This window comes from Enterobacter sp. ECC-019 (genome assembly GCF_043974075.1).
Lineage (GTDB): Bacteria > Pseudomonadota > Gammaproteobacteria > Enterobacterales > Enterobacteriaceae > Enterobacter > Enterobacter asburiae_D.
Genome location: NZ_CP143759.1, coordinates 3,319,785 through 3,550,470, shown reverse-complemented (window position 1 = coordinate 3,550,470; position 230,686 = coordinate 3,319,785). Strand labels below are relative to the sequence as shown.

Here is a 230,686-nt window from a genome sequence, read left to right as displayed (position 1 = left end):
AGGGAGCGAAGCTGATAATCGGAGCGATGATGCGCAAGCTGGCGCAGGTGGCGTATGGCGTCCTGAAATCAGGACGCCCGTTCGATGCCACATTACATCAGGAAAATGCTTGCGTGGCATAACAGTATCTACAATTTGGCCTTTGTAGCCCCGGTAAGCGAAGCGCCACCGGGGACATACCCGCTACTGTGCGGTCTTCTTCATCATACTGAAGATAAACAATACCGCCGCACTCAGCACCACGGACGGCCCCGCAGGCGTGTCATAGAACGCCGAGAAGGTTAACCCACCCGTTACCGCAACCATCCCGACGATAACCGCCACACCCGCCATCTGCTCCGGCGTGCGGGCGAAACGACGCGCCGTGGCGGCAGGGATGATCAGCAGCGAGGTAATAATCAGCGCGCCGACAAACTTCATCGCTACACCGATCGTTAACGCCGTCACCAGCATCAGTAGCAGTTTTACGCGCTGCAGCTTCACGCCATCAACAAATGCCAGATCCGGGCTGACGGTCATCGCCAGTAAATTACGCCACTGCCAGAGCAGAATAGCGAGAACCACCACCACGCCAATGGCGATAGCGATGAGATCCTCCGGCGTCACGGCCAGCAGGTCACCGAAGAGGTAGGCCATCAGATCCACGCGGATGTTCGACATCAGGCTGACCACCACCAGACCCAGAGACAGGGCACTGTGCGCCATAATGCCAAGCAGCGTATCAATGGCGAGGTGAGGGCGTTTTTCCAGCCAGACCAGACCAGCGGCCAGCAGCAGCGTGACCACAATTACCGCGTAGAAGGGGTTCACATCCAGCAGCAGACCAAAGGCAACGCCCAGCAGTGACGCATGCGCCAGAGTATCGCCAAAATAGGACATTCTGCGCCAGACAACAAACGAGCCGAGTGGGCCCGCGGCGCAGGCAAGCATAATCCCGGCCAGCCAGCCAGGCAGTAACAGTTCAATCATGAGTGTCCATTTCCCCGACGCAGTACGATCCGTCCCTGTAAATCATGGCGATGATTATGATGATGGCGGTAAATGCCCAGCTGTTCAGCGCCGCGAGGGCCAAACATGGAGATAAATTCCGGGTGCATTGACACCACTTCAGGCGTACCGGAGCAGCAGATATGATGGTTGAGACAGAGCACTTCATCGGTTTTTGCCATCACCAGATGGAGATCGTGAGACACCATCAGCACTGCGCAATCAAGCTCTCGACGCAGCTGGTCGATCAAATCATAAAGCGCAACCTGACCATTCACATCCACACCCTGAGTCGGCTCATCCAGTACCAGCAGTTGCGGGCTGCTCAGCAGCGCACGGGCAAGTAAGACTCGCTGCGTTTCACCGCCGGACAGTTTTTGCAGCGGCGCATCGATGAGATGGCCCGCCTGCACGCGTTTCAGTGCCGGGAGAATATCGGCTTTCCGTGTACCGGGGCGCAGACGCAGGAAACGGCTGACCGTCAGCGGCAGCGTGGCATCGAGGTGAAGTTTTTGCGGCACATAGCCAATACGCAATTTTTCCTCGCGCTTGATCACGCCTTCATCGGGTGCGACCAGACCCAGCACCACACGCACCAGGGTGGATTTGCCTGCGCCATTGGGACCAAGCAGCGTCAGAATTTTGCCGGGCTTCAGATCGAGCGACACGTCAGAGAGGACGCGGCGCTGGCCGAATGAGACCGAAATATTTTCAAGAGAAACCAATGTCGTCATGTCATTTTAAGCTTGAAGAAGTCAACGAATGTTATAATATCACATTCCACGCATTCACTACGATGATTAGTCGCATTATGTTACATAAAAATACGCTTCTTTTCGCAGCATTATCCGCTGCCCTTTGGGGTACAACCGCACAAGATGTTAACGCTGCGGTTGTCGCTTCGCTTAAACCACTCGGATTCATCGCCTCGGCCATTGCCGACGGGGTAACGGAAACCCAGGTTCTGCTCCCTGATGGTGCATCTGAGCATGACTATTCCCTGCGCCCGTCAGATGTAAAACGCTTACAAAACGCGGACTTAGTCGTCTGGATTGGTCCGGAAATGGAAGCGTTCATGCAGAAGTCAGCAAAACAGGTTGCTGGCGAAAAGCAGGTCGCGATTGCCGCTCTCCCCGGCGTGAAACCGTTGCTCATGAAAGGGGCGGATGACGACGGCGACGAACATGACCATCATGCTGCAGACGGTGAAAAAGGTGATGGAGATCACCATCACGGCGAGTACAACATGCATCTTTGGTTATCCCCAGAGATAGCGCGGCTTTCAGCGGTTGCAATCCATGACAAATTAGTGGAACTTATGCCGCAAAGTCGAGCCAAACTAGACGCCAACCTGAAGGATTTTGAGGCACAATTAGCCGCAACCGATAAGCAGGTAGGTAATGAGCTCGCACCGTTGAAAGGTAAAGGGTATTTCGTTTTTCATGACGCCTACGGCTACTATGAAAAACATTACGGTTTGACCCCGCTGGGTCACTTCACCGTCAACCCTGAAATTCAGCCTGGTGCGCAGCGTTTACATGAAATCAGAACACAGCTGGTTGAGCAAAAAGCGACATGCGTTTTTGCTGAGCCACAGTTCAGGCCAGCGGTCGTAGAAGCCGTGGCCAGGGGAACATCCGTGCGCATGGGAACCCTTGACCCGCTAGGTACGAATATCCAGTTGAGCAAAGCGAGCTATTCGCAGTTTCTCAGCCAACTGGCGAACCAGTATGCGAGCTGCCTGAAAGGAGATTAACGAGGAAGTGAATACGTGCAACAGATAGCCCGCTCTGTCGCCCTGGCATTTAACAATCTGCCTCGACCCCACCGCGTTATGCTGGGGTCGCTTACAGTACTCACCTTAGCGGTCGCCGTCTGGCGGCCCTATGTTTACCACCCGAGTTCTGCCCCTATCATCAAAACCATTGAGCTTGAAAAAAGCGAAATCCGTTCTTTGCTGCCTGAAGCCAGTGAGCCTATCGACCAGGCGGCTCAGGAAGATGAAGCCATCCCGCAGGATGAACTGGACGATAAAACCGAGAACGAAGCGGGTATCCACGAATATGTTGTGTCTACCGGGGACACGCTGAGCAGCGTACTGAACCAGTACGGCATCGACATGGGTAATATCAGCCAGCTGGCGGCTGCGGATAAAGATCTTCGTAACCTGAAAATCGGACAACAGCTCTCCTGGACATTAACAGCGGATGGCGATCTCCAGCGTCTGACCTGGGAAATGTCCCGCCGCGAAACCCGCACCTACGATCGCACTGCAAACGGTTTCAAGATGACCAGCGAAATGCAGAAGGGCGACTGGGTTAACAGCGTTCTGAAAGGCACCGTGGGCGCGAGCTTTGTCTCCAGCGCGCGAGATGCAGGCTTGACCAGCGCTGAAATCAGCTCGGTGATCAAAGCCATGCAGTGGCAGATGGATTTCCGCAAGCTGAAGAAGGGCGATGAGTTCTCCGTCCTGATGTCCCGCGAAATGCTGGACGGCAAGCGCGAGCAAAGCCAGCTGCTGGGCGTACGTCTGCGCTCCGAGGGCAAAGATTACTACGCGATTCGTGCCGAAGACGGTAAGTTCTATGACCGCAGCGGTACGGGCCTTGCGAAAGGCTTCCTGCGCTTCCCGACGGCAAAACAGTTCCGCGTCTCCTCTAACTTTAACCCGCGTCGTCTGAACCCGGTAACCGGGCGCGTCGCGCCGCACCGTGGTGTTGACTTTGCGATGCCGCAGGGCACGCCGGTACTGGCGGTAGGGGATGGCGAAGTGGTGGTGGCCAAGCGTAGCGGTGCCGCCGGATATTATGTTGCGGTACGTCATGGTCGTACTTATACGACCCGCTATATGCACCTGCGTAAGCTGCTGGTCAAACCGGGCCAGAAGGTGAAGCGCGGTGACCGTATCGCGATCTCCGGCAATACCGGACGCTCTACTGGCCCGCACCTGCACTATGAAGTGTGGATCAACCAGCAAGCAGTGAACCCGCTGACGGCGAAACTGCCGCGCACCGAAGGCCTGACAGGTAAAGATCGTACTGATTATCTGGCGCAGGTGAAAGAGGTGATGCCGCAGCTGAGCCTAAACTAAGCTCTCTGTTTTTGTTAAAAAAGCCGGCGTCACACTGACGCCGGCTTTTTCTTTTGTGCGTGGGCGACTGCCTCGCTACACTATCTGAATAAAATTTTGCGTCATCAGACCCTGGATCCAGCATGGAAACCCAAAAAAACAATATTGAATACATTCCTGAGTTTGAAAAATCCTTTCGCCATCCGCGCAACTGGGGCGCCTGGCTTGGTGTTTACACCTTTGCGGGGATGGCGATGCTGCCTGCCTCTGTTCGCGATCCTGTTCTGGGTAAAATTGGCCGTCTGGCCGGACGTTTAGGCAAGAGCGCCCGCCGCCGCGCGCAGATCAACCTCTACTACTGTTTCCCTGAGAAAAGCGACGCCGAGCGCGAGGCAATCATTGATGAGATGTATACCACCGCGCCGCAGGCAATGGCGATGATGGCGGAACTGGCGCTGAAAGGGCCGGATAAAATCGTCGATCGCGTTGACTGGAAAGGGCTGGACATCATCGAGGAGATGCGCCGCAATGACGAGAAAGTCATTTTCCTCGTCCCCCACGGCTGGGGCGTTGATATTCCGGCGATGCTCATGGCGTCTCAGGGGCAGAAAATGGCGGCGATGTTCCATAACCAGGGAAATAAAATCTACGATTTTGTCTGGAATACGGTGCGTCGTCGTTTTGGCGGACGTTTGCATGCGCGTAACGATGGCATTAAGCCCTTCATTCAGTCGGTGCGTCAGGGGTACTGGGGCTACTATCTGCCGGATCAGGACCACGGCCCCGAGCACAGCGAGTTTGTCGATTTCTTTGCGACCTATAAAGCGACGCTTCCCGCGATTGGTCGCCTGATGAAAGTCTGTCGTGCCCGCGTGATCCCGCTATTCCCGGTCTATGACGGCAAAACGCATCGTCTGAGTATTGAGGTCCGTCCGCCGATGGACGATCTGCTCACCGCGGACGACCACACCATCGCGCGTCGAATGAACGAAGAGGTGGAGATACTGGTGGGGCCGCATGCCGAACAGTACACGTGGATACTGAAGCTGCTTAAAACGCGGAAACCGGGTGAAACAGAGCCCTATAAACGCAAAGAACTTTATCCGAGGAAATAAAAAAAGCCCTCTCCATCTGGAGAGGGCTTTTTAACACAGACGTTATTACTCGACGGTCATAACGCGCGTGGTGTTGGTTGAGCCGATGGTGCTCATCACATCGCCCTGAGTCACAATGACGATATCACCGGACACCAGATAGCCTTTGTCGCGTAGCAGGTTTACGGCATCGTGTGCCGCAGCTACGCCGTCGTTGGTGCTGTCGAAGTGAACCGGCGTCACGCCGCGGTACAGCGCCGTCAGGTTCAGGGTACGTTCGTGACGGGACATGGCGAAGATCGGCAGACCAGAGCTGATACGAGAGGTCATCAGCGCGGTGCGGCCAGATTCGGTCATGGTGATGATCGCGGTAACGCCTTTCAGGTGGTTTGCCGCGTACATCGCAGACATCGCAATAGCTTCTTCTACGTTATCGAACTGCACGTCCAGACGGTGTTTAGAGACGTTGATGCTTGGGATCTTTTCAGCGCCCAGGCAGACGCGCGCCATGGCGGCCACGGTTTCTGCCGGATACTGGCCCGCAGCGGTTTCCGCTGAGAGCATCACGGCATCGGTACCGTCCAGCACGGCGTTAGCCACGTCCATGACTTCCGCACGGGTTGGCATTGGATTGGTGATCATAGATTCCATCATCTGAGTGGCGGTGATCACCGCGCGGTTCAGCTGACGTGCGCGACGAATCAGTGCTTTCTGGATACCTACCAGCTCAGGGTCGCCGATTTCCACGCCCAGGTCACCGCGCGCAACCATTACCACGTCAGACGCGAGGATCACATCGTCCATGGCATCCTGATCGCAAACGGCTTCCGCGCGTTCAACTTTAGCGACAATTTTGGCATCGCAGCCTGCATCACGTGCCAGGCGACGCGCATAGTTCAGATCTTCGCCGCAGCGCGGGAAGGAGACAGCCAGGTAGTCAACGCCAATCAGCGCGGCAGTCACGATGTCCGCTTTGTCTTTATCGGTAAGCGCTTCTGCAGAGAGGCCACCACCCAGTTTGTTGATGCCTTTATTGTTGGAGAGCGGGCCGCCGACGGTGACTTCGGTGAACACTTTCATGCCCTGAACTTCCAGCACCTTCAGCTGTACGCGACCGTCGTCGAGCAGCAGGATATCGCCAGGCACCACGTCAGCCGGCAGGCCTTTATAGTCGATACCGACTTTCTCTTTATCGCCTTCGCCTTTGCCCAGGTTGGCATCCAGCAGGAATTTGTCGCCGATATTGAGGAAAACTTTACCCTCTTTAAAAGTCGATACACGAATTTTTGGACCCTGCAAATCGCCGAGGATAGCCACGTGGCGGCCCAGTTTTGCTGCGATTTCACGCACTTTATCGGCACGTAATTTATGGTCTTCTGGCGTACCGTGAGAGAAGTTCATACGCACCACGTTGGCACCAGCGGCGATAATTTTCTCAAGATTGTTATCGCGATCGGTGGCCGGGCCTAAGGTGGTTACGATCTTGGTTCTGCGAAGCCTTCTGGACATGTAATACTCCGTTGACTGAAACAACTTTGGTGTTGCGTGAACATTGAATCGATCTTCATCTGCTGCAAGGCAGCGGAGAGTGGACCGAATGCCGTAAATCGTTACATCGTAATTATTGGTTACGTCTTCGTTATCAACTATCAGGGAACATCGCTCTTTATAAGCAATTCTTTATCAAAACGCGATTCCTTCAGCGCTTCCTTGACCCGCTTCAAGTTATCCCTGAATTTTGCGCCCCGACGTAAGGTAAAACCGGTCGCCAGCACGTCAATCACGGTGAGCTGCGCCAGCCGGGAAACCATCGGCATATAAATGTCGGTGTCTTCCGGTACGTCAAGGGTGATCGCCAGCGTCGCCTCACGCGCCAGCGGCGTGCCTGCGGTGGTGAGGGCAATCACCATGGCATCGTTTTCACGGGCCAGTTGCGCCAGCTCTACCTGACTTTTGGTGCGGCCGGTATGCGAAATCAGCACCACGACGTCATCCTCACTGCAATTCATACAGCTCATGCGTTGCAGCACAATGTCATCGGAATAAATAACCGGGACGTTAAAGCGGAAAAATTTGTTCATCGCGTCATGCGCCACGGCCGCCGATGAACCGAGACCAAAGAACGCAATCCGCTTGGCCTGGGTGAGTAAATCCACCGCGCGATTCACGGAGCTCATGTCCAGAGACTGACGGACGTGGTCGAGCGAAGCCATAGCCGATTCAAAAATTTTCGCGGTATAGGCATCAACGCTGTCGTCTTCATCCACATTACGATTAACATAAGGGGTGCCATTAGCCAGACTTTGTGCCAGATGCAGTTTAAAATCAGGAAAGCCGCGCGTTTCCAGGCTGCGGCAAAAGCGATTGACCGTCGGTTCGCTAACACCCGCTTCCTGTGCCAGAGCGGCGATGCTTGAATGAATCGCCTGAGCGGGAGAGGCGAGAATGACCTCGGCCACTTTTCGCTCGGATTTGCTAAGGTGTTCCAGTTGAAACTGGATTTTTTCCAGCATGTTCATGTTAACAGGATGCTCATGGGTGTAAACGATTTCATAAATTGATGAAATCATGATTCGATTTAGCCGATATTACCCTTGTGGCTTCCCTAAAGGGTAATAATCGACAAGATAATGTTGTTGTTTTTTTTCATTACTTGATCGGTGTCGGGTTTTGCTGTGACCCTGTTGCGCAAAGAAACGGCGGTTGTTGCGTCATTGCGCCGTCGTAATCCTCCAGAGGGGGAAAAATCGCGGTATCGCACGCGACGATAAGCGCTAATGGTTTCGGGAATGACGTAAAAGCAGTACAGTGCATTGTAATAAAATTACAACGATACCTGGCAGAAGTACCAGGTGATCCAACTGAGGAGAATGACATGGCGGTAACGCAAACAGCCCAGGCATGTGACCTGGTCATTTTCGGCGCGAAAGGCGACCTTGCACGCCGAAAATTGCTGCCTTCCCTGTATCAACTGGAGAAAGCGGGCCAAATTCATCCGGATACCCGTATCCTGGGTGTAGGGCGCGCCGACTGGGACAAGGACGCTTATACCAAAGTCGTCCGCGAGGCGCTCGAAACTTTCATGAAAGAAAAAATTGATGAAAGTTTGTGGGATACCCTGAGTGGACGTCTCGATTTCTGCAACCTGGACGTCAATGACGTCAGCGCGTTTACCCGCTTAGGCGCGATGCTGGATCAGAAAAACCGTGTCACTATTAACTATTTCGCCATGCCGCCAAGCACCTTCGGCGCCATCTGCAAAGGTCTGGGCGAAGCCAAACTGAACGCCAAACCGGCGCGCGTCGTGATGGAGAAGCCGCTGGGTACGTCGCTGGCAACCTCGCGCGAAATCAACGACCAGGTGGGCGAGTTCTTTGAAGAGTGCCAGGTCTATCGTATCGACCACTATCTCGGTAAAGAGACAGTACTGAACCTGCTGGCGCTGCGTTTCGCTAACTCCCTGTTTGTAAATAACTGGGACAACCGCACTATCGACCACGTTGAAATCACCGTGGCGGAAGAGGTGGGGATTGAAGGCCGCTGGGGTTACTTTGACCAGGCCGGTCAGATGCGCGACATGATCCAGAACCACCTGCTGCAAATTCTGTGCATGATTGCCATGTCTCCACCGTCTGATCTGACGGCTGACAGCATCCGTGACGCAAAAGTGAAGGTGCTGAAGTCACTGCGCCGCATTGACCGTTCCAACGTGCGTGAGAAGACCGTTCGCGGCCAGTACACCGCCGGGTTTGCGCAAGGCAAAAAAGTACCTGGCTACCTGGAAGAAGAGGGCGCGAACAAGTCCAGCAATACCGAGACGTTCGTGGCGATCCGCGTGGATATCGACGACTGGCGTTGGGCGGGGGTGCCGTTCTACCTGCGCACCGGTAAGCGTCTGCCGGCCAAGTGCTCCGAAGTGGTGGTTTACTTCAAAAACCCGGAACTGAACCTGTTCAAAGAATCCTGGCAGGAACTGCCGCAGAACAAACTGACCATTCGTCTGCAGCCGGACGAGGGCGTGGATATCCAGATCCTGAACAAAGTGCCGGGCCTGGATCATAAACATAACCTGCAGACCACCAAGCTGGATCTGAGCTACTCCGAAACCTTCAACCAGACGCACCTGGCCGATGCTTATGAGCGTCTGCTGCTGGAAACCATGCGCGGTATCCAGGCGCTGTTCGTGCGCCGCGATGAAGTAGAAGAGGCGTGGAAATGGGTCGACTCCATCACCGAAGCCTGGGCTGCCGATCAGGATGCGCCAAAACCGTATCAGGCGGGGACCTGGGGACCTGTCGCGTCGGTTGCGATGATCACCCGCGATGGGCGCTCCTGGAACGAGTTTGAGTAAGATAATCCTCTAGCTCGAAAGTGTTATTTTACCGGTAACATGATCTAACACAGCTAGTGGCACAATTTTCAACTTTTAAGCTCCGCGTGGATTCACCCGCGGAGCTTTTTTTATTACACTGCCGGAAGTGATTTTGCCCCTGAGCTCCGGACAGCAAGCGTTTCAGCGTTGTTAACAACTGCCAGCGACTTTGTAAACTCCCGAGCCCGGACAGATAAATTAGAGGAGCTTTTATGAATCCGATATTGTTACGCGTAACACAGCGCATTATTGAGCGCTCGAAAGAGACCCGCTCGGCCTACCTCGCCCGGATTGAACAGGCAAAGCGCAACACAGTACATCGCTCGCAGCTGGCCTGCGGGAACCTGGCGCACGGCTTCGCCGCCTGCCAGCCTGATGATAAAGCGTCGCTGAAAAGCATGTTGCGTAACAATATCGCCATCATTACCTCCTATAACGATATGCTTTCCGCTCATCAGCCGTATGAGGTCTATCCCACTATCATCCGTAACGCGCTGCACAGCGTGAATGCCGTGGGCCAGGTGGCTGGCGGCGTGCCTGCCATGTGCGACGGCGTGACGCAAGGGCAGGACGGCATGGAGCTGTCCCTGCTGAGCCGCGAAGTGATTGCCATGTCCGCGGCAATTGGCCTGTCACACAACATGTTTGATGGCGCGCTGTATCTCGGCGTGTGCGACAAGATTGTCCCGGGCCTGGTAATGGCGGCGCTGTCGTTTGGGCATCTGCCTGCGATCTTCGTGCCGTCAGGCCCAATGGCGAGCGGTCTGCCGAACAAAGAAAAAGTGCGTATCCGCCAGCTGTACGCGGAGGGGAAAGCAGACCGTCAGGCGCTGCTGGAGGCGGAAGCCGCGTCCTATCATGCGCCGGGGACCTGTACGTTCTACGGTACGGCTAACACTAACCAGATGGTGGTGGAATTTATGGGGATGCAGCTTCCGGGCTCGTCCTTTATCCAGCCGGATGCGCCGCTGCGCAAGGCGCTGACCGAGGCCGCAGCCCGTCAGGTTACGCGTCTGACCGGCAACGGCAACGAATGGATGCCGATGGGCAAAATGGTCGACGAAAAAGTCATCGTCAACGGAATTGTCGCGCTGCTGGCAACCGGCGGGTCAACCAACCACACCATGCACCTGGTGGCCATGGCGCGTGCCGCGGGCATTCTGATTAACTGGGATGACTTCTCCGAGATCTCTTCCGTGGTGCCGCTGATGGCACGCCTGTACCCGAACGGTCCGGCGGATATTAACCACTTCCAGGCCGCAGGCGGCGTACCGCTGCTGATGCGCGAGCTGCTGAAAGGCGGACTGCTGCATGAAGACGTAAATACTGTGGCGGGCTTTGGCCTGCAGCGCTACACCCAGGAACCGTGGCTGAACAACGGCGAGCTGGACTGGCGCGAAGGGGCGAGTGCGTCTCTTGATGCGCAGGTGATTGCCACCATCGACAAACCGTTCTCGCCTCACGGTGGCACCAAAGTGCTGAGCGGCAACCTCGGTCGCGCGGTAATGAAGACCTCTGCCGTACCGGAAGAGAACCAGATTATCGAAGCGCCGGCGGTGGTGTTTGAAAGCCAGCACGACGTGTTACCTGCCTTTGACGCCGGTCTGCTCGATAAAGACTGCGTGGTGGTGGTGCGTCACCAGGGGCCTAAAGCTAACGGGATGCCAGAATTACATAAACTTATGCCACCACTTGGTGTATTATTGGACCGCCGTTTCAAAATTGCGTTAGTCACCGATGGACGCCTCTCTGGGGCATCCGGTAAAGTGCCTTCAGCCATCCACGTGACGCCGGAAGCCTACGACGGCGGGTTGCTGGCGAAAGTGCGCGACGGTGACATGATCCGCGTGAACGGTCAGACGGGCGAGTTAACCCTGCTGGTCGATGACGCCGAGCTGGCGGCACGTCAGCCCCATATTCCTGACCTGAGCGCATCGCGCGTGGGGACAGGACGCGAAATGTTCAGCGCGCTGCGTGAGAAACTCTCCGGTGCGGAGCAGGGCGCAACCTGTATTACGTTTTAAGACGACTTGATTTTAACGATCTGGCGAGAGAAAACTCTGATGAAAAACTGGAAAACAAGTGCAGAAGCAATCCTGACCACTGGCCCTGTCGTGCCGGTTATCGTGGTAAACAAGCTGGAGCACGCTGTTCCGATGGCGAAAGCGCTGGTTGCGGGCGGCGTTCGCGTTCTGGAAGTCACCCTGCGTACAGCCTGCGCGATGGACGCTATCCGCGCGATTGCCAAAGAAGTGCCGGACGCCATCATCGGTGCGGGTACTGTTCTCAACGCGCAGCAGCTGGCAGAAGTGACCGAAGCGGGCGCGCAGTTCGCCATCAGCCCTGGCCTGACCGAGCCGCTGCTGAAAGCCGCCACTGAAGGTACCATTCCGCTGATCCCGGGCATCAGCACCGTCTCTGAACTGATGCTGGGCATGGACTACGGTCTGAAAGAGTTCAAATTCTTCCCGGCTGAAGCGAACGGCGGCACCAAAGCGCTGCAGGCGATTGCGGGTCCATTCTCTCAGGTACGCTTCTGCCCGACGGGCGGTATCTCTCCTGCCAACTACCGTGACTACCTGGCGCTGAAAAGCGTGCTGTGCATCGGTGGTTCATGGCTGGTTCCGGCGGATGCGCTGGAAGCGGGTGACTGGGATCGCATCACCAAACTGGCTCGTGAAGCGGTTGAAGGCGCGAAGCAGTAAGCCATTCGCCATATGAAAAACGGGCCTTACGGCCCGTTTTTTTATCCTGTAACCTTGACGCTCGCAGCGGCCGCTTTCGCTCTCGCCACGGCGTCGTCAACGTTATCCCCGGTGGCTAACGCCACGCCAAGACGGCGGGTTCCGTCGATCTCCGGCTTGCCGAACAAACGTACCTGCAATCCTGCACCCACCGCCCCGTCGACGTTATCAAACGTGACGTTCTGGCTGGTTAACTGCGGCAGGATCACCGCCGAGGCGGCCGGGCCATACTGACGGATACCGCCGACAGGCAGGCCGAGGAACGCGCGCACGTGCAGGGCGAACTCGGAGAGATCCTGCGAAATCAGCGTCACCATGCCGGTGTCATGCGGGCGAGGGGAGACTTCGCTGAAAATCACCTCATCACCGCAGACAAACAGCTCCACGCCGAACAGGCCATAGCCGCCCAGCGCGAGGACGGTTTTACGGGCGATATCCTGAGCACGCTCCAGCGCCAGGGGGCTCATCTGCTGCGGCTGCCAGGATTCGCGGTAATCGCCATCTTCCTGACGGTGGCCAATCGGGTCGCAGAAATGAACGCCGTCAACGGCGCTGACGGTCAGCAGGGTGATTTCGAAATCAAATTTCACTACGCCTTCGACGATGACGCGACCGGCTCCGGCACGGCCACCCTGCTGGGCATAATCCCACGCCTTATCCAGGGTGCTGCTGTCGCGAATAAAGCTCTGTCCTTTTCCGGAGGAGCTCATCACCGGCTTAACGATGCACGGGCAGCCAATCTCCTCGACGGCCTTCAGGAATGCGGCCTTATCGCCAGCAAAACGGTAGCTCGAGGTGGGCAACCCCAGCTCTTCCGCCGCCAGGCGACGAATGCCTTCGCGGTTCATGGTCAGCTTTGCGGCTTTCGCGCAGGGCACCACGCGCTGGCCTTCCTGCTCGAGGGCGATCAGCGTATCGGTAGCAATGGCTTCAATTTCCGGAACGACAAAATCGGGTTTCTCGCGCGTAATCAATTCGCGAAGGGCATCGCCATCCAGCATGTTAATCACATAAGAACGGTGGGCGACGTGCATGGCGGGTGCGTCGGCGTAACGGTCTACGGCAATGACTTCCACACCTAAACGCTGGCACTCAATGGCGACCTCTTTCCCCAGCTCGCCCGATCCCAACAGCATCACTCGCGTCGCCGCAGGTCGCAGCGCAGTTCCTAAACGAATCATAACAATCCCCCTGAAAAAGTTGCGCGCAGTATAAACGAAAACGTTTGCGTCTGTCTTGTGCACGGCTAAAGGAGGGGCAGAAATTTGCGCTTCTTTAGCCCGACCAGACGTTTCCTGACGCCCGCTCGCTTACGCTGTGGAACATATTCACCGTTAAGTGAGGGAAACCATGTCTGGCTGGTTAAATCAACTGCAATCCCTGTTAGGGCAGAAAACATCGTCTGGCGAGAGGGACCTTAGCAAACTGCTGGTACCCGGGGCGCTCGGCGGGCTGGCAGGCCTGCTGGTCGCGAATAAATCCTCACGCAAGCTGCTGGCAAAGTATGGCACAGGCGCGCTGCTGGCCGGCGGTGGCGCCATCGCGGGCACCGTGCTGTGGAATAAATACAAGGACAGGGTACGGACCGCGCACAGCGATGAACCGCATTATGGCGAGCACACCTCGCCGCTGGATCTGCGCACCGAACGGCTCATTCTTGCGCTGGTTTTTGCCGCAAAAAGTGACGGGCACATTGACGATAAAGAACGATCGGCGATCGAGCAGCAGTTGCGCGAAGCCGGTGTCGAAGAGAAGGGAAGAGTGCTGGTGGCGCAGGCGATAGAACAGCCGCTCGAGCCGCAGCGTCTTGCGCAAAGTGTGAAAAATGAGGAAGAGGCGCTGGAGCTCTATTTCCTCAGCTGTGCCGCCATCGATATCGATCACTTTATGGAGCGGAGCTACCTTAACGCCCTGGGCGATGCGTTAAAGATCCCTCAGGACGTGCGCGAGGGCATTGAGCGGGATATCCGGGAACAAAAACAGGCGTTACAGGGATAGCCGTCGCCGTCGAGATGCTGTTTCGCTTGCATCATGCGTGGGTTTTGCCACCCTTATAGGGTGTAAAACTTAAAAGAATGATGACATGCCACCGAAAGCCCGACGTACTCCTTATGCGATCACCACGCATGGCGATACGCGTATAGACAACTATTACTGGCTGCGGGACGATTCGCGCTCCCGGCCAGAGGTACTCGACTACCTGCACGAGGAAAACGACTATGGCCGCAAGGTCATGGCTAGTCAGCAGACGCTTCAGGACCAGCTGTTGAACGAAATGGTGCAGCGTATTCCTCAGCGCGATATCTCCGCGCCCTGGACCAAAAACGGCTATCGCTATCGCCATATCTACGAGCCCGGCAATGAGTATCCCATCTACCAGCGTCAGTCGGTGTTAAGCGCCGAATGGGATGAGTGGGATATTCTGCTGGATGCCAACCAGCGCGCTGCCCACAGCGAGTTTTATACCCTGGGCGGCATGTCCATTTCGCCTGATAACGCGGTGATGGCGCTGGCGGAGGATTATCTCTCCCGCCGCCAGTACGGCCTGCGGTTTCGCAATCTGGACACCGGCAACTGGTATCCGGAAATGCTGGAAAACGTCTCTCCGGATTTTGTCTGGGCGAATGATTCCGAGACGGTTTACTACGTCAAAAAGCACGCGTCGACGCTGCTGCCTTATCAGGTGTGGCGACATACCGTGGGAACGGACTCCGCTGACGACGAGCTGGTTTATGAGGAGAAAGACGAAACGTTTTATGTCAGCCTGCATAAAACCTCCTCGCGCCACTATGTGATTGTCTTCCTTTCCAGTGCGACGACCTCGGAAGTTCTGCTGCTGGATGCCGAACTGCCCGATGCCCAGCCGCTCTGTTTCCTGCCGCGCCGCAAGGATCACGAGTACAGCCTGGATCACTTCCAGCACAGCTTTTATTTGCGCTCCAATCGCGAGGGCAAAAACTTTGGTCTCTATAAAACCAAAGTGCGCGATGAGCGCAAGTGGGAGGTGCTTATCCCCGCGCGGGATCAGGTGATGCTCGAAGGGTTCACCCTGTTTACCGACTGGCTGGTGGTGGAAGAGCGTCAGCGCGGGCTGACCAGTATCCGGCAAATCAACCGTAAAACCCGGGAGGTGGTGGGGATTGCGTTCGACGACCCGGCCTATGTGACGTGGATTGGTTTCAACCCTGAACCCGAATCGTCGCGGTTGCGCTACGGGTACTCATCCATGACCACGCCGGACACCCTGTTTGAGCTGGATATGGATACCGGGCAGCGTCAGGTGATTAAACAGACCGAGGTAAAAGGGTTTGAGTCCGAAAACTACCGCAGCGAGCACCTGTGGGTCACCGCCCGGGATGGCGTGGAGGTGCCGGTCTCTCTCGTTTACCATCGGGCGCATTTCCAGAAAGGCAAAAATCCGATCCTGGTGTACGGCTACGGCTCGTATGGCTCAAGCATGGACGCCGATTTCAGCAGCAGCCGGTTAAGCCTGCTCGATCGCGGTTTTGTTTTCGCCATCGCTCATATTCGCGGCGGCGGTGAACTGGGACAGCACTGGTATGAAGACGGGAAATTCCTGAAAAAGAAAAACACCTTCAATGACTATCTCGATGTCTGCGATGCGCTGATTGAGCAGGGCTACGGGGCTCCGCAGCTTTGCTTTGGGATGGGCGGCAGCGCGGGCGGCATGCTGATGGGGGCGGCGATCAACCAGCGTCCCGAGCGCTTTAAGGGGATTGTTGCGCAGGTTCCGTTTGTCGATGTGGTCACGACCATGCTCGATGAATCCATTCCTCTTACCACCGGGGAGTTTGAGGAGTGGGGGAATCCGCAGGATGAGATGTACTACCGCTATATGAAAGCGTACAGCCCGTACGATAACGTGGAGGCGAAAGCCTACCCGCATATGCTGGTCACCACCGGCTTGCATGATTCTCAGGTGCAATACTGGGAGCCGGCAAAATGGGTGGCAAAACTGCGGGAGCTCAAAACCGATGACAACCTGCTGCTGCTGTGTACCGACATGGATTCCGGACACGGGGGAAAATCGGGACGGTTTAAATCCTACGAAGGGGTTGCCCTGGAATATGCCTTTCTGATAGGCCTGGCGCAGGACACGCTGCCAGGCCGCGCGGAGCGTTAGGCGTCGCCCAAATAGTGTTTAAGCGTTAAGCGCAGTTCCGGGCTCATTCTGTCGAGGTTGTTATACAGCCAGCGCAAATAGCCCGGGTCTTTATCCGCCACCTCGGACACCGGCTTCCCGCGATATTTCCCAAAGGTAAACGTGGTCAGTAGCGCGGGGCGGCCGGAGATCGTCGCCATATCATCCGGCGTCCAGCCGGAGATATTCATAATATCAATCAGCAACGCGGCGGTGATATAGCAGTCATACAGGGCGCGGTGATGGTGAAGCCCCTCAGGGGTACGGACGCTGAGCTTACGGGACTTGTAGAGCGCCATATTGCTGTATTTGATCCCCGGCCACAGCCGACGCGCCAGCTTCATGGTACAAATCCATTCTCCCGGCATTTCAGGTAACACCCGGCGGTCAAAGCTGGCGTTATGCGCGACGTACCATGGGCTACCGTAGTAGTGCGGAATAATCTCTTCGATCCACGGCTTGTCCGCCACCATCGATTCGGTAATGCGATGGATAGCCATCGCCTGAGGGCTGATGGGACGATCGGGACGCACCAGATGGCTCATTGGGTTGACGATTTTACCGTCAACCACGTCGACAGAGGCCACTTCCACTATTCCGCCCTGAAGATCGCAAGTTTCGGTATCGATGACGCGCAGCATTGAAAACTCCTGAGCTTAAAACGCCTAGCCTAAAGGAATGATATCGCCTTGCCAACCCTCTCCGCCGAGCGTACCGGTCACCAAAAGCTCGCCCTTATCCGCGCGCACGATCAGCTGGCCTTTTTCATCCCACAGCGCGCTGCCGCCGCAGGCGTTTGCCATCAGTACCGCAATGGCATATTTATGCGCGAAGCGCTGCAGGGTACTGATGGACTGCCGCCAGCGGTTATCCCTTACTGACTGGCAACTGGTGACAAGCGTTGCCCTGGGATCGAGATTGGGGGAATCGGCATGCGCATCAATGATGCTAAGGTGTTTATCCCCCGGCACCAGGCTGGCACCGTGACCTTGCGGGTAGCGCAGGATGCGTTGGCGAGCGGGTGTAAACAGCACAAGGCCTTTCTGGCGCAGACCATTCCGTTCCAGGGGGATCCCGGCAATAACGGTAATTTGGTAAAAATGTGCCGCGTTAAACAGCGGTTCCAGCTGCGCGTCAACGGGTGGGGGAGGTAGCGTCGGTGCGCCTGACCCCGTTAATGAGAGTTCAGGGAAGACCAGCAAATCACACTGCTGCCGTGCGGCTTCGGCGATGAAGCGCAGGTGGTGCGTAACATGGTCATCCACGCTCTGGTGCTGACCGCTATACTGGGCTGCCGCTATATTCCAATGTGACATCGTGACTTCCTTATACACTGAGTCGCAGAAATTTAAGAATACACCTAAATTTATCAGGGTTTTCTTATCCTGCCAGATTCCGCGTAAGGAAGTGTAACGACTCGTTAAGCTTATTTAACTTTTGGCTCGTACGGTAAACGGGAGAGGTTAACCGAGGCGAGACGGTGGGCGATTAATCTTTCACGGAACCAGTCGCGCAGATGGGCGGGTTGTTCCCGTTCCACGACTTCAGCCACGATGGGCATGTTGTAACGCTCTTTGAACGCGACGCCAGCGGCAGCGAGATCGACATTCACTTTATCCATCTCGTCCTGCGGAAGGGCGGCCAGATTGATCTTCATTACCTTCTCCTTTTTATGCGGCGGCAACGTTACCGCGATTGCACGATGATGACAAGCGGAGGCAGGATGATCCTCGACTCGTTTATTATACAGCGTTATTCTTTAGCTTACAGACATAACAAAAAGGAATGATTGCGATGGGTTTCTCCGCCTCCCGCGCGGTATGCGCACTGGTTTTTGTAGCCTCGACAATGATAACGCCCTCCGTGCTGGCACATGCACATCTTAAACAGCAGATCCCGGCAGCAGACAGCGTGGTGACCGCGCCGCAGGCACTTACGCTGAATTTTTCGGAAGGTATCGAACCTGGGTTTAGCGGTGTGGTGGTAAAGGATGCGCAAAAGCAGGCCATTAAAACGGGAACCGCTACGCGAGACGAAAAGAATAAGGCTCAGCTCACCGTGCCGCTGGAACAAACGCTGGCGTCAGGGACTTACCAGGTGGACTGGCATGTGGTCTCCGTAGACGGTCATAAAACCAAAGGCAGCTATCACTTTAGCGTGAAATAGCATGCTGGCGCTGTGTTATATCGGGATACGCTTTATCCATTTTGGGGCGCTGATGCTGGTTTTTGGCAATGCGCTTTACAGCGTCTGGTTTGCGCCTTCCACTCTCCACCGTCTGATGTCCCGGCGTTTCCAGTCGCAGCAGAAAGTGGCAGCCTTAGCGAGCCTGGCGGCAGCATTCCTGATGTTTATGCTGCAGGGCGGAATGATGGGTAACGGCTGGGGAGATGTGTTTGCCCCGCAGGTCTGGTTCAGCGTGATGGGGACCCGGTTTGGTGGCGTCTGGCTGTGGCAAATGATCCTCGCGGCGATGATGGTCGGTGCGGCATGGCTTGCGCCGCTGAAAGGTTCGCGGCTGCTGCTGCTCGCAATGGGCCAGCTTATCCTGCTGGCTGGGGTAGGGCACGCGGCGATGAACGACGGTCCGATGGGGGCGCTGCAGCGTCTTAATTATGCTTTTCACCTGATCTGTGCCGCAACCTGGCTTGGTGGATTACTGCCTTTGCTGTTCTGCATGCGGCTGACGAAAGGGCGGTGGCAGACTGCCGCCATCTTTACCATGATGCGCTTCTCGCGCGTGGGGCATTACGCCGTCGCGGGCGTGCTGCTCACCGGCGTGATAAATACGCTCATGATACTGGGCGTTCATATTCCCTGGCAGGCTGGCTACGTGCAGTTTTTGTTGTTCAAATGTGCGCTGGTGGCGTTGATGGTGGTAATTGCGCTGGCAAATCGGTATTTTCTGGTGCCACGGTTTCGTCCGGAGACCGGGCGAGCACAACAGATTTTTATCAGGATGACACAGGCAGAAGTGGTGCTGGGAGCGTTGGTACTGGCAACGGTCAGTCTGTTCGCCACCTGGGAACCCTTCTGACAAGGTTAAATATCATATGAAAAAGACAGTACTTTCTCTCATATTGCTGGCCTGCACGGGGAGCGCGCTTGCCGCGCCGCAGGTTATCACCGTTAGCCGTTTTGAAGTGGGTAAGGACAAATGGGCTTTCAATCGCGAAGAGGTGATGCTGACCTGCCGTCCGGGCCACGCACTGTATGCGATCAACCCGAGCACGCTGGTGCAATACCCGTTAAATGATACCGCAGAGCAGCAGGTAGCCAGCGGTAAGAGCAGCGGCCAGCCGATCAGCATTATTCAGATCGATGATCCGGCGCATCCGGGACAAAAAATGAGTCTGGCACCGTTTATCGAGCGCGCCGACAAGCTCTGCTAACGCTCAGGTTTCCAATAAAAAACCGCAGATGCTTGCGAAAGCACTGCGGTTTTTCACTTTTAATGATGCTCTGGCGCTTTTTTTCCGACCGCTTTAGCTGTGGACTGGAAAACCTGGCGTCGTCATCTATTCTTAAAAGGCAAGGCGACTTAGCCTGCATTAATGCCAACTTTTAGCGCACGGCTCTCTCCCAAGAGCCATTTCCCTGGACCGAATACAGGAATCGTATTCGGTCTCTTTTTATCTGTATGAAAGTAAAGGAGTAATCCCAACTCTATCTTTCTCATACAGCGCGCACGTCCTGTACGTCCTGCTAAAACATAACACAACACAGCATGCGGAAGTCCAGCCCTTTTTGCCTGTTTTGTTAAATTTTCGTGTGCGGTCAGATAAAGCAAGCGTCATCATTAAAAGTGGGACTTCACGGATGCCTCTATTTCATCGAGCAATTCAAAACGACGACGGTATTCGGCACGTTTTTTACTGGCAATCTCATCGAGCGATTTACGCTCCATCTGTAGTGGCAACTGCCAGCAGAAGGTCGAGAGCTTTTTACCGTCCAGAGATCCCCAAAACTCATCGTAGCTTGCATGGAAATGGCGGCCTTTGCTCAGGCGATATCGCAGCGCGCGGAAAACGTGTCCCTCATCGCTGACGGCAAAAATAGCCCTGACAGATGACTGCGCAGCCATTTGGAAGAGAACTTCCATTAACACCCGTTTGGGGAACAGGCCGTGGCAGGCGCGGGTGGCCTGTTTAATGACGTCTCGTGATACGCAGCGACGGGGTCCCTGAAGGCCGCCGATGACCATCACTTGCTGACCATTGCTGCGCGCGACGCTGAAGGTCAGGCTGGCCAGCAGCGTATCCTCGTTGTCGCGTAGCCACAAGGTGCTTTCGCCCTCGCGCTCGGCTTTCCCCGCAGAGGAAGCATTGACCGTATAGGTTACACCGTCTTTGGCGTGGAACTGTGCGACGGTTTGCTCCTGCGGGCTGGTCAGGGCCTGAGCGAGACCGCTCTCTTTCAGGCTATCAATCCAGTAATAATGGTTGACGATAGCGTCGGCGCGATCGTTAGGCGTCAGGCCGCGCATCAGATACTGCCGGTGGGTCTTGCTGGGTAATGTAATCTGTGAGGCAAGCAGCCTGTCGAAATCGTCGCGCCCGGAAAGGGCTTCCAGCATGCGATGGGTAGAAGACCAGAACAGAAGCGAGCGTAAAAGGAACTTCAGGCGATATTCGCGTTTGCGCCAGATTGGCCCCGGCACGCGTTTGCCGCTCACCAGCTCGGAAATAATATTTGTGCGATGTGGATAAAAAACATCGTTATGCAGGTGCGTATTAGACACGTGAAGACCCCTCTTTTTTTCTACCCTTATTCTAAAGAGCCAATAAAAAGGGATTAATAGCGCGAGGATCTTTATTTCTCTTTGGTTTACCGTTTGTTTCACTTCATGAGGACCGCGCCTGTCTGTTGCCTTTTCTGCGGTGACTATACTGGTAAAAGGAGGTCCTATGTATCAGCGAATTGAAGGTGGGATGTGGCGTCACGTCTGGGTCGTCAGCGATATACACGGTTGTTACCAGTGGCTTATGGATGAGCTTAAACGCCGTCATTTTAACCCGTATGAGGATTTACTTATTTCCGTCGGGGATGTGATCGATCGTGGCCCTGATAGCGTGAAATGCCTGCAGTTAATTCATGAAAAATGGTTTTGCGCCGTGCGGGGAAACCATGAGCAAATGGCTCTCGACAGTCTGGATAATAACGATTTTTCGCTCTGGACGATGAATGGCGGAATATGGTTTTCGCGTCTTGAACGCGACCAGCAACAGCTTGCGCGGTCGTTACTCGAAGCCTGTCGTGAATTACCGCATATCATCGAGATAACCTGTGCGAACGGTCTGAATGTGATTGCCCATGCCGATTATCCGGCTGCGGAATACCGGTGGCAAAAACCGGTTAGCGCCCAGCGCGTCTTATGGAACCGCGACAGACTGATGGGATTTATGGTGGGCAAAGGAGAGGGCATCAGCGGCGCGGATCATTTCTGGTTTGGGCATACGCCCCTCGACAGAAGGTATGATTTTAACAATCTCCACTACATTGATACGGGGGCTGTTTTTGACGGTTACTTTACGCTGGCGCAGCTGCAGTAATAAATAACCCGCCTTCGGGCGGGTTCTCTTTAGGTCAGGCAAGACGCATGACCCAGGCATCGGTTTTACTATCGTAATGCTCACGGTAAAGGACAGAATGTTCGCCATCAAGTATTGCCGGGACGCTGGTGTCTGCATCCCATGCATCGAGCTGCATGCACAAATCCGGGTCGGATTTGCAGGGAATACTTAACGTTCGATCGCCTTGTGCTTCGCCGCGCAGCTCTGCGTCGTCGATCTCAAAAGCGCCAATACGCACGCTGGTTTTCGTCATAGTGCTCTCCGGGTCGGTTGTCAAAATCTGGTATGACCAGTGCGATCATCCATTTTTGATCGTAGACAAGGAGAGCAAAATCGCCAGTAAAAAAATGCGCTTTTTTCAGTCCGTGCGATCGTTACCGGTAAACAAACGGCCGTCCCGAACCAGCTCGCGCGGATAGCTGTTTTTCAGCCTTGAGCCGACCTTTTTTGCCAGTCCCAGCGGGTATCCCTGATACGTCACTATCACTTCATCCCCTGATGGCGCGCTGTCCGGATAGACATCGCGACCACGGTACCACTCTTCGGCTTCCTGATGCGTCAGGGCAAAGGTATTCTCGCGTCCGGCAAGGGCGATAACGGCCTCATGCTGCCAGCGATACCCTTTGTTATGCACTTCCGCCAGGCGGATCCCGATTCGCGAAAAACGGACCTTTCCGATGAGCGGCTCGATCTGATCCGGGAACAGCCATATCTCTTTATCTCGCTGCCAGAGATGCAGGCTCTCATCCCAGACCAGCCCAACCTTTCTGGCGGCGGCTTCAAGCTGTGCGGCATTGCGACCTTTAAGAGGGGCAAACGGGAAGTTGCCGACCTTGAATTTAGGTGCGGGCAGGGGGGCAACTGCCTGCGTTTTACGCAGACGCGCCACAAAGAACCCTTCGCAGTCGTAAATCTGCGGGAACACGTGAAGGAAACCTTCGGGGGTGACCGCCTCTTGTGCCGAGGCAAACAGATCGTTAAGCGGCAGGAACTCGACTGAATCCGGATATTGCGCTTTCAGCCACAGACAGACATCTTCGTTTTCATCGCGGTTTAGGGTGCACGTTGAATAGACCAGCGTGCCGCCGGGGCGCAGGGCGTGAAATGCGCTCTCGATGAGCTCTCGCTGCGTGGCGGCGATCTCCAGGTTGCTTTCCACGGACCAGTTCTTTAACGCATCGGGATCTTTACGCACCACCCCTTCGCCGGAGCAGGGGGCGTCCAGCAGAATGGCATCGAAGGCTTCCGGTAAGGCGGCGCCAAACACGCGTCCGTCGAAGTGCGTCAGGGCAACATTATGAATACCGCAGCGGCTGATGTTGGCATGCAGCACCTTCACGCGGCTGGCGGAAAACTCGTTGGCGAGGATCGCCCCGTGGTTACCCATCCGGGCGGCAATTTGCGTGGTTTTTGAGCCGGGCGCCGCGGCAACATCCATCACGCGCTCAGGCGCATTGCCATCGGCAAACAGGGCGGCAACCGGCAGCATCGAGCTGGCTTCCTGAATATAGAACAGACCGCTCAGATGTTCAGCGGTGCTGCCCAGCGGCAGCGAGGCCTCATCATCACGTTCGATCCAGAACCCTTCAGCGCACCACGGTACCGGCGTAAGCTGCCAGCCGTATGGCGAGACCAGCGTCAGAAAATCATCGACGCTGATTTTCAGCGTGTTGACGCGAATGCTTCGGCGTAACGGACGCTGGCAGGCGGCGATAAAATCGTCTAACGACAGGTGAGAAGGAAGCGCCTCGCGCATCTGCGCCAGGAATTGTTCAGGAAGAAATACGGAGTTTTGAGCCACGGGCACACCACAGGGAAAAGTTCAGGTGCGCAGTGTAACATAAAGGCTCCGGTGCGTTGACACCGGAGCCTGTCAGATTAACGCGGCAGGGCGGTACCCCATTCGCGCCACTCTTTCGGTTCGCTTTCGAGCAGCAGGAAGTGTTTACCCGGCTGCGCTTTTGGCGCCAGCGGCGTTCCCGGCGGTGTGGCAAACGCGATACCGCCGCGTATGAACTGGTTGAAGGTGCCGGTTTTCACCACGCCTCCCGTCAGGCCAAAGTCCAGCGAATAGCCGGATGCCAGCCAGAATACCGAGTTATTACGCACCAGATGCTGATAGCGTTCGCTGATGCGCAACGCCACCATTACGCGGTCGGAGAGCGTACCGAGCGTCAGGCCCGTGACCGTACCCACCTCAATACCGCGGAACAGTACCGGGGTGCCGATGCTCAGCGAGCCCGCTTCCGGCACTTCCACCACGATGCTCAGACCACCAAGGTAGCGCGAGTCGGTGATCGTGGCTTCCTGCAGCTCGAAATCACGACGGGCATTGCCCTGTCCTGGCTCAACGTTGATGTACGGCTGCAGGATGGTGTCGAGATGCTCAACGCCTGCGGCCGAGATCTGCGGCGTGACCACCGAGAAGCGCGAGCCCGTACGGGCAAAGGTCTGCACATATTCCGGGTAAAGCACGGCGGTGGCCTGCACCTCGTTGCGCGAGGTAATTAGCGTCAGCTTCTGGATCTGCCCGATATCAATACCCAGATAGCGAATTGGCATGCCTTCCGCCAGCTTACCGGCATCAAACGCGTGCAGGGTAATCTGTCCACCCACGGCACGCGCGGCAGTTTCGGACGGGAAGAGAATACGCTTATCACCTTTACGCAGATTCGCGCCCGCGCCGCTGAGGTTATCGAAGCTAATCGCCCCGCGCAGCGCGCGTGAGAGCGGAGAGGCCTGCACGGTCAGCCCGTTACCGTTAAGCTGAACTTTCGCGCCGCCTTCGGCCCAGAAGACGCTGTTTGGCGTCAGCAGCTTGCGGTACTCCGGCTTGATATGCAGTTCGATATCGAACGCGTCCGCACGCGGACGAACGGTGATCACTTCCCCGACTTCAAACTTGCGATACAGCACCACGGAGCCCGCCTGTACGTCCGGCAGCGTCTCGGCGCTTAGCGTCAGCGTGGTGGTAGGAAGATCGCTCAGGCTGTTTTCAATCGCTTTCTCCAGGTTGGCATACAGCGGATAGCTGTCGCGCACGGGGCCTTTATCGCCGGGCAGAATGCGGATACCGCCGTTAACCCATTCGCTGGCGCTGGCGCCGAGGAACTCCACGCCGTCCAGACCCACCTTCACGTCGACGCGACTGTTCACCACGAATTTGCTGTCACCGTGCACCAGGTCGCTGTACTGCGGATCGATGGCGACCGAGAACGTTACGCCATCCGCGGAGAGTTTACGCTCCAGCACCTGACCGACCTGCACGCCGTGTAAAATTAACGGCTGTCCGGCTTCGATACCGTAACTTTCTGGTGCATTCAGCGTGACCGTCACTACGCCTGGCTTTTGCAGCAGGGCTTTATCCGCCGGGGCAATCACGAAGCTATTGCTGGGCTCACCTTCACCGGGGATGAGCTCAAACGTATTGCCGGTCAACAGCGTGCTGAGGCTGGCATCGTTCAGAGAGAGCTTTGGACTGCGCATTTCGATACGCGTTTTCTCGCGCAGGAGATCGACCACGCTCGGGTCGACGGTCATTTCGCCGGTGACCGAGCCGCCCGGGTTGAGCGTCATTTTGGTGAGCTGACCAACCTGCAACCCCTGATACATCAGCGGCGTCGAACCCGCTTTTAGCCCTTTAGCATCGGGCAGGGCGAGTTTAACGATCACGCCGCGCTGGCTGTGCGCCAGGTCAGAGTACAATCCAAATGCGTCATCAGCGGTGGCAGGGCTTGAGTTTTCCGGGGAGTCAAAGGCAATGGCGCCATTCACCAGCGCGGCCAGACTCTCCAGCTTCACTTTCGCACCGCTCAGGCTGAGGTCCGCATCCACGCCGGAGACGTTCCAGAAGCGGCTGCCTTTTTTCACCAGATTGGTGAAGCGACGCTCGATCAGCACGTCGATGGTGACGCCCTGTTTATTTGGGTTGATCGCATAATCGTACACGCGGCCAACCGGGATTTTGCGGAAATAGACCAGAGAGCCACTGTTCAGAGAACCGAGATCCGGCGCCTGCAGATGGATCATTAAATCGCCGTTATTGAGGCGGTACTTGGGCTGTGTATCCAGGGCAACAAAGTGATCCTGCGGCTCTCCTTTACCCGGCATCATGCCAATATAGTTACCGCCCACGAGCGCATCCAGCCCGGACACGCCGGCCAGAGAGGCTTTTGGCGTCACCAGCCAGAACTGCGTTTCGCTGCGCAGGGCATCCTGCATGTCAGATTTAATACTGACCCGCACCTGAATTTTGTTCAGCCCTTTTCCAAGGGAGATGTCCTGAACCGTGCCCACTTCAACCCCCTGGAAGCGAACGGGCGTTCGCCCGGCGACGATGCCGTCGGCGGTCTGGAAATCAATGGTGACAGTACTCCCGCGATCTTCATAGCTCGTCCAGATCAGCCAGCCTGCAATCATCAGGGCGATGACGGGCAGCAACCAGAATGGCGAAATGCGGCGTTTTGTTTTAATTCTCGCTTCAGTCGGCGAAGCGGGGGTTTCCTGACTCATGTGCATCCCAAAGTAAGCGGCTATCCAGCCATTCCACAGCAAGAATAGTCAATATCACCGCAGAGCCGAAATAAAAAGCCGCGGGTCCCATTGTAAAAGCAAGCAGCTGGTCGCGATTGATGAGCGACATCATCAGCGAAATCACGAACAGATCTAACATTGACCAGCGGCCAATCCAGGTGACGAACCGCAGCAGCAGAATGCGGGTTCGTAAACCTTGTTCACATTTAAAGTGAATGCTGATGAGCAGGGTAAACATCACCACCACTTTGGTAAAGGGAACCAGGATACTGGCAATAAAGACGATCGCCGCCACCCCGACGTTGCTGTGCGCAAGGGAGATAATCCCGGAGAGGATAGTATCCTCCTGACGCCCGCCATTCACGTAAATGATGGAAATCGGCAGCATATTGGCTGGGATCAGAAACACCAGGGAGGCGATCAGCGCGGCCCAGCATTTTTGCAGGCTGTTGTTGCGCCGCAGTCTCAACGGAATGTGGCACCGTGGGCAGCGTCCACGCGTGTCGGGCAAGCCGGTATAGTGGCATCCCAGACAGACGCGCAGATTGTCATCGGGACGCGTGGCGGGGCGCTGAGGGTAAAACCGCTCCCAGAGCTGCTCGACGTTCAGGTGGATCAGCGTCAGGATGCTCAGCAATACCAGGCAGATGAAAGCAAAGAGCCCGATGCCGGGCTGCAAAAAGGCATAGTCCTGTACCTTTATTGACGCAACGCCCACGCCCACCAGATAAATATCCAGCATCACCCACTCTTTGAGCTTATCCAGCATCAGCAGCACCGGGCGAAGGTTCATACCGAGAATATTGCCAAACCAAAGATAGGCAATGGCGGCGACCAGCACCAGCGGCGCGCCAACGGTGCAGAACAGCACCATGGCAGCGGTGATGGGATCGCCCTGACGGGTCATCTGCCAGATACCCTGCAGCACGTTGGCGTCAATACGTACCCCAAGCAGGTAGAGTTTGAGCAGCGGTTCGCTCCAGGCGAAGGGCATCAGCAGCAGCATGGTGACGGCCATGGCGGCGAGTCGGGTTAGCGACCAGTCGCGACCATCACGAATTTTGGCGTCGCAGCGGGGACAAAAGGCACTTTGGTGCGATTTCATCTTCGGCAACATAAAAAGCGTATCGCACTGGGGGCAACGCTGATAATGTGCACGTGGCAAAGCTTCGCTTACCGTATGGACAGTTATCTTTCTTGTCGGCGTAATTTTGGTTGTTTTTAAGGCCATCAGCTGCGCACAAATAAGTATTGTTGAAAGTTATAATAACTCATGAACGGATTCATCTTGAGCATGAGCGCATTTAATGCTTATTTTAATAGGCTATGCGGTAAATTTGTAAGACAACTAAGTGATTGAATAATGAGCAAAACAGAATTCTACGCGGATCTGAACCGCGATTTTAAGGCATTGATGGCGGGTGAGACCAGCTTCTTAGCCACTCTGGCAAATACTAGCGCATTGCTGTTTGAACGTCTCTCTGACGTGAACTGGGCCGGCTTTTACCTTCTGGAAGGTGAAACGCTGGTGCTTGGTCCGTTCCAGGGCAAACTGGCCTGCGTGCGTATACCGGTAGGGCGCGGCGTATGCGGCACGGCGGTGGCCGAGAATCAGGTCCAGCGTGTGGAAGACGTTCATGCGTTTGACGGGCACATTGCCTGTGATGCCGCCAGTAACTCTGAAATCGTTCTGCCGCTGGTGGTCAAAAATCAGATTATTGGCGTTCTGGATATCGACAGCACGGTCTTCAGTCGCTTTACAACCGAGGACGAACAGGGGCTGCGCGAGCTGGTGGCTAATCTGGAAAACGTACTCGCTGCAACCGATTATCAAAAATTCTTTGCGAGCGTCGCAGGATAATCAACGGATAACGTAGCATTTACTGATAGCGTCATTATAATGACGCCTGTTCATGCCTGCGCTTGTTGGCAACGTCCGTTGTAATCAGGAAATTTCATGGAAAATCAACCTAAGTTGAATAGCAGTAAAGAAGTTATCGCATTTCTGGCCGAGCGTTTCCCGCAGTGCTTCAGCGCGGAAGGTGAAGCTCGTCCCCTGAAAGTCGGTATTTTTCAGGATCTGGTGGCGCGTGTTGAAGGGGAAATGAACCTCAGCAAAACTCAGCTGCGTTCCGCCTTACGTCTTTATACTTCGAGCTGGCGTTACCTGTACGGTATCAAAGCTGGCGCGACCCGCGTGGATCTCGACGGCAACCCTTGTGGTGAGCTGGACGAGCAGCACGTTGAGCACGCGCGCAAGCAGCTTGAAGAAGCCAAAGCACGCGTTCAGACACAACGTGCAGAACAGCAGGCGAAAAAACGCGAAGCCGCAGCGGCAAATGGCCAGGAAGAAGCGCCTCGTCGTGAGCGTAAACCACGTCCTGCGCCGCGCCGTCACGATAATAACGATCGCAAACCGCGTGCAGACAAACCAGCAGCAAAAGCCCCGCGTGCCCCTCGTGAAGAGCCGCGCCATACGCCGGTTTCTGACATTAACGCTCTGAGCGTAGGTCAGGCGCTGAAGGTAAAAGCGGGTAACAATGCTATGGACGCCACCGTACTGGAAATCACCAAAGATGGCGTTCGTGTACAGCTGACTTCTGGTATGTCAATGATTGTACGCGCAGAACACTTGTTGTTCTGAAACGGAGGCCAAGCCTGGCATGAACACTTTTTTTAAGCTCACCGCGCTGGCGGGCCTGTTTGCTATAACAGGTCACGCTTTTGCAGTGGACGATATCACGCGTGTTGATCAAATTCCGGTACTCAAGGAAGAGACGCAGCACGCGACGGTGAGCGAGCGCGTGACCTCACGTTTTACCCGCTCGCACTATCGTCAGTTCGATCTCGATCAGGCCTTTTCGGCCAAAATCTTTGACCGCTATCTGAACTTGCTGGATTACAGCCATAACGTTTTGCTCGCCAGTGATGTCGAGCAGTTCGCTAAGCGCAAATCCGAGGTGGGTGACGAGTTGCGTTCAGGCAAGCTGGATCTGTTCTACGATCTCTACAACCTGTCGCAAAAGCGCCGCTTTGAACGCTATCAGTACGCGCTGAAAGTGCTGGAACGTCCGATGGACTTTACTGGCACTGACACCTTTAATCTGGATCGCAGTAAAGCACCCTGGCCGAAAGATGAAGCCGAGTTGAATGCGCTGTGGGACGGTAAAGTTAAATACGACGAACTGAGCCTTAAGCTGACCGGCAAAGACGAAAAAGAGATCCGTGACACGCTGACGCGTCGTTACAAATTTGCCATTCGTCGTCTGGCCCAGACCAACAGTGAAGATGTCTTCTCGCTGGCCATGACGGCCTTTGCTCACGAAATCGATCCGCACACCAACTATCTCTCTCCACGCAACACCGAACAGTTCAATACCGAGATGAGCCTGTCTCTGGAAGGTATCGGCGCGGTGCTGCAGATGGACGATGATTACACGGTGATCAATTCGATGGTCGCGGGTGGCCCGGCATCCAAAAGCAAAGCGATTAGCGTAGGCGATCGCATTGTGGGTGTAGGACAAACCGGCCAGAACATGGTCGACGTGATCGGCTGGCGTCTTGATGACGTGGTTGCGCTGATCAAAGGTCCGAAAGGCAGCAAGGTTCGTCTGGAAGTTCTTCCGGCCGGAAAAGGCACCAAAACCCGTATCGTTACCCTGACCCGCGAGCGTATCCGTCTTGAAGACCGCGCGGTGAAAATGTCGGTGAAAACCGTGGGTAAAGAGAAGGTAGGTGTTCTGGATATTCCGGGCTTCTACGTTGGGCTGACTGACGATGTGAAAGTTCAGCTGCAGAAGCTTGAAAAGCAGAACGTCAGCAGCGTTATCATCGATCTGCGCAGTAACGGCGGCGGTGCGCTGACGGAAGCGGTTTCACTTTCTGGTCTGTTTATTCCATCTGGCCCTGTGGTTCAGGTGCGCGATAACAACGGTAAAGTGCGAGAAGATGCCGACAACGACGGTGTGGTCTACTACAAAGGCCCGCTGGTGGTCCTGGTTGACCGCTTCAGTGCTTCCGCGTCTGAGATCTTCGCCGCTGCAATGCAGGACTATGGCCGCGCGCTGATCGTCGGTGAGCCAACCTTCGGGAAAGGCACCGTTCAGCAGTATCGCTCTCTGAATCGTATTTACGATCAAATGCTGCGTCCGGAATGGCCTGCACTGGGCTCGGTTCAGTACACCATTCAGAAATTCTACCGCGTGAACGGCGGCAGTACGCAGCGTAAGGGCGTAACGCCGGACATCATGATGCCGACAGGCACGGAAGAGACGGAAACCGGCGAGAAGTTTGAAGATAACGCATTGCCGTGGGACAGCATCAATGCCGCGACCTACGTGAAAGCGGGTGATATGACGCAATTTGGCCCTGAACTGCTGAAAGCGCATAACGACCGCATCGCGAAAGATCCGGAGTTCCAGTACATCATGAAGGACATTGCACGGTTCAATGCCCTGAAAGATAAGCGGAATATCGTTTCTCTGAACTACGCACAGCGTGAGAAAGAGAACAACGAAGACGATGCAACTCGCCTGGCACGTATCAACGATCGCTTCAAGCGTGAAGGTAAGCCTCTGCTCAAGAAACTGGACGACCTGCCAAAAGATTACCAGGAGCCGGATCCGTATCTGGACGAGACGGTGCATATCGCGCTCGACCTGGCGAATCAGGAAAAAGAGAAACCTGCCGTACAGCCCGCTTCGGCAAAATAATCTCCCAACAGGCACAAGAAATTGTGCCTGTTTCTTTTTGTTCTTCATCCTTCCGTCAGCCAGATTTCCAATTGTGTAAAGTTGTGTCTTTCTGGTGACTTACGCCCGCCGGATGCTTGAAAATAGCCGCAATACCCATACGATGTGGGTAATCGCATAGTGCGTTTTGTTAAACTGAGGTAAAAAGAAAATTATGATGCGAATCGCGCTCTTCCTGCTCACCAACCTGGCGGTCATGGTGGTTTTCGGGCTCGTGCTAAGCCTGACAGGAATTCAGTCGAGCAGCGTTCAGGGTCTGTTGATTATGGCGCTGCTGTTTGGTTTTGGTGGCTCGTTCATCTCCCTGCTGATGTCGAAGTGGATGGCACTGAAATCGGTGGGTGGTGAGGTTATTGAACAGCCGCGTAACGATATGGAACAGTGGCTGATGAATACGGTGGCTCAGCAATCGCGTCAAGCCGGGATCGCCATGCCGCAGGTGGCGATTTATCATGCCCCGGACATCAACGCTTTCGCCACGGGCGCCCGTCGCGATGCGTCACTGGTTGCCGTCAGCACCGGATTGCTGCAGAACATGAGCCGTGACGAAGCCGAAGCGGTTATTGCCCACGAAATCAGCCATATCGCCAATGGTGACATGGTGACCATGACCCTGATTCAGGGCGTGGTGAACACCTTCGTGATCTTCATCTCCCGTATTCTGGCGCAGATTGCGGCAGGCTTTATGGGTGGCAACCGCGACGAAGGCGAAGAGAGCAACGGCAACCCGCTGATCTACTTCGCCGTTTCGATGGTACTGGAACTGGTATTCGGTATTCTGGCCAGCATCATCACCATGTGGTTCTCCCGCCACCGTGAATTCCACGCGGATGCCGGCTCGGCGAAACTGGTTGGTCGTGAGAAGATGATTGCTGCGCTGCAGCGTCTGAAAACCAGCTACGAGCCGCAGGAAGCGAACAGCATGATGGCCTTCTGCATTAACGGGAAGTCCAAATCGCTGAGCGAGCTGTTTATGTCTCACCCGCCGCTGGATAAACGTATCGAAGCGCTGCGCAGTGGGGAATACCTGAAGTAACGCAAAGAACCCTAATAAGCCGGGCAGGAGAACACTCCGCCCGGCTTTTTTTATGCCTGAACCCTGGGTTGGGTCACGCGCAGGCCGCTGACGATCGCCGCGAGAGAGGCAAGGACACCCGCGGTGAGAAGCGCAACATGGTTGCCGTTTTGTCCGGCGAGGTTAAACATCAGGGCGACCAGCGCCGCGCCGCTGCTTTGGCCCAGAAGGCGCGCGGTCCCCAGCATGCCGCTGGCACCGCCGCTGCGATGGCGCGGCGCGGAGGTGATAATAGTGTGATTGTTAGGGGACTGGAACAGGCCAAACCCTGCCCCGCACAGGATCATACGCCAGATGATGTCCAGATCGGTTGGCGATGACGGTAGCAGAGCCAGCGCGAAAAGGCCTGTCGCCATCACCGCCAGCCCCAAAGCGCCCAATAAACCGGCATGGACGCGTTCAATCAGGTAACCTGCCAGCGGCGCCATCACCATTGTCGCAAGTGGCCAGGGGGTTAACAGCAGGCCGGTCTCCACTTCTGAACGTCCTAGCACGCTCTGCAGAAAGAAGGGCAGAGAAACCAGGGCCAGCATCTGGGCGCAGAACGAGCAAACAGACGTGCAAATGGAGAGGGAAAAGAGGGGAATACGCAGCAGATCGACCGGCAGTAAAGGCACAGGGAGAGTGAGCTGGCGGCGAACAAAGAAGAAGCCGATCGCCAGCAGGGCGATGAGTTCCGCGCCGGTAAGCATCAGAGACTGTCCCTGCGCAAAGCCGCTCAGCGCCGTAATCAGCAGGCCAAAAGTCAGGGCATTCATCACCGCACTCGCCACGTCGAAGCGCGGCATGGTGCTTTTAGGGCCGTTTGCGGGAAGAAAGCGCAGGGCAAAGAATATAGCGACGATACCCAGCGGCACGTTAATGGCGAATAGCCATTGCCATGACGCAACGGAAAGGATCGCCGCCGCGATGGTTGGCCCGGCGGCGGAAGAGACGGCGACAATAAACGAGTTTATCCCCATGCCGCGTCCCAGATGACGCTGCGGATAAATTAAGCGGATCAACGCCGTGTTTACGCTCATCAGCGCCGCTCCGCCAAACCCCTGCGCAATGCGGGCAAGCGTTAGGGTATGCAGTGAATCTGAAAGGGCGCATAACAAGGACGTGAAGGTAAAAACCACCAGACCGCACTGATACACCCGACGGTAACCGAACATATCGCCCAGGAAAGAGAACGAGAGCAGGGAAACCACAATCGCAATCTGATAGGCGTTAACAATCCATATCGAACTGGCGGGAGAGGCGTGCAGGTCGCTGGCGATGGTTGGCAGGGCAACGTTCGCGATTGCGCCGTCAAGGACCGCCATTGAGATACCGATAATGATGGTCGCTATAGCGCCATACCGCTGGGGTAAAGGCAGGCCATCGGAAAGGGTCTTTTCCATTAGGATTAAAAAAGCTCAGCGTGAAATTATTCTCAGGGTAACTATTTTAGCATTGTTACAGCCGCGATATGTCGCAGATTTGTAACGAAGTAAACGCGGATTGATTGCAGGTGACATGACGGGAACTTATAATAAAAACCGGTTCTGATTTTTATAAAACACTCTCTATGAGGTGGTAAATGGCTATTGCGGATTTGGATAAACAGCCAGATTCTGTTTCTTCCGTGCTGAAGGTGTTTGGCATCTTACAGGCGTTGGGAGAAGAGCGTGAAATAGGTATTACAGAGTTGTCGCAGCGCGTGATGATGTCAAAAAGCACCGTGTATCGCTTTTTGCAAACCATGAAGTCGCTGGGCTACGTTGCCCAGGAAGGCGAATCTGAAAAATACTCTCTGACGCTGAAGCTGTTTGAGCTGGGTGCCCGTGCGCTACAAAATGTTGACCTGATCCGCAGCGCCGATATTCAGATGCGTGAAATCTCTCGCCTGACCAAAGAGACCATCCATCTCGGCGCGCTGGATGAAGACAGCATTGTTTACATCCATAAAATCGACTCCATGTACAATCTGCGCATGTATTCGCGCATTGGTCGTCGCAACCCGCTCTACAGTACTGCCATTGGTAAGGTTCTGCTGGCGTGGCGCGATCGTGAGGAAGTGAAGCAGATCCTCGAAGGCGTGGAATACAAACAAAGTACCTCACGAACCATTACCAGCACGGACGCGCTGTTAACGGTGCTCGATCGCGTACGCGAGCAGGGGTATGGCGAAGATAACGAGGAGCAGGAAGAAGGGCTGCGCTGCATCGGCGTTCCGGTATTTGACCGTTTTGGCGTGGTGATCGCGGGCTTAAGTATCTCCTTCCCAACCTTACGCTTCTCCGAAGAGCGTCTGCATGAGTATGTGGCTATTCTGCACACTGCCGCACGTAAGATTTCTGAACAGATGGGGTATCACGACTACCCGTTCTAATCTCTTTCGCATAAAAAAACGCCGCTTCTGTTGCGGCGTTTTTTGTCGGTCATTTACCCGGCTGTTTAGCCATTATCGATCACGACGGAAGTCTTACGCAGGACCGGACAGTGGGTTAAGCCAACGATCCCACTGTCAGTATGCAGATATTGCGCAGTGCTCATTCCTTGTGCCGTTAGGTATTTACACTGAATTCCTAACCCGGCTGCGTTCTCGGTGCTTCCCACAAGCACGCCATAACCCGTTAGCAGAAGGCCAATCCAGACAATGGCCAGTGCAACAATTGTTCGAATGATTAACCGCATCATTTCCTCTTTTATCGTTGTTATCATAATGCTAGCGTAAACGGTTTACGCGACGAAACAAGTGCAGGAATCTGAAAAAAGCGTGATGGAGGCACAGTTAGTCCTTGTTTAAGATAAGCGTGATAACCTCGTTACATCAGGTCTTTAGACGGAGTGTGGAGTGAAAAAAATACGCTGGGTAATTCTGATTATCGTGCTGATAGCGTGCGTGGTGTTATGGACGCAGACGATCAATGTGATGTGCGATCAGGATGTACAGTTTTTTAGCGGCGTTTGCGCAATCAATAAATTTATTCCGTGGTAACACGCATTTTTTCTCAAGGTGATTTCCTTCCTTCGCGCCAGTGGTAAAATAGACGTTTTTATTGAGGTGGTGAAATGGGTGAGTTACTGAATTCAGGGATGCTGAATATAGCATCCCTGATGATTTTTTTGGTTGTTCTGCTGGTGGGGCTGGTCATTTGGTTTTTCGTGAATCGCGCCAGTTCCCGTACTAACGAGCAGATCGAACTGCTGGAAGCGCTGCTCGATCAGCAAAAACGTCAGAATGCGCTGCTGCGCCGTCTGTGTGAAGCTAACGAACCGGAAGAGAAAGACGCGCCGAAAGACGCGGTTGCTGAAGATAACAAAGACGAAGACGACTTTATCCGCCTGGTGGCTGAGCGTTAATCTTTTTGCTGGGAGGTGGCTGTGGTCTGGAAAAATCCCTGGTATGACCCCTCCCTGAAACATCACACCCCGAACGGTTTTCGTAATACCGATCCTGTCGGACATCAACCCGGCGATCTTGACCGCTGGCGTAAAGCGCGTAAAGAGGCCGGTTTACCGAAGCCGCCCGCGCTAGGTTATGAAGATTTTATCCGCCAGTGGTGGCAACCGGTTGAGCTTACGCAACCTCATGAAGATGGGGTGTGGTGGCTCGGACACGCGAGCGTGTTGCTGCAGCTGGACGGCAATATCATCCTTACCGATCCGGTGTTTTCACGGCGCGCTTCTCCGCTCCCTTTCCTGGGACCACAGCGTAAAACGCCTCCCGCGCTGTCGGTCGATCAACTTCATCAGCTTGATGCGGTCGTCATCTCCCATAATCATTACGATCATCTTGATGACGCGACCATTCGCCGTATCCTCAAACGCTTCCCCGACGTCAGTTTTTTTGTTCCGCTGGGGCTTGCCGACTGGTTCCGCCGCCGGGGGGCAAAACGCGTGGTTGAGCTCGACTGGTGGCAGAGTTTCACCTGGCAGGGGATGACGATGACCGCCGTACCGGCACAGCACTGGAGTATGCGCACGCCATGGAACCGCAATCGCTCATTATGGTGCGGCTGGGTTATGGAAGGTCGACATCATCGTTTCTGGTTCAGCGGTGATACGGGGTATTCGCCCGAGCTGCTGTTAATACCTGAACGCCTGGGCCATATCGATGCTGCCGCGTTACCGATTGGTGCCTATGCCCCACGATGGTTCATGGCTGTCCATCATATGGATCCGCAATCTGCGGTGGCATTGTGGCAGCAGTTGGGTTGCCCTCTGGCGTTTCCCATTCACTGGGGGGTGTTTGAACTGGCAGATGAAGCCCTGGATGAACCTGCGCAGGAGTTAACTGACGCGCTAGATAATTTAGCACCAGTTAATCATTCTTTCAGGATACTGAAAATTGGCGAATATTTACCCTTATAAACGAAGCGATTAATTGTTGCATATATTCTGTATGTAAACGCGCGCAGAAATGTTTTATTTATATCGAAACGTTTTGCTTGCCTTCTTTTGATGCAGGTTCATAAAAATTTCATTATTTTGGTGCATAACACTGTTTATTAACTGGTGCATTTTAATACAGTTGGGCGTGGTTTATTAACGGTGTTTTTTCACTGAAACAATTTGGTCGCGTTACAATGATTTAAGCATAAGTTTTCACAAATTGTTCTAACTCAATCAAGACGTAAGATTTCTTTTCCCGGTTGCTGGACGCTTCGTTATGATTGAGCTATGTTAAAAAAGTCTTAGATTACAGCGGTTGTGAAAGCAACGCCGGGTCTTTGTTACGCAGCAGGGCTGTCTGTACGTGATGCGCATAATTGTGCAAAACCTCACAGGCACTGTTCGAATTTGTGCGGCGGATCGAGACATGTTTAAAAATGGCTTGCCATATTAAACATAGTGTGTGATAACACGTTTTGGGTCAAACGAGGTACAGTTCTGTTTATGTGTGGCATTTTCAGTAAAGAAGTCCTGAGTAAACACGTTGTCGTTGAATACCGCTTCTCTGCCGAACCTTATATTAGTGCCTCATGCAGTAATGTCTCAGTTTTATCTCAGTTAATGCCTGCGGGCTAAGAAAACACTCTAAGGAATTTTGCAAAATGGCAAAGATTAAAGGTCAAGTTAAGTGGTTCAACGAGTCTAAAGGTTTTGGTTTCATTACTCCTGCTGACGGCAGCAAAGACGTGTTCGTACACTTCTCTGCAATCCAGGGTAACGGTTTCAAAACTCTGGCTGAAGGCCAGAACGTTGAGTTCGAAATTCAGGACGGCCAGAAAGGCCCTGCTGCAGTTAACGTAACTGCTATCTGATCGAACCGCTGCTGACTGAAGCGCATAGCACTTCAATCTCAGACATAAAGCCTCGCATAACGCGGGGCTTTTTTATGTCCCTTATCTTTCAAAATATTACCATTTGCGGTCTTGTTAGTAACTTGTTGCAAAGCTGCGAGGTTAGTAGCACTGTTTTGCCACCCTAAACCCATCTTTTCCCGTTAAATCAGGGCGTTGTTTTACTGTCCTGGGGTTCAGGTGAAGAAAAAATCGATAACGACCGTCGGAAATTTCACGCCGGCGCGTTTTGTGCTGCTCTGTTTAGCTATTTTTTGTAGTCTGGCTTTTTTACTGGGCCGCGTTGCCTGGCTGCAAATCATAAAGCCTGACAATCTGGTGAAGCAGGAAGATATGCGCTCCCTCCGCCAGCTCGCGATTGATGCGCCGCGCGGCATGATAATGGATCGCGAAGGTCGTCCCCTGGCGGTGAGCGTGCCTGTCCGGGCCGTGTGGGCCGATCCTAAAACGGTGCTGGCAAAAGGGGGCGTTGGCGTTGACGAACGCTGGCAGGCGTTGGCAAATGCGCTGCATCTCTCCCTGGACGCACTCTCGGCGCGAATCAACGCCAACCCTCAGGGCCGTTTTATTTATCTTGCCCGTCAGGTCGATCCTGCACAGGCAAAGTGGATCGATAAACTCAATCTGCCCGGCATCAATTTACGCGATGAATCCCGCCGTTTTTATCCTGCCGGCCATGTGGCAGCGAACCTGATTGGCTTCACCAATATTGACGGGCAGGGCATTGAAGGCGTGGAAAAAAGCTTTAACGCGCAGCTGACCGGCAAGGCGGGTGTGCGACAGGTAAGGGAAGACCGCTACGGACGCGTTGTTGAAAACCTGACGGAAGTGGCGCCCGCACCGGCGCATAACATCCAGTTAAGTATCGACGAGCGTCTGCAAACCATCACCGAAGATGCGCTCGATAATGCTGTGGCCTGGAACAAGGCCGAGTCTGGGGCATCGGTGTTAATTAATATTCCAACCGGAGAAATACTCGCCATGGCGAGCTATCCGGATTTCAACCCCAATAACCGGGAAGGCGCAACGATAAACGATTTTCGCAACCGTGCGATCAGCGATACGTTTGAACCCGGTTCCACGGTCAAGCCGCTGGTGCTGATGACGGCTCTGCAGCAGGGGCTGGTCCAGCCGGACAGCGTGATTGACACGCATCCGTATACCCTCGACGGGCATCGCATCCGCGATGTGGGCTATTATCCTGAACTGACAATGACCGGGATCCTGCAAAAATCGAGCGACACCGGCGTGTCCCGACTGTCCCTGGCAATGCCTGTCCAGCATCTTATTGATACCTATCGAAACTTTGGATTTGGCACGAATACGGGGCTTGGCTTAACGGGTGAGAGCGCGGGATTGCTGCCCCAGCGTAAATACTGGAGCCAGCTCGACCGCGCGACCTTTGCCTTCGGCTACGGGCTGATGGTAACGCCGCTCCAGCTGGCGCACGTCTACGCGACGATTGGCGGCTTCGGGCTTGAGCGACCTCTCTCAATAACGCGTATCGATCCGCCCGTTATCGGCCACCGCGTCATGCCGGAAGAGATTGCGCATGAAGTGGAACACATGATGGAGAGCGTTGCGCTGCCCGGCGGTGGCGGGGTTAAGGCCGCCGTTCGTGATTACCGGGTGGCGGTGAAAACCGGTACGGCGAAGAAAATTGACGACAGCGGGAAGTATGTCGATAAATATGTTGCCTATACTGCCGGCGTTGCGCCTGCCAGCGATCCGCGCTTTGCCCTGGTGGTGGTCATTAACGATCCGCAAAATGGCGCCTACTACGGTGGTGCCGTTTCCGCGCCTGTCTTCAGCGAGATTATGGGCAATGTGCTGCGCCTGGAGAATGTGAAACCTGACGGGTTACCGGCGGGTTCCGATCACCTTATCGTTATGCGTTAACCGGGCGTTTATAACCAGGGCGAATAGCGGTACACTTCGCCCTTTGATTATGCTCCGGAGTCACCATGTCCTTCAGTTGTCCTCTTTGCCACGCCCCCCTGACGCACTCAGATAAAAGTTATACCTGTCCGCAGGGGCATCAGTTTGATATGGCAAAAGAAGGCTACGTGAATCTTCTGCCGGTGCAGCATAAGCGCTCCCGCGATCCAGGCGACAGTGCAGAGATGATGCAGGCGCGCCGCGCGTTTCTTGATGCCGGGCACTATCTGCCGCTGCGGGAGACCGTCGCGCAGATGCTGAATGACATTCTGCCGGGTTCAGCCACCGCCATGCTCGATATCGGCTGCGGGGAAGGGTACTACACCGCCCGGTTTGCCGGGATTGCCCGTGAGAAGGGCGCATTGACATTCGGTCTGGACGTGTCGAAAGTGGCCATTCGCGCGGCGGCAAAGCGTTACGCGGACGTGACGTTCTGCGTGGCGTCCAGCCATCGGCTACCATTTGACGATGCCAGTTTGGACGCCGTTATCCGCATTTACGCGCCCTGCAAAGCGGAAGAGCTGGCTCGCGTGGTGAAGCCGGGCGGATGGGTAGTCACCGTGACGCCAGGCCCGCATCATCTGATGGAGCTGAAAGGGCTGATTTACGACGAAGTGCGTCTGCATGCCCCTCATTCTGAACAGCTGGCCGGTTTTAGCCTGAAGCAGGAGCAAAGCGTGGCGTATGAAATGACGCTGAAAGGGGAAGAGGCCACCGCGTTGCTGCAGATGACGCCGTTCGCGTGGCGGGCAAAACCGGAAGTATGGGAAGCGCTAGCTGCACACTCAACATTTCACTGCCAGACGGATTTCAGTATCCACGTCTGGCAGCGCGAAGATTAACCGGCGAAGTGTGCCCAGAGGATCTGGGCACCAATGCCAATCAACACAATACCCCCCAGGATCTCGGCGCGTTTACCCAGCAGCGGGCCGATAAAACGCCCGACCATCATGCCCAGCGTAGACATAATCAGAGTTGCGCAGCCGATGGCCAGGGCGGTGGCGATAATATTGACCTGCAGGAATGCCAGACCGACGCCGACGGCCATCGCATCAAGGCTGGTGGCAATCGCCGTGGTGACCAGCAGCCAGAACCCGTGGCGGTGCTGAGGCTCCTCGTCTTCTTCATCGCCGCCGCGAAAACCTTCAATCACCATTCGGCTACCGAGAAAGACCAGCAGGACGAACGCAATCCAGTGGTTCCACTCCAGCACGAACTGGCTGGCGAGCATGCCAAGACCCCAGCCGATAAGCGGCGTCAGCGTTTCGATAGCACCGAAAATCAGGCCGGTACGCAGGGCTTCTGAGAATTTAGGTTTATGAAGCGTGGCGCCTTTTCCGATGGAAGCAGCGAACGCGTCCATGGACATGCCAAAAGCGAGGAGGATCGTAGCGGAGATATTCATAACAGCGTCCAGACCGGGGATATCCATATGACACATCACTGCCCCCAGTAAACAGCAGTTGATGTATCTATGGTCTCGCCTGATCGCGCCGCACATAAGATGTGCTGTCAGCGATCCGTACGCGCCACGTTTTTCAACGAGTATGTTGACACGTACATTTCCTGCGAGCAGGAAATCGGCTACTCCCCAACGACGGGCGCAACCTTAACATATTTTGAGAATATAAAACAACAATGAAGAGGCATTATTTAAAATGCTTATTGATAACGATTTTCATTTGTCTTTAAACGTGAAGGTATCGTTAACAAATAGAGATAAAATTAACGAAGGGGATATAGCTTTGGCTATATTTCTTGCGCCCGATAAACGCAATATATAGCCATTGCTATATATCTAACTTATTGAGTTTTAACGATTAACTTGTATATCTTTTCCAGATCGTCAATATTCTTTACCCGAATAAGCAGGCGGCGTTGTTCTAATTGCATCACCAGCACACCGTCTTCGGATAAATTCATCTCTTTAATACGGTTATATTCTATCCACACATTGGCAAAGAAAAATCCGCGGGATTTAAAAATGATTTTCGGCGTGCGGATCCAGAACAGATAAACAGCCATTAATGCCAGCGCACATAATAACCATGTGGTTAATATTGCACCATGGCCGGTGACGTTATTGTAAATAAGAATAGCGATGAGACCCGCGAAGATAAACGCATCCACGCGCCCGCGTCGCAGAAGGGGAAGGGAGAGCAGCGTCTCGCCGTGACGGCGGGGCATGATGAACTCGTCATAGATCGCGTAAGCCAGAAGGGCAGCAACAAATAATACCAGTACGATGTCCGTGACAGTCATTCATCCTCCAGATAAAAAAACCGGGGGCAAGCCCCCGGCCTATAGCATTGAAACTTACAGACCCAGCAGGCCGACAGCGTAACCCGCGATACCGATGACGAAGAAGCCAACGATAATCCACAGCGGGTTCACTTTCTTACGCAGCAGCCACATGCAGGCGAAGGTCAACAGCAGCGGTACCAGGCCAGGCATCAACTGGTCCAGAATCGTCTGCACGGTGGTGACGCGCGTCTGACCATCCTGCCCGGTGATGGTCGATACCACCAGCGGGATGTTCACGTGCGTCCACTTGTTAACCAATGCCCCCATGACAAACAGGCCGAGGATTGACGCCCCCTCAGTCAGTTTCTGCAGGAAGCCGCCGCCCATGTCCTTAACGATATCCACCCCTTTACGGTAGCCGTAAGCCACACCGTAGTAACGGGTCAGCAGACGCACGGCGTTGAACAGAATGAAGAACAGCAGCGGGCCAAGCAGGCTACCGCTCATCGCGATACCGGCACCCAGCGCCGCGAAGACCGGACGCACGGTACCCCAGAAGATAGGGTCACCGACACCGGCCAGCGGACCCATCAGGCCGACTTTGATACCGTTGATAGCACCATCGTCAATCTCTGCGCCGTTCGCACGCTGTTCTTCCATCGCCAGCGTTACGCCCAGTACGGGTGCCGCAACGTAAGGATGGGTGTTAAAGAATTCCAGGTGACGCTTGATCGCCTGACGGCGCGCCTCGTTGTTTTCCGGGTACAGGCGTTTGATCGCCGGTACCATGGAGAAGCAGAAGCCCAGCGCCTGCATACGTTCGAAGTTCCATGAACCCTGAAACAGGTTAGAACGGATGAACACGCCACGAATATCACCCGGAGTGAGTTTTTTCTCGGTGGTAGTTTTTGTCATATCAACCATTTCGCTCACCTGTTAGTCCAGTTCGTTATCGAGATCGTTGTTACCAGCAGCCTGCGCTGGGGCACCCGCGACGCGGTTATATTTCGGGCTGAGCTGGATGTAGAGAATCGCCATCACCGCACCAATCACGCCCAGTGCAACCAGGTTGAAGTTGGTGAAGGCAGCGGTCACGAAGCCGAGGTAGAAGAACGGCATCAGGTAGCCTGCGCGCATCATGTTGATGACCATCGCATAACCGACAACCACGATCATACCGCCCGCGATGTTCAGACCGCCGGTGACCACTTCTGGAATGGCGTTCAGCATGCTCTGGACTTCACTGGTACCGACAGAGATCGCCACGATAACCGCCGGGATCGCGATACGCATCGCCTGCAGGAACAGGGATGAAACGTGGATCCACGACAGGGCCGTGAGGTTACCGTTTTCGGCCGCCTTATCCGCCGCGTGCTGGAAGGCAACGGTGATAGTACGAACGATGATGGTCAGAACCTGGCCTGCTGCTGCCAGCGGGATCGCCAGGGCGATACCGGCACCAATACTCTGGTGACCAGCAATAACCAGAACGGTTGAAATGATAGAGGCCAGCGCGGCATCGGGCGCAACCGCCGCGCCGATGTTCATCCAGCCCAGGGCGATCATTTCCAGGGTACCACCGATGATGATACCGGTTTTCATGTCACCCAAAACGGCCCCAATCAGCGTACAGGCCACCAGAGGGCGGTGGAACTGAAATTCATCAAGTACGGATTCCATACCCGCAATACATGCGACGACGAACACCAGCACAATCTGAAGAGTGGTAATCTCCATTGCACTTCTCCTATTACATAAGCTTTATGTGAGAACCGGCGCGGGCTTATTTCCCAACTTTGCCGATCAAATCCATCATTTTCAGTTTTTGATCCGTGGAAACCTTACGGGCTTCCAGTTCAATACCGCGCGCATTCAGCTTGTTGAATGCTTCGATATCTTTCGCATCGACTGAAATGGCGTTGTTGACCTGCGTTTTCCCCTGACGGAAGGCCATACCACCAATGTTCACGGAGGTGATTTTCACGCCGCCTTCAACAATGCGCTCAACGTCTGTCGGGTTAGTGAACAGGAGCATCACGCGTTCACCCGCGTATTTCGGGTTGTTGTACACGCGGATCATCTTGGCGACATCCACGACGTGTGCGGTAACGCCAGGAGGAGCTACCTGAGTCAGAAGGGTTTTACGTACGGTATCGGCGGCAACTTCGTCGCTGACCACGATAATGCGTCGAACGTTGGTCTCTTTGGTCCAGCGCGTGGCAACCTGGCCGTGGATTAAACGGTCATCAATACGCGCAAGGCCGATAACCATATAATCGTTCGGGCCCATCGGTTTTGCCGGTGCTGCCGCTTTTGGTGCCGCTGCAGGCGCAGGGGCGGGTTTTTCAACCGGCTGCGCTTTCAGGGCTTTTACCCCTTCGCGACCGGTTTCAACGGCCAGTGCCACCAGCTCATCGAACGCCGGATTGTCGTCGCGCGCCATGAAGGTTTCCACCAGCATGGGAATATTAACCCCGGCGACAACTTCATAGTGCTCTTTATCGACGACAATGCGGCTGGCGGCATTGAACGGGCTGCCGCCCCATGTATCAACGAGAAACAGCACGCCTTTGCTGGTATCCAGCTTCGCGAGTTGAGCGTTGTACTTCTCTATCAGCGTCTCGGCGTTTTCACCGGGAACGAAATCGATCCAGCCGACGTTTTCCTGCTCGCCCAACAGCATCTCTGCCGTTTTGAGTAGCTGCTCAGCAGCCCAACCATGTGTGCCTATGACAATAGCAATGGTCACTTGCTACCTCCTTTTATTATCATTAATACGCCTGCCAGGCAGTCGTACTGAGAATCGTATTGGCAAACCGAATCGATTCAGATAAGGGTTAGAGTTCAAAAAACTAAGACTTCCGCGAATTATTTTAGATAGTGAAAAAATAATTTATGTGATGAAGATCCGTAATTTAGCCACGCGTTACAGATTTATCTGTAGAGTAAAGCCGCTGCGTTACAGAACTTTGCAAAGGAACGTAAATCTTTGCTAAAACACATTGTGTCTGATATGTTTAGCCTCCGTTTAATAGTTCAGGAGTATAGGGCTACAGCCCACTATATGGACCGTCACCGACGTCAGTCATCTACCAGGCCATTTCGCGCCTTATTCACCGGCGATCCTCGCCACATATCGACTCTGTTTACCGCTGTTTTGCCCACGTTGAGTGGGGCACCGTTTCGTCATTCCTTTAGCAGGAGCTTGTCATGGAATTCTTAATGGACCCGTCAATCTGGGTGGGATTGCTCACGCTGGTGGTGCTGGAGATTGTTCTCGGCATTGATAACCTGGTGTTTATCGCCATCCTTGCGGACAAACTGCCGCCAAAACAGCGTGATAAAGCGCGTCTGATTGGTCTCTCTTTGGCGCTGGTCATGCGACTGGGGCTGCTCTCCGTCATCTCCTGGATGGTCACGCTGACCAAACCGCTGTTCTCCGTCATGGATTACACCTTCTCCGGGCGTGATTTAATCATGCTGATCGGGGGGATATTCCTGCTGTTCAAAGCGACGACAGAGCTACATGAGCGGCTGGAAAACCGCCAGCTCGATGATGGGCACGGTAAAGGCTATGCCAGCTTCTGGGTGGTAGTGCTGCAGATCGTGGTGCTTGATGCGGTCTTCTCGCTGGATGCGGTGATCACGGCGGTCGGCATGGTGAATCATCTGCCGGTAATGATGGCGGCTGTCGTTATTGCGATGGCGGTAATGCTGCTGGCCTCGAAGCCGCTGACGCGCTTCGTCAACCAGCATCCGACGGTGGTCGTGCTGTGTCTGAGCTTCCTGCTGATGATTGGCCTGAGCCTGGTGGCGGAAGGTTTTGGCTTCCATATTCCGAAAGGCTACCTGTACGCCGCGATTGGCTTCTCGATCCTGATCGAGTTGTTCAACCAGATTGCGCGCCGTAACTTTATTAAGCAGCAGTCGAATCAGCCGCTGCGCGCCCGTACCGCAGATGCCATTCTGCGCCTGATGGGCGGTCGTCGTCAGGTGAACGTCCAGTCTGATTCCGAAAACCATAACCCGGTTCCGGTCCCTGAAGGGGCGTTTGTGGAACAAGAGCGCTACATGATCAACGGCGTGCTCTCCCTGGCCTCCCGTTCGCTGCGCGGCATTATGACGCCGCGCGGGGAAATCAGCTGGGTCGATGCTAACCTGAGCGTTGATGAAATTCGCCAGCAGCTGCTCTCTTCACCGCACAGCCTGTTCCCGGTGTGTCGTGGTGAGCTGGATGAGATCATCGGCGTTGTGCGGGCCAAAGAGATGCTGGTGGCCCTGGAAGAGGGCGTCAACGTGGAAGCCGTTGCTGCCGCGTCGCCTGCGATTGTCGTGCCGGAAACGCTGGATCCTATCAACCTGCTCGGGGTGCTGCGTCGCGCTCGCGGAAGCTTTGTTATCGTCACCAACGAGTTTGGCGTGGTGCAGGGGCTGGTTACGCCGCTGGACGTGCTGGAAGCGATTGCCGGTGAATTCCCGGATGCCGACGAAACGCCAGAGATTGTTGCCGACGGTGAAGGCTGGCTGGTTAAAGGTACCACCGACCTGCACGCGCTCTCGCACACGCTGGGGCTGGAAAACGTGATCAACGATGAAGAAGACATCGCGACCGTTGCCGGTCTGGTGATCGCCGTTAACGGGCAAATCCCGCGCGTCGGAGATGTGATCGAGCTGGCACCTCTGCACATTACGATCGTTGAAGCCAACGACTATCGCGTTGATATGGTTCGTATTGTTAAAGAACAATCAGCCCACGACGAAGATGAGTAAGCCGGCTTAGCGCAGCGGCATTAAGGGCACGATGTGCCCGTTATGATGCGCTGGCGGGGGAGCGCTTCCCGCCAGCCACTTCGGGAAATCCCGCAGCGGCATGGGCCGCGCATAGAAAAAGCCCTGCAGGACAGGCACGCCATGGCGGCGCAAATAGCGCGCCTGCTCCTCTGTCTCGACCCCCTCAGCAACCAGTTCAATATTCAGCCGCTGACCCAGCGCAATAATCATATCCGTCACCGTCGAGTTCACGGCGTCGGTGCCGATGGCGGTGGTAAACGACTGGTCAATTTTCAGCACGTCCGGGTGTAGCTTTTCAAGCCAGGAGAGGGAGCTGTTCCCGGTACCAAAATCGTCGATGGCCAGCTTCACCCCTTTGCGATGCAGTTCGCGCACGATGCGATAATCCGCATCCAGCAGCGCATCCCTTTCCGTGAGTTCAATCACCAGTTGCTGGCACGGACAGGCGCTGAACCAGAGACGGTTCAGGTCCTGTATCAACATCGCGTGACGGAAATGGCTGGCAGCAACGTTGATACCGATGTGAAAACCGGCGTTGGCGGGGAAGTAGCCTATCTGGCGCACCGTTTCGGCGATGACATAGCGGGTCAGGGGGACTATCTGGTTATGTTCTTCTGCCAGCGGGATAAACACCTCCGGGGTGATCCAACCCTGGCGCGGATTGTTCCAGCGCAGCAGGATCTCCACGCCGATGCACGCCTGGGTACGGGCATTCACCAGCGGCTGGCAAAAAAGCTCAAATTCCCGCGCCGCCATGCCCATATCAATCTCCCACGTGAAGCTCATCCGGTTTGCCGTTGCCAGCCAGGCGAGATAGCCCAGCAGCAGGCTGAGCATGAGTCCCAGCGGCAGTTGGGCTGGCAGGCTTTTTAAGGCTAACTCTCCAGGGCCTGGCCCGCTGACCGTAATGGTGAAAGGATTTCGGGTTGATGACTGCCGGAATAGAGAGCCTTCCTCATCAAACGTCAGGCTGTCGCTGACGCGCTGTCCATAGCGCAGAAAGCGATCGCCCACGGTCAGCGCCACGTCATTGATGAGCGGGCGCTGGGGCTCGAGGATCATTTTGGCAATCAGATCGATATTGATGATTTCGATAACGCCAGCTTCACCGTCCTGAGAGACGGGATACCACTGGACCAATATCGGGCTATCTTTAAGCAGCCACTGGTCGGTCGATAAAATCAGCTTCGCGGTGCTGGCGGGGAGTTCTTTCAGGAAGTCATGAACGGGCACGTTGCGGCTCCCGAAAATACTCGAGCAGTACAGGATACCGTCGTTAATCAGGGCGATGGAGCGTACCGTCTGCAAAATGGCGGCCTGCTTTCGCAGGGCCAGGTGCGCCTGTGGGCAGGGCTGCCCCACCAGGGGCTGAAGCACGCTGCGGCGGTTCTCTAAAGAAAGCAGAACGTTATCAAGGGCGCGAACGGTGTGGCTGGTAAAATCGAGGATCCGCTGTTGGTTAACATTGCGCTGTGAAATAAAGCGAATGCCTAACGTCAGGATGAGCGTGAGGAGCGCAACCGTGACACAGACGATAACGCGTTTTCGGCGATAGTTTTTAATGATCGTTTGTGCAGTTTGCATGAACGGTCGCCTGATAAGCCACCAGCCACAAAAGCCGGACGCAACAGTAAAAGTGTAGTGGGGAAAGCAGAAGGAGACGAGAAAGAAGAGGGAAATTCGCCCATCCGTTGCAGATGGGCGAAAGGCAGTATTAGTCGCACTGCACCTTAATGGCCAGGCCGCCGCGGGACGTCTCGCGGTATTTCGCGTTCATGTCCTTGCCGGTTTCGTACATGGTTTCAATAACCTTATCCAGCGATACGCGAGGTTCGCTGGTACGGCGCATCGCCATACGTGAGGCGTTGATGGCTTTCACCGAGGCAATCGCGTTACGCTCAATGCACGGCACCTGCACCTGGCCCGCAACCGGGTCACAGGTCAGACCGAGGTTATGTTCCATACCGATTTCTGCTGCCACGCAGACCTGCTCAGGGCTTGCGCCCAGCAGCTCTGCCAGACCCGCCGCCGCCATGGAGCAGGCAACGCCAACTTCACCCTGACAGCCCACTTCAGCACCGGAAATGGAGGCGTTCATTTTGTACAACGCACCGATAGCACCTGCCGCCAGGAAATAGCGGATATAGATGTCCGGCGTCACGGGCTCAATAAAGTGATCGTAGTAGGCCAGCACTGCCGGAACGATACCGCAGGCACCGTTGGTTGGCGCCGTCACGACGCGGCCACCGGCGGCGTTCTCTTCGTTAACCGCCAGGGCAAACATGTTTACCCAGTCGACCACGTTCATCGGGTCGTTGGAGAACTTGTCCGTGGTCACCAGCATACGGCGCAGGGCGGAGGCACGACGCGGTACGCGCAGTGGACCCGGCAGAACGCCTTCGGTGTTCATTCCGCGGTCAATACAGGCGCGCATGGTTTGCCAGACGTTCGCAAAATAGTCTTCAATCTCTTTTTTGCTGTGCAGGGCCAGTTCGTTCTGCATCACCATACCGGAGAGGGAAAGACCGGTCTCTTTGCAGTAGCCCAGCATTTCGGTAGCCGATTTGAACGGATACGGTACGTTGACATCGCCGACGCTGTCTTTGCCAAAATGCTCTTCATCCACGATGAAGCCACCGCCGACGGAGTAGTACGTTTTGCTGTAAATCTCTTTTTCACCGCTCCAGGCGTGAATGGTCATGCCGTTTTCATGCAGCGGCAGGTTGTCGCTGCGAAAACGCATGCCGTCATCCTGCGGGAAATCGACTTCCTGCTGGCCGTTTGCCAGCAGCAGGCGGCCGCGTGTTTCCACGTCGCGGATAAATGCCGGGATGGCATCAATATCAACGGTATCCGGCATATTGCCTGCCAGACCCATAATAATGGCGATATCGGTGTGGTGGCCTTTACCCGTTAATGACAGCGAACCGTAAACATCCACGGCGACACGGGTAACGCTTTCCAGTAATCCTTTTTCGACCAGATCATCGACGAACTGTTTACCGGCCTTCATCGGGCCAACAGTATGGGAAGACGAAGGGCCAATTCCCACTTTGAACATGTCGAATATACTAATCACTTTCACACTCCTGACAGGGTTACCGGGGTTCCAGTAACGATGTTATAACTGCGCATAGTGTAAGAGGGAACACCGACCTCGGCTTAACTATTCACATGAATTAAACTAATGGTTAACGATGGGTTTTGCTAATAGCGCGACGCAGATCGCAAACCTGCGAAAAAGGATGGAATGTAAAGTATAGTCAAGGCTTCAGGCCGATTTGCAGCGCCAGCTCACGAATAATGCCCGCCGTCATGCCCCAGACAAAATAATGCTGATACCAGGACAACCAGACCCGATGGTCATGCCCGCGACGCTGAATATCCAGCGGGTGATAACGACTCAGTCGGAGGGCTTCCTCCAGCGGCATTTCAAACACCGCTGAAACTTCATCGACGCTGGCGTGATACTGCAGGCCGGGCGGGATAATGCCCACCACCGGCGTGACCTGAAAACCGGTGACGCTGTCTACGGGGGGCAGCACGCCGATGACCTCCACAGCCTCCGGCGGAATGGCAACCTCTTCCTGTGCTTCCCGCAGCGCGGCGGCAATCAGAGAGGCGTCGGAGCTGTCTACGGCGCCCCCCGGAAAGGCGACCTGACCCGCGTGCTTACGTAAATGGGGAGAACGCTGGGTGAGCAGCAGGCCCGGCTGCGCGCGACGCACGACCGGGATCAGCACGGCCGCCTGTCGCTGATTCAGCGCTTCGCGGTTGACCTGCGGTCGTAATAGCTGAAAGCGAGATAAAAAGTTATCCAGCGTCAGATTCTCTTTTTCCACCCGTGATTACTCCAGTTGTTTCAGGATACGGTTAACTTTATCAAAGGTTTCCTGATATTCCGCATCGACCTGGCTATCGGCAACAATGCCGCCCCCGGCCGAACAGTAAAGGTTTCCGTCGAAGGCGGTCAGCGTGCGAATGGTAATGCTGGTATCCAGCGTGCCGCACAGGCTGATATAGCCAATGCTGCCGCACCAGGCATTGCGGCGGTGCGGCTCCAGCTCATCAATGATCTCCATTGCCCGCACCTTTGGCGCGCCGGTGATGGAGCCGCCCGGGAATGCCGCGCGCAGAAGATCGCAGGCCGTACGTGATGCCGGCAGCGTCGCGGTGATGGTACTGACCAGATGATGCACCGCCGGGAAAGGCTCGACGACAAACAGCTCCGGCACGCGCACGCTGCCCGGAACGGCCACCCGGCCAATGTCGTTACGCATCAGATCGACAATCATCAGGTTCTCGGCGCGGTCTTTCGGCGAGGCGGCCAGTTTTTCCGCCTGCTGACGATCGGCGTCGGGATCGGCAAGACGCGGCAGGGTGCCTTTAATCGGACGGGTTTGAATCGTGCCCTCGGCCAGATGAATAAAGCGCTCGGGTGACAGGCTGAGTATGGCCCCCTGTTCCAGACGAACAAACGCGCTGAACGGGGCCTTATTGCTGGCATTTAGGCGGGTAAACGCCTGCCACTCATCTCCCCGGTATGTCGCCTGGAAACGCTGGGCAAGGTTAACCTGGTAGCAGTCACCGCTTTGCAGATACGCCTGTACGCGCGCGAATTTCTCGGCATACTCCGCCGCGCTCATATTCGAGCGCCATATTGAGGTCAGCGTGAACGTTTCTGCCGGGGCAGGCTGCTGCGCCTCAAGCCACGCCAGACGCGCCCGCACGTCATGATGGCTCAGCAGGGAAACCGTTTTTTTCTGGTGATCAACAATTAACGCCCAGTCATACAGCCCCACGGCCATGTCTGGCAGGGAAATATCAGCCTGCGCATGCTCCGGCAGCGTTTCGAAACGGCGCCCCAGGTCGTAGCCAAACAGGCCCAGGGCGCCCCCCTGAAAAGGGAGGTCCGGGTTCGGCGTGGCAGATAAGCCCAGCGCGTTGATGGCGTGCTGAAGCTGCACCAGCGGATCGTCCGTTAACGACAGGTCATCGGTTGTCAGCGTCTTTAGCGGATCGGCCACCAGAATATCGAAGCGGCTATAGGGATGGTCTGCATGGCCAGAATGCAGCAGCATCGCAAACGGAAGATGGCTCAGGCGGGCAAACCAGAATTCAGCGGCGTCTGCACGCCAGGGCAAGGTAATAACAGTGGGGAAGCGCATGTTCATGTGTGGCATACTACCGGGCAGCGTGAAATAATTAGCGCGAATAATTTAGCAGGAGTTGACGATGTTTGCAGGTTTACCTTCTCTGAGCCATGAACAGCAGCAGAAAGCGGTTGAGCGAATTCAGGAACTGATGTCCCAGGGGATGAGCAGCGGGCAGGCGATTACGGTTGTCGCTCAGGAGATTCGCGCCAGTCATTCCGGCGAGCGGATCGTGGCGCGTTTCGAAGATGAAGATGAAGATCCAGAAGAGTAATCGGGCTTACACCGCCGCGATAATCTTGATCTCAACCTTATATTCCGGTTTCATCAGCGTGGCCTGTACGGTACAGCGTACAGGCGCGTGACCCGCCACTACCCATGCATCCCAGGCTTTGTTCATCGCCGCGAAATCGTCTTTGTTTGCAAGAAAAATCGTCGCATCCAGAATGCGGGATTTGTCGCTGCCCTGTTTTTCCAGAACCGCATCAATCTGCGCCAGGGTGTTAGCCGTCTGTTCGAACGCATCCGCGTCCAGGTTAGCCGGTACGCCGGTGTAGTAGAGCGTCTGGTTATGGATCACCACATCAGACCAGCGGGCTTCGGCATCAATGCGCACAATTGTCATAAACGTTTCCTCGTTATTTTTCGTCGTCAGACGGCAAGACTGCCATATTGTTCTCCTGTCGTCACTATTTGGGGTGGCACAGAAGAGGATGGGCTGACATAATCCCTGTGCAAAAATACAGTGAGAGAGCACCGTGGCAGACGATTTTTCCCCTGAAGGTCAATTAGCGCAGGCTATCCCCGGCTTCAAACCCCGTGAGCCTCAGCGTCAGATGGCGCACGCCGTTGCGCACGCTATCGATAAGGCTCAGCCGCTGGTGGTCGAAGCCGGTACCGGCACGGGTAAAACGTATGCTTACCTTGCTCCGGCGCTGCGCGCGAAGAAGAAGGTGATTATTTCTACCGGATCGAAGGCGTTGCAGGATCAGCTCTACAGCCGCGATTTACCCACGGTGGCGAAAGCGCTGAAATATAAGGGGCGTCTGGCCTTGCTGAAGGGGCGCTCCAACTATCTCTGCCTGGAACGTCTTGAGCAGCAGGCGCTGGCGGGCGGCGACCTGCCGGTGCAAACCCTCAGCGATGTCATTATCCTTCGCGCCTGGGCGAACCAGACCGAAGAGGGCGATATCAGCACCTGCGCGAGCGTGCCGGAAGACTCTCCTGCCTGGCCGCTGGTGACCAGCACCAACGACAACTGCCTCGGCAGCGACTGTCCGCTGTATAAAGACTGCTTTGTGGTGAAAGCGCGCAAAACGGCAATGGACGCGGATGTGGTGGTGGTGAACCACCATCTGTTTCTCGCGGATATGGTGGTCAAAGACAGCGGTTTCGGCGAGCTGATCCCCGAGGCTGACGTGATGATCTTCGATGAAGCGCACCAGCTCCCGGATATCGCCAGCCAGTATTTCGGCCAGTCGCTCTCGAGCCGCCAGCTGCAGGATCTGGCGAAAGATTTCACCATCGCTTACCGGACCGAATTAAAAGATACCCAGCAGCTGCAGAAGTGCGCCGACCGTCTGGCCCAAAGCGCGCAGGATTTCCGCTTACAGCTCGGCGAGCCAGGCTATCGCGGCAACCTGCGCGAGCTGCTGGCGGACAAAAACATCCAGCGCGCGCTGCTGCTGCTCGATGATGCCCTGGAGCTCTGCTACGACGTGGCAAAACTGTCCCTCGGCCGTTCCGCGCTGCTGGATGCCGCCTTCGAGCGCGCCACGCTCTATCGCGGGCGGCTCAAACGGTTGAAAGAGATTAACCAGCCGGGGTTCAGCTACTGGTATGAATGCACCTCGCGGCACTTCACGCTGGCGCTCACGCCGCTGACGGTGGCGGATAAGTTTAAAGAGGTGATGGCGCAAAAACCGGGAAGCTGGATTTTTACGTCGGCAACCCTGTCGGTGAATGACGATCTGCATCACTTCACGGAACGTCTTGGCATTGACGAGGCGGAATCGCTGCTCCTGCCCAGCCCGTTCGATTACGAAAAACAGGCGCTGCTCTGCGTGCCGCGCAATCTGCCGCTGCCGAACCAGCCGGGTGCGGCGCGCCATCTGGCCGCGATGTTAAAACCGATGATCGAGGCCAACAACGGCCGCTGTTTTATGCTCTGCACCTCTCACGCCATGATGCGTGACCTCGCTGAGCAGTTCCGCGCCACCATGACCTTACCGGTTCTGCTGCAGGGCGAAACCAGCAAAGGCCAGCTGTTGCAGCAGTTTGTCAGCGCCGGGAATGCCCTGCTGGTGGCGACCAGCAGCTTCTGGGAAGGGGTTGATGTGCGGGGCGATACGCTCTCGCTGGTGATCATCGATAAGCTGCCGTTTACCTCTCCGGACGATCCGCTGCTGAAGGCGCGCATGGAAGACTGCCGCCTGCGCGGGGGCGATCCGTTTGACGAGGTACAGCTACCGGACGCGGTGATTACCCTCAAGCAGGGGGTAGGGCGATTGATCCGCGACGTTACCGATCGCGGGGTGCTGGTCATTTGCGATAACCGGCTAGTGATGCGTCCTTACGGGGCAACCTTCCTTGCTAGCCTGCCGCCCGCGCCGCGGACGCGGGACATAAAACGCGCGGTGCGTTTCCTGGCAAACCCAACGGCGGAGTAATTTACCCCGGAGTGTGCTAAGATGCGCGCCATTTTGTGACTGACCCTTGCGAGAGCGCGACGACTGATGCGAATTCTGGCTATTGATACCGCGACAGAGGCTTGTTCTGTCGCTCTGTTGAACGACGGTGCTGTTTCTGCCCATTTCGAAGAGTGCCCACGGGAACACACCCAACGCATTCTGCCCCTGGTAAAAGCCATTTTAACCCAGGGCAACACCTCCTTAACCGACCTCGATGCGCTGGCCTTTGGCCGTGGCCCTGGCAGCTTTACGGGCGTACGTATCGGGATTGGCATTGCGCAGGGGCTGGCGCTGGGCGCTGAACTGCCGATGATCGGCGTCTCAACCCTCGCCACCATGGCGCAGGGCGCATGGCGCATGACCGGGGCAACGCGCGTCCTGGCCGCAATAGATGCCCGCATGGGCGAAGTTTACTGGGCTGAATACACCCGCGACGAGCAGGGCGTGTGGCACGGTGAAGAGACGGAAGCCGTGCTTAAGCCGGAAGCGGTCACTGAACGACTGCAACAGCTCTCCGGTGAGTGGGCGACCGTCGGCACCGGCTGGCCTGCGTGGCCGGAGATGGCGAGCGGTACCGGGGTGACACTGGTGGATGGCAACATGCTGCTGCCGGCTGCGGAAGATATGCTTCCGATTGCCTGCCAGCTTCTCGCAGAAGGAAAAACCGTTGCCGTTGAACACGCGGAGCCGGTTTATTTGCGAAACACCGTCGCGTGGAAGAAACTTCCGGGCCGCGAGTGAATCTCAGTAACAGGAACTGAGAAAAAGGAGTCGCATCATGGCGGTTCAGACTAAAGTAGTACGCCTTATTATGGCAGGCGCGGTTGCCATAGCACTGAGCGGATGCGTTTCCGTTCCTGATGCGATTAAGGGCAGCAGCCCTACGCCACAGCAGGATCTGGTTCGGGTGATGAATGCGCCTGAGCTGTACGTTGGCCAGGAAGCGCGCTTTGGCGGTAAGGTCGTCGACGTACAAAACCAGCAGGGGAAAACCCGTCTGGAGATCGCGACCGTTCCGCTGGACAGCGGCGCGCGGCCGGTACTGGGTGAGGCCTCCCGCGGGCGTATCTATGCGGACGTCAGTGGTTTCCTCGATCCGGTCGATTTTCGCGGACAGCTGGTGACCGTCGTCGGGCCGATTACCGGCGCCGTGCAGGGCAAAATCGGCAGCACACCGTATAAATTTATGACCATGCAGGTCAACGGGTATAAACGCTGGCGGCTGGCACAGCAGGTGATCATGCCGCCACAGCCGATGGATCCGTGGATGTGGGGTCCACATCCTTATCGTTACGGCTACCCGGGCTGGGGTTGGTACAACCCGGGCCCTGCACAGGTTCAGACGATCGTTACTGAGTAACTTACTGTTATTGTTAGAAAAGAGACAGCGCCTCAGCCGCTGTCTCTGTTTTTTTACGGATAAAACGAAAAAAAAGAGTGACGCGCTTCGCAACCTTAAATCTGAACAATTAATAAACTGGTACGCTGAGTTAATATAATGTTAACAAACTGTTTATTATCGGGGTTGTGATGACGACGAACACTCATTTCAGAGGTGATGCATTGAAGAAGGTTTGGCTTAACCGTTATCCCGCAGATGTTCCTGCTGAGATCAATCCTGACCGTTATCAATCCCTGGTGGAATTATTTGAACACTCGGTAAGGCGCTACGCGGACCAGCCCGCATTCGTGAATATGGGCGAGGTCATGACGTTCCGTAAGCTCGAGGAGCGTAGCCGGGCGTTTGCGGCGTATCTTCAGGAAGGGCTGGGGCTGCAAAAAGGGGACCGCGTCGCGCTGATGATGCCAAACCTGCTGCAATACCCGGTGGCGTTGTTCGGTATCCTGCGAGCCGGGATGATTGTCGTCAACGTTAACCCGCTGTATACCCCGCGCGAGCTGGAGCATCAGCTGAACGACAGCGGCGCGGCTGCGATTGTCATTGTGTCCAACTTCGCCCATACGCTGGAAAAAGTGGTCGACAAAACCCAGGTTAAACACGTCATCCTGACGCGTATGGGGGATCAACTCTCCACCGCCAAAGGTACGCTGGTTAACTTTGTCGTCAAATACGTCAAACGTCTGGTGCCAAAATACCACCTGCCGGACGCCATCTCCTTTCGCCGCGCGCTGCATGCGGGCTACCGTATGCAGTATGTGAAACCCGAAGTGGTGGCGGAAGATCTTGCGTTTCTGCAATACACAGGCGGGACCACCGGCGTCGCCAAAGGGGCCATGCTTACCCACCGTAATATGCTGGCAAACCTTGAACAGGTGAACGCCACTTACGGGCCGCTGCTGCATCCGGGCAAAGAGGTGGTGATCACCGCGCTTCCGCTGTATCACATCTTTGCGCTGACCATGAACTGCCTGCTGTTTATTGAACTGGGTGGTCAGAACATCCTCATCACCAACCCGCGCGATATCCCTGGTCTGGTGAAAGAGCTGGCGAAATACCCGTTCACCGCCATGACCGGGGTAAATACGCTGTTTAACGCGCTGCTTAATAACAAAGAGTTCCAGCAGCTGGATTTCTCCACGCTGCACCTCTCTGCGGGCGGCGGCATGCCGGTTCAGCAGGCGGTCGCCGAGCGCTGGGTGAAGCTCACCGGGCAGTATTTGCTGGAGGGCTATGGGCTGACGGAATGTGCTCCGCTGGTCAGCGTTAACCCGCATGATATCGACTATCACAGTGGAAGCATTGGTCTGCCGGTTCCTTCCACAGAGGCCAAACTGGTCGATGATAATGATAACGAAGTCGCGCCGGGCGAGCCGGGTGAACTGTGCGTCAAAGGTCCGCAGGTGATGCTGGGCTACTGGCAGCGCCCCGATGCGACCGACGAAATCATCAAAGACGGCTGGCTGCACACCGGTGATATCGCGGTGATGGATGACGAGGGCTTCCTGCGCATCGTCGATCGCAAGAAAGACATGATCCTGGTCTCCGGCTTCAACGTCTATCCGAATGAGATCGAAGACGTGGTTATGCAGCACAGCGGCGTGCTCGAAGTGGCGGCAGTCGGCGTCCCTTCCGGCAGCAGCGGCGAAGCGGTCAAGATATTTGTGGTCAAGAAAGACGCTTCACTCACGGAGGAGGAACTGGTAACGTTCTGCCGTCGTCAGCTGACGGGCTACAAGGTGCCGAAGCTGGTTGAATTTCGCGATGAGCTGCCGAAATCCAACGTCGGAAAGATATTACGACGAGAATTACGTGACGAAGCCCGTGGCAAAGTAGACAATAAGGCCTGAGCTTCACGCTAATCGCCCAGACGCCGGTTAAGCCGGCGTTTTTTATGGGCGCAAACAAAAGAGAACCCGTTTTGAATTACCAGATGATCACGACCAACGACGAGCTGGCTTCGCTGTGCGAAGTGACGCGCGACTTTCCTGCCATTGCCCTGGATACCGAGTTTGTCCGTACCCGGACTTACTATCCGCAGCTGGGTTTGATTCAGATGTACGACGGTAAACACGTGTCGCTGATTGACCCTCTCGGCATTACCAACTGGACGCCGATGCGTGACCTGCTGCTTGATACCGCCGTGACGAAATACCTGCACGCAGGCAGTGAGGATCTGGAAGTCTTTCTGAACACCTTTGGCATCATGCCCCAGCCGCTGATTGACACGCAGATCCTCGCGGCATTCAGCAATCGTCCGCTCTCATGGGGCTTTGCTGCCATGGTAGAGGAGTATACGGGCCTGACGCTGGATAAAAGTGAATCACGTACCGACTGGCTGGCGCGTCCGCTAACCGAGCGCCAGCTGGAATATGCGGCGGCAGACGTGTTTTACCTGCTGCCGATTGCCGGCCAGCTGATGAAAGAGGCAGAAGCTTCTGGATGGCTGTCTGCGGCGCTCGACGAGTGTCGTATGACCCAGCAGCGCCGCCAGGAAGTGGTCGACCCGAAAGAGGCCTGGCGCGATATCAGCAACGCATGGCAACTGCGTACGCGTCAGCTGGCATGCCTGCAGCTGCTGGCAGACTGGCGCTTGCGTAAAGCGCGCGAGCGCGATCTGGCCGTTAACTTTGTGGTTCGCGAAGAACATCTCTGGGCGGTCGCGCGCTATATGCCGGGCAGCCTGGGCGAGCTGGACAGCATTGGGCTTTCGGGCAGCGAGATCCGCTTCCACGGTAAAACCCTGCTGGCGCTGGTCGCAAAAGCGCAGGAGCTGCCGGAAGATGCGCTGCCGGAACCGCTGCTGAACCTGATGGATATGCCGGGCTATCGCAAAGCGTTTAAGGATATCAAAGCGCTGGTGCAGGACGTTGCAGCGGAAAGCAAACTGAGCGCTGAACTGCTCGCTTCACGTCGTCAGATTAACCAGCTGCTGAACTGGCACTGGAAGCTGAAGCCGCAGAATGGCGTGCCGGAAATGATGGCGGGATGGCGCGGGAAATTGATGGCCGATCGCCTGAATACGCTGCTGGAAGCATACCCACGCTAAAGAATTGTAGCCCCGGTAAGCGTAGCTCCACCGGGGAGATTGCCGGGCGGCGCGACGCTTGCCCGGCCTACAAAATCACAAAGGGATTAACGCGACTCTTCCGCTTCCGGAAGCGTAACGTTCAGCTCCAGAATCGAAATATCCCCGTCTTTTTGTTCCAGCTGCACCGTGACCATCTCCGGGTCAATCTGCACATACTTACAGATCACTTCCAGGATGTCCTTACGCAGCTGCGGCAGGTAGTGAGGCTCGGCGTCGCTACGACGACGCTCCGCAACGATAATTTGCAGGCGTTCTTTTGCGATGTTGGCGGTGTTCTTTTTCCGCGAGAGAAAAAAGTCCAGTAATGCCATAACTTATCCTCCGAACAGGCGTTTGAGGAAACCTTTCTTCTCTTCTTCAATGAAGCGGAAAGGACGTTCTTCTCCCAGCAGACGGTCAACAGTATCAGCATACGCTTTACCTGCATCTGCCTCTATATCAAGGATCACTGGCTCGCCCTGGTTAGAGGCGCGTAACACGGACTGATCTTCCGGGATGACGCCCACCAGTTTAATGCGCAGGATCTCCAGCACGTCTTCCATGCTCAGCATGTCACCCTTGTTCACGCGGCCCGGATTGTAGCGGGTGAGCAACAGGTGTTCTTTAATCGGGTCTTCGCCATTTTCCGCACGACGGGATTTAGAGGCGAGGATACCCAGAATGCGGTCTGAGTCACGCACGGATGAAACTTCAGGGTTGGTAGTGATGATCGCTTCATCAGCGAAGTACAGCGCCATCAGGGCACCGGTTTCGATGCCGGCAGGGGAGTCGCAGACAATGAAGTCGAACTCCATTTTTTTCAGCTCATCGAGCACCTTTTCCACCCCTTCACGGGTCAGGGCGTCTTTGTCACGCGTCTGAGAAGCCGGAAGAATGTAGAGGTTCTCGGTACGCTTGTCTTTAATCATCGCCTGGTTCAGCGTGGCATCGCCCTGAATGACGTTCACGAAGTCATACACGACGCGACGCTCACATCCCATGATGAGGTCGAGGTTACGCAGACCGATATCGAAATCGATAACGATGGTTTTCTTTCCCTTCTGGGCCAAACCAGTAGCGATGGCCGCGCTGGAGGTGGTCTTGCCAACGCCTCCTTTACCCGAAGTAACAACAATAATGCGTGCCATAGAAATTCCTTGTTAAAAAGGGATCAATTCAACGGTTGAACGGTCAACGCGTCGTCTGCCAGAAGCAGGCGAGCCGCTTTGCCATAAAATTCGGCTGGGATTTTGTCGCTCAGCCAATATTCACCTGCGATGGACACCAGTTCCGCTGTCAGGTGAGTACAAAATATTTGCGCATCTCGATCGCCACTTGCACCTGCGAGCGCACGTCCACGCATCATACCGTATACGTGAATATTGCCATCTGCAATAAGCTCAGCGCCAGCACTGACGTGGCTTGTAACAATCAGATCACAGTTTGGTGCATAAATGCGCTGACCGGAACGAACCGGCACATCAATCATTCGCGTTTTTGTGACGGTAGTAACGTTTTGCACCGCAGGAGGGGGCGCTTGCACGGCAACGGGTGCCGCACGCGAGGCTTTTTCTTTGCCCTCATTCAGAAGAGGCAGCCCCGCACGCTCAATTTCCGCTTTCAGCTCAGTATCTTTGCAGCCGCTGATGCCTACGATACGCAGCCCGGTCGAGGAGACGGCCTGCTGGAGAAGTTTCCAGTTAACCGGTGCCTCAAGACCGCTGACGTTGATAACAACAGGGGCGTGCTTCAGAAAGGCGGGAGCCTGGGCGATTTTGTCTTCTAACGCCTGACGAATAACCTCGGGTTTTGCATCATGCAAATGTACCACTGATAAGGTGAAGCTACTGCCTTTAAGCTCGATGGGCGTGTTTGACATCCTGGCCTTACTCAATTTGCTATTAACCGCAACCACTCGCTGCGATATTCCGAAGAGTATCAGGCATGTTATAGTCAGGAGTATATTGAGGCAAGCAACCACCCATTAATTCAGAGTAAAAACATGTTTTGTGTGATCTACAGAAGTACAAGCCGTGACCAGACCTATCTTTATGTCGAAAAGAAAGACGATTTTTCACGCGTGCCTGACGAATTAATGAAGAGCTTTGGCCGACCACAGCTGGCGATGCTGCTGCCGCTTGATGGTCGTAAGAAACTGATTAATGCCGATCTGGATAAAGTGAAAACGGCCTTAGCCGAGCAAGGCTATTATTTACAGCTTCCACCGCCACCCGAGAATTTATTAAAACAGCATCTTGAGGCGAACGGTAAAAAATAGTCTCAACTGTTTTTGGGCACAACACATCAACCGTTTAGGGGTCGACCATGTATCAACATCATAACTGGCAAGGTGCACTACTGGATTATCCCGTCAGCAAAGTGGTTTGCGTGGGCAGCAACTATGCAAAACATATTCAGGAGATGGGCAGCGCGACGCCAGAAGAGCCGGTCCTGTTCATTAAGCCTGAAACGGCGCTTTGCGATATCCGCCAGCCGCTGGCGCTGCCGCAGGGGCTGGGCTCGGTGCATCACGAAGTTGAACTCGCCGTGCTGATCGGCGCGACGCTGCGCCAGGCCTCAGAAGAACATGTTCAGAAAGCGATTGCCGGTTACGGCGTGGCGCTGGATCTCACGCTGCGTGACGTGCAGGGCAAAATGAAGAAAGCCGGGCAGCCGTGGGAAAAAGCCAAAGGGTTTGATAATTCCTGCCCGATCTCGGCGTTTGTGCCGGTGAGCGAATTTACCGGCGATCCGCAGGACACCCCGCTTAGCCTGAAGATTAACGGCGAGATCCGCCAGCAGGGCACCACCGCAGACATGATCCACAAGATTGTGCCGCTGATCGCCTACATGAGCCGCTTCTTTACCCTGAAACCGGGCGATGTGATCCTGACCGGAACCCCAGAAGGTGTTGGCCCGCTACTCAGCGGTGACGAGCTTGAGGTCGGTTTTAACGGCCTGTCGCTGAAAACCCGCGTGCTGTAACCCCATCTTGCCGCCTGAAGAGGGCGGCAAAACTTGCAACAACGTGCCAGACTCGTTATAAGGTGCGCTTTCTTTTGACGTGTGGACATCCTGATGAACGACATCCCTTTCTGGCAAAGCAAAACTCTCGACGACATGACCGATGCGGAATGGGAATCATTGTGCGACGGCTGCGGGCAGTGCTGCCTGCACAAGCTGATGGATGAAGATACGGATGAAATCTACTTCACCAACGTTGCCTGCAAGCAGTTAAACATTAAAACCTGCCAGTGCCGCAACTATGAACGCCGGTTTGAATTTGAGCCTGACTGCATCAAGTTAACCCGGGATAATCTGCCGACGTTTGAATGGCTGCCGCATACCTGCGCGTATCGCCTGCTGGCGGAAGGGAAAGGTCTGCCTGACTGGCATCCGCTGTTAACCGGTTCAAAAGCGGCGATGCACGGCGAGCGTATTTCTGTGCGCCATATTGCGGTGAAAGAGTCCGAGGTGCGTGACTGGGAAGACCACATCATGAATCACCCGACCCGTTGAGATTAAAAAACCCGCCGAGGCGGGTTTTTTATTATGCGCTGTTGTGTCGGGTGGCGCTGCGCTTACCCGACCTACAAAACCGTAGGCCCGCGCAAGCGAAGCGCCGCCGGGCAACTTAGCGCCCGAACAGATCGCGTTTCTTCGGTTTGAACGGCTGGGCGATCAGCACCAGCAGCGCCACGACGAAGTAGGCGGCAAAAATACCCACCAGCCATTGCGGCATCTCCAGCGTCAGGAATTCCCACTGACGTACGGAGCAGTCACCGGATGCGACAAACACCTGCGGCAGCCATTTGTCCAGCGGCAGCCAGCTCGGGAAGCGGGCGGCAAAATCACAGGTCATAAACGGCGACGGATGCAATTGCATCATGGTGTGCTGCCAGGAGAGTTCAATCCCTTTCCAGGCGCTGTAGATCCAGATGGCAATACCGGCATAGCGCAGCGGCGATTTTGGGGCAATCGCGCCGACCAGGCCCGCACCCATAATGCCGAACAGCGCGCAGCGTTCATAAATACAAAGCACGCAAGGTTTCAGTCCCATTACATGCTGGAACCACAGCGCAACCATTTCCAGCGCAAAGGCGGTCAGGGCCATTAACAACCACGCTCCGCGACCGCGGGAGCACTGGTTTAAAAATCTCAACATAATCATTTCCCTGGAACATGCTTAGAAATCGCAGTGTAAACGAATTCGTTTTTCGCGCCACCTGTACCTGGCGAAATAAAACGTAATTGGATGTTTATCGTGCGAAAAGGCAAACGGGCAGCGAACTGCCCGAGATGCATAGTTTACTGCGCCGCAAGTATACCCGCTTGTATCAACCATTGCGTACAGGGAATGAGGGTAATTTTGACGCAAAGCAATCCCACGATCGTGAGCACCAGCGTGTAGGGCAGCGCCATCCATACCATCCTGCCATAAGAAAGTCGTATGAGCGGGGCGAGGGCGGAGGTCAGCAGGAACAGGAAGGCGGCCTGGCCATTTGGCGTCGCCACCGACGGCAGGTTGGTGCCGGTATTGATTGCCACGGCCAGCAGCTCAAACTGTCCGGCGCTGATAACGCCTTGCTCCATGGCCGCCTTGGCCTCGTTGATATAGACCGTCCCGACGAAGACGTTATCTGAGATCGACGAGAGCAGGCCGTTAAACAGGTAAAACAGCGAGAGCTGAGCATCCGGTGACGCCTGTAATACAAAGGCAATAATCGGCGCGAACAGGTGCTGGTCGATAATCACGGCCACGACGGCAAAGAACACCGCCAGCAGGGCGGTAAATGGCAGAGCTTCGGTAAAGGCTTTACCGATGGCATGTTCGTCCGTCACGCCGGTAAAGGTGGTGGCGAGAATAATGACCGACAGGCCAATCAGCCCCACTTCGGCAAGATGGAGCGCCAGCGCCGCGATAAGCCAGACGCCGATGATCCCCTGAGCAATCAGCCGTAGCGTCTCCTGGCGCGTCCGCTGGCTGCGGCTCTGCTGATCGAATTTATGCAGCTCCTGACGTACCGGCTCCGGGAGCTGCGCCCCATAGCCAAAGAGGCGAAACTTCTCCACCAGCAGACAGGTCGCCAGACCGCAGAACAGCACCGGTACGCTCACCGGCGCCATTCTCAGGAAGAACTCACCGAAGTGCCAGCCCGCCGCTTTAGCAATGATCAGGTTTTGCGGCTCGCCCACCATGGTCATCACGCCACCCAGGGCGGTACCGACGCCAGCATGCATCATCAGGCTGCGCAGGAAGGCGCGGAACTGCTCCAGCACGTCACGATTATGCGCATCGACGTGGCTGTCATCCTGCAAATCCTCTCCCGGACGAGAGGAGGCCACGCGGTGATAAATACCGTAAAACCCAACCGCTACGCTTATCACTACGGCGACGACCGTCAGCGCATCCAGGAAGGCCGACAGGAAGGCGGCCGCAAGGCAAAACGCCAGCGAGAGGAACATTTTCGACGGAATGCTGAGCAGCAGGCGCGTGAAGATAAACAGCAGCAGCTGTTTCATGAAGTAGATGCCCGCCACCATAAACATCAGCAGCAGTAGCACTTCGAGATTTGACGCCAGCTCGGCTTTGACATGCTCGGCGCGGGTCATGCCGATGACGACGGCCTCAAACGCCAGCAATCCGCCCGGCAGCAGGGGGTAACATTTCAGCGCCATGGCCAGGGTGAAGATAAACTCCGCCACCAGCAGCCACCCGGCAATGAATGGGTTCACGCTAAAGAGGAGGGGGTTAACGACCAGGAACACCAGAAGTATAAGTTTATACCAGTCCGGAGACTGGCCTAAAAAGTTGCGCCACAGCGCGCGCCCAAAAGAAATTTCCACGACAGACGTCCTTCCCCGTCAAGTAAGACAAAACATCAGTATACGCAAAAATCGCGGCCTGGAGGCGGATAAGGCTGCATTGTAAATTTCACAAAAATGAAACGGCGATCCCTCTTTTCTCTCTTTGCCGTGCTACCTGCCATTGGCTGCCTCTGGTATGATGAGTCCAATTTGCTAAAGCTGTGTAATGGAAATCTTACTATGGTCATTAAGGCGCAGAGCCCGGCGGGTTTCGCGGAAGAGTACATCATTGAAAGCATCTGGAATAATCGTTTCCCTGCGGGGTCCATTCTTCCGGCTGAACGCGAACTCTCTGAACTGATTGGCGTCACTCGCACCACGCTGCGTGAAGTGCTCCAGCGGCTGGCGCGAGATGGCTGGTTAACGATCCAGCACGGCAAGCCGACGAAAGTAAACAACTTCTGGGAAACGTCCGGGCTGAACATTCTTGAAACGCTGGCGCGTCTTGACCATGAAAGCGTGCCGCAGCTCATTGATAATCTGCTCTCCGTTCGCACCAACATCGCGACGATCTTTATTCGTACCGCTTTCCGTCAGCATCCGGAAGACGCCCTTGCAGTGCTGGCCACAGCAAACGAGGTGGAAGACCATGCCGATGCTTTTGCCACCCTCGATTACAACGTGTTTCGCGGCCTGGCGTTTGCCTCCGGCAACCCGGTGTACGGCCTGATCCTCAACGGTATGAAAGGGCTTTACACCCGCATCGGTCGCCACTACTTTGCCAATCCGGAAGCGCGTAGCCTGGCGCTGGGCTTCTACCATAAGCTGAGCAAGCTCTGTACCGAAGGCCTGCACGATCAGGTTTATGAGACGGTGCGCCGCTACGGTCATGATTCCGGTGAAATCTGGCACCGTATGCAGAAAACGCTGCCGGGTGATTTAGCGATTCAGACCCGCTAAAAGAAAAAACCTCTCGTAAGAGAGGTTTTTTTTCGTCGGGTGGCGGCTGCGCCTTACCCGAACTACGGGTTTTGTAGGCCCGGTAAGCGTGGCGCCACCGGGCAAAAAAACTGCACTACAGCGTATTCAACCGCGCCGGGCAGCGATCCAGCAGCTCGACGCTCCCGTCTTCATTCTGCTGCTCCAGCTGTACGTCGAAGCCCCACAGGCGATGCACATGCTTCAGCACCTCTTTACGCCCTTTATCCAGCGGCGCGCGATTGTGCGGGATATAGCGCAGCGTCAGGGAGCGGTCACCGCGCAAATCGACGTTCCAGACCTGAATATTCGGTTCAAGGTTGCTCAGGTTGTACTGTGAAGAGAGGCGAGAGCGGATCTCCCGGTATCCCTCTTCGTTATGGATCGCGGAAATCTCCAGATAGTTGTTGCGATCGTCGTCCAGCACGGTGAAGAAGCGGAAGTCACGCATGATCTTCGGCGACATAAACTGGCTGATGAAGCTCTCATCCTTAAAGTCGCGCATCGCAAAGTGCAGCGTTTCCAGCCAGTCAGAGCCGGCGATATCCGGGAACCAGTACTTGTCTTCTTCCGTCGGCGACTGGCAGATACGCTTGATGTCCTGGAACATGGCGAAGCCAAGCGCATACGGGTTTATTCCGCTGTACCACGGGCTGTTGTAGGGCGGCTGGAACACCACGTTGGTATGGCTGTGGAGGAATTCCATCATGAACCGCTCGGTAACTTTCCCCTCATCGTACAGATGGTTGAGGATGGTGTAGTGCCAGAAGGTCGCCCAGCCTTCGTTCATGACCTGCGTCTGCTTTTGCGGGTAAAAATACTGGCTCACCTTGCGGACGATGCGCAGGATCTCACGCTGCCACGGTTCCAGCAGCGGGGCGTTCTTCTCCATAAAATAGAGCAGGTTTTCCTGCGGCTCGGACGGATAGCGACGCGCTTCGGCGATCGTTTTTTCCTCCTCACGCTTCGGCAGGGTACGCCACAGCATGTTCACCTGGCTTTGCAGGTACTCTTCGCGGCTTTTCTGCCGGGCCTTCTCCTCCTGCAGGGAGATTTTCTGCGGGCGTTTATAGCGGTCCACGCCGTAGTTCATCAGCGCATGGCAGGAGTCGAGCAGTTTTTCCACTTCGTCCACGCCATAGCGCTCTTCGCAGTCGGTAATGTATTTACGGGCGAAGATCAGGTAATCGACGATGGAGCTGGCATCCGTCCAGCTGCGGAACAGGTAGTTATTCTTGAAAAATGAGTTGTGCCCGTAGCAGGCGTGCGCCATCACCAGCGCCTGCATGGTAATGGTGTTTTCTTCCATTAAATAGGCAATACACGGATTGGAGTTAATGACAATCTCATACGCCAGCCCCTGCTGGCCGTGCTTATACAGCCGCTCGGTTTCAATAAATTTTTTACCAAACGACCAGTGCGGATAGTTAATCGGCATCCCGACGCTGGAGTAGGCGTCCATCATCTGTTCGGACGTAATGACTTCAATCTGATGGGGATAGGTATCCAGACGATACAGCTTTGCGACCCGGTCGATTTCGGCGAGGTAAACATCCAGCAGCTCGAAGGTCCAGTCGGGTCCATCGCTCAGACGAGTGTTGTCCTTGTTCAGGGAATCAATAGTAGCCATTAGCGCGCCCTCGTTGTGGGTGCTCTCTCTGTCTGGAGAGCCTCCTTTCAAGCATAGATCAACGTGTTAAAAAGCGTGCTGGGGCAGAAATTTTTTCTTTGCGATTTCGCGTTTTTGATACGGCAAAAAAACGGTGTGTCTCAGCATATTATGCTGGTTAAAAATAACGCGCAGCAGGAGATCCCAAATTAGCACTATCCCCTAATGCTGGGGGATGTGTGAGGTAAGTCACCATAAAAAAGTCGTATGTTGAATAATATTTTCAACTAGGTTATCAATCTGTAATTAGAGGATTGTTCTTTTGCACATAATGGAGTGGCTATGCGTGTTGTCATACTGGGAAGTGGTGTCGTTGGGGTAACCAGCGCCTGGTATTTAAGTCAGGCGGGACATGACGTAACCGTTATCGATCGTGAATCCGGTCCCGCGCTTGAAACCAGCGCGGCGAACGCCGGGCAAATCTCTCCGGGGTATGCGGCACCGTGGGCTGCGCCGGGCGTTCCGCTGAAAGCGATTAAATGGATGTTCCAGCGCCATGCGCCGCTGGCCATCAGCCTTGACGGCACGCAGTTCCAGCTGAAGTGGATGTGGCAGATGCTGCGCAACTGCGACACCCGCCACTACATGGAGAACAAAGGGCGCATGGTGCGCCTGGCGGAATACAGCCGCGACTGTCTGAAAGCGCTGCGCGCGTCGACGGGGATTGAGTATGAAGGCCGTCAGGGCGGGACGTTACAGCTGTTCCGCACCGAGCAACAGTATGAAAATGCCACCCGCGATATCGCCGTGCTGGAAGATGCCGGCGTACCGTACCAGCTGCTGGAAGCCAGCCAGCTTGGCCAGGTTGAACCGGCGCTGGCGGAAGTGGCGCATAAGCTAACGGGCGGCCTGCGTCTGCCGAATGACGAAACCGGCGACTGCCAGCTCTTTACGCAACGTCTGGCGCAAATGTGCGAGCAGGCGGGGGTGAAGTTCCGCTTCAACACCTCTGTCGACAAGCTGCTGTCGGAAGGGGAAAAAATTTACGGCGTGAAGTGCGGCGACGAGGTGATCAAAGCCGATGCCTACGTGATGGCGTTTGGCTCGTACTCCACCGCCATGCTGAAAGGCATTCTCGACATTCCGGTCTACCCGCTGAAGGGCTACTCGCTGACCATTCCGGTGAAAGAAGAGAGCGGCGCGCCGGTGTCGACCATTCTGGATGAAACCTACAAAATCGCCATTACCCGCTTCGATAACCGTATTCGCGTAGGCGGCATGGCGGAGATTGTCGGCTTCAACACCGAACTGCTGCAGCCGCGTCGTGAAACGCTGGAGATGGTGGTGGGCGATCTCTTCCCGCGCGGAGGTTTTGTTGAGCAGGCGACGTTCTGGACCGGCCTGCGTCCGATGACCCCGGACGGCACGCCGATCGTGGGCCGCACGCCGTATAAAAACCTGTGGACCAATACCGGACACGGCACGCTTGGCTGGACGATGGCCTGCGGATCGGGCCAGCTGCTGAGCGACCTGATTTCCGGGCGCACGCCGGCAATTCCATTTGACGATTTAAGCGCCGCACGCTATCAATCGGGGTTTACGCCTTCGCGTCCACAGCATCTGCACGGCGCGCATAATTAAGGAGCTGTCATGTCCCGTCCTGTTCTGGCCCAGCTGAACCTGCAGGCTCTGAAGGATAATCTGCAAATTGTTCGTCGGGCGGCACCCGGTTCGCGCGTCTGGTCGGTGGTGAAAGCGAACGCCTACGGCCACGGTATCGATCGTATCTGGAGCGCGCTGAGCGCGACCGACGGCTTTGCGCTCCTGAATCTGGAAGAGGCCATTCTGCTGCGCGAGCGCGGCTGGAAAGGGCCCATACTGCTGCTGGAGGGCTTCTTCCACGCGGACGATCTGCCGCTGCTGGACAAGTATCGACTGACCACCAGCGTTCACAGCAACTGGCAGATTAAGGCGATTCAGGATGCGAAGCTCCATGCTCCGCTGGATATCTATCTCAAGGTCAACAGCGGCATGAACCGCCTGGGCTTCCAGCCTGAGCGGGTGCATACGGTCTGGCAGCAGCTGCGCGCCATGAAGAACGTGGGCGAAATGACGCTGATGGCGCATTTTGCCGACGCGGAAAAACCCGACGGAATTGCCGATGCCATGGTGCGCATTGAGCAGGCGGCAGAGGGGCTGGACTGCCCACGCTCGCTGTCGAACTCGGCGGCCACGCTGTGGCATCCCGAGGCGCACTACAACTGGGTGCGTCCGGGGATCGTTCTGTACGGTGCATCTCCCTCAGGCCAGTGGCAGGATATCGCCAACAGCGGCCTGAAGCCGGTCATGACCCTGCGCAGTGAAATCATTGGCGTGCAGACGCTGAAGGCCGGTGACGCGGTGGGCTACGGCAGCCGCTACCGGGCACAGGGCGAGCAGCGAATTGGCATCGTGGCGGGCGGCTATGCCGACGGCTACCCGCGCATCGCGCCGACCGGCACGCCGGTCTGGGTCGATGGGGTTCGTACGGGAACGGTGGGCACCATATCAATGGATATGCTGGCCGTTGACCTGACGCCATGCCCGCAGGCGGGCATCGGTTCACCTGTGGAGCTGTGGGGTAACGAAATTAAGATTGATGACGTTGCTGCCGCGGCGGGCACGGTGGGGTACGAATTGATGTGCGCGCTGGCGCCGAGAGTGCCGGTTGTGACGGTGTAACGAATAGTTGTGTCGGGTGGCGCTCATGCTTACCCGACCTACGTTCGAGGGTTTTGTAGGCCGGGTAAGGCGAAGCCGCTACCCGGCAAAAAAACAACTACTCGGTTTCCTCCTCCATCGGCCTGACGCCGACTTTTCTCACCGCGTTATCTTCTTTCTCCGCAACCGTCCAGATCATCCCGGCGAACTCTACCTGGTCACCGACGACGGGGGCCGCCCCCAGCAGTTGCTGAATGATTTCCCCTAACGTTTGCTGCTTGTCGCGGTACTCCAGCCCTTCATCCAGGCCGTAAATCAGCGCCACATCGGCAAACTTGGCGCTGGCTTCCAGAATAAAATCGCCGAAGAAACGCTGATCCAGCGCCACCGGAGGCGACTGGCTGAACAGTTTGCCCAGCGCGGGCAGGTCGCGCTCGCGGCCAATGACGCAGAGAATATCCCCTTCGCGCAGGCGGGTGCTGCCGGTAGGGTGCAGCAGGACATTATCGCGGAACAGGGCGGCAATGCGCGTTTCGGCCGGCATGTGCAAATCGCGCAGCGAGGCCCCCACGCACCATTTGTCGGCGCTCAGTTGATAGACGAACTGTTCCCACGGGTTCTCCGGGTGAATGTCGAGCCCCACGCGGGAGACCGGCCAGCCCACGGGAGGCACCACCACTTTGGCTTTTTTCGCCGCCCACCCGAGCGAGGTTCCCTGGAACAGCAGCGAAATCAGCACCACGAAGAACGCCACGTTAAAGAACAGCCGCGCGTTATCCAGACCGGCCATCATCGGGAACACCGCAAGGATAATCGGCACCGCGCCGCGCAGGCCCACCCAACTGATAAACACCCGCTCGCGCAGGTTGAAGCCGCGAAACGGCAGCAGGCCCGCAAATACCGACAGCGGACGGGCGAAGAAGATCATCCACGCGGACAGCAGCAGCGCCGGAACGGCGATCGGCAGCAGATCGGATGGCGTGACCAGAAGGCCGAGCACCAGGAACATGCCGATCTGCGCCAGCCAGGCCAGACCGTCGAAGTTCTGCAAAATGGCATGTCGGTTGCGAATAGGTCGGTTGCCCATCAGGAACCCGCAGAGGTAGACGGCGAGGATGCCGCTGCCGTCCAGCGCGGTGGTGACGGCAAAAATGAGGATACCGCCGCTCAGCGCCAGCAGGGGGTAAAGCCCCGCGGGCAGCGAGATGCGGTTGATCATCTGCTGTAAGAGGTATCCTCCCGCCAGGCCGATAACAATCCCCAGCCCGAACTGCTGCAGGATATGCCAGACGAACATCCAGCTCAGGCCCGTCTCGTGCTGCTGGATCATCTCAATCAGGGTGATGGTGAGAAACACCGCCATCGGATCGTTGCTGCCGGACTCAATCTCCAGCGTGGAGCCGACGCGTTCGTTAAGCCCTTTTCCGCCGAGCAGGGAAAATACCGCTGCCGCATCGGTTGAGCCCACGATGGCGCCAATCAGCAAACCTTCCATGATGTTGAGATGGAAAAGCCACGCGGCCATCATTCCGGTGAGGCCAGAGGTAATCAACACGCCGACCGTGGCGAGCGACAGCGCAGGCCCTAACGCCACGCGGAAGGAACTCGCCTGGGTGCGCATCCCGCCGTCCAGCAGGATCACCGCCAGCGCGAGGTTACTCACCATGTAGGCGAAGGGGTAGTTATCGAATGGGATACCGCCAATGCCATCAATGCCGGCGAGCATGCCGATGGCGAGGAAAATGACAAGAATAGGTATGCCGAGACGCGATGAAAATGAACTTAATAAAATACTGCTGGTTACAAGGACGGAACCCAAAATGAAAAGGCTGATTATCGCTGCGGCATCCAATGTTCTCTTACTCCCACCTCAATGTTAACGCTGTTACTAAAACCCTAACATATTAACAACGGCAACAGCGTTTTATTAAGGGGGTATAACGGCTTTTTTATGCCTTTATGACAGGATGGCCGCTGATGGTCAGCCGACTGCCGGAATCATTGTGGATCAGGGAGGCGTGCGCCCCCAGCGCCAGGGTCACGGTTTGCTGCTCATGGCCGAAATCCAGACCGGTGATGACCGGAATATCCAGCCGCGAGCGAACGAAGTCGACCATGGTCTCCAGGGAGTAACCCGCGTCATAGTCATTCGGGGCAGAACCGCTGAAGCTGCCCAGCACAATCGCGGACTGGCGTTCAAGAATACCGGCATGATAAAGCTGCAAGAGCATGCGCTCGACGCGGAACGGATGTTCGTTGATATCTTCCAGCACCAGAATGCCGTCCACGATTTGCGGCATCCACGGCGTGCCGATAAGCGAGACCAGCATCGCCAGGTTACCGCCCCAGAGCTGGCCTTCACACTCCCAGTGCGGCCCATTTCCTTGCCACTCCACGCTGTAGGTGGGGTTACGCAGCGCGCGCCAGAAATGTTCCACGGTAAACGCATCCAGCTCCGGTGCGCCGAAGTTACCGGCCAGCATCGGACCGCTGAAGGTGATAACGTTATGCAGGGCCAGCAGCCCGAGCTGGATGACGGTGAAATCGCTGTGGCCGCAAATCAGCAGCGGATCGTGCTGCTGGCGCATCGCCAGCCCCTGCCAGTCAATGCTCTCCAGCAACCGGCTCGCACCATATCCGCCGCGCACCGCAAGCACAATCCGGTTTTCGCCCGTCAGGTTCACCAGACTATTGATATCATTCAGCCTCTGCGCTTCTGTACCGGCAAAACGCTGCTGGCGGCGGGGGATAATCGTCTGATTTTCTACCTGATGACCCGATTCCAGCAAACGCTGAACGCCCCGCTGCGCCGCGTCCTGGTTAATGCAGTAGCCCGACGGCGCGATGAGATGAAACTGAGACATGGCAATTCCTTGCTGAATGAGAAACTAATTGTCTATATCATGCCGCTTATACGCCGCCTGCTTCAAGAGGCGGCGCACCGCGATGACCGGCTATAAGGATAGATGACGTGAAATTGAGATGGTTTGCTTTTTTGATTGTGCTGCTTGCTGGCTGTAGTTCAAAACATGATTATCAAAACCCACCCTGGAACCCGGAAGTGCCGGTGAAACGGGCCATGCAGTGGATGCCGATCAGTGAACAAGCCGGGAAGGCCTGGGGCGTCAGCCCGCGTCTCATCACGGCGATCATTGCGGTGGAGTCCGGCGGAAATCCTGCGCTTGTCAGCAAATCCAACGCGGTGGGTCTGATGCAGCTTAAAGCGTCAACGGCGGGGAAAGAAGTTTACCGCTATATGGGCTGGAGCGGCCAGCCGTCGACCAGCGAGCTGAAAAACCCGGAACGCAACATTTCAATGGGCACCGCTTATCTGAGCATAATGGAACATGGCGTGCTGAAGGGTATTAAGGATCCGGAGGTGATGCAGTATGCGCTGGTGGTGTCTTACGTTAACGGTGCCGGCGCGTTGCTCAGAACCTTCTCCTCTGACCGCAAAGAGGCGATAGAAGAGATTAACGGCATGGACAAAGACGAATTCTTTGAACATGTGGCAAAAAATCACCCGGCACCACAGGCGCCTCGTTATATCTGGAAAGTACAGAAAGCGATGGATGCCATGTAATGCCGCAGACGGGCGGCGGTCACGCTGCCCGGTTTTCCTTACAGAACTTTATTTGCGCGTTCACGCGCCTCCCGCTCGAGAGAATAGATGATGCGCTGAAGCTCGCGCTCTGCGCCGGGCCCGACGTTCAGGAAACGGAAGCTCAGACGCGGCGTGGTGATGGTTTCATTTTTGCTGTCCACGACGGTGCGATCGCTGATGGCAATCAGCTGTGCATCGAAATAAAAGCGGCCCCAGCCCCCCATATCCAGCTCAATTTGCGTAAACCGCATGCCCTCTACCAGACCGTCGGGTTTCGGCGTATCCATCAGTGCGCCCATGCCGCCCAGCGACAGGTCGAAGAGGCGGAAGCGGATCTCTTTTTTGTCCGGCATTTTGGCCTTACAAAAATAGGCGGGATGAAGCGGAGCGCTAATGCGGAAATATTCGCGACGCTGGACAAACCAGAGGTTGGTGGGGAGCGGGGTAGCAAAAGCAGGGAGTCCCTGGTATTCGCTCATTTCCAGCCGCGTCAGGACAAACTCCACTTTGGCTCCCTGCGTTTCGGCCATCACCGCGATATTCTCCGCTTTCAGCGCTGCGCGGTTTTCATACTCCTGACTGCCTAAATCTATCACCAGCCGCTCCTGCGAGGCGTCAAGGATCTTGCTGATGAACTGATTATTCGACCAGCTGATGCGCAGCGGCACTTCACCTTTTTGCAGGTCGCGTAATACCCCTAATACAGCCAGCGGATTTTGCTTGAGGAACTGCTCACTGTAATGACTCACGCCGGATGGCTCCTTGATTGATGACAGACTGTCTTAGCGTTATCGGCAATCTGCAATGAAACTTAATACAAACCGGTGAGTTTTTTTTGCCTGTTTAAGCAAAGATAAGTCGGTGAGATGAAAATGGTTTTCCAGCGATGACCTATACTTAAGTTAGCTGTGCAGAAGGTTTTCTGCGCACGCGTTAAACCTGCAAGAGGGCATCGCTATGGGTATCATCGCCTGGATTATCTTTGGTCTTATTGCTGGCGCTATCGCTAAACTGATCATGCCGGGAAACGATGGCGGCGGCTTTATTTTGACCTGTGTACTCGGGGTCGTTGGTGCGGTTGTCGGCGGCTGGCTGGCGACGATGTTTGGTTTTGGAGGCAACATAAGTGGTTTCGACCTGCACAGTTTTCTGGTCGCTGTCGTGGGTGCCATTGTGGTGCTGGGCATATTCAGGTTACTGCGACGAGCATAAATTGACGTAAACGGCTCTCTGCGGAGGGCCGTTTTTTTGCCTGAGTATTGATTTGTTAATCTAAATGATAATAATTGTCGTTACGTATTGCATCTAACAACAAGACGACATTATGAATACCTCACGCTTTACGCTTTGCGCCCTGGCAGGTGCCGTTACGCTGGCATTGCAGGCCCCGGCATTCGCCGAAGAATCCACCCTCGTCGTCACGGGCTCAGAGCAGGGCAGCGCGCTGCCGGCCTGGACGAACAGCGCCACCAAATCGGCCGTTGCCGAAAGTAAAACGCCGCAGGTCATCACGACCCTCTCTGCGCCGGAAATTGAAAAGCGTCACGCGAATTCGGTGAATGAAATCCTGCGCTATGCCCCAGGCGTCTCAACCGAGGTGAGGGGGAATACCTCCTACATGAGCGAATATAAAATTCGTGGATTTACCGTCGACCAGGAGTTCTACAACGGGCTGCAGCTGCCCTATAACGTCACCGGCAATACCAAAGCGCGCATTGATCCGCTGCTGATTGACAGCGTTGATATCCTGAAAGGCCCCTCATCGGTCCTTTACGGCGGCGGTTCGCCGGGCGGGCTGGTGAATATTCAAAGTAAAAAACCGCAGCGGGAAGCGCGAACGGAGATCGGCGTTAACACCGGAAACCGTAATCTGAAAGAGGGCTATCTCGATTCAACCGGGCAGATTGCCGACAGCGACTGGAACTACCGTCTGCTGGGCAAAGCCACGGAAAACGACGATCAGCCGCACACCACCCGGTATGAAAACTACCTGGTTGCGCCGTCAGTCACCTGGCAACCGGACAGCAAAACCCGCCTCACCCTGGACGCGCTGGCGCAAAACACCCCGAGCCTGACGCCGTCTAACCCGCTGCCGCTCGCCTACCTGCGCTCAAAATATGCCGATCGCCGGGATTATGCCGGAGACGAGTGGAGCGGGTTTAAGCAGCGTCAGTGGATGCTGGGCTACAGCTTTGAACATGAATTTGACAGCGGCTGGGGCTTTAACCAGAAGGCGCGCTATTTCGACGTCGATACCCGCCAGCGCAGCGTTTACGCGACAGGGACGGGAAGCGAGGTGTATCAGCTCAACCGCTTTGCTTACACCACCGATGAAGACCTTAAGAGCTTCAACATCGACAACCAGGTGACCAAAACCGTTGCGCTGGGCGACTGGAAACACCATCTGCTGGCCGGGTTTGACTATCAGAAGCTGAACTCCCATTTCCACTATCGCTACGCGTCGGCCACGCCGGGTATCGATATGCGTCATCCTGACTATTCGCAGATCGGCGAAAGTACGCTGGGGCTGTATACCGCCCAGAAAAACCGCCTCAGCTATCAGCAGAACGGCTATTACTTACAGGATCAGGTAGAGTTTGGTGGCCTCAACCTGCTGGGCAGCCTGCGCTACGACGATTACCGCTCCGTCACCACCAACTACTTGCAAAACGGTGATAAAGCCTGGGTATCGCAGGATCGCGTCACCAAACGCCTGGGCGCGCTTTACGCCTTCGATAACGGGATTTCACCATTTATCAGCTACTCAGAAGGTTTTGCGCCGGTTTCCCCGCAGGGAACGCTCGTGGCGAAAGACGTTAAGCCGACCACCAGCAAGCAGGTGGAAGGCGGGGTGAAATATCTGCTGGCCGACTACGCCACCACTTTTACCGCCTCGGTGTTTAACATCCGTCAGAAAAATGTCGTCACCTCGGATCCGGGCTTCCTGAACTATCGTCAGACCGGGGAAGTTGAATCTAAAGGGGCAGAGCTTTCCGCCATCAGCCGTCCGACGGACAGCCTGACGCTGATTGCCAACTATGCGTACACCCACGCGATCAACCGGGAAGATGACAAGTACCAAGGTAAACGTCCAACGCAGGTCCCGGAGAATGCCTTCAACCTCTGGGGGGATTACACCTTTGAGAACACGCCGCTGAAAGGACTGATGCTGGGAGCGGGCGCACGCTACACCGGGCCGATGGAAATCTCTCCGGCAAACGATGCGGGTAAACTGGGCGGCACTACGCAGTACGATCTGGCGGCTTCCTACCGGATGGGCGAAATCCTGCCCTCGCTGGCAGGGCTAACGCTTAAGGCCAGCGCGCAGAACATCACCAATAAAGAGACGCTGACCTGCTACGACGCGACCAACTGCTGGATTGGGCGTGACAGGACGTATCAGCTAGGGGCGAGTTACAGTTTCTAAGTAACTCCCTGTGAGTTCAAAATGTAGATACTGTTATGCCACGCAAGCATTTTCCTGATGCAATGTGGCATCGAACGGGCGTCCTGATTTCAGGACGCCATACGCCACCTGCGCCAGCTTACGCATCATCGCTCCGATTATCAGCTTCGCTCCCTTGCCGTTCTTTTCCAGACGCGTCCTGAACGCTTTTCCCCACTCCGTTTTGTACAGCGCCACCATCGCGGGCATATACAGCGCCCTGCGAAGCGAGACATGGCCAGCCTTACTCATCCTGCTTGCCCTGTGTACGCTGCTTCCTGATTCATGCTGCCGCGGTGTCAGTCCTGCGAAAGCCGCGAACTGCCGCGCCTGACCGAACCTGTCCTTCAGCCCCACATACGCCAGCAGCACCGCGGATGTCTTTTCACCGATACCCGGTATGCTGTCCAGCAGTTTTCGCCGGTGCTTCAGGTCCGGGTCATCATCCGTCAGGTCCTTTATCTGTTTCTCCAGCCGCTTCAGCTCCGCTTCCAGCCACAGAAGGTGCGCATCGATGCTCGGCATCTGCACCTCCCGCGCCGTCTCACGACGGTTCAGCTCCTGCGTGTGCATGTCTGTCAGGGACTGGTGACGCAGCACCAGCGCCCGCAACGCGCGCTCCAGCGGATGAGGTGCCTCCCAGGCTACCGGACGCTTCTGCCGGCAGAACTCTGCCAGCATACGGGCATCAACGGCATCGGTTTTACTGCGCAGGCCTTCACTCTGCGCAAAGGCTTTACCAAGAGCCGGGTTGATGATGGATACGGTGAAACCGGCATCGCTGAGGGATGCTGCTGCGTCTTCCATATAGGTGCTGGTCGCTTCCATGCAGATATGTGCCTGAGCCACATTATGGCTGCGGAGCCAGCTGAGCAGCTCCTCGTGACCTTTAGGTGTGTTAGTAAATTTTTTGCTGCGGTGACGGCCATCAGGTCGCAACACATCGACATCCAGCTTAGCTTTGGAGACATCGATACCAATAAAGTGAAGTTCCTGTTCCATAGTGAAACCAACCTTGTGAATGCGGATTACCGGGAAAACCGGTCCATGATACTGTCCGGTTTGTCACTTGTGGAGAAGGTGCAGTCCACTGCAGGGATCTACAACACAGGCTCGTGGCCTAAGGCCGGGTACGGCATGTGGACTGCATGGCAGAAAGAACTGGCCGGTTCTTTCTGCACGGAAGGATAATACAAGGCCGGGTAAGGCGTAGCCGCCACCCGGCAATACTTCTTTACTGCGCCGCAGCTTTTACCGGCGCAGCCTCATCATTCGCCGCAGGCTGATTCTCCGGCACGCTGTCGCACGGTTTTGCTTTCGGACAGACCCGATCGAGCATTTTCAGCGTCACGCCGTTGCTCCAGCCGAAGCCGTCCTGCAGCGGATACTCACCGCCGCCGCCGCCCGTACCGGTTGTCGACACGTCATATTTCTCGACCAGTTTCTTTTCCCTGTCGTAAGTATGCTGAACGTTCTTCAGGAAGCGCCAGGTCACATCCATCGAGACCTTCTCTTGCCCGTAATTCTGCAGCCCTTCCGCAGCCACCCATTGCAGCGGGGCCCAGCCGTTTGGCGCATCCCACTGCTGGCCACTATTGACGGTGGTGGTCGCGATACCGCCCGGTTTCAACAGGCGCGATGAGGTTGCTGCGGCGACTTTATCGGCCCGCTCCTGCGCCGCCGCCTTCACATAAAGCGGGAACAGGGCTGCCGCCGTAAGCTGATTGCGTACCTTCTTGCTCTTCAGATCGTAATCCGCGTACCAGCCCTCTTTATCATTCCACAGGTGGCTCTCGATGGCTTTCTGACGCGCCGTTGCCAGCGCCTCGTATTTGTTTGCGCTGGCGGCGTCGCCACTTTCCTGGCTTGCCCGCGCCAGCAGTTTTTCCATCTTGAACATCAGGGCGTTCAGATCCACGGGGACAATGCTGGTGGTCCGGATGGTGCCGAGCTTTTGCGGGTCGTCCATCCAGCGGGAGCTAAAGTCCCAGCCCGAGGCCGCAGCGGAACGCAAATCGCGGTAGATCTCGGTCGCAGGTCGGTTAGGGTTACTTTTGGCAGTATTCACATCGTCAAGCCAGGACTCCGGGCGCGGGGTATCGCGGTCGTCCCAGTAGCGGTTGAGGATAGCGCCATCATCCAGCTTCACCACGCGTTTGTTAGCCTGCCCCGGCTGAAGGGCGTCGACGCCGTCCATCCAGTAGGCATACTCTTTCTCCATCTGCGGACGATACTTCTTCAGCGCATCGCTGTCGTGCGTTGCCAGCAGTTCCACCATCAGCGAGAAGAACGGCGGCTGGGATCGGCTCAGGTAATAGCTGCGGTTGCCGTTAGGGATGTGACCGAAGGTGTCAATCTCATACGCAAAGTTATCCACCATGTCGCTGATTTTGTCCCAGCGATCGCTCTCCGCCAGGCCCAGCATGGTGAAATAGCTGTCCCAGTAGTAGACCTCGCGAAAACGACCGCCGGGCACAACGTAAGGTTTGGGTAACGGCAGCAGGGAATCCCATTTGTTGCTGGCTTTGTCCGTGGTGCGCGTCAGTACGGGCCAGAGATCGTCGATGTGCTCACGTAAACTTTGTCCAGCAGGCGGAACATATTTTTCCCCTTCCGCAGGGAGCGTAAAGTTCATCTCGACAAAGTGGCGTAAGTCAAAGCTGGACTGCGCGTGCTGCATCCGATAATCCGCCAGAATCATCAGCGGGTCGCTTTTGGGAACGGCATCAGCGAAGGTTTTCTGATCGGGAAATAGTTTGGCGCTTTGTACATCATTGAACAGAGGGCCCAGCAAAATATCGGGTGAGGTTGTCTGGGCTGCGGGGCTATCGTCGGCATAACCGAAAGTCGTTACGCCGAGCAGCGCGCCTCCTAACGCAAGGGGCAAGAACGCGGGGCGTAGTGTACGAGGTCTTATCATCAGTTCGTCTCCTGTCTTCACTAAACAGCGTGACCGCTGTTGTCAATCACCTGAAAACCTTAGACGAAGATTGCCCGCTTCGCGTTAAATATTGCTGGCCAGTCAAACCTCTTCCGGCGTCTGGCTGGCTTCCCGCAGCGTGCCCGGCGCATGCCCAATAATGCGCTTAAATGCCCGGCTAAATGCCGCCAGAGAGCCGTACCCCAGCCGCAGCGCGACGGTTTCAATCGGCTGATTTTCGTGGCGAATGTACTGGATGGCCAGCCGCATCCTCAGCTCGCTGAGGTATTTTGCCGGGGTGGTTCCCGTCGCGGCCAGAAACCGCTCGGCGAACACGGAACGGGACGTGCCTGCTTCTTTTGCCAGATCCGCCACGCTCCAGTTCAGGCCGGGCTGCTGGTGCATAGCGTAAATGGCCCGGCTCAGGCGCGGGTCGCGCAGAACCTGCACCCAGCCGGTGGCTTTACCACAGCCGCCTTCAACCCAGCCGCGCACGATTAACGCCGCCACCACGTCGGCCAGGCGCGCGAGGATCCCGGCGTACCCGGCCTGACGCGCCACGGATTCCCGCTCCATCGCCGCCAGCAGCGGGTGGATCTCCGGCCAGGTGGACATCAGCCGGCTGACCATCATCACTTCCGGCATCGCCTTGATCAGCGGCTGCATCCCGCCCAGCTCAAAATCCATGCACCCGCTAAAGATGATGGTGTTCTCGCTTTCCGGACAGGGCTCGCAGGTGATGGCGCAGACCGAGCTGCAGATAGGCTCGCTCGGAAAGTCGCTGACCGGGGTAATGGTGGCCCGCTCGTCGGAGAGCAGGGCATGGGAATTGCCGCCGGGAATAAACAGGGCGTCTCCGCTGCTCAGCTGAAAGGCCGCACCGCTCTGCATTCGCAGCAGGGCGCTGCCGTGGCTCACAAAATGAAACTGCGCTTTGCCGGGGGCGTGGTGGAATGCGACGCCAAACGGTGCGCTGGCCAGGATCCGTCGGTATTTCACCCCTGACAGGCGCATGCCGCGTAAAAGTTCGCTGATCAGATCGGGTGACTGTACGGTCATGGCGCAACTCCGGACGAATAATCAATAAGTGGAGATTATATGTCATAGATCGTCCAGGGTGAACCTTCTATGCTTTTGTGACAGTTGTCACATTTTTATAACGGGAGAAAAACAGATGAATTCATGTGTCGCGGCGAGCGAGGCGGTAGCGCCTGCAAAACCCGCCTGGCGGGCCGTCTATTCACTGGGGCTGGGGGTGTTTGGTTTGATTACGGCAGAATTTCTGCCCGCCAGTCTGTTAACGCCGATGGCCGCGAGCCTGGGCGTGAGTGAGGGAATGGCCGGACAGGCCGTCACTGCCACCGCACTCGTGGCGCTGGTGACCGGGCTGCTGATTACCCCGGCAACCAAAAGTATCGACCGCCGCTGGGTGCTGATGTTTTTCTCGGTCCTGCAAATTATCTCCAGCCTGCTGGTGGCCTTTGCGCCGACTCTGCACGTGTTGCTGATGGGACGTCTGCTGCTGGGCGTAGCCATCGGGGGATTCTGGGCGATGTCGACGGCCACGACGATGCGTCTGGTGCCGGCGGACAAAGTGCCGAAAGCACTGGCGGTGATCTTCTCCAGCGTATCCATTGCCACGGTGGTTGCGGCGCCGCTGGGGAGCTATCTTGGCAGCCTGATCGGCTGGCGTAACGTGTTTATCCTCTGCATCCTGCCGAGCATGCTGGCGCTGCTGTGGCAGCTCTGGGTACTGCCGTCCATGAAGCCGGAGAGCAGCGGCAGCCTGAGCACGCTGTTCCGCGTGCTGCGTCGTCCGGGGATGATCGGCGGCATGCTGGCGACCATCCTGATCTTCAGCGGCCATTTCGCCTTCTTTACCTACCTGCGTCCGTTCCTGGAAACGGTGGGGCAGGCGAGCGTTGAGACCATTTCGCTGATCCTGCTGGGCTTTGGGCTGGCCAACTTTGTCGGTACCTCCGTTGCCGGGCATCTGCTGGCACGCAATCTGCGCCTGACGCTGGCGCTGGTGCCGTTCGCCATGGGCGTTCTCGCGCTCACGATGGTAGCGTTTGGTCATCTGGCCATGCTGGACGGGTTCCTGGTTGCGCTGTGGGGCTTTGCATTTGGTCTGGTTCCGGTGGGTTGGTCAACCTGGCTTGCCACTACCGTTCCGGATGAAGCCGAAAGTGCAGGGGGGCTGCTGGTAGCCTCAATCCAGCTGGCGATAAGCGCCGGTGCGGCCGGGGGCGGGGCGGTATTTGACCTCAATGGCGCCAGCGGCGTATTCGCGGGAAGCGGTTTCCTGCTGGTGATGGCGATGGTGATCGTGTTTATGGGTGTGAAAGTTAAAGCGGAATGAATTATTTGCCGGGTGAGCGCATGCGCCACCCGGCTTCAGGCTTACAGCCCTTTCTTATCCATCAGCACCGCCAAATCCACCAGGCGGTTAGAGAAGCCCCACTCGTTGTCATACCACGCCAGGATCTTCACCATGTTCCCGCCAATCACTAGCGTGGAAAGCCCGTCAATAATTGAGGAACGTGGGTCGCCCTGGTAATCGCTGGAGACCAGCGGTTCATCGCTATAGCCCAGAATGCCTTTCAGGGGCCCGCTGGCGGCAGCATTGCGGAACGCGTCATTCACCTCGTCGGCGGTCACGTTCCGGCTCAGCGTTACCGTCAAATCTACAATCGACACCACCGGCACCGGCACGCGCAGGGAGTACCCGGTCAGTTTGCCGTCAAGGGAGGGGATCACTTTCCCCAGCGCTTTCGCCGCGCCGCTGGAGTAAGGCACAATCGACAGCGCCGCCGCGCGTGCGCCGCGCAGATCTTTCTCCGGCTGGTCGTGCAGCGCCTGGCTGTTGGTGTAGGCATGGGTGGTATTCATCAGGCCATGCTCAATCCCGAACTGCTGATGCAACACCTGAGCGGCCGGTGCCAGACCGTTCGTGGTGCAACTCCCGTTACTCACCACAGCGTGTCGGGCGGGATCGTACTGCTCATGATTCACCCCCATCACAATCGTCAGGTCGTCGTTCTTCCCGGGAGCGGAAATGATGACGCGCTTAGCGCCGCCGTGGGTAATATGCACCGCCGCTTTTTCCCGCTCGGTAAAGAAGCCGGTGGCCTCAATCACCACCTCAGCGCCGACGTCACGCCACGGGATATTCGCCGGATCGCGTTCGCTAAATACGGCGATCCGCTGCCCGTCTACCTGCAGCGCGCCGTCTGCCGCTTCAACGGGTGCGGGCAGCTTGCCCAGAAGGGAATCATGCTTCAGCAGGTGGGCGAGAGTTTTACTGTCCGTCAGATCGTTAATGGCCACAATCTGCAGATCCGGGTTACCCAGCGCCGCGCGCAGGAAATTACGTCCGATACGGCCGAAACCGTTAATACCGACCTTAACCATGGTGCACTCCTTATCTCTGTTGTCTGGAGTCACTGTAGGCGTCGGGCCGATTGGCGTAAACGACAAAAAAGGATCAGATTACGCCATCTTGCGGCAATGGAATCGCTGGCGGTACTCGCCGGGCGTGAGGTGAAGCTGTTTCTCAAAGATGCGGCGCAAATTAATGCTGGTGCCAAACCCGCTTTGCTCGGCAACGCGTTCAAGAGAGTCCTGGGTCTGCTCAAGCAGCTGACGGGCCGCGGCCAGACGCGCCTCGGTCACGTAGCGGGCCGGGGAGACGCCCGCGTCGCGGGTAAACACGCGGGTGAAATTACGCGGGCTCATCGCCGCTTTCTCGGCCAGATTTTCCACGCACAGGTCGGCGGTGAGGTTCTGCAGGATCCAGGCCTGCAGTTCGCTTATCGGGCCCGATGCGCCGGGTGGCTGCAGGCTGTAACGACTGAACTGCAGCTGGCCGCCGGGACGGCGCAGATACATCACCATATCCTGCGCCACGTCGCGGGCGAGGGTAAATCCGTAGTCGTCTTCCACCAGCGCCAGGGTCAGATCGAACCCCGAGCTCACGCCGCCGGAGGTCCAGATGGGGCCATCCTGAATATACAGCGGACCGCCTTCGACGTGGATAGCCGGATACTGGGTTTGCATCGTCTCCAGCAGCCGCCAGTGGGTGGTCGCGCGGCGGCCGTCCAGCAAGCCGGTCTGGGCCAGCAGCATCGCGCCGCCGCAGATAGAGGCGACACGCCGGGCATGCGGCGCAGCGAGGTGCAGCCAGTCCACTACCGCCGTGCTCTCCAGCTCGTTCATGCCGCGTCCGGTAATGATAATGGTATCCAGCGGTTCACGCGGATCCAGCTCCGGCAGACGATAGTCCGCCAGCAGATTCAGGCCGGACTGGCCGTGGATCACCTGGTGAGGCTGCGTGGTGGCGATGATAATCCGGTAGCGGGGGTGGGAAAGCCCTTCCGGGTGCAGCCGGTTGGCCTGCATCAGAATGTCGGCGATACCGGCGGCTTCAAACAGCATGCCGCCGTCGGGAACGATAATCAGGATCTTCTTCATGTCCTGAAAAGTACCTTTATCACAGAATAAGTCAAGCGACGCGTGCGCCCCACGTTTATGGCAAAGCAAAGCGATTTAAGTTCTTTGTTATTTCAGGCGTTATCCCCGATCGTCAGGGCACTGTCTCTGGCGAAACGGCGTCTGAAGGAATGAGTCAACGAAGCTCCCTCTATTTACATCCGCAACAACGCGAACAAATCCGCCATCTCGCATCAGGTTTTATATGGCGAAGCGAACTGCCCACGTGGCTGTTGATTATCACTATTTATGCCGGCTGGTTTGCCACACTGACGTTCTGGCAAACGCTCGGCCTGCTGCCCGCCACGCTGCTGCTCATCGGGTTTACCGCCTGGTACATGTCCCTGCAGCATGAGCTGATCCACGGACACCCCACGCGTTTTGCCTGGCTCAACCAGCTGTTTGGCACGCTCCCGCTGGCGGTATGGTACCCGTATGGCCTGTACCGGGACTCCCATCTTGCCCATCATCGCCACCATAGCCTGACCCATCCGGTGGATGACCCGGAGTCGTACTATTTTACCGACGAGAGCTGGGCGCGCTTTTCGCCGTGGCGGAAACGCGTCATCCGCGCCCGGAATACCTTCGCCGGGCGGCTGATGCTGGCGCCGCTGCTGGATATCCTTCAGACGCTGGGCAGCGCCGCAGCGGTGTTTCGTCATCTTCACCTGCGGGCAATGACGATGTGGCTGGTTCACGTTTTGCTGCTGGTGGCGCTCTTCGCCTGGATGACGCATACCGGTTTTTCACCCGTGTGGTTCGTGCTGGCGGTCAGCTATCCGGCGCTGGCGCTGACCAAGGTCCGATCGTTTTTCGAACATCGCGCGGCGGACGATCCCCTTGCGCGCTCCGTTATTAACGAAGCGGGGTTATTCTGGCGGGTGCTGTTTTTGAATCTCAACTACCATTCAGTCCATCACGATCTGCCGGGCGTTCCCTGGTACGGGCTGAAGGCGATCTACCAGCAAAACCGGGAGGCGTACCAGCAGAGAAACCACGGTTTTCTCGTCAGGGGCTATGGTAAATGGTTGCGACAGTTCTGGGGCAGACCCGTCGACGTCACCGTTCACCCCGGAAAACAACCGGGAGAAGGGTATGAGTAACCTGCTGGCGTTTCCCATGTATGCCGTGGATCGTGCCGACACCCGCGCGCTCTGGCTGGTGGTAAAGGGGCTGCTGGCTGCGCGCGGTGTGTCTGTCGATCGCGACCCCGGCTGGCCGGAGTCCGATCTGCTGACCCACTGGCAACAGCCTGCGCTTATCCTCAGCCAGACCTGCGGTTATCCGCTGGTCACGCAGCTCCCGGACGTGCAGGTGGTCGGCTGTTTTCACTACACGGCACCGGGCTGCGAAGGGATCCAGTACCGCAGCTTTCTGGCGGTGCGCGAGGAGGAACGGCACCTGACGCTGGCGGATTTTCGCGGACGTCGTGCGGTCTGTAATTCCCCGGATTCCCAGTCTGGCTACAATGCGCTGCGAAAAAAAGTGGCTCCCCTGCTGAGCGGCGGTCCATTTTTCGCGCAAACGTCCTTTAGCGGCAGTCATCGCCAGTCGCTGAGTGATGTGAAACGCGGGGCAGGGGATATCGCGGCCATCGACTGCGTAACCTGGGCACTGCTGCAGCGCCATGAGCCGGAACGGCTTGCGGGGCTGGCGGTCATTGACCGTACCCCGCTGACGCCGGGACTGCCGCTGATCACCTCGCATAACACCTCACCTGAAACGCTTAACGCCATTCGCGATGCGCTCCACGAGTTGGTGAGTTCACCGGAACATCGGGAGATTTGCGACGCGGTGCTGATCGGCGGTTTTAGCGCGGTGACGCGCGAGGATTATTCTCAACTGCTTGGCAGTCTCTGTCTCTAAACTTTCCTCCATTTCATGAGGGCTTATGCAGATTGTTGTTTTTTGATCTGTAAATCAGAATTGTCTTTAAAGATGGTCATGGACATAAGTAATTGATAAGATTAAGTTGAAATGCGAAACAACTAAATCTTAACTATAATTTTTTTGTGAGGGACTATGCTAAGCAGTATTATACTTAATCTTGACGCACCTGAATATAAAGATGACTTTCACTCAGCAGGTGAGAATAATGAGCAAAGTGAACTTTGGCAACAAGATGCTAACATACGTTTGGTTTCTTTATTAGATAAAATGGGCAAGGAGGCTCGGAAATATAAAAAAGAGCATGAGTCTAGATATTCGCAATTTCTCGGGAAATTACATAGTTATCATCATGCAATTTTTGTTAGCGGAGCCAGAGGTACCGGTAAAACAGTCTTTTTACGTAATGCGCAGGCAGTCTGGTCGAAAAAAGAAAAAAGTCAAAGTGATTCCCCTAATCTTCATTTTATAGACGTTATCGATCCTACCCTTTTAAATATTGGTGACAGATTTTCTGAAGTCATTATCGCTTCTGTATATGCCTCGGTAGAAAAGGTTTTAAGAAGGCCGGAAAGCGATCAATTACATAAGGATCACTTCTTTGAAACTTTAAAGAAATTATCCAGTTCACTTGGGGAATCATCAGAATTGAATGAGTTAAGGGGGATAGATAGGATTCAAAAATATCGTTCTGGAATACACATAGAACGATATTTCCATGAGTTTCTAATTGCAAGTGTAAATTTATTAAATTGTGATGCATTGGTATTGCCAGTCGACGATGTTGATATGAAAATTGATAACGCATTCGGCGTTCTTGATGATATCAGATGCTTACTGTCTTGCCCATTAATACTTCCTCTGGTGAGTGGTGATGATGAGTTATATAAACATATTACAACAATGCAATTTGAAAATGCCTTAGCAGCAGGAAGAACGTCAACGAGAGTTAAAAATGCCGCAGAGCATCTTTCTTCAGCCTATCTGACTAAAGTTTTTCCATTCCACGATCGCTTGCCGTTGTTGCCGGTACAGCAACTCCTGCCAAATTTAGTGATAAAATATGGAAAGCAGCAAATAAGCTATCCGGGTTATGAAAAATTGATCAAAAGTGTATTCTACCCACTTTGCAACGGCAACGAACGTAGCACCATTTGGCCACAGCCCGATAGCGCACGAACCGTTTCGCAACTAGTCAGATTACTGCCTCCTGAAGAACTTTATTCTGGCAAGGAAAAATCAGAATCGCTATGGCGTAACTTCTATGTATGGGCTGAAGATCGTCGAGATGGCGTTGCGATCACGAACGCTGAATCGTATCTGAAAATTATGGAAATGTCCTCAGCCAGCCAGCTGGATTTTCACAATTTGCCAGCGTTTAATCCATTATTACAAAAAGAGCGTTATGCCTGGGCTGATAAAGATTTTTATTCTCAACAGCATGCCAAAATAAGAGAGCTACGTGCCCATGATACAAACTTTGAAATTTTAGAAACAGTTTTTCCTCAGGCAATGGTAGGTGTTCCTTCAGAGGAAAATAATATCCTGAGGAGTATGCCAGAGTTAGAGTTTATAATGGAGCCAATGTTTATTAGTAAAACGACGGCAGAAAATAAAAATGGTAATAAGGAATTACTGGCAATTTATACGCATAGGGATTACTATAGTCAGCAACAAAATCGAAGGTATCATATATTCTTTAGCCGTGCATTTGAATTGTTGTCATGGTCCATGTTAGCTATTACAAATAACTTACCTGAAATTTTTCTTGAAGAAAAAAAGTTCAAAGAGAGTTTTATTTCATTATTCTCGAAAGCGCCTTTTTATTCAATATTCGCTGTTAATCCAACGAAAGTTATTACTGAGGATAGCAGTGAAAGTGGAACGGATGACAATTTAGTTGAGTATGATAAAACTGTTTCTAAATTTACCAGTGACTTATACGAATGGTTTAATGATAATCGATTGCCATCACTTCAGGGGCTTAATTTAATACCGCTAAACAGTATGGTGTTCAATAAGGTATTCTCACAGCTTAACGTGCTAAAATTAAACTTGCTGGACAAGAAAAAGATTAAGGATGAACATCTTTCTGATTTGGCTCGTAGATTCCAGTATATTTATATTAATGCACTAACAACTTTCTTGAAAGAAGGTTTAATCATTAATGCCAATGTCGCGACGGGTGCCCGTTCTGATGTTGTGAGAAAATTCTCGGAATTTTCTAAGGCTGATCGAACATTGTTAAGAAACATATCCGGAGTAGTTTCAGCTAGTGGGAATAGAGCCCTTACTATCGAATTATTAACTGATTCTGATTATGCAAAATTAATACAGGCGATGTGGTGCAACCCGTTATTTTTTTCTTCGGATATTAATGAGTATCCTATCGGTGATACTATTTTTGAGGGAGATGCTAGTCATAGTTTAAAAAATGATTTTTTATCTGCGACATCTTTTAGTGAAATTAGAGTTCTGTATGGAATGGATTCCGGAAATGAAAGTATTATAACGTCTGAAGTAGTTGAGTGGGCCAGGGATAAAATAGATATTGCCAACATAATCTTAGATAAAATAATGAGCAATCCCAAAATGAAATCAAAAATTAAGGGTAATAATTTTATTGCCAGAATGTACAATGGTCTTACATTTGTAACTGAACATTACCGTTAGAGGATAATATGTTTAATCAAGATCCTTATTGGTTGATCCCAGTGATGACTTTGTCATCAGATCGCCTTTTTTATCACCATCTGATGAATCATGCAAATCAGCATTCAACTTTTACGAATGGTCTACAAAATGAGCGCAATATACTCGCTTCAGCCGCGCGTGATTATCAACATTACTATGGAGGACGACTCCGAAACGAAGATATTGTCAATAATATTAATCATTGGCGATATAAAGATTCATATATCAATGCATTAGATATTCTTACAGAATTGGCCAACCATTTTTTACAATGGCAGGGAGACTGTTTTGAAGTTAAGGGAGAACGACTCGAATCATGGTTGATGATCTGTTCTTTATTGGACCCAGCCTGGATAATATCCACCGCCTACAGTCAATTAGTGAAACAAAATGTTCTGTCAGAAGATGATCTGATATCACTACTGACGGGGAGACAATGTCCTTTTGCTTTTCCAGGAGAAAGGAAAGAGACTGCTTATGCCGATAATCACGTTCATTTCAATGGGCATGGTTATACCTCATTATCAATGCTCAGTTTCATCGATGGTGATTTCAAACTTAATAGAAAAATTAAATGGCCGCGAAGAGAAGAGTATACTCTTTTTGAAAGTGGGCTTTTAAATAAACACAAAATCCCTGGCTATTTGTCTGGTTATGTATCGTGCCTTGTTAAATTTTTATCTCATTCTGATGAGAATAAAGCTATAGAATATAGAGTGCTGGAAGATGCTTTACATGGTTCTTCTCATAAGGAAGATGTGTGGACTATACAGCAAGTTAAACAATTTCTGCCTTGTGTGACAATGCAGCAAAGGTTCTTACATGCATCTGTTAACGAGCGTTTTCGTGGGCATCATCGCTGGTTGCTTTTTTGCATTGCCGTGCTGACTGATACTCACAATACAGACTATCGAAATTGTTTGATGAATTTCGTTCGCTGCAGCAATGTATTACGAAATTATATGGTTGTATCTTCTGTTGGATTAGGACAATTTGTTGAGTATTTTACATCAGGGGTCAGACGGGCAGATAAAAAATATTTCGAAAGCGAAGGGATGAAGTATGATTTTCTTGAAGGGGTTTATAGAGAATATCGTGTGTCACCTGATTATGTCCTTGGTCAAAATAAGCCCAACATTTACCATAATAAAATTTCGGACTTCTATGCCCGGCATGAAGAAGAAAATATTCTCGAAAAATCGCATTTAGTTGTTCACTTTACTCGTGGCTACCCCGATAAAAAACGACCAAACGACAAAAGATTAGAAAGTTACAGAGCTAATCTTTTGAGTCAAGTGCGCGGCTTTGAAATGTTTAATTCTTCTGTGACATTGCAGGAAGATGCATACCAAAATAATATTGACGATATGCCCAAAACAATAGATGTCAGGCGCTTAGTCAGGGGGTATGATGTAGCGGGAAATGAAAATGAATTACCAATAGAGGTATTTTCCCCGGTGCTTAGAGTACTCAGGGCAGGCAAACACCCGAAAGGACTTTCATTATCGACAAGACTGCAGCGTCCCTTTATTACAGTACATGCCGGTGAGGATTATAGTCACTTGCTAAGTGGACTTAGGGCTTTGGATGAAGCCGTTGAATATTGTTTACTAAGCGAAGGCGATCGGTTAGGTCATGGTCTGGCGCTTGGGGTTAAACCAGCGAGTTGGGCAAAGCGTCAACGGCGGGCTTATTTAACAGCAGGACAACACCTCGATAATTTAGTATGGGCGTATCATCAAGCTGTTCACCTTTCACAACTTACGGTTGAGCATATTCCTGTAATGCATGAGTTACGTGATAAAATTCATTATTGGTCGCATCGGCTTTACAACACTGTTTCGACACCTGGCTTGTTATATCAGGCGTGGCTGTTAAGACGAAACTGGCCCGATTTCAATACGATGCAATCTGAACTTGCTAATTTTTATGAGTGGGTGCCCGATGCTGATTTGTTAATGAATGATGATGATCATAGAGATTTGAGCCCGAAAACGCTATGGCAACGGTATCTAGATAGTGGACTTGAAGAGAATAATCCTTTTAATCATATAATATCAGTAAATTGTCAGCCAGATGGTGGTGATAAATTCACCGGAGGATCTGTCGATACTGATATCATTTCTTGTGGGGAATTGAGATTATATGAGGCTATTCAGGATTTTTTGATGGAAAAATACTCAAGAAAAGGGCTGGTGATTGAAGCTTGCCCGACATCCAACATATATATTGGGCGGTTCGAAAAATATCAGGAGCATCCTTTATTTCGCTGGAATCCACCCAACCCGGATTGGCTAAAACCCGGTGAGAAATGCAATCGTTTTGGGTTAAGAAGCGGTCCATTAGCGGTATGCATAAATACTGACGATAGTGCGCTCATGCCAACCACAATCGCAAATGAACACCGTTTAATGAGAGAGACAGCCATCCAAAATTTTGGTATCGGATCCTGGATGGCTGATATGTGGATAGATGCGATACGAAAGAAAGGGATTGATATATTTAACAAAAACCATATGAATCAATATTGAAAACTATGATGCTATATTATTAATTTTAAGGAGAGATATGCAATTAATGCCTCTCCTTTAGCAATAATCGCCTTCATCAACAGGGCTATAAATCTCCTGCGCGTCGGTAAAACAGCGCAGCGCCAGCGAAGAGATGGGCTTCTGCCTGCGCATAATCAGGCCGACAGGGGCCTCAATGTTCGCATCTGCGATGGGGACAATCCTGAAATTGCTGTTCAGTGCTTCCAGCCCGTTGTTCAGCGGCATGACGGCGCAGCACACGCCGCTCTGAACCGCCTGAATGATCTGGAACGTCGAGTCGCTCTCGAAAACGGACGTCGGTTCGATGCCGGCAGATTTAAAACTGGCCTCCATATGCGCCCGGTAGTGCATCCCTTTGGTCAGGAACCCCAGCGGAAAATCCGTCAGATCGTGCCAGGTCAGCGTTGACTGGCCGAGCTGGAAATGGCGGACGTCGTGCAGCAGGCCCATCTTCGTTTTTGGCAGCTGGATAACGTCAAACAGACTGGTGTCGATGCTGTTGAGGTAGCAAATTCCCAGCTCAAGCTGGTTGCGGCTGACGCCGTCGGCAATCTGCGCTGAGGACATGGAATAGAGGCTATAGGTCAGCTCCGGGTATTTTTGTGTCAGCAGGCGAATAAAAATCATCGGATCCACGCTCGCCAGCGGCACCATCCCCAGACGTAATTCGCCCACCACCTGGCCTTTACACAGCGCGGCTTCCGCCTGCAGCCCGTCGTGCGCGGCCAGCAGGGCGCGGGCCCACGCGAGGATGCGTTCACCCTCCGGCGTAAACCCTTCAAAGCGCTGCCCGCGCGCAATCAGCACCAGCCCCAGCTCCTCTTCCAGGCTGCGGATGCGCATGGAGAGGGTCGGCTGGGTGACGTTGCACTGCGAGGCCGCTTTACCAAAGTGCCGGGTCTCGTCGAGTGCGATTAAATATTTTAACTGTTTAATATCCATCATATTCTCTGCGCGAGCAGCCTTACAGCATGCGGATCTCTTTTGAGCGCAGGGTGATGCGAACCGGAACGGATTTATACGACGGCGTACCGCTGTCCTTATCCAGATAATCAAGCGGCACCAGCACGTTGGCCTCCGGGTAATAGGCGCCGACGGTGCCCGGCGCGATGCTGTACGCCACCACGGTAATGTCTTTCAGACGCTGAACGCTGCCGGGGAGGGCGGTTTCAATATCCACGCGGTCGCCGTGTTCCAGCCCTGACTGCGCCATATCGTCTTCGTTCATAAACAGCACGTCGCGGCGGCCAAATACGCCGCGGTAGCGGTCGTCCAGGGCGTAAATGGTGGTGTTGTACTGGTCGTGGCTGCGCAGAGTGATCAGGCGCAAAACGTGCTCACCTTCGCCGCTGGCGTTCTCGTGAACACCGTCGAAAACCGAGAACATCGCTTTCCCTGTCGCCGTTGGCCAGATACGTTGCGTTGGCGGCAGCGGCATGCGGAAGCCGCCGGGAACGCGGATCCGCGCGTTGTAGTTCTCAAAGCCTGGAATGGTCTGCTCGATCAGATCGCGGATCCGGTCGTAATCCTCAACCAGCGTCAGCCAGTCCACGCGGGTTTTCGGCAGCGTGGCTTTCGCCATGCCCGCGACGATAGCAGGTTCTGACCGAAGCAGCGGTGAGGCGGGCTTCAGCTTGCCGGATGAGGCATGCACCATAGACATGGAGTCTTCGACGGTAATGGACTGACGACCGGTGGCCTGGATATCCAGCTCGGTGCGGCCGAGACACGGAAAGATAAAGGTCTCTTTGCCCACCAGCAGATGGGTGCGGTTGAGCTTGGTGCCGACGTGCACGCTCAAATCCAGGTTACCCATCGCCGGAAAGCCCCGCTCGTGAGCGGGCATCGCGACGGCAAAATTACCGCCGAGGCAGATGAGCGCTTTCGCACGACCGTCGATCATCGCCTGCGTGGCCTGCACCGCATCGTGTCCGTGGTGGGACGGCGGCTCAAAGCCGAAAACGTCCTTCAGACGGTTCAGAAAGGCCGGGGTAGGCTTCTCGCTAATCCCGACGGTACGGTTCCCCTGAACGTTTGAGTGGCCGCGCAGGGGGCAGATACCCGCGCCGGGCTTGCCGATATTCCCGCGCAGCAGCAGCAGGTCGGCAATCAGTCGGACGTTCGCCGTGCCTTTATTGTGCTGGGTAATCCCCATCCCGTAGGTAATGATGGTGGCATTTGATTTCGCATAGGCGTCGGCGACCTTCCCGAGCGCCGCCCGGTTCAGGCCCGACTCGCGCTCGATCTCGTCCCAGCGGGTTTGCGCGATATCGGCGGCGAAGTCCTCAATGCCCTGGGTGTGTTCGGCAATAAAGGCGTGATCCAGCACGTCACCGCGTTCGGCCTCCATTTCGAGAAGGTGTTTGGCGATGCCCTTCAGCGCGGCAGCATCGCCCCCGGCCTTCACCTGGAAATAGGTCGAGGCGATATCCGTGGAGCTGTAGGTCGCCATTTCAATCACGCTTTGCGGGTCGGCGAAACGCTCCAGGGCACGTTCGCGTAGCGGGTTAAACACGATAATCGGCACGTTGCGACGTGCCAGCTCGTGGAGCGTACCCATCATTCGCGGATGGTTCGTGCCGGGGTTGTGGCCGATGGAGATCACCAGCTCGGTCTTATCGAAGTCGTCCAGCGAGACGGTGCCTTTGCCGATGCCAATCGAGCGCGGTAAACCGACGCTGGTGGCCTCGTGACACATATTTGAGCAGTCGGGGAAGTTATTAGTGCCGTATTCGCGAGCGAACAGCTGGAACAGATATGCCGCTTCGTTGGAGGCTCGCCCGGAGGTATAGAACTCGACCTGGTCCGGTTCGAGCCCGCGCAATACTTCGCCGATGCGTTCAAACGCCTCGTTCCAGTCGACGGGCCGGAAGGTATCGCTTGCCCGGTCATAGCGCAGCGGATGCGTCAGTCGACCGTAGCCTTCCAGTTCAAAGTCCGATTTTGCCAGCAGCGAGGAGACGCTGTTTTCTGCCAGAAATGCGGGAGTCACGCGTTTGCTGGTTGCTTCCCAGGTCACCGCTTTGGCACCGTTCTCGCAGAACTGGAACGTCGATTTGTGTTCTTTATCGGGCCACGCGCAGCCCGGGCAGTCAAAACCGTCGGGCTGGTTGGTGCGCAACAGCGTGGCGGGGGCATCAAGGGTATCCATTTGGGTACGTACCGCAATGGCCGTCGCTTTTAATGCCCCCCAGCCTCCGGCAGGACCGTCATAGTGTCGGATACCTGGCACTGAGCGTCTTTTCTTATTCATACCCACTCCTGATTTGTTCGGTCACACAACGTCTGAACCCATAAATGCACTGCACAGGACAATAAGCGAAAGCAATGACGACCGGATGGCGACGCGCATGCGGTGCGGAAAAGTGCTTAATCTTAAATTGTTTTATTACAGTGGTTTATAGGATCTGGCGCGTAAATATTTAAAGAAATTATAACGAATTTTTAGCATTTTAATAATAAATCTTATCTATCGCCCGGTAGGCGAGATAGATGGGGGTGAGTAAGGAAGGATGTAGCACCGATAAAACTTCGAATGAAGCCTGTGAGCAGTAGAAATAGACAATGCTCGCAGCTGGCGGGGAATTGCGTGCATTTTTTGGTTGTGACAATGACGGGAAAGTTAACTCAGGCTTAATGATTAATGGTTATATTTTATGCCTGACAGGGTAATTATCACATCGTGAAATATAAAGTTATTTTGAGCCGTGAAATTAACGTGGCGCGGCATAAGCCATACAGAACCATTCTGAGCGTAAATTACGATCAATATTAAAGATACCCTGTTAGTGCAACAAATAATTCATCGTCAATATATTCTGCTGACATCACCAATACGCCAATTCTACTAATTATGGTAGTGGCGATAATAGCGGTATTGCGTTAATGAAAGTGGTTCTCTTTTGTGTTTTTGCTTTGTAAAACAGCGCATTATTTAGTTTTGCACTGAAAAAATAACACCTTTAAGGCCGTGTAGGATTTTTTATTAGGATTAATCCTATAATCTGCCTACTGCTTCATTTACCAACAGTTACGTAACGGTAAATATTGAATTGATGCGAAGCTCATGTAAACTTGTTTACCGTTTGTCAAAATATGTCAGGAAGACGCTGGGCCTTATTCTGAAGGGCTCGTGCGGTAGCTATGCCCTTAAAATAGTAACGCCCCGAAAATATCCTGGCTATTTTAACAATAGCACTTAAGTCAAACTTCACTCCCTTATCTTCATCATCGAAATATCGCTACGGAAAAGCATATGAGAATGCGCGTACTGTTTTCACTTCTGTTTGTAATGGCGGTGGCGGGCTGTAAAGCGCCGCAGAAACCTGTGATCAACGACGATACGATCGAGACCAGCCAGGTCAACGGCGTTACCTTAACCCACCGTCACGCCGTTACGCCGCCGGCGGAGTTCACGCCGGTTAACGAACCGTATCGTGCCATGTATCCTGCCTCCCTGATGAGCCGTCCTGACTTCGGCGGCAAAGTTATCCGCAATCTCGACACCGGAAAAACGTACGTGGTGCTGGGGCAGGTTGAACACTACTGGATGGCGCTTGCCGATGAAGGTAACGATCAGCTGATTGGTTACGTCCCGATGCGCGCCGTGATCAAGGCCGACCTGTACGACGCCGCCGTGCGTAAACAGGCCATTCGTCCGAAGACGCGTAAAAAAGCGACCTGTGTTGATGTCGATGGCAACAGCAAAGCCTGCAAAGACAGCGCTAACGGTACCTGGATCCTGAACTAAACGGCTTTCATGAGCGCATTTTTATGAATAATAAAAATTTTCATAAGCTGTGGTTATTCTTTTACGCGGTGGTTTTCGCCCTGGTCAGTGGTTGTACGTCGTCTTCACACAGCGACCCCTCCCGCTACAATCTGCAGTTTCAGGCTCATCCACAAATCAATGAATCTGCGCCGCTTAAGGTTCGGGTGCTGCTGCTGAAATCCGATGCGGATTTCATGTCCAGCGACTTCTACTCCCTGCAGAACAACGCGTCAGCCACGCTTGGCGCGAATCTGCTGAACAGCGACGTGTTTTTCCTGATGCCGGGACAGCTGTCCAAAACCCTCAGCGGGCAAAGCTCTCCGGAGGCCCGCTACATCGGCGTGATGGCGGAGTATCAGGTGCTGGATGGCAAAAAATGGCGCGTTTCACTCCCTCTGCCTGTGCCTGGCGAAAATCATATCTACCAGTTCTGGAAATGGTCCGCAGATGAACTTCAGGCCAACGTATTTCTCGACGTGAACGGCATTCGGGTCATCAGCCAGTAACGCGCTTCAAAACAGGAAACACATCATCATGACGAAAGCAGAAAAGGTCGTCTGGACCGAAGGCATGTTCCTGCGTCCACACCATTTTCAGCGGACTGAAAGTTATCTGCTCAACCATGTTCGTGAATGGGGTGCGCTGCAGCGGTCATATCTCTGGGGCTTTCTTGACGTTGAACTGGATGAAGCCATGCTTCGCCAGGGATGCATTGCCCTGAGCTACTGCAGCGGATTGCTGCCGGACGGCACCTTTTTCCAGGTCCGTAACGGGCGCAACGGTCCTGTACCGCTGAAAATTCCTGACAACCTCACCAATGAAAAGGTGGTTCTCGCGCTGCCGGTTCGTCGTGGCGAAAGAGAAGAGGTGATTTTCAGCGAGGAGCCGGCCTCGCTGGCGCGGTTTATCGCTTTCGAGCAAGAGGTGGAGGACGACAACGCCATGTCGGTGGGGGATGCCACCGTCCAGTTTGGCCGTCTGCGTCTGACCCTGATGCTGGAAAAAGACCTCACGGCAGAATGGACCGCCATCGGCGTGGCGTTTGTGACAGAGAAACGTAACGACAATCACGTGCGGCTCGACAACAGCTACATCCCGCCGATGCTCAACGCCAACAACAGCCCGCAGATCTACAGCATGATCAACGATCTGCACGGTCTGCTGGTGCAGCGCAGCCAGCAAATTGGCGGCCGTTTACGCCAGCCCGGCCGCTTTAATACCTCCGAACTGATTGAGTTTACGCTGCTGTCGCTGGTTAACCGTCATCTGGGCGAGGTTTCACATTTAAAAACCCTCCCGCTGCTGCATCCGGAAACGCTCTGGCGCAGCTGGCTGCCGTTTGCGACCGAGCTCGCCACCTGGACGTCGCAGCGTACCGCCGAAAGCGTGTTGCCGATTTACGATCATGACGATCTGGCAAACTGCTTCAGCAAACTGATGCTGATGCTGCGTCAGGGGCTGTCGCTGGTGATGGAAGACCATGCCATTCAGTTGCCGCTTAACGAACGCTCTCATGGCCTGAACATCGCCACGGTGCCTGAAACCAGCATGGTGCGTGAGTTCGGCTTCGTGCTGGCGGTTAAAGCCAACGTGCCGGGCGAACATCTGCAAACCCATTTCCCGGCGCAGATGAAGGTCGCGCCGGTCTCGAAAATCCGCGATCTGGTTCAGCTTCAGCTGCCGGGCATTATGCTACGCGCCATGCCGGTCGCGCCGCCGCAAATCCCGTGGCATGCCGGCTACAGCTACTTTGAACTGGAGAAGGGCAGCGAGCTGTGGCACGAGATGGATAAGTCCGGTGCATTCGCCCTGCATCTTGCAGGGGAGTTCCCGGGGCTGGATATGGAGTTTTGGGCCATCCGTAGCCCGACAGAATAATAAAGCGAGCGCTTAATATGCAGGAACGACAGGACACCGGCAGTGATGCCGCGTTTACCGGAGCCAGTAGCAACAATCAGCTGGTGGCGGCCGCCAATCCGCTGCTCAACGCTATTCCGCAGATCCGTCACTCGGTCTCCCATGACGATCAGGTGGCGTTACGCCAGCGTCTGATCGATGAGATTCGCCGTTTCGAAGTCCGCTGCCAGCAGGCGGGGCTGCCGTACGAAGTGATCGTCGGGGCACGTTACTGCCTGTGTACGGCGCTCGATGAGGCCGCGGCGCTCACCCCCTGGGGCAGCAGCGGCGTCTGGTCAAGCAACGGTCTGCTGGTGACGTTCCATAACGAAACCTGGGGCGGCGAGAAGTTCTTCCAGCTGCTGGCGCGCCTGTCGCAGAACCCGCGTGAGCATATTCTGCTGCTGGAGATGATCAACTACTGCCTGCTGCTGGGCTTCGAAGGACGCTATCGGGTGCTGGATAACGGCCGCACCCAGCTTGAAACCATCAAGCAGCGGCTGTGGCAGATGATCCGCGGCGTGCGCGGCAGCTATCCGCCGCCGCTTTCTCCCCATCCGGAAGATCGTCCGGTGCTGCGCAAGCTCTGGCGGCCGATGGTTCCCCTGTGGGCCTGCGTGGCGCTGGCCGGGTTTATCGCCTGCCTGTTTTATATCGTGCTTAACTGGCGGCTTGGCGATAACACCAACCCGGTGCTGGCGAAGATTTATCAGTCCCAGCTGCCGGAAACCACTATTCAGCAACCGGCCCGTCAGCAACCGGCGGTACTGAACCTGCGCGGCTTCCTGAAGCCTGAAATCGAGGCTGGTCTGGTCGCGGTGAAAGACGAAGCGGACCGCAGCGTCGTTATCCTGAAGGGCGACGGGCTGTTTGCCTCTGCCTCTACCGTCGTGCGTGACCGCTATGAACCTGTCATCAACCGCATTGCGCAGGCGATGAATAACGTCAGCGGCAAAATTCTGGTGGTGGGCTACAGCGACAACGTGCCGATCCGCAGCGCGCGCTTTGCCTCTAACTATGAACTCTCTCTGGAACGCGCCCGCTCGGTACAGAAAATGCTGCAGGGAAGCCTCTCTCAGCCTGGCCGCGTGAAAGCGGAAGGGCGGGGTGAGATTAACCCGGTGGCGCCGAACACGACGCCTGAAAATCGCGCCCGTAACCGCCGTGTGGAAATTACTCTGCTGGTGTCGCCTGAAAACACTCAGGCTGAGCTGAACGGATTGCCGCAAGGAAACTAAGGATGCTGACTACACTTCTTTCCATTTTGACCAACCGCATTCTGTGGAGCTTCCTCGGCGTAACGGCGCTTGCGGCGGTGATCTGGATGATTGGTCCCCTGTTGTCCATCGTGGACACCCGACCGCTTGAGTCTGAACAGAACCGCATTATCAGCATTGCCGTGGTCTATTTGCTCTGGGCACAGGGCCACATTCTACCGCGCCTGTACAATGCCTGGCTGAACCGCAAGCTGATGGACAAGCTCAAAGAGAACACCGCCAGCCCGGAAGCCGCAGATCCGCAGAAGCGGCTGAACAGCGAGGAGCAGATCCTCGCCAGCCGTTTTGATGAAGCCGCGCAAATGCTTAAAAAAGCGCACTTCAGCAAAGCGGGCCAGGGCGCACAGTGGACGCAGCGCTTCAGCACGCAATATCTCTATCAGCTGCCGTGGTACGTCATTATCGGCGCGCCGGGCTCCGGTAAAACCACGGCGCTGGTCAATTCCGGGCTGCAGTTCCCGCTGGCCGATCGTTTCGGTAAGACCGCGCTGCGGGGCATTGGCGGCACGCGTAACTGCGACTGGTGGTTTACCAATGAGGCGGTGCTGCTGGACACGGCGGGCCGCTATACCACCCAGGAGAGCGAGCAGGTGCAGGACGCCGGCGAATGGCTGGAGTTCATGGGGTTACTGCGTAAGTATCGCCGCCGCCAGCCGATCAACGGTGTCATCATCACCATCAGCATTTCTGACCTGCTTACCCAGTCTGCCGAGGCGTCCCGCCAGCAGGCGGTTAACCTGCGTCAGCGTCTGTCCGAGCTGCATGAACAACTGGGTATCCGCTTCCCGGTGTACGTGATGGTGACCAAGGCCGACCTGCTTAAAGGCTTCCGCGCCTGGTTTGCCGACTATGATAAAGCGCAGCGCGACCAGATCTGGGGCTTTACGCTGCCGTGGGAGCAAACCAAACACGCCGATTACGACCTGATGGGCAACTTCCAGCAGGAGTTTTCTCTGCTCCAGCAGCGCCTCGATGCCGGGCTGCCGGAAACCATGCTGAAAGAGCATGACGCGAAGACCCGCGCAGAAGCGTATCTCTTCCCGCAGGAGTTCGCCGCGCTGCGTCCGCTGCTGGCGGACTACCTGAGCACGGTATTCGCCCGCTCCAACTTCGAAACCGAGTTCTCTCCGCGCGGGATCTACTTCGCCAGCGGGACTCAGGAAGGCATGCCGTTCGACCGCGTGATGGGCGAACTGAACCGCGCGCTGTCGCTGCCGGAAGGGGGGGAGGCGGATAACTGGGATTCGGTTAGCAAAGAAGCGCCTATCCCGGGTGCTAAAGGTCAGAGTTTCTTCATTAAGAACCTCCTGCAAAACGTCATATTCCAGGAAGCCGGAATCGCGGGCGAAAACCGCTGGTGGGAGCTGCGCAACCGGGCGGTGATCTGGTCCGGATACGCGGCGCTCCTGGCCCTGCTGGTGATCCTCGGCGGTCTGTGGCTGACCAGCTATGCCAAAAACAAAACCTATCTGGCAGAGGTGGATGCGAAGGTGCCGCTGCTGGACCAGCAGAGCAAAGCGCTACAGAACCAGCCGCAGCGTGACCTGTTCGATCTGCTGCCGCTGCTGAATGGCCTGGTTGACCTGCCGAAAAGCGACGCGTTTGATGTTAATGATCCGCCGGTATCCCGCCGTATGGGGCTCTATCGTGGGGATGACGTCAGCGATGCTTCGCAGTCCCTGTACCAGAAAGCGCTGGATCAGATGCTGCTGCCTGCCGTCGCCATGCACATCACTACCTGGCTTCGCAACGACAACGGCAGCGATGTGGAATACAGCTATGAAGCGCTGAAAGCCTATCAGATGCTGTATCAGCCGAAGCACTATGACGGCAAATTCCTGCATTCGTGGGTGATGCTCAATCTGCAGCGGAATTTGCCGCAGAACGTCACGAAGGCGCAGCTGCAGCAGCTCGAATGGCACCTGACGCAGCTGCTGGAACCGAAAATTCAGGCCTCGCCGTACGCGCAGGATGAATCTCTGGTTGCCCGCGAAAGAGCGATGATCAACCAGCAGCCGCTCTCCACGCGCGTATACGGTCGTCTCAAACGCCTGCTGGAACATGATGAGAACCTGAAGCCGGTCTCCCTTTCCGACCTTGGCGGACCGCAGAGCGAGCTGGTGTTTTCACGCAAAAGCGGCAAGCCGGTGAGTGAAGGCGTCCCGGGCCTGTATACGCCGGACGGTTACTGGAAAAGCTTTAACGGCCAGATTGACAGCGTAACCACCGCTCTGCACGAGGACGACGCCTGGGTGCTGGGGGCCGCGACGGCGCAGGAGGATAAACAGCAGATCGATAACGCCGTGCGCCAGCTCTACATGCGCGACTTTATCGCCAACTGGGATCGCTTCCTCGCCGACATTCAGCTCAACAACAGCGCCGACCTCTCCCAGCGTATCAACACCGCGCGCCTGCTTTCCGGGGCAAACTCGCCGCTACGCCGTCTGGTGCAGAACCTGAGCCAGGTCCTGACGCTGTCACGGAATGCGCCAGCGCCGGAAGATGCGGATAAAGCGCAGGCGCAGAGCAACCGCGCCACCCGTACGCTGGAAGCCCTGTTCAGCAACAATGACGCTGCGCCGACCCAGGCCGCCGTTGTCACCCAGGCACCGGAACAGCTGGTGACCGACCACTATGCGCCGATGATTGAGCTGGCGCAGCCGCTGGAGAAGGGCGGGAAGATCATCGTGTTTGATGATTTTCTCAAGCAGGTGGATGAGCTCTATCGCTACCTGACCGCGGTCCAGGATGCGGCCAACAGCGGTATGCCTGCACCGGGCGGCGAGGCGATCAGCCGTCTGCAGGCCAGCGCCGGTCGCCTGCCGGGCGGTCTGCAAACCATGTTCAGCAATATGGCGGTGGGCGCCAGCAGCGATACCCAGCGCCGTGACCTCGAAAACGTGCGTAAGCGGATTAACGTTGAGGTGGGCGGTTTCTGCCGTCAGGCGATTGCCGGTCGGTACCCGCTGGTGCGCAGTGCCAGCACCGAGGTCACCCCTGACGATCTCGCGCGCATGTTTGCGCCGGGAACCGGGCTGATGGACGCTTTCTTCCGCGACAATCTGACCAATAAAGTGGATACCACGCAGGCAAACTGGCGCTTTATGCCGGGCATCGACGGTAAAACGCTGCCGGGAAGTGAAGGGCTGCTGAGACCGTTCCAGCAGGCCCAGTCGATTCGCGACGCTTTCTTTGCTAACGGCGCAACGACGCCGTCCTTCAAGGTGACGGTTCGCACCGTGCGAATGGATAACTCCATTCTGAACCTGACGCTGGACGTCGACGGCCAGTTGCTGCGCTACAGCCACGGTCCGCAGGCCGTGCAGATCATGAACTGGCCGGGGCCGGGCGGCACCAACCAGGTACGCATGCAGCTGGGGCTGGCTAACGGCAGCACGGCGACGCTGGTCACCAACGGCGCCTGGGCGCTCAACCGCTTCTTCGATAAAGCGAGCACCAGCCCGGGCGCGGGTAGCCTGAGCCGTCAGGCCACCTTCAGCGTCGACGGACATCAGGTCACGCTGGAGTTTGCGCCAAACAGCATTCGTAACCCGTTCCAGCTTCCCCGTTTCTCATGCCCATAACCGCAAGGACAGCCGTATGACGAATACCCCTGCGATGAACCGCTACAGCTGGTATGGCAAGTTACCCAGCGCCGGAGATTTTTTGCAGCGTCGCTTTCCTGACACTTTACAGCGCCAGTGGTCACACTGGTTCCAGGTCGGTCTGCTGGCCTGGCAGCAGGAAGAGCTGCGCAGCGGCGAGCGCCAGTTCCAGAAAGCGCCAGTCTGGAATTATGTGGTACCGCCTATGCTTGGCAGCCAGATGATCCAGATGGGCTGTCTGCTGCCCGGCCGCGACAGCGTTGGCCGACAGTACCCGGTTTGCCTTCAGCTGAGCTTCGCCCCGTCAGAGTGGTCGACCAGCCTGCTCAGCCAGGCCGAAAGCTGGTACCAGCAGATTGGACGCCTGGGGCTGCACGCGGTGCGCAATAGTTTTTCCGCCTCGCAGCTGGATGAGATGCTGATGACCATTCCGGCGCCGCAGCCCGTCGAGCCGCAAAAGCGTTCCGACATCCTTGATGTGATTGGCTATGACGAGGATGGCCAGAGCACGCTGGGCTGGCCTCAGGCGGCGGAGTGTTTTGATCCGCTGCGTCAGACCAGCTACTGGTGGACCAACCGCTGCGACGGTTACCCGCTATACACCCACGTGCACAGCGGTAACTTTACCGGGCAGCTTTTCACCCTGCTGTTCGATCCGGCAGGGGGCGCCCGTCCGGGGCGTCACGGTCTCTATCCGCCCATGTTTGAATAAGCAGGGATCTTATGAATATCGAAGAATTTCTCGCGCCAATAAGCCCCGAAAAACCCTGCGGCGAAAACCTGGAGTACGACGCCGACTTCCAGATCATGAATCAGGCCAGCCAGGGGAAAGCGGAACAGCAGTTTGGCGACACCATTATCCCGGCAGAGCCCGCTGACTGGAACACGGTAGAAAAATTCGCCACCAGCCTGCTGACCCGCACCAAAGATCTCCGCGTACTGCTGGCGTTAACCCATGCCTGGACGCGCCGCCGCGGTCTTGCGGGCTACGCGGACGGATTATTGCTGGTGCAGGAGGCGATCGCCCGTTACTGGGAAACCCTCTATCCGCTGCTGGAAGAGTATGGCGAAACCGACCCGTTCTATCGCATTAACGCCCTGGCGGGGCTGAGCGATAAATCTGACCTCACCGTCGCCGTGCGAAACGCCTCGCTTCTGCGTTCAAACGGCGATGAAATTTCGCTCCGGGATGCCCAGGCCCTGCTGGACGGCAGCAAGACGGAATGTCCGGACTATCCCGGCGGCCGTCCACGGCTGATTGACGAACTGGCCCGCGGCGACCAGCCGGGAACCGCAGCGGTTATCGTCATTAACGAACGTCTGCTGGCGATTCGCGCGCTGCTCACCGGGCATCTCGGTGAAAGCGGCGTGCCCGAGATGGAGCAACTGCTGAAAACAGTCGGACTGGTGGCCAGCGCGTGTCAGGTGACCGACATCAGCAAGCTGCTGCCGAACCGTGAGGCGCAGGCAGAACCACAGGCTGAGCAGCAGTCGGCGGCAACGCAGCCCGCTCAGCCAGTCACCGACTGGCGAAGCGTGCAGGTTACCAGCCGCGCCGACGCGCAGCTGATGCTGGAAAAAGCGAAGCAGTATTTTGCGCAGTACGAACCGAGCCACCCCGCACCGCTGATGATTGAACGGGTGCAGCGGCTGTCAGAACTTAACTTTATGGACATTATTCGCGACCTGGCGCCAGACGGCGTTAACCAACTTGAAAACATCTTTGGGCGCCGCGAATAACGCGTCCAGGCATTATGACGACAGGCATGGAGCCTGCCGTTTCACCTTCACCGCGCATCTTTGATGGAGAACATCATGGCAATGAGTAACAGTGGGCAGAAATTCATCGCACGTAACCGTGCCCCCCGCGTGCAGATCGAGTACGACGTAGAGATCTACGGTGCAGAACGTAAGATTCAGCTGCCGTTTGTGATGGGCGTCATGGCCGATCTGGTCGGCAAACCGGTGGAAAATCTGCCGGCCGTCGACGAGCGTAAATTCCTCGAAATTGACATCGACAACTTTGACGAACGCATGAAGGCGCTGAAGCCGCGTGTGGCGTTCCAGGTGGATAACACCCTGACCGGCGAAGGTAAGCTCAACGTGGACCTGACCTTCGACAGCATGGACGACTTCCTGCCGGATGCGGTGGCCCGCAAGGTTGAGCCGCTGAACAAGCTGCTGGAAGCACGTACCCAGCTCTCTAACCTGCTGACCTATATGGACGGCAAAAACGGTGCGGAAGAGCTGATCGCTAAAATTCTGCAGGATCCGACGCTGCTCAAATCCCTGAGCCAGTTGCCGAAAAATGACGAAAGCGCGAAAGGTAGCGAGGAATAATCGATGAGCAACCAGACTCAACAACATGAGCAGCAGGCGGGTCAGGCGTTCAGCCAGGATGAATTCAGCGCGCTGCTGAACAAAGAGTTCCGCCCGAAAACCGATCAGGCGCGTTCCGCCGTAGAAAGCGCGGTCAAAACCCTGGCGCAGCAGGCGCTGGAAAATACCGTCACCTTCTCCAATGATACCTACCGTACCATTCAGAACCTGATTGCCGGTATCGACGAGCAGCTGTCGCAGCAGGTGAATCAGATCATTCACCACGACGAGTTTCAGAAGCTGGAGAGCGCCTGGCGCGGTCTGAGCTACCTGGTGAATAACACTGAAACTGACGAGATGCTGAAGATCCGCTTTATGAGCATCTCCAAGCAGGAGCTGGGCCGCACTCTGAAGCGCTTCAAGGGCGTGGGCTGGGACCAGAGCCCGATCTTCAAGAAAATCTACGAGCAGGAGTACGGTCAGTTCGGCGGCGAGCCGTTTGGCTGCATCGTGGGCGATTACTACTTCGACCACAGCCCGCAGGACGTTGAGCTGCTGGGTGAAATGGCGCGCATCGGCTCTGCGGCGCACTGTCCGTTTATCACCGGTACCGCACCGGGCGTAATGCAGATGGAGTCCTGGCAGGAGCTGGCTAACCCGCGCGACCTGACCAAGATCTTCCAGAACACCGAGTACGCGGCCTGGCGTTCACTGCGCGAATCCGAAGATGCCCGCTATCTGGGCCTGGTGATGCCGCGCTTCCTGTCGCGCCTGCCGTACGGCATTCGCACCAACCCGGTCGACAGCTTTGACTTTGAAGAGCAGACCGACGGCGCGAACCACAACAGCTACTCCTGGGCGAACGCCGCGTACGCGATGGCCGCCAACATCAACCGCTCCTTCAAAGAGTACGGCTGGTGCACCTCGATTCGCGGCGTGGAGTCCGGCGGAGCGGTTGAAAACCTGCCGTGCCACACCTTCCCGAGCGATGACGGCGGCGTGGACATGAAGTGCCCGACCGAGATCGCCATCAGCGATCGTCGTGAAGCCGAGCTGGCGAAAAACGGCTTTATGCCGCTGGTTCACCGCAAAAACTCCGACTTTGCGGCCTTTATTGGCGCGCAGTCGCTGCAGAAACCGGCGGAGTACCATGACCCGGATGCCACCGCTAACGCGCGTCTGGCCTCTCGTCTGCCGTACCTGTTCGCCTGCTGCCGTTTTGCCCACTACCTGAAGTGCATCGTGCGCGACAAAATCGGCTCCTTCCGCGAGCGCGAAGAGATGGAGCGCTGGCTGAACGACTGGGTCATGAACTACGTAGACGGTGACCCGGCGAACTCCTCTCAGGAGACCAAGTCCCGCAAACCGCTGGCGGCTGCGGAAGTGCAGGTGCAGGAGATTGAAGACAACCCGGGCTACTACGCCGCGAAGTTCTTCCTGCGTCCGCACTACCAGCTGGAAGGCCTGACCGTTTCCCTGCGTCTGGTTTCTAAACTGCCGTCGCTGAAGACGAAAGACGCGTAAGAGCAACGTGCGTTTTGTGAGTTTCGCCCGGTGGCGCTACGCTTGCACGGGCCTACAATGAAACGTGCAATCTATTGATATCGTTGCTAAATATAGGCCGGGTAAGCACAGCGCCACCCGGCAGGAAAGACGGCTAAATTGTTAATGCTGTCCTTAACTGGTTCCAGAATAACGCACGGTAATAATGACTTCACATTCCTTCCGTTATTTCGGCGGAATGTAAGACTGTCAAATGACACGGGTCATTTGATGTGAGGCAGAGGTAAAATATGGACGGTTTTATTCAGCCCCATGCTTTCCTGTTTGCCATATAAGTGCTTTTTCGAAAGCAATATTGTTCATCCACGAAGAGTAGATATTATGGCTATTGATATGTTTCTGAAGGTCGAGGGTGTTACGGGCGAATCTAAAGATTCTAACCACACCGGCTGGACTGATATTACCTCCTTCTCCTGGGGCGCTTCCCAGCCAGGTAATATGAGCGTTGGCGGTGGCGGCGGTGCCGGTAAAGTTAACTTTAACGACCTGCACGTAAACGCGCTGATCGACAAATCCACCACCGCTATCCTGAAACACTGCGCAAGCGGTAAACACCTGACTAAAGTTGAACTGTCCGTTTGTAAAGCGGGCGGCCAGCAGGTGGAATACTCCCGCATCACGCTGGAAGATGTGCTGGTGACCTCTGTTCAGTACACCGGTGCTGACAACGGCGATACCGTTGGTGTGACCTATGCATTCCAGGCTGCGAAAGTGAAACAGCAGTACTGGGAGCAGACCACGTCTGGTGGTAAAGGTGCTGAAAGCAGCGCTGGCTGGAACATCAAAGAAAACAAAGAAGCATAATTGCGTATGTGACCGGGGAATTTTCCCCGGTCATTATCAACCGGGAAGGAAGATAGCATGGCAAGTTTGCAGGAAGGAGGCGCCCGTCCTCTCACCATTGGCGAAATAGCACTGGCGCGCTCGGTTTTTGGTGACGCAATAAAGTACTCAGAAGTTAAAGTCCATAATAAAAGCTATTTACCGTTTAATATGCAGTCGACAGATGTCGCGATGACTCCCAATGGTGAGCTCTATTTTCGCGAGCCGCATTATCGGGATGACTTTTCAATAGAGGTTCCGCGATATAAACACTGGTTTATTCACGAAATGGTGCATGTACTGCAGCATCAGATTGGAATGAATGTTCGAACCCGAGGCGCATTCAGTTGGGCAGCAAGTTATAATTATTCTCTGCCCCCCGATAAAAAACTATCGGACTTTGGTATGGAGCAGCAGGCTTCTATCATTTCAGATTTTTATTATCTGATAAATTACGGTCTGGGTGATTTCCGAAACATTGCAGGTTTCGAGGGGATTATCGGACCCGACCTGAAGGATAAATATCTGCAGGTATTATCGTTGTTTATTCAAAATCCTAAAGACCGGCGGGTATGGTTATGAAACAGTTACTCAGTGTTGTAGCAATCGCATTAACGGTGAGTGCCTGTGTCTCTCATCCTGCACAATATCAGTCGCTTACGGTTACGCTAAAGAACAACGAACCCTGCTTTGCAATTCCCGCTAACTCCGGGTTAGACGCGCCTGTCACCAGCCATTCGCCCACCATAATGAAACGCGCTGGAAATGAATGGAAAGCGATATCGCCGCCGTCAACGTTTAGCCCTGAGGTGACGTTAACGACCCAACAGTGTCACCAGTGGCAGGGGATTGCGTGGCAAGCGGGAGAATATGATGTTGCTCTGAAAGTGTCAGGGAAAAACGATTCTATTCGCTACGCTGCCCGTTTCACCTTACAAGAAGGTCCTTCAGGCCAGTTTAAGCTTACGCAGACTGAATAGAATGTATTAACCCCAAATGCTGCGGTTCATGCCCCGGGCGGATGCCGATATTCTCGGTATTGATGACTACTGTTTACCGGGTACGTACCAACGCAACATTCTGGAGCCTGAAATGAAACGTTTACTGCTGCTCGTGTTGGCATTAAATGCCTCTGTGGTTTATGCCCAAACGCTGCCTGATATCAGCGCTTCTTCACAGCAACAAATTTTTGAAAACTGGGTGCAAAACCGCTGTATCGGTAAGATTGCGGACAGCAAAGCTCTGAAAGCTGATGCAGAGGCCAGCGCCGCCGCCTGGCTCGAAGCAAGCGATTTGCCTGCTGAGAATTTTGAAAAAGCGGACAAGGTGATTGCTTCTCTACTGAAAGAGAAAGTGGGCGGTACTGAACCGGGTCATTATCAGGTTTTGAAGTGCAGCTTAATCGCCAATAGCGACGCGATTCGTTCGCTGAACTCCCTAAAGTAGCATTTCACCATTTATTTATGCATTAGACATAAGGAGTTTTTCATGGCAAATCAGTCAAACGTTGCTCCGGGTTACTGTGTGGTACAGCAACCAGGTACGCTTGATTTCCAGGCAAGACAACTGTTTGGGAATTCACGTAATGAAAAATCCGAATATTTTATGCAGCTGAATAAAGATACAGCTTGGGTTAAACCTGGGCAGATATTAATTGTTGCTGATCCGCAGGGCGTTAATCAATCTCATCAAATTAATGACTTGGCTATTGCCAAAAAGAAAGTAAACAACGCGCTTGCAACGATTGATGGGGATACGGCGGAATTTTTAAAGAATAATTTTGATAATATTGCTGCCATAACTGCATGGGGTGATACCTTAGTAGGAAACGCAAGCAGTGCGGGGGAGTCTTACTTTAAACAAATTGAAAGTATTTTGATTAAAATTGAAAAGACATATCAAAATCAGTATCGAACACAAGGTGCTCTTATTGGGCAGCAGTTTTATGCAGAACGTAATGCCCTCCTTGCACAACTCAAGCCGCTATTAAATAAACTAACGAAAAAACAGCTCAAATTTAGAGATTATGCGGATCTTAAAAGAGCATTGGGACTTTCCACAAAATCAATTGTTCATGAATGGAGTACGGTTGGTATTGGTGCGATTCCAGGGTACTCAACGTATATCGACCGGGCGTCCAAAATTACGGCTTATATGAAAGCAGGTGGATGGGTTGCATTAGGTTTTTCTTTTGCGAATACGACTAACGAAGTCTATCATGCATGCACCCTTGGTAGAGAACATGAATGTGGCAAGGTTGCAGTGAGCGAATATAGCAAATTTGGTGGCGGTGTTGCTGGTGCAGCGTTAGGTTCCTCACTTGCGGCTCCTGTTTGTCTTGCATTAGGCGTACCAACAGCGGGAACAGGCACCCTCGTTTGTGGTCTTGTCGTCGGCGCAGTGGGGGCCGCCGGGGGAACAAAGGTTGGAGGATTTGTAGGAGAGCAAATGAATAACTTAATATTTAGCGGGGAATAGTGTGATTACTGATAATATTTACTCTGCTTTTATTATCTGTGTTTTTGCCGTTTTTATAATTCTTGTGCTAACGTTCTATGTTGATTACCGGAAACATTCCGATCAGGTTGATAAAATCTATGAGTTGCTCATTCAGAAGAATTTTCTCATGGAAGAGGATTATCAGACCTGGAAAAATCTTGGGTTTTGGGGATTTGGTTTTCGCACCACAATTTTATCAAGGCTTGTGCGGGGCAAGCGTATAAAGTTGACTGAATCACGTTGGCTTGAACCTCAATCTTGCAACAATGTTTTATCTAACTTCGAATTATCCTGGATTAATTCATATAACAGAAAGGTTAAAGTTGCCACGGCTTTGTTTGTACTGCTTTTAATACTAGCAGGCGTTAATGAAATTTAATTATACATTGAAGATTTAAATAATGCTTTTTTTGGGTTGACCCCAAACGCCGCCGTTCTCGTCCCGAGAGCGGCAGCGTTTGAGCGCTAATCATACCAGCAGGAATACGCCATGCGATTCACGATTATTTCTACGAAACCCGGTCATCAGCCGCCGCAAAGCAGCTGTGATTTTTACGCCCCGGGCGGCACCATTGGGCGCGGTACGGATAACAATCTGGTATTGCCGGATAATGACCGCACCATCTCTCGTCTGCAGGCCATTGTTCACGTGGACGCCCAGGGCGAATGCCGCGTGACCAACCGTGGCAGCGTCACCCGCGTGGCATTAAATGACATTCCGCTGGAGCGAGGCCGTCAGGTTGAACTGCAGGATGGCGACATTCTCGGTATTGATGACTACCGTATCGAAGTGACCGAACTGATCCACGATACTCAACCCGTGAGCCGTATGGCGGCCAGCATGCATCAGCAGGCGCGTCCGACAGCCGCACCCGCGACCGCGCCAGCTCCTCAACCGAAACCGGCAAGTGCCGCACCGCGCGGGAAGGCCGAGCCGACCGCCGTGCCAACGGAGATCTGGGATAGCCTGATGCAGGAGTTCTCCATCTCCGACAGCATCTCCAGCAACCGTACAAAACCGCAGCCTGCTGCATCGCACGATCCGTTCTCCCAGCCTGCTGCCCCGGAGCGTAACGCTGAAGATCCGCTGGCGATGTTCAACGACAGCGATCCAAAGCTCGAGCGTAAGAATGTTGACCCGGACACGCTGTTCAGCGACGAAGCGTTGTTCAAAAAAGAGAGTATTTTTGACGACGTCACCCCGTCAACGCTGGTGCCGCCGGGCGAGAATAGCTCCGTTAAGCCAGAAGAAGAGGCGACGGATGAGCTCGATCCGCTGGCCCTGTTTGGCGGTAAGGCCAGCGCGCCAGCCGCGCGTAATGACGACCCGCTCGGGCTGATGGGCGGCGCACCGTTAACCCATCCGGATGACATTCTTGCCGAAAAGCCTGCGCCAGTGCCGGAACCCGAGCAGGAACAGGACGTGCTGGCGGATTCTCCGCTGTTCGCCCCTGAGCCGCAGGAAGAACCGCGTGCTGAACAAGAGCCCGCGCGACCGGATTACGCAGGCTTCACCATGCCAACGCCACAGGCCGTTGCGCGCAGCAGCGCTCAAGCTCCGAAGGGCCGTCTGCGCATCGATCCGGTCAATAACGCTGCCGCCCCAACCGCCACGGCGAACAGCGGTGAGAAGGGCGAAGTGCTGCAGGGCGAGCTGCTGGAGGCGCTGCTGGAAGGGATGGGTCTGAGCGAAATGCAGCCCGTCCCGCAGTTCGACCGTGAAAATATGCGTCAGCTGGGGCAGATCCTCGGCATGTTCTCTCAGGGGACCGTGGCGCTACTTTCATCACGCTCCATTCTCAAGCGCGGTGTGAAAGCCGATATGACCATGGTGCTGGACGACGCCAACAACCCATTCAAGCTGTTGCCGACCGGCAAAACCGTGCTGATCCAGATGTTCGGCACCCCGATGCCGGGCTTTATGCCGCCGACAAAATCCGTGCGCGACGCGCTGATCGATCTGCAGGCGCACCAGCTGGGCATGATCTCCGGTATCCGCGCCATTATCGCCGCGATGCTGCAGTCCTTTAATCCGGAACAGCTGGAAGAGCAGGCGAAGCAGAACGGGATGACCTCTCGTCTGGCGCTGCCGGGCAGCCGCAAAGCCGCCCTGTGGGACTATTTTGTGCGCAGCTATGGCGAGACGGCTGGCGAGATTGAGGATGACTTCCACACCCTGTTCGGCGAGGCCTTCCTTCATGCGTACGACATGGAGGTAAATCAGTACAAAGACTCACAGAGCGGATCGGAAGACAAATGAATATCGCAACGGCTTCTCTCTCCCGCCAGGGGACGCGCGCCAGCAACCAGGATCAGACGGGAGAAACCATAGGGGAACGTTCAGCCTGCTTTGTCGTCTGCGACGGCATCGCGGGCCTGCCGGGCGGTGAGGTGGCTGCAGAGCTGGCCCGCAACAGCATTATCTCCCGCTTCGATGGCGACAAGCATCTTAACGCGCAGCATATCCGCGACTACGTGCAGACGGCGAACCGCACTATCCTCAGCGAACAGCAGGCCGTGCAGGACTATCGCCGGATGGGCACGACGCTGGTCAGCTTGTTCATTGACCGTGATTACGGGCTGGCCTACTGGGCGCACGCCGGAGACAGCCGCCTGTACCTGTTTCGCCGGGGATGGCTGTGGCATGTGACCACCGACCACAGCCTGGTGCAGCAGATGAAAGATGCCGGGCACCAGACTGACAACCTGAACAGCAACCTGCTCTATCTGGCGCTGGGGATTGAAAACGGCGGGCCGGAAGCGAGCTACAGCGACGTGGTGCAGGTTGAAGACGGCGATGCCTTTTTATTGTGCACCGACGGGTTCTGGCACGGCGTCAGCGAAGAGCAAATGAAGCAGTCGCTGCATATGGTCAATACGCCGCAGGAGTGGCTGACCTTAATGAACCAAATCATTCAAAAGAATGGCGAACAGGAAGGGAATGCTCAGGATAACTATACTGCCCTGGCGGTATGGATGGGCAACCCTCAGGACACCACTTTGCTGCACACCCTCTCTGACGCAGCACAATTTCTTCCCTGCGGAACTGATTAGACACACAAGGAACGATATGAAACTTTGGCTATCGGGTTTGGCACTTCTGGCGGTCACCTCCACCGCGCAGGCTGAGAATTTCCGCATCGTGCAGTCTCCTGCGCAGAAGCTGGATATCTGGATCGACAACATCAAAGACAACACGCCGCAGAGCTGGTGTAAGCCTGAGGTGGCGCTGCGTATTGTGGCGAACGGCAAGAAAGACGTCTCCGTGCTGGAGAACTTTGTACCGCGTCTTGGCGCACTGCTGGAACACCAGTGCAGCAAAGTGAATAAACTTAGCTGGACGCTCAACGATCCGGCGGGTACCACGCTGGCGCAGGGCTCGGCAGGCAAAGCGCAGGACTGGGCGCTGGTGGTGAAACAGGAGCAGGCTGCGCCTGCTGCGACCGTCACTGCAACCCCAGCCAGCGGCGCGTTACTGCCGCCAGACCAGAACGTGGCATCCCGCACTGTCGCCGCTGACCGCACGCCGTGGCAGGAATTTACCCTGCAGGACGGCTGCCACCTGCGCACCTTCTGGGAAGGAGGCGCGTCCGCACCGGCGCTCTTTATTCCGGATTCTGACACCACCCGCTGCGGTAACGGCAGCTGGCTGAGCGGACACACCGTTGTTTCGCAGTCCCGCAACGGCGGACAGAAAGAGATGGCGGTGACCTACATCCATGGCTTCCCGGTGACCGGACTGAATCAAAGCGCCGACCCTGAAAACGCGCTGATCACCTCCGTCAACAAAGAGCGCATGGTATTCAGCACGCCAAACAGCGACCAGAGCTGGATGATCCTGCCTTACGATAACGCCCTGAACAGCTGGAAAAGCAACGGCACCGTAGCGGTGGAGATTTCCCGTGAAATCGCCAGCGATGATGCAAAACTGCAGGCGCGTATCGCGGCGGTGAAAAAGACCTGGAGCGCCTGGGTCGCACCCGGCACGCCGCTGAATATCGTTCTGATTGACACCCTGCGTCCCCAACTGCGCGATCCGGCCGTCGGCGCGTGGCGCGCGGCGAATTAAGGAATGGCTATGAATACGCTCTATCAACGCCTGGCGGGCGAGTCGCTCAACGATGCGCTGGCGCGCCTTGAGGCTGAAATCAAAGCCCGTCCGGCGGATGCCGACCTTCGCGCCGCGTTCGTGCAGTTTTTAACCCTCAGCGGCAACTGGACGCGTGCGCTGACCCAGCTGAAAAGCTGGCTGGCGCTGAAGCCTCAGGCGAAGCCTACCGTCACGCTGCTGGAGCAGTCCATTCAGGGCGAGCTGCAGCGCGCGCAGGTGATGGCGGGGCAGGCGCGTCCGGCCATGCCTGAAGCCCAGTGGCCGTGGCTGACTACCCTTGCCGCGGCGCTGAGCGAGGAGGGCGATCGCGCCCGGGCGCTGCGTCTGGAGGCCCTCGATCGGGCTGAGGCCACCGCCGGCCAGATTATCCTCGAAAACGAGGAGACGCAGGCTTTCGAGTGGCTGATGGATGGCGACGCCCGCCTCGGCCCGGTCTGCGAAACCATCGTGAACGGCCGTTATTTCTGGCTGCCGTTTAGCGCTATCGCGGAGATCCGTTTCCAGGCGCCTGCCAGCGTGACCGATCTGGTCTGGCGTCACGCGCTGGTGCGCCTGACCGACGGTACGGAGCAGGTGTGTCAGATCCCGGCGCGTTATCCTTTTGCTGCCGATGCCACTGATGCAGTTAAACTGGGCCGCACCACCGAATGGCAGCCGCTCGACGAAGACGGCACCCTTTACGAAGGTGTGGGCCAGAAAGCCTGGCTGAGCGAGCAAAGCGAAAACCCGCTGCTGTCCTTAAGCCTCGTGACGTTTGCGACGGATGGAGCCGATGAGTAATCCCGCTGGCGAAGGCGATCTGCTGCGCAGCGGCTGGCAAGCCCGCAGCAAGCAGGAGAAGGTGGTGGCGCGCGACAAAATGCAGCCCTCGCTGCTGGATCGCCTCACCGATAACGACCCGGAAAAAAAACGCGAGTCGGCCAACAGCAATCTGATCACCCACGCCGCTCTGCGCCGCAATGTGCTGCGCGATCTGCAGTGGCTGTTTAACACCATTAACCACGATGCCTCCGGCGATTTGAGCGCCTTGCCACACGTGAACCGCTCGGTGGTCAACTTCGGCGTCGCGCCGCTGGCCGGAAAGAGAATGTCGGATATCGAATGGCACGATATCCAGCGCAAGCTCACCGAGGCGATCATCAATTTTGAGCCGCGCATTTTGCCGCAGGGGCTGCAGGTCCGCTGCGTGTCGGATACCTCCTCGCTGGACCTGCACAACGTGCTCTCCATCGAGATCAAAGGGCGTCTGTGGTGTGTGCCATACCCGCTGGAGTTTCTGTTTCGTACCGATGTCGATCTGGAAAACGGCCATTTTGAACTGAAAGATGCGGGGTAATCATGGAAAGTAAACTGCTCGAATATTACAACCGTGAGCTGGCCTATCTGCGCGAAATGGGGGCCGAGTTTGCCGAACGCTACCCTAAGGTTGCCGGACGGCTGGGCATGCGCGGCATCGAAGTGGCGGACCCGTATACCGAACGTCTGATGGAGGGCTTCGCCTTCCTGACCTCCCGCGTGCAGATGAAAATGGACGCGGAGTTTCCGCGCTTCTCCCAGCGTCTGCTGGAGATGATTGCGCCTAACTATCTCGCGCCCACGCCGTCAATGGCGATCGCGGAGATTGAGCCCGACAGCAGCCGGGGCGACCTGAGCAAGGGCTTCATTGTGCCGCGCGGTACCATGATGGACAGCCTGGCGCTGAAAAAAACCGGCGTGACCTGCAGCTATACCACGGCGCACGAGGTCAACCTGCTGCCGCTGAAAATCGACAAGGTCGAGCTGGGCGGCGTGCCCGCCGATCTGCCGCTCGCGCAGCTGGGGCTGAGCCAGCAGGGGATCAAAAGCGCTCTACGGATCCGCATCGCCTGCGACGGCCCGCAAAACCTCGGGCACCTGGATTTCGACCGTCTGGAATTTTTCCTCGGCGGTCCGGATATTGAAGCGCTGAAGCTGCTGGAGTTGGTGATGGAGCACCACGTCGGGATCGTCTGTCAGGCGGTCAGCCCGCAGCCGCAGCGACAGCTGCTGGCGTCTGACGCGCTGCGCCAGGAGGGCTTTGAGCCTGACCAGGCGCTGCTTCCGGACGATCTGCGCAACTTTGACGGTTACCGCCTGCTGCAGGAGTATTTCGCGTTCCCGGCCCGTTTCCGCTTCATTAGCCTCAGCGGCCTGAGCACGCTTATCCAGCGCTGTGAAGGCGAAAAAGCTTTCGACATCTTCATTCTGCTGGATAAGTCGGATGAACAGCTGGAGCGCGTGGTCGATGCCAGCCATCTGGCGCTGCACTGTACGCCGGTCATCAACCTGTTCCCTAAGGTCGCGGCGCGTCAGAAGCTGAATGAAGGCCAGCATGAATACCATCTGGTGGTGGATAACATCCGTCCGCTGGATTATGAAATTTACGCGGTCAAAAAAATCTATGGCAGCGCGGACGGTCAGCGTGATGACCAGACGTTTCGTCCTTTCTGGAGCACCTGGAGCGGCGATGCGGGCAACTACGGGGCCTATTTTTCTCTGCGCCGCGAACAGCGCGTGCTCTCCGAGCACGCGCTGCGCTACGGCACCCGTACCGGCTATATTGGCTCTGAGGTCTTCGTCTCGCTGGTGGATGAACAACACGCGCCGTGGCAGGAAAACCTGCGCTATATCTCTGCCGAGGTGCTCTGCACCAGCCGAGATCTGCCACTGATGCTGCAGCAGGAGCTCGGGCAGTTCATTATGGCCGATTCCATGCCGGTGAAATCCCTCACGCTGCGTAAAGGCCCGACGCCGCCGCGTCCGGCGCTGGCCGAAGGGTTCAGCACCTGGCGGCTCATCAGCCAGCTGCAGATGAACTACCTCAGCCTGATGGACAGCGAAAACGAAGACGGTGCGGCCGCGCTGCGCCAGCTGTTAGGGCTGTACGCCAACCTGGCCGAAACACCCGTTGCGCGTCAGGTGGAGGGGGTACGCCACTGTGTGCTGGAGCCGGTACACCGCCGGGTGCCTGAGCCCGGCCCGGTTGTTTTCGCCCGCGGGATCGGCATTACCCTGACTGTCGATGAGCGAGCCTTTTCCGGCGCCAGTCCGTGGCTCTTCGGCAGCGTAATGGAACGACTCTTTGCCCGTCTGGTGTCCATCAACAGCTTTACGGAGTTCACCCTGAAAAGTCAGCAGCGCGGCGAGATTGGCTACTGGGCACCGCGCATGGGTAAAAGGGCGCTGATATGAGTGACACAGCTGCACCGCTGCGCGTACATCGCCTGACCCGGCTGCCGGATGCTTTCTGGAGCGGGGTCCGCGAGACGCCCTGGCGCTACGATCTGTTTCAGCTGTTAAGACGCATTGATGCTCAGGGCGGCGAGCGCTACCCGCTGGGACGCGCGCCGTTGCCGAAATTTGAGCCGCTGCGCATCGGCCAGCAGCCGTCGATGAGTTTTGCGCCGTCGACGCTGGCTCAGGTCCGCCAGCGGGAGGAAAGCGGGCTGCATGAGGTGTCTATCCTCAGCTTCGGCCTGTTTGGCCCGAACGGCCCGCTGCCGGTCCACATGACCGAATACGCCCGCGAGCGTATTTATCATCATCAGGACACCAGCCTCAGCGCGTTTGCCGATCTATTCCATCACCGCCTTGCGCTGCTGTTTTACCGCGCCTGGGCGGATGCGCAACCGGCCGTCTCTCTGGATCGCGCCGATAACAGGCGCTTTGAGGGCTACCTGGCGTCGCTGATTGGCATGGGGCAGCCGGGTCAGATGAACAAAGGCAGCCTGAGCTCGCATGCCCGTTTTGCCCACGCCGGACACCTGACCCGTCACGGGCGGGATCCGGAGGGGCTGGAGAAAATCCTGCGCAACTATTTTAAAGCGCCGGTCAAACTGGTGAGCAACGTGCCGCAGTGGATGCCGCTTTCCACGCGCGAGCAGGCGCAGCTGGGAGCAGGACGCCGCATGCCGCGCATGGGTGAGTCTGCTTTTCTCGGTATCGCCGTCCGCGATGTGCAGCATAAGTTTCGCATCGACATTGGCCCGCTGAGCGCGGAGGAGTACAACCGCTTTCTGCCGGGTGAAGCGTGGGTCACCGAGCTGCGCGACTGGGTGCGTCAGTACGCCGGGGTGGAGTTTGAATGGGAAACGCGGGTGATCCTGCGTGAAGACGCGGTGCAGGGCACCACGCTCGGCAGCAATGGGCGATTAGGCTATAACACCTGGCTTGGCCTTCAGCCGCAGCCTGTCCCGCGTGGCGATCTGGTGTATTGCGCAGAGCGATAATTTTTCTAACGCATTGTTATCAATGGAACCGAACATGTCAGAAATTAGCCGTGCCGTGCTTTTCGGCAAACTGGATACGCTGTTATTTACCTCTCTGGAAAGCGCCACCGCGTTCTGCAAGCTGCGCGGCAACCCTTATGTTGAGCTGGTGCACTGGCTGCATCAGCTGATGCAGCAGCAGGATGGCGATCTGCAGCAGGTCATCCGCCACTTTGCCCTTGATGAACAGCAGCTGACGCGCGATATCGTGGCGGCGCTGGATGTCCTGCCGCGCGGGGCGAGTTCAGTTTCCGATCTCTCCGAACACATCGACAGCGCCGTGGAGCGCGCCTGGGTCTTCGGCTCGCTGAAGTTTGGCGTCAGCCGTATTCGCGGCGGCCATTTGCTGATCGGCATGCTTAAAACGTGGAACCTGGCCAACCTGCTGAAAAGCATCTCGGCGCAGTTCACCCGCCTTAACGTCGAGGTATTGATTGAGCAGTTCGATACCATCTGCGCCAACAGCAAAGAGACGCAGCAGGCCGCTGCCGCTGCCGACGCACCTGCGGGTGCGGTACCGGCTGCACAGGGGACGCTGGCCCAGTACGGTCAGGACCTGACCGCCCGCGCTCGCGAAGGGAAGATTGACCCGGTTGTCGGGCGCGACGAGGAGATCCGCCAGATGGTGGATATCCTGATGCGTCGCCGCCAGAACAACCCGCTGCTGACCGGGGAAGCCGGGGTCGGCAAAACTGCCGTCGTTGAAGGGCTGGCGCTGCGTATCGCCGACGGCGACGTCCCGGAGCCGCTGCAAAACATTCAGCTCTGGCTGCTGGATATCGGTATGCTGCAGGCTGGCGCTGGGATGAAGGGCGAGTTTGAAGCGCGTCTTCAGGCCTTAATCAATGAAGTTCAGTCCAGCGCGACGCCGATAATTTTGTTCATCGATGAGATCCACACCCTGATCGGTGCGGGTGGGCAGCAGGGTACCGGCGATGCCGCCAACCTCCTAAAGCCCGCGCTGGCGCGCGGGCAGCTGCGAACCATCGGCGCGACCACCTGGGCGGAATACAAAAAGTATATTGAGAAGGATCCGGCGCTGACCCGTCGCTTCCAGACGGTGCAGGTGCACGAGCCGGACGAAGCTAAAGCCGTCCTGATGTTGCGCAGCACCGTCTCGCCGCTGGAGACGCACCATCAGGTCCTGCTGCTTGACGAAGCGGTCAGCGCAGCGGTGAAGCTGTCCCATCGCTATATCCCGGCGCGCCAGCTGCCGGACAAAGCCGTTGCGCTGCTCGACACCGCCTGCGCCCGCGTCGCGGTTAGCCAGAGCGCGCCGCCTGCGCAGCTCGAAGACTGCCTGCGCCATCTTGCCGCGCTGGACGTGGAGATTGAGATCGCTGAACGCGAAGCGCGCGTCGGTGCAGGTGATGCTGAGCGCGTAGCGACGTTACGCATCGAACGCGACGCGTATGAAACAAAACGCGAAGCCCTGGCCCGGCGCTGGGAAGAAGAACGCAGCCTGGTGCAGGAGATTATTCGCCTGCGCGCGGCGCTGTTCGCGGCGGGCGATGAAGATAGCGCCGAGCTGCGCGGCCAACTGGCGGAACAGCAGCAGGCGCTGAACGCCTTACAGGGCGATGAACCGCTGCTGTTTGCAGCTGTGGATGAAAACGTGGTTGCCGCGGTGGTCTCTGACTGGACCGGGATCCCGCTGGGCCGGATGGTGAAAAACGAGATCGACGCGGTACTCAACCTCGCCGACACGCTGAACCAGCGCGTTATCGGCCAGCGTCACGGTCTGGATCTTATTGCCCGCCGCGTGAAAACCTCGCGGGCGAAGCTCGACGATCCCAACAAACCGGTGGGCGTCTTTATGCTGTGCGGCCCGTCCGGGGTCGGTAAAACCGAAACCGCGCTGGCGCTCGCGGAATCCCTGTACGGCGGCGAGCAGAACGTTATCACCATCAACATGAGTGAGTTCCAGGAAGCGCACACCGTTTCTACCTTAAAAGGTGCGCCTCCGGGTTACGTAGGGTATGGTGAAGGCGGCGTGTTAACCGAGGCCGTGCGCCGCCGCCCGTATAGCGTGGTGCTGCTGGACGAAATTGAAAAAGCGCACCCGGACGTCCACGAAATCTTCTTCCAGGTCTTTGATAAGGGCTGGATGGAAGACGGCGAGGGGCGTCACATTGATTTCCGTAACACCATAATTATTCTGACGTCTAACGTTGGCACCGACCTGATTAGCGCCATGTGCGCCGATCCGGAGCTGATGCCGGAGCCTGAGGCGTTAAGCGGGGCTCTTCGCCAGCCGCTGCTGGAGGTATTCCCGCCAGCGCTGCTGGGCCGCCTGCTGGTAGTGCCGTACTACCCGCTCAGCGACGAGATGCTGGGGCTGATTGTTCGCCTGCAGCTCAAGCGCATCCAGCGTCGTCTGGAAGAGAATCACAGCATTATTTCTGAGTTTGACGACAGCGTGGTGGAACAGATTGTTCAGCGCTGTACCGAGGTGGAGTCCGGCGGCCGCATGGTGGACGCTATTCTGACTAATACCTTGCTGCCTCAGATGAGCCAGATCTTACTTACTGCCAGCCGCAGCGACGAGCAGTACCGACGTCTGCACGTCACCTGCGAGCAGGGCGAGTTTCACTGTCAGTTTGCCGCGTAATAATCATCAAGAGAACTGTAAAAGATGACGGATAATGATAACAATCGGACTGTCCCAAACGCGCTCCCGGTCGGGTACCGCTTCAACGAGTTTGAAATCAAAGAGGTGATCGGCGGCGGCGGTTTTGGCATCGTCTATCGCGCGTGGGATCACCAGCTCGAACGTACTATTGCTATCAAAGAATTTATGCCTTCCTCGCTCGCCGTGCGCGGCGACGACATGACCCTGGTGCTGCGCAGCGAGCGCTTTGGCAAAGCGTTTTCCGCAGGCCTGAACAGCTTTATTCAGGAAGCCCGTCTGCTGGCGCGCTTTAACCACCCGAACCTGCTGCACGTCCTGCGTTTCTGGGTGCAAAACGACACGGCCTACATGGGGACGCTTTTTTACAGCGGCACCACGCTTTCGCGCCTGCGCGAACAAAAACCAGAGCTGATCAATGAAGCCTGGATCCGCCGCACGCTACCGATGCTGTTCGGTGCGATCAAGACCATCCACAACGAAGGCTACCTGCACCGCGACATCTCTCTGGATAACATTCAGATCCAGGATAACGGCCTGCCGGTGCTGCTTGATTTCGGCTCCGCGCGCCGCACCATCGGTAACCTCTCCGACGAAACGGAAACCATGCTGCGCCCTGGCTTTGCGCCGATTGAGCAGTACACCGACGACAACGAAAGCGAGCAGGGCCCGTGGACGGATATTTACGCCCTGGGCGCGGTGCTGCGTACCCTGATTGTGGGTTCTCCGCCGCCGGTCAGCGTGGTGCGCTCTATTCAGGATACCTGCAAACCGCTGGTGGAAATCATGCCGCAGGGCTATTCCATTCCGCTGCTGCAGGCCATCGACCGCGCGCTGGCGCTGCACATGGAGGACCGTCCGCAGTCAATCGACGAGTTCGCCGCGCTGATAGAGATGCCGGTCGCCGGGATCAACGACGTGCTGACGGCGAAAAAGCCCGGTACGATGCTGGTTCCGGTCGAAGACGAAAAACCGGCTTCGCTGCTCGACTGGCGCCGCTACAAGATCCCTGGCATGGTTGCCGCTGGCGTGCTGGTGGGTATTGTCGCCGGGGCAATGCTGTTCAGCGGCGGTAACGATGCACCTGAGCAGGCTGCACAGGCACCGGCAGAGACGCGCCCGGCTGAAACCGCCGCGAACACGCCAGACGTGAAGCCGGAAACGGCGAAGGTGAGCGAGCAGGCGACGGCACAACAGACTCCACCGCCTGTCGAGAGCCCTGTTGCGTTGGTCTATATCCGCATCCTCGACGGTGAAACACTGAAAGTGAACGGCGAGCCAAAAGCGCTGCGTCCGGCGACCAACGGCTATGCATCGCTCAAGCTGCCAGCCGGTGAAGTGAAGATTGAACTGCAGGGCAACGGAAGAACGCGTGGCCAGACGCTGGATATCACCAAGCCGGGCACCTGGCTGGTGAATCCGTAGGAACGTACGATCTTTGAGGCCTGGGACTTATTCCAAAGGTGTTCGATGATTGTTTCTCCTCTTTACGTACAAAATCTCATTAGAATTAAATGCTCAATAGGCTCAGGAGCGGTGGTCTTAATTGACCACCCTCAGTGAAAAACAACCGGGCCTTTTTTTCTCCGACATCGGAGAGTTAGACGAAGCGAAGATGTGGAATTCCATTTATTTCTGACGCAAAAGCGTTTAGTGCTTCGTTGCATTATTACGCAGGTGATGGTTTCAGCATTTGGGTCATGCTTTTTTTTGCGCTTGACTTACTTTTATTACTCTCTTTGTTTGCTTCGGCCTGGTTATTCTTCAAGCGAAAGAACGGGGCGGTTAAATTCGCCCTTGCTCAGGAACTATTTCGCTTGATTTCATTCAGATGTTCGGTCTCATTTTTCCCGCTTTTAGTAAGTATGTTTGATATCTCAAACATCTGGTTGAATGGAGGATTATTTGTCACATCAGAGACACTGAAAATCTACTCTCTTGTTTTTTGGATGAACAAGAGGGAAAAGCCCCTTTCTTGAATGACGCTTTATCACAGATGCGGACCTCTTTTCTGCATCGCATAAGCTAGATGGAATAAAGATTATGCTCAACCGAATTACCGTTCAGCTCCCGGTGGAGGGGCTTCTGTTCTGGAAACTGACGGGCCGCGAGGCGATGTCCGAGTCGTTCGCGCTGACGCTGACCGTGCTCGGCACGGACGCGCGCATCGACCGCAGCAAGCTGCTGGGCCAGCCGGTCACGGTGACCATCCCGACGCAGAATCTGCTGACGTCCCGCTATATTAACGGCAAGGTTACCCGCGTGGCGGTCAGCGCCGTTGAGCTGACGGGCACCCGCTATGCGGTGTACCAGCTGACGGTGGAGCCGGACCTGTGGCCGATGAAGCGCGACCGTAACCTGCGAATCTTCCAGGGGCAGACGGTACCGCAGATTGTGAAAACCCTGCTGGGTGAGCATCAGGTCAACGTTGAGGATAAACTCACCGGCAGCTACCGGGTGTGGGACTACTGCGTGCAGTATCAGGAGTCGAGCCTGGACTTCATCAGCCGCCTGATGGAGCTGGAGGGGATTGCGTATCACTTCCGCCATGAGGCGGATAAACACACCCTGGTGCTCACCGACGCCGCCACGCAGCATCAGCCGTTCAGCGGCTATGAGGTCATTCCGTATCACCAGACGCCGTCAGGCGGCAGTACGGACGAAGAGGGCATCAGCCAGTGGGCGCTGGAGGACAGCGTGACGCCGGGGATTTACAGCCTCGACGACTATGACTTCCGCAAGCCGAACGCTTGGCTGTTCCAGGCCCAGCAGAACCCGGCGTCGCCGAAGCCGGGCAGCATTGACGTGTACGACTGGCCGGGTCGCTTTGTGGATAAAGGGCACGGGGAGTTCTACGCCCGTATCCGTCAGGAGCGCTGGCAGGTTGAGCATCAGCAGATTCAGGCCACCGCCACGGCGGCGGGGATTGCGCCGGGGCACACCTTCACGTTAACCAACGCGCCGTTCTTCAGCGACAACGGTGAGTATCTGGTGACGGCGGCGGGTTACCACCTCGAAGAGAACCGCTATGCCAGCGGCGAGGGGGAGACCATTCACCGTACCGATTTCACGGTGATCCCGTCGGCGGTGGTGTACCGTCCGGCGCAGACCACGGCGTGGCCGCGCACCTACGGCCCGCAGACCGCGAAAGTGGTGGGCCCGAACGGTGAGAGTATCTGGACGGACAAATATGGTCGCGTGAAGGTGAAATTCCACTGGGACCGCCTGGCGAAGGGTGATGACACCAGCTCCTGCTGGGTGCGCGTGTCGAGCGCGTGGGCAGGCCAGGGCTACGGCGGGGTGCAAATCCCGCGCGTCGGCGATGAGGTGGTGGTGGATTTTATCAACGGCGATCCGGACCGTCCTATTATTACCGGTCGCGTGTACAACGACGCGAGCATGCCGCCGTGGGCGCTGCCGGCAGCGGCGACGCAGATGGGCTTTTATAGCCGCAGCAAAGATGGCCATAAAGACAATGCCAATATTCTCCGTTTTGAAGATAAAGCCGGGCACGAGCAGATCTGGATCCATGCAGAGAAAAATATGGATACGGATATTGAAAATTCTGAAACCCATGATGTCGGTGTCGATCGTAGAAAAACCATCGGACAGGATGAAAATATTACAATTAAGCGTAACCTGAAGTCAGAGGTAGGGAATAATGAAACGCATAATATTGGTAACAAGCACGTTATAAACGTTGGGAAAGATCAAACCGTCTTGACCATGGATAAAGAAGGTAACGCGCTGCTGGAATCTGTCACCACGATTAAACTTAAAGTTAAAGACAACTATATTCTGATCGCCCAGGATACCATTGAGATTCACGTTGGCGAAGGCAACCTCAAAGCAGAGGCTGTGGAACAAGCCATCTTCAAAGGTGATGAGCTTACAAAACTGGGTGATGGTATTAATACCGAGCTCAAGGCAAATGATACGGTGAGTATAACGGGAACTAACCTTACCGATATTAAGGGCGCGATTGTAAAAGTTAACAGTTAATCTGCGTACAGAGAACGCTATTATGGGAAAACCAGCCGCCAGAGCGCGCATTGATTCCAGCGCACATACTGGCCCAATTCAAAGTGGAAGTCCCAACGTCATTATTGGCGGCTTTCCGGCGGCACGAAAAGGCGACCCGCTTTCATGCTCTCAACATGGTCAGGGAAGTATTCTCAGCGGTTCAACAACGGTTTTTGTGAACGGCTTACCTCTCGCCAGGGAAGGTGACAAGACGGGTTGCAATACCTCAGCAACCCCTGCGGTCGCAACCCCTCAACCCGCACCTCCACAATATTGGGGAGGAACGGCGGCGAAGAATGCGGGTAAAGATGGTGCTATACATGGTGATGTTTACGACGCCCGCGTGCTCGGCGCCTATGCAAGTCTGGAAGATAAATCCGGCTTTGGAAAACCCGATACGGCTTCAGCCGGATTCGCGCTTGCCGATATCACGGTCGGGAATACAAAAAGCCAGGATAAATATAAAGGCGAGGTGCGTACAAAAGTAGGGGTGGCGAATGCCAGCGGCACGTTAGTGACCGATCGGGCCGATTACGGGGCTATTAACCTCAATGCTAACGCCACCGCGATACAATATGGCGCCTCGGGAAGCATTGGAAAAGAAGGGGAGCAATACGGCGGGGTTGGTGGGGACGTTTACCTGGCAACCGCTGAAGCGAAGGCCGTCAGTGAAATGTACGACGGTAATAAAGGGCGTTATGGTTTTAATGTTGAACTTGGCGCAGAAGCCGCGGCGGTCAAAGGAGAAGCGACGGCAAAAGCCGATTTTTATGGCGTAGTCGTTGCCGATGGCAAACTTTCAGGGAGTGCAGGGAGCGCTGGCGCTTCTGCAGGCGTGGGAACCTGGATTGATAGCACGGATTATTCATTTAACCTCAAGGTGTCAGGTGAGCTTGCAGTGGCGCTCGGTCTGGGAGGGGATGCCAGTATCAAATTTGCTCTCAAACCGATCCTTGACTGGATTTATGACGATGATGAAAGTAAGCCTTCTCCAGCGGCGGGCAGTGGCGATGGTGTGATTAAGACGGGCTGTGTTACAGTCCTGATAGGAGATTAAAATGTGTAAATGGGGAACGTTGTGATGCATTGGTTTTTCTTTATCGTCTTTATGATTTGGACGCTAGCGCTAATCTGGAATGGAAAAGATTTATTCAACAAAAAACAATGGCTCCTGGCGGGGTTGATGTTCATTCTGGTGTTAGTGGCTACAGTCGTCATTGGCTTTACGTTGAAATGGCTTGCTCAGTCAATGTCATTATTTTCCGTCGCAACGGCCAAACATTATTCGATCATCTTATCCATGTCTTTCCTGTGCGTCTGGGGATTAAAGGTCACGGTAGTGCTGCTCTGCACGCTATTTTCCGGGATTATGGGGGGGCACAAAAGATACAACGCGGAAAATTATGAAAAATTATCGTCTATGACACGTGCCGTGGCGCCCGGCTTACTTATCTTTGCTAAAAGCTTAATTACCCTCGGAAGCTTTCTTATGTTTTCAGGTTTATGGCTTAAGTAAGCGCGACGAATGAGGTTGCATTATGGTTACTGAAAAAAAATATCTTTTTCCTCTCGAGATAAAGGATCAGGAAAAAGAGATTCGGGATAAATTCTGGAAATGTCTCTATACGTCTGCAGAAAAAGAGATGTTTCATTACTGGCTACTGTTACCACAGAATGTTAAGCCAGCAGAGTTAAAGCCGGTTACGTTTCAGGAGGTTGGGCTGACGAACATCGGACGATACATCGCCGATGACACCGGCCCCTATATTGAAGTCTGGGCTGCATATGAACACTGCCAGTGGGAGATGAATGCGTCAGACTGGCTTATCAATAAGCTCGATTTAATGGGTGAGAAAGTACTGAGCCAGAGGATAATTACGCATCCCTCAGGAAGCGGGAAGTTTGCGGATATCCTGACCATTAAAACGATGCCATCGGGTGATGAGGTCGTTTCACGGTATACGGTGCAGAAGGATTATAATCCTGTAAATGGTGGAGGGAATTACTTCCTTTTGAAAACGGCTTGTGCGTCGAAGGATTACAACTCGATTGCCGATACTATTTTCCTGATTGCGATCAACTGGGATTTAATGCATCGCAGCAATATGATGCTTTCAGAACTGTTGAAAACAGTCAGCCTTAGCAACAAAAATGACAGTGGATTTAAAATTCCGGATTCATGGCAGGTGCGTACGCTGGATGATAATCGTCTGGTAATTGAACACACGATAGGTAATGTCAACCATGGAGTGATTAACTTCTGTCTTTTCCGTCAGGCTGATTATCCCTCTGCGCAGGCTATTTTCGATGAAGCAACTGCGCGCTTTAACCGCCACGATAGTGCGGTCTCTCTTACGACGTCTGACATTGCCAGCATCCCAAATGATATTAATCTCACGTTTACAGGCGATCTTTATAGCTGTACGGGAGAGGTAGTCAGTGCTGCTGAGAATATCAGGGCTTATTACGATATGCGTATCTTTAAAATTAATGATTTGTGGTGTTACGTTGAGGTGGTTGGGCCTCGTCGTAATCATCGGGATTATTATTACGAAGCCAATAAACGATGCATGGAAATCATTCTTTCTACGTTTCGCATAGAAAAACTATGACCTGACAAAGTTAATTTATGGCCATCTAAATAAAACTACAGAAATGTGGTTTTATTTTTGTTTCACAGAAACAACACCATAACCGCCCTCGTTTTGATGATTAGTTAACTTCAGGCACTGAGATTCGATCATCGTGGAATAAAAAATCATGCTCAGCTGAACTATCGTTCAGATCGCGGGAGTGGATATTCTGTTCTGAAAACTGACGTCCCGCTATGTTAACGGCAAGACTATCCACGTGGCGAACGGTGCCGTTGAGCGAGCGGGCACGCACTATGCTGCGTAACAGGTGGAAGTGGAGCATCCGAAGATTCAGACCACCGTCAAGGCAGTATTTAAGGTGACTCATGAGTAAAGAAAATTACACCTCGTTGGATTATATCAATGATGCTATTGATGCAATTAATCATCGATTAGAACAAAATCCTACATTCCGGTATTCCCCTGGAGTGGAAAAATAAACTCGTGCAACATGAACGTATCGCCACAATGGCAGGTGAGTTATTCGATAGAGCACCTGAGGACAATTTTTTATAATTGTATGATCCCTATGGCACGGCTGTTGTAGCGTGCCATTCTTAATGATAATCACTCATTGATAAAAGGTGGTTTTTAATTTGTCTTCTTGCTTCTATTACTTTCTTAAATAAAAGGCGATGGTTAATATTACAAAGTGGAAGTGGAAGTGGAAGTGGAAGTGGAAGTGGAAGTGGAAGTGGAAGTGGAAGTGGAAGTGGAAGTGGAAGTGGAAGTGGAAGTGGAAGTGGAAGTGGAAGTGGAAGTGGTAGTGGTAGTGGTAGTGGAAGTGGAAGTGGAAGTGGTAGTGTATAATAGACGTATTCTCATCTAATAATTTAACTCAATATAATGAATGAAATAACAGTCTTGGATTATGTTGAAAAAGCATTGGCTTTAGCAAAAAAGAGATATGCTGAGGTCAAAAAACTTAATCCCAACTCCCCGCTTTTACAAATGTACGACTCTATTGTGCAACAATTATTATTTCTACGGGATTTAATCGAGGGCAAGGAAAAGGATAAGGCGAAATTATGGAAAATGACGTTCGGTATGTATGCAGCGAAAGAGTTTGATAATTCGGATGAGTTGTTTTTTGAAAGGTTGTCGGATGCCTGGTTTATTGTTGATCAAATCCGCCGAGGATTAAAGGTTAGGCTGCCGCATGAGGTTGATGCCAATTACAGAATGAAGCAACAAAATCTTAAAATGAAATATCCTAATGAATTTTAGGTTTTGATATTAAATATATATTGTCATGGGTGAATGGTGATTGATTTACATGCTAATTTGAGTATATTGTTTAAATATGTAGATAGATATCGTAAGTACTTACCTGTTAGCAGTCGTTCAGTCCAGCAGAAGATGCAGTATAAATATAATGATAATCTATTAGAATCATCTTTTGATTGCGATGCACAAAAACAATGGGACTTAACACCATCATGTAACATCTCACTAGCGGAATCGCGAGATCGTGCTGTTGGTGCGCTTATTGGTCTTGCTGTTGGAGATGCTGTAGGGACGACGCTCGAATTTTTACCTCGTGACAAAGCACACGTCAAAGATATGACAGGTGGTGGGCCATTTCGACTTCGCGCAGGCGAATGGACGGATGATACATCCATGGCATTATGTCTTGCGGAAATGCTTCTTGAGAAAGGTGATGCTGATACTATATGCTTCAGGAATAAGCTTTTGGCATGGTATCAGCATGGTTATAACAGTTCAAATGGCGTCTGTTTTGATATAGGTAATACAACGCGATTTGCTTTAGAGCAATATTTAACAATTGGCCCAGGATGGAGCGGCAATACTGCGGCAGAAACTGCAGGTAATGCTTCCATTATCAGACAAGCCCCTGTCTCTATTTTTTTTAGAAAGTCATTAAGCAAAGCGTTATATGAAGCTAAAAAACAGAGTATCGCAACACACGGTGCCGCGGAAGCTATAAATAGCACACAGTATTTAGGTTATTTGCTTGTGCATATGATTAACGGTAGCAATAAAGATTTTGTTTTTTCTCCGCACGTTATGCCGCTTCAGCCACGCGTAATGATTATCAACGCGGGTGAATATAAGCAAAAAACTCGCGATCAGATTCGTTCAAGTGGTTATGTTATCGATACGCTTGAGGCAGCGATGTGGTCGGTATGGAATACGGATAATTTCCGAGATGCAATTCTACTGGCCGCCAATCTTGCCGATGACGCTGACAGCGTTGCGGCGACGGCGGGGCAAATAGCTGGAGCATTATATGGTTATTCCGGTATTCCGCAGGATTGGAAAAACAATCTTGTACAACATGAACGTATCGCCAAAATGGCTGGTGAATTGTTCGATAGAGCCCCCGAAGACACCTTCTTATAACTGTTTATCTCAATGAAACTACAGGAAAAGTAGTTTTATTTTGTGGCAAGCGAAGTCAATCTTACAGCTACTCATTATCACATCAACGGCGTTTCCGCTTTGCATATTGAGATGAGTTAACTTCTGGCACTGAGATTCGTCCATAGTGGAATAAAGATTATGCTTAACCGAATTACCGTTCAGCTCCCGGTGGAGGGGCTTCTGTTCTGGAAACTGACGGGCCGCGAGGCGATGTCCGAGTCGTTCGCGCTGACGCTGACCGTGCTCGGCACGGACGCGCGCATCGACCGCAGCAAGCTGCTGGGCCAGCCGGTCACGGTGACCATCCCGACGCAGGATCTGCTGACGTCCCGCTATATTAACGGCAAGATTACCCGTGTGGCGGTCAGCGCCGTTGAGCTGACGGGCACCCGCTACGCGGTCTACCAGCTGACGGTGGAGCCGGACCTGTGGCCGATGAAGCGCGACCGTAACCTGCGAATCTTCCAGGGCCAGACGGTACCGCAGATTGTGAAAACCCTGCTGGGTGAGCATCAGGTCAACGTTGAGGATAAACTCACCGGCAGCTACCGGGTGTGGGACTACTGCGTGCAGTATCAGGAGTCGAGCCTGGACTTCATCAGCCGCCTGATGGAGCTGGAGGGGATTGCGTATCACTTCCGCCATGAGGCGGACAAACACACCCTGGTGCTCACCGACGCCGCCACGCAGCATCAGCCGTTCAGCGGCTATGAGGTGATTCCGTATCACCAGACGCCGTCAGGCGGCAGTACGGACGAAGAGGGCATCAGCCAGTGGGCGCTGGAGGACAGCGTGACGCCGGGGATTTACAGCCTCGACGACTATGACTTCCGCAAGCCGAACGCGTGGCTGTTCCAGGCCCAGCAGAACCCGGCGTCGCCGAAGCCGGGCAGCATCGACGTGTACGACTGGCCGGGTCGCTTTGTGGATAAAGGGCACGGGGAGTTCTACGCCCGTATCCGTCAGGAACGCTGGCAGGTTGAGCATCAGCAGATTCAGGCCACCGCCACGGCGGCGGGGATTGCGCCAGGACACACCTTCACGTTAACCAACGCGCCGTTCTTCAGCGACAACGGTGAGTATCTGGTGACGGCGGCGGGTTACCACCTCGAAGAAAACCGCTACGCCAGCGGCGAGGGGGAGACCATTCACCGCACCGATTTCACGGTGATCCCGTCGGCGGTGGTGTACCGTCCGGCGCAGACCACGGCGTGGCCGCGCACCTACGGCCCGCAGACCGCGAAAGTGGTGGGCCCGAACGGCGAGAGTATCTGGACGGACAAATACGGTCGCGTGAAGGTGAAGTTCCACTGGGACCGTCTGGCGAAGGGGGATGACACCAGCTCCTGCTGGGTGCGCGTGTCGAGCGCGTGGGCGGGCCAGGGCTACGGCGGAGTGCAGATCCCGCGCGTCGGCGATGAGGTGGTGGTGGACTTTATCAACGGCGACCCGGACCGTCCGATTATTACCGGTCGCGTGTACAACGACGCGAGCATGCCGCCGTGGGCGCTGCCGGCAGCGGCGACGCAGATGGGCTTTATGAGCCGCTCTAAGGGGGGCTCCGCGGACAACGCCAACGCCCTGCGCTTTGAGGACAAGGCGGGCGCGGAGCAGGTGTGGATCCAGGCCGAGCGCAACATGGACACCAGCGTTAAGAATGATGAAACGCACAGCGTAGGCGGCGAGCACAGCCATTATGTGAAGAAAAACGAACTGCATCGTGTGGAAGCGAATCAAACCCAGGCCGTGAAAGGTGGAACCGAGATCCTGACGGGGAAAGGCAAGCTGGATGCGGCGGTGGAGCAGTTTGTCATTGCTTCCGGGACGAAACTGCGGCTGGTCTCAGGTGAAAGCGCCATTGAGCTGAATGCTAACGGCAAGATTAACCTGATCGGCAAAGAGTTTAACTTCTTCGTGGAAGGGGATGGTTATATCACCACGGGCGGTAAGCTGCATCTGAATACCTCTGGCACCAAGCCGGGCACAACGGCGCCGGGCTCCGGGCATAAAGGGGATATTGATGCGGCGGTGCAGGCGAAATTTACGGCCAAAGATGAGTAAAGCAGGTGCGGTGCTTATTGCGTTACTAACGGCGGGAATGGCTGGAGGAGACGCGCAGAAAAAGGATCTTTGGATGTTTATTTCCGGGATGAGTGCATCGCTTAAGACGTTATCCGTTACCACCCTTAGTAATGCGCCGTTATCGTTTAAGTTGACCAGGCAAAATGAATATATCAATTTCTACAATGCCGACGATATCAAACTCGCGGATGGGACGATCATTACCGCAATTAGTTTACGTTTCAGCAAAGATAACGGCGGCACGGCGCCTTTACTGAGTTTTTCACCATCAGGTCAATGCATAACGCTTGATACCGTTAAAAAGCGCTATCCGCAACTGGTGTTAACTGACTATCCTCGAGGCCGCTCTGAGAATGAAGTGACCAGTTTTACTGCGCCAAAAGATATGAATGGACAAAAGGTGAGCTTCAGTTTCACCGTGAAAAAACCTGACTGTCTGGGTTCAGTTGTTATTAGCGCCGAATAAGAAACACATGTTCCCATGTCCTGGCGGTTTTTCCAGTGGGGAGAAGCGCAATACGCATTCATTAAATGACAATTAACGTGAAAAAACACACTCTGACATTTCTTTGTTCTGCCCTGATGTTTACCTGTCTGAGCAGCAATATGGTTTTGGCTAAAGCTATGCCGCCCGTTCTGACAAAAACGGATTTTTCCGTCAAGGTCAAAGACCAGACTGTCGGCCTGGGCGACAGATGGACTCCTGATATTGCCCGTAAAATTGAAATGCCGGTGGAAGGCAGTTTTACCGGTGAGGTTCCTTTTGATGGAGCCCAATATAAGTTCTTCCAGCATCAAAAGGCTGGGTTAGAAATATTCAGTTCCAATCTCTGGTGGGATAAAGCGGAAAGAAGCGTTGATGATTATATCGTTTCGCAGATCACGCTTACTGCCGCAGATAGTTCAACGCCGCGTGGTGTCCATGTGGGGTCAACAACAAGAGTGTTGAACAACGCATACGGCGATGGCCTGGTCGAAAATGATTCTGGAACACAGTGGGTTTCCTATGAGTTGGGTAAAAAAGTGCTCTCTTTCGAGATTAAAGACAGTAAGGTTGTGAAAATAAATATGAATTACAACAATGGTTTTTCAGAGTAATTTATGACCAAAAAATATCTTGCAGTCGTATTGTTCACCGCTTTATTGACAGGCGTCGTTGAAACGTCATCTGCGCTCGAATTATCGCAATACAATAATCTCGATACGGTAAGTCGCATCGTTAACGATAACGAAGTGACAGACAATCTCAGGAAGACGCTGGGGAATCATTACCAGACCTTTATGGATAACTTTGATGTCTTCGGTGAACCACACACCACCACAGGTGGCGGGTTGTTTGTTGAAGGCTGGCTAAAGGATCTCTACCAGGAGAACGCGTCAGCACTCGTCATCAATCCTGATGGCAAAATCTTTGCGGCCTGGGTGGTTCCGGAGTCGGACGTTATTCATTACCAGTCTTCAGATAATAGCCCGGTTATTCATGCCGATATTCAGCAATGGGCCGCCAGATTCAATACGATGCATTTTGCAGCGAACAGCCAATCAGGCCTCGCATTTGACGGGGACTGGGCTGGCGAATTCGAGAACGACTCGACGTTAACCCTGCGGTTAGCTGAATCAGGCAACCGTATCACCGGATCTTATTGCTATATCTCCCAAAGAGGAAACCGCATAGATTGCCCGGAAGATGATGAGCATAATCTTAGCGGTACGATCGCTGGCAATCGTGCCAACGTTGAGTTCAACTCATCGTTTGGCGGCGTAGGCGGACGGGCTGTGCTGGAAATAAAGGGGAGTGAAATGGAATGGCGTTTAGTTACTCCTCCTCAAAAAGGAAATTATTATGCTCCGCAGCGTTATACGTTACGTAAAGCCGCATCGGTTCATAGCGCTGAAACCAGAAAGCTCAACACCGAAAAGTTCGCTATTTCGCTGATAAACACGTGCGGTCATTTTGATAGCGAATGTGACCAGATGGTTTATCTCGGCGTGCGCAAAAGCGATAACAGTACGATCTCCTTAAGGGGAAAAACGTTGCACGACTCCGCAGGTAAAATAATCGGCTCAACGTACAAGAATGGCGAAACCGTTTACACCGTGACGTATGCACCCGCGAAAATGGTTGTCAGCAAAGGCAGCCATGTTTTAGTCGAACAGTCAGGCCAGTGGCTTAAATAATAAAACAGCCAGCCAAAGGGCCAGCATGGATTGGCCTTCTTGTTTCTCACCATATTAATCATCCCGAGTTCACTTATGAAATACACCCTCCAGGAAGGTTCGTTTTCCCTTTTTCCTGCTGCCTGGCAGGATAACAGCATGAACATTATTCGCGATGACGAAAGCGGGCTGTCCGTGGTGGTCAGTCGCGGCGTTATCCCGGATGGCAGCAACTATGAACAAGAGTTTCACCGCCAGTGGGATGTGCTGCGTCCTCAGATGGGCGAAATTGCCCAGAGTGAATTCCGGAACGTAAAGGCCGGGCCTGACGGAAAAATTAACGGGCTGGAAGTTGAAACCACCTTTGACCGTAACGGCCAGCGCCTGTGGCAAAAACAGCTGGCCATTCAGACGCCGGGCAAACCGGTACTGATGATTTTTACCCTTTCGGCACTCAGAGCATTCACCGAAGAGGACGAGGTGCGCTGGAGCGCGCTTAAGCAGAGTCTGACGCTAAACGACAACCGGAATGTGTAAGGCATGAGCGATAACAACGCGGCCCGTAAGGGCGACGAGATTATTCACTCCAGCATTTTTGCTGACATCACCAGCATCGTGGCGGAAGGTGCCGCCTATGCGGTGATCGGCGCGGCGGTAGGCGCAGCAGCAACCGTAGCGGCGCCATTGCTGGGTGCGGGGGCAGCAGCAGCAGGCGTGGCAGCAATTGGATCCAGCTGTCTGTTAAGCGGCATCATTGGCGGCGTGCTGGCGAACGTCGCGGGGATCACCGACGATATCAGCAACGCCGCTGAGGGGTTAGGCAATGCGCTTTTCCCGCCGTCGCCTGCGGGTAAAATCACTACCGGTTCGAATAACGTTCTCACCAACGCAATCCCCGCCGCGCGCGCGGCAGGCACGCTGACGCCCGCCGATACGCCGTCCCCTGAGCCGCAGTCGCCGGGCAGCTTTGCCGATTACGCGGGCATGCTGCTTTCCGCCGCCGGACAGTTTGGCAGCGAAATGTGGCAGCCGAGCGTGTCCTCTGCCGCCGCGGGAACCTCGCCGCTGGAAGAAGACAAGGTGGCGTGCGAAAAGCACTCCGGGCCGCAGTATCTGGCGGAAGGCTCTAAAAGCGTCTTTATCAACGGGCAGCCCGCGGTGCGCGCGAAAGATCGCACCACCTGCGAAGGCACCGTTTCCGACGATGTCTCCCCGAACGTGATCATCGGCGGGGACACGCTCACGGTCCGCGACATCAAAAGCGGTAAAACGCCGGGTCTGGCTCTGGGGATGATTGCGCTCTCCCTGCTGCGCGGGCGTCCGGGCAAGATTTTGAAAAACATGCCCTGTGCGCTGGCGGCGGCCGGCGGCGGGATGCTGGCCGATATGGCGGTCAACGCCGTGTTTGGCTCCTCGCACCCTGTTCACGCCGCCACCGGCGTGAAGGTGCTGAATGACGACGATGAGCTCGATTTCTCGCTGCCGGGGCGCTTCCCGCTTCGCTGGCAGCGCAGCTACAACAGCCTGACCACCCGCGAAGGGCTGTTTGGTCTGGGCTGGGCAACCACCTTTGACAGCTATCTGGCGCTGGAAGAAAACAACGCGACCTGGTTCGACGAAACCGGGCGCGAGCTGAGCTTCGAGCTGCCGCCGGTCGACCGCGCGTTTTACAGCATCAGCGAAGGCATCATTATCCGCCGGAATGAGAGCGGCGACGTGGCGATTGCCGACGATGACGGCGCAGTATGGCGTCTGTACAAACCGACCCGGGCGAATCCATCCATCCTGCGTCTGGCCTCCCTCAGCGACGAATACGGCAACGCGCTGCTGACGGAGTGGGACGAGCAGGGCAGGCTGGTTGGTCTTCACGACGAGCCGCGGGCGATAGACGTCACCCTGCGCTATGAAGATGAACGATTCCCGCATCGCGCTACCGCTGCCAGCCATTTCGACGGCAGCCAGACATGGCCGCTGATGCAGTGGGGCTACGACGCGCGCGGCCAGCTGGCGAGCGCGACGGATGCCTCCGGCGTGGTGACGCGTGAATACCGCTATAACGACCACGGCCTGATGGTCTGGCACCGGATGCCGGGCGGCCTGGAGAGCGAATACCGCTGGAAAAAATTCGATCACTGGCGCGTGGTGGAAAACCGCACCAGCACCGGTGACGGGTGCCGCTTTAGCTACGATTTAGCCGCCGGGCTGACGACAGTCGAGCACTACGACGGTCAGACGCGCCGCCACTACTGGAACGCGCAAAATCTGATTGTCCGCTACGTTGACGAGCGCGGTGAAAACTGGCGCTACGAGTGGGATGACAACGAACTTCTGACGCGTCGCATCGATCCGCTCGGAAACGCCGTCACCTTCGTCTACGACGAGATGGGCAATCGGGTTCAGGAAATCGACGCCGACGGCAATACCCGCACCACCGCCTGGCTGGAGCACCGCGCGCTTCCTGCGGCCATTATCGAAGCCGACGGCAGCGCTACCCGGTTCTGGTACGACGAACATCACGGGATAAAGCGCGTGGTGGATCCGATGGGGCAAACTACGCAGCTGCGCCGGGACGCGTTCGGCCAGGTCGTCGAAGAGGTCGATGCCGCCGGAAACAGCCGCTACCAGGAGTACAACGAGGCCGGGCAGATCGTTCGTGCGACGGACTGTTCCGGGCGTATTACCTGCTACCGCTATCATCCGCTGGGCTGGCTGGTGGCTGAAGTTAGCGCCGACGGTGAGGAGACCCGTTATCACTACGACGCCGCAGGGCGTCCGGTGCAGCTCGATCGTCCGGAAGGCTGGACGGAATCGCTCAAATGGAACGAACGTGGCTTGCCGGTGAAGCATGCTGGCGCCGACGGTAAAGAAAGTGAGTTCAGATACGATGAGGCAGGGCGCTTAACCGCGACGCGCAATACCCAGGGCGAAGGGGTCCGTCGCCGCTGGGACAGCCGCGGGCGTCTGATTGCCCTGGAAAACGAAAACGGCGAAGCGTATCAGTTCCGCTGGGGCGCGGATTCGCTGCTGCTGGAAGAGGTAGGGCTCGATGGCGTAGCCTCGCAGTATCGCTACGACGCCTGCGGGCGCACGATAGCCCGCACGTTTGCCGCCGGTCATCCGGAGGCCATTACCCACGCCTTCGTCTGGAGCGCGAGCGGCCAGCTGGTCGCCCGTACCACGCCGGAAGGGCAGACACGCTACCGCTACACTCCGTCCGGGCTGTTAAGCCGGATAGGGCTGCATCCTGCGCTTTCAGCCGACGCGTGGACCACCGAGGCAGAGCAGGAGCTCGCCTTTGACTATGACGCGCTTGGTCGCGTCACGCGCGAAGCGGGCGAGCACGGCGAGCTGGCGTGGGAGTATGACGTGCTGGGCAACCGCACCTCCGTTACGCTGCCGGATGGCCGCGAGCTAAAGCAGTTCTACTACGGCAGTGGGCATCTGCTCAGCATTGCTCTCGATAAGCTGTCGGTCTCCGACTTTACCCGTGACGAACTCCACCGCGAGACCAGCCGCACTCAGGGGCTGCTGACCACCCGCAGCGAATACGACCGCCTTGGTCGGCTGCATCGCCGGGACGTCTTTACGGGCAATGCCCAGCGCCCGTCGCCGCGCCGCTGGTCCCGCCGCTGGGATTACGACTATCGCAATAACCTGGTGAGGGAAGAGCGGGACGATAACCCGTTCAGCTGGTACCGCTGGCAGTACGACAGCGCCGGGCGCCTGCTCGTTCAGGACGGGACGCTGCCCGGACAGGAGCAGTGGCGCTGGGATGCTGCCGGTAACCCGCTGGAAGGATCTACTGAGAAGGTCACGCACAACCGCCTGACGCAGCTGAACGGCATTCGCTGGCGCTATGACATCCACGGCCGCACCGTAGAGAAAGATAACGGCCAGACCCGCTGGCACTACCGCTACGACGGTGAACATCGCCTGACGGAGGTCATCAGCCAGCCGCGGGACCGCAACAAGCCGCAGACGCAGGTCAGCTTTCGCTACGATCCGCTCGGGCGACGCATCAGCAAAACGCGACGCCAGATGCTGGGCGGACAGCCAACCGGCAAGCCGGTCACCACCCGATTTGTCTGGGAAGGGTTCCGCCTGCTGCAGGAACTGCATGGGGACGTGCCGCTTACCTACGTCTACAGTGACCAGGACAGCTACGACCCGCTGGCACGTATTGACGGCGCTGATGCCCCGGAAATCTTCTGGTTCCACTGCCAGCCGAACGGCACGCCGGAACGGATGACGGATATCGAAGGGCAGGTGCGCTGGGAAGGGGTGAACAGCGCCTGGGGCAAGCTGCTGCGGGAAAGCGAGGCGCAGGTATCAGGATATTCTCAGAACCTGCGCATGCAGGGGCAATACCTGGACCGTGAGACAGGGCTGCACTACAATCTGTTCCGGTATTATGACCCGGACTGCGGAAGATTTACGCAGCAGGACCCGATAGGGCTGGCGGGGGGGATAAACCTTTACCAGTATGCGCCGAATGCGCTGGGGTGGGTGGATCCGTGGGGGTTAACTCCTGAAGATCTGATTCGCTACCGCCCACACGATTCTCTTTCTGCTCAAAACGGAGCTAGAAGCTCTGCTATCTCTAGGGCATGGGTGCAAGAAAAAGCCTTATTGCAGGATGGTGGTGCTGGCACCAGGAATTGGACAGCGCAAGAGAGAGATTTAATATTGAAGACTCCGAACAAGAGTCTTACTTCCGTGATGTCACGGGCAGGCTATACTGGGCATCATATCAACTCGGTAGAAGGCAATGGTACACTTGGTTCTAAATGGCAAGGTGATCCGAGGAATATTGTTTTCTTGAAAAATCATAACCATCCCGACAAGTTCAATGAGCATGTCCATGGTGATCAAGGACATAGAGGGAATACTAAAAACTCGACGCGCGGGCGCTTAATCGATAGAGAAAGAACACTAAAATCCAGACAACGATGTAAGCAATTATAGGGGGAAAGATGAACATAAAAAATGCAGTCCAAGACTTTGTTAGTAAATTCAAAATGAATGATTTAAATATGGGAGAGATAGACTATACAGACGATGAAAATGAAACTTCTTTTCCAGTGAATTTAAATGGCGAAATTCGTTTTTTTTATAGCCATTTGATTTTAAATGACCACCCAACATTTGATGGTACTTTCTTTATACAGATTGTTGAGTCCCAAGAGCTTAATGAAATGTTATCAGGCTGGCGAGTACAAAATGACACGACCTGGCGCGATGAATATATAATCTTCGCTGAAAGAAATGGAGATGTTCTTTTTTGTGATACCCAAAATATTACATCTCCTGTTTATGGTAGTATTCAAAAAAGAAATTTCATTATTTCGAATTCGTTAGCCGACTTTTTGGATGCTTTTTGTTCTGCCATTGAGATAGAACAAAGTAAATATGATGGTGATGCTACAGATGATGATTTTAATTTCAGAGAGGACTTTCTGGAAGATATCGATTTAATGCTAAAAAGCAAGCTTAAGGATGTTGAGGCAGAAGCTTTTAAATATTTCTTTTTTGGTTAGTTAACAATAAAAACTTACTATTTTAGAGACCTCCATGCTTCTGAAGGCATTTATCGCTTATATCCCTTTTATATAGGCAAGGAGGTCTCTTTTCGAATGATAATGAATAAATATATGAAAAACGTATGCTATAAATTCGATGAAAAAAGAGTTACATCTCTTGTAGAAAAAGGAAACGAGTTTCACGACAACCAAAAATACGCCGAAGCTTTAGAACAATATCAAAAAGCCTGGCAAGCTCTTCCTGAGCCAAAGTTTGAATCGGAATTTGCTAACTGGATCGCTGCGTGCATGTACAGCGCTTACTTTGATCTTGAGGATTACGATGAGGCGAAGAAATGGGGAGAGACGACGTTGCGCACACGTGGATCGAATATAGACACTGCACCATCAATCGACCTCGGCATGGTCTGTTACGAGTTGAATCAATTCGATGAAGCGTATAAATATTTCAACGATGCTTATAACTACGGCAAAGAGCGTGCGTTTAAGCATAGGCCTAAAAAATATCTGGAATTTTATTTAGGCAAAAGAACATGAAGACCTCGCTGTTTTACATTACTTAGACAGCTAGAATAAGCGTGTTCCACATAATTGCATACGAAGAATAATCATTAAGCTACATACTCATGAATAATATCATTAACTGTGAAAAAAAGATCGGACGTGCAGATATTGCTAAAACGGAAGAGAAATTATCCATTACTCTTCCGGATGATTTCGTTTCACATTATCTGCAATTTAATGGGGGGGCTCCTGAGAAAACCTGGTGGTACGGTGATGAAGATTTTGAGCCAGTAGAGGTGGCTGCGTTTAAGCCGTTTGTTAATAATGGTCAGACAAATGACGAACCTAGATCTTTAATTGACGGTTGCTATATCAGCATGGTGGATAGGCAAGTGATTCCTAAAAACCTGCTTCCTTTCGCAAATGATTGGGGTGGGGGGTTCTTCTGCCTGGATTTAGATAATTACTCAATTGTATATTTTGCTACAGATTCTTTTGATGAGGATTTGACTATGCAAGAGAATCACAGAAAACTTCAAAGATATCTGACAAATTCATTTGCCAATTTTGTTAACGGATTAGTAGCAGAAGAGGATCTTTCTTAAAGAATATTTAAAAATTTGATCGATTTATTTAATTCGATTGCTGTTATTTTGGTATTCATATTTTTAATAAAGCTCTGTGAAACAAATCATAGGGTTTTATTATAAAACAGCATGACAGGCTTGGTGGTATGAAAGCACCTGGAATCCCATGTGGAATAAATCAGGTTAAAACATGAAGATATCACAGTTAGCAATATGGAAGTTAAATAATATTAATTGGTTTGTTAATCTTGGTGTGGCGACAACACTCCCCGGGGTTATCCAGGCTCAGTCCTTTAGCTTATGTATAAAAGGCTTGAATAGCGATGAATGGGAAAATATCACCTTGGAGGCTGGTAATGAAATAACGGGTTATCTCGCAAAAAAACACACTAACAAATATCAATACTGGAGCTCCTTGGTCAAAGAAGCTAAGAATGTTGTGGGGAATGATATTATCCCAAAAATAACCTTCCCGGAGTCTTAGGAAGGCTCAATGACTGAGAACTTAAAATGGAACCTTGTGAATTACTTGCTTGAAGATGCGTATAGTACTTTTCTTCAAGAGCCATTCTTTTTTGACGGATTAATTAATGTTTATGAAGCTGGGCATATGCCCTGTGGATGGTCAGGTACTTGGCCAGTGGGCAAACTCGTTATCTATTGATAGATCAAGCGCAAAAAAATCCACGCCAAAGCGTGGATTTTTTTCATTCAAAACAAATCAGACGTTAAACAAGAAGTTCATCACATCGCCATCTTTAACGATGTAATCTTTCCCTTCCGCACGCATCTTGCCTGCTTCTTTCGCGCCTTGCTCACCCTTATAGGTGATGAAGTCTTCAAACGCGATAGTCTGCGCACGAATAAAGCCTTTCTCGAAGTCGGTGTGGATCTTACCGGCCGCCTGAGGTGCAGTCGCACCCACAGGGATCGTCCACGCACGCACTTCTTTCACGCCAGCGGTGAAGTAGGTCTGCAGGTTCAGCAGCTCATAGCCTGCGCGAATTACGCGGTTCAGGCCAGGCTCTTCCAGACCCAGCTCGGCCATGAACTCTTCACGGTCGGCGTCGTCCAGCTCGGCGATATCGGATTCCACGGCAGCGCAAACCGCCACAACCACAGAACCTTCAGCCGCTGCGATTTCGCGAACTTTGTCGAGGTACGGGTTGTTCTCAAAACCGTCTTCGTTAACGTTGGCGATGTACATGGTTGGCTTCAGGGTCAGGAAGCTCAGGTATTTGATCGCCGCCTTGTCTTCTTCAGTCAGGTTTTTCAGCGCGCGCAGCATGCCCGCGTTTTCCAGCTGTGGCAGACATTTTTCCAGCGCAGCCAGTTCCGCTTTCGCGTCCTTGTCGCCGCCTTTGGCTTTCTTCTGCACGCGGTGAATCGCGCGTTCGCAGGTGTCGAGGTCAGAGAGCGCCAGCTCGGTGTTGATGACCTCGATGTCATCAGCCGGATCCACTTTGTTGTTTACGTGGATGATGTTGTCGTTCTCGAAGCAGCGCACAACATGGCCGATCGCTTCGGTTTCACGGATGTTGGTCAGGAACTGGTTACCCAGACCTTCACCTTTGGACGCGCCTTTTACCAGGCCCGCGATGTCCACGAATTCCATGGTGGTTGGCAGAATGCGCTGCGGCTTCACGATTTCCGCGAGCTGATCCAGACGCGGGTCCGGCATTGGCACAACGCCGGTGTTAGGTTCGATGGTACAGAACGGGAAGTTCGCCGCTTCGATACCCGCTTTGGTAAGCGCGTTAAACAGGGTGGATTTGCCCACGTTTGGCAGACCGACGATACCGCATTTGAATCCCATTTCTAAATCACCTTAATATCTTGATAATCAATCCGTTAACGATAACCGACTGATGAAAAGTAAATAACTACGCCTATTATACACGTAACCCGCATGACGCGCGGTAAAAAAGCCGTATCGGGCGGATTATTGCGCTTTGAAAGCGTGCAAGCGGTTTGTCGCTTTGGTTAACCCATCTTTCAGCCAGATTTCGGTGCAGCGCGCCGCTTCGTCTACCGCTTCGTCAATCAGTTTCTGCTCAGAAACCGGGGGCTTACCGAGTACGAAACCGACAACTTTGTTTTTATCGCCCGGATGGCCGATTCCTACGCGCAAACGGTGAAAATTCGGGTTATTACCCAGCTTGCTGATGATGTCTTTAAGACCGTTGTGACCGCCGTGCCCGCCGCCCAGTTTGAATTTTGCCACGCCGGGCGGAAGGTCCAGCTCATCGTGGGCCACCAGAATTTCATCATGATTGATGCGATAAAACGTTGCCATTGCCGCCACGGCTTTACCACTCAGGTTCATAAAGGTGGTGGGCACCAGTAAGCGAACATCCGCGCCAGCAAGGTTGATACGTGAGGTATACCCGAAGAATTTAGGTTCTTCACGCAGGGGAGCACGTAACCGCTCGGCCAGCAGATCGACATACCATGCCCCGGCGTTGTGGCGGGTGGCCGCGTATTCTGCGCCCGGGTTGGCGAGGCCGACAATCAGTTTAATCGTCACGATTCAATTCCTAATGGGTTCCAGATCTGGCGCGTAGTTTACTGTCTGGCGCGCCGCTTGACAAAATTCTGCGATCTTCTCAGCGAAATACGAATAATTTCTGATTTGAACAATTAGAATTTCAAGCTGTTCAAAGTCTTATTTGTAAACTTTTGTTTGGGAGTTATCTGTAATTGTGATCATTCACGCAACTCATAAAAGGGGCGTTGTCTATACTTTACACACAAGGATTAGGGGCTTTTCCCCTGACAACCCAAAGTTCCGGAGGTGACACATGAAACGCAAAAACGCTTCGTTACTCGGTAACGTACTGATGGGATTGGGGCTGTTCGTGATGGTAGCCGGCGTGGGGTATTCAATTTTAAACCAGTTACCGCAGCTTGACCTCCCGCAATACTTTGCGCATGGCGCGATATTGAGCATCTTCGTTGGTGCGGTATTGTGGCTGGCAGGGGCTCGCGTGAGCGGCCATGAGGAAGTGTGTGACAAATACTGGTGGGTGCGCCACTACGATAAACGCTGTCGTCGCGACCAGCATAAGCACAGCTAGTGCTACGATAAAGAACACCGAAACGGCTCCCGAGGGAGTCGTTTTTTTTTGCATCAAGGGTTGACCCTCACGTAACGTAAGGCTCCAGAGTGGCGCCACTGGCAAAGAAAAAGGAGCAGTTATGTTGATTCAGGTGGGTGAGCTGGCGAAACGTGCCGGGATCACCGTGCGGACATTGCACCACTATGAGCAAACAGGGTTGTTGCTGCCTTCTGCCAGAAGCGCGGCAGGTTACCGGCTTTACAACCTGGCGGATGTCCAGCGTCTGCACATGATCCAGGCGCTGGCAAAAGCGGGGCTGGAACTTGCTGAAATCAGGGATTTCCTGGAACAGGAGTCGCTGTCGTTAACCGAGTTACTCGATGCGCAAATCACGCTGCTGGATAAACAGCTGCGCAGCATACATACGCTGCGCGACCGGCTGGTGGAGCTGCGGACCGGGCTTATCGACGATGCGACGCCGGATCTGGAATCCTGGCTACAGACTCTGGAGTTAATGAATATGTACGATCGCTGGTTTAGCAAAGAAGAGTTACAGCAGCTGCCGTTTGCGATGCAGAAGGATGCGCTGACGGCTATCTGGTCGGGGCTGGTTGCAGAGGCCAACACGCTTCTGGAGCAACATGTACCCGTTACGGACGCGCGAGCCATGGACCTGGCGACGCGCTGGATGGTACGCCTGGAGCAGGACACGGCGGGCAAGCCGGAATTTCTCACCCGGCTGAACGAGATGCACAGCGTTGAACCGCAGATGCAGGTGCAGACCGGTATCACGCCGGAGATGACGGATTACATCACGCGCGCGTTTGCGGAATCTAAGCTCAGCATATGGGAGAAGTATCTCACTGTCGAAGAGATGGCCTTTACCCGGGCACACTACTTTGACCGCATGATGGAGTGGCCGCCGCTGGTGGCGAAACTGCATCATGCGCAGCGGGATAATATCGAACCCGCCTCGGAGGAGGCGCAAAAGCTGGCTGAAAACTGGCTGACATTGTTCGAGTCTTACGCGAGCACGAACCCGGAGACCCAGCAAAAGTTTCGCACTGCCATGCAGCAGGAGGCGCACCTGATGAAAGGAACATGGATGACGCCTGCCGTGGTTGCATGGCTCCAGCAGGCGATCGGGGTGATGATGCAGAGACGTTTCTCTGCATCAGGTCACTCACAAATCCGCTAACGCGGCGTCACGGTTAGGGTAGAAGGAGAGTCGGCCAGGGATAGGCTGCACGCCCGCGCGCGCCATGGTGCGCAGCGGCTGAAACTCCAGGTTACTCACCCGCAGCTCACAGCCTGCCGGCAGACGTGCCACAAAGCGCTGGAAGGCATCCAGGCCGCCTGCATCCAGCACGGGTACGGCATCCCACTTCAGCACCACAACCCGTTTGCCCGCGATGCGGGATTCCAGATCGCTAAACAAACCTTCCGCCGCAGCGAAGAACAGCGGGCCAATCACGCGCAGCACCAGCACATCGTCAGGCACCTCGACGTTAACCGGGGAAAGGCGCGTCATCTGCGCGATGCGGCGCATAAACAGCAGGGACGCCAGCACGATCCCGACGCTGATGGCGATAACCATGTCGAACAGCACGGTCAGCGACATGCAGATCAGCATCACGATGATGTCGTCTTTCGGCGCGCGACGCAGCAGGTTCACCACCTTATGCGCCTCACTCATGTTCCAGGCCACCATCAGCAGCAGGGCGGCCATGGCAGAAAGCGGCAGCCAGGAGAGCAGCGGGGCGAGGATCAGCAGGGCGAGGATCACCAGCACGGAGTGGATAACCGCCGAAACGGGTGAGGTTGCCCCCGCGCGCACGTTTGCCGCAGAACGGGCGATGGCTGCCGTTGCGGTAATACCGCCGAAGAACGGCGCGACGAGGTTGCCTAATCCCTGACCGACCAGCTCGCTGTTGGCTTTGTGTTTAGTGCCGGTCATACCGTCCAGAACGACGGCACAGAGCAGGGATTCAATCGCCCCCAACATCGCCATAGAGAACGCGGCGGGAAGCAGGGCACGCAGGGAATCCCAGCTTAGGGTGAAGCTGGAGCCGGGCATGTCCCAGGGGAGCACCAGCTGCGGCAACAGTTGCGGAATGCCGCTACCCTGTGAACCGTCCGCCAGAACATAGTGGAACTGTGAGCCGATAGTCGCGACATGACCGCCGAACATATTGACGATGGCCATCACCGCGCAGCCCAGCAGCAGCGCGGGAAGGTGGCCCGGCAGACGGATCCCCAGACGAGGCCAGACGATCAGCGTGCCCAGCGTCACAATCCCGATGGCGGCATCGCCCAGGTTGGCGCTCGGCAGCGCCATAAACAGCGCCCCCACTTTCTGTAAATAGTGCTCAGGAACATGAGTCATTTGCAGGCCGAGGAAATCCTTGATCTGCATGGTTCCGATGGTGATACCAATCCCCGAGGTGAATCCCAGCGTCACGGAAAGGGGGATGTACTCGATCAGCCGCCCAAAGCGGGCCAGGCCAAACAGAATCAAAAAGACGCCGGACATCAGGGTGGCGACCAGCAGGCCTGCCAGACCAAACTGCTGCGAAACCGGGTAGAGGATCACCACGAAGGCGGCGGTCGGGCCGGAGACGCTGAAGCGCGAGCCGCCCGTCAGGGCAATGACTATCCCGGCAACGGCCGAGGTGTACAGGCCGTACTGCGGCGCAACGCCGCTGCCAATCGCCAGCGCCATCGCCAGCGGGATGGCGATAATGCCGACGGTGATCCCGGCAATCAGGTCACGTACAAAGCGTGACGAGGTGTATTTCTCTTTCCAGCAGGCGTCGATGAGGGCGCGAAAGGGCAGAACATGTGAGGAGGTTACGTTTTTCACAATTATCTATCATCCGTATGCGCATCATCTGTCATGTGAATGGCAGGTGAAGGAGGCATTAATCATACAAATAAAACCCAGAGACAAAAAAACCCGCCGCAGCGGGTTTTTCGGCCGTGTTCGATTAGTGTTCGAACATTGCTGAGATTGATTCTTCGTTGCTGATACGACGAATCGCTTCGGCCAGCATCCCGGACAGGGTCAACGTACGCACGTTTGGCAGTGCTTTGATCTCGTCGCTCAGAGGGATGGTATCGCATACCACCACTTCGTCAATGACGGAGTTGCGCAGGTTGTTTACCGCGTTACCGGAGAAGATCGGGTGAGTCGCGTAAGCGAACACGCGCTTGGCACCACGCTCTTTCAGCGCTTCAGCTGCTTTACACAGCGTACCGCCGGTATCGATCATGTCGTCAACCAGCACGCAGTCACGGCCAGCAACGTCACCGATGATGTGCATCACCTGAGAAACGTTAGCGCGCGGACGGCGTTTGTCGATGATCGCCATGTCGGTATCGTTCAGCAGCTTAGCGATAGCACGGGCACGTACCACGCCGCCGATGTCCGGAGAAACCACGATTGGGTTATCCAGGTTCAGCTGCAGCATGTCTTCCAGCAGAATTGGGCTGCCGAATACGTTATCAACCGGGACGTCGAAGAAGCCCTGGATCTGCTCTGCGTGCAGGTCAACGGTCAGTACGCGGTCAACGCCGACGCTGGACAGGAAGTCAGCGACAACTTTAGCGGTGATTGGCACACGTGCGGAACGGACGCGACGGTCCTGACGAGCATAGCCGAAGTAAGGGATTACAGCAGTGATACGGCCTGCTGAAGCGCGACGCAGGGCGTCGACCATAACAACCAATTCCATCAGGTTGTCGTTTGTTGGAGCACAGGTGGACTGGATGATGAAAATATCACCACCGCGTACATTTTCGTTAATTTGTACGCTGACTTCGCCGTCGCTAAAGCGACCTACGGCGGCGTCGCCGAGGGAAGTGTACAGGCGGTTGGCAATACGTTGTGCTAGTTCCGGGGTGGCGTTACCAGCAAAAAGCTTCATATCAGGCACGAGAAGAACCTCAGGCATGCGTCCAGTGGTGGATAGCGTTCGCCGCAAACTGTGCGGGCCAGGCGAAGGCTATCCAGGCGGTGTATTAAAGAGCGCGATGCAACGTCTGGAACAGGGTGACGTTGTCACCGAAACTCAGTCTGCGCCAGAATGGCCTGCTGTAGAGGGGAGGTGTTCATCCCACGTGCTACAAAACCATGCAGCCAAACCGGCGCTTGCTCAAGCACCTGACGAGCGGCGGATTCGGTGTCAAATTCAGCAAAGACACAGGCCCCTGTACCAGTCAGGCGCGACGGCGCGTATTCTAACAGCCAGGAAAGCACCGCATCAACCTCGCGAAAACGTTTTCTTGCGATATCCTCGCAATCGTTGCTGAATTCACAATTTAATAACGTTTCTATTGACCGAACCGGGGTATTCCTTTTCAGGTCAGGATCTTTAAAGATGACCGGGGTCGGAATGCTCACGCCAGGGTGGGCAACCAGATACCATTTCTCCGGCGGGTCGACTGGCGTGAGGATCTCGCCTACGCCCTCGGCAAAAGCCGCATGACCGCGAACAAACACCGGGACATCCGCCCCCAGCGTCAAGCCCAGGGCTGCCAGTTCGTCCTTTGAGAGCCCGCAGCCCCAGAGGTGGTTCAGCGCAACCAGCACGGTGGCGGCGTTGGATGAGCCACCGCCCAGACCGCCGCCCATCGGCAGGCGCTTCTCGATACGGATATCCGCACCGCTTCCCGCAGGCAGACGGCCCGATTCCGCTGCGGCTTTCATCAGCAGGCGCGCGGCGCGCACGATCAGGTTGTCCTCATGCGCCACGCCGTCGACCGGCGTTAGCAGGCAAATTTGCCCGTCCTGGCGCAGTTCAATGGAGATCGTGTCGCCATAGTCAATAAACTGAAACAGCGTCTGCAGGGTGTGATAACCGTCAGCACGCTGGCCGGTGATGTATAAAAACAGGTTCAGCTTTGCCGGAGAGGGCCAGTGGGTCATCATTTAACGATCCAGTTGTCCATTTTCAGCTTGATACGCTGGCTGCCCTGGGTCAGTTCCATATTCGATGGCAGCGACGGTTTACTCTTACTGTCATAGGCGCTGTACACCACTTTCCAGGTTTTACCGTTCTGGGTGTAGTTCACCTGGCTCAGACGGTACTGGTCGTCAAGTGTGTAGTCAGTTGCCTCACCCGGCAGGCCAAGGATCCACTGGCGCAGGCTGTTGAGCGGGATAGGCATCCCGGTCAGCTTGCCAATCATCTCTTCAGCATCGGTCGCGGTATAGTGCTGACCTTTGTTATCGGTGATCTGCGCTTCACCCGGCTTGGCGATAAGCTCCAGTTCGGTGCTGCCCAGCGGGTTCAGCAGCAGCAGGCGATAGTTGTCCTGACCCGTCTGCTGCCAGAAGAAGCGGGCATAAACCTTTTGTTCGTCAGAGAGATAAGCGAAAGCGCCGCGGGTCTGGTACTGGTTCAAATTACGGACGTCCTGCTGGTGCTGACGCCACTGCGGTGAATCAGGGCTTTTGCCCGGGCCTTTTGGTTGAGTGACGGTACATGCGGTCAGAACCAGTGCTGCCAGCGGCAGCAGGCGAATCAGTCGGGTCATAATGAGGACAAATCCTTGAGATACGTTGCAGTTATAACTGTTAATGCTAGCGTCGAAGGGGGCTACCGTCTACGTTCAAATTATCTCAAAGCGTTGTGTAACCTATTACTCCGAAAGGGGGCAGTCCCTTTTATTGATCTCGCGCATCCTGTATGATGCGTTCTGCTAACCTTATTAACGCTGGTACTACTCCCGCTCAACATGACCCTATTAGCACTCGGCATCAACCACAAAACGGCCCCGGTTTCGCTGCGAGAACGCGTGACGTTTTCGCCGGATACGCTTGACCTGGCGCTGGACAGCCTGCTTGCACAGCCAATGGTGCAGGGTGGCGTGGTGCTCTCGACGTGCAACCGTACTGAGCTGTATTTAAGCGTGGAGGAGCAGGACAACCTGCATGAAGCGCTGATCCGCTGGTTATGCGACTACCACAATCTCAACGAAGACGAGCTGCGCAACAGCCTGTACTGGCATCAGGACAACGATGCGGTCAGCCATCTGATGCGCGTCGCCAGCGGGCTGGATTCGCTGGTGCTGGGCGAGCCGCAGATCCTGGGTCAGGTTAAAAAAGCGTTTGCGGACTCGCAAAAAGGGCATCTTAAAGCCAGCGAGCTGGAGCGCATGTTCCAGAAGTCGTTCTCCGTGGCGAAGCGTGTGCGAACCGAAACCGACATTGGTGCCAGTGCGGTTTCCGTTGCTTTCGCGGCCTGCACCCTTGCACGCCAAATCTTTGAATCCCTGTCTACCGTCACCGTGATGCTGGTGGGGGCGGGCGAAACCATCGAACTTGTGGCGCGCCATCTGCGCGAGCATAAAGTGAAAAAGATGATTATCGCTAACCGCACCCGCGAACGCGCGCAGGTGCTGGCGGATGAAGTGGGTGCAGAGGTGGTTGCCCTGAGCGACATCGATGAACGCCTGAAAGAGGCGGACATTATTATCAGCTCTACCGCCAGCCCGCTGCCGATTATCGGAAAAGGGATGGTGGAGCGTGCGCTGAAGTCCCGTCGTAATCAGCCGATGCTGCTGGTGGATATCGCCGTCCCGCGCGATGTTGAGCCGGAAGTGGGCAAGCTGCCTAACGCCTACCTCTACAGCGTGGATGACCTGCAAAGCATCATTTCGCACAACCTCGCCCAGCGTAAAGCGGCGGCGGTACAGGCGGAAACCATCGTTGAGCAGGAAACCAGTGAGTTTATGGCCTGGCTGCGCGCGCAAAGCGTCAGCGAGACCATCCGCGAGTATCGCGGGCAGGCGGAGCAGGTGCGTGATGACCTGACTGCCAAAGCGTTAGCGGCCCTCGAACAGGGCGGTGACGCAAATGCGATTATGCAGGACCTGGCGTGGAAACTGACCAACCGCCTGATCCATGCACCAACCAAATCTCTTCAGCAGGCCGCCCGTGACGGGGATGATGAACGCCTGACTATTCTGCGCAACAGCCTCGGGCTGGAATAGCGCCCTATACCCATTTTCTAAGACAAGGTGCACTTACGCCTATGAAGCCTTCTATCGTCGCTAAACTGGAAGCTCTGCACGAGCGCCATGAAGAAGTACAGGCGCTGCTCGGGGATGCCGGGACCATCGCAGATCAGGAACGTTTTCGCGCGCTCTCGCGTGAATATGCGCAGTTAAGTGATGTTTCTAAATGCTTTACCGACTGGCGACAGGTTCAGGAAGATATCGAGACCGCACAGATGATGCTCGACGATCCTGAAATGCGCGAGATGGCGCAGGAAGAGTTGCAGGATGCGAAAGCGCGTTCTGAAGAGATGGAACAGCAGCTTCAGGTGCTTCTGCTGCCGAAAGATCCGGACGATGAGCGTAACGCGTTTGTGGAAGTGCGCGCCGGTACCGGCGGTGACGAAGCGGCGCTGTTTGCCGGGGATCTGTTCCGCATGTACAGCCGCTACGCCGAATCGCGTCGCTGGCGCGTGGAGATCATGAGCGCCAACGAAGGCGAACATGGTGGCTACAAAGAGGTTATCGCCAAGATCAGCGGCGACGGCGTGTACGGTCGTCTCAAGTTTGAATCCGGCGGTCACCGCGTGCAGCGCGTACCGGCCACCGAATCTCAGGGACGCATTCACACCTCAGCCTGTACGGTAGCGGTGATGCCGGAGCTGCCGGAAGCAGAGCTGCCGGACATCAATCCGGCGGACCTGCGTATTGATACTTTCCGCTCCTCTGGCGCGGGCGGTCAGCACGTCAACACCACCGACTCCGCCATCCGTATTACCCATCTGCCAACCGGCATCGTCGTCGAATGCCAGGACGAGCGTTCACAGCACAAAAACAAAGCCAAAGCGTTGTCCGTGCTGGGCGCGCGTATCCACGCAGCCGAAATGGCGAAACGTCAGCAGGCGGAAGCGTCTACGCGTCGTAACCTGCTGGGCAGCGGCGATCGCAGCGACCGTAACCGCACCTATAACTTCCCGCAGGGCCGCGTAACCGACCACCGCATCAACCTGACGCTGTACCGTCTGGACGAGGTGATGGAAGGGAAGCTGGATATGCTGATCGAGCCTATCGTGCAGGAATACCAGGCCGACCAGCTGGCGGCACTGTCCGAGCAGGACTAATGGATTTTCAGCACTGGTTACGTGAGGCGGCCGGAGAGCTTGCAGAAAGCGAAAGCCCGAAACGCGATGCCGAAATTTTGCTTGAGCATGTGACGGGTAAAGCCCGTACGTATCTGCTGGCTTTTGGCGAAACCGAACTGACCGCGGAGCAGGAAGCGCAGCTCGCCGCGCTGCTTGCCCGTCGTAAAACAGGCGAGCCGGTGGCACACCTTGTCGGTGAACGTGAGTTCTGGTCGTTACCGCTGTACGTCTCGGCGGCGACGCTGATCCCGCGTCCGGACACCGAGTGTCTGGTTGAGCAGGCGCTTGCGCGTTTACCGGCGACGGCCTGCAGCATTCTCGACCTCGGTACGGGCACCGGTGCTATCGCGCTGGCGCTTGCCACCGAGCGGCCCGACTGCGCGGTAACGGCGGTGGATGTAATGCCCGATGCGGTGGCGCTGGCGCAGCGTAACGTGGAACGTCTTGGGCTCCGCAACGTGACGGTGCTGCAAAGCAGCTGGTTTGCCACGCTGAAGAATCGCTTATTTGCGATGATTGTCAGCAATCCTCCTTATATCGACGAACATGACCCGCACCTTGCGCAGGGAGATGTTCGCTTCGAACCGCTCACGGCGCTCGTGGCCGCCAACGCGGGATTAGCCGATCTTGATCACATTGTGACAACGTCACGGGAATATTTACTTCCCGGCGGCTGGCTGCTCGTGGAGCATGGCTGGACGCAGGGAGAAGCCGTGCGGGCACTGTTTACGCAAGCAGGTTACGCCGCAGTCGAAACCTGCCGCGACTACGGCGGCAACGAACGCCTGACGCTGGGGCAATGGTTATGAGCCTGTTTACCGTGCTTATTACCGTCCACCTGATTTCCGTGGCGCTGACCATCAGCTTTTTTATCGTCCGTTATTGGTGGCGCTACAGTAACAATCCGCTGACGGATGCCCGCTGGGTGCGTATCGCGCCGCACTGCATCGACACGGTGTTGTTCCTTTCCGGTGCCGGGCTCATGTGGAAGACCGGCTATCTGCCATTTACTGATAAAGGCGCATGGCTGACTGAAAAGCTGTTTGGCGTTATCATCTACATCGTTTTGGGTTTTATCGCGCTTGGGCGTCGTCGTCCGCGCAGCCAGCAGGTTGGGTTTATCGCCTTTCTGCTGGGTCTGGTGGTGCTGTACATCATCATTAAACTCGCCACCACAAGAATACCGTTACTGGGGTAAGTCATGAGGTCCTTAGCCGATTTCGAATTTAATAAAGTGCCGCTTTGCGATGGCATGATCCTGATTTCTGAGATGATTCGCGACGATTTTACGTCGCAGTTTGTCTACGATGAACTGGAGAATCTGGTCAGCCTGGCGCGTGAAGAGATTAATCAGGCTCGCCCGCAAGACTGGCAATTAGAGAAGCTGCTGGAGCTTTTCTACGGCGAATGGGGTTTCTGCGACACGCGGGGCGTATATCGTCTGTCTGACGCGTTATGGCTGGACCAGGTCTTAAAAAATCGTCAGGGCAGCGCCGTGGCGCTGGGTTCTATTTTGCTGTGGGTCGCGCACCGTCTGGATATTCCGCTGGTCCCGGTCATTTTTCCGACGCAGATGATCCTGCGTGCAGAGTGGCTGGACGGCGAAATGTGGCTCATTAATCCCTTCAACGGCGACACGTTGGATGAACATACGCTGGACGTGTGGCTGAAAGGCAATATCAGCCCGGTGGCTGAGCTCTTCAACGAAGATCTCGACGAGGCGGATAACGCTGAGGTCATTCGCAAGCTGCTGGATACGCTGAAGTCCGCGCTAATGGAAGAGCGTCAGATGGAGCTGGCGTTGCGCGCCAGTGAAGTGCTGCTGCAGTTCAACCCGGAAGACCCGTACGAAATTCGCGATCGCGGGCTGATCTATGCGCAGCTCGACTGCGAGCACGTGGCGCTGAATGATTTGAATTATTTCGTCGAGCAGTGTCCGGAAGACCCCATTAGCGAAATGATTCGTGCGCAGATCAATGCGATCTCGCACAAACAAATTACACTGCATTAATCGTAATTCCGATTCACACCTGAATAAGGCGATCCTATGAAACAAAAAGTGGTTAGCATTGGTGATATCAAGGTAGCAAACGATCTGCCGTTCGTACTGTTTGGCGGCATGAACGTGCTGGAATCCCGCGACCTCGCCATGCGTATCTGCGAACACTACGTGACCGTGACCCAGAAGCTGGGCATCCCGTACGTGTTTAAGGCCTCTTTTGACAAAGCCAACCGCTCCTCCATCAATTCTTACCGTGGCCCGGGCCTGGAAGAGGGAATGAAAATTTTCCAGGAGCTGAAGCAGACCTTTGGCGTGAAAGTGATCACCGACGTGCATGAAGCCTCACAGGCGCAGCCAGTGGCAGACGTGGTCGACGTGATCCAGCTCCCGGCGTTCCTGGCTCGCCAGACTGACCTGGTTGCGGCGATGGCGAAAACCGGTGCCGTGATTAACGTGAAAAAACCACAGTTCGTCAGCCCGGGTCAGATGGGTAACATTGTCGATAAGTTTATCGAAGGCGGTAACGACAAAATTATTCTGTGTGACCGTGGCGCTAACTTCGGTTACGACAACCTGGTTGTCGACATGCTGGGCTTCAGCGTGATGAAAAATGTCTCCGGCCAGTCTCCGGTGATTTTCGACGTGACCCACGCCCTGCAGTGCCGCGACCCGTTCGGCGCCGCGTCCGGTGGTCGTCGTGCCCAGGTTACCGAGCTGGCGCGTGCCGGTATGGCGACTGGCCTGGCTGGTCTGTTTATTGAAGCGCACCCGGATCCGGCAAATGCGAAATGCGACGGCCCATCTGCGCTGCCGCTGGATAAGCTGGAGCCGTTCCTGAAACAGATCAAAGCGATTGACGATCTGGTGAAGAGCTTTGACGAGCTGGATACCAGCAACTAATAAAAAAACCCGCTTCGGCGGGTTTTTTTATGGGGCATATTGCCGGGTGGCGCTGCGCTTACCCGGCCTACAAAACCCGTAAAGGCTACGCAAAAATCGTCATCAAATACGCGATAAACAACGCCATATGCGCCGCGCCATTAAGCACGTTGGTGCGTCCGGTGGAGAACGAAATCTGGCACAGCAGCAACGAGGCCACCATCACAATCATCTCCGGCGCACCCAGCGCAAACTGCAGCTCGTTACCCGTCATAAAGGCAATCAGTGTCACCACCGGGACGGTAAGTGAAATCGTCGCCAGTACGGAGCCGAAGAACAGGTTCATTGCGCGCTGCACCTGATTATTCAACACCGCTTTCAGCGCGCCCAGCCCTTCCGGGGACAGAATCAGCAGGGCCACCAGGAAGCCGGTAAACGCTACCGGCGCGTTCAGCTCGGTTAACAGCGTTTCCAGCGGGTTGGCATTCATCTTGGTGACCGCAATCACCGCAATCAGATGCACGATCAGCCAAACCGTATGCCACACGCTGCTGTGGGCCGACGGCTTGCCGTGGTGCGGGTCATCATCGTCGCCGTCATCTTCATGCTCGTACACAAACAGGCTCTGGTGCGTTTTCGTCTGTATCAACAGGAATACGCCGTACATGGCGGCGGAAATCAGTGCGACCAGCAGCGCCTGACCGGTAGAAAAATTCGCGCCCGGCAGCGCCATCGGGAAGACCAGCACGATAATGGCCAGCGGGAAGAGGGCAATCAGATACTGTTTAATGCCGAACAAGTTCATATACTGGGTCGCGAACTTGCGGCCGCCCAGCAGCAGAGAGAAGCCCACCAGCCCACCCGTCACAATCATAATGATTGAGTAGAGCGTGTCGCGCATCAGCGTCGGCGCGGCATCGCCGGTCGCCATGAGCGCGGAAATCAGGCTGACTTCGAGAATCACGACGGAAAGGCTGAGAATTAACGATCCGTACGGCTCACCCAGACGGTGGGCCAGGACATCCGCATGGCGAACGACGCTAAACGCGCTGGTTAAGATGCCGACCAGGGCAAGAATATTGATACCAACCACCACTGGCAGTGACTGACTGCTTCCCCAGAAGAGCAGCACAGCCAGTGCCAGAACCGGGAAAATGAGTGACGTCTCCTTGTGGCGGGTCTTTACCGCCTCGTGTGTTGCTGTCATGTGCTTCTCCATCAATGCAGGTGCTTGTAATTATAGATAGATTTTTGAGGTCATTAAACTAACAGATCTCTGATAAATACCCTTTATTTTTTACTTAATTTTACCCTTTGTCATGATTTTTATGTTTGATGTCTATAATTCGCTGTCTTAATTTAATATTCATTAAATAACAATGAATTATAAATAGTATATATTCATAAATTATCGCGGAGTGGCACGCTGCCATATCGTCGTCCACACTTATCTCTTTAGCCAAAAGAGAGGTCAGTGATGCCCTATAAAACGAAACGCGAATTACCCGATAATGTGCAAAACGTGCTGCCCGCCCACGCGCAGGATATCTACAAAGAGGCGTTTAACAGCGCATGGGATCAATACAAAGATAAGGACGATCGCCGGGATGATGCCAGCCGTGAAGAGACGGCGCACAAAGTCGCCTGGGCCGCCGTAAAACATGAATATGAGAAAGGAGACGACGATAAATGGCATAAAAAGAAATAGCCGTGAAATAATTCGCTGCCTTCATTTTGACTTTTCAGGCGGTTGAACTTCCGTTGTATTGCAACTGGTCCGCTAATTGCTTATCGTTATTTAACTGCTGGCAAAATGACCAGCACCTAAGGCCGGGAAGGCGAATTACAGATGTCGCAAGGAAGCATGCAGTGGCGGAGGTGTAAAGTGTTAACGCGTGATTTCTTAATGAAGGCAGATTGTAAGACGGCATTTGGTGCTATTGAGGAATCGCTTCTCTGGTCAGCTGAACAACGTGCGGCGTCACTCGCTGCCACGCTTGCCTGCCGCCCGGATGATGGCCCGGTATGGATTTTTGGCTACGGTTCCCTGATGTGGAACCCGGCTCTGGAATTTGTCGAATCGGCAACGGGAACGCTGCCCGGCTGGCATCGCGCATTTTGCCTGCGCCTGACGGCCGGACGCGGCAGCGCGTGCCAGCCGGGGCGCATGCTTGCACTGAAAGAGGGCGGGCGCACCACGGGCGTGGCGTATCGCCTTCCGGATACCACGCTGGAAGAGGAGCTCACGCTGCTCTGGAAGCGCGAGATGATCACCGGCTGCTATATGCCGAGCTGGTGCAAGCTGGAACTGGACGACGGTCGTACCGTCAATGCGCTGGTGTTTATTATGGACCCGCGCCATCCGCTGTATGAAGCGGATACCCGTACGCAGGTGATTGCCCCGTTAATCGCCGCCGCGAGCGGGCCGCTGGGCACCAACGCGCAGTATCTCTTCTCCCTCGATCAGGAGCTAACCCGCCTCGGCATGAAGGACGACTGTCTGAATGAGCTGGTGGTGAAGGTAAAGGCGCTGCTGGAAGGGAACCCGCTCAACGGCACGCTGCGAGCAGGCTTTGCCTGATAATACGCCCGGCTCGCCGGGCGTTTAATCTTATGCGGCCACGTAGCTGACGGAATGCTCCAGCGACTGACTGTGGCTGTCGATCAGCACATCCCACGTGCCGGTATACGGCACGGTAAGCCACGCTTTATCATCCTGCACGGTCAGAATATCCGCCTGGGATTGCTTTTGTGCTTTCGCACTCATCAGATGTATACGACAGCGCTCTGAGCAACGCACCACTACCGTATCCCCGCCAAACAGTTTCAAACTTGTTTTTACCAGTGCCATATTTTTACCCCGTCGATTTTGCCCATCCCGAGCGTGATATTGTTCACAAATTACTCATTGCATAACACCAAAGCGGGGGGTAAGGGATGATGATTTTGATCAAAAAATGGCATAACGTTTAAACAAAAATGACAAAATGCCTGAAAGCATTCAGCTGGCGCGGGTTTTACCCGGTAAATCCGCGCCGGAATAAAATTAAATGCGGAAATGGCCGGCAGTTTCAGCAAGGTCGCCAGCCTGGCTCTGCAGGGCTCCCGCGGCGGCGGCGGATTCCACCACCAGCTCAGCGTTCTGCTGCACCATGCGGTCGAGATGGGTTACCGCGTGGTTGATCTCGTGAATGCCTTTCATCTGCTCGCTGGTGGCGATGGAAATTTCGCGCATGATGCCAGAGACGCTGCCGATGCTGGAGCGGATCTCATCCATGCTTTCCCCTGCCAGATGCACGTAGCGGGAGCCGGTTGCCACGCTGTCGGTGGTGGAATCAATCAGCGATTTGATCTCTTTCGCCGCCTGAGCGCTACGGCTCGCCAGGTTACGCACTTCGCCTGCTACAACGGCAAACCCGCGCCCCTGCTCACCGGCACGCGCCGCCTCGACGGAGGCATTCAGCGCCAGAATGTTGGTCTGGAAAGCAATGCCGTCAATCACGCTGGTGATATCGCCAATTTTTGCCGACGCAACTTCAATGGACTGCATGGTGCTGATCGCCTGCGACACTACCTCGCCGCCGCGCGCCGCGGCCGCTGAGGCTTTGCTCGCCTGATCGTTGGCTTCTGCTGCCGATTCATTCGACTGCGTCACGGAGGCGGTGATCTGCTCTACGGCGCTGGCCGTCTCGCGCAGGCTGGATGCCGCCTGCTCGGTGCGTCCGGAAAGATCCTGATTACCTGCGGCAATCTCCTGCGCCGCGTTTTTCACCGATTCACTGGCATCCCGGAGCTGCACCATCACCACCGACAGCTTATCGCTGAAGGCGTTAAAGGCCTGGGCAATCTGCGCGACTTCGTCCTCGCCGCTGTCCGGCAGGCGCTGGGACAGATCGTTAGTCCCGTTGGCAATGTTGTGCATCGCGTCGCGAATGTCGGACAGACGCTTCAGCAGGCGGGCAATCAGGAAGTGAACAATGGCCGCACTCAGGAGTGCCAGGATCACCAGCGAAATCGCCGATGCTTTGAGCAGGGAACGCATGCCGGAGGTGGCGTCACCGTTGTCGAGCGCGACGACTAACAGCCAGTTAGTGCCCGGTACGGCTGTCGCCACGAAGGTTTTTTCAGCGTCGTTCAGCGTTCCGTCGACGAGGTTACCGCTTTTCAACGCAGCAAAATCAATGCCTTTGATCGTCTCAGCAAAGGGTTTGAGCGTCAGGGCCGGATCGTTAGCGGCAATCACGCTGCCGTCACTGTTCAGAAGCAACCCGCTGCTGGCCGGGGTTGGATGGATCCCGCGCACGTTAGCCACCACGCTGTCCATCGCCACATCGCCTGCCACCACCGCTTTGAGCGTGCCATTTTCTTTCACCGGCACGGCGAAGGTCACCACCAGTTTACCGGTTCCCGCATCAACGTAGGGTGCGGTGACAACCGGACCGTCCGTGCTGACTACCTGCTGATACCACGGGCGAATGGTCGGGTCATAATCCGCCGGAACGCCCGCCGGTTCAGAGAATTTCGCCGTTTTGCTGGCGTAGCCAACATAGACGTTGGTGAATCCACCCGCCTGCGCAAGCTGTTTAAACACCGGAACCGGATCGTCGCTCAGCGCAACGGTCTGCGCGGAGGCGATCACCGCCATCTTGCTTTTTACCCAGTCGGCAATCGCCATGTTATGGCTGGCGCTGGTGCTGGTCAGGATATCGCGCTGTGACTGCTGGTTATCCTGACGTGTGACCTGAAAGTTAATAACGGTATTGAGGAGAAGGGCGACGACCAGACAGCCTGCCGTCGCAGCGATGATGCGTGCACGAATCGATCTGAACATAAGTGAAATACCTGCTGTGTTGTTTCCATGCCTATCGGCAACCCCGCAGGTAAACTTGATGCTGAAACCGCGTCCATAAGAAAATAATATTTTTACGAGTTTATTATTAAAAAGTTAATACTTTATCTGCGGACAACGTCCACTCGGCCAGTTCAACCAGCGTACCAATTTCTACGCCATCAATCAGCGGCAGTCCGGTAATGCCCCGGCCGTCGGTGCAGGTCTTGCACAGCTTAACCGGCACGTTTTGCGCGGTCAGGATCTCCAGCATCTGCTGAATGTTATAGCCCTCTGCCGGTTTTTGACCTTTCAGCCCCGCGGTGACCGCGTCCGACATTAAAAAGATCCGTAACGCCAGGTCGCTCTCTTTTTCACGCAGCGCAATGGCCAGGCGCAGGCTGTTAAAAAGAGATTCGCTGCCGTAGGCCGCACCGTTGGCGACGATCACAATCTTTTGCATGTTGACTCCTGTTCTTATAAAGGCACGAATATTGCTTAATTCCCCGGAGTTTCGCGGTCTGGAGAGTAAGCATGACATTAATGGCTGGCATTTCGCCAGGCGCTGCCGAATGGCTCACGCGCGCAAAGATGATGCGCCGGGAGCAGTTCAGCAAGCTGGCACAGCTGGGCGTACTTGTGCACGGCATTAGCCAGTTGGTGCACATGTTACAGTGCGAGCGCGGGGCGTCCAACGTCTGGCTCTGCTCACAGGGTAAGCTGTACGCCCCCGAATGCAAAGCCAGCCGGGCGCTGGTGGATGAAAACCTCGCTGCCCTTTACGGCATTCTTGAAACACAGTCGCCGATCCCGGGAAGTACCGTCTGTGAACGCATTGGAGGCGCGCTCCTGAGCCTGGACACGCTTCCCGCGCTGCGTGACGGTGTGATTCAGCAAACGATAACGGCACCGCAGGCGATGGAACACTACTCCCGCATGCTTCGTCATCTGCTCAGTATCGTGCCGCAACTCAATGACAGCATTGACGATCCGCAAATTGCAGGGCGTTTTGTCGCGCTTTATAGCCTGATGCAGGGCAAAGAGCTGGCGGGACAGGAGCGGGCGCTGGGGGCGATTGGCTTCACGCAGGGCTTTTTCGATGAGGTGACTCGCCAGAGGCTGGTTGACCGCATTGACGGGCAGCAGGCCTGCTTTGAGATCTTTCTCTCGCACAGCTCCGCTGACGTTCAGACCACCTTTTCAATGCACTGTCAGCCCGATCGTGAAACGGAGCAGCTCCGGCGAGTGGCCTGTACCCGCCAGCCTGCCGTAGATGATGGTCTTACCGCGCTGGCCTGGTTTGCTCTGCAAACCGCGCGCCTTGAGCATCTGCGCACGCTGGAGGAGACGATCATCGCCGATCTGATGGTCGCTGTGGACGAATGCATTCACCGTGACGATGACTACACGCTCCCCGCCGTTGAACAGGACGACCCGCCGATCCGCTATCCGGAAAAACCGTTGCTCACCCTGGTTCGCCAGCAGGCGCGCGAGATAGAGCAGCTCTCACGTCAGCTTGCGTCGCTGCGCGATACGCTTGAAGAGCGCAAAATCATTGATAAAGCGAAAAGCGTGCTGATGACCCACCAGAATATGAGTGAGGAACAGGCCTGGACGGCGCTGCGCAAAATGGCGATGGACAAGAACCAAAGGATGGTGGATATCGCCCGCGCGCTGCTCATGGTGAAGAATTTGTGGCAGGTAACACCAAAGGAGTAGCTGCACGGTCAGTGGGCATTCTCTGCCTGATTGCGGTGCGTAAATGAGAGGGAATTACGGTAAGTGCCGTAAAAAAAGTGTGTTAAAACCTGGCATTCGCTTTGCATTATCAGATTAACCATTTTTGACGATGCGCCAACGGCGGTGCATCCGTCTTCGGGATAAAGGCGTCCACTGGTGCTTCGGCACCGTGGGCGCTTTTTTTTGGTTTTTTTTCAGGAGTGGTCATGGCGGATTTGTCGAGACGGCGTTTTTTGCAGGCCAGCATGCTGGCGAGTGGCGCAATGCTATTACCGGGTGTCATGCAGGCCGCATGGGCGGCAGGCTCGGATAAACCGGAACAGGAAACAGTGCGCATCGGGTTTATCCCGCTGACCGACTGTGCCCCGGTGGTTATCGCTGCGCTGAAAGGGTTTGATAAAAAATACGGTATTACCATCGTGCCCACCAAAGAGGCGAGTTGGGCGGCGGTGCGCGACAAGCTGGTGGCGGGCGAGCTTGATGCCGCGCACATTCTCTACGGCCTGCTATATGGGCTGGAACTCGGCATCGCCGGCAAGCCACAGCAGATGGCTAACCTGATGACCCTCAACCAGAACGGTCAGGCGATTACGCTCTCCAGCGATCTGGCAGGGAAGGGCGTTCGCGATCTCGATGGGCTGAAAAAGCTGATTAGGCAGCAGGCGCCTGGCACTTATACCTTCGCGCACACCTTCCCGACCGGGACGCACGCCATGTGGCTCTACTACTGGCTGGCCAGTGCGGGCATTAACCCCTTTGACGACGTGCGCACGGTGGTGGTGCCGCCGCCGCAGATGGTGATGAACATGCGCATTGGCAACATGGTCGGCTTTTGCGTCGGCGAGCCGTGGAACGCGCGTGCCATCAACGACCGCATCGGTTTTACCGCCGCCACATCGCAGTCTATCTGGGCCGACCATCCGGAAAAAATCCTCGGTACGCGTCGCGACTGGGTGGAGAGAAATCCACACACCGCCCGGGCGCTGGTGAGTGCGGTGCTGGAGGCAGCGCGCTGGATCGAGGCGTCCCCGGAAAATAAACGCGAAACCGCGCAGATCCTCTCGCGCCGGGCGTGGCTCAACTGCAAAGAGCAGTACCTCACCGGACGGATGCTCGGCGAGTACGACAACGGTCTGGGACAGCGCTGGCAGGACGCACACCCGATCCGCTTCTTCAACGAGGGGGCCGTCAGCTATCCGTATCACTCCGACGGTATGTGGTTCTTAACCCAGTTCCGCCGCTGGGGCTTGCTCAAATCTGCGCCGGACTACGCAGGTATTACGCAGCGCATTAACCAGACCGCGGTCTGGCAGGATGCCGCCACGGCGGTGGGGGGCATCAGCACACCGACTTCACCACTGCGGAGTAGCACATTGATAGACGGCACCGTCTGGAACGGTACCGACCCGGAAGGATACGCCAGCCGTTTCGCCATTCACCGTAAAGGGGCCTGATTATGCAGCATCTGCAAAAGACGAAATCACACGAGACGCCGGAGAGTGGGGAGGTGATTGTCCTGCCTCCGGTGCAGGTTCGCCGCCCTACGCCGACGTTTGCGCGTCGGATCAACGCGGTCCTGCAGCGCATCATTCCGGCATTTCTGGGGCTGGGACTGCTGGTCGTGCTCTGGCAGTTGGCGGCGATTAACAGCAAAGGCTTCCCGACGCCGCTCAGCACGCTCGATTCCGCCATTACCCTGTTCGCCGATCCGTTTTATCGCGACGGGCCAAACGACATGGGTATCGGCTGGAACGTGCTCGCCTCATTACAGCGTGTGGCGGTGGGCTTTGGCCTGGCCGCGTTCGCCGGGATCCCGCTCGGCTTCCTGATTGGCCGCTTCACCTTTTTTTCGCGCATGTTCGGCCCGCTGATCGCGCTGTTACGCCCGGTTAGCCCGCTGGCCTGGCTGCCCATCGGCCTGCTGCTGTTCCAGAAAGCGGAACCGGCTTCCAGCTGGACCATTTTTATCTGCTCCATCTGGCCGATGGTGATCAACACCGCCGAAGGGGTTCGCCGCATTCCGCAGGACTACCTTAACGTCGCACGGGTGCTGCAGCTTTCCGAGTGGACCATCATGCGCCGCATTCTCTTCCCGGCGGTGCTGCCCGCGGTGCTGACCGGGGTGCGCCTCTCCATCGGCATCGCCTGGCTGGTGATTGTCGCCGCCGAGATGCTGACCGGCGGTTTAGGGATCGGCTTCTGGATCTGGAACGAGTGGAACAACCTCAACGTCGAAAACATTCTCATCGCCATCGTCATCATTGGCGTGGTCGGGTTGCTGCTGGAGCAGGGGCTGATGCTGATCGCCCGCCGCTTTAGCTGGCAGGAAAAATAAGGAGCGAACATGAAACCATTAATTCAGGTCCAGGCCGTGAGCCAGCGTTTTTCCACCGCCAGCGGCGAGTTTCTGGCGCTGCAAAACGTCTCTTTTGATATCCACGAGGGCGAAACCGTCAGTCTGATTGGGCACTCCGGCTGCGGCAAATCGACGCTGCTGAACCTTATCGCTGGGATCACGCTGCCGACGGAAGGCGGGCTGATTTGCGATAACCGCGAAATTGCCGGGCCGGGCCCGGAGCGCGCGGTGGTGTTCCAGAACCATTCTCTGCTGCCGTGGCTCACCTGCTTCGACAACGTGGCCCTGGCGGTCGATCACGTGTTTCGCCACAGCATGAGCAAGGTGGAACGCAGAGAGTGGATTGAGCACAACCTCGACCGCGTACAGATGGGACATGCCCTGCATAAGCGCCCGGGGGAGATTTCCGGCGGTATGAAGCAGCGCGTCGGGATTGCCCGCGCGCTGGCGATGAAGCCGAAAGTCTTGCTGATGGATGAACCCTTCGGCGCGCTCGATGCGCTGACGCGTGCCCATCTGCAGGACTCGGTGATGCAGATCCAGCAGGCGCTGAACACCACCATCGTGCTCATTACCCACGACGTGGACGAGGCGGTGCTGCTCTCCGATCGCGTGCTGATGATGACGAACGGCCCGGCGGCCACCGTCGGGGAGAGCCTGCGCGTAGACCTGCCGCGCCCGCGTAACCGGGTGCAGCTGGCCGACGACAGCCGCTATCACCACATGCGCCAGCAGATCCTGCATTTCCTCTACGAAAAGCAGCCGAAAGCGGCGTAGCGAGGGGGCTTTGATGCGACTGGTCATTATCGGCAATGGCATGGCGGCCACGCGGCTGATTGCCTCGCTCATCGGGCGTGCCCCCGATTGTTTCGCTATCACCGTCATCGGTGACGAGCCGGAGCATGCCTATAACCGCATCCAGCTCTCGCCGGTGCTGGGCGGTGAAAAGCAGGCTGCAGAGATCTGTCTACAGGATGACGACTGGTACCAGGCGCGCAGCGTGACGGTGCTGCGGGGCGAAAAGGCGATAGCTGTGAACGTGAGCGCGCGGGAAGTGCTAACCACCGCCCGCACGCTGGGCTGGGATGCGCTGGTGTTCGCCATCGGGTCAACGCCCTTTGTTCCACCCATCCCCGGCAGCGATGCGCCGCACGTATTCACGTTCCGTACCCTGGAGGATACCCGGGCCATTCAGGCGATCGCCGGTCCGGCGGTGGTGCTGGGCGGCGGCGTGCTCGGGGTTGAGACGGCGGCAGCCCTGGCGCGTTCAGGTGACAACGTCACGCTTGTTCATCGCGGTCCGTGGCTAATGGAGCAGCAGCTGGATCGGCAGGCGGGCGTGCTGCTGGAAGAGGCGCTGGCTGCGCGGGGCGTGCGCTGTGAGCTTTCCTCAGGCATCGCGGCAATTAATGGCAATAGCGTGACGCTGCTCAATGGGCGCAGCGTCGCCGCCGCGCGCGTGGTGCTGGCGACCGGCGTGCAGCCCACTGTCGCACTGGCGCAGACCAGCGGCATTCGCTGCGCGCGCGGCATCGTGGTGGATCACCAGATGCAAACCTCCGTGCCTGACGTCTACGCCATTGGCGAGTGCTGTGAAATTGACGGCCAGACGTTTGGCCTCGTCGCCCCCTGTCTGGCGCAGGCAGATATCCTTGCCGCGCGGCTGGCCGGGGACGTCACCGCGCCGTTTGTCCTGACCGACAACGGGGTGCGCCTCAAGGTGACCGGCGTGGAGCTGTTCAGCCTCGGTCGCGCGGCAGAGCAGGAGGGCGACGTGGTCTGGAGCGCATGGGATCCGCTGACCCGCCACTATCGTCGTTTACTGATCCATCAGGGGGCGCTGGCTGGCGTGCTGTTGATGGGCGACTGCCGCAGTGCGGCAACATTTACCGATTTACTGGCAACGGCTGCGCCCGCCCACGCGGACTGGCTGTTCGATCGTTTCACTACGCAACCGCAAGTTGCAGGACAGAACGCTATGACAAAACCTACTCTGGTGGTGGTTGGGCACGGTATGGTCGGCCATCATTTCCTCGAAGACTGCGTTAACCGCAATCTGCATCAGCAGTATCAGATCGTCGTCTTTGGCGAAGAGCGCTATGCCGCCTACGACCGCGTGCATCTGTCGGAATATTTTGGCGGCCGCAGCGCGGAATCGCTCTCGCTGGTGGACGGCGATTTCTTTGCCGACAACGGCATTGAGCTGCGCCTGTCGCAGCAGATTGTCGCAATCGATCGCGATGCACATGTGGTACGTACCGCCAGCGGGCATGAAACCCACTGGGACAAGCTGGTGCTGGCGACCGGCTCATATCCGTTTGTCCCACCGGTGTCGGGCAACGATCTGCCGGGCTGTTTTGTTTATCGCACGCTGGACGATCTGGACAAGATTGCGGCGCATGCGGCGGGCTCGCGCCGCGGCGTAGTGATTGGCGGCGGCCTGCTCGGGCTGGAGGCGGCGAATGCCCTGAAACAGCTCGGGCTGGAAACTCACGTGGTGGAGTTTGCGCCCAATCTGATGGCGGTCCAGCTCGACGGCGACGGCGCGGTGATGCTGCGTAAGAAAATCGAGGCGCTGGGCGTCGGCGTTCACACCAGTAAAGCGACGACGGAGATCGCCACCGCGGACGACGGACTGGTGCTGCGCTTCGCCGATGGCGAACAGCTGGAAACGGACATGGTGGTCTTTTCTGCCGGCATTCGTCCGCAGGACGCACTGGCGCGCAGCAGCGGGCTGGCTGTCGGCGAACGCGGCGGAGTCTGCATTGACGACGGCTGTCACACCTCCGATCCGGACGTGCTGGCCATTGGCGAGTGCGCCCTGTGGGAAGGGAAAATCTTCGGTCTGGTCGCGCCCGGTTATCAGATGGCGCGGGTGGCCGCCGCCGCGCTGGCGGGCGAAGATAAAACCTTCACCGGGGCAGATATGAGCACTAAGCTCAAGCTGCTCGGCGTGGACGTTGCCTCGTTCGGCGATGCACACGGGCGCACACCGGGGGCGCTGAGCTACCAGTGGACGCACGGTCCGCAGCAAATCTACAAGAAAATCGTGGTCAGCCACGACGGCAAAACGCTGCTCGGCGGCGTGCTGGTGGGGGATGCCAGCGAATACGCCACGCTGGTGCAGATGATGCTTAACGGAATAGGCCTGCCAAAAGAGCCGGAAACGCTGATCTTACCTGCCTCGTCAGGCAGTGCGCCGAAAGCGCTCGGCGTGGCGGCGTTGCCGGAAAACGCGCAGATCTGTTCGTGCCATAACGTCAGCAAAGGCGATATCTGCCAGGCGGTGAGCGCGGGCGCTATGGATATCGGTGCCGTTAAGCAGTGCACTAAAGCGGCCACCGGCTGCGGGGGCTGCAGTGCGCTGGTGAAGCAGGTGATGGAGTTCCAGCTCGCGGCGCAGGGCGTGGAGGTGAAAAAGGATATCTGCGAGCACTTCCCGTACTCGCGCCAGGAGATTTACCACCTCGTGCGCGTCAACCATATCCGCACCTTTGACCAGCTCATCGGCCGCTACGGTCAGGGGCACGGGTGCGAAATTTGTAAGCCACTGGTGGGGTCGGTGCTGGCCTCGTGCTGGAATGAATACCTGCTGAAACCGGCACACCTGCCGCTGCAGGACACCAACGACCGCTATTTTGCCAATATCCAGAAGGACGGTACCTACTCCATCGTGCCGCGCATGCCGGCGGGGGAAGTGACGGCAGACGGGCTGATTGCTATCGGCCAGATTGCGAAGCGCTACAGCCTTTACAGCAAAATCACCGGTGGCCAGCGTATCGACCTCTTCGGCGCCACCCTGGAACAGCTGCCGGAGATCTGGCAGGCGCTGGTGGAGGCCGGGTTTGAAACGGGGCACGCCTACGGGAAATCCCTGCGCACGGTGAAATCCTGCGTCGGGTCGACGTGGTGTCGCTACGGCGTGCAGGACTCCACCGGCCTCGCGGTCAGGCTCGAGCACCGCTACAAAGGCCTGCGCGCGCCGCACAAAATCAAAATGGCTGTCTCAGGCTGTACCCGCGAATGCGCCGAGGCGCAGAGTAAAGACGTGGGGGTCATCGCCACGGACAAAGGCTGGAATCTCTACCTGTGCGGCAACGGCGGGATGAAGCCGCGCCACGCGGATCTCTTCGCCAGCGATCTCGATGATGAAACGCTGATCCGCACCGTGGACCGTTTCCTGATGTTTTACATTCGCACCGCGGATCGCCTGCAGCGCACCAGCACCTGGATGGACAACCTGGAAGGCGGCCTCGACTACCTGCGGGAGGTGATCCTCAACGACAGCCTGGGCATCGCCCATGAGCTGGAGCAGGAGATGGCCCGGGTGGTGGAAACCTACCAGTGCGAATGGCAGACCACGCTTAACGATCCGAACCGTCTGGCGCTGTTCCGCACCGCGGTGAACGTTACGCCGTCTGATGAAAGCAAGCGCTGGCAGGAAATCTGCGGCATCGACGAAATCCCGGAGCAGGCGGGTATTGGCGCGCGGCTTGGGCGTAAGCCGATCGCACTGTTCCGCTTTGGCAAAACCGTCTATGCCCTTGACGATCGGGAGCCGGGCAGCAGCGCGAACGTGCTTTCCCGCGGCATTCTTGGCGATGCGGCGGGGGAGCCGGTGGTGATCTCTCCGCTCTACAAGCAGCGTATTCGTCTGCGCGACGGCTGTCAGGTGGAGAACGGCGAACCCGCGGTACGCGCCTGGCCGGTCAAAATTGAGAACGGCAAAGTGTGGGTCGGAAATGATGCCCTGGTGATTCGTGCGGAGGCCTCATGACGGAAACCCGGACAACGTGCCCCTATTGTGGGGTCGGCTGCGGCGTGGTCGCCCGCGTGGAAGGTGAAACGGTCAGCGTTCAGGGGGATGAGACCCATCCTGCCAACTTTGGCCGCCTGTGCGTGAAAGGATCGGCCCTGGGGGAAACAACGGGGTTACAGGGGCGATTGCTGCGCCCCGTTGTTGACGGTGCTGAGGTGGGCTGGGCGCAGGCGCTGGAGACGGCAGGCGAGCGTCTCCAGGATATTATCGACAAATGGGGGCCGCAGGCGGTGGCGTTTTACGCATCAGGGCAATTGCTTACCGAGGACTACTACGCCGCCAATAAGCTGATGAAAGGGTTTATCGGCGCGGCGAACATTGATACCAACTCCCGGCTCTGCATGTCATCGGCGGTCGTTGGCTATAAACGCGCCTTCGGTGAAGACGTGGTGCCATGCAGCTACGAGGATGTGGAAAACAGCAATCTGGTGGTGCTGGTGGGATCAAACGCGGCCTGGACGCATCCGGTGCTGTATCAGCGGCTGGTGCAGGCAAAGCACAACAATCCGCAGATGAAAGTGGTGGTAATCGATCCGCGCAGAACCGCCACCTGTGATATTGCTGACCTGCATCTGGCGCTTGCGCCGGGGAGCGATGCCGGATTATTTGTCGGCCTGCTGAACCTGATTCAGGGAACGGATGAGTGGCCCGTTGAGCGCGTGGCGGCGTTTTGCGGCCTCTCGCCGCAGGATATTGGCACCTTTTACGACTGGTTTATGACGGCGCCCCGGGCCATCACGCTCTACACCATGGGAATCAATCAGTCCTCCAGCGGCAGCGACAAGTGCAGCGCCATCATTAACGTTCACCTTGCCAGCGGGAAATTTAACCGTCCGGGCTGCGGCCCGTTTTCGCTGACCGGGCAGCCTAACGCGATGGGCGGGAGGGAAGTGGGCGGGCTGGCTAACCAGCTGGCGGCGCACATGAACTTTGAGCCGGACGATCTTTCGCGGGTGGCGCGTTTCTGGGGAACGGAACGGCTGGCGCAAACCCCGGGACTGATGGCGGTGGAGCTGTTTGACGGCATTGCCCGCGGCGAGGTGAAGGCGGTGTGGATCATGGGTACCAATCCTGCCGTCTCGCTGCCGGACAGCCACGCGGTGTGTCAGGCGCTGGCGAACTGCCCGCTGGTGATTGTCTCTGAGGTGATGAACGATACCGACACCAGCCGGTTTGCCCATATTCGCTTTCCGGCGCTGGGCTGGGGAGAGAAGGACGGGACGGTGACCAATTCCGAGCGACGCATTTCGCGCCAGCGCGCGTTTCTGCCCGCGCCGGGTGAGGCAAAGCCGGACTGGTGGATCGTCGCGCAGGTGGCAAAGCAGCTGGGCTACGGCGAGGCCTTTGCCTGGCAACATCCGCGCGAGATTTTTTGCGAGCATGCGGCGCTGACGGCCTTTGAAAATAACGGCGCGCGGGCGTTAAACCTTCATGACCTGGCTACGCTTACCCGTGAGGAGTGGGAGCGGCTTGAGCCCTGGCAGTGGCCTACGGGGGATTTTCCGCGCCGTAACATTGTTCCCGTTAACCCTCTGCCGCACGGTGCGACGGTCAGCGCGTTATACCCGCTGATTCTCAACTCGGGGCGCATCCGCGATCAATGGCATACCATGACGCGAACAGGATATGTGGCCAGGCTGATGCAGCATATCGCCGAACCGTTTGTTGAGGTTTGCCCCGCAGACGCCGTTCGGTTTTCCCTGTGCGACGGCCAGCTGGCGCGCATCAGCTCGCCGCGCGGCGTCATGGTGGCAAGAGTGCGCATCAGCGACGGCCAGCGTGAAGGGAACGCTTTTGCCCCGATGCACTGGAACGCTGTGTTTGCCCGCCAGGGAAAGGTGAATGCGCTGGTGGAAGGGCGCTGCGATCCGGTTTCGGGCCAGCCTGAAAGTAAACAAACCGCCGTCAGAATCATGCCCTGGCAGCCCGCCTGGCAGGGGGAACTGTATGCCCGTGAATGGCCGGAAATGCCCTCTTCGGTTTACTGGTGGCGTAAAGCTTCACGCCTGACGGTGGCGTGCGATAAACCGCTGCTGCCGTGGGTAATGGATTACGCCAGCGGCCGGGGCTGGCAGCTGCAGGTTGCTCAAGCCGGTGAACGCAGCAGCGTGCTGGCCTGGCATGAAGGCCAGTTGATGCTGGGTTTCTGGGAAGGTACCGCGTTACCGGCGCTGGCGCATGCGGTGATTGAAGCCGCTTTTCATTCACCCCCCGTGCTGCCCGCAGAACGCCACGCCTTGTTGAACGGACAGAGCGTCGGGAAGGTGGCGGATCCGGGACGCATTATCTGCAGCTGTTTCAGCGTCGGGGAAAAGGCGATACGGGAGGCGATTGCCGGAGGGTGTGATTCCGTCAGCGCGCTGGGGGCGAAGCTGCGATGTGGTACGAACTGTGGCTCCTGCGTGCCTGAGCTGAAAGGGCTGTTTCAGGATAATCCTGAAATGTCCGCCAGGACTGTATTTCAAGGCTTATCGCGTTAACATAATAAGAGTTTATTCATAAACACAGGTTATTATTTACGACGTTGATGGCTGTATCGTCCCGCATTCGTTTGCTGTTACTACTCCCCCTTCTTACGGCCGGAGCCGTTCACGGTGCGCCGAATTCCTTTATCCAGCAGGCACAACATCCGTTCGATAACAATGGGGATAGTTTGCCTGACCTCGACATGGCGGCACCCACCGGGGAGGGGGAAAAGCATCTGGCCGAAGTGGCGAAAGCCTTCGGTGAGGCCAGCATGACCGACAACGGTCTGACAACGGGCGAGCAAGCGCGTCAGTTTGCGTTTGGTCAGGTGCGCGACGCGGTGAGCGGCGAAGTGAACCAGCAGATTGAATCCTGGCTTTCACCCTGGGGGAACGCCAGCGTGAACTTACTGGTAGATAACGATGGCAAATTTAACGGCAGCAGCGGGAGCTGGTTTATCCCCTGGAACGATAACAACCGTTATCTGAGCTGGAGCCAGCTTGGCCTGACCCAGCAGACGGATGGTCTGGTGAGTAACGCAGGAATCGGTCAGCGCTGGGTCGCCGGGAAATGGCTGCTGGGTTACAACACGTTTTACGATAACCTCCTGGATGAAAATCTGCAGCGTGCCGGACTGGGCGCGGAAGCGTGGGGGGAAAATCTGCGCCTGTCAGCTAACTATTATCAGCCCTTTGCCGGCTGGCGCGACCGCTCCGACGTCCAGGAGCAGCGCATGGCGCGCGGATATGACGTCACCGCTAAAGCCTGGCTGCCGTGGTTCCATCATCTCAATACCAGCGTTAGCTTCGAGCAATATTTTGGCGATAACGTCGACCTCTTCAATAGCGGAACCGGCTATCACAATCCGGTGGCGGTGAATCTGGGGCTTAACTATACCCCCGTTCCGCTGGTCACCTTGACCGCCGGGCATAAGCAGGGCGAAAGTGGCGCGAGCCAGAATAATCTCGGACTGAAGCTCAACTATCGCTTTGGCGTGCCGCTGGCTAAGCAGCTTTCCGCCGGTGAAGTCGCCGCCACGCGCTCCCTGCGCGGAAGCCGCTATGACTCGCCGGAGCGCAATAGCCTGCCGGTGATGGAGTTCCGCCAGCGTAAAACGCTGTCCGTGTGGCTGGCAACGCCGCCGTGGGATCTGAAAGGGGGCGAGACCGTTATGCTGAAGCTTCAGGTTCGCAGCACGAACGGTATTCGTCAGATCCACTGGCAGGGGGATACGCAGGCATTGAGCCTGACGTCGCCGGCTAAAAGCAACAGCAGCGACGGCTGGAGCGTGATTATGCCTGCCTGGGATGACCGTGAAGGGGCGACAAACCGCTGGCACCTGTCGGCGGTGGTGGAAGATGAGAAAGGCCAGCGCGTCTCGTCCAATGAGATCGCGCTGACCGTCGTGCAGCCGCTGGTCGCATTGCCGGACAACGACCCGCGCTGGAAGCTTCTGCCGGAGGAGTAATCCTTAAAAAATACGTTCCTGGTGCACCCACACCGCGGCTTCAACGCGGGATTTTAACTTCATTTTCTTCAGCATATGCTTCACGTGCACTTTGACCGTGCTTTCGGTGATGTCCAGGCGGCGGGCGATCATTTTGTTCGGCAACCCCTGAGCAATAAGCTTCAGAATATCGCGCTCGCGCGGGGTTAACTGACTCACGTCACGGTCAGAGGTGGCGCGATTGGCGCGCAGGCTGGCGGCCAGCACCGGCGTTAAGGCTTCGCTGAGAACCATCTCGCCCGCCGCAGCCTGCTGCAGCGCCTTAAGCAAGTCTTCCGGCTCCATATCCTTGAGCAGATAACCATCCGCCCCGCGCTTTAGCGCCGTGACCACATCCTCTTCATGGTTTGACACGCTAAAGACGACGATGCGCCCGGAAAGCGATTTTTCCCGCAGCTTGTCGAGGGTTTCCAGACCGTTCATGCCGGGCATATTCAGATCGAGCAGGATCAGATCGGGATCGAGGGATTCGGCAAGCTCAATGCCCTGTTCACCGTTGCTGGCTTCGCCAACCACGGTGATATCGGGTGCCATGCTGACCAGCTGTTTTACGCCAGTACGCAGCATCGGATGGTCGTCGATCAACAGGATGGATGCCGGTTCCTGATTAGTCATGGGTTTCTCCTTGAGCAGTTGTAAGCGGTTTCTCGGGAATAAAGGTGACGACAACTTCCGTGCCGCCCGTCTCTCTCCGGCGAACCTGGCAATCACCGCGCAGGCTTTGGGCGCGGTCTCGCATAATAATTAAACCATAGTGGTTAGTGCGTTCGGCATTTTCCGGCACGCCGCGGCCGTTGTCGTGAACCGTCAGCTTCACCTGATTGTTGTGCTGGCTGACGGTGACCGTTACCGCCGTCGCGCCGGAATGCTTGAGCACGTTGCTCAGCGCTTCACGGGCAATCTGCAGTAAATGTATGGCCTGGTGGGAGGGGACAAACCGCGGCGGCAGCTGGTAGTCCAGCTTCACCGGGAACCCCAGCCGGGCGCTAAATTCGTGACAGCTGGCTTCCAGCGCCGGGCGCAGGCCCGGCTCGGTCAGCTGCAGACGGAAGGTGGTCAGCAGCTCACGAAGCTGTATCCAGGAGGTGTTCAGCTCGTTGCGGATCTGGCTGAGCAGCTGCTTATTGCTTTCCGGCATCTCCGCATCCTGCATCTGCAGGCAGCTCACCTGCATTTTCATACAGGAGAGCGACTGGGCGATAGAGTCGTGAAGCTCGCGGGCAATAGTCGCGCGCTCTTCCATGACGATCAGCTGCTGCTGCTTTTCCTGATGCCTGTCGAGCGCCAGCGTGGCCGTGAGCTGTTCGACCAGCGTATCAACCAGCTGCTGCTGGTCGTGGCTCAGATGACGCCCGGCAGGCAGCGTTGCCAGCAGAATACCGTACTGGGTGTGGCTGTCGGTCAGGCGCCACTTCAGGGTGGTGCCGCCGGACGTCAGCGGCGGCAGGCCGCGGGGGCAAAGATGGCAGCCTTTGTCATCGCAGGACATATCGGACTGGCAGGTAAATTCCTGATGGTTATCTTCGTCTTCCACATCGTAGACCCGCAGCTCAAGGTCGTGGAGCAGAGTCAGATTTTGCAGGCCGTTCAGTACCGGTGAGAGGCGTTCGCATAGCGGCACCTGCATGTGCAGACGACGGTTGGCCTGCCACAGGAAGGAGAGGATCTCGTTTTTCTGCTCCAGCCCGGCCGTTTTTTCCTGAACGCGCTGCTCCAGCACCGCGTAGCTCTCGGAGAGCTCTGCCGACATGGTATTCAGCGCCTGGCCGAGCATGGCCATCTCGTTGCGCCCGCTGATGTGCGTGCGCTGGGTAAAATCGCGTGCGGTGACTGCGCGGGCCATTGCCAGCAGCTGTTTCCACGGGTTCAGCAGCCGCGCGCGGAGCCAGACGATGGTGAAGATCAGCAGCAGACCCATAAACAGCGCCATCGCGCGGTGCACCATCACCACCCGGTCGATGCGGAGTTCGGTGGTTTGGTCAAAAGAGGAGACCAGCGCATCAATGCGCGAGACGAACCCCGCCACGTCCTGCGCAACGGTTTCTGTGCTGCGCGCCTGTTTCAGCCCGGGCTCCAGCTGGGTGTGCCAGTAGCCCTGAAGGGCGTTAAGCTGGGACTGCTGACCGGCGCGGATAGCGGCGTTTTCCAGTTCGGGGCTGAAGACCGTGCGCTCCATTTCATCGATCAGGGGCCTGTCGTCCTGCGTCAGGGGAACCGATGCCAGCAGGCGATAACTCTGCATGCGTAGCGAGCCTGCCTCGTTGATGGCATGCGCATTACCCTGTACGCCCTGTACCAGCCAGCCGGAGATCGCCATGCCGGTCACGCCGATGGCGGTGGACAGCAAAACGATAAGGGCTAGCTGATTCACGAGCGTCAGCGGAGATAAACATCTTTTTAACATAGAGGTGGCGTGCTCCTGACGTGGCCTGCTTGCAGGAATGGCGCTATTCTGGTGCATACCCTGGAGTATACCCATACCAATAAAGGATTACCCCTAAATTGCCAACGGAGTAGGGGAAAGGAGGTGGGGGTAGCCAGGAACCGTCAGTGCCGTGAAAAACCACGTCTTTTTTACCGAATTAGCCTACTCACTAAGGGTGAGGCCTTATTTTGCGCCGCAAATCCTCCCACTTTTCCTTTGATTTATATCAACTTACCGCCGCCCTAAAACCCTAATGTTTGCAGCATCATTCGAGAATCAGAGGTGTCTATGAGTCACTCATCCGCTCCCGAAAGGGAAAATGGTGCCGTTATTACAGACTGGCGTCCAGAGGATCCGGCGTTCTGGCAACAGCGCGGCCATCGTGTAGCAAGCCGGAATCTATGGATTTCCGTGCCCTGTTTGTTATTAGCGTTTTGCGTATGGATGTTGTTTAGCGCGGTGGCGGTCAACCTGCCGAAAGTAGGGTTTACGTTTACGACCGATCAGCTGTTCATGCTGACCGCGCTGCCGTCGCTGTCAGGCGCGCTGCTGCGTGTACCTTATGCGTTTATGGTGCCGGTATTTGGCGGTCGTCGCTGGACGGCGTTCAGTACGGGCATCATGATCGTCCCCTGCGTCTGGCTCGGCTTTGCAGTGCAGGATACCTCTACGCCGTTTAGCGTATTCGTAATTATCTCCCTGCTGTGCGGTTTTGCGGGCGCGAACTTCGCCTCCAGCATGGCGAACATCAGCTTCTTCTTCCCGAAAGCGAAGCAGGGCGGCGCGCTGGGGATTAACGGCGGTCTGGGGAATATGGGCGTCAGCGTGATGCAGCTCATTGCCCCGCTGGCGATCTCGGTCTCCATTTTTGCAGCTTTTGGCGGCGGTGGCGTTGAGCAGGCGGATGGTTCTTCCCTCTATCTGCAAAACGCCGCCTGGATCTGGGTACCTTTCCTGGTGGTCTTCACCCTCGCAGCCTGGTTCTTTATGAATGACCTGTCCGCGTCGAAGGCGTCGCTGAGCGAACAGCTGCCGGTGCTGAAGCGTGGACACCTCTGGGTGATGGCGCTGCTGTATCTGGCCACCTTCGGTTCGTTTATCGGCTTCTCTGCGGGCTTCGCAATGCTGTCGAAAACGCAGTTCCCGGAGATTCAGATCCTGCACTTTGCCTTCTTCGGGCCGTTTATTGGCGCCCTGGCACGTTCGCTGGGCGGCATGGTGTCTGACCGCCTGGGCGGCACCCGCGTGACGCTGGTTAACTTCGTCGTGATGGCAATCTTCTGCGCGCTGCTGTTCCTCACGCTGCCCGTCGACGGACAGGGCGGTAACTTCATCGCCTTCTTCGGCGTGTTTATGGTGCTGTTCCTGACGGCCGGGCTGGGGAGTGCATCTACCTTCCAGATGATCTCCGTCATCTTCCGTAAGCTGACGATGGATCGCGTGAAGGCGCAGGGCGGGAGCGAAGAACAGGCAATGCGCGAGGCGGCGACGGATACGGCCGCTGCGCTGGGCTTTATCTCTGCCATCGGCGCGATCGGCGGCTTCTTTATCCCGAAAGCATTCGGTATCTCTCTGGACCTGACCGGCTCACCGGCCGGTGCCATGAAGGTCTTCCTCGTCTTCTATATCGCCTGCGTTGTGATTACGTGGCTGGTATATGGCCGAAATACTAAGAAAAATAAGTAAGTGTGATTATCCGTTTACGCGGCCTTCGGGCCGCGTTTTTTTTAGCCTGAATAATAGTTACAACATACTTACGGCTTTTACGGCAGACGCCTGCGGTGACACTGTGATCGCCATCGCTCTGCAGGTGGGTCTACCCCTTAATACCTGAGATGTTAAATTTTGACTGGCTTTTTGTACGATAAAATAAAAATAACTTTATATTTCATATCGATAAGAATTTTTTGAAGATACCGCTTTGGTGGTATTCGGTATAACCCCTCACCTGAAAGTCCCTCCTCGTCTTGATCGTTATCAATTCTCCCCCTCTTTCAGGGCGTTACCTTCGCTGCAAATCAGCAATGTCGATTTAGAGAGCCACAGGCTCCACACAGGAGATACCCGATGAGCAAATTTTTGGACCGGTTTCGCTACTTCAAACAGAAGGGTGAAACTTTTGCCGATGGGCACGGCCAGGTTCTGGATACCAACCGGGACTGGGAAGACGGTTACCGTCAGCGCTGGCAGCATGACAAAGTCGTCCGTTCAACCCACGGCGTGAACTGTACTGGCTCATGTAGCTGGAAGATTTTCGTAAAAAACGGTCTGGTGACCTGGGAAATGCAGCAGACCGACTATCCGCGCACCCGCCCGGATATGCCAAACCACGAACCGCGCGGCTGCCCGCGTGGCGCCAGCTATTCCTGGTATCTCTACAGCGCTAACCGTCTGAAATACCCTCTGATGCGCAAGCGTCTGATGAAGATGTGGCGTGAAGCGAAAGTGCAGCACAGCGATCCGGTGGATGCCTGGGCATCCATCATCGAAGACGCGGACAAAGCAAAAAGCTTCAAGCAGGCTCGCGGTCGCGGTGGTTTCGTTCGGTCCTCATGGAAAGAAGTGAACGAGCTGATTGCCGCCTCCAACGTCTACACCATCAAAACCTACGGTCCTGACCGCGTGGCTGGCTTCTCGCCCATCCCGGCGATGTCGATGGTCTCCTACGCCTCCGGGGCTCGCTATCTGTCGCTTATCGGCGGGACCTGCCTGAGCTTCTACGACTGGTACTGCGACCTGCCGCCTGCGTCTCCGCAGACCTGGGGCGAGCAGACCGACGTGCCGGAATCCGCGGACTGGTATAACTCCAGCTACATCATCGCCTGGGGCTCTAACGTTCCTCAGACGCGTACGCCGGACGCGCACTTCTTTACCGAAGTCCGTTACAAAGGCACCAAAACCGTGGCGGTGACCCCTGATTACGCGGAAATCGCCAAGCTTTGCGATCTGTGGCTGGCGCCGAAACAGGGTACCGATGCCGCGATGGCGATGGCGATGGGCCATGTGATGCTGCGTGAATTCCATCTTGATAAGCCAAGCCAGTACTTCACCGACTACGTTCGCCGCTACACCGACATGCCGATGCTGGTCATGCTGGAAGAGCGTGAGGGCTACTATGCCGCTGGCCGCACGCTGCGCGCTGCCGATCTGGTGGATTCACTGGGTCAGGAAAACAACCCTGAGTGGAAAACCGTTGCGTATAACAGCAACGGCGAGCTGGTGGCGCCAAACGGCTCTATCGGCTTCCGCTGGGGCGAGAAGGGCAAGTGGAACCTTGAGCAACGCAACGGCACCACCGGCGAAGAGACGGAGCTGCGCCTGAGCATGCTGGGCAGCCAGGACGAGATCGCTGAAGTCGGGTTCCCCTATTTTGGTGGCGAAGGTTCAGAGCATTTCAACAAGGTTGAACTGAAAAACGTTCTGATGCACAAACTGCCGGTTAAACGCCTGCAGCTGGCCGACGGCTCTACTGCACTGGTCACCACCGTTTATGACCTGACCATGGCGAACTACGGTCTGGAGCGCGGTCTGGGCGATGAAAACTGCGCAACCGGCTATGACGACGTGAAAGCCTACACTCCGGCCTGGGCGGAACAGATCACCGGCGTGCCTCGCGCGCACATTACCCGCATCGCACGTGAGTTCGCAGAAAACGCGGACAAAACGCACGGCCGTTCGATGATCATCGTCGGTGCGGGTCTGAACCACTGGTATCACCTCGATATGAACTATCGCGGTCTGATCAACATGCTGATCTTCTGCGGCTGCGTCGGTCAGAGCGGCGGCGGTTGGGCGCATTACGTGGGCCAGGAAAAACTGCGTCCGCAGACCGGCTGGCAGCCGCTGGCGTTTGCCCTCGACTGGCAGCGTCCGGCACGCCACATGAACAGCACCTCCTACTTCTATAACCACTCCAGCCAGTGGCGCTACGAAACGGTCACCGCGCAGGAGCTGCTGTCGCCGATGGCGGATAAATCCCGCTACAGCGGCCACCTGATTGACTTCAACGTGCGTGCTGAACGCATGGGCTGGCTGCCGTCTGCGCCGCAGCTGGGCACTAACCCGCTGCGCATTGCGGAAGCGGCGAAGAAGGCGGGCATGTCGCCGGTGGATTACACCGTGAAATCCCTCAAGGATGGCTCAATCCGCTTTGCGGCTGAACAGCCGGAGAACGGTAAAAACCACCCGCGTAACCTGTTCATCTGGCGCTCCAACCTGCTGGGCTCGTCCGGTAAAGGCCACGAGTACATGCTGAAATACCTGCTCGGTACCGAAAACGGTATCCAGGGGAAAGATCTCGGCAAGCAGGGCGGCGTCAAGCCGGAAGAGGTGGAGTGGAAAGATAACGGTCTCGACGGCAAGCTGGATCTGGTGGTGACGCTCGACTTCCGTCTGTCCAGCACCTGCCTGTACTCCGACATCGTGCTACCAACCGCGACCTGGTACGAAAAAGACGACATGAATACCTCGGATATGCATCCGTTTATTCATCCGCTGTCTGCGGCCGTTGACCCGGCGTGGGAATCGAAAAGCGACTGGGATATCTACAAAGACATCGCGAAGAAATTCTCCGAAGTCTGCGTAGGTCACCTGGGTAAAGAGACCGACGTGGTGACGCTGCCCATCCAGCACGACTCCGCCGCCGAACTGGCGCAGCCGCTGGATGTGAAGGACTGGAAAAAAGGTGAATGCGACCTGATCCCGGGCGTGACCGCACCGCACATTATTCCGGTTGAACGCGACTACCCGGCAACCTACGAGCGCTTTACCTCTATCGGCCCGCTGATGGAGAAAATCGGTAACGGCGGGAAAGGGATCGCCTGGAATACCCAGAGCGAAATGGATCTGCTGCGCAAACTCAACTACACCAAAGCGGACGGCCCGGCGAAAGGCCAGCCAATGCTGAACACGGCGATTGATGCGGCAGAGATGATCCTGACCCTGGCCCCGGAAACCAACGGCCACGTTGCCGTGAAAGCCTGGGCGGCACTGAGCGAGTTTACCGGCCGTGACCATACGCACCTGGCGACGAATAAAGAGGAAGAGAAAATCCGCTTCCGCGATATTCAGGCGCAGCCGCGCAAGATTATCTCCAGCCCGACCTGGTCAGGCCTGGAGGATGAGCACGTGTCTTATAACGCGGGCTACACCAACGTTCACGAGCTGATCCCATGGCGCACCCTGTCAGGCCGCCAGTCGCTGTATCAGGATCATCAGTGGATGCGCGACTTCGGTGAAAGCCTGCTGGTCTACCGTCCACCAATCGACACCCGCTCCGTGAAAGCCGTGATGGGGGCGAAATCGAACGGTAACCCTGAGAAGGCGCTCAACTTCCTGACGCCGCACCAGAAGTGGGGTATTCACTCCACCTACAGCGACAACCTGCTGATGCTGACCCTGTCGCGCGGCGGTCCGATTGTCTGGATGAGCGAAACGGACGCCAAAGATCTGGGTATTGAAGATAACGACTGGATCGAAGTGTTTAACAGCAACGGTGCCCTGACTGCGCGTGCGGTGGTGAGCCAGCGCGTACCGGCCGGGATGACCATGATGTACCACGCGCAGGAACGTATCGTTAACCTGCCGGGGTCAGAAATTACCGAGCAGCGCGGCGGGATCCACAACTCCGTGACCCGCATTACGCCGAAGCCGACCCACATGATCGGTGGCTATGCGCAGCTGGCCTACGGCTTTAACTACTACGGCACCGTAGGATCGAACCGCGATGAGTTCGTGGTGGTACGTAAGATGAAGAACATTAACTGGTTAGACGGCGAAGGAAATGACCAGGTACAGGAGAGCGTAAAATGAAAATTCGTTCACAAGTCGGCATGGTGCTGAATCTGGATAAATGCATCGGCTGTCATACCTGCTCGGTCACCTGTAAAAACGTCTGGACCAGCCGTGAAGGTATGGAGTACGCCTGGTTCAACAACGTGGAAAGCAAGCCGGGCACCGGCTTCCCGACCGACTGGGAAAACCAGGAGAAGTGGAAGGGCGGCTGGATCCGTAAAATCAACGGCAAGCTGCAGCCGCGCATGGGTAACCGCGCGATGCTGCTGGGTAAAATCTTCGCTAACCCGCACCTGCCGGGCATCGACGATTACTACGAGCCGTTTGACTACGACTACCAGAACCTGCACAACGCGCCGGAAAGCAAGCACCAGCCGATCGCCCGTCCTCGATCGCTGATCACCGGGAAGCGCATGGACAAGATCACCAGCGGTCCAAACTGGGAAGAGATTCTGGGCGGCGAGTTCGAGAAACGCGCCAAAGACCAGAACTTCGAGAACATGCAGAAGGCGATGTACGGCCAGTTCGAAAATACCTTCATGATGTATCTGCCGCGCCTGTGCGAGCACTGCCTCAACCCGGCGTGCGTGGCGACCTGCCCAAGCGGCGCCATCTACAAGCGTGAAGAAGACGGCATCGTGCTGATCGACCAGGACAAGTGCCGCGGCTGGCGTATGTGTATCACCGGCTGCCCGTACAAAAAAATCTACTTCAACTGGAAGAGCGGCAAGTCTGAGAAGTGTATCTTCTGCTATCCGCGTATTGAGGCCGGTATGCCGACCGTCTGCTCCGAGAGCTGCGTAGGCCGTATCCGCTACCTCGGCGTGCTGCTGTACGACGCGGACGCAATTGAAAATGCCGCGAGCACCGAGCACGAGAAAGATCTGTATCAGCGTCAGCTGGACGTCTTCCTCGATCCGAACGATCCAAAGGTGATTGAGCAGGCGCTGAAAGACGGCGTGCCGCAGAGCGTCATCGACGCGGCGCAGCAGTCTCCGGTGTATAAAATGGCGATGGACTGGAAGCTGGCCCTGCCGCTGCACCCGGAATACCGCACTCTGCCGATGGTCTGGTACGTGCCGCCGCTGTCGCCGATTCAGTCTGCCGCTGACGCGGGCGAACTGGGCAGCAACGGCATCCTGCCGGACGTGGAAAGCCTGCGTATCCCGGTTCAGTACCTGGCTAACCTGCTGACCGCAGGCGATACCCAGCCGGTCCTGCTCGCGCTGAAGCGTATGCTGGCGATGCGTCACTTCAAACGTGCGGAAACCGTAGACGGTGTTACCGATACCCGCGCGCTGGAAGAGGTCGGCCTGACCGAAGCGCAGGCACAGGAAATGTACCGCTATCTGGCGATTGCCAACTACGAAGACCGTTTCGTGGTGCCGAGCAGCCACCGTGAACTGGCCCGCGAAGCCTTCCCGGAAAAAAATGGCTGTGGCTTTACCTTTGGCGACGGTTGCCACGGGTCAGACAGCAAATTCAATCTGTTCAACAGCCGCCGCATCGATGCCATGGATGTGACCAGCAAAACGGAGCCGCACCAATGATTGAACTCGTCATTGTTTCGCGTCTGCTCGAGTACCCGGATGCTGCGCTTGCGCAGCATCAGCAGGAACTCTTTGATGCACTCGCGTCATCTGAAAACCTGGATAAAGACGATGCCCAGAAGCTGGGCGTCTTCCTCCGCGATCTGCTCGCGCACGACCTTCTGGATGCCCAGTCGGACTACAGCCAGCTGTTTGACCGTGGTCGTGCGACCTCGCTGCTGCTATTTGAACACGTTCACGGTGAATCCCGTGACCGCGGTCAGGCGATGGTGGACCTGATGGCCCAGTACGAACAGCACGGCCTGCAGCTCGACAGCCGTGAGCTGCCGGATCATCTGCCGCTGTATCTGGAGTACCTGGCGCAGCTGCCGAAAGAAGAGGCGCTGGGCGGTCTGCAGGACATTGCGCCGATCCTGGCGCTGCTCGGCGCGCGTCTTCAGCAGCGGGAGAGCCGTTATGCGGTGCTGTTCGATCTGCTGGTGAAGCTGGCCAACGCCGCGGTCGACAGCGAAAAAGTGGCGGAGAAAATTGCGGATGAAGCCCGAGATGATACGCCACAAGCGCTGGACGCGGTCTGGGAAGAAGAGCAGGTGAAATTCTTTGCTGACCAGAACTGCGGCGAGTCTGAAATCTCCGCTCACCAGCGTCGTTTTGCCGGCGCGGTTGCCCCGCAATATTTGAATATCTCTAACGGAGGACGGCACTAATGCACTTCCTGAATATGTTCTTCTTTGACATTTACCCGTATATCGCGGGCACCGTGTTCCTGGTGGGAAGCTGGCTGCGTTACGACTACGGCCAGTACACCTGGCGTGCTGCCTCCAGCCAGATGCTGGATCGTAAAGGGATGCATGTGGGCTCTAACCTGTTCCACATCGGTATTCTGGGGATTTTTGCCGGTCACTTCCTGGGGATGCTGACGCCGCACTGGATGTATGAAGCGTGGCTACCGATTGAGGTGAAGCAGAAGATGGCGATGATCGCCGGCGGTGCCTGCGGCGTGATGACCCTGGTCGGTGGCCTGCTGCTGCTGAAACGCCGTCTGTTCAGCCCGCGCGTGCGTGCGACCACTACCGCAGCGGACATCCTGATCCTCTCCCTGCTGATGGTGCAGTGCGCGCTGGGCCTGCTGACCATTCCGTTCTCGGCGCAGCATATGGACGGGAGCGAAATGATGAAGCTGGTCGGCTGGGCGCAGTCCGTGGTGACCTTCCGCGGCGGAGCCTCCGCGCACCTGGACGGCGTGGCGTTTATCTTCCGCGTTCACCTGGTGCTGGGGATGACGCTGTTTGTGCTGTTCCCGTTCTCTCGTCTGGTGCATATCTGGAGCGCGCCGGTAGAGTACCTGACGCGCAAATACCAGATTGTGCGCGCCCGTCGCTAATTCACCGTTTTGACACTCACCCCGCACTCGCGGGGTTTTTTTTCGCCCCAGCCCAGGTTGTTGCCCGCTGCAGCAAACAGGATCAGCGCACCGCCCGCGAGCTGCGTCAGGTTCAGCGAGTGTCCGAACACCAGATTATCGACAACGATCGCCACCACCGGATAGATAAACGACAGGGAGCCGGTTATAGGCGTAGGCAGCTTCTGAATTGCGCTGTAGAGCAGCTGGTACATAATGCCGGTATGGACGATGCCCAGCGTCAGCAGGATCGGCCAGGGAAAATCACCGGAAAATGACGGCATGCTGGCAAACGGTAAAAGCATCACGACGCCCGTCAGCACCTGGATAAAGGCAATATGCTGCGGCGCAACGGATCTGAGTTTGCGGGCAATAATGGCCGTGACCGCATAGAAGAAAGCCGCAGCCATCGCCAGGCCGATTCCGGTGAGCCATTCACTGCCATGCGCGCCGGTCAGCTCGCTGGAGAGCAATATCACCACGCCGCCAAAGGCGAGGATCAGCCAGCCCCATTTCACCAGGCTGACGCGTTCACCTAAAAACATCCCCATCAAGACCAGCATAAACGGCTGGGTGTTATAGACCACGGTCGAAAGACCAATGGAGATCCGCTCATAGGCAGCGAAGAGCAGCAGCCAGTTCACCACTAATGCCACGCCGCCGAAAATGGCCAGCATCAGCGTGGTGCGGGTGAGGGGACTAAAGGGCTTTTGACTTACCCGGATAAAAATAAAAAGCGCTATTGCCCCGATAAGACAGCGCCAGAACACCACTTCCGTCACAGGCAGACCGGAAAGTAATACAAATGCGCCGATAGAGCCGGAAATTAACATCGCCAGGCTCATTTGCCAGACGCCTTTATGTAAATCACGCATCATCCACCTCCTGAATAGTGACGTTATTGTCGAAAATAGCTGTCGGGTTTTACAGGGGTGAGATAAGGTAAAATGCAGTAATGGATTTTTAAAATTAGGTGAAAGCGATGGAATACCTTCTCGATGATATCGACCGACAAATTCTAGCCTGTCTGGTCGAGGATGCGCGCATGTCTTTGAAGGTGCTCAGCGGACGTATCGGTCTGACTTCCCCCAGCACGGCAGAACGCCTGAAAAGGCTGGAAGAGCGCGGTGTGATTCAGGGGTATGGCGCAAGGGTGAATCTGGCGGCGCTGGGGTATACACTGCAGGCGCTGGTGCGCGTGCGGCCTTTGCCGGGGCTGTTGCATAAGGTGGATAAGTACATTCAGGCGATGCCGGAGTGTATTGAGAGCGACAAAGTCACCGGGGAAGATTGCTTTGTGATTAGGCTGGTGGTGCGATCGATAGAGCAACTGGATACGTTGCTGGACGGTCTGGCAGAGCATGCCCAGTGTAATACGTCGATTGTGAAAAGTTCGCCGGTGAAGCGCCGTTTGCCGCCGATGTAGGCTTCTGTCGCCGGGTGGCGGCTGCGCCTTACCCGGCCTACAACGACGGATTCGGTTTTTATGTTGGGGAAGGATTACTCGGCGCGTTGCGCCTCGCCCTTCGGGTCGTTGCCTGCGGCAACGCTTTCTCGCTACGCTCGAATCGAACCTTAGTCGAAGCTTCTCATCCTTCCCCGTTACGGAAATGCATGATGCCTGGTGCGAACAGAAGGTTTGGAGTTATTTGAAAGTGATGGTGGTGGGGGAAGGATTCGAACCTTCGAAGTCGATGACGGCAGATTTACAGTCTGCTCCCTTTGGCCGCTCGGGAACCCCACCAGGGGTAATTCAAATTTTGAGGTCGTGCTGAGAGATGGTGGTGGAGGAAGGATTCGAACCTTCGAAGTCGATGACGGCAGATTTACAGTCTGCTCCCTTTGGCCGCTCGGGAACCCCACCACGGGGTAATGCTTTTAACTGGCCTGCTTCCTGCTGGAAGCGGGGCGCATCATATCAAATGAGACGCCCCTGTAAAGCATTCCTTTAGGGAAATGAAGCTGTTTGCCTGCTTTTTATCCGTAAAGGCGCAAAGCTAATCAATTCATTTTCCGAAAGATTAAAGAATGATGGTTCTGTTGCCGTACACGAAGACCCGCTGCGCCAGCACCTGATACAGCGCACGACTCAACACATTCTTCTCTACGTCACGCCCCGCACGCATCATGTCCTCGGCAGTGTAAGTGTGATCCACGTGAATCACGTCCTGCATGATGATTGGACCTTCGTCCAGGTTGTCATTCACGTAGTGCGCGGTCGCACCGATGATCTTCACGCCGCGTTCGTACGCCTGGTGGTAGGGACGCGCACCAATAAAGGCCGGCAGGAACGAGTGGTGAATGTTGATGATCTTGTTCGGGAAACGCGACACGAAGGATGGCGTTAACACGCGCATGTATTTCGCCAACACCACGTAGTCCGGGTTATGCGCTTCAATGGCCTGTGCCATCAGATCGTCGTGTTCTTCACGGGTATGGCCTTCGTGGCTCACCAGCTCGAACGGAATATCAAAACGCTCGACCAGCGTGCGCAGCGTCTCATGATTGCCAATAACGGCTGCAATTTCAACGTCCAGACCGCCGTAGTTTGCTTTCATCAGCAGGTCGCCAAGACAGTGTGCTTCCTTGGTCACCAGGATCACGATGCGGCGTCGACCTGCTGGGGTCAGTTCGCGCACGGAACCTTCCGGAAGCGCGCTGTCCAGATCGGCAAGCAGGGTGGTGTCGTTGAAAATACCTTCCAGCTCGGTACGCATAAAGAAGCGGCCGGTACGGTGGTCAACGAACTCGTTGTTCTGCACGATATTCAGTTCATGTTTGTAGCAAATGTTGGTAATTCGTGCGATCAGCCCTTTTTGATCGGGACAGATGGTGCGCAGAACTTTACGTTGTAATGATTGCATCGCCGGGAAATCCTGTTTGTATTTGCGAAGTCTGGGCTGTCAGGCATTACTGCCCGCAACACTTTTTAAATTTTTTACCTGAACCACATGGGCAGGGATCGTTACGACCAAACTGTGGGCGCGTTCCGTCAATATAATACCACTGCCCGCTTTCCTTTAAGAACCGGGAACGCTCGATAATGGCTCCAGGTTTATTATTCTCGGTAAAACGGGCAACAAAGCTGACGTAACCTTCATCAGCGTGACTGCCTGTTGCGGATTCATAGACGGTAAGGCCGAGCCACTGCGTGTTCGCGAACCCGGTTTCGATGTCCTGTCTGAATTCGTCAGCGTGGCAGGAGGGATGCCAGGTTTTGATCAGGTAGTCTGCGTCTTTGATCACAAAAGCAGTGTACCGTGAACGCATGAGGTGTGACGGGTCTGGTGCAACCTGATCGCCAGACAGATATCGCTGGCAACATAGGCTATACTCCAGAGCGCTACCACAGGGGCAGAGTTGAGACACGATTCTCTTCCTGGAACAAAAAATAAAGGCGTTAAACGCTTCGGGTAGCACTATGTTAACTGAGCTATTGCGTTGACGCTATGTCAGGAATCCAGGGGAAGTAAAACAGGACTAATGAGAAAGGTTAAAATTGGACTGGCGCTGGGCTCAGGTGCAGCCCGGGGATGGTCACACATCGGCGCTATTAATGCCTTAAACAAGATGGGCATTGACGTTGATATTGTCGCAGGGTGTTCAATAGGATCGCTTGTCGGCTCCGCTTACGCGTGCGGGAAGCTTCCGGAACTCGAGACGTGGGTGCGCTCCTTCAGCTACTGGGACGTGCTGCGTCTGATGGACCTCTCGTGGCAGCGTGGTGGGCTGTTGCGCGGCGAACGCGTATTTAACCAGTTCCGCCAGGTTATGCCTCTCGAAGACTTCACTGATTGTCAGATGCCCTTCGGCGCCGTCGCGACGAACCTCAGCACGGGTCGCGAACTCTGGCTGACCGAAGGGGATATTCACCTTGCCGTGCGTGCCTCCTGCAGTATGCCGGGGCTCATGGCACCTGTCCCACACAACGGCTACTGGCTTGTCGACGGTGGCGTCGTGAACCCGGTCCCCATCTCTTTGACCCGTGCAATGGGGGCGGACATCGTGATTGCTGTCGATCTGCAGCACGACGCTCACCTGATGCAACAGGACCTCATGCCGGTCAATCTCCAGAGCGAAGATGCCGAGGGCGAGAAACTGGCCTGGCATGAGCGCCTGCGCGGAAGAATCGGGCGTATGGCCGCACGTCGCTCGGTTACCGCACCGACGGCGATAGAAATCATGACCACGTCAATCCAGGTACTGGAGAATCGCCTTAAGCGCAATCGTATGGCAGGGGACCCGCCAGATATTCTTATTCAACCCTACTGTCCGCAAATATCTACCCTTGATTTCCATCGGGCTGAGGCCGCCATCGCAGCGGGCTCGTTAGCCGTCGAAAAGAAAATGGACGAGTTGTTGCCTTTTGTGCAAGCAGCACGTTAAGCACCTTTTTTTGATTACTTCAGCAAAATCTGACAGGCGATAGTGCCGATCGCATGCCACTATTTAGTTACTGTCAGCCAGGGGAGGAACCATGACGCAGCCATTGGCCGGAAAACACATTTTGATTGTTGAAGACGAGCCCGTTTTCCGATCGCTACTGGATTCGTGGTTATCCTCGCTGGGCGCAATGACGTCACTGGCTGAAGATGGCATCGACGCCCTGGAAAAAATGATCAGCATTACGCCCGATTTGATGATTTGCGACATTGCGATGCCGCGCATGAATGGACTGAAGCTGGTTGAACATCTGCGTAACGAAGGCAATCAGACGCCGATTCTGGTGATCTCTGCCACAGAGAATATGGCGGATATTGCCAAAGCACTACGCCTTGGCGTACAGGATATTCTGCTTAAGCCGGTCAAGGATCTTAACCGGCTGCGTGAAACGGTCTTAGCGTGCCTTTATCCCAATATGTTTAATTCCCGGGTAGAGGAAGAGGAGCGTCTTTTCCAGGACTGGGATGCCCTGGTGAGTAATCCACCAGCCGCAGCGAAACTGTTGCAAGAGCTTCAGCCACCCGTACAGCAAACTATTTCACACTGTCGCGTAAATTATCGCCAGCTGGTGGCGGCTGATCAGCCAGGACTTGTGCTGGATATTGCGCCTCTGTCTGATTCCGACCTTGCGTTTTATTCTCTGGATGTCACCCGGGCGGGGGATAATGGTGTATTAGCCGCGTTACTTCTTCGCGCGCTATTTAATGGTTTACTGCAGGAACAGTTATCGCATCAAGGACAACGATTGCCGGAGTTAGGCAGTTTACTCAAACAGGTAAACCAGCTTTTTCGCCAGGCCAATTTGCCCGGACAGTTCCCGCTGCTGGTCGGCTATTACCACAGCGGTTTAAAGAATCTGATCCTCGTTTCAGCAGGTCTCAACGCTTCACTGAATACCGGTGAACATCATATTCAGGTAAGTAACGGTGTACCGCTTGGGACATTGGGAACGGCGTATCTTAATCAAATTAGCCACCGCTGTTCCTCCTGGCAGTGCCAAATTTGGGGTGCCGGGGGACGTCTACGCTTAATGTTGTCCACGGAATAAGCAATTGGATCTTAATTTTAAGATTGCTTTACCTGTGTTTTGCGGGGAGTGCTACTATCGCTGCCCGGTTTCATGCGTATTTATCCTAATTGATCGGCAACGCGTTCTTTTCAGACCCGGACTGCGGGGCGAGGCTGATATACTCAACGCGTTATTTATTGCATAAAAGTTCAAAACTTGAACAGCTCAGGAGAATTTGAATGGCTGCCCTAAATTCGAAAGTCAGAAAGGCCGTCATCCCGGTAGCGGGATTGGGGACCAGGATGTTACCAGCAACTAAGGCGATTCCTAAAGAGATGCTGCCTCTGGTTGATAAACCATTAATCCAGTATGTCGTAAACGAATGTATCGCAGCCGGCATCACTGAAATTGTGCTGGTTACGCATTCATCAAAAAACTCTATCGAAAACCATTTCGATACAAGCTTTGAACTTGAAGCCATGCTGGAAAAGCGTGTTAAGCGTCAGCTGTTAGAAGAAGTTCAGTCTATTTGCCCTCCACACGTTACCATTATGCAGGTTCGTCAGGGACTGGCGAAAGGTCTTGGCCACGCTGTTATGTGTGCACATCCTGTTGTGGGTGATGAGCCTGTAGCGGTAATTCTGCCTGACGTTATTCTGGACGAATACGAATCTGATCTTTCTCAGGATAACCTGGCTGAAATGATCAAACGCTTTGATGAAACCGGCAGCAGCCAGATCATGGTTGAGCCTGTTGAAGACGTGACGGCGTACGGTGTGGTTGACTGCAAAGGCGTTAACCTTGAGCCGGGCGAAAGCGTGCCAATGATTGGCGTAGTAGAGAAGCCTAAAGCCGACGTAGCGCCTTCAAACCTGGCCGTTGTAGGTCGTTACGTTCTGAGTGCTGAAATCTGGCCTCTGCTGGCGAAAACGCCTCCAGGAGCAGGGGATGAGATCCAGCTTACGGATGCCATCGATATGCTGATCGAGAAAGAGACCGTTGAGGCTTACCATATGAAAGGTAAGAGCCACGACTGCGGTAATAAGCTCGGTTATATGCAGGCGTTTGTTGAATATGGTATTCGCCACAATACCCTTGGCGAAGAATTTAAAACCTGGCTCAAAGAGAGCGCTGGTTTTAAGAAATAAGCCAGGCTGCAAATGTTCGAAACCGGTGAGGCGTTGCCCACCGGTTTTTTTATGCCCAAAACACCCCGTAATCAGCGTGGTTGTAAGCGTTGTGAAATAGCCGAATAACGCTTAATGACAGAGTGTAAGGGGATGTTTGCGGCAAATTCTGGTTAAAAAAAATCCCGCATTACGCGGGATTTTTCTGAATGTGGCGTGATTAATCCTTGATCAGGAAATCATCCAGCTGTTTACCTTGCTCATCCATGGCTTTCTTGATAACAGCAGGAGTACGACCCTGGCCAGTCCAGGTTTTAGTTTCGCCGTTCTCGTCAACGTAGCTATATTTAGCAGGACGAGCAGCACGCTTGGCTTTGGTACCGGTTTTAGCGGCAGCCATGCTGTTCAGCAATTCATTTGGATCGATACCATCAGCAATCAGCATTTCACGATATTGCTGCAGTTTACGAGTACGCTCTTCGATTTCAGCAGCAGCAGCGCTTTCTTCTTCGCGACGTTCATTAACTACAACTTCTAATTTTTCCAGCATTTCTTCAAGCGTTTCGAGGGTGCATTCTCTTGCTTGCGCACGAAGAGTACGGATGTTGTTCAGAATTTTAAGTGCTTCGCTCATTGTAGTAATCTCAAACTTATAATGGGGGGTGGTTTGTTGACCTAATAATAGAGCCATAAATTCAGATGTGCAATAGCCAGGAATGTAAGGAATTCAAAAAATACTAAATAATGTCACTATTATTAATTACGCTAACTTAAATTTCATCACCCGACAGTCTCGCTTGTTATCACGCAAGCCTGCTTAACCCGGTCGATTGCATCTTTTTTTTGTGACATTTACCGCAGGAATTATAGTTGCGGCGGATAAATATCAGCCTTTTGTATTAGTTCCCACCCGTGATGTTAAGACTGAAATAGTTAATAAATGGTGAATTTTAATGAACGGTGATTCCACTATAAAAAGAAGTGTTATGTTTGACTGAACATATAACATATTAGCCTGGCTGAGTGCGTTTACTTCCTGTTTTAACGGATTATTTTCTCAAACAGCAGGCTCTGAGCTCCGCGCTGAACCGCTTCCTCTGTGCGCTGTATCGCTGATAACCAGACAAAATATGGTACAATGACTCATCGGGAATATTACACATTGATTAGGGTTTTTACGGCCAATGGCACAACTTTATTTCTACTATTCGGCAATGAATGCCGGTAAATCCACCGCGTTGCTGCAATCCTCGTACAATTACCAGGAGCGCGGGATGCGTACCGTTGTTTATACGGCTGAAATTGACGATCGCTTTGGCGCAGGGAAGGTGAGCTCCAGAATAGGGCTCTCGTCACCAGCCAGGCTGTTTAACCCTAAAACCGATCTGTTTGAAGACATTCGCGCGGAACATGCTGATCAGCCCATTCACTGTGTCCTGGTAGATGAGAGCCAGTTTCTGACGCGTGAACAGGTTCACGCCCTTTCCGAGGTGGTTGATGAGCTCGATATTCCGGTGCTTTGTTACGGGCTGCGCACGGATTTCCGCGGTGAGCTCTTTGCCGGGAGCCAGTATTTGCTCGCCTGGTCGGATAAACTTGTTGAACTGAAAACGATCTGCTTCTGCGGTCGCAAAGCCAGTATGGTGCTTCGTCTCGACCAGGCCGGAAAACCTTATGCAGATGGTGAGCAGGTGGTGATAGGCGGTAATGAACGCTATGTATCGGTATGTCGTAAGCATTATAAAGAAGCGCTGTCTGTAGGCTCGCTGACGTCGATTCAGCACGACAACAGGAAATAAGGTCAGCCTTATTATTCAGACATAAAAAAACCCGCCATTAAGGCGGGTTTTTCATTTGCTGTCAGTTAAGCGCTTTTCTTCGCTTTCTTGTCAGCTTTGATGACAGGAACTTCTGTTTTCACAGCGGCAACGTCATTTTCTTTGAACTCACGACCGTAGAAGGTATCCAGCAGAATCTGTTTCAGCTCGGAGATCAGTGGGTAGCGCGGGTTAGCACCAGTACACTGGTCATCGAATGCATCTTCAGACAGCTTGTCTACGTGGGCGAGGAAGTCAGCTTCCTGAACGCCCGCTTCACGGATAGATTTAGGAATACCCAGTTCAGCTTTCAGGCTTTCCAGCCATGCCAGCAGTTTCTCAATCTTCGCAGCAGTACGGTCGCCCGGTGCGCTCAGACCAAGGTGGTCTGCGATTTCAGCATAACGACGACGTGCTTGCGGACGGTCGTACTGGCTGAAAGCAGTCTGCTTGGTTGGGTTGTCGTTAGCGTTATAACGGATAACGTTGCTGATCAGCAGGGCGTTCGCCAGACCGTGAGGAATGTGGAACTGAGAACCCAGCTTGTGCGCCATAGAGTGGCAAACCCCCAGGAAGGCGTTCGCAAACGCGATACCGGCGATGGTTGCTGCACTGTGAACGCGTTCACGCGCTACCGGGTTTTTAGACCCTTCGTTGTAAGACGCTGGCAGGTTTTCTTTCAGCAGTTTCAGAGCCTGCAGAGCCTGGCCGTCAGAGAACTCAGATGCCAGTACAGAAACGTAGGCTTCCAGGGCGTGAGTCACCGCATCCAGACCACCGAACGCACACAGTGACTTCGGCATTTCCATGACCAGGTTCGCATCAACGATAGCCATATCTGGGGTCAGTGCATAGTCAGCCAGTGGGTATTTCTGACCTGTTGCATCGTCTGTTACTACCGCGAATGGCGTCACTTCTGAACCGGTACCAGAAGTGGTGGTTACCGCGATCATTTTCGCTTTTACGCCCATTTTCGGGAACTTGTAGATACGTTTACGGATGTCCATAAAGCGCAGCGCCAGTTCTTCGAAGTGAGTTTCAGGATGCTCGTACATGACCCACATGATTTTCGCGGCGTCCATTGGGGAACCACCACCCAGTGCGATAATCACATCTGGTTTGAAGGAGTTAGCCAGTTCTGCACCTTTACGTACAACGCTCAGGGTAGGGTCAGCTTCAACTTCAAAGAACACTTCAGTTTCAACGCCAGCCGCTTTCAGCACAGAAGTGATCTGGTCAGCGTAGCCGTTGTTGAACAGGAAACGGTCAGTCACGATGAGCGCACGTTTGTGGCCATCAGTAATCACTTCATCCAGCGCGATTGGCAGTGAGCCACGGCGGAAGTAGATAGATTTCGGAAGTTTGTGCCACAACATGTTTTCAGCTCGCTTAGCAACGGTTTTCTTGTTGATCAGGTGTTTTGGACCAACGTTTTCAGAGATGGAGTTACCACCCCAGGAACCACAACCCAGAGTCAGGGAAGGTGCGAGTTTAAAGTTGTACAGGTCACCGATACCACCCTGAGAAGCAGGGGTGTTAATCAGGATACGTGCAGTTTTCATCATCTGACCGAAGTGAGCAACACGTTCTGGCTGGTTATCCTGGTCGGTGTACAGACAAGACGTGTGACCGATACCGCCCATGGCAACCAGCTTCTCGGCTTTCTCTACCGCGTCTTCGAAATCTTTCGCACGGTACATTGCAAGCGTTGGAGACAGTTTTTCGTGTGCAAACGGCTCGCTTTCGTCGACAACTTTCACTTCACCGATCAGGATCTTAGTGGTTGCCGGAACGGTAAAGCCTGCGAGTTCAGCAATTTTATAGGCCGGCTGACCCACGATAGCGGCGTTCAGCGCGCCATTTTTCAGGATGATGTCCTGAACTGCTTTCAGCTCTTTGCCCTGCAGCAGGTAGCCGCCGTGGCTGGCGAAACGTTCGCGAACGGCATCGTACACTGAATCGACAACAACAACAGACTGTTCAGATGCACAGATCACGCCGTTATCGAAGGTTTTAGACATCAGTACAGACGCAACGGCACGCTTGATATCAGCGGTTTCGTCGATAACAACGGGGGTGTTACCGGCGCCCACACCGATGGCAGGTTTACCGGAGCTGTATGCGGCTTTAACCATGCCAGGACCACCGGTCGCCAGGATCAGGTTAATGTCCGGGTGATGCATCAGCGCATTGGAGAGCTCAACGGAAGGTTGGTCGATCCAGCCAATCAGATCTTTTGGTGCGCCAGCAGCGATCGCCGCCTGCAGGACAATATCCGCAGCTTTGTTAGTCGCGTCTTTCGCACGTGGATGTGGAGAGAAGATGATTGCGTTACGGGTCTTCAGGCTAATCAGTGATTTGAAGATAGCAGTAGACGTTGGGTTAGTTGTCGGAACAATACCGCAGATGATGCCGATAGGTTCAGCGATGGTGATGGTACCGAAGGTGTCGTCTTCGGACAGCACGCCACAGGTTTTCTCATCTTTATAGGCGTTGTAGATATACTCGGAAGCAAAGTGGTTTTTGATCACTTTATCTTCCACGATACCCATGCCGGATTCGGCAACGGCCATTTTAGCGAGAGGGATTCGAGCATCTGCAGCAGCCAGTGCGGCCGCGCGGAAGATTTTATCAACCTGTTCTTGGGTGAAATTGGCATATTCACGCTGGGCTTTTTTAACGCGCTCGACGAGTGCGTTCAGTTCAGCGATATTAGTAACAGCCATAATGCTCTCCTGATAATGTTTAAACTCTTTTAGTAAACCAGCGCTCGATACGTCACACAGTATAGACAGAGCCAATACGACTTGCGTAACACAAAGTAAAACAAAGAGTTACTTTCTGCATCTGCACACTAATTTACTAAAAGAGCCTTACCTTAGCATCATCCATTTTTGTCAGGCGATCTCCCTGGGGGCGTAACCAAGATTACTCACTTCTGAGTACGGAAATCATGATCTGCATCAATTTTCCCCCAAGCTGATACCTTTCAGCAGGGTTATTTCGTTGAGATTTTTCCAGTGTTAAATAATTACGTAAGTATTGGAAGTGACGCTATCATTGATTATACATATGTTTAACATCATGAAATGATAACGTTTTGCCACAGATTTCGAGTGAAGTGTGCTAATAAAAAGGGTATCTTCAGCGCGATTTCTCATGACAAATTGTCAGTCCCGGGCATGTGTATAAGCGGAGCAAAACGTGATCCAAACGCTCTTTGATTTTCCAACGTATTTTAAATTTTTTATTGGTTTGTTTGCCCTGGTCAACCCGGTGGGGATCATTCCTGTCTTCATTAGTATGACGAGTTACCAGACGGCGGCGGCCAGGAATAAGACCAACCTCACCGCTAACCTGTCAGTGGCTATCATATTGCTCACCTCCCTTTTTCTGGGTGACGCCATTCTCCAGCTCTTCGGGATTTCGATCGACTCTTTCCGCATTGCGGGGGGGATCCTGGTCGTGACCATCGCCATGTCCATGATCAGCGGTAAGCTGGGCGAGGATAAACAGAACAAGCAGGAGAAGTCAGAAACCGCTATTCGCGAAAGTATTGGCGTGGTGCCGCTGGCCTTACCGCTTATGGCTGGTCCTGGCGCCATCAGTTCAACTATTGTCTGGGGCACGCGTTACCATAGCCTGATGCACCTGATAGGTTTTTCCGTCGCCATTGCGCTTTTCGCGCTCTGCTGTTGGGGCGTATTCCGCATGGCACCCTGGCTGGTGCGCCTGTTGGGGCAGACGGGCATTAACGTCATAACGCGTATCATGGGCCTGCTGTTGATGGCGTTAGGGATTGAATTCATCGTTACGGGTATTAAAAGCATTTTCCCCGGCTTGCTGCACTGATATTTCGTATGAAAGAACGGAGCAACGGCTCCGTTTTTTTTACGTCATTATCAGTAAATCCTATAACTAAAGTTGAAATGCTCACATATCATAATAAATTCTACTAATAATGTTCATTGCTTGTATTTCAACAAGTTATTAATTCCCCCTAAACCCGCCTGCGCAGAAAACCTGCGATCGCTCTGTTATTTTACTCACATGATACTCTGGGGCTTGCTGAGAGATAACCGAAATGATATTAGTAATTTCAACATTCCCCTAGATGAATGTGCTAAATAATAATCAGTTGTTAAATTTTTGTACAAAATCACTCGATGATAGCGCAGCGACGCGCTTGAAGAGGAGGATTTCTCTATCTTGTTGAATATTATGTTGTTTAAGTGATGTTCGATGTCCGGCAGGGCTGCCTTCAACGATGCGGTACTCACCGTAAAAGAGAATTGCTTAACAAATTTGCAAAATGTATTGGCGCGCGTTTACGCCATTTGATACTTTCCGGCCTAATATTTTGCAGCATAAAACAAGCAGATGAGAATTATTTTCATATGGTTCTCTTCTCAGATATCCAGCGCAGGCCTCAAACAGGGGAGGCCTGTAAAGAATCGACGCAAGACGGCCATACGAGCGGTCAGTAATAAAAAAGTCGGTGATAGCAAGCAGTAAAAGAAGAACCTGACAGCAGCAAAAAAAACTCCTGCGCTGTACAGGCCCCAACAGGGGATTACACAGCTGGCGAAGGCCAGTCATTATAATGAGTGGAGTACCAACACAATGTCCATCATCACAAAAAAAAATCTGGTAGCGGCGGGGATTTTAACTGCGCTAATCGCGGGCAACGCTGCAATGGCTGCGGACGTTCCTGCAGGTGTTCAACTGGCTGAGAAACAGACGCTGGTGCGTAACAACGGTGCGGAAGTTCAGTCTCTTGACCCGCACAAAATTGAAGGTGTTCCTGAGTCTAACGTTAACCGCGACCTGTTCGAAGGCCTGCTGGTGACAGACGTAGACGGCCACCCGGCGCCGGGTGTTGCAGAAAAATGGGAAAACAAAGATTTCAAAGTCTGGACCTTCCATCTGCGTAAAGATGCGAAATGGTCCGACGGTACACCGGTCACAGCCGAAGATTTCGTTTATAGCTGGCAGCGTCTGGCGAACCCAAACACCGCCTCTCCGTATGCGAGCTACCTGCAATATGGCCACATCGCCAATATTGATGACATCATCGCGGGCAAAAAGCCGATTACCGACCTGGGCGTAAAAGCGATCGATGCCAATACCTTCGAAGTGACGTTGAGCGAACCTGTTCCGTACTTCTATAAGCTGCTGGTTCACCCGTCCGTCTCCCCGGTACCAAAATCCGCTGTGGAAAAATTTGGTGAGAAATGGACGCAGCCTGCCAATATCGTAACCAACGGTGCCTATAAGCTGAAAGACTGGGTGGTCAACGAACGTATGGTGCTTGACCGTAACCCGCAGTATTGGGACAACGCGAAAACCGTCATTGACCAGGTGACCTACCTGCCAATCTCTTCTGAAGTGACTGACGTTAACCGCTACCGCAGCGGTGAAATCGACATGACCTATAACAACATGCCGATTGAGCTGTTCCAGAAACTGAAAAAAGAGATCCCTAAAGAAGTTCACGTCGATCCGTATCTGTGCACCTATTACTACGAAATCAACAACCAGAAAGCACCGTTTACCGACGTACGTGTCCGTACTGCGCTGAAGCTGGCACTGGATCGCGATATCATCGTGAACAAAGTGAAAAACCAGGGCGATCTGCCGGCGTACAGCTATACACCTCCATACACAGATGGCGCAAAACTGACCGAGCCAGACTGGTTCAAACAGACTCAGGAACAGCGTAATGCAGAAGCGAAGAAACTGCTGGCCGAAGCGGGCTACACCGCAGATAAGCCGCTGACCTTCAGCCTGCTGTACAACACCTCCGATCTGCACAAAAAACTGGCTATCGCCGTCGCCTCGATCTGGAAAAAGAACCTGGGCGCGAACGTGAAGCTGGAGAACCAGGAGTGGAAAACCTTCCTCGACAGCCGTCATCAGGGCACCTTTGATGTGGCACGTGCTGGCTGGTGTGCGGACTATAACGAACCAACCTCCTTCCTGAACACCATGCTGAGCGACAGTTCGAACAACACCGCTCACTATAAGAGCCCGGCGTTCGACAAGCTGATTGGCGACACGCTGAAAACCACTGACGAAGCACAGCGTACAGAACTGTACTCTAAGGCCGAGCAGCAGTTGGATAAAGATTCCGCGATCGTTCCGGTTTACTACTACGTTAACGCCCGTCTGGTGAAACCGTGGGTAGGTGGGTATACCGGTAAAGACCCGATGGATAATATCTACGTTAAAAACTTGTATATTATCAAGCATTAATGGCAATGAGTGGGGCGGGCGTGCTCGCCCCACGGTGTCTAACCAACGTCACATAATATAGGCACACGCCAGAAGGTACGGGCAATGTTGAAATTTATCCTACGTCGCTGTCTTGAAGCGATTCCAACGCTATTTATTCTCATCACGATTTCTTTCTTCATGATGCGCCTTGCGCCGGGAAGTCCATTTACCGGTGAGCGTACGCTGCCGCCTGAAGTCATGGCGAATATCGAAGCGAAATACCACTTGAACGATCCTATCTCCACCCAGTACTTCAATTACCTGAAGCAGCTGGCCCACGGCGATTTTGGACCGTCATTTAAATATAAAGACTATTCCGTTAACGACCTGGTCGCGTCCAGCTTCCCGGTTTCGGCTAAGTTGGGTGCTGCGGCATTCATTCTGGCCATCGTTTTCGGGGTCACCGCAGGCGTTATCGCCGCGCTCAGACAAAATACCAAATGGGATTATGCCGTGATGGGGGTGGCAATGACCGGGGTAGTGATACCCAGCTTCGTTGTCGCGCCATTACTGGTGATGATATTTGCCATCACGCTGAAGTGGCTGCCTGGCGGCGGCTGGAACGGCGGGGCATTGAAGTTCATGATTTTGCCGATGGTGGCATTATCTCTGGCGTACATCGCCAGTATCGCGCGTATCACCCGTGGCTCAATGATCGAAGTGCTGCACTCGAACTTCATTCGTACCGCGCGCGCTAAAGGGCTGCCGATGCGTCGGATTATCTTCCGTCATGCGCTCAAACCGGCGCTGTTGCCCGTGCTCTCCTACATGGGACCGGCATTCGTCGGGATCATCACCGGCTCTATGGTTATCGAAACAATTTACGGTCTGCCTGGCATTGGTCAGCTGTTCGTTAACGGCGCGCTCAACCGCGACTATTCGCTGGTACTGAGCCTGACGATTCTCGTCGGTGCGCTGACCATTCTCTTTAACGCTATTGTCGATGTGCTGTATGCCGTCATCGACCCGAAAATTCGTTACTAACGCTGGAGCACGCCATGATGTTGAGTAAGAAAAACAGCGAGGCGCTGGAAAACTTCAGTGAAAAACTGGAAGTAGAAGGTCGTAGCCTCTGGCAGGACGCGCGCCGTCGCTTTATGCACAACCGTGCAGCGGTTGCCAGTCTGGTTGTTCTGGTGATCATCGCCCTGTTTGTGACCCTGGCGCCGATGCTGTCGCAATTTACCTATTTCGACACCGACTGGGGCATGATGTCCAGCGCGCCGGATATGGAATCAGGCCACTATTTCGGCACGGACTCCTCGGGACGCGATCTGCTGGTGCGTGTCGCTATCGGTGGCCGTATCTCGCTGATGGTCGGTATTGCTGCCGCGCTGGTGGCGGTGATCGTGGGTACGCTCTACGGCTCACTTTCCGGCTATCTTGGCGGCAAAATAGACTCGGTAATGATGCGTCTGCTGGAAATCCTGAACTCCTTCCCGTTCATGTTCTTCGTCATCCTGCTGGTGACTTTCTTTGGTCAGAACATCCTGTTGATCTTCGTGGCCATCGGGATGGTGTCCTGGCTGGATATGGCGCGTATTGTTCGCGGCCAGACGCTGAGCCTCAAACGCAAAGAGTTTATCGAAGCCGCGCAGGTAGGCGGTGTATCTACCGGGAATATCGTGGTTCGCCATATTGTTCCTAACGTGCTGGGCGTAGTGGTGGTCTATGCCTCACTGCTGGTGCCAAGCATGATCCTCTTTGAATCTTTCCTGAGCTTCCTGGGGCTGGGCACGCAAGAACCGCTAAGCAGCTGGGGCGCGCTGCTGAGCGATGGCGCAAACTCGATGGAAGTTTCACCGTGGCTGCTGCTTTATCCGGCAGGTTTCCTGGTCGTCACCCTGTTTTGTTTTAACTTTATCGGCGATGGCCTGCGTGATGCCCTCGACCCGAAAGACCGTTAAGGAGCGCCGTCATGACAATTATTGAAACGGCCACTGCGCCACAGGTGCAACAGCAGAACAATCTTCTGCTGGATGTGAAAGACCTCCGCGTGACCTTTAAAACGCCGGACGGGGATGTAACCGCCGTCAACGATCTCAACTTCAACCTGCGCGCGGGTGAAACGCTGGGGATCGTGGGTGAGTCCGGTTCCGGAAAATCCCAGACAGCCTTTGCACTGATGGGCCTGCTGGCCTCTAACGGTGTTATTGGGGGATCCGCTAAATTCAACGGTCGTGAAATCCTCAACCTGCCGGAACACGAGCTGAACAAGCTGCGTGCCGAACAGATCTCGATGATTTTCCAGGATCCCATGACATCGCTGAATCCGTATATGCGCGTAGGCGAGCAGTTGATGGAAGTCCTGATGCTGCACAAAGGTCTGGGCAAAGCGGAAGCCTTTGAAGAGTCGGTCAAAATGCTGGATGCAGTGAAAATGCCGGAAGCACGTAAGCGTATGCGAATGTTTCCGCACGAGTTTTCTGGCGGTATGCGTCAGCGCGTGATGATTGCGATGGCGCTGCTGTGCCGGCCAAAGCTGCTGATAGCCGATGAACCTACCACCGCGCTCGACGTTACCGTTCAGGCGCAAATCATGACCCTGCTGAACGAGCTGAAGCGTGAGTTCAACACGGCGATTATCATGATCACCCACGACCTGGGCGTGGTGGCGGGCATCTGTGACAAAGTGCTGGTAATGTACGCCGGTCGTACTATGGAATACGGCAAAGCGCGCGATGTCTTCTATCAGCCTGCGCACCCGTACTCGATTGGTCTTTTGAATGCGGTGCCGCGTCTGGATGCGGAAGGGGAATCGCTCCTCACCATTCCGGGCAACCCGCCAAACCTGCTGCGTCTGCCGAAAGGCTGTCCGTTCCAGCCGCGCTGCCCGCACGCGATGGAAATCTGCAACAGCGCTCCGCCGCTGGAAGAGTTTGCACCAGGCCGTCTGCGCGCCTGCTTTAAGCCGCAGGAGGAGCTGGTATGAACGCATTAGATGAAAAACGCAACGTGCTGCTCGAAATCGCTGACCTTAAAGTGCATTTCGACATCAAAGACGGCAAACAGTGGTTCTGGCAGCCGCCGAAGACCCTGAAAGCGGTAGATGGTGTCACGCTGCGCCTGTACGAAGGGGAAACCCTGGGCGTGGTGGGAGAGTCCGGCTGCGGTAAATCGACCTTTGCGCGAGCCATTATTGGTCTGGTAAAAGCTACCGACGGAAAAGTGGCCTGGCTGGGCAAAGATCTGCTGGGCATGAAACCCGACGAGTGGCGCGCGGTGCGCAGCGATATCCAGATGATTTTCCAGGATCCGCTGGCGTCACTTAACCCGCGTATGACCATCGGCGAGATTATTGCCGAGCCGCTGCGGACCTATCATCCGAAGATGTCTCGTCAGGAAGTGCGCGATCGCGTTAAGGCAATGATGATGAAAGTCGGCCTGTTGCCTAACCTCATCAACCGCTATCCGCATGAATTCTCCGGCGGTCAGTGCCAGCGTATTGGTATTGCCCGTGCGCTGATCCTCGAACCGAAGCTGATTATCTGCGATGAGCCGGTTTCCGCGCTGGACGTGTCCATTCAGGCACAGGTAGTTAACCTGCTGCAGAAGCTGCAGCGTGAAATGGGGCTGTCGCTGATCTTCATCGCGCATGACCTGGCCGTGGTGAAACACATCTCTGACCGCGTGCTGGTGATGTACCTGGGTCATGCCGTGGAGCTGGGCACCTATGACGAGGTGTACCACAATCCATTGCACCCTTACACCAGAGCGCTGATGTCAGCGGTACCGATCCCCGATCCCGATCTGGAGAAAAATAAAACCATCCAGCTTCTGGAAGGGGAATTACCCTCACCAATTAACCCGCCGTCGGGCTGCGTCTTCCGCACGCGCTGCCCAATGGCCGGGCCGGAATGTGCGAAAACGCGACCAGTTCTCGAAGGCAGTTTCCGACATGCGGTTTCCTGCCTGAAAGTAGACCCGTTATAATCGCAAGGGCTGACATGATGTCAGCCCTTATTTTTTTGCGAGGTTACTGTGTCGCGTTTATTTACCTCAGCCCGTCGGCGGCTATATCATTTTTTATTCGATCCTGAAACGGTATCCGGACGACGCTTCGAAGGTCTTTGCGGTTTATTTGCGCTCCTCAGCGTGGTTGTCATCTTTATAGAATCCGGTGCGGGGACGCAATATCACCTGACGTTCGATGAATGGCATATCTTTGTCTGGCTTGAGCTGGCGATTACCCTGGTCTTTACCGCTGAATATCTCCTCAGAGTAATAGCCTGGCCCAATCCGGCCAGATATGTTTTCAGCTTCTGGGGATTTATTGATTTAGCCACCATCCTGCCGCTCTATGTGATGTGGCTGTGGCCGGAGATCAGCCTGAGCTATGTCTTTGCCTGGCGAGCAATGCGCGTGATTCGGGTATTACGTATTCTGAAGTTATTGCGTTTTATGCCGTCATTACGCGTGTTCTGGAGTGCGATCGTCAGCGCGCGGCATCAGCTTATTTTGTTCTACTCGTTTATTGCCATCGTCATGATTGTATTTGGCGCGCTGATGTATTTAATAGATGGGCCCAAATATGGCTTTACGACGCTCAATGCGTCCGTCTACTGGGCCATTGTGACCGTCACCACCGTGGGGTACGGGGATATCACGCCCCATACGCCACTGGGTCGCATTGTTGCGTCAGTGCTGATTTTGATTGGCTATTCGGTGATTGCGATCCCGACGGGTTTGATTACCACGCACATGAGCAGTGCCTTTCAGAGCCGCAAGCAGCAGCGCAAATGTCCGCGTTGCCAGCAGGGCGAACATGAACACAGCGCGCGGTTTTGTTACCGCTGCGGCAGCGAATTGCCGGAGTAAACAAAAAAGGCTGCAATCGCAGCCTTTTTTGTTATTCGCGCCAGAGTATATGGCACAGCTTATGGTCTTTCTCACGACACAGCAGGACGCGAGCGAATATATCGTTAATTTCGCCGCCATCTTCATCGGCCAGCCCAATCACCACTTCGGCAAAGAAGTCAGGGTTCAGGTCGAAATCCACATGCTCAGCCCAGTCTTCTGAAGGGTCGAACAATTCAGCGCCGCCGCGCTCTTCGAACTGCAGATTAAAGAGGATCACGTCTGCGGGATCGAGGTTATCAACCGCCAGTTCGAGAAAAATGTCATAGGCCTGCTCGAGCGTTTCGTCTTCGGTCAGGCGATTGTTCAGATCCATTTCCATGATGACTACCTGTTTAACATCGTTGGGCACGTTTTACAGCAACGGACTAAAGAAGTAAAACAGTCGTTCGGCAATTCTCTGCCACAGCGGACGTTTTACCCACAGTCTGGCATCCAGCAGCCGCGAGCGGGAGATATAATCATCCTGCACCGCGGCGAGATCGCCGCCAAAACCGGCATCATCAATGACCAGCGTAATTTCAAAGTTTAACCACAGGCTGCGCATATCCAGGTTGACCGTTCCCACCAGGCTCAGTTCACCGTCGACGAGAACGCTCTTGGTGTGGAGTAATCCGCCTTCAAACTGGTAAATTTTTACCCCGGCGGCCAGCAGTTCGCTAAAGAATGCCCGGCTGGCCCAGCCTACCAGCAGGGAGTCATTTTTACGCGGCAGAATAATGCTCACATCGACACCGCGCTGCGCGGCGGTACAGATCGCGTGCAGAAGGTCGTCGCTGGGGACAAAGTAGGGCGTCGTCATGATCAGATATTCACGCGCTGAGTAGGTTGCCGTCAGCAGCGCCTGATGAATTAAGTCCTCCGGGAAGCCCGGCCCGGAAGCAATGGTATGAATGGTGTGACCGCTGGCCTCTTCAAACGGCATAATATTGCCGTCCGGAGGCGGCGGCAGGATACGCTTGCCGGTTTCAATCTCCCAGTCGCAGGAATAAACGATGCCCATCGAGGTGGCAATCGGCCCCTCCATTCGCGCCATCAAGTCTACCCACTGGCCCACGCCCGAGTCCTGTTTGAAGAAGCGCGGGTCAACCATGTTCATACTGCCGGTGTAGGCGATATAGTTATCGATCATGATCATTTTGCGATGCTGTCGGAGATCCATCCGGCGCAGAAACACGCGCAGTAGATTGACCTTTAACGCCTCGACCACCTCGATCCCTGCATTACGCATCATGCCCGCCCAGGGGCTACGGAAAAATGCCACGCTACCTGCGGAGTCAAGCATCAGGCGGCAATGAATGCCGCGCCGCGCGGCGGCCATCAGCGACTCAGCGACCTGGTCAGCCATCCCACCGGGCTGCCAGATATAAAAAACCATCTCAATATTATGACGTGCCAGCTGAATATCGCGGATTAACGCCTGCATGACGTCGTCGGACGAGGTCAGCAGTTGGAGTTGATTGCCCTTAACACCGCCAATCCCCTGACGGCGCTCGCACAGCTTAAACAGTGAGGAGGCGACGCTGCTGTTCTCCTCGGCAAAGATATGTTTGCAGGCCTTGAGGTCGTTCAGCCACTTCGCGGTTGAGGGCCACATGGCGCGGGCGCGCTCGGCGCGGCGTTTACCCAGATGAAGCTCACCGAAAGAGAGATAGGCAATAATTCCCACCAGCGGGAGGATGTAGATTATCAGAAGCCAGGCCATGGCAGAGGGTACGGCTCTGCGCTTCATCAGGATGCGTAATGTCACACCCGCGATTAACAGCCAGTATCCCAAAATGACCAGCCAACTCACCACGGTGTAGAAGGTTGTCATAGGTAAAAAAATCCTTTTGAAAGCGTATTGTTATGAGTGTACGCATCAGGATTCATCTGGCAAATAAAAACGCCAGGTAAAAGCGCTGGTTTGCTGCCGGGTTGGGTTTATAATGGCCTTTCTTTTAGAGAAAAAGTGTTAGAGAAAGAGTTGTAGACATGAAGCGCAGTAGAACAGAAGTAGGGCGCTGGCGCATGTTGCGACAGGTGAGTCGTCGCAAGGCTCGTTGGCTGGAAGCACAATCCCGCCGCAATATGCGTATTCACGCCATCAGAAAATGTGGAATGACCAGGCATCGTAACGCGTTGCTGTTCGCAGTCCAGGATATCTGAGTACCATGAGGGCACCGTAATGGTGCCCGCTGATTTTATAGCGTCTGATTTTGGGAATAACGTATTTGCAGCGTTGTTCCTGCTGTGTTTAGCAAAAGGAGGGAGAAGTGTTTGCGGAGTTTGGCGTACTGAATTTCTGGACGTATGTTGTTGGCGCGTTTTTTATCGTGCTGGTGCCAGGGCCGAATACCCTGTTTGTGCTCAAAACCGGGATTGGTCACGGCGTTAAAAAAGGGTATCTCGCCGCCACGGGCGTATTTATCGGCGATGCGGTACTGATGTTTCTGGCCTGGGCGGGCGTAGCGGCATTAATCCAGACCACGCCGGTACTGTTTAATATCGTGCGTTATCTCGGGGCCTTCTATCTGCTCTGGCTGGGGGGCAAAATGCTCTGGTCGGTGGTGAATCGTCAAAAAAACGCGCATGAGAGCGGCCCCGAACCTGCCAGTATGATCATGAAACGTTCGCTGGTATTGAGCCTGACGAATCCCAAAGCGATTCTGTTCTACGTATCGTTCTTCGTTCAGTTCATTGACGTGAACGCACAGAGCACCGGCACCTCTTTCCTTATCCTCGCGACGACGCTGGAGTTGATAAGCTTCATGTACATGAGCTTCCTGATCTTCTCCGGTGCGTTTGTCACGCGTTATCTCAAAACGAAAAAGAAACTGGCAAAGCTGGGGAACGGTTTGATAGGGCTGCTGTTCGTCGGATTTGCGGCGAGGTTGACGTCGCTGCATTGATGGTTTGAAAGGCTCCTGAGGGAGCCTTTTTAATATATTTGACAACCCCTCATCATTTAGTTGTATAGTACAACTAAATGATGAGGACAGAACATGCACAGCGAAACCCCGGTAGTCAGCTCTATTCGACGTTCCTCGCGCCTCATGGTGCGAGAGTTAGGTTTTATGGGTTCTACCCTGGCCTCAACGAGCTACTCACCTTCGGCCGTCCATACCCTGGTCGAAATCGCCTTACGCAAACAGATGATGGCGAGTCAGCTGGTGCAACTGCTGGGCCTGGAAAAGTCCAGCGTCAGCCGGATGCTTGCTCGCCTGATTGCCGCGGGCGAAATCGAGGAAGTGATCTCACCTGAAGATGCAAGAGCAAAGAGCCTCAGGCTGACCGCGAAAGGTCACGAGACGGTCAGCAAAATTAATGCCTTCAGCAATGAGCGCGTGGTCACAGCAATAAAATGTCTTGCTCCTGCCCAGCAGCAGACCATTTCTGAGGGGCTCTCCCTTTATGCCAATGCGCTGCTGGCATGCCGTGAGTCGGGCAACGAGACGCACCCTGACGAGCTTACGATAGTGCAGGGGTATATCCCCGGCATGATTGGCCGTATAGCGGAAATGCACGGGAGTTATTACGCTCGTGAACATCATTTTGGCCGCTTTTTTGAGGCCAAAGTGGCGACAGGACTCGCAGAATTTAGTGAACGCCTGGATAAGCCATGCAACCAGATCTGGCTGGCGATGATGACCGGCAGGATAGTGGGGTCAGTGGCGATCGATGGCGAGGATCTGGCGTCGGGTGAAGCCCATCTTCGCTGGTTTATTCTTGATGATGGCTGCCGGGGACACGGCGTGGGGAAAAAACTGCTGAATGAAGCGATGCGGTTCTGCGATAACGCCGGTTTTTCAGCCGTGCACCTCTGGACATTCAATAAGCTGACCGCCGCCCGGCGTCTGTACGAGTCGTTTGGGTTTACGCTAGTAAAAGAGTGGGAAGGCGACCAGTGGGGAAGCCTTATCACAGAGCAGCAGTTTACCCGGCATAAAGACGCATAACCTCCGCTATCAAAAAGGCTCCTTTCGGAGCCGCTTTGGTATCAGAATACTTTCTTATACGGTCGAACCGTCACTTTCGCATACACACCTGCTGCAACATATGGATCTGCGTCAGCCCATGCCTGAGCGGTTTCCTGAGATTCAAACTCAGCAATCACGGTGGAACCGGCAAAACCGGCGGCGCCCGGATCGTTGCTGTCTACTGCAGGCATTGGGCCGGCGGTCAGTAAACGGCCTTCATCCTGGAGCAGCTGCAAGCGTGCCAGATGCGCAGGGCGCACGGCCTGGCGTTTTTCGAGCGAATCAGCAACATCTTCAGAGTAAATCACGTAAAACACGGCGAAGCTCCTTAACCGGTAAAAGTGTCAGTTACGTTATGTGAAAGGGCAAACGACTGCAATGTAAAATAAAAACAATGTTAATACCCTGATCTGAATGCGCCTTTTTTGGCCTCTCATGCGCTAAAGTTGCGTCAGAACAAAGTGTCTTATTGAATATGATTGCTATTTGCATTTAAAATCAGTGTTCGGTTTTTTAACGTTGATGATTATGACTTCGATGACCCTTGATTTACCTCGCCGCTTTCCCTGGCCGACGCTGCTTTCTGTCGTGATTCACGGTGCTGTTGTGGCGGGTTTGCTGTATACCTCGGTTCATCAGGTTATTGAAATGCCCGCGCCCGCGCAGCCGATTTCGGTGACGATGGTATCGCCAGCGGATCTCGAACCGCTGCAGGTTGCCCCTCCGCCGCCACAGCCGGTGGCTGAGCCAGAGCCTGAGCCTGTTCCGGCGCCACCGAAGGAAGCGCCGGTGGTGATCCACAAGCCTGAGCCGAAGCCAAAACCTAAGCCGAAGCCAAAGCCGGTGAAGAAGGTCGAGGAGCGTCCAAAACGCGAAGAACGTCCGGTTGAACCGCGTGCGACCCAGCCGGTGGAGAATACGGCACCTTCGCGTCCGGTGATGAATAACACTGCAACCGCGCCTAAGCCGACAGTCAGCGCCCCCGCGGGTCCGCGCGCGCTGAGTCGCAACCAGCCTCAGTATCCGGCACGCGCGCAGGCCTTACGTATTGAAGGCCGCGTACGGGTTAAATTTGACGTCACTGCGGATGGCCGTGTGGATAACGTGGAAATCTTGTCCGCTCAGCCTTCTAATATGTTTGAGCGCGAAGTGAAATCGGCGATGCGCAGATGGCGCTATGAAGCCGGAAAACCGGGCAGCGGACTGATTGTGAATATTGTTTTCCGCCTGAACGGCGGGGCGCAGATGGAATAAAAAAAGCCTCCTGATGGAGGCTTTTTTTTTCCTGTCGATCAGGCCTGCGGAAGTTGACGAGGTTTACCCTCGCTATCCACGGCGACATAAATAAACAGCGCTTCGGTGGCCTTATAACGCTGCCCAATAGGTTCAGAAGAGACTTTCTTAACCCATACTTCGATGTTGATGGAAATAGAGGTGTTGCCGCGTTTGACGCAGCGCGCGTAGCAGCAAACCACATCGCCCACCGCAACCGGGCGCAGGAAGGTCATGCCGTCCACTCGCACAGTCACCACGCGCCCGTGGGCAATCTCTTTTGCCAGAATTGCACCGCCCATATCCATCTGCGACATCAGCCAGCCGCCAAAAATATCGCCATTGGCATTGGTGTCAGCGGGCATTGCCAGTGTGCGTAAAACCAGTTCGCCCTGCGGGGCGTTATTTGTTGTCATTGTTTTAACTCGTAACGGAAGACTTCAGGCGGGATGCTACTATGATTTCACAGCGGAGAGAATAGACCAGAACGCCTGTCGTTGACGTTCTGGTCAGTCGTTAATCAGTGCTTGTCGTCCTGCGGCATGTGGCGATAGATGTATACGCCGCTTAACAACGTGAAGATAAGCGTCAGCGCGGTCAGGCCGAAGACTTTGAAGTTGACCCAGATATTCTGCGGCAGCCAGAAGGCGATATAGATATTGGCAAGACCACAGAGAATAAAGAAGACCGCCCAGGCGATATTCAGACGGGACCAGACTTCCTGAGGCAGCGTCAGCTCTTTGCCCAGCATGCGCTGGATCAGCGGCTTTTTCATGACCCACTGGCTAATTAACAATGCGCCCGCAAACAACGCGTAAATAACGGTCACTTTCCACTTAATAAATTCATCGTTGTGGAAGAACAGCGTAAGCCCGCCGAATACGGCGACCAGGACGAAGGTTATCAGCGCCATTTTTTCGACTTTACGATAGCGAACCCAGCTGTAGATCAGTACAACAGCGGTTGCAACGATCAGCGCAGTGGTCGCGGCATAAATGTCATACAGCTTATAAAAAGCAAAAAAGACCACGAGCGGTAAAAAATCAAGAAACTGCTTCATTCTGTGATTCCATCTTCTGAGCGGGGCGGGAGGCAGCGATGCCACCCGCCTCAGGGTTACTGACGAATTAACATATACAGGCGGAACAGATAGACCAGCAGTACCGCTGAAATCAGATTGCTCAGCGTATTCGCCACTACGGCGCCAACATTTGGCGTTAATACCGCAAAATTCGGTGCAAACAACAGCAGGAGCGTTTTGGCGAGTAACCAGCCGATCACGGCGGGAGCCACCAGACGCATATTAGCCCATGCCAGTCTGATGCTGCTGCGCATCGCGGTAAAAATCCCCATCTTATCCTGCACCACCATCACAGGCGCAAATGAGAGCACGATAGCCAGTAATACGCCCGGCACCACGACCAGCATAATCCCCATTTGCACCAGCATGGTGGTTAAAAAGATCAGGATAAACAGCTTAGGTAAGACTGGCGCACTGGCACCAATCGCCCGTAAGGCGCTGACCCGGTGCCCCGCCGATACCAGCTGAATCATCAGCAAAACGCCGCCCGCCAGAACCGCATTACCAATCAGGCCTGAGAACGTAGACGCGGCAGACGCTCGCAGCAGAATTTGCTGCTGCTCCGGCGTCATGTTTTGCACCAGTTCAAATAGCCCCACGCTTCCGGCAAGGTGCTCACCCTGGCTCAGGCTGGCAATCTGTTCATCACTCGGTGAGAAGGCATGGCCAAGCACCACCGTGATAAAGGCACATAGCAACGCGATCAGTAAAAAGGTTATGAACTGATTGCGGAAAAAGTTTCCCGTGTCACGGTAGACAGACTTCGCCGTGATAGACATGCACTCTCCTTGAGTATTGCAGGTGTTAATTAGCCGGCAATTGTACACCGGATGCACCTGCTGTGGCAGCATCAAGGCTTGTATGGAAAAGCATATCTTTGTAAAGCGGCGGTAATCCAACGCGCGCCCGGGCGCGATTGCAGGATTCATTGACCTGCCCATCTTCTCCCGACATGGCAAATTCCCGGCACGGGCTGGGCCGATCCTCATAGATGGAACACCGGGTAGAGACCCCGGGCTCACCTTGCAGCGCGACGCAGCGGACCTGCTTTTGGTTCGTGCCGCTCATGCAGCGCAGAAAGGGGGTTAACGGCTCTGTGAGATGAACCGGAACGGCACCGCCGCCATCGCTGGCTTCGGCCCAGTAGAAAGAGACTCGAAAATACGCACAACAGGCTCCGCACGTCATGCACGGGTTTTTATCACTCATGGCACACCTGCAAAAGAAGAACGCATCAAATCAACTTGTAAGAGCGATAAATTATCCAGCCGCCAGAGGAAGAGCAAGAGGGGGAAAAGGGAAAATTTTGTAACTGTGAAATGCCAAAAATTGACATGGAAACAACTTATCGCTTTTGGATGTGCAACAAAAAATTAATCCAGATCAATGAATGTTAAGTTACTGGTTTTAATGTGATCTGTAGCAGATCACTTATTACTCATTTGTGAGTATATTCTCACCCGCGATTAAAACCACAACGATGGAGCGGATATGAAAAAATTAGCGGTGGCAGCCCTTGTATTAAGCAGTCTCTCTGGCGGCGCGTATGCGCATGAAGCAGGCGAATTCTTTATTCGTGCCGGTTCGGCTACGGTTCGCCCAACTGAAGGATCGGATAACGTGCTGGGTATGGGCGGTTTTAACGTCAGTAATAACACCCAGTTAGGGTTAACGTTCACCTATATGGCGACGGAAAACGTTGGTGTTGAGCTTCTGGCTGCAACGCCGTTCCGTCATCGCGTTGGTTTGGGCGCAACCGGTGATATCGCTACGGTTCACCATTTACCGCCAACGCTGATGGCGCAATGGTACTTTGGCGATGCCAGCAGCAAGGTTCGCCCATATATTGGCGCCGGTGTGAACTACACCACCTTCTTTGACGAGAAGTTTAACGATACCGGTAAAGAGGCCGGTCTGACGGACCTCAGCCTTAAAGATTCATGGGGTATGGCGGGGCAGGTCGGTCTGGATTATCTGATTAACCGCGACTGGCTGATCAACGCCTCGGTCTGGTACATGGATATTGATACGGACGTACGCTTCAAGGCGGGCGGTCAGCAGCAAAGTATCAATACTCGTCTGGATCCGTGGGTGTTTATGTTCTCTGCGGGTTATCGTTTCTGATCCCGGCCGTTCAATGCGCCCCGACGGGGCGCATATCATTTCTCATTTCTGAATCAAATAGCGAATGGTCGGGCCATCCTGCTGGATATCCAGCACCGTGTAGCCGTGGTTTTTCGCATCCAGCGGAATGTTGTTAATGGACTGCGGGCAGTCGCTGACCACTTCCAGAATTTCCCCTTTCTTGAGCTGCGGTAGCGCTTCAAGCGTGGCAACAGCCGGATAAGGGCAGGGTTCGCCGACCATATCCAGGCGGTAATCGGGCACGATCTCTTTCATGCAGCATTCTCCTGGGTTTCTGTTTTAACACTCGCACGACGGAAGAAACGTTTCTCCTGCGCGACAACCAGTAAAAAAGCGACCAGCAGCAGGGCATAGGTGACCAGCAGGCCACCGAGGGGGCCGAAGGTACTCAGCAGGTTGACCTTGTCCCAACTTGTGGCAAGCGCCGGGGACAGATCGTCCCAGAAGTACGCCAGGATCGTCGAGCCGATAACATTTCCCAGTCCCACCCACCAGTAATGCACCTGACCTTCAACGGCACGGTACATCCAGCCGGTTTCACACCCGCCAGCCAGCACAATCCCAAAGCCAAACAGCAGGCCGCCAATGACCGCGTTAGGACCGGCCCACATGATTTTCGGTTCGACGCCTAGCTGAACATAGCTGAAGATACCGATGGCGCTGACCGCCATCCCGGCGATAATCGCCTTCGCCATCATCGTCCGACCGGTGATCCACATATCGCGAAATGCTGAGGTAAAGCAGATCTGCGCGCGTTCAATGAGCAGACCAAAACCCACGCCGAACAGCATCGCCAGGCCGAGTTTGGGCTGGTTCATCGCAGTGCACATTGCCCAGGCGACCATCGCAAAAAAGACCAGCATACCGAGGCGGAAACGGCGACGCACCTGAGAGGGCTTTTGGGTTAACGGAGACGCTGCGCTGACTTTTGTCATTTTCACCGGAATGCGGAACAGCGGCAGCAGGGTGAATTTTGCGCCAAAGTAAGAGCCGATGGCCGTGGCGACAGCAAAAAACCAGGCGTGAAGCGAAAACTGAGGAATCCCCGTAAAGAAAGCGGCAAGGTTACAGCCCATCGCCAGACGGGCCCCAAACCCGGCAATAATACCGCCGACCACCGCCTGCATTATGCGAATCCGGCTTTTGGGCATCCGCAACTTAACGTTGTTTGCCCACAGCGCCGCCGCGAAACAGCCACCGAACATGCCGATGATCATCATCCCATCGATGCGGGTAAGCGGCGTGCCGTCCAGATGAATGAGTTTAAAGTAACCCCACTCTTCGGTATGCACGCCAGCGAGCTGCAGCAATTGACCACCCCAGCGGGTGAACTCGCCGGTGACCGCCCAGAAGGTACCGGTAATGCCGAAATAATAAGTAGAGAGAATGCCTGCCGTGATAACGGCCGGGACAGGTGACCAGAACTTAACCAGGTAAGTCTGTTTGAAGGATTGCCATGACATGAATAAGCCTCTGAACTCAGAAGGATTAAAGATAAAAAAAGAGACCAGATCATACGCTTACATGACAGTTTGAAAAGCCATTCACACCGAAAATATCGAAAGGATCAATTTTGACGTAATCCTTTGTTGATGGTAGGGCAGAAAGGGTAACCGTCTGGCAGGGATGCCAGACGGTGGAGGGGTTAGTCTTTACGCGTCGCCGCCTTCATAGCGGTTACAAACGCTTTCAGCTCGGCCAGCATCTGCTCTGGCTTGTCTACGTTCTTTTCGATGATCTTCACAATCGCGGAGCCGGAGATGGCACCTGCCGCCTTCGCGTCAATCGCTGCGGTGACCTGTTCCGGGGATGAAATCCCGAATCCCTGCAGCGGAGGCGCGGCATGGTACTCGGCCAGCTTCTCCACCAGATGATGCAGCGGCAGTGCCGCTTTATTCTCGGCACCGGTCACGCCTGCGCGGGAGAGCAGATAGGTATACCCGCGTCCGTAGGAGGCAATCTGGCGCAGCAGTTCGTCATCAGCGTTCGGTGGGCAGATGAAAATCGGGGCGACGTTATGGCGCATTGCCGCCTGACGGAATGGCGCAGACTCCTCAACCGGCACGTCTGCCACCAGAACGGAGTCGACGCCCACGCGTGCGCACTCGGCGTAAAACTCATCGATACCGCGGTTGAACACCAGATTGGCGTACATCAGCAGGCCAATCGGAATGGTCGGATGCTTCTGGCGAATCGCCGCCAGCATCTCGAAGCACTGGGTGGGTGTTACGCCCGAAGCAAATGCGCGCAGCGTTGCGTTCTGGATGGTCGGACCATCCGCCAGCGGGTCAGAGAATGGAATACCCAGCTCCAGCGCGTCGGCGCCGGCTTCAATCAGGGTGTCGATAATCTTCAGCGACTGTTCCGGGCCCGGATCGCCCAGGGTGACGAAGGGAACGAACGCGCCTTCCTGGCGGGATTTCAGTTCTGCAAATACGTTATCGTAGCGTTCCATCAGATTTCCCCTCGTGCTTTCAGAATATCGTGAACGGTGAAGATATCTTTGTCACCGCGGCCGGAAAGGTTTACCACCAGCAGCTGTTCTTTTTCCGGGTTCTCTTTAATCATTTTCAGCGCATGCGCCAGCGCGTGGGAAGACTCCAGCGCCGGGATGATCCCTTCGCTGCGACACAGCGTTTTGAACGCTTCCAGCGCTTCGTCATCGGTAATGGAGACATAGTCCGCGCGGCCGATACTGTTCAGATACGCATGCTGTGGTCCGACGGACGGGAAGTCGAGGCCGGCAGAAATAGAGTAAGACTCTTCAATCTGGCCCTCATCGGTTTGCATCATCGGGGATTTCATACCGAAATAGATCCCTACGCGGCCATGCTTCAGCGGCGCGCCGTGTTCACCCGATTCAATGCCGTGACCGGCAGGCTCGACACCAATCAGACCCACGCTGGTGTCGTCGATAAAGTCTGCGAACATACCGATGGCGTTAGACCCGCCGCCAACGCAGGCGATCACCGCATCCGGCAAGCGACCCTCTTTTTCGAGGATCTGCGCTTTGGTCTCTTCACCGATCATACGCTGGAATTCGCGCACGATAGTCGGGAACGGGTGCGGGCCCGCCGCGGTACCGAGCATATAGTGCGCGGTGTCGTAGCTGCCAGACCAGTCGCGCAGCGCTTCGTTACAGGCGTCTTTCAGCGTGGCGGAGCCGCTGTGCACCGGGATCACTTCCGCCCCCATCAGGCGCATACGGAAAACGTTCGGAGACTGACGCTCAACGTCTTTCGCCCCCATATAGATGCGGCATTTCAGGCCGAGCAGGGCGCTGGCAAGCGCGGAGGCCACGCCGTGCTGGCCTGCGCCGGTTTCGGCGATGATTTCGGTTTTGCCCATACGCTTCGCGAGCAGCGCCTGGCCCAGCACCTGGTTAGTTTTATGCGCGCCCCCGTGCAGCAGGTCTTCACGCTTCAGATAAAGCGTGGTTTTGGTGCCTTCCGTCAGATTGCGGCATTTGGTCAGCGCGGTTGGACGACCGGCGTAATTTTTCAGCAGGTCGGTAAATTCCGCCTGAAACGCCGGATCCTTTTGCGCGCTGACAAAGGCTTCTTCCAGCTGGCGCAGCGCGGGCATCAGGATTTGCGGGACGTACATCCCGCCGAATTCACCAAAATACGGGTTAAGTAATGTCGTCATCTTCTCTTCCTTAATATGCACGCAGAGTTTTAAAAACCGAGGCCAGCTTGCTGGAATCTTTAATACCCGGTTCTGACTCTACGCCTGAATTGAAATCGAGGCCTGCGCAGCCCGTTTTGGCGGCTTCTACACAGTTATCCGGGCTTAATCCGCCCGCCAGCAGGACGTTGTCCAGTTTCTCGCCGTTCAGCAGCGACCAGTCAAAACGCTGGCCGGTGCCGCCCTGGCCGTTATCGAGCACGTATTTATCCACATGGTTCAGGTTACGTGCGGGCAGGGTCTCGCCGACGCTTTGCGCTTTCCAAATCTGAACCTGAGGCGCCAGCGCAGCGCGCAGGGCATCGATATACGCCTGATCTTCGCTGCCGTGAAGCTGCACCGCGCTCAGGGATAACGCCTCGGCTTTTGCCGCAACGTCTGCAATATCTGCATTGCGGAAAACGCCCACGTAGCTGAGCGGAGCCGCTGCAATAACCTTACGCGCCTGCTCTTCGCTGACCGCGCGAGGGGACGAATCGACAAAGATCAGCCCGCCATAAATCGCCCCGGCTTCGTACGTGGCCTGGGCATCCTGTTCGCGGGTTAAGCCGCAGACTTTGTTTTCACCCAGCAGCACGCGTCGCACAGCCGCATTGAGATCGTCATGCTCCATCATGGCGGAACCAATCAGGAAACCGTTGGCGAAGTGGCTCAGCTCGCGCACCTGGGCGTAGCGGTTAATGCCGGATTCGCTGATAACCGTCACGCCAGAGCCCAGACGCGGCGCCAGCTGACGGGTACGGTTCAGGTCAATGGACAGGTCGCGCAGATCGCGGTTGTTGATCCCGACCACTTTAGCGTCCAGCGCAATCGCGCGTTCCAGCTCTTCTTCGTTGCTTACTTCGGTCAGCACGCCCATGTTCAGGCTGTGCGCCACGGCGGAAAGCTGGCGATACTGCTCGTCGTTGAGCACGGAGAGCATCAGCAGGCAGGCGTCGGCCTGGTAAAAGCGCGCCAGCCAGATCTGATACGGGTCGATAATAAAGTCTTTGCACAGGATCGGCTGCGGCGCGATGCCGCTGACGATCGGCAGAAAATCGAAACTGCCCTGGAAATATTTCTCATCCGTCAGCACGGAGATGGCTGACGCATGATGCTTATAAATGCCGGCAATACGTGCCGGGTCGAAATCGTCACGAATAACGCCTTTCGACGGGGAGGCTTTTTTGCACTCTAGAATAAACGCGGTGCGCGCACCCTGCAGGGCATCATAGAAACGACGTTGGCTTGGGACGACGTCATTCTGGAAACTGGCAAGCGGCTGCTGTTGCTTGCGGGCTTCCACCCAGATGGCCTTATCGGCAACGATTTTCGCTAAAACGGTCTGCATTCTTTACCCTCTTGCCGCAAGTGCGGTAACGCGATCGTAAGCTGCACCGGAGCGCAGTACATCCAGAACTTTTTGAACGTTGGCCTTCAGGTCTTCCTCACCGTGCAAACGCATCAGCATGGCGACGTTGGCAGCAACGGCGGCCTCATGAGCGACCTCTCCCTTACCTTGTAATAAGCGCGTCAGAATGTCACGGTTTTCTTCCGGCGTACCGCCAGCCAGCGCTTCCTGGTGATACGGCGCGAGGCCGAAGTCGGCAGCGTCCAGCTGATAGCTGAGGATTTCACCGTCGCGCAGTTCGGCCACCAGAGTCGGCGCATGAAGAGAAACCTCATCCATACCGCCGCTGTGCACCACGGCGGCACGTTGGTAACCCAGCACACGCAGCGTCTCGGCAATCGGCAGAACCAGTTCCGGGCTATAGACACCAATCAGCGCCAGCGGCGGATGCGCCGGGTTGATCAGCGGGCCGAGCACGTTAAACAGCGTACGGGTTTTGAGCTGCTGGCGAACCGGCATCGCGTGGCGGAAACCGGCGTGATACTTCGGCGCAAACAGGAAGCAGACGCCCAGGTCATCCAGCGCCTCACGGGAACGCTCCGCGTTCATCTCGAGATTAATACCGAATGCGGCGAGCAAATCGGAAGAACCTGACCGGCTGGAAACGCTGCGGTTACCGTGTTTCGCGACCTTCAAACCACACGCCGCCGCCACGAAGGCGCTGGCGGTGGAGATATTGATGCTGTTACTGCCGTCTCCCCCGGTGCCGACAATATCGGCAAACTGATAGTCCGGGCGCGGGAACGGGGCGGCATTTTCCAGCAGGGCCGTAGCGGCACCAGCGATCTCCTGCGGGCTTTCGCCGCGCACTTTCATGCTCACCAGCGCGGCCGCCAGCTGTTCAGGTTTCAGCTCACCGCGAACCACGGCGGAGAAGAGCTGGTGGCTCTCCTGCTGGCTCAGGGTCTGCGCCTGGTACAGTTTTTCCAGAATCGGCTGCAGGGTATTGGTCTGTTCCAGCTTCTGTAACGCCCAGTCGAGCGTCTGCTCCAGCAGGCGGGCGCCGTGGGAGGTCAGGATAGATTCCGGGTGGAACTGCAGGCCGCAGACGCGGTCCGCATCGTGGCGCACCGCCATCACCATGCCTTCAAACGAGGCGTTGATGGTCAGCCCGGCTGGAATATTGCTGCCAACCAGCGAGTGATAGCGCGCGACCGGGAGCGGGTTCGGCAGCCCGGCAAACATTGCCTGGCCGTCATGTTCAATGCTTGATGCTTTACCGTGCAGGATCTCACCCGCCTGGCCAACGTAGCCGCCATAGGCTTCAACGATCGCCTGATGACCGAGGCAGATGCCGATAATCGGCAGCTTGCCGCGCATACGGGTCAGCAGCTCCGGCATACAGCCTGCTTCGCTCGGTGCGCCTGGCCCCGGGGAGAGCATCAGCACCGGGTTTTGCATGGTGGCCAGACGGTCAATCAGGGTCTGCGCCGGAACGTGGTTGCGGTAGATAACAACGTTATGGCCATTCGCACGCAACTGATCTGCCAGGTTATAGGTAAAGGAGTCGATATTATCGAGCAGCAGAATGTCAGCCATCAGAAAATCTCCTGTGCATGGTGTGCGGTAGCAATGGCGCGAAGGACCGCACGGGCTTTACTGCGCGTTTCGTCTGCTTCAGACTGCGGAACAGAATCAAGGACAATCCCGGCCCCCGCCTGGACGGTGGCAATACCGTCTTCAACATAGGCGGAGCGGATTACGATGCAGGTGTCGAGATCGCCGTGTGCGGTGAAGTAACCCACCGCGCCGCCGTAGCTGCCGCGACGGCGTCCTTCGGCGGCGGCAATCAGCTGCATGGCGCGTACTTTTGGCGCACCGCTCAGGGTGCCCATGTTCATGCAGGCGCGGTAGGCGTGCAGGACGTCGAGGTCGTGGCGCAGTTCACCGACCACGCGGGAGACCAGGTGCATCACGAACGAATAGCGGTCGACTTTAGTCAGGTCCGCCACGTAGCGGCTGCCCGGGGTGCAAATGCGTGCCAGATCGTTACGTGCCAGGTCAACCAGCATCAGGTGCTCGGAGAGTTCTTTGTGGTCGGTACGCATCTCCAGTTCGATGCGGCTGTCCAGATCGCGATCCAGGGAGCCATCGGCGCGACGTCCGCGTGGACGGGTTCCGGCAATCGGGTAGATCTCAATCTGACGGCTGGTGGCGTCGTACTTCAGCGAGCTTTCCGGCGAGGCGCCGAACAGCGTGAATTCATTGTCCTGCATGAAGAACATGTACGGGCTTGGGTTGCTCTTTTTCAGCACGTCGTAGGCCGCGAGCGGCGACGGGCAGGGCAGAGAGAAGCGACGGGAAGGAACAACCTGGAAAATTTCTCCTGCGCGAATCGCCTTTTGCATCTGGCGAACCACGGCGCCGTACTGATCGTCAGTCTGGTTAACATCGCACGTCATTTTTTCCACCCGCTGCACCGGAAGTGCAGGCGGCGCTTCCGTCATCTGCTGCTGCAGTTGAGCGATGCGGTGCTCAAGACGGTTTTTCTCAGCAGTGGAAGGCGTGAACAGGCTTGCCTGAATGCGTGTGTATTGCTTCTGGTGGTCGATCACCAGCAGCGTTTCAGCCAGATAGAAACAATAGTCCGGGCAGCGGTTACCTTGCTCGGTTTCCGGCAAATCTTCAAATCCGGCGACCAGGTCATAAGCGAACAGCCCGCCGAAGAACATCGCCTCACGCTCGTCTTCCGGCACGGTGACCAGGTTCTGCAGCAGGCGGAAGGCATCAAAAACGGACAGGGAGCAGAGGCGCGCGTCTTCGTCCAGCAGCTGGCTCACCGGCGGGAAATGCAGAATGCGCATTTCTGGATGACGTTCGTTTTCAATGCCTGAAGGCAGGGTGGCATCCAGCAGCGGCAGCAGCGATGCGCCATTGTCTGACAGTGCCTTAATTGTGACGGTGTCACCTAAAGCGGTAATGCGCAGCGCGCTGTCGACCAGCAGCAGGCTCTTGAGATCGTCCTTGCTGTCGATATCCGCAGATTCCAGCAGCAGCGTTGCCGGACGGGCACCGCAGACCTGATGAAACAGCGCGGTGGGGTTGTGGCGATAGGCCGCCTCGCAGGTCAGCAGTTCGAGATGTGGTTTGGCTGTTTGCATTATATTGTTCTCATTTTTTGTTCAAAAAAAAGCCCGCCTGGAAGCGGGCTGGGTATCTGTTTGCATTTCGCAGACGCGTGACACTGCCCGAGGATCAGGAAGTACGCCACCAACCGTGCAGAGTGAAATGTGCTGTCATTTTCAGATACCTTTCTCGTGTGAACTTGCGTACTAGTTAACTAGTTCGATGACATATTGTCAACCCTTGATTTCAGAATTTCAACGTAAGTCGGTATCATAGTGGTTTCGGATGTCTCCAACCTGTTACGGGAAGTGCTTTGAGCGATACCACCTACGCCATTATTTATGATTTACACAGCCATACTCAGGCTTCTGACGGCCTGCTGACACCCGAAGAGCTGGTCCATCGCGCCGTTGACATGCGCGTCGGCACGCTGGCGATAACCGATCACGATACGACAGATGCCATTCCGGCGGCGCGCGCCGAAATTGCCCGCTGCGGGCTGACGCTGAATCTGATACCCGGCGTCGAGATATCAACCCTCTGGGAAAACCATGAGATTCATATCGTTGGCCTGAACATCGATATAGACCATCCGGCACTGACTGCATTTTTGCAAGAACAAAAAACGCGCCGCACTCAGCGTGCAGAGATGATCGGCGAGCGTCTGGAAAAGGCGCATATTCCGGGCGCGCTGGAAGGCGCACAAAAGATGGCGAACGGCGGGGCGGTCACTCGCGGTCATTTCGCCCGTTTTCTGGTAGAAGCCGGCAAAGCGACGACCATGGCGGATGTTTTTAAAAAGTATCTGGCGCGCGGGAAAACCGGATACGTTCCGCCCCAGTGGTGTACAATAAAACAAGCTATTGATGTGATTCATCATTCTGGCGGTAAGGCCGTGCTGGCCCATCCGGGACGGTATAATCTTTCTGCTAAATGGCTGAAAAGACTGCTGGCGCACTTTGCCGAATGCGGTGGCGAGGCGATGGAAGTCGCCCAGTGTCAGCAGGCGCCCAACGAGCGCGCGCAGCTCGCGACCTATGCCCGCCAGTTCGGCCTGCTTGGGTCACAGGGATCTGATTTTCATCAGCCCTGCGCCTGGATCGAACTGGGGCGCAAGCTCTGGTTGCCCGCTGGCGTTGAGCCGGTCTGGCAGCTCTGGGAACAGCCGCAGCAAATTGAAGAGAGGGAAGTATGAGTCAGTTTTTCTATATCCATCCGGATAACCCGCAGCCACGTCTGATCAACCAGGCCGTGGAGATCGTCCGTAAAGGCGGCGTGATTGTCTACCCGACCGATTCCGGCTACGCGCTGGGCTGCAAAATTGAAGATAAAGGGGCGATGGAACGCATTTGCCGTATTCGCCAACTGCCGGACGGCCATAACTTTACCCTGATGTGCCGCGATCTCTCTGAGCTGTCGACCTATGCGTATGTCGATAACGTGGCGTTCCGCCTGATTAAGAACAACACGCCGGGTAACTACACCTTCATTCTGAAGGGCACGAAGGAAGTACCGCGTCGTCTGCTGCAGGAAAAACGTAAAACCATCGGTATGCGCGTGCCGTCTAACCCGATTGCGCAGGCGCTGCTGGAAACCCTCGGCGAACCGATGCTTTCTACCTCGCTGATGCTGCCGGGAAGTGAGTTTACCGAGTCCGATCCGGAAGAAATTAAAGATCGTCTGGAGAAGGTGGTCGAGCTGATTATTCACGGCGGTTATCTCGGCCAGCAGCCGACCACCGTGGTCGACTTAACCGAAGATGCACCGGAAGTGATTCGTGAAGGTGTGGGTGATGTAAAGCCTTTCTTGTAAACCCAAGGAATAAGGGGGCACAACGCCCCCTATTCTCAACGGCGAGTCAATGCCAGGCGTAGACCTAACCCTATAAATGTTACGCCAACAATTCGATCCAGCATTTTCTGCAATCTTCTATTCTGAGAAACTGCACCGGCGGCGCTACCTGCAAGAACAGCAAAAGCGATATCTGTCAAAAATGCTATCAGCGCGTAGACCATACCCAGAACCAGGAAAGAAGTGGTGTGATGTTCACCCCCTGGTGAAACAAACTGGGGGAAGAAGGAGATGAAGAATAAGAGCACCTTCGGATTGGTCAAGGTTGTAATAAAGCCTTTAGAAAGCAGATTCGTAAGAGTAGATTTTGTCTTCACGGGTTCAGCTTCATGGCGATTGGCGGTTTGTTTTGTAAATGTTCCCAAAACCATTTTACTGCCGAGATACATCAGATAAGCCGCACCAAGATACTTAATGATGGTGAACATCAGTGGAGAAGCTGTAATCAAAGCAGTTAATCCCACTGCGCTTGCAACAGCATGGGTACAGCTACCTAAAGCCACGCCTGCAGCAGAGATGATCCCCGCTCGTCTTCCGTTAGCCACACTTTGACCTATCACGTAGGCCATGTCAGGCCCTGGTGTGATGGAAAGAAGAAAAACAGACAGGGCAAAAAGCCCAAAGTTTGTTATGTCCAGCATAGTCATCTCCGAAAACTCTACATTTAACACCAATGCTAACATTGAATTATTATGCATTAAATAGTGTTTTTTATGCTAGCAAGAAGGTGCCAGCATCAATATAAGCACGCGTTCCTTTCTGATTGCCTCGCGGAGAATTCCATTTACATCTGGCGAAAAAGACTGGTTTGTTTCAACACGACGTGGTTTCGACGGGTTAGCGTGTTTCAGCTATCAATGCCGGGACTCAGACGCATAAAACTTGTTGAATCTTTTAGGCTAAAGTTAGTGTAGTATGTGCGCCCACGATCATTGTGTGTGACAGCTTGTGTGACACGTTGTTTGCCATGCTGTGTACCATGAAAGAATTACAGATCAGTGAGTTAAGTTGATATTTAGCTAACTCGTTGTTTTAGAAAGTACACCAGACGCCTGTGAAGGCGACACCTGAGGAAGCTCAATGAGCGAGAAGTTACAGAAAGTGCTGGCGCGTGCCGGCCACGGTTCACGCCGTGAAATCGAAGCCATTATTGAAGCGGGCCGCGTGAGTGTGGACGGTAAAATCGCCACGCTGGGTGACCGCGTTGAAATCGTACCGGGGCTGAAGATCCGCATCGACGGTCATCTTATCTCCGTGAAGGAATCTGCTGAACAAATCTGCCGCGTGCTGGCTTACTACAAGCCGGAAGGCGAGCTGTGCACCCGCAACGACCCGGAAGGTCGTCCGACGGTGTTTGACCGTCTGCCTAAACTGCGTGGCGCTCGCTGGATTGCCGTCGGTCGTCTGGACGTAAACACCTGCGGTCTGCTGCTGTTTACCACCGATGGTGAACTGGCAAACCGTCTGATGCACCCAAGCCGTGAAGTGGAACGTGAATACGCGGTGCGCGTATTTGGCCAGGTTGATGAGAATAAACTGCGCGATCTGTCGCGTGGCGTTCAGCTGGAAGACGGCCCTGCGGCTTTCAAAACCATCAAGTTTACCGGTGGGGAAGGCATTAACCAGTGGTACAACGTGACCCTGACCGAAGGCCGTAACCGCGAGGTGCGTCGTCTGTGGGAAGCTGTAGGCGTCCAGGTGAGCCGTCTTATCCGTGTTCGTTACGGCGACATTCTGCTGCCGAAAGGACTGCCACGCGGTGGTTATACCGAACTGGATCTGACCCAAACCAACTACCTGCGCGAGCTGGTCGGCCTGACGCCGGAAACCACCTCAAAAGTAGCGGTGGAAAAAGACCGTCGTCGCATGAAGGCGAATCAGATCCGTCGCGCGGTGAAGCGCCACAGCCAGGTGAGCAGCAGCCGCCGCTCCGGCAGCCGTAATAACAACGGTTAATATAAAAGCCCGGTCAACGCACCGGGCTTTTTTCTTTTAGTAATCAACGCCAATTTGCGCTTTGATGCCCGCATCAAACGCGTGTTTGACCGGACGCAGCTCGCTGACGGTATCGGCCATCTCCAGTATATCCCGATGACACCCGCGCCCCGTGACGATAACCGTCTGGTGTACAGGACGGTTCTTCAGAGCATCCAGCACGGCTTCCAGCGGCAGGTAGTCGTAGGCGACCATATAGGTGATCTCATCCAGCAGAACCATATTCAGCGAGGGATCGGCCAGCATTCTCTTTGCATGCTCCCAGACGGCGAGGCAGGCGGCAGTGTCCGTTTCCCGGTTCTGGGTATTCCACGTAAACCCGGTTGCCATGACCTGAAACTCGACGCCGTGAGGCTCGAGTAAATTCCGCTCGCCGTTGGGCCATGTGCCTTTAATAAACTGGATCACGCCCACTTTTTGCCCGTGACCGACGGCGCGTGTCGCCGTGCCGAATGCGGCGGTGGTTTTCCCCTTGCCGTTGCCGGTAAAGACGATGACGATCCCACGCTCGTCCTGGGCCGCCGCGACGCGCGCATCGACCTGTTCTTTCAGACGCTGCTGGCGCTGCTGATGACGTTCTTCACTCATTGCGAAATTCCTGGTTTACGGCCCGGCTGGGCGTCAAAGGTCATCCCGGTTTTGCGGCGACTGTCGTCGCCCATCAGCCAGAGATAGAGCGGCATAATGTCTGCCGGGGTTTTCAGCTTCTGCGGATCTTCGCTCGGGAACGCGCTGGCGCGCATTTTGGTACGCGTACCGCCCGGGTTAATGCAGTTTACGCGCAGATGGCGGCTCTGATACTCCTCCGCCAGCACCTGCATCATGCCTTCGGTTGCGAATTTTGATACGGCATAGGCTCCCCAGTTAGCGCGACCCTCACGGCCAACGCTGGAAGAGGTAAAGACCAGGGACCCTGATTCGGATTTCAGTAATAAAGGAAGCAATGCCTGTGTGAGGAAAAACGTGCCGTTGACGTTGACCTGCATCACCTGCTGCCAGATATCAGGATCCTGTTCATCCATCGGACGCACTTCGCCTAACAAACCGGCGTTATGCAGCACGCCGTCGAGTCTGGGATAGTGGGTGCTGATGCGCTGGGCTAATTCCTGGCACACCGCGGGCGTGCAGGTCAGCAAATCGAGTGTATACCACGGGGCCAGCGTGCCACATTTAGCCTCAATCTCCTGAGAGACGTTTTTCAGTTTTTCTTCGTTGCGCCCGATCAGAATGACATTCGCGCCGTATTCGGCGTACGTCAGGGCCGCCTCGCGGCCAATCCCGTCGCTGGCACCGGTGACAAGGATAATCCGGTTTTGCAGCAGATTTTTTTGCGGTTGATAATGCACGGTGGCTCCTCAGGCGACCGGTAACACAATGGCGCCTTTATGATGACTTTTCGGCTTTATGCCCGAATTAGCCTAATAATTCAATCAGTCTACAGGAGGCATTACTGTAAAATTAACAATTTGCAAATATTTAAACTCCAGGACGGGGATTCCTGAAGGCGGCTCGCAGAGGTAATGTCACGAGCGAGACGCATGGGCAGGGCTGATGTACACTGCCGTGAAAGATTCGTGGTTAAATCAAGGTGGAACGCGTGGAATTACTTTCTCAATATGGGTTGTTTTTGGCCAAAATCGCGACGGTGGTGATTGCCATTGCGGTGGTTGCTGTTCTGATTGTCAACCTGACGCAGCGCAAGCGCCAGCGAGGGGAATTACGCATCACCCGCCTGAGCGAGCAGTATAAAGAGATGCAGGAAGAGATGTCTCTGGCGCTGCTTGATAGTCATCAACAGAAACTCTGGCTGAAAGCGCAGAAGAAAAAGCATAAACAGGAAGCCAAAGCGGCAAAGGCAAAAGCGAAGCTCAATGCGCCGCAGGATAAGGCTACGCCACGTGTCTACGTGCTCGATTTTAAAGGCAGTATGGATGCGCATGAGGTTTCTTCTCTGCGGGAGGAAGTAACTGCCGTTCTGGCCGTAGCGACACCGCAGGATCAGGTTGTCGTGCGTCTTGAAAGCCCGGGCGGGGTGGTTCACGGTTACGGACTGGCCGCCTCACAGCTGCAGCGCCTGCGTGAAAAACAGATCCCGCTGACCGTGGCCGTGGATAAAGTGGCGGCCAGCGGAGGCTACATGATGGCCTGCGTGGCGGACAAAATTGTAGCCGCGCCGTTCTCTATCATTGGCTCGATCGGCGTGGTCGCGCAAATTCCGAACTTTAACCGCTTCCTGAAAAATAAAGAGATTGATATCGAACTTCACACGGCGGGTCAGTATAAACGTACCCTGACGCTGCTGGGGGAAAATACGGAAGAAGGGCGTCAAAAGTTCCGTGAAGACCTCAACGAAACGCATCACCTCTTTAAAGATTTTGTGCACCGTATGCGTCCGACGCTCGATATTGAACAGGTCGCGACAGGGGAGCACTGGTACGGCGTCCAGGCGCAGGAGAAAGGACTGGTGGATGAAGTCGGAACCAGCGACGATCTGCTGCTCAACCTGATGGAAGGCCGGGAACTGGTGGGCGTGCGCTTTACCCAGCGTAAGCGACTCCTTGACCGCTTTACCAACAGCGCGGCAGAAAGCGCGGATCGCATGCTGCTGCGCTGGCTACAGCGCGGACAAAAACCGCTGCTGTAAACAAAAACGCGAGGCACATGCCTCGCGTTTTGCATTAATCGACCAGGTGATATTTCTCGGAAAGCGTATGCGCCAGGTATTTAAACATATTAAACACGGCGGTGCTTTTCGGGGTCGGCAACCCCTGTTCGTCAAGGAAGTATTCGCCGCTGAAAATCAGCACGCCATTACGCTGCTCTACGCCGGTGGCTTCAATGCCCGCCAGCGTATCTTCATGGTCACGGATAAGCTTGTTTGCTTCGATAAGCAGAGAGGCTCGGTCAATAGGTTGGGTCGTATTCTGCATAATCCACTCCTTAAACAGTGACAATAGTCTACGCCGAGGGCGCTTTGGGGGCAAATTTTCCCTGTAATGTGAGGGGATAAGGTGCAGGGGCCCGGCTGGCGGGATTTGCTTTTGCATGCTAATAAAGTTGCGTAACGAATTTTATCAGGTAGAGTGTGCGCTTTCGTCATTCTGGCAACAGAATTGCTTGACATTCAACCTGGAATTCGTCACGAATTACACGAGATGTGAGAAAAATACCCGAAAACTCAATCACCTGGGCGTCTTTTCTTTAACGCCCGGTAAGACAAAGGGGTTGATATCTCCTGACGCAGTCGCAATATCATTGGCTCGTCGTCAGCGGAAGGGAAATCAACGTGCGGCGTATTCCTGGAAGAATTAAATTAGGTAAAGGTGAATATGGGTAAAGCTCTCGTCATCGTTGAGTCCCCGGCAAAAGCCAAAACGATCAATAAGTATCTGGGTAATGACTACGTGGTTAAGTCCAGCGTGGGTCATATCCGCGATTTGCCGACCAGTGGCTCAGCCAGCAAAAAGAGCGCAGACTCTACCTCCACCAAAGGGGCTAAAAAGCCTAAAAAGGATGAACGTAGCGCGCTTGTCAACCGCATGGGTGTTAACCCATGGCATAACTGGGATGCACAATATGAAGTGCTGCCCGGGAAAGAAAAAGTCGTTAACGAGCTGAAGCAGCTTGCTGAAAAAGCAGACCACATCTATCTCGCAACCGACCTTGACCGCGAAGGGGAGGCCATTGCGTGGCACCTGCGGGAAGTGATCGGTGGTGATGACAAACGCTACAGCCGTGTAGTGTTTAACGAAATTACGAAGAATGCGATTCGTCAGGCGTTTGAGAAGCCGGGCGAACTGAATATTGACCGTGTAAACGCACAGCAGGCACGTCGCTTTATGGACCGCGTTGTGGGCTACATGGTTTCTCCACTGCTGTGGAAGAAGATTGCCCGTGGCCTGTCCGCAGGTCGTGTGCAGTCCGTCGCCGTGCGTCTGGTCGTTGAGCGTGAGCGCGAAATTAAAGCCTTCGTGCCGGAAGAGTTCTGGGAAGTTGACGCCAATGTGACCACGCCGGGCGGTGACGCTCTGCCGCTGCAGGTAAGCCATCACAACGATAAGCCTTTCCGTCCAGAAAACCGCGACCAGACCATGGCCGCCGTAGCGCTGCTGGAAAAAGCACGCTATCAGGTGCTGGAACGTGAAGATAAACCGACCAGCAGCAAACCGGGTGCCCCGTTTATTACCTCTACGCTGCAACAGGCTGCAAGCACGCGTCTGGGTTATGGCGTGAAGAAAACCATGATGATGGCCCAGCGCCTGTATGAAGCGGGCTACATCACCTACATGCGTACCGACTCAACCAACCTGAGCCAGGACGCGGTCAACATGGTGCGCGGCTACATCAGTGACAATTTCGGTAAGAAATACCTGCCGGAAAACGCTAACCAGTTCGCCAGCAAAGAGAACTCTCAGGAAGCACACGAAGCGATTCGTCCTTCTGACGTCTCTGTGTTAGCGGAATCGCTGAAAGACATGGAAGCCGACGCGCAGAAGCTGTATCAGCTGATCTGGCGCCAGTTCGTGGCGTGCCAGATGACCCCAGCGCAGTACGATTCCACCACGCTGACCGTTGGCGCGGGTGATTTCCGTCTCAAAGCGCGCGGTCGTATCCTGCGTTTCGATGGCTGGACGAAAGTGATGCCTGCGCTGCGTAAAGGTGATGAAGACCGGACGCTGCCGGCGGTGAACAAAGGTGATGAGTTGTCGCTTGTCGATCTGGTTCCGGCACAGCACTTCACCAAGCCGCCTGCGCGCTTCAGTGAAGCGTCCCTGGTGAAAGAGCTGGAAAAACGCGGTATTGGTCGTCCGTCGACCTACGCGTCCATCATCTCGACGATTCAGGACCGTGGCTACGTACGCGTTGAAAACCGTCGTTTCTATGCGGAAAAAATGGGTGAGATCGTCACCGACCGTCTGGAAGCTAACTTCCGCGAGTTGATGAACTACGATTTCACCGCGCAAATGGAAGACAGCCTCGACCAGGTTGCCAGCCATCAGGCGGAATGGAAAAAGGTACTCGACAGCTTCTTCAGCGACTTTACCGACCAGCTTGAAAAAGCGGAGAAGGATCCTGAAGAGGGCGGAATGCTGCCTAACCAGATGGTTCTGACCAGCATCGACTGCCCAACCTGTGGCCGCAAGATGGGGATCCGCACCGCAACCACGGGCGTGTTCCTTGGCTGCTCCGGCTATGCACTGTCACCAAAAGAGCGCTGCAAAACCACCATCAACCTGGTGCCTGAGAACGAAGTTCTCAACGTGCTGGAAGGTGACGATGCGGAAACTAACGCTCTGCGTGCCAAACGCCGCTGCAAGAAATGCGGCACGGCAATGGACAGCTACCTGATCGATCCAAAACGTAAGCTGCACGTCTGCGGTAATAACCCAACGTGTGACGGGTATGAGATCGAAGAGGGCGAGTTCCGCATTAAAGGCTACGACGGCCCGATTGTGGAGTGCGAGAAGTGTGGCTCTGAAATGCACCTGAAAATGGGGCGTTTCGGTAAGTACATGGCCTGTACCAACGACGAGTGTAAAAACACGCGCAAAATTCTGCGTAACGGTGAAGTGGCTCCGCCGAAGGAAGATCCGGTTCCGCTGCCAGAACTGCCGTGCGAGAAATCCGACGCGTACTTCGTGCTGCGTGACGGCGCTGCGGGTGTCTTCCTGGCCGCCAACACCTTCCCGAAATCGCGTGAAACGCGCGCGCCGCTGGTGGAAGAGCTGCATCGCTTCCGCGATCGTCTGCCTGAGAAACTGCGTTATCTGGCCGATGCGCCACAGCAGGATCCGGAAGGCAACAAAACCGTGGTACGGTTTAGCCGTAAAACCAAGCAGCAGTATGTTGCGGCCGAGAAAGAGGGTAAAGCGACCGGATGGTCAGCTTTCTTTGTCGATGGCAAATGGGTTGAAGGCAAGAAATAATCTTCCCTTACCGTAACTTACCTGTAAAAGGGCCGGATTTCCGGCCCTTTTTTATTGCCTTGTTATTATTTTTTGTTCCGTACTATACAGTCAGGCTATAAATGATATAGTGGTTATAGTTAACCTGTTTCTTATTATTAAATCGTCTTAAGCGATTGACCGCATGCGCTAAATCGGATGGTCTGGCATGAAATTACAGCAGCTTCGTTATATCGTTGAGGTGGTGAATCATAACCTTAACGTCTCTTCAACCGCCGAGGGGTTATATACCTCGCAACCGGGCATCAGCAAACAAGTTCGTATGCTGGAGGATGAGTTAGGTATCCAGATATTTGCCCGCAGCGGTAAGCATCTCACCCAGGTGACGCCTGCGGGGCAGGAAATCATCCGCATTGCGCGTGAAGTCCTCTCCAAAGTCGATGCGATAAAGTCAGTGGCGGGGGAACACACCTGGCCGGATAAAGGTTCGCTGTATATTGCCACAACGCATACCCAGGCGCGCTATGCGCTTCCCGGTGTTA

At 55.2% G+C, this 230,686-nt stretch carries 209 protein-coding genes, 2 tRNA genes, 1 other RNA gene, 2 pseudogenes and 1 other annotated feature (2 of these 215 only partly in view); of the genes and pseudogenes, 134 read left to right on the top strand and 80 right to left on the bottom strand.

The genetic code is table 11. The features are described 5' to 3' along the window. On the top strand, nucleotides 1–122 hold the 3' portion of the coding sequence (locus V1566_RS16845; RefSeq protein WP_395304050.1) for an IS110 family transposase. The gene continues 865 nt to the left of window position 1, outside the view; only the last 122 of its 987 coding nucleotides appear in the window; its start codon lies beyond the left edge, outside the window; it ends in the stop codon at nucleotides 120–122. A 61-nt stretch (nucleotides 123–183) separates the two neighbouring features. On the opposite strand, the gene znuB is transcribed toward V1566_RS16845, so the two are convergent. Both znuB and znuC read right to left on the bottom strand, forming a co-directional pair. Beyond that, nucleotides 184–969: a zinc ABC transporter permease subunit ZnuB gene (gene znuB / locus V1566_RS16840; protein ID WP_219323082.1), complete on the bottom strand. Its 786-nt coding sequence runs from the start codon at nucleotides 967–969 to the stop codon at nucleotides 184–186. Next, on the bottom strand, nucleotides 966–1,721 hold the full coding sequence (znuC, locus tag V1566_RS16835) for a zinc ABC transporter ATP-binding protein ZnuC (RefSeq protein WP_045326743.1): 756 nt from the start codon (nucleotides 1,719–1,721) through the stop codon (nucleotides 966–968). The genes znuB and znuC overlap by 4 nt, the downstream gene beginning before the upstream one ends. 77 nt (nucleotides 1,722–1,798) lie before the next feature. Between znuC and znuA the strand changes: the two genes are divergently transcribed. The 3 genes from znuA to lpxM all read left to right on the top strand — a co-directional run bounded on the left by znuA (nucleotide 1,799) and on the right by lpxM (nucleotide 5,172). After that, a complete protein-coding gene (gene znuA, locus V1566_RS16830; RefSeq protein ID WP_193941540.1) occupies nucleotides 1,799–2,743 on the top strand; it encodes a zinc ABC transporter substrate-binding protein ZnuA in 945 nt (314 codons plus the stop codon). A gap of 15 nt (nucleotides 2,744–2,758) precedes the next feature. After that, nucleotides 2,759–4,078, top strand: coding sequence for a murein DD-endopeptidase MepM (mepM, locus tag V1566_RS16825; protein WP_024909694.1), 1,320 nt, complete (start codon nucleotides 2,759–2,761; stop codon nucleotides 4,076–4,078). Between the two features lie 122 nt (nucleotides 4,079–4,200). Then, entirely contained in the window at nucleotides 4,201–5,172 is a 972-nt protein-coding gene (gene lpxM, locus V1566_RS16820; RefSeq protein ID WP_395304049.1) for a lauroyl-Kdo(2)-lipid IV(A) myristoyltransferase, read from the top strand. A 45-nt stretch (nucleotides 5,173–5,217) separates the two neighbouring features. Here lpxM and pyk read toward each other — a convergent pair whose 3' ends face one another. Together pyk and V1566_RS16810 are read right to left on the bottom strand one after the other, a co-directional pair. Then, nucleotides 5,218–6,660 (bottom strand): pyruvate kinase, encoded by a 1,443-nt coding sequence (gene pyk / locus V1566_RS16815; RefSeq protein WP_008500455.1) that lies wholly within the window; start codon nucleotides 6,658–6,660, stop codon nucleotides 5,218–5,220. Between the two features lie 140 nt (nucleotides 6,661–6,800). Beyond that, the gene (locus V1566_RS16810) at nucleotides 6,801–7,670 is read right to left on the bottom strand and encodes a MurR/RpiR family transcriptional regulator (RefSeq protein WP_023312229.1); all 870 of its coding nucleotides are present in this window, start codon (nucleotides 7,668–7,670) and stop codon (nucleotides 6,801–6,803) included. A 356-nt stretch (nucleotides 7,671–8,026) separates the two neighbouring features. On the opposite strand from V1566_RS16810, the gene zwf reads away from it, so the two are divergent. The 3 genes from zwf to kdgA all read left to right on the top strand — a co-directional run bounded on the left by zwf (nucleotide 8,027) and on the right by kdgA (nucleotide 12,228). Continuing rightward, nucleotides 8,027–9,502, top strand: coding sequence for a glucose-6-phosphate dehydrogenase (gene zwf, locus V1566_RS16805; protein WP_023312228.1), 1,476 nt, complete (start codon nucleotides 8,027–8,029; stop codon nucleotides 9,500–9,502). 233 nt (nucleotides 9,503–9,735) lie between these two features. Then, nucleotides 9,736–11,547 (top strand): phosphogluconate dehydratase, encoded by a 1,812-nt coding sequence (gene edd, locus V1566_RS16800; protein ID WP_395304048.1) that lies wholly within the window; start codon nucleotides 9,736–9,738, stop codon nucleotides 11,545–11,547. Nucleotides 11,548–11,586: 39 nt separating this feature from the next. Further along, nucleotides 11,587–12,228, top strand: coding sequence for a bifunctional 4-hydroxy-2-oxoglutarate aldolase/2-dehydro-3-deoxy-phosphogluconate aldolase (kdgA, locus tag V1566_RS16795; RefSeq protein WP_014884307.1), 642 nt, complete (start codon nucleotides 11,587–11,589; stop codon nucleotides 12,226–12,228). A gap of 41 nt (nucleotides 12,229–12,269) precedes the next feature. On the opposite strand, the gene purT is transcribed toward kdgA, so the two are convergent. After that, the gene (gene purT, locus V1566_RS16790; protein ID WP_395304047.1) at nucleotides 12,270–13,448 is read right to left on the bottom strand and encodes a formate-dependent phosphoribosylglycinamide formyltransferase; all 1,179 of its coding nucleotides are present in this window, start codon (nucleotides 13,446–13,448) and stop codon (nucleotides 12,270–12,272) included. Nucleotides 13,449–13,617: 169 nt separating this feature from the next. On the opposite strand from purT, the gene V1566_RS16785 reads away from it, so the two are divergent. Together V1566_RS16785 and ptrB are read left to right on the top strand one after the other, a co-directional pair. After that, the gene (locus V1566_RS16785; protein WP_023312225.1) at nucleotides 13,618–14,265 is read left to right on the top strand and encodes a tellurite resistance TerB family protein; all 648 of its coding nucleotides are present in this window, start codon (nucleotides 13,618–13,620) and stop codon (nucleotides 14,263–14,265) included. A gap of 85 nt (nucleotides 14,266–14,350) precedes the next feature. After that, a complete protein-coding gene (gene ptrB, locus V1566_RS16780) occupies nucleotides 14,351–16,411 on the top strand; it encodes an oligopeptidase B (protein ID WP_395304046.1) in 2,061 nt (686 codons plus the stop codon). On the opposite strand, the gene exoX is transcribed toward ptrB, so the two are convergent. The 3 genes from exoX to V1566_RS16765 all read right to left on the bottom strand — a co-directional run bounded on the left by exoX (nucleotide 16,408) and on the right by V1566_RS16765 (nucleotide 18,086). Continuing rightward, a complete protein-coding gene (gene exoX, locus V1566_RS16775) occupies nucleotides 16,408–17,070 on the bottom strand; it encodes an exodeoxyribonuclease X (protein WP_395304045.1) in 663 nt (220 codons plus the stop codon). The two genes, ptrB and exoX, sit on opposite strands and share 4 nt — an antisense overlap. A gap of 24 nt (nucleotides 17,071–17,094) precedes the next feature. Next, nucleotides 17,095–17,745 (bottom strand): nitrilase-related carbon-nitrogen hydrolase, encoded by a 651-nt coding sequence (locus tag V1566_RS16770; protein WP_395304044.1) that lies wholly within the window; start codon nucleotides 17,743–17,745, stop codon nucleotides 17,095–17,097. Between the two features lie 110 nt (nucleotides 17,746–17,855). Continuing rightward, complete coding sequence (locus tag V1566_RS16765; RefSeq protein ID WP_013096102.1) at nucleotides 17,856–18,086, bottom strand: DNA polymerase III subunit theta; 231 nt, start codon at nucleotides 18,084–18,086, stop codon at nucleotides 17,856–17,858. A 137-nt stretch (nucleotides 18,087–18,223) separates the two neighbouring features. On the opposite strand from V1566_RS16765, the gene yobA reads away from it, so the two are divergent. The 3 genes from yobA to V1566_RS16750 are packed head-to-tail and all read left to right on the top strand — an operon-like array spanning nucleotide 18,224 to nucleotide 19,821. After that, complete coding sequence (gene yobA / locus V1566_RS16760; protein WP_395304043.1) at nucleotides 18,224–18,595, top strand: CopC domain-containing protein YobA; 372 nt, start codon at nucleotides 18,224–18,226, stop codon at nucleotides 18,593–18,595. Nucleotide 18,596: 1 nt separating this feature from the next. After that, entirely contained in the window at nucleotides 18,597–19,466 is an 870-nt protein-coding gene (gene copD, locus V1566_RS16755; RefSeq protein ID WP_395304042.1) for a copper homeostasis membrane protein CopD, read from the top strand. A gap of 16 nt (nucleotides 19,467–19,482) precedes the next feature. After that, complete coding sequence (locus V1566_RS16750; RefSeq protein WP_024909705.1) at nucleotides 19,483–19,821, top strand: YebY family protein; 339 nt, start codon at nucleotides 19,483–19,485, stop codon at nucleotides 19,819–19,821. A 407-nt stretch (nucleotides 19,822–20,228) separates the two neighbouring features. On the opposite strand, the gene V1566_RS16745 is transcribed toward V1566_RS16750, so the two are convergent. Beyond that, nucleotides 20,229–21,170, bottom strand: a complete 942-nt coding sequence (locus V1566_RS16745) for a VirK/YbjX family protein (protein WP_395304041.1) — start codon at nucleotides 21,168–21,170, stop codon at nucleotides 20,229–20,231. Nucleotides 21,171–21,336: 166 nt separating this feature from the next. Between V1566_RS16745 and pphA the strand changes: the two genes are divergently transcribed. Then, nucleotides 21,337–21,981, top strand: coding sequence for a protein-serine/threonine phosphatase (pphA, locus tag V1566_RS16740; RefSeq protein ID WP_395304040.1), 645 nt, complete (start codon nucleotides 21,337–21,339; stop codon nucleotides 21,979–21,981). Nucleotides 21,982–22,015: 34 nt separating this feature from the next. Here the strand turns inward: pphA and V1566_RS16735 are convergent, their stop codons facing one another. From V1566_RS16735 to yebS, 4 genes are all read right to left on the bottom strand, one after another. Continuing rightward, nucleotides 22,016–22,255 (bottom strand): YebV family protein, encoded by a 240-nt coding sequence (locus tag V1566_RS16735; protein WP_008500472.1) that lies wholly within the window; start codon nucleotides 22,253–22,255, stop codon nucleotides 22,016–22,018. Between the two features lie 105 nt (nucleotides 22,256–22,360). Continuing rightward, nucleotides 22,361–23,803: a 16S rRNA (cytosine(1407)-C(5))-methyltransferase RsmF gene (gene rsmF / locus V1566_RS16730; RefSeq protein WP_395304039.1), complete on the bottom strand. Its 1,443-nt coding sequence runs from the start codon at nucleotides 23,801–23,803 to the stop codon at nucleotides 22,361–22,363. A gap of 77 nt (nucleotides 23,804–23,880) precedes the next feature. Continuing rightward, nucleotides 23,881–26,514: an MlaD family protein gene (locus V1566_RS16725; protein ID WP_395304038.1), complete on the bottom strand. Its 2,634-nt coding sequence runs from the start codon at nucleotides 26,512–26,514 to the stop codon at nucleotides 23,881–23,883. Next, complete coding sequence (yebS, locus tag V1566_RS16720) at nucleotides 26,483–27,766, bottom strand: membrane integrity lipid transport subunit YebS (protein WP_213327850.1); 1,284 nt, start codon at nucleotides 27,764–27,766, stop codon at nucleotides 26,483–26,485. The genes V1566_RS16725 and yebS overlap by 32 nt, the downstream gene beginning before the upstream one ends. A 132-nt stretch (nucleotides 27,767–27,898) precedes the next feature. On the opposite strand from yebS, the gene V1566_RS16715 reads away from it, so the two are divergent. The 4 genes from V1566_RS16715 to htpX all read left to right on the top strand — a co-directional run bounded on the left by V1566_RS16715 (nucleotide 27,899) and on the right by htpX (nucleotide 32,322). Then, complete coding sequence (locus tag V1566_RS16715) at nucleotides 27,899–28,396, top strand: GAF domain-containing protein (protein WP_222567101.1); 498 nt, start codon at nucleotides 27,899–27,901, stop codon at nucleotides 28,394–28,396. Between the two features lie 96 nt (nucleotides 28,397–28,492). Next, nucleotides 28,493–29,179 carry an RNA chaperone ProQ gene (proQ, locus tag V1566_RS16710; protein WP_395304037.1) on the top strand — a complete coding sequence of 229 codons (687 nt, stop codon included), beginning with the start codon at nucleotides 28,493–28,495 and terminating at the stop codon, nucleotides 29,177–29,179. Nucleotides 29,180–29,198: 19 nt separating this feature from the next. Further along, complete coding sequence (gene prc / locus V1566_RS16705; protein ID WP_395304036.1) at nucleotides 29,199–31,247, top strand: carboxy terminal-processing peptidase; 2,049 nt, start codon at nucleotides 29,199–29,201, stop codon at nucleotides 31,245–31,247. Nucleotides 31,248–31,440: 193 nt separating this feature from the next. Beyond that, complete coding sequence (gene htpX, locus V1566_RS16700; RefSeq protein ID WP_014884290.1) at nucleotides 31,441–32,322, top strand: protease HtpX; 882 nt, start codon at nucleotides 31,441–31,443, stop codon at nucleotides 32,320–32,322. 50 nt (nucleotides 32,323–32,372) lie between these two features. Here htpX and V1566_RS16695 read toward each other — a convergent pair whose 3' ends face one another. Next, on the bottom strand, nucleotides 32,373–33,746 hold the full coding sequence (locus tag V1566_RS16695; protein WP_395304035.1) for an MFS transporter: 1,374 nt from the start codon (nucleotides 33,744–33,746) through the stop codon (nucleotides 32,373–32,375). A gap of 179 nt (nucleotides 33,747–33,925) precedes the next feature. On the opposite strand from V1566_RS16695, the gene kdgR reads away from it, so the two are divergent. Next, nucleotides 33,926–34,717: a DNA-binding transcriptional regulator KdgR gene (gene kdgR, locus V1566_RS16690; RefSeq protein ID WP_023312208.1), complete on the top strand. Its 792-nt coding sequence runs from the start codon at nucleotides 33,926–33,928 to the stop codon at nucleotides 34,715–34,717. Nucleotides 34,718–34,782: 65 nt separating this feature from the next. On the opposite strand, the gene V1566_RS16685 is transcribed toward kdgR, so the two are convergent. Beyond that, entirely contained in the window at nucleotides 34,783–35,022 is a 240-nt protein-coding gene (locus V1566_RS16685; RefSeq protein ID WP_395306011.1) for a YobH family protein, read from the bottom strand. A gap of 160 nt (nucleotides 35,023–35,182) precedes the next feature. Between V1566_RS16685 and mgrB the strand changes: the two genes are divergently transcribed. The 7 genes and pseudogenes from mgrB (at nucleotide 35,183) to rlmA (ending at nucleotide 40,414) form a co-directional block, all read left to right on the top strand. Further along, nucleotides 35,183–35,326 carry a PhoP/PhoQ regulator MgrB gene (mgrB, locus tag V1566_RS16680; RefSeq protein WP_006175995.1) on the top strand — a complete coding sequence of 48 codons (144 nt, stop codon included), beginning with the start codon at nucleotides 35,183–35,185 and terminating at the stop codon, nucleotides 35,324–35,326. Nucleotides 35,327–35,400: 74 nt separating this feature from the next. Beyond that, complete coding sequence (locus tag V1566_RS16675) at nucleotides 35,401–35,691, top strand: YebO family protein (protein ID WP_395304034.1); 291 nt, start codon at nucleotides 35,401–35,403, stop codon at nucleotides 35,689–35,691. A gap of 21 nt (nucleotides 35,692–35,712) precedes the next feature. Beyond that, entirely contained in the window at nucleotides 35,713–36,702 is a 990-nt protein-coding gene (locus V1566_RS16670) for an MBL fold metallo-hydrolase (protein ID WP_395304033.1), read from the top strand. A gap of 525 nt (nucleotides 36,703–37,227) precedes the next feature. Next, nucleotides 37,228–37,372: pseudogene (locus V1566_RS16665) on the top strand (DUF2627 domain-containing protein). A 13-nt stretch (nucleotides 37,373–37,385) separates the two neighbouring features. Beyond that, nucleotides 37,386–37,595, top strand: coding sequence for a transcription antiterminator/RNA stability regulator CspE (gene cspE / locus V1566_RS16660; protein ID WP_001062678.1), 210 nt, complete (start codon nucleotides 37,386–37,388; stop codon nucleotides 37,593–37,595). Nucleotides 37,596–37,814: 219 nt separating this feature from the next. Further along, nucleotides 37,815–39,533 (top strand): peptidoglycan glycosyltransferase FtsI, encoded by a 1,719-nt coding sequence (ftsI, locus tag V1566_RS16655; protein WP_395304032.1) that lies wholly within the window; start codon nucleotides 37,815–37,817, stop codon nucleotides 39,531–39,533. Between the two features lie 65 nt (nucleotides 39,534–39,598). Beyond that, nucleotides 39,599–40,414 (top strand): 23S rRNA (guanine(745)-N(1))-methyltransferase, encoded by an 816-nt coding sequence (rlmA, locus tag V1566_RS16650; protein ID WP_395304031.1) that lies wholly within the window; start codon nucleotides 39,599–39,601, stop codon nucleotides 40,412–40,414. Here the strand turns inward: rlmA and mntP are convergent. The 5 genes from mntP to manX form a co-directional block, all read right to left on the bottom strand. Further along, on the bottom strand, nucleotides 40,411–40,977 hold the full coding sequence (gene mntP, locus V1566_RS16645; RefSeq protein ID WP_395304030.1) for a manganese efflux pump MntP: 567 nt from the start codon (nucleotides 40,975–40,977) through the stop codon (nucleotides 40,411–40,413). The genes rlmA and mntP overlap by 4 nt on opposite strands. Nucleotides 40,978–41,375: 398 nt before the next feature. Beyond that, nucleotides 41,376–41,834, bottom strand: a complete 459-nt coding sequence (locus V1566_RS16640; RefSeq protein ID WP_395304029.1) for a DUF986 family protein — start codon at nucleotides 41,832–41,834, stop codon at nucleotides 41,376–41,378. Between the two features lie 54 nt (nucleotides 41,835–41,888). Continuing rightward, complete coding sequence (locus V1566_RS16635; RefSeq protein WP_006810994.1) at nucleotides 41,889–42,740, bottom strand: PTS mannose transporter subunit IID; 852 nt, start codon at nucleotides 42,738–42,740, stop codon at nucleotides 41,889–41,891. Nucleotides 42,741–42,752: 12 nt separating this feature from the next. Continuing rightward, a complete protein-coding gene (manY, locus tag V1566_RS16630) occupies nucleotides 42,753–43,553 on the bottom strand; it encodes a PTS mannose transporter subunit IIC (RefSeq protein WP_008500490.1) in 801 nt (266 codons plus the stop codon). 46 nt (nucleotides 43,554–43,599) lie between these two features. Further along, nucleotides 43,600–44,565, bottom strand: a complete 966-nt coding sequence (gene manX / locus V1566_RS16625; RefSeq protein WP_032658500.1) for a PTS mannose transporter subunit IIAB — start codon at nucleotides 44,563–44,565, stop codon at nucleotides 43,600–43,602. A 264-nt stretch (nucleotides 44,566–44,829) separates the two neighbouring features. Here manX and V1566_RS16620 point away from each other — a divergent pair, with 264 nt between their 5' ends. Both V1566_RS16620 and yoaE read left to right on the top strand, forming a co-directional pair. Further along, nucleotides 44,830–45,039, top strand: coding sequence for a protein YoaL (locus tag V1566_RS16620; RefSeq protein WP_395306010.1), 210 nt, complete (start codon nucleotides 44,830–44,832; stop codon nucleotides 45,037–45,039). After that, the gene (yoaE, locus tag V1566_RS16615; protein WP_395304028.1) at nucleotides 45,027–46,586 is read left to right on the top strand and encodes a CNNM family cation transport protein YoaE; all 1,560 of its coding nucleotides are present in this window, start codon (nucleotides 45,027–45,029) and stop codon (nucleotides 46,584–46,586) included. Before V1566_RS16620 ends, yoaE begins: the two co-directional genes overlap by 13 nt. Nucleotides 46,587–46,592: 6 nt before the next feature. Here the strand turns inward: yoaE and V1566_RS16610 are convergent, their stop codons facing one another. The 4 genes from V1566_RS16610 to pabB form a co-directional block, all read right to left on the bottom strand. Beyond that, on the bottom strand, nucleotides 46,593–48,191 hold the full coding sequence (locus V1566_RS16610; protein WP_395304027.1) for an EAL domain-containing protein: 1,599 nt from the start codon (nucleotides 48,189–48,191) through the stop codon (nucleotides 46,593–46,595). 130 nt (nucleotides 48,192–48,321) lie between these two features. After that, a complete protein-coding gene (gene sdaA, locus V1566_RS16605) occupies nucleotides 48,322–49,686 on the bottom strand; it encodes an L-serine ammonia-lyase (protein WP_395304026.1) in 1,365 nt (454 codons plus the stop codon). Nucleotides 49,687–49,870: 184 nt separating this feature from the next. Next, nucleotides 49,871–50,449, bottom strand: a complete 579-nt coding sequence (locus tag V1566_RS16600; RefSeq protein WP_395304025.1) for a CoA pyrophosphatase — start codon at nucleotides 50,447–50,449, stop codon at nucleotides 49,871–49,873. A gap of 6 nt (nucleotides 50,450–50,455) precedes the next feature. Next, complete coding sequence (pabB, locus tag V1566_RS16595) at nucleotides 50,456–51,781, bottom strand: aminodeoxychorismate synthase component 1 (protein ID WP_395306009.1); 1,326 nt, start codon at nucleotides 51,779–51,781, stop codon at nucleotides 50,456–50,458. 61 nt (nucleotides 51,782–51,842) lie between these two features. Between pabB and V1566_RS16590 the strand changes: the two genes are divergently transcribed. Then, entirely contained in the window at nucleotides 51,843–52,034 is a 192-nt protein-coding gene (locus tag V1566_RS16590) for a YoaH family protein (protein ID WP_023336068.1), read from the top strand. A 6-nt stretch (nucleotides 52,035–52,040) separates the two neighbouring features. Here V1566_RS16590 and V1566_RS16585 read toward each other — a convergent pair whose 3' ends face one another. Further along, nucleotides 52,041–52,385: a RidA family protein gene (locus V1566_RS16585; protein ID WP_008500498.1), complete on the bottom strand. Its 345-nt coding sequence runs from the start codon at nucleotides 52,383–52,385 to the stop codon at nucleotides 52,041–52,043. A 133-nt stretch (nucleotides 52,386–52,518) separates the two neighbouring features. On the opposite strand from V1566_RS16585, the gene V1566_RS16580 reads away from it, so the two are divergent. The 5 genes from V1566_RS16580 (at nucleotide 52,519) to rnd (ending at nucleotide 58,898) form a co-directional block, all read left to right on the top strand. Next, nucleotides 52,519–54,429, top strand: a complete 1,911-nt coding sequence (locus V1566_RS16580) for an ATP-dependent DNA helicase (protein ID WP_213327839.1) — start codon at nucleotides 52,519–52,521, stop codon at nucleotides 54,427–54,429. A 66-nt stretch (nucleotides 54,430–54,495) separates the two neighbouring features. Further along, nucleotides 54,496–55,191: a tRNA (adenosine(37)-N6)-threonylcarbamoyltransferase complex dimerization subunit type 1 TsaB gene (gene tsaB, locus V1566_RS16575; RefSeq protein ID WP_311392231.1), complete on the top strand. Its 696-nt coding sequence runs from the start codon at nucleotides 54,496–54,498 to the stop codon at nucleotides 55,189–55,191. A 37-nt stretch (nucleotides 55,192–55,228) separates the two neighbouring features. After that, nucleotides 55,229–55,810, top strand: a complete 582-nt coding sequence (locus V1566_RS16570; RefSeq protein ID WP_148241930.1) for a Slp family lipoprotein — start codon at nucleotides 55,229–55,231, stop codon at nucleotides 55,808–55,810. 203 nt (nucleotides 55,811–56,013) lie between these two features. Further along, nucleotides 56,014–57,699, top strand: a complete 1,686-nt coding sequence (fadD, locus tag V1566_RS16565; protein WP_147430001.1) for a long-chain-fatty-acid--CoA ligase FadD — start codon at nucleotides 56,014–56,016, stop codon at nucleotides 57,697–57,699. 71 nt (nucleotides 57,700–57,770) lie between these two features. Continuing rightward, nucleotides 57,771–58,898, top strand: a complete 1,128-nt coding sequence (rnd, locus tag V1566_RS16560; RefSeq protein WP_395304024.1) for a ribonuclease D — start codon at nucleotides 57,771–57,773, stop codon at nucleotides 58,896–58,898. Between the two features lie 86 nt (nucleotides 58,899–58,984). Here the strand turns inward: rnd and minE are convergent, their stop codons facing one another. From minE to minC, 3 genes are read right to left on the bottom strand one after another with little or no spacing between them, the layout of a single operon-like run. After that, nucleotides 58,985–59,251: a cell division topological specificity factor MinE gene (gene minE / locus V1566_RS16555; RefSeq protein WP_024909868.1), complete on the bottom strand. Its 267-nt coding sequence runs from the start codon at nucleotides 59,249–59,251 to the stop codon at nucleotides 58,985–58,987. 3 nt (nucleotides 59,252–59,254) lie between these two features. Continuing rightward, nucleotides 59,255–60,067: a septum site-determining protein MinD gene (gene minD / locus V1566_RS16550; protein ID WP_395304023.1), complete on the bottom strand. Its 813-nt coding sequence runs from the start codon at nucleotides 60,065–60,067 to the stop codon at nucleotides 59,255–59,257. Nucleotides 60,068–60,090: 23 nt separating this feature from the next. After that, on the bottom strand, nucleotides 60,091–60,798 hold the full coding sequence (minC, locus tag V1566_RS16545) for a septum site-determining protein MinC (RefSeq protein ID WP_395304022.1): 708 nt from the start codon (nucleotides 60,796–60,798) through the stop codon (nucleotides 60,091–60,093). A 123-nt stretch (nucleotides 60,799–60,921) separates the two neighbouring features. Between minC and V1566_RS16540 the strand changes: the two genes are divergently transcribed. The 3 genes from V1566_RS16540 (at nucleotide 60,922) to V1566_RS16530 (ending at nucleotide 62,438) form a co-directional block, all read left to right on the top strand. Further along, nucleotides 60,922–61,197, top strand: a complete 276-nt coding sequence (locus tag V1566_RS16540) for a YcgL domain-containing protein (protein WP_395304021.1) — start codon at nucleotides 60,922–60,924, stop codon at nucleotides 61,195–61,197. Nucleotides 61,198–61,244: 47 nt separating this feature from the next. Next, nucleotides 61,245–61,904 (top strand): fumarylacetoacetate hydrolase family protein, encoded by a 660-nt coding sequence (locus V1566_RS16535; RefSeq protein ID WP_032658472.1) that lies wholly within the window; start codon nucleotides 61,245–61,247, stop codon nucleotides 61,902–61,904. 93 nt (nucleotides 61,905–61,997) lie between these two features. Next, nucleotides 61,998–62,438: a YcgN family cysteine cluster protein gene (locus tag V1566_RS16530; RefSeq protein ID WP_024909872.1), complete on the top strand. Its 441-nt coding sequence runs from the start codon at nucleotides 61,998–62,000 to the stop codon at nucleotides 62,436–62,438. Nucleotides 62,439–62,553: 115 nt separating this feature from the next. Here the strand turns inward: V1566_RS16530 and dsbB are convergent, their stop codons facing one another. After that, on the bottom strand, nucleotides 62,554–63,084 hold the full coding sequence (gene dsbB / locus V1566_RS16525) for a disulfide bond formation protein DsbB (RefSeq protein WP_024909807.1): 531 nt from the start codon (nucleotides 63,082–63,084) through the stop codon (nucleotides 62,554–62,556). A 143-nt stretch (nucleotides 63,085–63,227) separates the two neighbouring features. Further along, the gene (gene nhaB, locus V1566_RS16520; RefSeq protein ID WP_395304020.1) at nucleotides 63,228–64,766 is read right to left on the bottom strand and encodes a Na(+)/H(+) antiporter NhaB; all 1,539 of its coding nucleotides are present in this window, start codon (nucleotides 64,764–64,766) and stop codon (nucleotides 63,228–63,230) included. Between the two features lie 201 nt (nucleotides 64,767–64,967). On the opposite strand from nhaB, the gene fadR reads away from it, so the two are divergent. After that, nucleotides 64,968–65,687 carry a fatty acid metabolism transcriptional regulator FadR gene (gene fadR / locus V1566_RS16515; RefSeq protein WP_023312180.1) on the top strand — a complete coding sequence of 240 codons (720 nt, stop codon included), beginning with the start codon at nucleotides 64,968–64,970 and terminating at the stop codon, nucleotides 65,685–65,687. A 115-nt stretch (nucleotides 65,688–65,802) separates the two neighbouring features. On the opposite strand, the gene V1566_RS16510 is transcribed toward fadR, so the two are convergent. Further along, complete coding sequence (locus V1566_RS16510) at nucleotides 65,803–67,335, bottom strand: SpoVR family protein (protein WP_100170101.1); 1,533 nt, start codon at nucleotides 67,333–67,335, stop codon at nucleotides 65,803–65,805. Nucleotides 67,336–67,656: 321 nt separating this feature from the next. Here V1566_RS16510 and V1566_RS16505 point away from each other — a divergent pair, with 321 nt between their 5' ends. Then, nucleotides 67,657–68,955 carry a D-amino acid dehydrogenase gene (locus V1566_RS16505; protein ID WP_063143835.1) on the top strand — a complete coding sequence of 433 codons (1,299 nt, stop codon included), beginning with the start codon at nucleotides 67,657–67,659 and terminating at the stop codon, nucleotides 68,953–68,955. Nucleotides 68,956–68,964: 9 nt separating this feature from the next. After that, nucleotides 68,965–70,035: a catabolic alanine racemase DadX gene (dadX, locus tag V1566_RS16500; RefSeq protein WP_395304019.1), complete on the top strand. Its 1,071-nt coding sequence runs from the start codon at nucleotides 68,965–68,967 to the stop codon at nucleotides 70,033–70,035. Nucleotides 70,036–70,132: 97 nt separating this feature from the next. Here dadX and V1566_RS16495 read toward each other — a convergent pair whose 3' ends face one another. Then, on the bottom strand, nucleotides 70,133–71,866 hold the full coding sequence (locus tag V1566_RS16495) for a potassium/proton antiporter (RefSeq protein ID WP_023336053.1): 1,734 nt from the start codon (nucleotides 71,864–71,866) through the stop codon (nucleotides 70,133–70,135). A gap of 97 nt (nucleotides 71,867–71,963) precedes the next feature. Beyond that, nucleotides 71,964–72,878: a muramoyltetrapeptide carboxypeptidase gene (ldcA, locus tag V1566_RS16490; RefSeq protein ID WP_395304018.1), complete on the bottom strand. Its 915-nt coding sequence runs from the start codon at nucleotides 72,876–72,878 to the stop codon at nucleotides 71,964–71,966. Between the two features lie 107 nt (nucleotides 72,879–72,985). On the opposite strand from ldcA, the gene emtA reads away from it, so the two are divergent. Further along, nucleotides 72,986–73,597 (top strand): membrane-bound lytic murein transglycosylase EmtA, encoded by a 612-nt coding sequence (gene emtA / locus V1566_RS16485; RefSeq protein ID WP_063143839.1) that lies wholly within the window; start codon nucleotides 72,986–72,988, stop codon nucleotides 73,595–73,597. Nucleotides 73,598–73,635: 38 nt separating this feature from the next. Here the strand turns inward: emtA and V1566_RS16480 are convergent, their stop codons facing one another. Next, nucleotides 73,636–74,367 (bottom strand): flagellar brake protein, encoded by a 732-nt coding sequence (locus tag V1566_RS16480; protein ID WP_395304017.1) that lies wholly within the window; start codon nucleotides 74,365–74,367, stop codon nucleotides 73,636–73,638. Nucleotides 74,368–74,575: 208 nt separating this feature from the next. Here V1566_RS16480 and V1566_RS16475 point away from each other — a divergent pair, with 208 nt between their 5' ends. Both V1566_RS16475 and V1566_RS16470 read left to right on the top strand, forming a co-directional pair. After that, nucleotides 74,576–74,830, top strand: coding sequence for a GlsB/YeaQ/YmgE family stress response membrane protein (locus V1566_RS16475; RefSeq protein WP_008502662.1), 255 nt, complete (start codon nucleotides 74,576–74,578; stop codon nucleotides 74,828–74,830). Between the two features lie 112 nt (nucleotides 74,831–74,942). Then, a complete protein-coding gene (locus tag V1566_RS16470; RefSeq protein WP_395304016.1) occupies nucleotides 74,943–77,045 on the top strand; it encodes a TonB-dependent siderophore receptor in 2,103 nt (700 codons plus the stop codon). A gap of 33 nt (nucleotides 77,046–77,078) precedes the next feature. On the opposite strand, the gene V1566_RS16465 is transcribed toward V1566_RS16470, so the two are convergent. The 3 genes from V1566_RS16465 to V1566_RS16455 all read right to left on the bottom strand — a co-directional run bounded on the left by V1566_RS16465 (nucleotide 77,079) and on the right by V1566_RS16455 (nucleotide 81,042). Then, nucleotides 77,079–78,065 (bottom strand): IS110 family transposase, encoded by a 987-nt coding sequence (locus V1566_RS16465; protein ID WP_395303481.1) that lies wholly within the window; start codon nucleotides 78,063–78,065, stop codon nucleotides 77,079–77,081. A gap of 232 nt (nucleotides 78,066–78,297) precedes the next feature. Beyond that, nucleotides 78,298–79,983, bottom strand: a complete 1,686-nt coding sequence (locus V1566_RS16460) for an alpha,alpha-trehalase (protein ID WP_395304015.1) — start codon at nucleotides 79,981–79,983, stop codon at nucleotides 78,298–78,300. Nucleotides 79,984–80,085: 102 nt separating this feature from the next. After that, on the bottom strand, nucleotides 80,086–81,042 hold the full coding sequence (locus V1566_RS16455) for an AraC family transcriptional regulator (protein ID WP_395304014.1): 957 nt from the start codon (nucleotides 81,040–81,042) through the stop codon (nucleotides 80,086–80,088). Between the two features lie 115 nt (nucleotides 81,043–81,157). Between V1566_RS16455 and V1566_RS16450 the strand changes: the two genes are divergently transcribed. After that, a complete protein-coding gene (locus V1566_RS16450; protein WP_395304013.1) occupies nucleotides 81,158–82,345 on the top strand; it encodes an MFS transporter in 1,188 nt (395 codons plus the stop codon). Nucleotides 82,346–82,386: 41 nt separating this feature from the next. On the opposite strand, the gene gap is transcribed toward V1566_RS16450, so the two are convergent. Both gap and V1566_RS16440 read right to left on the bottom strand, forming a co-directional pair. Beyond that, nucleotides 82,387–83,397: a type I glyceraldehyde-3-phosphate dehydrogenase gene (gap, locus tag V1566_RS16445; protein ID WP_395304012.1), complete on the bottom strand. Its 1,011-nt coding sequence runs from the start codon at nucleotides 83,395–83,397 to the stop codon at nucleotides 82,387–82,389. A 78-nt stretch (nucleotides 83,398–83,475) separates the two neighbouring features. Next, on the bottom strand, nucleotides 83,476–84,456 hold the full coding sequence (locus V1566_RS16440; RefSeq protein ID WP_257260937.1) for a GlxA family transcriptional regulator: 981 nt from the start codon (nucleotides 84,454–84,456) through the stop codon (nucleotides 83,476–83,478). A 149-nt stretch (nucleotides 84,457–84,605) separates the two neighbouring features. Here V1566_RS16440 and V1566_RS16435 point away from each other — a divergent pair, with 149 nt between their 5' ends. From V1566_RS16435 to rdrB, 4 genes are all read left to right on the top strand, one after another. After that, entirely contained in the window at nucleotides 84,606–85,577 is a 972-nt protein-coding gene (locus V1566_RS16435) for a fatty acid desaturase (RefSeq protein WP_395304011.1), read from the top strand. Next, nucleotides 85,570–86,340, top strand: a complete 771-nt coding sequence (locus V1566_RS16430; RefSeq protein ID WP_395304010.1) for a phosphate/phosphite/phosphonate ABC transporter substrate-binding protein — start codon at nucleotides 85,570–85,572, stop codon at nucleotides 86,338–86,340. The genes V1566_RS16435 and V1566_RS16430 overlap by 8 nt, the downstream gene beginning before the upstream one ends. A gap of 156 nt (nucleotides 86,341–86,496) precedes the next feature. After that, a complete protein-coding gene (gene rdrA, locus V1566_RS16425) occupies nucleotides 86,497–89,034 on the top strand; it encodes an antiviral RADAR system adenosine triphosphatase RdrA (protein WP_395304009.1) in 2,538 nt (845 codons plus the stop codon). 8 nt (nucleotides 89,035–89,042) lie between these two features. Continuing rightward, entirely contained in the window at nucleotides 89,043–91,586 is a 2,544-nt protein-coding gene (gene rdrB, locus V1566_RS16420) for an antiviral RADAR system adenosine deaminase RdrB (protein ID WP_395304008.1), read from the top strand. A gap of 57 nt (nucleotides 91,587–91,643) precedes the next feature. Here rdrB and V1566_RS16415 read toward each other — a convergent pair whose 3' ends face one another. Further along, on the bottom strand, nucleotides 91,644–92,549 hold the full coding sequence (locus V1566_RS16415) for a LysR family transcriptional regulator (protein ID WP_395306008.1): 906 nt from the start codon (nucleotides 92,547–92,549) through the stop codon (nucleotides 91,644–91,646). 22 nt (nucleotides 92,550–92,571) lie between these two features. Next, a complete protein-coding gene (locus V1566_RS16410; protein WP_395304007.1) occupies nucleotides 92,572–94,860 on the bottom strand; it encodes an FdhF/YdeP family oxidoreductase in 2,289 nt (762 codons plus the stop codon). Nucleotides 94,861–95,862: 1,002 nt separating this feature from the next. On the opposite strand from V1566_RS16410, the gene V1566_RS16405 reads away from it, so the two are divergent. The 42 genes and pseudogenes from V1566_RS16405 (at nucleotide 95,863) to V1566_RS16200 (ending at nucleotide 141,780) form a co-directional block, all read left to right on the top strand. Then, nucleotides 95,863–96,357, top strand: coding sequence for an SH3 domain-containing protein (locus tag V1566_RS16405; RefSeq protein WP_395304006.1), 495 nt, complete (start codon nucleotides 95,863–95,865; stop codon nucleotides 96,355–96,357). 23 nt (nucleotides 96,358–96,380) lie between these two features. After that, entirely contained in the window at nucleotides 96,381–96,884 is a 504-nt protein-coding gene (tssJ, locus tag V1566_RS16400; RefSeq protein WP_063143854.1) for a type VI secretion system lipoprotein TssJ, read from the top strand. 28 nt (nucleotides 96,885–96,912) lie between these two features. Then, nucleotides 96,913–98,256 carry a type VI secretion system baseplate subunit TssK gene (gene tssK / locus V1566_RS16395; protein WP_029740099.1) on the top strand — a complete coding sequence of 448 codons (1,344 nt, stop codon included), beginning with the start codon at nucleotides 96,913–96,915 and terminating at the stop codon, nucleotides 98,254–98,256. 17 nt (nucleotides 98,257–98,273) lie between these two features. Further along, the gene (locus V1566_RS16390; RefSeq protein WP_395304005.1) at nucleotides 98,274–99,512 is read left to right on the top strand and encodes a DotU family type VI secretion system protein; all 1,239 of its coding nucleotides are present in this window, start codon (nucleotides 98,274–98,276) and stop codon (nucleotides 99,510–99,512) included. A 2-nt stretch (nucleotides 99,513–99,514) separates the two neighbouring features. Further along, nucleotides 99,515–103,135 carry a type VI secretion system membrane subunit TssM gene (tssM, locus tag V1566_RS16385; protein ID WP_395304004.1) on the top strand — a complete coding sequence of 1,207 codons (3,621 nt, stop codon included), beginning with the start codon at nucleotides 99,515–99,517 and terminating at the stop codon, nucleotides 103,133–103,135. Nucleotides 103,136–103,151: 16 nt separating this feature from the next. Continuing rightward, nucleotides 103,152–103,868, top strand: a complete 717-nt coding sequence (tagF, locus tag V1566_RS16380; protein WP_395304003.1) for a type VI secretion system-associated protein TagF — start codon at nucleotides 103,152–103,154, stop codon at nucleotides 103,866–103,868. An 11-nt stretch (nucleotides 103,869–103,879) separates the two neighbouring features. After that, nucleotides 103,880–104,896, top strand: a complete 1,017-nt coding sequence (tssA, locus tag V1566_RS16375) for a type VI secretion system protein TssA (protein ID WP_395304002.1) — start codon at nucleotides 103,880–103,882, stop codon at nucleotides 104,894–104,896. Between the two features lie 75 nt (nucleotides 104,897–104,971). Beyond that, nucleotides 104,972–105,496: a type VI secretion system contractile sheath small subunit gene (gene tssB / locus V1566_RS16370; RefSeq protein WP_008502644.1), complete on the top strand. Its 525-nt coding sequence runs from the start codon at nucleotides 104,972–104,974 to the stop codon at nucleotides 105,494–105,496. Between the two features lie 3 nt (nucleotides 105,497–105,499). Further along, complete coding sequence (gene tssC / locus V1566_RS16365) at nucleotides 105,500–106,999, top strand: type VI secretion system contractile sheath large subunit (protein ID WP_023336028.1); 1,500 nt, start codon at nucleotides 105,500–105,502, stop codon at nucleotides 106,997–106,999. Between the two features lie 360 nt (nucleotides 107,000–107,359). Continuing rightward, nucleotides 107,360–107,842 (top strand): type VI secretion system tube protein Hcp, encoded by a 483-nt coding sequence (locus V1566_RS16360; protein ID WP_008502640.1) that lies wholly within the window; start codon nucleotides 107,360–107,362, stop codon nucleotides 107,840–107,842. 57 nt (nucleotides 107,843–107,899) lie between these two features. Next, a complete protein-coding gene (locus V1566_RS16355) occupies nucleotides 107,900–108,442 on the top strand; it encodes a hypothetical protein (RefSeq protein ID WP_021240381.1) in 543 nt (180 codons plus the stop codon). After that, nucleotides 108,433–108,840 (top strand): putative T6SS immunity periplasmic lipoprotein, encoded by a 408-nt coding sequence (locus V1566_RS16350; protein WP_032658405.1) that lies wholly within the window; start codon nucleotides 108,433–108,435, stop codon nucleotides 108,838–108,840. Before V1566_RS16355 ends, V1566_RS16350 begins: the two co-directional genes overlap by 10 nt. A gap of 112 nt (nucleotides 108,841–108,952) precedes the next feature. Next, nucleotides 108,953–109,306 carry a T6SS amidase immunity protein Tai4 family protein gene (locus V1566_RS16345; RefSeq protein ID WP_395304001.1) on the top strand — a complete coding sequence of 118 codons (354 nt, stop codon included), beginning with the start codon at nucleotides 108,953–108,955 and terminating at the stop codon, nucleotides 109,304–109,306. 42 nt (nucleotides 109,307–109,348) lie between these two features. After that, entirely contained in the window at nucleotides 109,349–110,338 is a 990-nt protein-coding gene (locus tag V1566_RS16340; RefSeq protein ID WP_395304000.1) for a hypothetical protein, read from the top strand. 1 nt (nucleotide 110,339) lies between these two features. Continuing rightward, a complete protein-coding gene (locus tag V1566_RS16335) occupies nucleotides 110,340–110,738 on the top strand; it encodes a hypothetical protein (protein WP_395303999.1) in 399 nt (132 codons plus the stop codon). A 111-nt stretch (nucleotides 110,739–110,849) separates the two neighbouring features. Then, entirely contained in the window at nucleotides 110,850–112,619 is a 1,770-nt protein-coding gene (gene tagH / locus V1566_RS16330; RefSeq protein ID WP_395303998.1) for a type VI secretion system-associated FHA domain protein TagH, read from the top strand. Beyond that, a complete protein-coding gene (locus V1566_RS16325; protein WP_014884226.1) occupies nucleotides 112,616–113,413 on the top strand; it encodes a PP2C family serine/threonine-protein phosphatase in 798 nt (265 codons plus the stop codon). Before tagH ends, V1566_RS16325 begins: the two co-directional genes overlap by 4 nt. Nucleotides 113,414–113,429: 16 nt before the next feature. After that, the gene (locus V1566_RS16320) at nucleotides 113,430–114,428 is read left to right on the top strand and encodes a hypothetical protein (protein WP_395303997.1); all 999 of its coding nucleotides are present in this window, start codon (nucleotides 113,430–113,432) and stop codon (nucleotides 114,426–114,428) included. A gap of 9 nt (nucleotides 114,429–114,437) precedes the next feature. After that, nucleotides 114,438–115,250, top strand: coding sequence for a type VI secretion system accessory protein TagJ (locus V1566_RS16315; protein ID WP_395303996.1), 813 nt, complete (start codon nucleotides 114,438–114,440; stop codon nucleotides 115,248–115,250). Beyond that, nucleotides 115,243–115,806: a type VI secretion system baseplate subunit TssE gene (gene tssE, locus V1566_RS16310; protein ID WP_395303995.1), complete on the top strand. Its 564-nt coding sequence runs from the start codon at nucleotides 115,243–115,245 to the stop codon at nucleotides 115,804–115,806. Before V1566_RS16315 ends, tssE begins: the two co-directional genes overlap by 8 nt. Nucleotides 115,807–115,808: 2 nt before the next feature. After that, nucleotides 115,809–117,680, top strand: coding sequence for a type VI secretion system baseplate subunit TssF (tssF, locus tag V1566_RS16305; protein ID WP_395303994.1), 1,872 nt, complete (start codon nucleotides 115,809–115,811; stop codon nucleotides 117,678–117,680). After that, entirely contained in the window at nucleotides 117,677–118,717 is a 1,041-nt protein-coding gene (tssG, locus tag V1566_RS16300) for a type VI secretion system baseplate subunit TssG (protein ID WP_395303993.1), read from the top strand. Before tssF ends, tssG begins: the two co-directional genes overlap by 4 nt. A 34-nt stretch (nucleotides 118,718–118,751) precedes the next feature. Then, nucleotides 118,752–121,367 carry a type VI secretion system ATPase TssH gene (gene tssH, locus V1566_RS16295; RefSeq protein WP_395303992.1) on the top strand — a complete coding sequence of 872 codons (2,616 nt, stop codon included), beginning with the start codon at nucleotides 118,752–118,754 and terminating at the stop codon, nucleotides 121,365–121,367. A 24-nt stretch (nucleotides 121,368–121,391) separates the two neighbouring features. Then, on the top strand, nucleotides 121,392–122,810 hold the full coding sequence (locus tag V1566_RS16290) for a serine/threonine protein kinase (protein ID WP_395303991.1): 1,419 nt from the start codon (nucleotides 121,392–121,394) through the stop codon (nucleotides 122,808–122,810). A 618-nt stretch (nucleotides 122,811–123,428) separates the two neighbouring features. Beyond that, complete coding sequence (locus V1566_RS16285; protein WP_395303990.1) at nucleotides 123,429–125,387, top strand: type VI secretion system Vgr family protein; 1,959 nt, start codon at nucleotides 123,429–123,431, stop codon at nucleotides 125,385–125,387. A gap of 22 nt (nucleotides 125,388–125,409) precedes the next feature. After that, nucleotides 125,410–126,465 carry a PAAR domain-containing protein gene (locus V1566_RS16280; protein WP_395303989.1) on the top strand — a complete coding sequence of 352 codons (1,056 nt, stop codon included), beginning with the start codon at nucleotides 125,410–125,412 and terminating at the stop codon, nucleotides 126,463–126,465. Nucleotides 126,466–126,489: 24 nt separating this feature from the next. Further along, nucleotides 126,490–126,924, top strand: coding sequence for a hypothetical protein (locus V1566_RS16275; RefSeq protein WP_395306007.1), 435 nt, complete (start codon nucleotides 126,490–126,492; stop codon nucleotides 126,922–126,924). A 22-nt stretch (nucleotides 126,925–126,946) separates the two neighbouring features. Further along, on the top strand, nucleotides 126,947–128,020 hold the full coding sequence (locus V1566_RS16270; RefSeq protein ID WP_395303988.1) for a hypothetical protein: 1,074 nt from the start codon (nucleotides 126,947–126,949) through the stop codon (nucleotides 128,018–128,020). A 429-nt stretch (nucleotides 128,021–128,449) separates the two neighbouring features. Next, nucleotides 128,450–128,557, top strand: a pseudogene (locus tag V1566_RS16265) (ADP-ribosylglycohydrolase family protein); the annotation flags it as partial. A 136-nt stretch (nucleotides 128,558–128,693) separates the two neighbouring features. Then, nucleotides 128,694–128,870, top strand: a complete 177-nt coding sequence (locus V1566_RS16260; RefSeq protein WP_395303987.1) for a hypothetical protein — start codon at nucleotides 128,694–128,696, stop codon at nucleotides 128,868–128,870. Nucleotides 128,871–128,887: 17 nt separating this feature from the next. Beyond that, a complete protein-coding gene (locus tag V1566_RS16255; RefSeq protein WP_395303986.1) occupies nucleotides 128,888–129,268 on the top strand; it encodes an immunity protein Tsi6 family protein in 381 nt (126 codons plus the stop codon). A 36-nt stretch (nucleotides 129,269–129,304) separates the two neighbouring features. Next, nucleotides 129,305–130,405, top strand: a complete 1,101-nt coding sequence (gene tri1 / locus V1566_RS16250) for an ADP-ribosylarginine hydrolase Tri1 (RefSeq protein WP_395306006.1) — start codon at nucleotides 129,305–129,307, stop codon at nucleotides 130,403–130,405. Nucleotides 130,406–130,564: 159 nt separating this feature from the next. Further along, complete coding sequence (locus tag V1566_RS16245; RefSeq protein WP_395303985.1) at nucleotides 130,565–132,487, top strand: type VI secretion system Vgr family protein; 1,923 nt, start codon at nucleotides 130,565–130,567, stop codon at nucleotides 132,485–132,487. Then, complete coding sequence (locus V1566_RS16240; RefSeq protein WP_395303984.1) at nucleotides 132,480–132,974, top strand: hypothetical protein; 495 nt, start codon at nucleotides 132,480–132,482, stop codon at nucleotides 132,972–132,974. The genes V1566_RS16245 and V1566_RS16240 overlap by 8 nt, the downstream gene beginning before the upstream one ends. Before the next feature lie 77 nt (nucleotides 132,975–133,051). Next, nucleotides 133,052–133,606 (top strand): hypothetical protein, encoded by a 555-nt coding sequence (locus tag V1566_RS16235; protein ID WP_395303983.1) that lies wholly within the window; start codon nucleotides 133,052–133,054, stop codon nucleotides 133,604–133,606. Between the two features lie 3 nt (nucleotides 133,607–133,609). Continuing rightward, nucleotides 133,610–134,686, top strand: a complete 1,077-nt coding sequence (locus tag V1566_RS16230; RefSeq protein WP_395303982.1) for a hypothetical protein — start codon at nucleotides 133,610–133,612, stop codon at nucleotides 134,684–134,686. Between the two features lie 75 nt (nucleotides 134,687–134,761). Continuing rightward, nucleotides 134,762–135,202, top strand: a complete 441-nt coding sequence (locus V1566_RS16225; protein WP_159514385.1) for a DcrB-related protein — start codon at nucleotides 134,762–134,764, stop codon at nucleotides 135,200–135,202. Nucleotides 135,203–135,205: 3 nt separating this feature from the next. Continuing rightward, nucleotides 135,206–139,630, top strand: a complete 4,425-nt coding sequence (locus tag V1566_RS16220) for an RHS repeat-associated core domain-containing protein (RefSeq protein WP_395303981.1) — start codon at nucleotides 135,206–135,208, stop codon at nucleotides 139,628–139,630. 8 nt (nucleotides 139,631–139,638) lie between these two features. Then, nucleotides 139,639–140,202, top strand: coding sequence for a hypothetical protein (locus tag V1566_RS16215; protein ID WP_223560778.1), 564 nt, complete (start codon nucleotides 139,639–139,641; stop codon nucleotides 140,200–140,202). A gap of 114 nt (nucleotides 140,203–140,316) precedes the next feature. Then, on the top strand, nucleotides 140,317–140,742 hold the full coding sequence (locus tag V1566_RS16210; protein WP_395303980.1) for a hypothetical protein: 426 nt from the start codon (nucleotides 140,317–140,319) through the stop codon (nucleotides 140,740–140,742). An 89-nt stretch (nucleotides 140,743–140,831) separates the two neighbouring features. Beyond that, nucleotides 140,832–141,314 carry an SMI1/KNR4 family protein gene (locus V1566_RS16205; RefSeq protein ID WP_395303979.1) on the top strand — a complete coding sequence of 161 codons (483 nt, stop codon included), beginning with the start codon at nucleotides 140,832–140,834 and terminating at the stop codon, nucleotides 141,312–141,314. 172 nt (nucleotides 141,315–141,486) lie between these two features. Continuing rightward, on the top strand, nucleotides 141,487–141,780 hold the full coding sequence (locus tag V1566_RS16200) for a hypothetical protein (protein ID WP_395303978.1): 294 nt from the start codon (nucleotides 141,487–141,489) through the stop codon (nucleotides 141,778–141,780). Nucleotides 141,781–142,017: 237 nt separating this feature from the next. Here the strand turns inward: V1566_RS16200 and ychF are convergent, their stop codons facing one another. Together ychF and pth are read right to left on the bottom strand one after the other, a co-directional pair. Next, nucleotides 142,018–143,112 (bottom strand): redox-regulated ATPase YchF, encoded by a 1,095-nt coding sequence (gene ychF, locus V1566_RS16195; protein WP_023312134.1) that lies wholly within the window; start codon nucleotides 143,110–143,112, stop codon nucleotides 142,018–142,020. Between the two features lie 126 nt (nucleotides 143,113–143,238). Then, a complete protein-coding gene (gene pth, locus V1566_RS16190; protein ID WP_395303977.1) occupies nucleotides 143,239–143,823 on the bottom strand; it encodes an aminoacyl-tRNA hydrolase in 585 nt (194 codons plus the stop codon). 274 nt (nucleotides 143,824–144,097) lie between these two features. Here pth and ychH point away from each other — a divergent pair, with 274 nt between their 5' ends. Beyond that, nucleotides 144,098–144,373 carry a stress-induced protein YchH gene (gene ychH, locus V1566_RS16185; protein WP_032656663.1) on the top strand — a complete coding sequence of 92 codons (276 nt, stop codon included), beginning with the start codon at nucleotides 144,098–144,100 and terminating at the stop codon, nucleotides 144,371–144,373. A gap of 121 nt (nucleotides 144,374–144,494) precedes the next feature. Then, complete coding sequence (locus V1566_RS16180; RefSeq protein WP_395303976.1) at nucleotides 144,495–145,553, top strand: MerR family transcriptional regulator; 1,059 nt, start codon at nucleotides 144,495–144,497, stop codon at nucleotides 145,551–145,553. Here the strand turns inward: V1566_RS16180 and dauA are convergent. From dauA to lolB, 4 genes are all read right to left on the bottom strand, one after another. Continuing rightward, a complete protein-coding gene (gene dauA / locus V1566_RS16175; RefSeq protein WP_395303975.1) occupies nucleotides 145,539–147,218 on the bottom strand; it encodes a C4-dicarboxylic acid transporter DauA in 1,680 nt (559 codons plus the stop codon). The two genes, V1566_RS16180 and dauA, sit on opposite strands and share 15 nt — an antisense overlap. Before the next feature lie 124 nt (nucleotides 147,219–147,342). Further along, nucleotides 147,343–148,290, bottom strand: a complete 948-nt coding sequence (gene prs / locus V1566_RS16170) for a ribose-phosphate diphosphokinase (protein ID WP_003856663.1) — start codon at nucleotides 148,288–148,290, stop codon at nucleotides 147,343–147,345. A 125-nt stretch (nucleotides 148,291–148,415) separates the two neighbouring features. After that, nucleotides 148,416–149,285, bottom strand: a complete 870-nt coding sequence (gene ispE / locus V1566_RS16165) for a 4-(cytidine 5'-diphospho)-2-C-methyl-D-erythritol kinase (RefSeq protein ID WP_395303974.1) — start codon at nucleotides 149,283–149,285, stop codon at nucleotides 148,416–148,418. Next, on the bottom strand, nucleotides 149,282–149,893 hold the full coding sequence (lolB, locus tag V1566_RS16160; RefSeq protein WP_023312128.1) for a lipoprotein insertase outer membrane protein LolB: 612 nt from the start codon (nucleotides 149,891–149,893) through the stop codon (nucleotides 149,282–149,284). Before lolB ends, ispE begins: the two co-directional genes overlap by 4 nt. A 201-nt stretch (nucleotides 149,894–150,094) precedes the next feature. Between lolB and hemA the strand changes: the two genes are divergently transcribed. The 6 genes from hemA to kdsA are packed head-to-tail and all read left to right on the top strand — an operon-like array spanning nucleotide 150,095 to nucleotide 155,398. Further along, nucleotides 150,095–151,351: a glutamyl-tRNA reductase gene (gene hemA, locus V1566_RS16155; protein ID WP_023335999.1), complete on the top strand. Its 1,257-nt coding sequence runs from the start codon at nucleotides 150,095–150,097 to the stop codon at nucleotides 151,349–151,351. Between the two features lie 41 nt (nucleotides 151,352–151,392). Then, a complete protein-coding gene (gene prfA, locus V1566_RS16150; RefSeq protein ID WP_023335998.1) occupies nucleotides 151,393–152,475 on the top strand; it encodes a peptide chain release factor 1 in 1,083 nt (360 codons plus the stop codon). After that, nucleotides 152,475–153,305: a peptide chain release factor N(5)-glutamine methyltransferase gene (prmC, locus tag V1566_RS16145; protein WP_395303973.1), complete on the top strand. Its 831-nt coding sequence runs from the start codon at nucleotides 152,475–152,477 to the stop codon at nucleotides 153,303–153,305. The genes prfA and prmC overlap by 1 nt, the downstream gene beginning before the upstream one ends. After that, on the top strand, nucleotides 153,302–153,694 hold the full coding sequence (gene sirB2 / locus V1566_RS16140) for an invasion regulator SirB2 (RefSeq protein WP_213327802.1): 393 nt from the start codon (nucleotides 153,302–153,304) through the stop codon (nucleotides 153,692–153,694). The genes prmC and sirB2 overlap by 4 nt, the downstream gene beginning before the upstream one ends. Before the next feature lie 3 nt (nucleotides 153,695–153,697). Continuing rightward, entirely contained in the window at nucleotides 153,698–154,507 is an 810-nt protein-coding gene (gene sirB1 / locus V1566_RS16135) for an invasion regulator SirB1 (protein ID WP_023312124.1), read from the top strand. A 36-nt stretch (nucleotides 154,508–154,543) separates the two neighbouring features. Then, on the top strand, nucleotides 154,544–155,398 hold the full coding sequence (gene kdsA / locus V1566_RS16130) for a 3-deoxy-8-phosphooctulonate synthase (RefSeq protein ID WP_211445413.1): 855 nt from the start codon (nucleotides 154,544–154,546) through the stop codon (nucleotides 155,396–155,398). 85 nt (nucleotides 155,399–155,483) lie between these two features. Here the strand turns inward: kdsA and chaA are convergent, their stop codons facing one another. Beyond that, nucleotides 155,484–156,584: a sodium-potassium/proton antiporter ChaA gene (gene chaA / locus V1566_RS16125; RefSeq protein ID WP_395303972.1), complete on the bottom strand. Its 1,101-nt coding sequence runs from the start codon at nucleotides 156,582–156,584 to the stop codon at nucleotides 155,484–155,486. Nucleotides 156,585–156,854: 270 nt separating this feature from the next. Between chaA and chaB the strand changes: the two genes are divergently transcribed. Then, the gene (gene chaB, locus V1566_RS16120) at nucleotides 156,855–157,085 is read left to right on the top strand and encodes a putative cation transport regulator ChaB (protein ID WP_008499518.1); all 231 of its coding nucleotides are present in this window, start codon (nucleotides 156,855–156,857) and stop codon (nucleotides 157,083–157,085) included. 177 nt (nucleotides 157,086–157,262) lie between these two features. After that, nucleotides 157,263–157,958 carry a gamma-glutamylcyclotransferase gene (locus V1566_RS16115; RefSeq protein WP_159514376.1) on the top strand — a complete coding sequence of 232 codons (696 nt, stop codon included), beginning with the start codon at nucleotides 157,263–157,265 and terminating at the stop codon, nucleotides 157,956–157,958. Nucleotides 157,959–157,988: 30 nt separating this feature from the next. On the opposite strand, the gene V1566_RS16110 is transcribed toward V1566_RS16115, so the two are convergent. The 3 genes from V1566_RS16110 to V1566_RS16100 all read right to left on the bottom strand — a co-directional run bounded on the left by V1566_RS16110 (nucleotide 157,989) and on the right by V1566_RS16100 (nucleotide 160,668). Further along, on the bottom strand, nucleotides 157,989–158,228 hold the full coding sequence (locus V1566_RS16110; RefSeq protein ID WP_013096243.1) for a DUF1883 domain-containing protein: 240 nt from the start codon (nucleotides 158,226–158,228) through the stop codon (nucleotides 157,989–157,991). Between the two features lie 195 nt (nucleotides 158,229–158,423). Then, complete coding sequence (locus V1566_RS16105) at nucleotides 158,424–160,208, bottom strand: methyl-accepting chemotaxis protein (protein WP_395303971.1); 1,785 nt, start codon at nucleotides 160,206–160,208, stop codon at nucleotides 158,424–158,426. 106 nt (nucleotides 160,209–160,314) lie between these two features. Further along, a complete protein-coding gene (locus V1566_RS16100; protein WP_395303970.1) occupies nucleotides 160,315–160,668 on the bottom strand; it encodes a DsrE/DsrF/TusD sulfur relay family protein in 354 nt (117 codons plus the stop codon). A 71-nt stretch (nucleotides 160,669–160,739) separates the two neighbouring features. On the opposite strand from V1566_RS16100, the gene nasR reads away from it, so the two are divergent. The 7 genes from nasR (at nucleotide 160,740) to V1566_RS16065 (ending at nucleotide 173,054) form a co-directional block, all read left to right on the top strand. Continuing rightward, nucleotides 160,740–161,924, top strand: a complete 1,185-nt coding sequence (gene nasR, locus V1566_RS16095; protein WP_395303969.1) for a nitrate regulatory protein NasR — start codon at nucleotides 160,740–160,742, stop codon at nucleotides 161,922–161,924. A gap of 227 nt (nucleotides 161,925–162,151) precedes the next feature. After that, nucleotides 162,152–163,399 (top strand): CmpA/NrtA family ABC transporter substrate-binding protein, encoded by a 1,248-nt coding sequence (locus V1566_RS16090; RefSeq protein WP_395303968.1) that lies wholly within the window; start codon nucleotides 162,152–162,154, stop codon nucleotides 163,397–163,399. A 2-nt stretch (nucleotides 163,400–163,401) separates the two neighbouring features. Further along, nucleotides 163,402–164,280, top strand: coding sequence for a nitrate ABC transporter permease (gene ntrB, locus V1566_RS16085; protein WP_395303967.1), 879 nt, complete (start codon nucleotides 163,402–163,404; stop codon nucleotides 164,278–164,280). A 9-nt stretch (nucleotides 164,281–164,289) separates the two neighbouring features. Then, a complete protein-coding gene (locus V1566_RS16080; RefSeq protein WP_395303966.1) occupies nucleotides 164,290–165,078 on the top strand; it encodes an ABC transporter ATP-binding protein in 789 nt (262 codons plus the stop codon). A gap of 13 nt (nucleotides 165,079–165,091) precedes the next feature. Continuing rightward, complete coding sequence (gene nirB / locus V1566_RS16075; RefSeq protein WP_395303965.1) at nucleotides 165,092–169,078, top strand: nitrite reductase large subunit NirB; 3,987 nt, start codon at nucleotides 165,092–165,094, stop codon at nucleotides 169,076–169,078. Continuing rightward, on the top strand, nucleotides 169,075–171,600 hold the full coding sequence (locus tag V1566_RS16070) for a molybdopterin-dependent oxidoreductase (RefSeq protein ID WP_395303964.1): 2,526 nt from the start codon (nucleotides 169,075–169,077) through the stop codon (nucleotides 171,598–171,600). Before nirB ends, V1566_RS16070 begins: the two co-directional genes overlap by 4 nt. Nucleotides 171,601–171,647: 47 nt before the next feature. Further along, nucleotides 171,648–173,054 (top strand): YchO/YchP family invasin, encoded by a 1,407-nt coding sequence (locus V1566_RS16065; RefSeq protein ID WP_395303963.1) that lies wholly within the window; start codon nucleotides 171,648–171,650, stop codon nucleotides 173,052–173,054. A gap of 3 nt (nucleotides 173,055–173,057) precedes the next feature. Here V1566_RS16065 and narL read toward each other — a convergent pair whose 3' ends face one another. After that, on the bottom strand, nucleotides 173,058–173,708 hold the full coding sequence (gene narL, locus V1566_RS16060; protein WP_008499531.1) for a two-component system response regulator NarL: 651 nt from the start codon (nucleotides 173,706–173,708) through the stop codon (nucleotides 173,058–173,060). Then, nucleotides 173,701–175,497: a nitrate/nitrite two-component system sensor histidine kinase NarX gene (narX, locus tag V1566_RS16055; RefSeq protein WP_395303962.1), complete on the bottom strand. Its 1,797-nt coding sequence runs from the start codon at nucleotides 175,495–175,497 to the stop codon at nucleotides 173,701–173,703. Before narX ends, narL begins: the two co-directional genes overlap by 8 nt. 309 nt (nucleotides 175,498–175,806) lie before the next feature. Here narX and V1566_RS16050 point away from each other — a divergent pair, with 309 nt between their 5' ends. The 5 genes from V1566_RS16050 (at nucleotide 175,807) to narI (ending at nucleotide 184,245) form a co-directional block, all read left to right on the top strand. Then, entirely contained in the window at nucleotides 175,807–177,204 is a 1,398-nt protein-coding gene (locus V1566_RS16050; protein ID WP_032656681.1) for a NarK family nitrate/nitrite MFS transporter, read from the top strand. 381 nt (nucleotides 177,205–177,585) lie between these two features. Further along, on the top strand, nucleotides 177,586–181,329 hold the full coding sequence (locus V1566_RS16045) for a nitrate reductase subunit alpha (protein ID WP_301509076.1): 3,744 nt from the start codon (nucleotides 177,586–177,588) through the stop codon (nucleotides 181,327–181,329). Next, entirely contained in the window at nucleotides 181,326–182,861 is a 1,536-nt protein-coding gene (gene narH / locus V1566_RS16040; RefSeq protein ID WP_395303961.1) for a nitrate reductase subunit beta, read from the top strand. Before V1566_RS16045 ends, narH begins: the two co-directional genes overlap by 4 nt. After that, on the top strand, nucleotides 182,858–183,568 hold the full coding sequence (gene narJ, locus V1566_RS16035) for a nitrate reductase molybdenum cofactor assembly chaperone (protein WP_395303960.1): 711 nt from the start codon (nucleotides 182,858–182,860) through the stop codon (nucleotides 183,566–183,568). Before narH ends, narJ begins: the two co-directional genes overlap by 4 nt. Next, a complete protein-coding gene (gene narI / locus V1566_RS16030; protein WP_395303959.1) occupies nucleotides 183,568–184,245 on the top strand; it encodes a respiratory nitrate reductase subunit gamma in 678 nt (225 codons plus the stop codon). The genes narJ and narI overlap by 1 nt, the downstream gene beginning before the upstream one ends. Here the strand turns inward: narI and V1566_RS16025 are convergent. Continuing rightward, nucleotides 184,242–185,138: a DMT family transporter gene (locus V1566_RS16025; RefSeq protein WP_395306005.1), complete on the bottom strand. Its 897-nt coding sequence runs from the start codon at nucleotides 185,136–185,138 to the stop codon at nucleotides 184,242–184,244. The genes narI and V1566_RS16025 overlap by 4 nt on opposite strands. A 107-nt stretch (nucleotides 185,139–185,245) precedes the next feature. Between V1566_RS16025 and V1566_RS16020 the strand changes: the two genes are divergently transcribed. Then, the gene (locus V1566_RS16020; protein ID WP_063439151.1) at nucleotides 185,246–185,689 is read left to right on the top strand and encodes an Lrp/AsnC family transcriptional regulator; all 444 of its coding nucleotides are present in this window, start codon (nucleotides 185,246–185,248) and stop codon (nucleotides 185,687–185,689) included. A gap of 57 nt (nucleotides 185,690–185,746) precedes the next feature. Here the strand turns inward: V1566_RS16020 and V1566_RS16015 are convergent. From V1566_RS16015 to V1566_RS15995, 5 genes are all read right to left on the bottom strand, one after another. Then, a non-coding RNA gene (locus V1566_RS16015) (RtT sRNA) lies at nucleotides 185,747–185,877 on the bottom strand. A gap of 45 nt (nucleotides 185,878–185,922) precedes the next feature. Beyond that, nucleotides 185,923–186,007 (bottom strand) — tRNA-Tyr (locus V1566_RS16010). Nucleotides 186,008–186,042: 35 nt separating this feature from the next. Continuing rightward, nucleotides 186,043–186,127 (bottom strand) — tRNA-Tyr (locus V1566_RS16005). A 157-nt stretch (nucleotides 186,128–186,284) separates the two neighbouring features. Next, the gene (purU, locus tag V1566_RS16000) at nucleotides 186,285–187,127 is read right to left on the bottom strand and encodes a formyltetrahydrofolate deformylase (protein WP_010432980.1); all 843 of its coding nucleotides are present in this window, start codon (nucleotides 187,125–187,127) and stop codon (nucleotides 186,285–186,287) included. 46 nt (nucleotides 187,128–187,173) lie between these two features. After that, nucleotides 187,174–187,632 carry a YchJ family protein gene (locus V1566_RS15995; protein WP_395303958.1) on the bottom strand — a complete coding sequence of 153 codons (459 nt, stop codon included), beginning with the start codon at nucleotides 187,630–187,632 and terminating at the stop codon, nucleotides 187,174–187,176. A gap of 114 nt (nucleotides 187,633–187,746) precedes the next feature. Here V1566_RS15995 and rssA point away from each other — a divergent pair, with 114 nt between their 5' ends. The 3 genes from rssA to galU all read left to right on the top strand — a co-directional run bounded on the left by rssA (nucleotide 187,747) and on the right by galU (nucleotide 190,863). Further along, complete coding sequence (rssA, locus tag V1566_RS15990) at nucleotides 187,747–188,649, top strand: patatin-like phospholipase RssA (RefSeq protein ID WP_395303957.1); 903 nt, start codon at nucleotides 187,747–187,749, stop codon at nucleotides 188,647–188,649. A 91-nt stretch (nucleotides 188,650–188,740) separates the two neighbouring features. Next, nucleotides 188,741–189,754 (top strand): two-component system response regulator RssB, encoded by a 1,014-nt coding sequence (gene rssB / locus V1566_RS15985; protein WP_021240333.1) that lies wholly within the window; start codon nucleotides 188,741–188,743, stop codon nucleotides 189,752–189,754. A gap of 200 nt (nucleotides 189,755–189,954) precedes the next feature. Continuing rightward, complete coding sequence (gene galU / locus V1566_RS15980; protein ID WP_395303956.1) at nucleotides 189,955–190,863, top strand: UTP--glucose-1-phosphate uridylyltransferase GalU; 909 nt, start codon at nucleotides 189,955–189,957, stop codon at nucleotides 190,861–190,863. 199 nt (nucleotides 190,864–191,062) lie between these two features. Here galU and hns read toward each other — a convergent pair whose 3' ends face one another. Next, entirely contained in the window at nucleotides 191,063–191,476 is a 414-nt protein-coding gene (gene hns, locus V1566_RS15975; RefSeq protein WP_008502781.1) for a histone-like nucleoid-structuring protein H-NS, read from the bottom strand. Nucleotides 191,477–192,026: 550 nt separating this feature from the next. On the opposite strand from hns, the gene tdk reads away from it, so the two are divergent. Continuing rightward, nucleotides 192,027–192,641 carry a thymidine kinase gene (gene tdk, locus V1566_RS15970; RefSeq protein ID WP_395303955.1) on the top strand — a complete coding sequence of 205 codons (615 nt, stop codon included), beginning with the start codon at nucleotides 192,027–192,029 and terminating at the stop codon, nucleotides 192,639–192,641. 65 nt (nucleotides 192,642–192,706) lie between these two features. Here tdk and adhE read toward each other — a convergent pair whose 3' ends face one another. Beyond that, complete coding sequence (adhE, locus tag V1566_RS15965; protein ID WP_121424021.1) at nucleotides 192,707–195,385, bottom strand: bifunctional acetaldehyde-CoA/alcohol dehydrogenase; 2,679 nt, start codon at nucleotides 195,383–195,385, stop codon at nucleotides 192,707–192,709. A 478-nt stretch (nucleotides 195,386–195,863) separates the two neighbouring features. On the opposite strand from adhE, the gene V1566_RS15960 reads away from it, so the two are divergent. The 7 genes from V1566_RS15960 (at nucleotide 195,864) to V1566_RS15930 (ending at nucleotide 203,753) form a co-directional block, all read left to right on the top strand. Beyond that, nucleotides 195,864–196,511, top strand: coding sequence for a YchE family NAAT transporter (locus V1566_RS15960; protein WP_023312098.1), 648 nt, complete (start codon nucleotides 195,864–195,866; stop codon nucleotides 196,509–196,511). A gap of 771 nt (nucleotides 196,512–197,282) precedes the next feature. Further along, the gene (oppA, locus tag V1566_RS15955) at nucleotides 197,283–198,914 is read left to right on the top strand and encodes an oligopeptide ABC transporter substrate-binding protein OppA (RefSeq protein WP_121424019.1); all 1,632 of its coding nucleotides are present in this window, start codon (nucleotides 197,283–197,285) and stop codon (nucleotides 198,912–198,914) included. Nucleotides 198,915–198,998: 84 nt separating this feature from the next. Continuing rightward, nucleotides 198,999–199,919, top strand: a complete 921-nt coding sequence (oppB, locus tag V1566_RS15950) for an oligopeptide ABC transporter permease OppB (RefSeq protein WP_008502786.1) — start codon at nucleotides 198,999–199,001, stop codon at nucleotides 199,917–199,919. Between the two features lie 14 nt (nucleotides 199,920–199,933). Further along, a complete protein-coding gene (gene oppC / locus V1566_RS15945; RefSeq protein WP_023312096.1) occupies nucleotides 199,934–200,842 on the top strand; it encodes an oligopeptide ABC transporter permease OppC in 909 nt (302 codons plus the stop codon). A gap of 11 nt (nucleotides 200,843–200,853) precedes the next feature. Continuing rightward, a complete protein-coding gene (locus V1566_RS15940; RefSeq protein WP_029741727.1) occupies nucleotides 200,854–201,867 on the top strand; it encodes an ABC transporter ATP-binding protein in 1,014 nt (337 codons plus the stop codon). After that, nucleotides 201,864–202,868 carry a murein tripeptide/oligopeptide ABC transporter ATP-binding protein OppF gene (gene oppF, locus V1566_RS15935; protein WP_023335972.1) on the top strand — a complete coding sequence of 335 codons (1,005 nt, stop codon included), beginning with the start codon at nucleotides 201,864–201,866 and terminating at the stop codon, nucleotides 202,866–202,868. Before V1566_RS15940 ends, oppF begins: the two co-directional genes overlap by 4 nt. A 48-nt stretch (nucleotides 202,869–202,916) precedes the next feature. Further along, a complete protein-coding gene (locus V1566_RS15930; protein WP_395303954.1) occupies nucleotides 202,917–203,753 on the top strand; it encodes an ion transporter in 837 nt (278 codons plus the stop codon). 31 nt (nucleotides 203,754–203,784) lie between these two features. Here the strand turns inward: V1566_RS15930 and V1566_RS15925 are convergent, their stop codons facing one another. Beyond that, nucleotides 203,785–204,114, bottom strand: a complete 330-nt coding sequence (locus V1566_RS15925) for an HI1450 family dsDNA-mimic protein (RefSeq protein ID WP_006810881.1) — start codon at nucleotides 204,112–204,114, stop codon at nucleotides 203,785–203,787. Nucleotides 204,115–204,147: 33 nt separating this feature from the next. Next, the gene (gene cls, locus V1566_RS15920; protein WP_008502791.1) at nucleotides 204,148–205,608 is read right to left on the bottom strand and encodes a cardiolipin synthase; all 1,461 of its coding nucleotides are present in this window, start codon (nucleotides 205,606–205,608) and stop codon (nucleotides 204,148–204,150) included. 158 nt (nucleotides 205,609–205,766) lie between these two features. On the opposite strand from cls, the gene V1566_RS15915 reads away from it, so the two are divergent. The 3 genes from V1566_RS15915 (at nucleotide 205,767) to V1566_RS15905 (ending at nucleotide 207,730) form a co-directional block, all read left to right on the top strand. Next, nucleotides 205,767–205,940, top strand: coding sequence for a YciY family protein (locus tag V1566_RS15915; protein WP_021240326.1), 174 nt, complete (start codon nucleotides 205,767–205,769; stop codon nucleotides 205,938–205,940). Between the two features lie 107 nt (nucleotides 205,941–206,047). Beyond that, nucleotides 206,048–206,683 carry a leucine efflux protein LeuE gene (gene leuE, locus V1566_RS15910; protein WP_395303953.1) on the top strand — a complete coding sequence of 212 codons (636 nt, stop codon included), beginning with the start codon at nucleotides 206,048–206,050 and terminating at the stop codon, nucleotides 206,681–206,683. 93 nt (nucleotides 206,684–206,776) lie between these two features. Then, nucleotides 206,777–207,730 (top strand): GNAT family N-acetyltransferase, encoded by a 954-nt coding sequence (locus V1566_RS15905; RefSeq protein WP_395303952.1) that lies wholly within the window; start codon nucleotides 206,777–206,779, stop codon nucleotides 207,728–207,730. A 41-nt stretch (nucleotides 207,731–207,771) separates the two neighbouring features. On the opposite strand, the gene V1566_RS15900 is transcribed toward V1566_RS15905, so the two are convergent. After that, nucleotides 207,772–208,068, bottom strand: a complete 297-nt coding sequence (locus V1566_RS15900; protein ID WP_032656697.1) for a YciI family protein — start codon at nucleotides 208,066–208,068, stop codon at nucleotides 207,772–207,774. A 220-nt stretch (nucleotides 208,069–208,288) separates the two neighbouring features. Here V1566_RS15900 and tonB point away from each other — a divergent pair, with 220 nt between their 5' ends. Further along, nucleotides 208,289–209,005, top strand: a complete 717-nt coding sequence (gene tonB, locus V1566_RS15895; RefSeq protein ID WP_395306004.1) for a TonB system transport protein TonB — start codon at nucleotides 208,289–208,291, stop codon at nucleotides 209,003–209,005. A 38-nt stretch (nucleotides 209,006–209,043) separates the two neighbouring features. Here tonB and yciA read toward each other — a convergent pair whose 3' ends face one another. From yciA to V1566_RS15875, 4 genes are all read right to left on the bottom strand, one after another. Continuing rightward, nucleotides 209,044–209,439 (bottom strand): acyl-CoA thioester hydrolase YciA, encoded by a 396-nt coding sequence (gene yciA / locus V1566_RS15890; protein WP_023335966.1) that lies wholly within the window; start codon nucleotides 209,437–209,439, stop codon nucleotides 209,044–209,046. 104 nt (nucleotides 209,440–209,543) lie between these two features. Next, nucleotides 209,544–210,083 carry a septation protein A gene (locus V1566_RS15885; RefSeq protein ID WP_023312088.1) on the bottom strand — a complete coding sequence of 180 codons (540 nt, stop codon included), beginning with the start codon at nucleotides 210,081–210,083 and terminating at the stop codon, nucleotides 209,544–209,546. A 56-nt stretch (nucleotides 210,084–210,139) separates the two neighbouring features. Next, nucleotides 210,140–210,883, bottom strand: a complete 744-nt coding sequence (locus V1566_RS15880) for a YciC family protein (RefSeq protein WP_395303951.1) — start codon at nucleotides 210,881–210,883, stop codon at nucleotides 210,140–210,142. Nucleotides 210,884–210,908: 25 nt separating this feature from the next. After that, entirely contained in the window at nucleotides 210,909–211,313 is a 405-nt protein-coding gene (locus tag V1566_RS15875) for a YkgJ family cysteine cluster protein (RefSeq protein ID WP_395303950.1), read from the bottom strand. 282 nt (nucleotides 211,314–211,595) lie between these two features. Here V1566_RS15875 and ompW point away from each other — a divergent pair, with 282 nt between their 5' ends. Continuing rightward, the gene (ompW, locus tag V1566_RS15870) at nucleotides 211,596–212,228 is read left to right on the top strand and encodes an outer membrane protein OmpW (RefSeq protein WP_023312086.1); all 633 of its coding nucleotides are present in this window, start codon (nucleotides 211,596–211,598) and stop codon (nucleotides 212,226–212,228) included. Nucleotides 212,229–212,270: 42 nt separating this feature from the next. Here ompW and yedF read toward each other — a convergent pair whose 3' ends face one another. The 8 genes from yedF to trpL form a co-directional block, all read right to left on the bottom strand. Beyond that, on the bottom strand, nucleotides 212,271–212,504 hold the full coding sequence (yedF, locus tag V1566_RS15865) for a sulfurtransferase-like selenium metabolism protein YedF (RefSeq protein WP_003856774.1): 234 nt from the start codon (nucleotides 212,502–212,504) through the stop codon (nucleotides 212,271–212,273). Further along, entirely contained in the window at nucleotides 212,501–213,712 is a 1,212-nt protein-coding gene (gene yedE, locus V1566_RS15860) for a selenium metabolism membrane protein YedE/FdhT (protein ID WP_395303949.1), read from the bottom strand. The genes yedF and yedE overlap by 4 nt, the downstream gene beginning before the upstream one ends. Nucleotides 213,713–213,894: 182 nt before the next feature. After that, nucleotides 213,895–214,704, bottom strand: coding sequence for a tryptophan synthase subunit alpha (gene trpA / locus V1566_RS15855; RefSeq protein WP_395303948.1), 810 nt, complete (start codon nucleotides 214,702–214,704; stop codon nucleotides 213,895–213,897). Continuing rightward, nucleotides 214,704–215,897, bottom strand: coding sequence for a tryptophan synthase subunit beta (gene trpB / locus V1566_RS15850; RefSeq protein ID WP_395303947.1), 1,194 nt, complete (start codon nucleotides 215,895–215,897; stop codon nucleotides 214,704–214,706). The genes trpA and trpB overlap by 1 nt, the downstream gene beginning before the upstream one ends. Before the next feature lie 10 nt (nucleotides 215,898–215,907). Next, nucleotides 215,908–217,266, bottom strand: coding sequence for a bifunctional indole-3-glycerol-phosphate synthase TrpC/phosphoribosylanthranilate isomerase TrpF (gene trpCF, locus V1566_RS15845; protein ID WP_395303946.1), 1,359 nt, complete (start codon nucleotides 217,264–217,266; stop codon nucleotides 215,908–215,910). Between the two features lie 3 nt (nucleotides 217,267–217,269). Beyond that, nucleotides 217,270–218,865 (bottom strand): bifunctional anthranilate synthase glutamate amidotransferase component TrpG/anthranilate phosphoribosyltransferase TrpD, encoded by a 1,596-nt coding sequence (trpD, locus tag V1566_RS15840; protein WP_395303945.1) that lies wholly within the window; start codon nucleotides 218,863–218,865, stop codon nucleotides 217,270–217,272. Continuing rightward, a complete protein-coding gene (locus V1566_RS15835) occupies nucleotides 218,865–220,427 on the bottom strand; it encodes an anthranilate synthase component 1 (protein ID WP_395303944.1) in 1,563 nt (520 codons plus the stop codon). The genes trpD and V1566_RS15835 overlap by 1 nt, the downstream gene beginning before the upstream one ends. Nucleotides 220,428–220,450: 23 nt before the next feature. Further along, nucleotides 220,451–220,545, bottom strand: a sequence feature (Trp leader region). Continuing rightward, nucleotides 220,522–220,566 (bottom strand): trp operon leader peptide, encoded by a 45-nt coding sequence (gene trpL, locus V1566_RS15830; RefSeq protein ID WP_106993556.1) that lies wholly within the window; start codon nucleotides 220,564–220,566, stop codon nucleotides 220,522–220,524. (Overlaps the previous feature by 24 nt.) Nucleotides 220,567–220,705: 139 nt before the next feature. Between trpL and rnm the strand changes: the two genes are divergently transcribed. Both rnm and V1566_RS15820 read left to right on the top strand, forming a co-directional pair. Then, nucleotides 220,706–221,587, top strand: a complete 882-nt coding sequence (gene rnm, locus V1566_RS15825; RefSeq protein WP_395303943.1) for an RNase AM — start codon at nucleotides 220,706–220,708, stop codon at nucleotides 221,585–221,587. Further along, entirely contained in the window at nucleotides 221,584–222,204 is a 621-nt protein-coding gene (locus tag V1566_RS15820; protein ID WP_003856793.1) for an L-threonylcarbamoyladenylate synthase, read from the top strand. Before rnm ends, V1566_RS15820 begins: the two co-directional genes overlap by 4 nt. Nucleotides 222,205–222,239: 35 nt before the next feature. On the opposite strand, the gene V1566_RS15815 is transcribed toward V1566_RS15820, so the two are convergent. Next, nucleotides 222,240–222,884 carry a LysE family translocator gene (locus V1566_RS15815; RefSeq protein WP_395303942.1) on the bottom strand — a complete coding sequence of 215 codons (645 nt, stop codon included), beginning with the start codon at nucleotides 222,882–222,884 and terminating at the stop codon, nucleotides 222,240–222,242. Nucleotides 222,885–223,323: 439 nt separating this feature from the next. Here V1566_RS15815 and rluB point away from each other — a divergent pair, with 439 nt between their 5' ends. Further along, a complete protein-coding gene (gene rluB / locus V1566_RS15810) occupies nucleotides 223,324–224,199 on the top strand; it encodes a 23S rRNA pseudouridine(2605) synthase RluB (RefSeq protein WP_023312076.1) in 876 nt (291 codons plus the stop codon). 36 nt (nucleotides 224,200–224,235) lie between these two features. Here the strand turns inward: rluB and cobO are convergent, their stop codons facing one another. Together cobO and V1566_RS15800 are read right to left on the bottom strand one after the other, a co-directional pair. Beyond that, nucleotides 224,236–224,826 (bottom strand): cob(I)yrinic acid a,c-diamide adenosyltransferase, encoded by a 591-nt coding sequence (gene cobO, locus V1566_RS15805; RefSeq protein ID WP_024907116.1) that lies wholly within the window; start codon nucleotides 224,824–224,826, stop codon nucleotides 224,236–224,238. After that, nucleotides 224,823–225,584 (bottom strand): YciK family oxidoreductase, encoded by a 762-nt coding sequence (locus tag V1566_RS15800; protein ID WP_395303941.1) that lies wholly within the window; start codon nucleotides 225,582–225,584, stop codon nucleotides 224,823–224,825. The genes cobO and V1566_RS15800 overlap by 4 nt, the downstream gene beginning before the upstream one ends. A 251-nt stretch (nucleotides 225,585–225,835) precedes the next feature. Here V1566_RS15800 and sohB point away from each other — a divergent pair, with 251 nt between their 5' ends. Then, a complete protein-coding gene (gene sohB, locus V1566_RS15795; protein WP_395303940.1) occupies nucleotides 225,836–226,882 on the top strand; it encodes a protease SohB in 1,047 nt (348 codons plus the stop codon). Nucleotides 226,883–226,916: 34 nt separating this feature from the next. Here the strand turns inward: sohB and V1566_RS15790 are convergent, their stop codons facing one another. Next, nucleotides 226,917–227,168, bottom strand: a complete 252-nt coding sequence (locus V1566_RS15790; RefSeq protein ID WP_023312072.1) for a YciN family protein — start codon at nucleotides 227,166–227,168, stop codon at nucleotides 226,917–226,919. Nucleotides 227,169–227,567: 399 nt separating this feature from the next. Between V1566_RS15790 and topA the strand changes: the two genes are divergently transcribed. Beyond that, on the top strand, nucleotides 227,568–230,165 hold the full coding sequence (topA, locus tag V1566_RS15785; RefSeq protein WP_395303939.1) for a type I DNA topoisomerase: 2,598 nt from the start codon (nucleotides 227,568–227,570) through the stop codon (nucleotides 230,163–230,165). Between the two features lie 187 nt (nucleotides 230,166–230,352). Then, on the top strand, nucleotides 230,353–230,686 hold the 5' end (the start) of the coding sequence (gene cysB, locus V1566_RS15780) for an HTH-type transcriptional regulator CysB (protein ID WP_024907120.1). It continues 641 nt past the right edge of the window; only the first 334 of its 975 coding nucleotides appear in the window; it begins with the start codon at nucleotides 230,353–230,355; its stop codon lies off the right edge, out of view.

What these genes read in the sequence shown, in the direction of transcription:
- V1566_RS16230 (WP_395303982.1), top strand. Translation starts at nt 133,610, where the DNA reads ATGACCAAAAAATATCTTGCAGTCGTATTGTTCACCGCTTTATTGACA.
- V1566_RS15835 (WP_395303944.1), bottom strand. Translation starts at nt 220,427, where the DNA reads ATGCAAACAGCCAAACCACATCTCGAACTGCTGACCTGCGAGGCGGCC.
- kdgR (WP_023312208.1), top strand. Translation starts at nt 33,926, where the DNA reads ATGGCTATTGCGGATTTGGATAAACAGCCAGATTCTGTTTCTTCCGTG.
- V1566_RS16100 (WP_395303970.1), bottom strand. Translation starts at nt 160,668, where the DNA reads ATGCAAAAGATTGTGATCGTCGCCAACGGTGCGGCCTACGGCAGCGAA.
- rdrB (WP_395304008.1), top strand. Translation starts at nt 89,043, where the DNA reads ATGTTTAATCAAGATCCTTATTGGTTGATCCCAGTGATGACTTTGTCA.
- ispE (WP_395303974.1), bottom strand. Translation starts at nt 149,285, where the DNA reads ATGATGACCCACTGGCCCTCTCCGGCAAAGCTGAACCTGTTTTTATAC.
- pphA (WP_395304040.1), top strand. Translation starts at nt 21,337, where the DNA reads ATGTATCAGCGAATTGAAGGTGGGATGTGGCGTCACGTCTGGGTCGTC.
- V1566_RS16770 (WP_395304044.1), bottom strand. Translation starts at nt 17,745, where the DNA reads ATGTCACATTGGAATATAGCGGCAGCCCAGTATAGCGGTCAGCACCAG.
- V1566_RS16065 (WP_395303963.1), top strand. Translation starts at nt 171,648, where the DNA reads ATGGCTGTATCGTCCCGCATTCGTTTGCTGTTACTACTCCCCCTTCTT.
- V1566_RS16695 (WP_395304035.1), bottom strand. Translation starts at nt 33,746, where the DNA reads ATGGAAAAGACCCTTTCCGATGGCCTGCCTTTACCCCAGCGGTATGGC.
- kdgA (WP_014884307.1), top strand. Translation starts at nt 11,587, where the DNA reads ATGAAAAACTGGAAAACAAGTGCAGAAGCAATCCTGACCACTGGCCCT.
- trpD (WP_395303945.1), bottom strand. Translation starts at nt 218,865, where the DNA reads ATGGCTGACATTCTGCTGCTCGATAATATCGACTCCTTTACCTATAAC.
- znuC (WP_045326743.1), bottom strand. Translation starts at nt 1,721, where the DNA reads ATGACGACATTGGTTTCTCTTGAAAATATTTCGGTCTCATTCGGCCAG.
- rssB (WP_021240333.1), top strand. Translation starts at nt 188,741, where the DNA reads ATGACGCAGCCATTGGCCGGAAAACACATTTTGATTGTTGAAGACGAG.
- V1566_RS16610 (WP_395304027.1), bottom strand. Translation starts at nt 48,191, where the DNA reads ATGCAAACTGCACAAACGATCATTAAAAACTATCGCCGAAAACGCGTT.
- tssB (WP_008502644.1), top strand. Translation starts at nt 104,972, where the DNA reads ATGGCAATGAGTAACAGTGGGCAGAAATTCATCGCACGTAACCGTGCC.
- ldcA (WP_395304018.1), bottom strand. Translation starts at nt 72,878, where the DNA reads ATGTCTCAGTTTCATCTCATCGCGCCGTCGGGCTACTGCATTAACCAG.
- oppA (WP_121424019.1), top strand. Translation starts at nt 197,283, where the DNA reads ATGTCCATCATCACAAAAAAAAATCTGGTAGCGGCGGGGATTTTAACT.
- tssA (WP_395304002.1), top strand. Translation starts at nt 103,880, where the DNA reads ATGAATATCGAAGAATTTCTCGCGCCAATAAGCCCCGAAAAACCCTGC.
- narH (WP_395303961.1), top strand. Translation starts at nt 181,326, where the DNA reads ATGAAAATTCGTTCACAAGTCGGCATGGTGCTGAATCTGGATAAATGC.
- V1566_RS16635 (WP_006810994.1), bottom strand. Translation starts at nt 42,740, where the DNA reads ATGGTTGATATGACAAAAACTACCACCGAGAAAAAACTCACTCCGGGT.
- nirB (WP_395303965.1), top strand. Translation starts at nt 165,092, where the DNA reads ATGCGACTGGTCATTATCGGCAATGGCATGGCGGCCACGCGGCTGATT.
- ompW (WP_023312086.1), top strand. Translation starts at nt 211,596, where the DNA reads ATGAAAAAATTAGCGGTGGCAGCCCTTGTATTAAGCAGTCTCTCTGGC.
- cls (WP_008502791.1), bottom strand. Translation starts at nt 205,608, where the DNA reads ATGACAACCTTCTACACCGTGGTGAGTTGGCTGGTCATTTTGGGATAC.
- lpxM (WP_395304049.1), top strand. Translation starts at nt 4,201, where the DNA reads ATGGAAACCCAAAAAAACAATATTGAATACATTCCTGAGTTTGAAAAA.
- trpCF (WP_395303946.1), bottom strand. Translation starts at nt 217,266, where the DNA reads ATGCAGACCGTTTTAGCGAAAATCGTTGCCGATAAGGCCATCTGGGTG.
- V1566_RS16045 (WP_301509076.1), top strand. Translation starts at nt 177,586, where the DNA reads ATGAGCAAATTTTTGGACCGGTTTCGCTACTTCAAACAGAAGGGTGAA.
- tssK (WP_029740099.1), top strand. Translation starts at nt 96,913, where the DNA reads ATGACGAAAGCAGAAAAGGTCGTCTGGACCGAAGGCATGTTCCTGCGT.
- adhE (WP_121424021.1), bottom strand. Translation starts at nt 195,385, where the DNA reads ATGGCTGTTACTAATATCGCTGAACTGAACGCACTCGTCGAGCGCGTT.
- proQ (WP_395304037.1), top strand. Translation starts at nt 28,493, where the DNA reads ATGGAAAATCAACCTAAGTTGAATAGCAGTAAAGAAGTTATCGCATTT.
- prmC (WP_395303973.1), top strand. Translation starts at nt 152,475, where the DNA reads ATGGATTTTCAGCACTGGTTACGTGAGGCGGCCGGAGAGCTTGCAGAA.
- V1566_RS15875 (WP_395303950.1), bottom strand. Translation starts at nt 211,313, where the DNA reads ATGAGTGATAAAAACCCGTGCATGACGTGCGGAGCCTGTTGTGCGTAT.
- znuA (WP_193941540.1), top strand. Translation starts at nt 1,799, where the DNA reads ATGTTACATAAAAATACGCTTCTTTTCGCAGCATTATCCGCTGCCCTT.
- V1566_RS16320 (WP_395303997.1), top strand. Translation starts at nt 113,430, where the DNA reads ATGAAACTTTGGCTATCGGGTTTGGCACTTCTGGCGGTCACCTCCACC.
- V1566_RS16585 (WP_008500498.1), bottom strand. Translation starts at nt 52,385, where the DNA reads ATGACAATTGTGCGCATTGATGCCGAAGCCCGCTGGTCTGATGTGGTG.
- V1566_RS16205 (WP_395303979.1), top strand. Translation starts at nt 140,832, where the DNA reads ATGAATAATATCATTAACTGTGAAAAAAAGATCGGACGTGCAGATATT.
- V1566_RS16570 (WP_148241930.1), top strand. Translation starts at nt 55,229, where the DNA reads ATGGCGGTTCAGACTAAAGTAGTACGCCTTATTATGGCAGGCGCGGTT.
- V1566_RS16685 (WP_395306011.1), bottom strand. Translation starts at nt 35,022, where the DNA reads ATGCGGTTAATCATTCGAACAATTGTTGCACTGGCCATTGTCTGGATT.
- V1566_RS15820 (WP_003856793.1), top strand. Translation starts at nt 221,584, where the DNA reads ATGAGTCAGTTTTTCTATATCCATCCGGATAACCCGCAGCCACGTCTG.
- V1566_RS16765 (WP_013096102.1), bottom strand. Translation starts at nt 18,086, where the DNA reads ATGAAGATCAATCTGGCCGCCCTTCCGCAGGACGAGATGGATAAAGTG.
- V1566_RS16020 (WP_063439151.1), top strand. Translation starts at nt 185,246, where the DNA reads ATGGAATACCTTCTCGATGATATCGACCGACAAATTCTAGCCTGTCTG.
- tssH (WP_395303992.1), top strand. Translation starts at nt 118,752, where the DNA reads ATGTCAGAAATTAGCCGTGCCGTGCTTTTCGGCAAACTGGATACGCTG.
- cobO (WP_024907116.1), bottom strand. Translation starts at nt 224,826, where the DNA reads ATGAGTGAAGAACGTCATCAGCAGCGCCAGCAGCGTCTGAAAGAACAG.
- V1566_RS16285 (WP_395303990.1), top strand. Translation starts at nt 123,429, where the DNA reads ATGCTCAACCGAATTACCGTTCAGCTCCCGGTGGAGGGGCTTCTGTTC.
- yciA (WP_023335966.1), bottom strand. Translation starts at nt 209,439, where the DNA reads ATGACAACAAATAACGCCCCGCAGGGCGAACTGGTTTTACGCACACTG.
- yebS (WP_213327850.1), bottom strand. Translation starts at nt 27,766, where the DNA reads ATGGCCTTAAAAACAACCAAAATTACGCCGACAAGAAAGATAACTGTC.
- chaA (WP_395303972.1), bottom strand. Translation starts at nt 156,584, where the DNA reads ATGACAGCAACACACGAGGCGGTAAAGACCCGCCACAAGGAGACGTCA.
- prfA (WP_023335998.1), top strand. Translation starts at nt 151,393, where the DNA reads ATGAAGCCTTCTATCGTCGCTAAACTGGAAGCTCTGCACGAGCGCCAT.
- gap (WP_395304012.1), bottom strand. Translation starts at nt 83,397, where the DNA reads ATGGTTAAGGTCGGTATTAACGGTTTCGGCCGTATCGGACGTAATTTC.
- tdk (WP_395303955.1), top strand. Translation starts at nt 192,027, where the DNA reads ATGGCACAACTTTATTTCTACTATTCGGCAATGAATGCCGGTAAATCC.
- V1566_RS16450 (WP_395304013.1), top strand. Translation starts at nt 81,158, where the DNA reads ATGAATTCATGTGTCGCGGCGAGCGAGGCGGTAGCGCCTGCAAAACCC.
- V1566_RS16360 (WP_008502640.1), top strand. Translation starts at nt 107,360, where the DNA reads ATGGCTATTGATATGTTTCTGAAGGTCGAGGGTGTTACGGGCGAATCT.
- V1566_RS16620 (WP_395306010.1), top strand. Translation starts at nt 44,830, where the DNA reads ATGTTTAGCCTCCGTTTAATAGTTCAGGAGTATAGGGCTACAGCCCAC.
- V1566_RS15790 (WP_023312072.1), bottom strand. Translation starts at nt 227,168, where the DNA reads ATGCAGAATACGACCCAACCTATTGACCGAGCCTCTCTGCTTATCGAA.
- oppB (WP_008502786.1), top strand. Translation starts at nt 198,999, where the DNA reads ATGTTGAAATTTATCCTACGTCGCTGTCTTGAAGCGATTCCAACGCTA.
- minD (WP_395304023.1), bottom strand. Translation starts at nt 60,067, where the DNA reads ATGGCACGCATTATTGTTGTTACTTCGGGTAAAGGAGGCGTTGGCAAG.
- V1566_RS15815 (WP_395303942.1), bottom strand. Translation starts at nt 222,884, where the DNA reads ATGCTGGACATAACAAACTTTGGGCTTTTTGCCCTGTCTGTTTTTCTT.
- yedF (WP_003856774.1), bottom strand. Translation starts at nt 212,504, where the DNA reads ATGAAAGAGATCGTGCCCGATTACCGCCTGGATATGGTCGGCGAACCC.
- sirB1 (WP_023312124.1), top strand. Translation starts at nt 153,698, where the DNA reads ATGAGGTCCTTAGCCGATTTCGAATTTAATAAAGTGCCGCTTTGCGAT.
- tagH (WP_395303998.1), top strand. Translation starts at nt 110,850, where the DNA reads ATGCGATTCACGATTATTTCTACGAAACCCGGTCATCAGCCGCCGCAA.
- pabB (WP_395306009.1), bottom strand. Translation starts at nt 51,781, where the DNA reads ATGAACATGCGCTTCCCCACTGTTATTACCTTGCCCTGGCGTGCAGAC.
- narX (WP_395303962.1), bottom strand. Translation starts at nt 175,497, where the DNA reads ATGTTAAAAAGATGTTTATCTCCGCTGACGCTCGTGAATCAGCTAGCC.
- cspE (WP_001062678.1), top strand. Translation starts at nt 37,386, where the DNA reads ATGGCAAAGATTAAAGGTCAAGTTAAGTGGTTCAACGAGTCTAAAGGT.
- V1566_RS16415 (WP_395306008.1), bottom strand. Translation starts at nt 92,549, where the DNA reads ATGGATATTAAACAGTTAAAATATTTAATCGCACTCGACGAGACCCGG.
- V1566_RS16390 (WP_395304005.1), top strand. Translation starts at nt 98,274, where the DNA reads ATGCAGGAACGACAGGACACCGGCAGTGATGCCGCGTTTACCGGAGCC.
- V1566_RS16410 (WP_395304007.1), bottom strand. Translation starts at nt 94,860, where the DNA reads ATGAATAAGAAAAGACGCTCAGTGCCAGGTATCCGACACTATGACGGT.
- zwf (WP_023312228.1), top strand. Translation starts at nt 8,027, where the DNA reads ATGGCGGTAACGCAAACAGCCCAGGCATGTGACCTGGTCATTTTCGGC.
- fadR (WP_023312180.1), top strand. Translation starts at nt 64,968, where the DNA reads ATGGTCATTAAGGCGCAGAGCCCGGCGGGTTTCGCGGAAGAGTACATC.
- minC (WP_395304022.1), bottom strand. Translation starts at nt 60,798, where the DNA reads ATGTCAAACACGCCCATCGAGCTTAAAGGCAGTAGCTTCACCTTATCA.
- V1566_RS16025 (WP_395306005.1), bottom strand. Translation starts at nt 185,138, where the DNA reads ATGCGTGATTTACATAAAGGCGTCTGGCAAATGAGCCTGGCGATGTTA.
- edd (WP_395304048.1), top strand. Translation starts at nt 9,736, where the DNA reads ATGAATCCGATATTGTTACGCGTAACACAGCGCATTATTGAGCGCTCG.
- V1566_RS16810 (WP_023312229.1), bottom strand. Translation starts at nt 7,670, where the DNA reads ATGAACATGCTGGAAAAAATCCAGTTTCAACTGGAACACCTTAGCAAA.
- V1566_RS16290 (WP_395303991.1), top strand. Translation starts at nt 121,392, where the DNA reads ATGACGGATAATGATAACAATCGGACTGTCCCAAACGCGCTCCCGGTC.
- V1566_RS16210 (WP_395303980.1), top strand. Translation starts at nt 140,317, where the DNA reads ATGAAAAACGTATGCTATAAATTCGATGAAAAAAGAGTTACATCTCTT.
- rssA (WP_395303957.1), top strand. Translation starts at nt 187,747, where the DNA reads ATGAGAAAGGTTAAAATTGGACTGGCGCTGGGCTCAGGTGCAGCCCGG.
- V1566_RS15885 (WP_023312088.1), bottom strand. Translation starts at nt 210,083, where the DNA reads ATGAAGCAGTTTCTTGATTTTTTACCGCTCGTGGTCTTTTTTGCTTTT.
- dadX (WP_395304019.1), top strand. Translation starts at nt 68,965, where the DNA reads ATGTCCCGTCCTGTTCTGGCCCAGCTGAACCTGCAGGCTCTGAAGGAT.
- V1566_RS16475 (WP_008502662.1), top strand. Translation starts at nt 74,576, where the DNA reads ATGGGTATCATCGCCTGGATTATCTTTGGTCTTATTGCTGGCGCTATC.
- narL (WP_008499531.1), bottom strand. Translation starts at nt 173,708, where the DNA reads ATGACTAATCAGGAACCGGCATCCATCCTGTTGATCGACGACCATCCG.
- oppF (WP_023335972.1), top strand. Translation starts at nt 201,864, where the DNA reads ATGAACGCATTAGATGAAAAACGCAACGTGCTGCTCGAAATCGCTGAC.
- V1566_RS16435 (WP_395304011.1), top strand. Translation starts at nt 84,606, where the DNA reads ATGAGTCAACGAAGCTCCCTCTATTTACATCCGCAACAACGCGAACAA.
- ntrB (WP_395303967.1), top strand. Translation starts at nt 163,402, where the DNA reads ATGCAGCATCTGCAAAAGACGAAATCACACGAGACGCCGGAGAGTGGG.
- V1566_RS16735 (WP_008500472.1), bottom strand. Translation starts at nt 22,255, where the DNA reads ATGACGAAAACCAGCGTGCGTATTGGCGCTTTTGAGATCGACGACGCA.
- dsbB (WP_024909807.1), bottom strand. Translation starts at nt 63,084, where the DNA reads ATGTTGAGATTTTTAAACCAGTGCTCCCGCGGTCGCGGAGCGTGGTTG.
- chaB (WP_008499518.1), top strand. Translation starts at nt 156,855, where the DNA reads ATGCCCTATAAAACGAAACGCGAATTACCCGATAATGTGCAAAACGTG.
- narI (WP_395303959.1), top strand. Translation starts at nt 183,568, where the DNA reads ATGCACTTCCTGAATATGTTCTTCTTTGACATTTACCCGTATATCGCG.
- V1566_RS16345 (WP_395304001.1), top strand. Translation starts at nt 108,953, where the DNA reads ATGAAACGTTTACTGCTGCTCGTGTTGGCATTAAATGCCTCTGTGGTT.
- oppC (WP_023312096.1), top strand. Translation starts at nt 199,934, where the DNA reads ATGATGTTGAGTAAGAAAAACAGCGAGGCGCTGGAAAACTTCAGTGAA.
- ychH (WP_032656663.1), top strand. Translation starts at nt 144,098, where the DNA reads ATGAAACGCAAAAACGCTTCGTTACTCGGTAACGTACTGATGGGATTG.
- V1566_RS16315 (WP_395303996.1), top strand. Translation starts at nt 114,438, where the DNA reads ATGAATACGCTCTATCAACGCCTGGCGGGCGAGTCGCTCAACGATGCG.
- copD (WP_395304042.1), top strand. Translation starts at nt 18,597, where the DNA reads ATGCTGGCGCTGTGTTATATCGGGATACGCTTTATCCATTTTGGGGCG.
- rlmA (WP_395304031.1), top strand. Translation starts at nt 39,599, where the DNA reads ATGTCCTTCAGTTGTCCTCTTTGCCACGCCCCCCTGACGCACTCAGAT.
- tssG (WP_395303993.1), top strand. Translation starts at nt 117,677, where the DNA reads ATGAGTGACACAGCTGCACCGCTGCGCGTACATCGCCTGACCCGGCTG.
- hemA (WP_023335999.1), top strand. Translation starts at nt 150,095, where the DNA reads ATGACCCTATTAGCACTCGGCATCAACCACAAAACGGCCCCGGTTTCG.
- V1566_RS16540 (WP_395304021.1), top strand. Translation starts at nt 60,922, where the DNA reads ATGTTTTGTGTGATCTACAGAAGTACAAGCCGTGACCAGACCTATCTT.
- V1566_RS16215 (WP_223560778.1), top strand. Translation starts at nt 139,639, where the DNA reads ATGAACATAAAAAATGCAGTCCAAGACTTTGTTAGTAAATTCAAAATG.
- V1566_RS16725 (WP_395304038.1), bottom strand. Translation starts at nt 26,514, where the DNA reads ATGAGTCAGGAAACCCCCGCTTCGCCGACTGAAGCGAGAATTAAAACA.
- lolB (WP_023312128.1), bottom strand. Translation starts at nt 149,893, where the DNA reads ATGACCCGACTGATTCGCCTGCTGCCGCTGGCAGCACTGGTTCTGACC.
- V1566_RS16280 (WP_395303989.1), top strand. Translation starts at nt 125,410, where the DNA reads ATGGGAAAACCAGCCGCCAGAGCGCGCATTGATTCCAGCGCACATACT.
- V1566_RS16275 (WP_395306007.1), top strand. Translation starts at nt 126,490, where the DNA reads ATGCATTGGTTTTTCTTTATCGTCTTTATGATTTGGACGCTAGCGCTA.
- V1566_RS16080 (WP_395303966.1), top strand. Translation starts at nt 164,290, where the DNA reads ATGAAACCATTAATTCAGGTCCAGGCCGTGAGCCAGCGTTTTTCCACC.
- trpA (WP_395303948.1), bottom strand. Translation starts at nt 214,704, where the DNA reads ATGGAACGCTACGATAACGTATTTGCAGAACTGAAATCCCGCCAGGAA.
- V1566_RS16340 (WP_395304000.1), top strand. Translation starts at nt 109,349, where the DNA reads ATGGCAAATCAGTCAAACGTTGCTCCGGGTTACTGTGTGGTACAGCAA.
- V1566_RS16050 (WP_032656681.1), top strand. Translation starts at nt 175,807, where the DNA reads ATGAGTCACTCATCCGCTCCCGAAAGGGAAAATGGTGCCGTTATTACA.
- tssM (WP_395304004.1), top strand. Translation starts at nt 99,515, where the DNA reads ATGCTGACTACACTTCTTTCCATTTTGACCAACCGCATTCTGTGGAGC.
- tssJ (WP_063143854.1), top strand. Translation starts at nt 96,381, where the DNA reads ATGAATAATAAAAATTTTCATAAGCTGTGGTTATTCTTTTACGCGGTG.
- V1566_RS15905 (WP_395303952.1), top strand. Translation starts at nt 206,777, where the DNA reads ATGCACAGCGAAACCCCGGTAGTCAGCTCTATTCGACGTTCCTCGCGC.
- ptrB (WP_395304046.1), top strand. Translation starts at nt 14,351, where the DNA reads ATGCCACCGAAAGCCCGACGTACTCCTTATGCGATCACCACGCATGGC.
- rluB (WP_023312076.1), top strand. Translation starts at nt 223,324, where the DNA reads ATGAGCGAGAAGTTACAGAAAGTGCTGGCGCGTGCCGGCCACGGTTCA.
- V1566_RS16070 (WP_395303964.1), top strand. Translation starts at nt 169,075, where the DNA reads ATGACGGAAACCCGGACAACGTGCCCCTATTGTGGGGTCGGCTGCGGC.
- V1566_RS16510 (WP_100170101.1), bottom strand. Translation starts at nt 67,335, where the DNA reads ATGGCTACTATTGATTCCCTGAACAAGGACAACACTCGTCTGAGCGAT.
- V1566_RS16535 (WP_032658472.1), top strand. Translation starts at nt 61,245, where the DNA reads ATGTATCAACATCATAACTGGCAAGGTGCACTACTGGATTATCCCGTC.
- V1566_RS16465 (WP_395303481.1), bottom strand. Translation starts at nt 78,065, where the DNA reads ATGGAACAGGAACTTCACTTTATTGGTATCGATGTCTCCAAAGCTAAG.
- V1566_RS16530 (WP_024909872.1), top strand. Translation starts at nt 61,998, where the DNA reads ATGAACGACATCCCTTTCTGGCAAAGCAAAACTCTCGACGACATGACC.
- htpX (WP_014884290.1), top strand. Translation starts at nt 31,441, where the DNA reads ATGATGCGAATCGCGCTCTTCCTGCTCACCAACCTGGCGGTCATGGTG.
- V1566_RS15915 (WP_021240326.1), top strand. Translation starts at nt 205,767, where the DNA reads ATGAAGCGCAGTAGAACAGAAGTAGGGCGCTGGCGCATGTTGCGACAG.
- V1566_RS15880 (WP_395303951.1), bottom strand. Translation starts at nt 210,883, where the DNA reads ATGTCTATCACGGCGAAGTCTGTCTACCGTGACACGGGAAACTTTTTC.
- tonB (WP_395306004.1), top strand. Translation starts at nt 208,289, where the DNA reads ATGACCCTTGATTTACCTCGCCGCTTTCCCTGGCCGACGCTGCTTTCT.
- V1566_RS16715 (WP_222567101.1), top strand. Translation starts at nt 27,899, where the DNA reads ATGAGCAAAACAGAATTCTACGCGGATCTGAACCGCGATTTTAAGGCA.
- V1566_RS16590 (WP_023336068.1), top strand. Translation starts at nt 51,843, where the DNA reads ATGTTTGCAGGTTTACCTTCTCTGAGCCATGAACAGCAGCAGAAAGCG.
- V1566_RS16255 (WP_395303986.1), top strand. Translation starts at nt 128,888, where the DNA reads ATGAATGAAATAACAGTCTTGGATTATGTTGAAAAAGCATTGGCTTTA.
- purU (WP_010432980.1), bottom strand. Translation starts at nt 187,127, where the DNA reads ATGCAATCATTACAACGTAAAGTTCTGCGCACCATCTGTCCCGATCAA.
- yedE (WP_395303949.1), bottom strand. Translation starts at nt 213,712, where the DNA reads ATGTCATGGCAATCCTTCAAACAGACTTACCTGGTTAAGTTCTGGTCA.
- V1566_RS16240 (WP_395303984.1), top strand. Translation starts at nt 132,480, where the DNA reads ATGAGTAAAGCAGGTGCGGTGCTTATTGCGTTACTAACGGCGGGAATG.
- yobA (WP_395304043.1), top strand. Translation starts at nt 18,224, where the DNA reads ATGGGTTTCTCCGCCTCCCGCGCGGTATGCGCACTGGTTTTTGTAGCC.
- V1566_RS16455 (WP_395304014.1), bottom strand. Translation starts at nt 81,042, where the DNA reads ATGACCGTACAGTCACCCGATCTGATCAGCGAACTTTTACGCGGCATG.
- tssF (WP_395303994.1), top strand. Translation starts at nt 115,809, where the DNA reads ATGGAAAGTAAACTGCTCGAATATTACAACCGTGAGCTGGCCTATCTG.
- V1566_RS16200 (WP_395303978.1), top strand. Translation starts at nt 141,487, where the DNA reads ATGAAGATATCACAGTTAGCAATATGGAAGTTAAATAATATTAATTGG.
- V1566_RS16750 (WP_024909705.1), top strand. Translation starts at nt 19,483, where the DNA reads ATGAAAAAGACAGTACTTTCTCTCATATTGCTGGCCTGCACGGGGAGC.
- nasR (WP_395303969.1), top strand. Translation starts at nt 160,740, where the DNA reads ATGACATTAATGGCTGGCATTTCGCCAGGCGCTGCCGAATGGCTCACG.
- V1566_RS16430 (WP_395304010.1), top strand. Translation starts at nt 85,570, where the DNA reads ATGAGTAACCTGCTGGCGTTTCCCATGTATGCCGTGGATCGTGCCGAC.
- V1566_RS16090 (WP_395303968.1), top strand. Translation starts at nt 162,152, where the DNA reads ATGGCGGATTTGTCGAGACGGCGTTTTTTGCAGGCCAGCATGCTGGCG.
- ychF (WP_023312134.1), bottom strand. Translation starts at nt 143,112, where the DNA reads ATGGGATTCAAATGCGGTATCGTCGGTCTGCCAAACGTGGGCAAATCC.
- manY (WP_008500490.1), bottom strand. Translation starts at nt 43,553, where the DNA reads ATGGAGATTACCACTCTTCAGATTGTGCTGGTGTTCGTCGTCGCATGT.
- V1566_RS16350 (WP_032658405.1), top strand. Translation starts at nt 108,433, where the DNA reads ATGGTTATGAAACAGTTACTCAGTGTTGTAGCAATCGCATTAACGGTG.
- V1566_RS16110 (WP_013096243.1), bottom strand. Translation starts at nt 158,228, where the DNA reads ATGGCACTGGTAAAAACAAGTTTGAAACTGTTTGGCGGGGATACGGTA.
- V1566_RS16180 (WP_395303976.1), top strand. Translation starts at nt 144,495, where the DNA reads ATGTTGATTCAGGTGGGTGAGCTGGCGAAACGTGCCGGGATCACCGTG.
- V1566_RS16325 (WP_014884226.1), top strand. Translation starts at nt 112,616, where the DNA reads ATGAATATCGCAACGGCTTCTCTCTCCCGCCAGGGGACGCGCGCCAGC.
- V1566_RS16405 (WP_395304006.1), top strand. Translation starts at nt 95,863, where the DNA reads ATGAGAATGCGCGTACTGTTTTCACTTCTGTTTGTAATGGCGGTGGCG.
- exoX (WP_395304045.1), bottom strand. Translation starts at nt 17,070, where the DNA reads ATGCTGCGCGTCATCGATACCGAAACTTGCGATCTTCAGGGCGGAATA.
- sirB2 (WP_213327802.1), top strand. Translation starts at nt 153,302, where the DNA reads ATGAGCCTGTTTACCGTGCTTATTACCGTCCACCTGATTTCCGTGGCG.
- yoaE (WP_395304028.1), top strand. Translation starts at nt 45,027, where the DNA reads ATGGAATTCTTAATGGACCCGTCAATCTGGGTGGGATTGCTCACGCTG.
- V1566_RS16440 (WP_257260937.1), bottom strand. Translation starts at nt 84,456, where the DNA reads ATGAAGAAGATCCTGATTATCGTTCCCGACGGCGGCATGCTGTTTGAA.
- topA (WP_395303939.1), top strand. Translation starts at nt 227,568, where the DNA reads ATGGGTAAAGCTCTCGTCATCGTTGAGTCCCCGGCAAAAGCCAAAACG.
- pyk (WP_008500455.1), bottom strand. Translation starts at nt 6,660, where the DNA reads ATGTCCAGAAGGCTTCGCAGAACCAAGATCGTAACCACCTTAGGCCCG.
- kdsA (WP_211445413.1), top strand. Translation starts at nt 154,544, where the DNA reads ATGAAACAAAAAGTGGTTAGCATTGGTGATATCAAGGTAGCAAACGAT.
- V1566_RS16675 (WP_395304034.1), top strand. Translation starts at nt 35,401, where the DNA reads ATGGGTGAGTTACTGAATTCAGGGATGCTGAATATAGCATCCCTGATG.
- V1566_RS16785 (WP_023312225.1), top strand. Translation starts at nt 13,618, where the DNA reads ATGTCTGGCTGGTTAAATCAACTGCAATCCCTGTTAGGGCAGAAAACA.
- purT (WP_395304047.1), bottom strand. Translation starts at nt 13,448, where the DNA reads ATGATTCGTTTAGGAACTGCGCTGCGACCTGCGGCGACGCGAGTGATG.
- rdrA (WP_395304009.1), top strand. Translation starts at nt 86,497, where the DNA reads ATGCTAAGCAGTATTATACTTAATCTTGACGCACCTGAATATAAAGAT.
- tagF (WP_395304003.1), top strand. Translation starts at nt 103,152, where the DNA reads ATGACGAATACCCCTGCGATGAACCGCTACAGCTGGTATGGCAAGTTA.
- V1566_RS16505 (WP_063143835.1), top strand. Translation starts at nt 67,657, where the DNA reads ATGCGTGTTGTCATACTGGGAAGTGGTGTCGTTGGGGTAACCAGCGCC.
- hns (WP_008502781.1), bottom strand. Translation starts at nt 191,476, where the DNA reads ATGAGCGAAGCACTTAAAATTCTGAACAACATCCGTACTCTTCGTGCG.
- trpB (WP_395303947.1), bottom strand. Translation starts at nt 215,897, where the DNA reads ATGACGACATTACTTAACCCGTATTTTGGTGAATTCGGCGGGATGTAC.
- V1566_RS16225 (WP_159514385.1), top strand. Translation starts at nt 134,762, where the DNA reads ATGAAATACACCCTCCAGGAAGGTTCGTTTTCCCTTTTTCCTGCTGCC.
- V1566_RS16640 (WP_395304029.1), bottom strand. Translation starts at nt 41,834, where the DNA reads ATGACTGTCACGGACATCGTACTGGTATTATTTGTTGCTGCCCTTCTG.
- V1566_RS16355 (WP_021240381.1), top strand. Translation starts at nt 107,900, where the DNA reads ATGGCAAGTTTGCAGGAAGGAGGCGCCCGTCCTCTCACCATTGGCGAA.
- minE (WP_024909868.1), bottom strand. Translation starts at nt 59,251, where the DNA reads ATGGCATTACTGGACTTTTTTCTCTCGCGGAAAAAGAACACCGCCAAC.
- tssE (WP_395303995.1), top strand. Translation starts at nt 115,243, where the DNA reads ATGAGTAATCCCGCTGGCGAAGGCGATCTGCTGCGCAGCGGCTGGCAA.
- V1566_RS16245 (WP_395303985.1), top strand. Translation starts at nt 130,565, where the DNA reads ATGCTTAACCGAATTACCGTTCAGCTCCCGGTGGAGGGGCTTCTGTTC.
- V1566_RS15925 (WP_006810881.1), bottom strand. Translation starts at nt 204,114, where the DNA reads ATGGAAATGGATCTGAACAATCGCCTGACCGAAGACGAAACGCTCGAG.
- V1566_RS16105 (WP_395303971.1), bottom strand. Translation starts at nt 160,208, where the DNA reads ATGTTCAGATCGATTCGTGCACGCATCATCGCTGCGACGGCAGGCTGT.
- V1566_RS16270 (WP_395303988.1), top strand. Translation starts at nt 126,947, where the DNA reads ATGGTTACTGAAAAAAAATATCTTTTTCCTCTCGAGATAAAGGATCAG.
- znuB (WP_219323082.1), bottom strand. Translation starts at nt 969, where the DNA reads ATGATTGAACTGTTACTGCCTGGCTGGCTGGCCGGGATTATGCTTGCC.
- V1566_RS16470 (WP_395304016.1), top strand. Translation starts at nt 74,943, where the DNA reads ATGAATACCTCACGCTTTACGCTTTGCGCCCTGGCAGGTGCCGTTACG.
- V1566_RS15940 (WP_029741727.1), top strand. Translation starts at nt 200,854, where the DNA reads ATGACAATTATTGAAACGGCCACTGCGCCACAGGTGCAACAGCAGAAC.
- V1566_RS16220 (WP_395303981.1), top strand. Translation starts at nt 135,206, where the DNA reads ATGAGCGATAACAACGCGGCCCGTAAGGGCGACGAGATTATTCACTCC.
- tssC (WP_023336028.1), top strand. Translation starts at nt 105,500, where the DNA reads ATGAGCAACCAGACTCAACAACATGAGCAGCAGGCGGGTCAGGCGTTC.
- narJ (WP_395303960.1), top strand. Translation starts at nt 182,858, where the DNA reads ATGATTGAACTCGTCATTGTTTCGCGTCTGCTCGAGTACCCGGATGCT.
- V1566_RS16460 (WP_395304015.1), bottom strand. Translation starts at nt 79,983, where the DNA reads ATGATAAGACCTCGTACACTACGCCCCGCGTTCTTGCCCCTTGCGTTA.
- tsaB (WP_311392231.1), top strand. Translation starts at nt 54,496, where the DNA reads ATGCGAATTCTGGCTATTGATACCGCGACAGAGGCTTGTTCTGTCGCT.
- mntP (WP_395304030.1), bottom strand. Translation starts at nt 40,977, where the DNA reads ATGAATATCTCCGCTACGATCCTCCTCGCTTTTGGCATGTCCATGGAC.
- prc (WP_395304036.1), top strand. Translation starts at nt 29,199, where the DNA reads ATGAACACTTTTTTTAAGCTCACCGCGCTGGCGGGCCTGTTTGCTATA.
- galU (WP_395303956.1), top strand. Translation starts at nt 189,955, where the DNA reads ATGGCTGCCCTAAATTCGAAAGTCAGAAAGGCCGTCATCCCGGTAGCG.